The sequence below is a fragment of the Bacillus sp. FSL L8-0099 genome (assembly GCF_038006385.1).
In the GTDB taxonomy this organism is placed as follows: Bacteria; Bacillota; Bacilli; order Bacillales; family Bacillaceae_G; genus Bacillus_A; species Bacillus_A toyonensis.
This window is the reverse complement of sequence record NZ_JBBOVC010000001.1, coordinates 2,698,944-2,929,629: the sequence shown is the minus strand read 5'-3', so window position 1 is coordinate 2,929,629 and position 230,686 is coordinate 2,698,944. Positions and strand designations below refer to the sequence as shown.

242 protein-coding genes, 8 pseudogenes and 3 other annotated features (1 of these 253 running past the window's edge) are annotated in these 230,686 nt (G+C 33.8%); of the genes and pseudogenes, 181 read left to right on the top strand and 69 right to left on the bottom strand.

Going from position 1 to position 230,686, the window contains the following annotated elements:
* Positions 1-217: 217 nt before the first annotated feature.
* Positions 218-532 carry a hypothetical protein gene (locus MHH42_RS14850; protein WP_000414471.1) on the bottom strand — a complete coding sequence of 105 codons (315 nt, stop codon included), beginning with the start codon at positions 530-532 and terminating at the stop codon, positions 218-220.
* Positions 533-788: 256 nt separating this feature from the next.
* On the opposite strand from MHH42_RS14850, the gene MHH42_RS14845 reads away from it, so the two are divergent.
* The 6 genes from MHH42_RS14845 (at position 789) to MHH42_RS14820 (ending at position 5,752) form a co-directional block, all read left to right on the top strand.
* Positions 789-1,832, top strand: a complete 1,044-nt coding sequence (locus tag MHH42_RS14845) for an ArsR/SmtB family transcription factor (RefSeq protein WP_070173376.1) — start codon at positions 789-791, stop codon at positions 1,830-1,832.
* Positions 1,833-1,889: 57 nt separating this feature from the next.
* Positions 1,890-3,104: an MFS transporter gene (locus MHH42_RS14840; protein ID WP_070173375.1), complete on the top strand. Its 1,215-nt coding sequence runs from the start codon at positions 1,890-1,892 to the stop codon at positions 3,102-3,104.
* Between the two features lie 97 nt (positions 3,105-3,201).
* On the top strand, positions 3,202-3,528 hold the full coding sequence (gene hmoA / locus MHH42_RS14835; protein ID WP_000469501.1) for a heme-degrading monooxygenase HmoA: 327 nt from the start codon (positions 3,202-3,204) through the stop codon (positions 3,526-3,528).
* 69 nt (positions 3,529-3,597) lie between these two features.
* Positions 3,598-4,332, top strand: a complete 735-nt coding sequence (locus tag MHH42_RS14830; RefSeq protein ID WP_340893524.1) for a nucleotidyltransferase family protein — start codon at positions 3,598-3,600, stop codon at positions 4,330-4,332.
* 199 nt (positions 4,333-4,531) lie between these two features.
* Positions 4,532-4,927: a VOC family protein gene (locus tag MHH42_RS14825; protein ID WP_000773071.1), complete on the top strand. Its 396-nt coding sequence runs from the start codon at positions 4,532-4,534 to the stop codon at positions 4,925-4,927.
* Between the two features lie 321 nt (positions 4,928-5,248).
* Entirely contained in the window at positions 5,249-5,752 is a 504-nt protein-coding gene (locus MHH42_RS14820) for a GNAT family N-acetyltransferase (RefSeq protein WP_000127213.1), read from the top strand.
* Between the two features lie 122 nt (positions 5,753-5,874).
* Here MHH42_RS14820 and lsrF read toward each other — a convergent pair whose 3' ends face one another.
* From lsrF to MHH42_RS14800, 4 genes are read right to left on the bottom strand one after another with little or no spacing between them, the layout of a single operon-like run.
* Positions 5,875-6,657 (bottom strand): 3-hydroxy-5-phosphonooxypentane-2,4-dione thiolase, encoded by a 783-nt coding sequence (gene lsrF, locus MHH42_RS14815; protein ID WP_340893522.1) that lies wholly within the window; start codon positions 6,655-6,657, stop codon positions 5,875-5,877.
* A gap of 6 nt (positions 6,658-6,663) precedes the next feature.
* Positions 6,664-7,026 carry a cupin domain-containing protein gene (locus MHH42_RS14810; RefSeq protein WP_001224016.1) on the bottom strand — a complete coding sequence of 121 codons (363 nt, stop codon included), beginning with the start codon at positions 7,024-7,026 and terminating at the stop codon, positions 6,664-6,666.
* A 25-nt stretch (positions 7,027-7,051) separates the two neighbouring features.
* Positions 7,052-8,614 (bottom strand): autoinducer-2 kinase, encoded by a 1,563-nt coding sequence (gene lsrK / locus MHH42_RS14805; RefSeq protein ID WP_070173374.1) that lies wholly within the window; start codon positions 8,612-8,614, stop codon positions 7,052-7,054.
* Positions 8,614-9,564, bottom strand: coding sequence for a sugar-binding transcriptional regulator (locus MHH42_RS14800; protein WP_002048403.1), 951 nt, complete (start codon positions 9,562-9,564; stop codon positions 8,614-8,616). The genes lsrK and MHH42_RS14800 overlap by 1 nt, the downstream gene beginning before the upstream one ends.
* 270 nt (positions 9,565-9,834) lie before the next feature.
* On the opposite strand from MHH42_RS14800, the gene MHH42_RS14795 reads away from it, so the two are divergent.
* Genes MHH42_RS14795 through lsrB form a run of 4 tightly spaced genes read left to right on the top strand, consistent with a single transcriptional unit; the run spans position 9,835 to position 14,292 of the window.
* Positions 9,835-11,316, top strand: coding sequence for a sugar ABC transporter ATP-binding protein (locus MHH42_RS14795; protein WP_070173373.1), 1,482 nt, complete (start codon positions 9,835-9,837; stop codon positions 11,314-11,316).
* Complete coding sequence (locus tag MHH42_RS14790; protein WP_000827681.1) at positions 11,313-12,266, top strand: ABC transporter permease subunit; 954 nt, start codon at positions 11,313-11,315, stop codon at positions 12,264-12,266. Before MHH42_RS14795 ends, MHH42_RS14790 begins: the two co-directional genes overlap by 4 nt.
* Complete coding sequence (locus MHH42_RS14785; RefSeq protein WP_070173372.1) at positions 12,263-13,252, top strand: ABC transporter permease; 990 nt, start codon at positions 12,263-12,265, stop codon at positions 13,250-13,252. The genes MHH42_RS14790 and MHH42_RS14785 overlap by 4 nt, the downstream gene beginning before the upstream one ends.
* The gene (lsrB, locus tag MHH42_RS14780) at positions 13,249-14,292 is read left to right on the top strand and encodes an autoinducer 2 ABC transporter substrate-binding protein LsrB (protein WP_000823645.1); all 1,044 of its coding nucleotides are present in this window, start codon (positions 13,249-13,251) and stop codon (positions 14,290-14,292) included. Before MHH42_RS14785 ends, lsrB begins: the two co-directional genes overlap by 4 nt.
* Before the next feature lie 61 nt (positions 14,293-14,353).
* Here lsrB and MHH42_RS14775 read toward each other — a convergent pair whose 3' ends face one another.
* Positions 14,354-15,856 (bottom strand): malate:quinone oxidoreductase, encoded by a 1,503-nt coding sequence (locus tag MHH42_RS14775; protein ID WP_070173371.1) that lies wholly within the window; start codon positions 15,854-15,856, stop codon positions 14,354-14,356.
* A gap of 380 nt (positions 15,857-16,236) precedes the next feature.
* On the opposite strand from MHH42_RS14775, the gene MHH42_RS14770 reads away from it, so the two are divergent.
* The 3 genes from MHH42_RS14770 to MHH42_RS14760 all read left to right on the top strand — a co-directional run bounded on the left by MHH42_RS14770 (position 16,237) and on the right by MHH42_RS14760 (position 18,765).
* Complete coding sequence (locus tag MHH42_RS14770; RefSeq protein WP_340893519.1) at positions 16,237-17,283, top strand: DUF2332 domain-containing protein; 1,047 nt, start codon at positions 16,237-16,239, stop codon at positions 17,281-17,283.
* 111 nt (positions 17,284-17,394) lie between these two features.
* On the top strand, positions 17,395-17,931 hold the full coding sequence (locus MHH42_RS14765; RefSeq protein WP_016108636.1) for a DinB family protein: 537 nt from the start codon (positions 17,395-17,397) through the stop codon (positions 17,929-17,931).
* 288 nt (positions 17,932-18,219) lie between these two features.
* Positions 18,220-18,765, top strand: coding sequence for an NADPH-dependent FMN reductase (locus MHH42_RS14760; protein WP_016108635.1), 546 nt, complete (start codon positions 18,220-18,222; stop codon positions 18,763-18,765).
* A gap of 99 nt (positions 18,766-18,864) precedes the next feature.
* On the opposite strand, the gene MHH42_RS14755 is transcribed toward MHH42_RS14760, so the two are convergent.
* Positions 18,865-19,350: a GNAT family N-acetyltransferase gene (locus MHH42_RS14755; RefSeq protein ID WP_001171007.1), complete on the bottom strand. Its 486-nt coding sequence runs from the start codon at positions 19,348-19,350 to the stop codon at positions 18,865-18,867.
* Between the two features lie 51 nt (positions 19,351-19,401).
* Positions 19,402-19,782 carry a VOC family protein gene (locus tag MHH42_RS14750; RefSeq protein WP_098638041.1) on the bottom strand — a complete coding sequence of 127 codons (381 nt, stop codon included), beginning with the start codon at positions 19,780-19,782 and terminating at the stop codon, positions 19,402-19,404.
* A gap of 180 nt (positions 19,783-19,962) precedes the next feature.
* Here MHH42_RS14750 and MHH42_RS14745 point away from each other — a divergent pair, with 180 nt between their 5' ends.
* The 4 genes from MHH42_RS14745 to MHH42_RS14730 all read left to right on the top strand — a co-directional run bounded on the left by MHH42_RS14745 (position 19,963) and on the right by MHH42_RS14730 (position 23,355).
* The gene (locus MHH42_RS14745) at positions 19,963-20,454 is read left to right on the top strand and encodes a hypothetical protein (RefSeq protein ID WP_000077243.1); all 492 of its coding nucleotides are present in this window, start codon (positions 19,963-19,965) and stop codon (positions 20,452-20,454) included.
* A 215-nt stretch (positions 20,455-20,669) separates the two neighbouring features.
* A complete protein-coding gene (gene entB, locus MHH42_RS14740; protein ID WP_340893518.1) occupies positions 20,670-22,010 on the top strand; it encodes a cell wall-binding protein EntB in 1,341 nt (446 codons plus the stop codon).
* 204 nt (positions 22,011-22,214) lie between these two features.
* Positions 22,215-22,637 (top strand): SMI1/KNR4 family protein, encoded by a 423-nt coding sequence (locus MHH42_RS14735; RefSeq protein WP_098637990.1) that lies wholly within the window; start codon positions 22,215-22,217, stop codon positions 22,635-22,637.
* Between the two features lie 52 nt (positions 22,638-22,689).
* On the top strand, positions 22,690-23,355 hold the full coding sequence (locus MHH42_RS14730) for a hypothetical protein (protein ID WP_142331926.1): 666 nt from the start codon (positions 22,690-22,692) through the stop codon (positions 23,353-23,355).
* Positions 23,356-23,394: 39 nt separating this feature from the next.
* On the opposite strand, the gene MHH42_RS14725 is transcribed toward MHH42_RS14730, so the two are convergent.
* Positions 23,395-23,916, bottom strand: a complete 522-nt coding sequence (locus MHH42_RS14725; RefSeq protein ID WP_340893517.1) for a kinase — start codon at positions 23,914-23,916, stop codon at positions 23,395-23,397.
* Positions 23,917-24,057: 141 nt separating this feature from the next.
* Between MHH42_RS14725 and MHH42_RS14720 the strand changes: the two genes are divergently transcribed.
* From MHH42_RS14720 to MHH42_RS14710, 3 genes are read left to right on the top strand one after another with little or no spacing between them, the layout of a single operon-like run.
* Entirely contained in the window at positions 24,058-24,324 is a 267-nt protein-coding gene (locus MHH42_RS14720; RefSeq protein WP_253185311.1) for a YfzA family protein, read from the top strand.
* A 9-nt stretch (positions 24,325-24,333) separates the two neighbouring features.
* Entirely contained in the window at positions 24,334-24,873 is a 540-nt protein-coding gene (locus MHH42_RS14715) for a GNAT family N-acetyltransferase (protein WP_070173368.1), read from the top strand.
* A 41-nt stretch (positions 24,874-24,914) separates the two neighbouring features.
* Positions 24,915-25,445: a cysteine hydrolase family protein gene (locus MHH42_RS14710; RefSeq protein ID WP_070173367.1), complete on the top strand. Its 531-nt coding sequence runs from the start codon at positions 24,915-24,917 to the stop codon at positions 25,443-25,445.
* 128 nt (positions 25,446-25,573) lie between these two features.
* Here the strand turns inward: MHH42_RS14710 and MHH42_RS14705 are convergent, their stop codons facing one another.
* Entirely contained in the window at positions 25,574-26,011 is a 438-nt protein-coding gene (locus MHH42_RS14705; RefSeq protein WP_001013100.1) for a YndM family protein, read from the bottom strand.
* A 181-nt stretch (positions 26,012-26,192) separates the two neighbouring features.
* On the opposite strand from MHH42_RS14705, the gene MHH42_RS14700 reads away from it, so the two are divergent.
* The 12 genes from MHH42_RS14700 to MHH42_RS14645 all read left to right on the top strand — a co-directional run bounded on the left by MHH42_RS14700 (position 26,193) and on the right by MHH42_RS14645 (position 46,901).
* Positions 26,193-29,675 (top strand): DUF4020 domain-containing protein, encoded by a 3,483-nt coding sequence (locus MHH42_RS14700; RefSeq protein WP_070173366.1) that lies wholly within the window; start codon positions 26,193-26,195, stop codon positions 29,673-29,675.
* Positions 29,676-29,783: 108 nt separating this feature from the next.
* Positions 29,784-30,020: a binding site (T-box leader), on the top strand.
* A 54-nt stretch (positions 30,021-30,074) separates the two neighbouring features.
* Positions 30,075-30,312, top strand: a binding site (T-box leader).
* A gap of 194 nt (positions 30,313-30,506) precedes the next feature.
* A complete protein-coding gene (locus tag MHH42_RS14695; RefSeq protein ID WP_001273577.1) occupies positions 30,507-31,583 on the top strand; it encodes a bifunctional 3-deoxy-7-phosphoheptulonate synthase/chorismate mutase in 1,077 nt (358 codons plus the stop codon).
* A 9-nt stretch (positions 31,584-31,592) separates the two neighbouring features.
* Positions 31,593-31,812, top strand: a binding site (T-box leader).
* Positions 31,813-31,865: 53 nt separating this feature from the next.
* Positions 31,866-33,038 carry a chorismate synthase gene (gene aroC / locus MHH42_RS14690; protein ID WP_001269419.1) on the top strand — a complete coding sequence of 391 codons (1,173 nt, stop codon included), beginning with the start codon at positions 31,866-31,868 and terminating at the stop codon, positions 33,036-33,038.
* 16 nt (positions 33,039-33,054) lie between these two features.
* On the top strand, positions 33,055-34,155 hold the full coding sequence (hisC, locus tag MHH42_RS14685; protein WP_016108626.1) for a histidinol-phosphate transaminase: 1,101 nt from the start codon (positions 33,055-33,057) through the stop codon (positions 34,153-34,155).
* On the top strand, positions 34,148-35,248 hold the full coding sequence (tyrA, locus tag MHH42_RS14680) for a prephenate dehydrogenase (protein WP_016108625.1): 1,101 nt from the start codon (positions 34,148-34,150) through the stop codon (positions 35,246-35,248). The genes hisC and tyrA overlap by 8 nt, the downstream gene beginning before the upstream one ends.
* A 16-nt stretch (positions 35,249-35,264) precedes the next feature.
* Positions 35,265-36,554, top strand: coding sequence for a 3-phosphoshikimate 1-carboxyvinyltransferase (gene aroA, locus MHH42_RS14675; RefSeq protein WP_000664599.1), 1,290 nt, complete (start codon positions 35,265-35,267; stop codon positions 36,552-36,554).
* A 154-nt stretch (positions 36,555-36,708) separates the two neighbouring features.
* Positions 36,709-37,866, top strand: a complete 1,158-nt coding sequence (locus MHH42_RS14670) for a GNAT family N-acetyltransferase (RefSeq protein WP_016108624.1) — start codon at positions 36,709-36,711, stop codon at positions 37,864-37,866.
* Between the two features lie 108 nt (positions 37,867-37,974).
* Positions 37,975-38,430 (top strand): NUDIX domain-containing protein, encoded by a 456-nt coding sequence (locus MHH42_RS14665; RefSeq protein WP_000620963.1) that lies wholly within the window; start codon positions 37,975-37,977, stop codon positions 38,428-38,430.
* 124 nt (positions 38,431-38,554) lie between these two features.
* Positions 38,555-39,121, top strand: a complete 567-nt coding sequence (locus tag MHH42_RS14660; protein ID WP_001107311.1) for a TetR/AcrR family transcriptional regulator — start codon at positions 38,555-38,557, stop codon at positions 39,119-39,121.
* A gap of 254 nt (positions 39,122-39,375) precedes the next feature.
* Entirely contained in the window at positions 39,376-42,492 is a 3,117-nt protein-coding gene (locus MHH42_RS14655) for an MMPL family transporter (protein WP_142307354.1), read from the top strand.
* A 260-nt stretch (positions 42,493-42,752) separates the two neighbouring features.
* Positions 42,753-44,378, top strand: coding sequence for an ABC-F family ATP-binding cassette domain-containing protein (locus tag MHH42_RS14650; RefSeq protein WP_000633859.1), 1,626 nt, complete (start codon positions 42,753-42,755; stop codon positions 44,376-44,378).
* A 549-nt stretch (positions 44,379-44,927) separates the two neighbouring features.
* A complete protein-coding gene (locus MHH42_RS14645; protein WP_340893515.1) occupies positions 44,928-46,901 on the top strand; it encodes an LTA synthase family protein in 1,974 nt (657 codons plus the stop codon).
* Positions 46,902-46,962: 61 nt separating this feature from the next.
* Here the strand turns inward: MHH42_RS14645 and MHH42_RS14640 are convergent, their stop codons facing one another.
* Entirely contained in the window at positions 46,963-47,634 is a 672-nt protein-coding gene (locus MHH42_RS14640; protein WP_000346961.1) for a TerC family protein, read from the bottom strand.
* 198 nt (positions 47,635-47,832) lie between these two features.
* Positions 47,833-49,293, bottom strand: a complete 1,461-nt coding sequence (locus tag MHH42_RS14635; protein ID WP_340893514.1) for a DHA2 family efflux MFS transporter permease subunit — start codon at positions 49,291-49,293, stop codon at positions 47,833-47,835.
* 173 nt (positions 49,294-49,466) lie between these two features.
* Here MHH42_RS14635 and MHH42_RS14630 point away from each other — a divergent pair, with 173 nt between their 5' ends.
* Together MHH42_RS14630 and MHH42_RS14625 are read left to right on the top strand one after the other, a co-directional pair.
* A complete protein-coding gene (locus MHH42_RS14630) occupies positions 49,467-50,012 on the top strand; it encodes a TetR/AcrR family transcriptional regulator (RefSeq protein WP_000105643.1) in 546 nt (181 codons plus the stop codon).
* 155 nt (positions 50,013-50,167) lie between these two features.
* The gene (locus MHH42_RS14625; protein WP_070173361.1) at positions 50,168-50,593 is read left to right on the top strand and encodes a WapI family immunity protein; all 426 of its coding nucleotides are present in this window, start codon (positions 50,168-50,170) and stop codon (positions 50,591-50,593) included.
* A 42-nt stretch (positions 50,594-50,635) separates the two neighbouring features.
* Here MHH42_RS14625 and MHH42_RS14620 read toward each other — a convergent pair whose 3' ends face one another.
* Positions 50,636-51,463, bottom strand: coding sequence for a peptidoglycan-N-acetylglucosamine deacetylase (locus MHH42_RS14620; RefSeq protein ID WP_340893513.1), 828 nt, complete (start codon positions 51,461-51,463; stop codon positions 50,636-50,638).
* A gap of 150 nt (positions 51,464-51,613) precedes the next feature.
* Positions 51,614-52,261: a DJ-1/PfpI family protein gene (locus tag MHH42_RS14615; RefSeq protein ID WP_097838267.1), complete on the bottom strand. Its 648-nt coding sequence runs from the start codon at positions 52,259-52,261 to the stop codon at positions 51,614-51,616.
* A 383-nt stretch (positions 52,262-52,644) separates the two neighbouring features.
* Between MHH42_RS14615 and MHH42_RS14610 the strand changes: the two genes are divergently transcribed.
* From MHH42_RS14610 to MHH42_RS14550, 13 genes and pseudogenes are all read left to right on the top strand, one after another.
* On the top strand, positions 52,645-53,469 hold the full coding sequence (locus MHH42_RS14610) for an MBL fold metallo-hydrolase (protein ID WP_000233816.1): 825 nt from the start codon (positions 52,645-52,647) through the stop codon (positions 53,467-53,469).
* A 205-nt stretch (positions 53,470-53,674) separates the two neighbouring features.
* Positions 53,675-54,064 (top strand): VOC family protein, encoded by a 390-nt coding sequence (locus MHH42_RS14605; RefSeq protein ID WP_000800673.1) that lies wholly within the window; start codon positions 53,675-53,677, stop codon positions 54,062-54,064.
* 174 nt (positions 54,065-54,238) lie between these two features.
* Entirely contained in the window at positions 54,239-55,186 is a 948-nt protein-coding gene (locus tag MHH42_RS14600) for a PLP-dependent cysteine synthase family protein (RefSeq protein WP_070173358.1), read from the top strand.
* A gap of 248 nt (positions 55,187-55,434) precedes the next feature.
* Positions 55,435-56,112 carry a DNA alkylation repair protein gene (locus tag MHH42_RS14595; RefSeq protein ID WP_000923423.1) on the top strand — a complete coding sequence of 226 codons (678 nt, stop codon included), beginning with the start codon at positions 55,435-55,437 and terminating at the stop codon, positions 56,110-56,112.
* A gap of 22 nt (positions 56,113-56,134) precedes the next feature.
* Positions 56,135-56,836 carry a nucleotidyltransferase domain-containing protein gene (locus MHH42_RS14590; RefSeq protein ID WP_070173357.1) on the top strand — a complete coding sequence of 234 codons (702 nt, stop codon included), beginning with the start codon at positions 56,135-56,137 and terminating at the stop codon, positions 56,834-56,836.
* A 15-nt stretch (positions 56,837-56,851) separates the two neighbouring features.
* Positions 56,852-57,397, top strand: a complete 546-nt coding sequence (locus MHH42_RS14585; RefSeq protein ID WP_070173356.1) for a GNAT family N-acetyltransferase — start codon at positions 56,852-56,854, stop codon at positions 57,395-57,397.
* Between the two features lie 34 nt (positions 57,398-57,431).
* A pseudogene (locus MHH42_RS14580) lies at positions 57,432-57,930 on the top strand (GNAT family N-acetyltransferase).
* Positions 57,931-57,945: 15 nt separating this feature from the next.
* Positions 57,946-58,552, top strand: a pseudogene (locus MHH42_RS14575) (DinB family protein).
* 70 nt (positions 58,553-58,622) lie between these two features.
* Positions 58,623-59,561, top strand: a complete 939-nt coding sequence (locus MHH42_RS14570) for a DMT family transporter (protein ID WP_097838266.1) — start codon at positions 58,623-58,625, stop codon at positions 59,559-59,561.
* Between the two features lie 57 nt (positions 59,562-59,618).
* Positions 59,619-60,029: a GNAT family N-acetyltransferase gene (locus MHH42_RS14565; protein WP_001053326.1), complete on the top strand. Its 411-nt coding sequence runs from the start codon at positions 59,619-59,621 to the stop codon at positions 60,027-60,029.
* A gap of 155 nt (positions 60,030-60,184) precedes the next feature.
* Positions 60,185-61,348, top strand: a complete 1,164-nt coding sequence (locus MHH42_RS14560; RefSeq protein WP_016108612.1) for a DUF418 domain-containing protein — start codon at positions 60,185-60,187, stop codon at positions 61,346-61,348.
* 219 nt (positions 61,349-61,567) lie between these two features.
* Complete coding sequence (locus MHH42_RS14555; RefSeq protein WP_016108611.1) at positions 61,568-62,176, top strand: hypothetical protein; 609 nt, start codon at positions 61,568-61,570, stop codon at positions 62,174-62,176.
* 20 nt (positions 62,177-62,196) lie between these two features.
* Positions 62,197-63,444, top strand: coding sequence for a glutathionylspermidine synthase family protein (locus MHH42_RS14550; RefSeq protein WP_000287859.1), 1,248 nt, complete (start codon positions 62,197-62,199; stop codon positions 63,442-63,444).
* A 55-nt stretch (positions 63,445-63,499) separates the two neighbouring features.
* On the opposite strand, the gene MHH42_RS14545 is transcribed toward MHH42_RS14550, so the two are convergent.
* A protein-coding gene (locus MHH42_RS14545) for an IS3-like element ISBth167 family transposase (RefSeq protein WP_087949097.1) occupies positions 63,500-64,869 on the bottom strand; the annotation gives its coding sequence in 2 pieces (ribosomal slippage) (positions 63,500-64,404 and positions 64,404-64,869; 1,371 coding nt in all).
* A gap of 108 nt (positions 64,870-64,977) precedes the next feature.
* A pseudogene (locus tag MHH42_RS14540) lies at positions 64,978-65,427 on the bottom strand (hypothetical protein).
* 185 nt (positions 65,428-65,612) lie between these two features.
* Here MHH42_RS14540 and MHH42_RS14535 point away from each other — a divergent pair.
* The 10 genes from MHH42_RS14535 to MHH42_RS14490 all read left to right on the top strand — a co-directional run bounded on the left by MHH42_RS14535 (position 65,613) and on the right by MHH42_RS14490 (position 73,686).
* A complete protein-coding gene (locus tag MHH42_RS14535) occupies positions 65,613-66,413 on the top strand; it encodes an aminoglycoside N(3)-acetyltransferase (protein WP_131202461.1) in 801 nt (266 codons plus the stop codon).
* Positions 66,414-66,425: 12 nt separating this feature from the next.
* Positions 66,426-67,115, top strand: a complete 690-nt coding sequence (locus tag MHH42_RS14530; protein WP_000676697.1) for a phosphopantothenoylcysteine decarboxylase domain-containing protein — start codon at positions 66,426-66,428, stop codon at positions 67,113-67,115.
* Positions 67,116-67,257: 142 nt separating this feature from the next.
* The gene (locus tag MHH42_RS14525) at positions 67,258-67,731 is read left to right on the top strand and encodes a tetratricopeptide repeat protein (protein WP_000400640.1); all 474 of its coding nucleotides are present in this window, start codon (positions 67,258-67,260) and stop codon (positions 67,729-67,731) included.
* A 12-nt stretch (positions 67,732-67,743) separates the two neighbouring features.
* Positions 67,744-68,808: a hypothetical protein gene (locus MHH42_RS14520; protein WP_000117462.1), complete on the top strand. Its 1,065-nt coding sequence runs from the start codon at positions 67,744-67,746 to the stop codon at positions 68,806-68,808.
* A gap of 134 nt (positions 68,809-68,942) precedes the next feature.
* The gene (locus MHH42_RS14515; RefSeq protein ID WP_001072802.1) at positions 68,943-69,455 is read left to right on the top strand and encodes a DUF402 domain-containing protein; all 513 of its coding nucleotides are present in this window, start codon (positions 68,943-68,945) and stop codon (positions 69,453-69,455) included.
* Positions 69,456-69,641: 186 nt separating this feature from the next.
* On the top strand, positions 69,642-70,397 hold the full coding sequence (locus MHH42_RS14510) for an ABC transporter ATP-binding protein (RefSeq protein ID WP_002093657.1): 756 nt from the start codon (positions 69,642-69,644) through the stop codon (positions 70,395-70,397).
* Between the two features lie 17 nt (positions 70,398-70,414).
* Positions 70,415-71,401 carry an aliphatic sulfonate ABC transporter substrate-binding protein gene (locus MHH42_RS14505; RefSeq protein WP_000276900.1) on the top strand — a complete coding sequence of 329 codons (987 nt, stop codon included), beginning with the start codon at positions 70,415-70,417 and terminating at the stop codon, positions 71,399-71,401.
* 16 nt (positions 71,402-71,417) lie between these two features.
* Complete coding sequence (locus MHH42_RS14500) at positions 71,418-72,266, top strand: ABC transporter permease (protein ID WP_000432143.1); 849 nt, start codon at positions 71,418-71,420, stop codon at positions 72,264-72,266.
* Positions 72,267-72,342: 76 nt separating this feature from the next.
* Positions 72,343-73,455 carry an FMNH2-dependent alkanesulfonate monooxygenase gene (gene ssuD, locus MHH42_RS14495; protein WP_053446316.1) on the top strand — a complete coding sequence of 371 codons (1,113 nt, stop codon included), beginning with the start codon at positions 72,343-72,345 and terminating at the stop codon, positions 73,453-73,455.
* A gap of 138 nt (positions 73,456-73,593) precedes the next feature.
* Positions 73,594-73,686 carry a putative holin-like toxin gene (locus tag MHH42_RS14490; protein WP_001289320.1) on the top strand — a complete coding sequence of 31 codons (93 nt, stop codon included), beginning with the start codon at positions 73,594-73,596 and terminating at the stop codon, positions 73,684-73,686.
* Between the two features lie 228 nt (positions 73,687-73,914).
* Here MHH42_RS14490 and MHH42_RS14485 read toward each other — a convergent pair whose 3' ends face one another.
* Positions 73,915-74,736, bottom strand: coding sequence for an HNH endonuclease (locus MHH42_RS14485; RefSeq protein WP_000189690.1), 822 nt, complete (start codon positions 74,734-74,736; stop codon positions 73,915-73,917).
* Positions 74,737-74,885: 149 nt separating this feature from the next.
* Here MHH42_RS14485 and MHH42_RS14480 point away from each other — a divergent pair, with 149 nt between their 5' ends.
* The gene (locus tag MHH42_RS14480; protein ID WP_000837897.1) at positions 74,886-75,971 is read left to right on the top strand and encodes an AI-2E family transporter; all 1,086 of its coding nucleotides are present in this window, start codon (positions 74,886-74,888) and stop codon (positions 75,969-75,971) included.
* Between the two features lie 237 nt (positions 75,972-76,208).
* Here the strand turns inward: MHH42_RS14480 and MHH42_RS14475 are convergent, their stop codons facing one another.
* Genes MHH42_RS14475 through MHH42_RS14450 form a run of 6 tightly spaced genes read right to left on the bottom strand, consistent with a single transcriptional unit; the run spans position 76,209 to position 77,197 of the window.
* A complete protein-coding gene (locus tag MHH42_RS14475) occupies positions 76,209-76,349 on the bottom strand; it encodes a YrzI family small protein (RefSeq protein WP_000668494.1) in 141 nt (46 codons plus the stop codon).
* Positions 76,350-76,376: 27 nt separating this feature from the next.
* Entirely contained in the window at positions 76,377-76,517 is a 141-nt protein-coding gene (locus MHH42_RS14470; RefSeq protein ID WP_000669820.1) for a YrzI family small protein, read from the bottom strand.
* Between the two features lie 26 nt (positions 76,518-76,543).
* On the bottom strand, positions 76,544-76,687 hold the full coding sequence (locus MHH42_RS14465; protein WP_000668979.1) for a YrzI family small protein: 144 nt from the start codon (positions 76,685-76,687) through the stop codon (positions 76,544-76,546).
* Positions 76,688-76,713: 26 nt separating this feature from the next.
* A complete protein-coding gene (locus tag MHH42_RS14460; RefSeq protein WP_000668979.1) occupies positions 76,714-76,857 on the bottom strand; it encodes a YrzI family small protein in 144 nt (47 codons plus the stop codon).
* A 28-nt stretch (positions 76,858-76,885) separates the two neighbouring features.
* Positions 76,886-77,029, bottom strand: a complete 144-nt coding sequence (locus MHH42_RS14455; protein WP_000142746.1) for a YrzI family small protein — start codon at positions 77,027-77,029, stop codon at positions 76,886-76,888.
* A gap of 27 nt (positions 77,030-77,056) precedes the next feature.
* A complete protein-coding gene (locus MHH42_RS14450; RefSeq protein ID WP_000156182.1) occupies positions 77,057-77,197 on the bottom strand; it encodes a YrzI family small protein in 141 nt (46 codons plus the stop codon).
* 440 nt (positions 77,198-77,637) lie between these two features.
* Between MHH42_RS14450 and MHH42_RS14445 the strand changes: the two genes are divergently transcribed.
* The 6 genes and pseudogenes from MHH42_RS14445 (at position 77,638) to MHH42_RS14420 (ending at position 81,444) form a co-directional block, all read left to right on the top strand.
* Entirely contained in the window at positions 77,638-78,231 is a 594-nt protein-coding gene (locus MHH42_RS14445; RefSeq protein WP_016108606.1) for a DUF4825 domain-containing protein, read from the top strand.
* A gap of 146 nt (positions 78,232-78,377) precedes the next feature.
* Positions 78,378-78,755 carry a GntR family transcriptional regulator gene (locus MHH42_RS14440; RefSeq protein ID WP_000805198.1) on the top strand — a complete coding sequence of 126 codons (378 nt, stop codon included), beginning with the start codon at positions 78,378-78,380 and terminating at the stop codon, positions 78,753-78,755.
* Positions 78,755-79,627, top strand: a complete 873-nt coding sequence (locus tag MHH42_RS14435) for an ATP-binding cassette domain-containing protein (protein ID WP_016108605.1) — start codon at positions 78,755-78,757, stop codon at positions 79,625-79,627. Before MHH42_RS14440 ends, MHH42_RS14435 begins: the two co-directional genes overlap by 1 nt.
* Positions 79,624-80,295: a DUF4052 family protein gene (locus MHH42_RS14430; RefSeq protein ID WP_016108604.1), complete on the top strand. Its 672-nt coding sequence runs from the start codon at positions 79,624-79,626 to the stop codon at positions 80,293-80,295. Before MHH42_RS14435 ends, MHH42_RS14430 begins: the two co-directional genes overlap by 4 nt.
* A 41-nt stretch (positions 80,296-80,336) precedes the next feature.
* Positions 80,337-80,816: pseudogene (locus MHH42_RS14425) on the top strand (cytochrome c biogenesis protein CcdC).
* Positions 80,817-80,934: 118 nt separating this feature from the next.
* Positions 80,935-81,444 (top strand): 2'-5' RNA ligase family protein, encoded by a 510-nt coding sequence (locus MHH42_RS14420; RefSeq protein ID WP_016108602.1) that lies wholly within the window; start codon positions 80,935-80,937, stop codon positions 81,442-81,444.
* A gap of 15 nt (positions 81,445-81,459) precedes the next feature.
* On the opposite strand, the gene coaW is transcribed toward MHH42_RS14420, so the two are convergent.
* From coaW to MHH42_RS14380, 8 genes are all read right to left on the bottom strand, one after another.
* Positions 81,460-82,227: a type II pantothenate kinase gene (coaW, locus tag MHH42_RS14415; protein WP_229181213.1), complete on the bottom strand. Its 768-nt coding sequence runs from the start codon at positions 82,225-82,227 to the stop codon at positions 81,460-81,462.
* A gap of 137 nt (positions 82,228-82,364) precedes the next feature.
* Positions 82,365-82,763 carry a 3-hydroxyacyl-ACP dehydratase FabZ family protein gene (locus MHH42_RS14410; protein ID WP_000547668.1) on the bottom strand — a complete coding sequence of 133 codons (399 nt, stop codon included), beginning with the start codon at positions 82,761-82,763 and terminating at the stop codon, positions 82,365-82,367.
* A gap of 56 nt (positions 82,764-82,819) precedes the next feature.
* Positions 82,820-84,019: an LL-diaminopimelate aminotransferase gene (locus MHH42_RS14405; RefSeq protein ID WP_016108600.1), complete on the bottom strand. Its 1,200-nt coding sequence runs from the start codon at positions 84,017-84,019 to the stop codon at positions 82,820-82,822.
* Between the two features lie 395 nt (positions 84,020-84,414).
* Positions 84,415-84,777, bottom strand: a complete 363-nt coding sequence (locus tag MHH42_RS14400; RefSeq protein WP_000760384.1) for a hypothetical protein — start codon at positions 84,775-84,777, stop codon at positions 84,415-84,417.
* A gap of 185 nt (positions 84,778-84,962) precedes the next feature.
* Positions 84,963-85,256, bottom strand: coding sequence for a hypothetical protein (locus MHH42_RS14395; RefSeq protein ID WP_002093668.1), 294 nt, complete (start codon positions 85,254-85,256; stop codon positions 84,963-84,965).
* A 154-nt stretch (positions 85,257-85,410) separates the two neighbouring features.
* Positions 85,411-86,613: an MFS transporter gene (locus MHH42_RS14390; protein ID WP_000269231.1), complete on the bottom strand. Its 1,203-nt coding sequence runs from the start codon at positions 86,611-86,613 to the stop codon at positions 85,411-85,413.
* Positions 86,614-86,894: 281 nt separating this feature from the next.
* On the bottom strand, positions 86,895-87,329 hold the full coding sequence (locus MHH42_RS14385) for a hypothetical protein (RefSeq protein WP_033657360.1): 435 nt from the start codon (positions 87,327-87,329) through the stop codon (positions 86,895-86,897).
* A 163-nt stretch (positions 87,330-87,492) separates the two neighbouring features.
* Positions 87,493-87,645, bottom strand: a complete 153-nt coding sequence (locus MHH42_RS14380; RefSeq protein WP_073990761.1) for a YqbF domain-containing protein — start codon at positions 87,643-87,645, stop codon at positions 87,493-87,495.
* Positions 87,646-88,130: 485 nt separating this feature from the next.
* Here MHH42_RS14380 and MHH42_RS14375 point away from each other — a divergent pair, with 485 nt between their 5' ends.
* The 9 genes from MHH42_RS14375 to MHH42_RS14335 all read left to right on the top strand — a co-directional run bounded on the left by MHH42_RS14375 (position 88,131) and on the right by MHH42_RS14335 (position 93,312).
* A complete protein-coding gene (locus tag MHH42_RS14375; protein ID WP_033657361.1) occupies positions 88,131-88,499 on the top strand; it encodes a hypothetical protein in 369 nt (122 codons plus the stop codon).
* Between the two features lie 192 nt (positions 88,500-88,691).
* Positions 88,692-89,477, top strand: a complete 786-nt coding sequence (locus MHH42_RS14370) for a class I SAM-dependent methyltransferase (RefSeq protein ID WP_000031294.1) — start codon at positions 88,692-88,694, stop codon at positions 89,475-89,477.
* Positions 89,478-89,546: 69 nt separating this feature from the next.
* Positions 89,547-89,735, top strand: a complete 189-nt coding sequence (locus MHH42_RS14365; RefSeq protein WP_000621879.1) for a DUF3970 family protein — start codon at positions 89,547-89,549, stop codon at positions 89,733-89,735.
* Between the two features lie 77 nt (positions 89,736-89,812).
* Complete coding sequence (locus MHH42_RS14360) at positions 89,813-90,778, top strand: nucleoside hydrolase (protein WP_016108598.1); 966 nt, start codon at positions 89,813-89,815, stop codon at positions 90,776-90,778.
* Positions 90,779-90,942: 164 nt separating this feature from the next.
* Positions 90,943-91,185: a GlsB/YeaQ/YmgE family stress response membrane protein gene (locus MHH42_RS14355; RefSeq protein WP_000638302.1), complete on the top strand. Its 243-nt coding sequence runs from the start codon at positions 90,943-90,945 to the stop codon at positions 91,183-91,185.
* A gap of 92 nt (positions 91,186-91,277) precedes the next feature.
* Positions 91,278-91,673, top strand: coding sequence for a hypothetical protein (locus tag MHH42_RS14350; protein ID WP_000844593.1), 396 nt, complete (start codon positions 91,278-91,280; stop codon positions 91,671-91,673).
* A gap of 184 nt (positions 91,674-91,857) precedes the next feature.
* On the top strand, positions 91,858-92,004 hold the full coding sequence (locus MHH42_RS14345) for a hypothetical protein (RefSeq protein ID WP_000959555.1): 147 nt from the start codon (positions 91,858-91,860) through the stop codon (positions 92,002-92,004).
* Between the two features lie 169 nt (positions 92,005-92,173).
* The gene (locus tag MHH42_RS14340) at positions 92,174-92,383 is read left to right on the top strand and encodes a hypothetical protein (RefSeq protein ID WP_000834516.1); all 210 of its coding nucleotides are present in this window, start codon (positions 92,174-92,176) and stop codon (positions 92,381-92,383) included.
* A 263-nt stretch (positions 92,384-92,646) separates the two neighbouring features.
* On the top strand, positions 92,647-93,312 hold the full coding sequence (locus MHH42_RS14335; RefSeq protein ID WP_016108597.1) for a YjgB family protein: 666 nt from the start codon (positions 92,647-92,649) through the stop codon (positions 93,310-93,312).
* A gap of 241 nt (positions 93,313-93,553) precedes the next feature.
* Here MHH42_RS14335 and MHH42_RS14330 read toward each other — a convergent pair whose 3' ends face one another.
* Positions 93,554-94,795 carry an MDR family MFS transporter gene (locus MHH42_RS14330; protein ID WP_340893505.1) on the bottom strand — a complete coding sequence of 414 codons (1,242 nt, stop codon included), beginning with the start codon at positions 94,793-94,795 and terminating at the stop codon, positions 93,554-93,556.
* 101 nt (positions 94,796-94,896) lie between these two features.
* Here MHH42_RS14330 and MHH42_RS14325 point away from each other — a divergent pair, with 101 nt between their 5' ends.
* The 5 genes from MHH42_RS14325 to MHH42_RS14305 all read left to right on the top strand — a co-directional run bounded on the left by MHH42_RS14325 (position 94,897) and on the right by MHH42_RS14305 (position 100,426).
* Positions 94,897-96,633 carry an ABC transporter substrate-binding protein gene (locus MHH42_RS14325; protein ID WP_016108596.1) on the top strand — a complete coding sequence of 579 codons (1,737 nt, stop codon included), beginning with the start codon at positions 94,897-94,899 and terminating at the stop codon, positions 96,631-96,633.
* A 159-nt stretch (positions 96,634-96,792) separates the two neighbouring features.
* On the top strand, positions 96,793-97,416 hold the full coding sequence (locus MHH42_RS14320) for a YhbD family protein (protein ID WP_000106212.1): 624 nt from the start codon (positions 96,793-96,795) through the stop codon (positions 97,414-97,416).
* A 13-nt stretch (positions 97,417-97,429) separates the two neighbouring features.
* The gene (locus tag MHH42_RS14315; protein WP_001258574.1) at positions 97,430-98,140 is read left to right on the top strand and encodes a polymer-forming cytoskeletal protein; all 711 of its coding nucleotides are present in this window, start codon (positions 97,430-97,432) and stop codon (positions 98,138-98,140) included.
* An 18-nt stretch (positions 98,141-98,158) separates the two neighbouring features.
* On the top strand, positions 98,159-98,866 hold the full coding sequence (locus MHH42_RS14310) for a hypothetical protein (protein ID WP_016108595.1): 708 nt from the start codon (positions 98,159-98,161) through the stop codon (positions 98,864-98,866).
* A gap of 24 nt (positions 98,867-98,890) precedes the next feature.
* Positions 98,891-100,426 carry an MDR family MFS transporter gene (locus MHH42_RS14305; protein WP_016108594.1) on the top strand — a complete coding sequence of 512 codons (1,536 nt, stop codon included), beginning with the start codon at positions 98,891-98,893 and terminating at the stop codon, positions 100,424-100,426.
* Between the two features lie 55 nt (positions 100,427-100,481).
* On the opposite strand, the gene MHH42_RS14300 is transcribed toward MHH42_RS14305, so the two are convergent.
* Complete coding sequence (locus MHH42_RS14300) at positions 100,482-100,802, bottom strand: hypothetical protein (RefSeq protein ID WP_001062729.1); 321 nt, start codon at positions 100,800-100,802, stop codon at positions 100,482-100,484.
* 255 nt (positions 100,803-101,057) lie between these two features.
* Between MHH42_RS14300 and MHH42_RS14295 the strand changes: the two genes are divergently transcribed.
* Positions 101,058-101,837 (top strand): BC_2878 family exosporium-associated protein, encoded by a 780-nt coding sequence (locus tag MHH42_RS14295; RefSeq protein WP_016108593.1) that lies wholly within the window; start codon positions 101,058-101,060, stop codon positions 101,835-101,837.
* A gap of 386 nt (positions 101,838-102,223) precedes the next feature.
* Here the strand turns inward: MHH42_RS14295 and MHH42_RS14290 are convergent.
* Positions 102,224-102,421 (bottom strand): annotated as a pseudogene (locus MHH42_RS14290) (isochorismatase hydrolase); the annotation flags it as partial.
* Between the two features lie 340 nt (positions 102,422-102,761).
* On the opposite strand from MHH42_RS14290, the gene MHH42_RS14285 reads away from it, so the two are divergent.
* The 3 genes and pseudogenes from MHH42_RS14285 to MHH42_RS14275 all read left to right on the top strand — a co-directional run bounded on the left by MHH42_RS14285 (position 102,762) and on the right by MHH42_RS14275 (position 106,189).
* A complete protein-coding gene (locus tag MHH42_RS14285) occupies positions 102,762-103,532 on the top strand; it encodes a GNAT family N-acetyltransferase (protein ID WP_000638740.1) in 771 nt (256 codons plus the stop codon).
* 548 nt (positions 103,533-104,080) lie between these two features.
* On the top strand, positions 104,081-104,776 hold the full coding sequence (locus MHH42_RS14280) for a CsxC family protein (protein WP_001294998.1): 696 nt from the start codon (positions 104,081-104,083) through the stop codon (positions 104,774-104,776).
* 127 nt (positions 104,777-104,903) lie between these two features.
* A pseudogene (locus MHH42_RS14275) lies at positions 104,904-106,189 on the top strand (BC_2427 family protein).
* Between the two features lie 234 nt (positions 106,190-106,423).
* On the opposite strand, the gene MHH42_RS14270 reads toward MHH42_RS14275, so the two are convergent.
* Positions 106,424-106,855, bottom strand: coding sequence for a GNAT family N-acetyltransferase (locus MHH42_RS14270; protein WP_340893503.1), 432 nt, complete (start codon positions 106,853-106,855; stop codon positions 106,424-106,426).
* Positions 106,856-107,078: 223 nt separating this feature from the next.
* On the opposite strand from MHH42_RS14270, the gene MHH42_RS14265 reads away from it, so the two are divergent.
* From MHH42_RS14265 to MHH42_RS14240, 6 genes are all read left to right on the top strand, one after another.
* Complete coding sequence (locus MHH42_RS14265; RefSeq protein WP_340893502.1) at positions 107,079-107,939, top strand: DegV family protein; 861 nt, start codon at positions 107,079-107,081, stop codon at positions 107,937-107,939.
* Positions 107,940-108,283: 344 nt separating this feature from the next.
* The gene (locus tag MHH42_RS14260) at positions 108,284-108,844 is read left to right on the top strand and encodes a GNAT family N-acetyltransferase (protein WP_080119710.1); all 561 of its coding nucleotides are present in this window, start codon (positions 108,284-108,286) and stop codon (positions 108,842-108,844) included.
* A gap of 380 nt (positions 108,845-109,224) precedes the next feature.
* A complete protein-coding gene (locus MHH42_RS14255; protein ID WP_340893501.1) occupies positions 109,225-110,814 on the top strand; it encodes a M3 family metallopeptidase in 1,590 nt (529 codons plus the stop codon).
* Between the two features lie 12 nt (positions 110,815-110,826).
* Positions 110,827-111,501 (top strand): HAD hydrolase-like protein, encoded by a 675-nt coding sequence (locus MHH42_RS14250; RefSeq protein WP_016108586.1) that lies wholly within the window; start codon positions 110,827-110,829, stop codon positions 111,499-111,501.
* An 83-nt stretch (positions 111,502-111,584) separates the two neighbouring features.
* Positions 111,585-112,043 (top strand): GNAT family N-acetyltransferase, encoded by a 459-nt coding sequence (locus MHH42_RS14245; RefSeq protein ID WP_016108585.1) that lies wholly within the window; start codon positions 111,585-111,587, stop codon positions 112,041-112,043.
* Between the two features lie 101 nt (positions 112,044-112,144).
* Positions 112,145-112,645 carry a DinB family protein gene (locus MHH42_RS14240; protein ID WP_016108584.1) on the top strand — a complete coding sequence of 167 codons (501 nt, stop codon included), beginning with the start codon at positions 112,145-112,147 and terminating at the stop codon, positions 112,643-112,645.
* 41 nt (positions 112,646-112,686) lie between these two features.
* Here the strand turns inward: MHH42_RS14240 and MHH42_RS14235 are convergent, their stop codons facing one another.
* On the bottom strand, positions 112,687-113,103 hold the full coding sequence (locus MHH42_RS14235; protein WP_340893500.1) for a hypothetical protein: 417 nt from the start codon (positions 113,101-113,103) through the stop codon (positions 112,687-112,689).
* A 121-nt stretch (positions 113,104-113,224) separates the two neighbouring features.
* Between MHH42_RS14235 and MHH42_RS14230 the strand changes: the two genes are divergently transcribed.
* From MHH42_RS14230 to MHH42_RS14220, 3 genes are all read left to right on the top strand, one after another.
* Positions 113,225-113,872 carry a response regulator transcription factor gene (locus MHH42_RS14230; protein ID WP_000865955.1) on the top strand — a complete coding sequence of 216 codons (648 nt, stop codon included), beginning with the start codon at positions 113,225-113,227 and terminating at the stop codon, positions 113,870-113,872.
* Positions 113,865-115,241, top strand: a complete 1,377-nt coding sequence (locus MHH42_RS14225) for a HAMP domain-containing sensor histidine kinase (RefSeq protein ID WP_070173335.1) — start codon at positions 113,865-113,867, stop codon at positions 115,239-115,241. The genes MHH42_RS14230 and MHH42_RS14225 overlap by 8 nt, the downstream gene beginning before the upstream one ends.
* 204 nt (positions 115,242-115,445) lie before the next feature.
* Positions 115,446-117,242 carry a Xaa-Pro dipeptidyl-peptidase gene (locus MHH42_RS14220; RefSeq protein ID WP_097837827.1) on the top strand — a complete coding sequence of 599 codons (1,797 nt, stop codon included), beginning with the start codon at positions 115,446-115,448 and terminating at the stop codon, positions 117,240-117,242.
* An 80-nt stretch (positions 117,243-117,322) separates the two neighbouring features.
* Here the strand turns inward: MHH42_RS14220 and MHH42_RS14215 are convergent, their stop codons facing one another.
* Positions 117,323-117,592 carry a hypothetical protein gene (locus MHH42_RS14215; protein WP_001086638.1) on the bottom strand — a complete coding sequence of 90 codons (270 nt, stop codon included), beginning with the start codon at positions 117,590-117,592 and terminating at the stop codon, positions 117,323-117,325.
* 204 nt (positions 117,593-117,796) lie between these two features.
* On the opposite strand from MHH42_RS14215, the gene MHH42_RS14210 reads away from it, so the two are divergent.
* The 12 genes from MHH42_RS14210 (at position 117,797) to dltD (ending at position 128,359) form a co-directional block, all read left to right on the top strand.
* Positions 117,797-118,558 carry a class I SAM-dependent methyltransferase gene (locus MHH42_RS14210; protein WP_000490893.1) on the top strand — a complete coding sequence of 254 codons (762 nt, stop codon included), beginning with the start codon at positions 117,797-117,799 and terminating at the stop codon, positions 118,556-118,558.
* Positions 118,559-118,658: 100 nt separating this feature from the next.
* The gene (locus MHH42_RS14205; RefSeq protein WP_085450274.1) at positions 118,659-119,219 is read left to right on the top strand and encodes an AAA family ATPase; all 561 of its coding nucleotides are present in this window, start codon (positions 118,659-118,661) and stop codon (positions 119,217-119,219) included.
* 143 nt (positions 119,220-119,362) lie between these two features.
* Entirely contained in the window at positions 119,363-119,626 is a 264-nt protein-coding gene (locus MHH42_RS14200; protein ID WP_000426647.1) for a hypothetical protein, read from the top strand.
* A 214-nt stretch (positions 119,627-119,840) separates the two neighbouring features.
* The gene (locus MHH42_RS14195) at positions 119,841-120,341 is read left to right on the top strand and encodes a hypothetical protein (protein ID WP_002048324.1); all 501 of its coding nucleotides are present in this window, start codon (positions 119,841-119,843) and stop codon (positions 120,339-120,341) included.
* Positions 120,342-120,502: 161 nt separating this feature from the next.
* The gene (locus MHH42_RS14190) at positions 120,503-120,733 is read left to right on the top strand and encodes a hypothetical protein (protein WP_000789036.1); all 231 of its coding nucleotides are present in this window, start codon (positions 120,503-120,505) and stop codon (positions 120,731-120,733) included.
* Positions 120,734-121,373: 640 nt separating this feature from the next.
* Positions 121,374-121,808, top strand: coding sequence for a DUF4279 domain-containing protein (locus MHH42_RS14185; protein ID WP_000344618.1), 435 nt, complete (start codon positions 121,374-121,376; stop codon positions 121,806-121,808).
* Between the two features lie 236 nt (positions 121,809-122,044).
* The gene (locus tag MHH42_RS14180; protein WP_001228732.1) at positions 122,045-122,401 is read left to right on the top strand and encodes an FtsB family cell division protein; all 357 of its coding nucleotides are present in this window, start codon (positions 122,045-122,047) and stop codon (positions 122,399-122,401) included.
* Positions 122,402-122,703: 302 nt separating this feature from the next.
* A complete protein-coding gene (locus MHH42_RS14175; RefSeq protein ID WP_000271326.1) occupies positions 122,704-123,030 on the top strand; it encodes a DUF3870 domain-containing protein in 327 nt (108 codons plus the stop codon).
* A 68-nt stretch (positions 123,031-123,098) separates the two neighbouring features.
* Entirely contained in the window at positions 123,099-124,145 is a 1,047-nt protein-coding gene (locus tag MHH42_RS14170) for a dipeptide epimerase (RefSeq protein WP_097837826.1), read from the top strand.
* 45 nt (positions 124,146-124,190) lie between these two features.
* Positions 124,191-125,192: a C40 family peptidase gene (locus MHH42_RS14165; protein ID WP_097837825.1), complete on the top strand. Its 1,002-nt coding sequence runs from the start codon at positions 124,191-124,193 to the stop codon at positions 125,190-125,192.
* 20 nt (positions 125,193-125,212) lie between these two features.
* The gene (locus MHH42_RS14160) at positions 125,213-126,835 is read left to right on the top strand and encodes a peptide ABC transporter substrate-binding protein (protein ID WP_097837824.1); all 1,623 of its coding nucleotides are present in this window, start codon (positions 125,213-125,215) and stop codon (positions 126,833-126,835) included.
* Positions 126,836-127,177: 342 nt separating this feature from the next.
* Positions 127,178-128,359: a D-alanyl-lipoteichoic acid biosynthesis protein DltD gene (gene dltD, locus MHH42_RS14155; protein ID WP_000782332.1), complete on the top strand. Its 1,182-nt coding sequence runs from the start codon at positions 127,178-127,180 to the stop codon at positions 128,357-128,359.
* Positions 128,360-128,399: 40 nt separating this feature from the next.
* Here the strand turns inward: dltD and MHH42_RS14150 are convergent, their stop codons facing one another.
* On the bottom strand, positions 128,400-128,624 hold the full coding sequence (locus MHH42_RS14150; RefSeq protein ID WP_000558696.1) for a hypothetical protein: 225 nt from the start codon (positions 128,622-128,624) through the stop codon (positions 128,400-128,402).
* Between the two features lie 232 nt (positions 128,625-128,856).
* Positions 128,857-129,462, bottom strand: coding sequence for a DedA family protein (locus MHH42_RS14145; protein ID WP_000952907.1), 606 nt, complete (start codon positions 129,460-129,462; stop codon positions 128,857-128,859).
* 274 nt (positions 129,463-129,736) lie between these two features.
* Between MHH42_RS14145 and MHH42_RS14140 the strand changes: the two genes are divergently transcribed.
* Genes MHH42_RS14140 through MHH42_RS14130 form a run of 3 tightly spaced genes read left to right on the top strand, consistent with a single transcriptional unit; the run spans position 129,737 to position 132,279 of the window.
* Positions 129,737-130,852, top strand: coding sequence for an HD domain-containing protein (locus MHH42_RS14140; RefSeq protein WP_097837823.1), 1,116 nt, complete (start codon positions 129,737-129,739; stop codon positions 130,850-130,852).
* A 38-nt stretch (positions 130,853-130,890) separates the two neighbouring features.
* Positions 130,891-131,388 (top strand): GNAT family N-acetyltransferase, encoded by a 498-nt coding sequence (locus MHH42_RS14135; protein WP_000383784.1) that lies wholly within the window; start codon positions 130,891-130,893, stop codon positions 131,386-131,388.
* 54 nt (positions 131,389-131,442) lie between these two features.
* Positions 131,443-132,279, top strand: a complete 837-nt coding sequence (locus MHH42_RS14130; protein ID WP_000680864.1) for a metallophosphoesterase family protein — start codon at positions 131,443-131,445, stop codon at positions 132,277-132,279.
* A gap of 174 nt (positions 132,280-132,453) precedes the next feature.
* Here MHH42_RS14130 and MHH42_RS14125 read toward each other — a convergent pair whose 3' ends face one another.
* Entirely contained in the window at positions 132,454-133,218 is a 765-nt protein-coding gene (locus MHH42_RS14125) for a DUF1836 domain-containing protein (protein ID WP_000447232.1), read from the bottom strand.
* Between the two features lie 258 nt (positions 133,219-133,476).
* Here MHH42_RS14125 and MHH42_RS14120 point away from each other — a divergent pair, with 258 nt between their 5' ends.
* Positions 133,477-133,926, top strand: a complete 450-nt coding sequence (locus MHH42_RS14120) for a hypothetical protein (RefSeq protein ID WP_000914475.1) — start codon at positions 133,477-133,479, stop codon at positions 133,924-133,926.
* Positions 133,914-134,222: a YxcD family protein gene (locus MHH42_RS14115; protein WP_000447764.1), complete on the top strand. Its 309-nt coding sequence runs from the start codon at positions 133,914-133,916 to the stop codon at positions 134,220-134,222. The genes MHH42_RS14120 and MHH42_RS14115 overlap by 13 nt, the downstream gene beginning before the upstream one ends.
* 24 nt (positions 134,223-134,246) lie before the next feature.
* On the opposite strand, the gene MHH42_RS14110 is transcribed toward MHH42_RS14115, so the two are convergent.
* The 4 genes from MHH42_RS14110 to MHH42_RS14095 all read right to left on the bottom strand — a co-directional run bounded on the left by MHH42_RS14110 (position 134,247) and on the right by MHH42_RS14095 (position 137,966).
* Complete coding sequence (locus MHH42_RS14110; RefSeq protein WP_097837821.1) at positions 134,247-135,482, bottom strand: NAD(P)/FAD-dependent oxidoreductase; 1,236 nt, start codon at positions 135,480-135,482, stop codon at positions 134,247-134,249.
* On the bottom strand, positions 135,479-135,811 hold the full coding sequence (locus MHH42_RS14105) for a (2Fe-2S)-binding protein (protein WP_000087053.1): 333 nt from the start codon (positions 135,809-135,811) through the stop codon (positions 135,479-135,481). Before MHH42_RS14105 ends, MHH42_RS14110 begins: the two co-directional genes overlap by 4 nt.
* The gene (locus MHH42_RS14100; protein WP_000182286.1) at positions 135,808-136,080 is read right to left on the bottom strand and encodes a (2Fe-2S)-binding protein; all 273 of its coding nucleotides are present in this window, start codon (positions 136,078-136,080) and stop codon (positions 135,808-135,810) included. Before MHH42_RS14100 ends, MHH42_RS14105 begins: the two co-directional genes overlap by 4 nt.
* A 224-nt stretch (positions 136,081-136,304) precedes the next feature.
* A complete protein-coding gene (locus tag MHH42_RS14095) occupies positions 136,305-137,966 on the bottom strand; it encodes a sigma-54 interaction domain-containing protein (protein ID WP_097837820.1) in 1,662 nt (553 codons plus the stop codon).
* Positions 137,967-138,147: 181 nt separating this feature from the next.
* Here MHH42_RS14095 and MHH42_RS14090 point away from each other — a divergent pair, with 181 nt between their 5' ends.
* From MHH42_RS14090 to MHH42_RS14060, 7 genes are all read left to right on the top strand, one after another.
* Positions 138,148-139,323 (top strand): NAD(P)/FAD-dependent oxidoreductase, encoded by a 1,176-nt coding sequence (locus MHH42_RS14090; RefSeq protein ID WP_001215237.1) that lies wholly within the window; start codon positions 138,148-138,150, stop codon positions 139,321-139,323.
* Positions 139,320-140,357, top strand: coding sequence for a proline racemase family protein (locus tag MHH42_RS14085; RefSeq protein WP_097837819.1), 1,038 nt, complete (start codon positions 139,320-139,322; stop codon positions 140,355-140,357). Before MHH42_RS14090 ends, MHH42_RS14085 begins: the two co-directional genes overlap by 4 nt.
* On the top strand, positions 140,354-141,295 hold the full coding sequence (locus tag MHH42_RS14080; RefSeq protein ID WP_097837818.1) for a proline racemase family protein: 942 nt from the start codon (positions 140,354-140,356) through the stop codon (positions 141,293-141,295). The genes MHH42_RS14085 and MHH42_RS14080 overlap by 4 nt, the downstream gene beginning before the upstream one ends.
* Positions 141,296-141,317: 22 nt before the next feature.
* Entirely contained in the window at positions 141,318-142,214 is an 897-nt protein-coding gene (gene dapA, locus MHH42_RS14075) for a 4-hydroxy-tetrahydrodipicolinate synthase (RefSeq protein ID WP_001169442.1), read from the top strand.
* Positions 142,215-142,232: 18 nt separating this feature from the next.
* Entirely contained in the window at positions 142,233-143,717 is a 1,485-nt protein-coding gene (locus MHH42_RS14070; protein ID WP_340893497.1) for an aldehyde dehydrogenase family protein, read from the top strand.
* 154 nt (positions 143,718-143,871) lie between these two features.
* Positions 143,872-145,362, top strand: coding sequence for an alanine/glycine:cation symporter family protein (locus MHH42_RS14065; protein ID WP_340893496.1), 1,491 nt, complete (start codon positions 143,872-143,874; stop codon positions 145,360-145,362).
* A 124-nt stretch (positions 145,363-145,486) separates the two neighbouring features.
* Complete coding sequence (locus tag MHH42_RS14060; RefSeq protein ID WP_000431413.1) at positions 145,487-145,852, top strand: carboxymuconolactone decarboxylase family protein; 366 nt, start codon at positions 145,487-145,489, stop codon at positions 145,850-145,852.
* 52 nt (positions 145,853-145,904) lie between these two features.
* On the opposite strand, the gene MHH42_RS14055 is transcribed toward MHH42_RS14060, so the two are convergent.
* Both MHH42_RS14055 and MHH42_RS14050 read right to left on the bottom strand, forming a co-directional pair.
* Positions 145,905-146,201, bottom strand: coding sequence for a hypothetical protein (locus tag MHH42_RS14055; RefSeq protein ID WP_000398687.1), 297 nt, complete (start codon positions 146,199-146,201; stop codon positions 145,905-145,907).
* 61 nt (positions 146,202-146,262) lie between these two features.
* A complete protein-coding gene (locus MHH42_RS14050; RefSeq protein ID WP_016108575.1) occupies positions 146,263-146,904 on the bottom strand; it encodes an HD domain-containing protein in 642 nt (213 codons plus the stop codon).
* A gap of 106 nt (positions 146,905-147,010) precedes the next feature.
* Here MHH42_RS14050 and MHH42_RS14045 point away from each other — a divergent pair, with 106 nt between their 5' ends.
* The 4 genes from MHH42_RS14045 to ppaC all read left to right on the top strand — a co-directional run bounded on the left by MHH42_RS14045 (position 147,011) and on the right by ppaC (position 150,306).
* Positions 147,011-147,514 carry a GNAT family N-acetyltransferase gene (locus tag MHH42_RS14045; RefSeq protein WP_001245264.1) on the top strand — a complete coding sequence of 168 codons (504 nt, stop codon included), beginning with the start codon at positions 147,011-147,013 and terminating at the stop codon, positions 147,512-147,514.
* A 157-nt stretch (positions 147,515-147,671) separates the two neighbouring features.
* The gene (locus tag MHH42_RS14040; protein WP_340893494.1) at positions 147,672-148,187 is read left to right on the top strand and encodes a DinB family protein; all 516 of its coding nucleotides are present in this window, start codon (positions 147,672-147,674) and stop codon (positions 148,185-148,187) included.
* Between the two features lie 372 nt (positions 148,188-148,559).
* The gene (locus MHH42_RS14035) at positions 148,560-149,225 is read left to right on the top strand and encodes a lytic polysaccharide monooxygenase (RefSeq protein WP_097837816.1); all 666 of its coding nucleotides are present in this window, start codon (positions 148,560-148,562) and stop codon (positions 149,223-149,225) included.
* 151 nt (positions 149,226-149,376) lie between these two features.
* Positions 149,377-150,306 carry a manganese-dependent inorganic pyrophosphatase gene (gene ppaC, locus MHH42_RS14030; RefSeq protein WP_097837815.1) on the top strand — a complete coding sequence of 310 codons (930 nt, stop codon included), beginning with the start codon at positions 149,377-149,379 and terminating at the stop codon, positions 150,304-150,306.
* 272 nt (positions 150,307-150,578) lie between these two features.
* On the opposite strand, the gene MHH42_RS14025 is transcribed toward ppaC, so the two are convergent.
* Positions 150,579-150,767 carry a DUF4017 family protein gene (locus tag MHH42_RS14025; RefSeq protein WP_000789481.1) on the bottom strand — a complete coding sequence of 63 codons (189 nt, stop codon included), beginning with the start codon at positions 150,765-150,767 and terminating at the stop codon, positions 150,579-150,581.
* 317 nt (positions 150,768-151,084) lie between these two features.
* Here MHH42_RS14025 and MHH42_RS14020 point away from each other — a divergent pair, with 317 nt between their 5' ends.
* Together MHH42_RS14020 and MHH42_RS14015 are read left to right on the top strand one after the other, a co-directional pair.
* The gene (locus tag MHH42_RS14020) at positions 151,085-151,534 is read left to right on the top strand and encodes a DUF6884 domain-containing protein (protein ID WP_000824892.1); all 450 of its coding nucleotides are present in this window, start codon (positions 151,085-151,087) and stop codon (positions 151,532-151,534) included.
* A gap of 308 nt (positions 151,535-151,842) precedes the next feature.
* Positions 151,843-152,070: a hypothetical protein gene (locus tag MHH42_RS14015; protein WP_023440958.1), complete on the top strand. Its 228-nt coding sequence runs from the start codon at positions 151,843-151,845 to the stop codon at positions 152,068-152,070.
* Here the strand turns inward: MHH42_RS14015 and MHH42_RS14010 are convergent.
* The 4 genes from MHH42_RS14010 to MHH42_RS13995 form a co-directional block, all read right to left on the bottom strand.
* Positions 152,050-152,502 carry a hypothetical protein gene (locus MHH42_RS14010; RefSeq protein WP_000877597.1) on the bottom strand — a complete coding sequence of 151 codons (453 nt, stop codon included), beginning with the start codon at positions 152,500-152,502 and terminating at the stop codon, positions 152,050-152,052. The two genes, MHH42_RS14015 and MHH42_RS14010, sit on opposite strands and share 21 nt — an antisense overlap.
* Positions 152,503-152,639: 137 nt before the next feature.
* Positions 152,640-152,996, bottom strand: a complete 357-nt coding sequence (locus tag MHH42_RS14005) for a cytoplasmic protein (protein ID WP_097837814.1) — start codon at positions 152,994-152,996, stop codon at positions 152,640-152,642.
* Positions 152,997-153,282: 286 nt separating this feature from the next.
* A complete protein-coding gene (locus MHH42_RS14000; RefSeq protein WP_000287706.1) occupies positions 153,283-153,906 on the bottom strand; it encodes a hypothetical protein in 624 nt (207 codons plus the stop codon).
* 683 nt (positions 153,907-154,589) lie between these two features.
* The gene (locus MHH42_RS13995; RefSeq protein WP_000682735.1) at positions 154,590-154,751 is read right to left on the bottom strand and encodes a hypothetical protein; all 162 of its coding nucleotides are present in this window, start codon (positions 154,749-154,751) and stop codon (positions 154,590-154,592) included.
* 274 nt (positions 154,752-155,025) lie between these two features.
* On the opposite strand from MHH42_RS13995, the gene recQ reads away from it, so the two are divergent.
* The 3 genes from recQ (at position 155,026) to MHH42_RS13980 (ending at position 159,889) form a co-directional block, all read left to right on the top strand.
* On the top strand, positions 155,026-157,143 hold the full coding sequence (recQ, locus tag MHH42_RS13990; RefSeq protein WP_000494304.1) for a DNA helicase RecQ: 2,118 nt from the start codon (positions 155,026-155,028) through the stop codon (positions 157,141-157,143).
* 25 nt (positions 157,144-157,168) lie between these two features.
* The gene (locus MHH42_RS13985) at positions 157,169-157,549 is read left to right on the top strand and encodes a gamma-glutamylcyclotransferase family protein (RefSeq protein ID WP_097837813.1); all 381 of its coding nucleotides are present in this window, start codon (positions 157,169-157,171) and stop codon (positions 157,547-157,549) included.
* 264 nt (positions 157,550-157,813) lie between these two features.
* Positions 157,814-159,889 (top strand): HelD family protein, encoded by a 2,076-nt coding sequence (locus tag MHH42_RS13980; RefSeq protein WP_340893492.1) that lies wholly within the window; start codon positions 157,814-157,816, stop codon positions 159,887-159,889.
* A gap of 131 nt (positions 159,890-160,020) precedes the next feature.
* Here MHH42_RS13980 and MHH42_RS13975 read toward each other — a convergent pair whose 3' ends face one another.
* Positions 160,021-160,158 carry a hypothetical protein gene (locus MHH42_RS13975; protein WP_170959417.1) on the bottom strand — a complete coding sequence of 46 codons (138 nt, stop codon included), beginning with the start codon at positions 160,156-160,158 and terminating at the stop codon, positions 160,021-160,023.
* Between the two features lie 30 nt (positions 160,159-160,188).
* Positions 160,189-160,437, bottom strand: coding sequence for a hypothetical protein (locus tag MHH42_RS13970; RefSeq protein ID WP_000358553.1), 249 nt, complete (start codon positions 160,435-160,437; stop codon positions 160,189-160,191).
* A gap of 82 nt (positions 160,438-160,519) precedes the next feature.
* On the opposite strand from MHH42_RS13970, the gene MHH42_RS13965 reads away from it, so the two are divergent.
* The 17 genes and pseudogenes from MHH42_RS13965 to MHH42_RS13885 all read left to right on the top strand — a co-directional run bounded on the left by MHH42_RS13965 (position 160,520) and on the right by MHH42_RS13885 (position 172,610).
* The gene (locus MHH42_RS13965; protein WP_097837811.1) at positions 160,520-160,852 is read left to right on the top strand and encodes a DUF952 domain-containing protein; all 333 of its coding nucleotides are present in this window, start codon (positions 160,520-160,522) and stop codon (positions 160,850-160,852) included.
* 168 nt (positions 160,853-161,020) lie between these two features.
* Complete coding sequence (locus MHH42_RS13960; RefSeq protein ID WP_000380297.1) at positions 161,021-161,368, top strand: PadR family transcriptional regulator; 348 nt, start codon at positions 161,021-161,023, stop codon at positions 161,366-161,368.
* Complete coding sequence (locus MHH42_RS13955; RefSeq protein ID WP_097837810.1) at positions 161,355-162,362, top strand: HAAS signaling domain-containing protein; 1,008 nt, start codon at positions 161,355-161,357, stop codon at positions 162,360-162,362. Before MHH42_RS13960 ends, MHH42_RS13955 begins: the two co-directional genes overlap by 14 nt.
* A 74-nt stretch (positions 162,363-162,436) precedes the next feature.
* Positions 162,437-162,949 carry a GNAT family N-acetyltransferase gene (locus tag MHH42_RS13950; protein ID WP_097837809.1) on the top strand — a complete coding sequence of 171 codons (513 nt, stop codon included), beginning with the start codon at positions 162,437-162,439 and terminating at the stop codon, positions 162,947-162,949.
* 157 nt (positions 162,950-163,106) lie between these two features.
* Positions 163,107-163,883, top strand: a pseudogene (locus MHH42_RS13945) (serine hydrolase).
* Positions 163,880-164,251 (top strand): hypothetical protein, encoded by a 372-nt coding sequence (locus tag MHH42_RS13940; protein ID WP_097837808.1) that lies wholly within the window; start codon positions 163,880-163,882, stop codon positions 164,249-164,251. The pseudogene MHH42_RS13945 and the gene MHH42_RS13940 overlap by 4 nt, the downstream one beginning before the upstream one ends.
* Positions 164,252-164,285: 34 nt before the next feature.
* Positions 164,286-164,702: a GNAT family N-acetyltransferase gene (locus MHH42_RS13935; protein WP_000680421.1), complete on the top strand. Its 417-nt coding sequence runs from the start codon at positions 164,286-164,288 to the stop codon at positions 164,700-164,702.
* A 35-nt stretch (positions 164,703-164,737) separates the two neighbouring features.
* Positions 164,738-165,142, top strand: coding sequence for a GNAT family N-acetyltransferase (locus tag MHH42_RS13930; RefSeq protein WP_000288962.1), 405 nt, complete (start codon positions 164,738-164,740; stop codon positions 165,140-165,142).
* A gap of 15 nt (positions 165,143-165,157) precedes the next feature.
* Entirely contained in the window at positions 165,158-165,511 is a 354-nt protein-coding gene (locus tag MHH42_RS13925) for an MmcQ/YjbR family DNA-binding protein (protein ID WP_000994617.1), read from the top strand.
* Between the two features lie 21 nt (positions 165,512-165,532).
* Positions 165,533-166,240, top strand: a complete 708-nt coding sequence (locus MHH42_RS13920; protein WP_097837806.1) for a class I SAM-dependent methyltransferase — start codon at positions 165,533-165,535, stop codon at positions 166,238-166,240.
* Between the two features lie 65 nt (positions 166,241-166,305).
* The gene (locus MHH42_RS13915; RefSeq protein WP_097837805.1) at positions 166,306-166,692 is read left to right on the top strand and encodes a ribosomal maturation YjgA family protein; all 387 of its coding nucleotides are present in this window, start codon (positions 166,306-166,308) and stop codon (positions 166,690-166,692) included.
* A gap of 26 nt (positions 166,693-166,718) precedes the next feature.
* A complete protein-coding gene (locus tag MHH42_RS13910; protein WP_340893488.1) occupies positions 166,719-167,642 on the top strand; it encodes a phosphotransferase enzyme family protein in 924 nt (307 codons plus the stop codon).
* Positions 167,643-167,644: 2 nt separating this feature from the next.
* On the top strand, positions 167,645-168,154 hold the full coding sequence (locus MHH42_RS13905; protein ID WP_033663297.1) for a DNA topology modulation protein: 510 nt from the start codon (positions 167,645-167,647) through the stop codon (positions 168,152-168,154).
* A gap of 36 nt (positions 168,155-168,190) precedes the next feature.
* Positions 168,191-168,886, top strand: coding sequence for a formylglycine-generating enzyme family protein (locus MHH42_RS13900; protein WP_001091311.1), 696 nt, complete (start codon positions 168,191-168,193; stop codon positions 168,884-168,886).
* A 74-nt stretch (positions 168,887-168,960) separates the two neighbouring features.
* A complete protein-coding gene (locus MHH42_RS13895; RefSeq protein ID WP_000101091.1) occupies positions 168,961-170,157 on the top strand; it encodes a macrolide family glycosyltransferase in 1,197 nt (398 codons plus the stop codon).
* A gap of 76 nt (positions 170,158-170,233) precedes the next feature.
* On the top strand, positions 170,234-170,770 hold the full coding sequence (locus MHH42_RS13890; RefSeq protein WP_000440723.1) for a hypothetical protein: 537 nt from the start codon (positions 170,234-170,236) through the stop codon (positions 170,768-170,770).
* A 472-nt stretch (positions 170,771-171,242) separates the two neighbouring features.
* Positions 171,243-172,610, top strand: a complete 1,368-nt coding sequence (locus MHH42_RS13885) for a lytic polysaccharide monooxygenase (RefSeq protein WP_340893486.1) — start codon at positions 171,243-171,245, stop codon at positions 172,608-172,610.
* A 301-nt stretch (positions 172,611-172,911) separates the two neighbouring features.
* Here the strand turns inward: MHH42_RS13885 and MHH42_RS13880 are convergent, their stop codons facing one another.
* The 5 genes from MHH42_RS13880 to MHH42_RS13860 all read right to left on the bottom strand — a co-directional run bounded on the left by MHH42_RS13880 (position 172,912) and on the right by MHH42_RS13860 (position 176,365).
* Positions 172,912-173,376: a hypothetical protein gene (locus MHH42_RS13880; RefSeq protein ID WP_000024958.1), complete on the bottom strand. Its 465-nt coding sequence runs from the start codon at positions 173,374-173,376 to the stop codon at positions 172,912-172,914.
* 296 nt (positions 173,377-173,672) lie between these two features.
* Positions 173,673-174,176 (bottom strand): exosporium protein ExsF, encoded by a 504-nt coding sequence (gene exsF / locus MHH42_RS13875; RefSeq protein WP_097837803.1) that lies wholly within the window; start codon positions 174,174-174,176, stop codon positions 173,673-173,675.
* Between the two features lie 652 nt (positions 174,177-174,828).
* Positions 174,829-175,263 (bottom strand): GNAT family N-acetyltransferase, encoded by a 435-nt coding sequence (locus tag MHH42_RS13870; protein WP_001190873.1) that lies wholly within the window; start codon positions 175,261-175,263, stop codon positions 174,829-174,831.
* A 114-nt stretch (positions 175,264-175,377) separates the two neighbouring features.
* Complete coding sequence (gene rpiA, locus MHH42_RS13865) at positions 175,378-176,040, bottom strand: ribose 5-phosphate isomerase A (protein ID WP_001050006.1); 663 nt, start codon at positions 176,038-176,040, stop codon at positions 175,378-175,380.
* A gap of 4 nt (positions 176,041-176,044) precedes the next feature.
* Positions 176,045-176,365, bottom strand: a complete 321-nt coding sequence (locus MHH42_RS13860) for a 2Fe-2S iron-sulfur cluster-binding protein (RefSeq protein ID WP_001125384.1) — start codon at positions 176,363-176,365, stop codon at positions 176,045-176,047.
* A gap of 143 nt (positions 176,366-176,508) precedes the next feature.
* On the opposite strand from MHH42_RS13860, the gene MHH42_RS13855 reads away from it, so the two are divergent.
* Both MHH42_RS13855 and clpP read left to right on the top strand, forming a co-directional pair.
* Positions 176,509-177,195, top strand: coding sequence for an RNA polymerase subunit sigma-70 (locus tag MHH42_RS13855; protein ID WP_098652370.1), 687 nt, complete (start codon positions 176,509-176,511; stop codon positions 177,193-177,195).
* Positions 177,196-177,216: 21 nt separating this feature from the next.
* On the top strand, positions 177,217-177,798 hold the full coding sequence (gene clpP, locus MHH42_RS13850) for an ATP-dependent Clp endopeptidase proteolytic subunit ClpP (protein ID WP_000991620.1): 582 nt from the start codon (positions 177,217-177,219) through the stop codon (positions 177,796-177,798).
* 44 nt (positions 177,799-177,842) lie between these two features.
* On the opposite strand, the gene MHH42_RS13845 is transcribed toward clpP, so the two are convergent.
* The gene (locus MHH42_RS13845) at positions 177,843-178,700 is read right to left on the bottom strand and encodes a glycine betaine ABC transporter substrate-binding protein (RefSeq protein WP_001227651.1); all 858 of its coding nucleotides are present in this window, start codon (positions 178,698-178,700) and stop codon (positions 177,843-177,845) included.
* Between the two features lie 171 nt (positions 178,701-178,871).
* Between MHH42_RS13845 and MHH42_RS13840 the strand changes: the two genes are divergently transcribed.
* A complete protein-coding gene (locus tag MHH42_RS13840; protein ID WP_000370604.1) occupies positions 178,872-180,077 on the top strand; it encodes a quaternary amine ABC transporter ATP-binding protein in 1,206 nt (401 codons plus the stop codon).
* The gene (locus MHH42_RS13835; RefSeq protein WP_001084772.1) at positions 180,070-180,906 is read left to right on the top strand and encodes an ABC transporter permease; all 837 of its coding nucleotides are present in this window, start codon (positions 180,070-180,072) and stop codon (positions 180,904-180,906) included. The genes MHH42_RS13840 and MHH42_RS13835 overlap by 8 nt, the downstream gene beginning before the upstream one ends.
* A gap of 48 nt (positions 180,907-180,954) precedes the next feature.
* Here MHH42_RS13835 and MHH42_RS13830 read toward each other — a convergent pair whose 3' ends face one another.
* A complete protein-coding gene (locus MHH42_RS13830) occupies positions 180,955-181,191 on the bottom strand; it encodes a hypothetical protein (protein WP_000283217.1) in 237 nt (78 codons plus the stop codon).
* A gap of 259 nt (positions 181,192-181,450) precedes the next feature.
* On the opposite strand from MHH42_RS13830, the gene MHH42_RS13825 reads away from it, so the two are divergent.
* The 4 genes from MHH42_RS13825 to MHH42_RS13810 all read left to right on the top strand — a co-directional run bounded on the left by MHH42_RS13825 (position 181,451) and on the right by MHH42_RS13810 (position 183,650).
* Complete coding sequence (locus tag MHH42_RS13825) at positions 181,451-181,579, top strand: septum formation initiator (RefSeq protein WP_240515274.1); 129 nt, start codon at positions 181,451-181,453, stop codon at positions 181,577-181,579.
* Between the two features lie 115 nt (positions 181,580-181,694).
* A complete protein-coding gene (locus MHH42_RS13820) occupies positions 181,695-182,180 on the top strand; it encodes an HIT family protein (protein WP_098144842.1) in 486 nt (161 codons plus the stop codon).
* Positions 182,158-183,000: a PP2C family serine/threonine-protein phosphatase gene (locus tag MHH42_RS13815; protein WP_002093707.1), complete on the top strand. Its 843-nt coding sequence runs from the start codon at positions 182,158-182,160 to the stop codon at positions 182,998-183,000. The genes MHH42_RS13820 and MHH42_RS13815 overlap by 23 nt, the downstream gene beginning before the upstream one ends.
* 266 nt (positions 183,001-183,266) lie before the next feature.
* Entirely contained in the window at positions 183,267-183,650 is a 384-nt protein-coding gene (locus tag MHH42_RS13810; protein ID WP_097837799.1) for a DUF4181 domain-containing protein, read from the top strand.
* A 76-nt stretch (positions 183,651-183,726) separates the two neighbouring features.
* On the opposite strand, the gene MHH42_RS13805 is transcribed toward MHH42_RS13810, so the two are convergent.
* The gene (locus MHH42_RS13805; protein ID WP_217993871.1) at positions 183,727-184,572 is read right to left on the bottom strand and encodes an oxidoreductase; all 846 of its coding nucleotides are present in this window, start codon (positions 184,570-184,572) and stop codon (positions 183,727-183,729) included.
* A gap of 209 nt (positions 184,573-184,781) precedes the next feature.
* Here MHH42_RS13805 and MHH42_RS13800 point away from each other — a divergent pair, with 209 nt between their 5' ends.
* The 5 genes from MHH42_RS13800 (at position 184,782) to lpdA (ending at position 190,105) form a co-directional block, all read left to right on the top strand.
* Positions 184,782-185,261, top strand: a complete 480-nt coding sequence (locus tag MHH42_RS13800; RefSeq protein WP_000233795.1) for a DinB family protein — start codon at positions 184,782-184,784, stop codon at positions 185,259-185,261.
* Between the two features lie 168 nt (positions 185,262-185,429).
* Positions 185,430-186,428: an acetoin:2,6-dichlorophenolindophenol oxidoreductase subunit alpha gene (acoA, locus tag MHH42_RS13795; RefSeq protein WP_000921287.1), complete on the top strand. Its 999-nt coding sequence runs from the start codon at positions 185,430-185,432 to the stop codon at positions 186,426-186,428.
* 17 nt (positions 186,429-186,445) lie between these two features.
* Positions 186,446-187,480 carry an acetoin:2,6-dichlorophenolindophenol oxidoreductase subunit beta gene (gene acoB, locus MHH42_RS13790; protein ID WP_097887875.1) on the top strand — a complete coding sequence of 345 codons (1,035 nt, stop codon included), beginning with the start codon at positions 186,446-186,448 and terminating at the stop codon, positions 187,478-187,480.
* Between the two features lie 27 nt (positions 187,481-187,507).
* A complete protein-coding gene (locus MHH42_RS13785; protein WP_340893484.1) occupies positions 187,508-188,710 on the top strand; it encodes a dihydrolipoamide acetyltransferase family protein in 1,203 nt (400 codons plus the stop codon).
* A gap of 15 nt (positions 188,711-188,725) precedes the next feature.
* On the top strand, positions 188,726-190,105 hold the full coding sequence (gene lpdA / locus MHH42_RS13780) for a dihydrolipoyl dehydrogenase (RefSeq protein WP_340893483.1): 1,380 nt from the start codon (positions 188,726-188,728) through the stop codon (positions 190,103-190,105).
* A gap of 61 nt (positions 190,106-190,166) precedes the next feature.
* Here the strand turns inward: lpdA and MHH42_RS13775 are convergent, their stop codons facing one another.
* On the bottom strand, positions 190,167-190,760 hold the full coding sequence (locus MHH42_RS13775) for a hypothetical protein (RefSeq protein WP_000914451.1): 594 nt from the start codon (positions 190,758-190,760) through the stop codon (positions 190,167-190,169).
* A gap of 220 nt (positions 190,761-190,980) precedes the next feature.
* Here MHH42_RS13775 and MHH42_RS13770 point away from each other — a divergent pair, with 220 nt between their 5' ends.
* A complete protein-coding gene (locus tag MHH42_RS13770) occupies positions 190,981-191,613 on the top strand; it encodes a DUF4085 family protein (protein ID WP_000873423.1) in 633 nt (210 codons plus the stop codon).
* 96 nt (positions 191,614-191,709) lie between these two features.
* On the opposite strand, the gene MHH42_RS13765 is transcribed toward MHH42_RS13770, so the two are convergent.
* Positions 191,710-192,207, bottom strand: a complete 498-nt coding sequence (locus MHH42_RS13765) for a hypothetical protein (protein ID WP_340893482.1) — start codon at positions 192,205-192,207, stop codon at positions 191,710-191,712.
* Between the two features lie 250 nt (positions 192,208-192,457).
* Here MHH42_RS13765 and MHH42_RS13760 point away from each other — a divergent pair, with 250 nt between their 5' ends.
* From MHH42_RS13760 to MHH42_RS13740, 5 genes are all read left to right on the top strand, one after another.
* Positions 192,458-193,243: a DeoR/GlpR family DNA-binding transcription regulator gene (locus MHH42_RS13760; RefSeq protein ID WP_000493650.1), complete on the top strand. Its 786-nt coding sequence runs from the start codon at positions 192,458-192,460 to the stop codon at positions 193,241-193,243.
* Positions 193,240-193,836, top strand: coding sequence for a GNAT family N-acetyltransferase (locus tag MHH42_RS13755; RefSeq protein ID WP_000635700.1), 597 nt, complete (start codon positions 193,240-193,242; stop codon positions 193,834-193,836). The genes MHH42_RS13760 and MHH42_RS13755 overlap by 4 nt, the downstream gene beginning before the upstream one ends.
* The gene (locus tag MHH42_RS13750) at positions 193,809-194,147 is read left to right on the top strand and encodes an NIPSNAP family protein (RefSeq protein WP_000499990.1); all 339 of its coding nucleotides are present in this window, start codon (positions 193,809-193,811) and stop codon (positions 194,145-194,147) included. Before MHH42_RS13755 ends, MHH42_RS13750 begins: the two co-directional genes overlap by 28 nt.
* A 462-nt stretch (positions 194,148-194,609) precedes the next feature.
* Complete coding sequence (locus MHH42_RS13745; RefSeq protein WP_340893481.1) at positions 194,610-196,460, top strand: sigma-54-dependent Fis family transcriptional regulator; 1,851 nt, start codon at positions 194,610-194,612, stop codon at positions 196,458-196,460.
* 115 nt (positions 196,461-196,575) lie between these two features.
* On the top strand, positions 196,576-196,821 hold the full coding sequence (locus tag MHH42_RS13740; protein ID WP_000873854.1) for a DUF3977 family protein: 246 nt from the start codon (positions 196,576-196,578) through the stop codon (positions 196,819-196,821).
* A 132-nt stretch (positions 196,822-196,953) separates the two neighbouring features.
* Here MHH42_RS13740 and MHH42_RS13735 read toward each other — a convergent pair whose 3' ends face one another.
* On the bottom strand, positions 196,954-197,565 hold the full coding sequence (locus MHH42_RS13735; RefSeq protein WP_000799614.1) for a TetR/AcrR family transcriptional regulator: 612 nt from the start codon (positions 197,563-197,565) through the stop codon (positions 196,954-196,956).
* Positions 197,566-197,724: 159 nt separating this feature from the next.
* Between MHH42_RS13735 and kynU the strand changes: the two genes are divergently transcribed.
* The 5 genes and pseudogenes from kynU to MHH42_RS13705 all read left to right on the top strand — a co-directional run bounded on the left by kynU (position 197,725) and on the right by MHH42_RS13705 (position 202,310).
* Complete coding sequence (kynU, locus tag MHH42_RS13730) at positions 197,725-199,011, top strand: kynureninase (RefSeq protein WP_000276279.1); 1,287 nt, start codon at positions 197,725-197,727, stop codon at positions 199,009-199,011.
* Between the two features lie 2 nt (positions 199,012-199,013).
* Positions 199,014-199,643, top strand: a complete 630-nt coding sequence (gene kynB, locus MHH42_RS13725; protein ID WP_000858202.1) for an arylformamidase — start codon at positions 199,014-199,016, stop codon at positions 199,641-199,643.
* A 32-nt stretch (positions 199,644-199,675) separates the two neighbouring features.
* A complete protein-coding gene (gene kynA / locus MHH42_RS13720) occupies positions 199,676-200,515 on the top strand; it encodes a tryptophan 2,3-dioxygenase (protein ID WP_097837792.1) in 840 nt (279 codons plus the stop codon).
* Positions 200,516-200,636: 121 nt separating this feature from the next.
* Positions 200,637-201,536, top strand: coding sequence for a serine hydrolase domain-containing protein (locus MHH42_RS13715; RefSeq protein WP_097837791.1), 900 nt, complete (start codon positions 200,637-200,639; stop codon positions 201,534-201,536).
* 34 nt (positions 201,537-201,570) lie between these two features.
* Positions 201,571-202,310: pseudogene (locus MHH42_RS13705) on the top strand (Pr6Pr family membrane protein).
* A gap of 201 nt (positions 202,311-202,511) precedes the next feature.
* Here MHH42_RS13705 and MHH42_RS13700 read toward each other — a convergent pair.
* Positions 202,512-202,844 carry a YqzG/YhdC family protein gene (locus tag MHH42_RS13700; RefSeq protein ID WP_000811610.1) on the bottom strand — a complete coding sequence of 111 codons (333 nt, stop codon included), beginning with the start codon at positions 202,842-202,844 and terminating at the stop codon, positions 202,512-202,514.
* Positions 202,845-202,989: 145 nt separating this feature from the next.
* Between MHH42_RS13700 and sleB the strand changes: the two genes are divergently transcribed.
* The 6 genes from sleB to MHH42_RS13670 all read left to right on the top strand — a co-directional run bounded on the left by sleB (position 202,990) and on the right by MHH42_RS13670 (position 207,419).
* Positions 202,990-203,769, top strand: coding sequence for a spore cortex-lytic enzyme (gene sleB / locus MHH42_RS13695; RefSeq protein ID WP_001249053.1), 780 nt, complete (start codon positions 202,990-202,992; stop codon positions 203,767-203,769).
* A 15-nt stretch (positions 203,770-203,784) separates the two neighbouring features.
* Entirely contained in the window at positions 203,785-205,125 is a 1,341-nt protein-coding gene (gene ypeB, locus MHH42_RS13690; RefSeq protein WP_000943731.1) for a germination protein YpeB, read from the top strand.
* A gap of 26 nt (positions 205,126-205,151) precedes the next feature.
* Complete coding sequence (locus MHH42_RS13685; RefSeq protein WP_000697996.1) at positions 205,152-205,748, top strand: YhcN/YlaJ family sporulation lipoprotein; 597 nt, start codon at positions 205,152-205,154, stop codon at positions 205,746-205,748.
* A 107-nt stretch (positions 205,749-205,855) separates the two neighbouring features.
* On the top strand, positions 205,856-206,212 hold the full coding sequence (locus MHH42_RS13680; RefSeq protein ID WP_000976451.1) for a hypothetical protein: 357 nt from the start codon (positions 205,856-205,858) through the stop codon (positions 206,210-206,212).
* Positions 206,213-206,237: 25 nt separating this feature from the next.
* Positions 206,238-206,735 carry a GNAT family N-acetyltransferase gene (locus MHH42_RS13675; RefSeq protein ID WP_340893480.1) on the top strand — a complete coding sequence of 166 codons (498 nt, stop codon included), beginning with the start codon at positions 206,238-206,240 and terminating at the stop codon, positions 206,733-206,735.
* A 147-nt stretch (positions 206,736-206,882) separates the two neighbouring features.
* Positions 206,883-207,419: a DUF1697 domain-containing protein gene (locus tag MHH42_RS13670; protein ID WP_340893478.1), complete on the top strand. Its 537-nt coding sequence runs from the start codon at positions 206,883-206,885 to the stop codon at positions 207,417-207,419.
* A 43-nt stretch (positions 207,420-207,462) separates the two neighbouring features.
* Here MHH42_RS13670 and MHH42_RS13665 read toward each other — a convergent pair whose 3' ends face one another.
* Positions 207,463-207,867: a hypothetical protein gene (locus tag MHH42_RS13665; RefSeq protein ID WP_001080326.1), complete on the bottom strand. Its 405-nt coding sequence runs from the start codon at positions 207,865-207,867 to the stop codon at positions 207,463-207,465.
* A 209-nt stretch (positions 207,868-208,076) separates the two neighbouring features.
* On the opposite strand from MHH42_RS13665, the gene MHH42_RS13660 reads away from it, so the two are divergent.
* Both MHH42_RS13660 and MHH42_RS13655 read left to right on the top strand, forming a co-directional pair.
* Entirely contained in the window at positions 208,077-209,246 is a 1,170-nt protein-coding gene (locus tag MHH42_RS13660) for a ParM/StbA family protein (RefSeq protein WP_000025613.1), read from the top strand.
* Positions 209,247-209,257: 11 nt separating this feature from the next.
* A complete protein-coding gene (locus MHH42_RS13655; protein WP_001257765.1) occupies positions 209,258-209,593 on the top strand; it encodes a hypothetical protein in 336 nt (111 codons plus the stop codon).
* A gap of 125 nt (positions 209,594-209,718) precedes the next feature.
* Here MHH42_RS13655 and MHH42_RS13650 read toward each other — a convergent pair whose 3' ends face one another.
* A complete protein-coding gene (locus MHH42_RS13650; protein ID WP_000136873.1) occupies positions 209,719-210,573 on the bottom strand; it encodes an alpha/beta fold hydrolase in 855 nt (284 codons plus the stop codon).
* Between the two features lie 211 nt (positions 210,574-210,784).
* On the opposite strand from MHH42_RS13650, the gene MHH42_RS13645 reads away from it, so the two are divergent.
* Entirely contained in the window at positions 210,785-211,711 is a 927-nt protein-coding gene (locus MHH42_RS13645) for an NADP-dependent oxidoreductase (RefSeq protein ID WP_340893476.1), read from the top strand.
* A gap of 131 nt (positions 211,712-211,842) precedes the next feature.
* Here MHH42_RS13645 and pdxR read toward each other — a convergent pair whose 3' ends face one another.
* A complete protein-coding gene (pdxR, locus tag MHH42_RS13640) occupies positions 211,843-213,276 on the bottom strand; it encodes a MocR-like pyridoxine biosynthesis transcription factor PdxR (protein WP_000706569.1) in 1,434 nt (477 codons plus the stop codon).
* Positions 213,277-213,423: 147 nt separating this feature from the next.
* Between pdxR and MHH42_RS13635 the strand changes: the two genes are divergently transcribed.
* Positions 213,424-214,341: a DMT family transporter gene (locus MHH42_RS13635; protein WP_097837787.1), complete on the top strand. Its 918-nt coding sequence runs from the start codon at positions 213,424-213,426 to the stop codon at positions 214,339-214,341.
* 84 nt (positions 214,342-214,425) lie between these two features.
* Here MHH42_RS13635 and secY read toward each other — a convergent pair whose 3' ends face one another.
* Positions 214,426-215,730 carry a preprotein translocase subunit SecY gene (gene secY / locus MHH42_RS13630; RefSeq protein WP_000490108.1) on the bottom strand — a complete coding sequence of 435 codons (1,305 nt, stop codon included), beginning with the start codon at positions 215,728-215,730 and terminating at the stop codon, positions 214,426-214,428.
* Positions 215,731-216,254: 524 nt separating this feature from the next.
* Here secY and MHH42_RS13625 point away from each other — a divergent pair.
* The 6 genes from MHH42_RS13625 to MHH42_RS13600 form a co-directional block, all read left to right on the top strand.
* Positions 216,255-216,770 carry a DinB family protein gene (locus MHH42_RS13625; RefSeq protein ID WP_340893474.1) on the top strand — a complete coding sequence of 172 codons (516 nt, stop codon included), beginning with the start codon at positions 216,255-216,257 and terminating at the stop codon, positions 216,768-216,770.
* Positions 216,771-217,327: 557 nt separating this feature from the next.
* Positions 217,328-219,280, top strand: coding sequence for a bifunctional metallophosphatase/5'-nucleotidase (locus tag MHH42_RS13620; protein ID WP_340893473.1), 1,953 nt, complete (start codon positions 217,328-217,330; stop codon positions 219,278-219,280).
* Positions 219,281-219,624: 344 nt separating this feature from the next.
* Positions 219,625-221,328 (top strand): M4 family metallopeptidase, encoded by a 1,704-nt coding sequence (locus MHH42_RS13615; RefSeq protein WP_000799183.1) that lies wholly within the window; start codon positions 219,625-219,627, stop codon positions 221,326-221,328.
* Between the two features lie 483 nt (positions 221,329-221,811).
* Positions 221,812-224,382 (top strand): type I pullulanase, encoded by a 2,571-nt coding sequence (gene pulA, locus MHH42_RS13610; RefSeq protein WP_340893472.1) that lies wholly within the window; start codon positions 221,812-221,814, stop codon positions 224,380-224,382.
* 781 nt (positions 224,383-225,163) lie between these two features.
* Positions 225,164-226,141 carry a SagB/ThcOx family dehydrogenase gene (locus MHH42_RS13605; protein WP_340893471.1) on the top strand — a complete coding sequence of 326 codons (978 nt, stop codon included), beginning with the start codon at positions 225,164-225,166 and terminating at the stop codon, positions 226,139-226,141.
* 32 nt (positions 226,142-226,173) lie between these two features.
* On the top strand, positions 226,174-230,686 hold the 5' portion of the coding sequence (locus MHH42_RS13600) for an amino acid adenylation domain-containing protein (RefSeq protein ID WP_340893470.1). It continues 2,498 nt past the right edge of the window; only the first 4,513 of its 7,011 coding nucleotides appear in the window; the start codon lies at positions 226,174-226,176; the stop codon falls past the right edge of the window.

Here is a 230,686-nt window from a genome sequence, read left to right as displayed (position 1 = left end):
GATTCCCACTTATTATCTGTAGCAATAAAAGTAATTTTATAAAATCTAACGTTTTCACTTCTTTCGGTTCGTATCTAGACTACCTCTGTTACGATGCTATTTTTCTTATTACTTTATCTTGGGTAATAGTAGTAATTACGGGAGAGAAATTGATGTAACAGTTAACTGCGTTCAATTGTTTGGTGGCATGTTAAACTTAAGCAATTTTAATCATTATTTATAAATAAGAACGATGAGTTGGCCATGAACCTTGGAGTTTCCGAAGTTGTATAATTTGTCCTGTATGATAAGCATCGTGCAAAAGGATATTCATATATTGTTGCCAAACAGGTAGAGAAGGAATCGGTTGATCCAGTTCTGCTTCTTGAAGAGATGTTAATGAAGATTGTAAGGCATCATGTACTTGAAGCGTTCGCTTTACTGTTTGTTGCCAAGTATACTTTTTTAATTCTTTTTTAATAAACATCTTTTGTACTCTTAACTTTAGTAATTGCAAAAATAAACATACGCCTTCTACATTATTTTTCTCCATGTAATACATTCTCCTTTCTCTTCAATATGCCTGCCCTATAGTAGAACAAGAATATGAACTGCAACGTATAAAAGAGCTAAAAAAAGGAACCTCCATTATTAATAAGGTATTTAACAATCGGCGTTTTAATGGAGTAAGGATTAAAAAGATTATCATAGTCTTTAGTTTTCGGTAATTGTAATATAATTCTAAAAATATAGAAGGTATTATTCGATAATTGTAGAATTAAATATATAGCAAATAAGGAGGGGATCAAATGGAAGTCTTTCATGTAACGAGTAGAAAGAGGGAAACGTACCATATTCAAATGAAGTATTCGATACTTTTCGAATGTGCACTTGGCATTGCGGCAATTACTCATAAAAGGTTAATAGACACACTTGAAAAATCCAAAAGCGAATGGGAAAAAATTAGACAATCATTAACAGAAGAAATGAGGGAGCACTTACAGTTTGTAGAAGAGCATAATACGTGGAAAGCGCTGCTTCAGTTGTTGTATGAAGGAGATTTTCAAAATCTATCACAGTTTATTGCGAATATCGATTCGCTTTCAGAAGAAGATTTAAAGTATATATGTTTACCCTTTATAGGAGAGAAGTATGAAGAAAAAAGACGTTTAGCAGGAAATGGAGACGTAACTGCAATACAAAAATTAAAGGAACTGACAAAGGATCATCAGTTTTTCTCTACGTATATTAGCTTTATATGTAATAGTGATATACAAGAACTAAAGGACCATTTTATCGCTGTTATGACAGGATGGTATGAGAGTGTTATTAAAAAAGAGGAAGAGCAATTACTTTCTATATTAGAGCGAGACTATGAAGCAAAGAATGAAATGAATAAAAAGATGAAACCGGAAGAGTTTGTCGAGTGGGCGACTGGTGGCGTTAACTATATGCCAGAGCCAAGTGTTCATTACGTACTTCTTATCCCGCAACTGACGTACAGGCCGTGGAATATAGAAGCTGATATTGAAGATACGAAAGTGTTTCATTATCCTGTCGCAAATGAAAGTATACATCCAGAAGATCCGTATGAGCCGAATTATTTTTTAGTTCAAAAACATAAAGCACTTGGGGATGAAGCGAGATTACGAATTGTAAAAATGTTGTTTGAAAAAGAACGTACATTGCAGGAAATTACGGAAAGACTGCAACTTGGTAAATCGACAGTGCATCATCATTTAAAATTATTACGTTCGGCTAAGTTAGTTGATATACATGACGGAAAATATGTATTGAGAAAAAAAGCAGTGCAGTCGTTAGCGAAAGAATTAGATGTATTTTTAAATAGATAATATACAACGAGAATGTACATAAAGGGAGGAATTAAATAGAAAAGTTGGTGAGCTATAGTGAAGAGTGTATTGAAAAATCGTTCATTCTTTTTTATGTGGATTGGTAGCGCAATTTCGGAATTAGGCGGAGCTTTCGGGACGTTGTGTAATTCAATTCTTGTTTATGAGTTAACGGGATCAAAAACAGCATTAAGTAGTATGTGGTTATTATATTTTATCCCATCTCTCATACTGCAACTAATAAGCGGACCATTTATTGATAAATGGAGCCGAAAGTGGATTATGATTTTTTCGCAATGGATGCGGGCATCTGTTTTCTTACTACCTTTAGTCATGGTAGTTACTAGTAATATAGAAGTTTGGCACGTGTATGTCGTTCAAATTATAATTGGGCTCATTACACCGCTTTATACACCTGCAAGTCAAGCAATTACACCGAGCATTGTAAGTAAAGAACAACTTCAAGATGCAAATGCGTATATTGATGGAATGACTCGTCTTATGATGTTTCTTGCGCCACTATTAGGTGGTATCGTTATTACATTCATTGGAATCAAATTAACAATGTTGTTTGTTTGTGTTTGTCTATTCATTAGTGGGGGATTGTTACTTTTCATAAAAGAAAAAAGAGTAAAACAAGAATTGAGAAAAACGTGGCTAGAACAGTTTCTTCACGGTTTTACATATTTTTTCACAAAACCAATTATCGTTTGGCTCGGTGTATTTCTTACTTTCGTACAGTTTGGAGTAGGGGTAACGATGGTTACAAATCTTCCTTATATAAAAGACGAGTTGTCCGCAGGATATGCGGAGTTTGGTTATTTTATGGCTGGTTTCCCGCTTGGCTATGTAGTTGGATCTATACTAGTCGGAAAAGTAACATATAAAAGCCGGCGTATACTTATGCTTGGTGGATTGTTTATAGGAGGGCTCACATACATTTCGCTAGGGTTCAATCATAGTATAATAATTGCGGTAATAACTGAAGTGATTGCAGGTGTTTGCATCGCATTTTTCAATGTTCATAACACGACAATCTGCCAACAAACTGTCCCGAACAATATGATAGGAAAAGTATTTTCAGTTCGACTATTTTTCATACGATCCGCTATGCCGTTAGGTGTGTTAGTAGGAGGCATACTAAGTGAAATGTGGGGAGTTAGAGCACTATACTTTATCATCGGTGCGATTATATGTTTCACTTCTTTAATAGGAATATTACTCCCATATTTTAAATTTTTAGATGAGGCAGTTGAAGAGAAAACAGCATAATTCAAAAGATTTAAAACTTTATAATTGAAAATAATTATCATAATCAACTATAATAGAAGAATACTAGTATTCGAATTACAAAGAGGGAGTGGGATATATGTTTATCGAAACGAAAACATTTACTGTAAAAGAAGGTACATCAAATATAGTTGTAGAACGTTTCACTGGAGAAGGTATAATTGAAAAATTTGAAGGCTTCATTGACTTAAGTGTTCTTGTGAAAAAAGTAAGACGCGGCGATGAAGAAGTTGTCGTTATGATTCGCTGGGAATCTGAAGAGGCATGGAAAAACTGGGAAACGAGTGAAGAACATTTAGCTGGACATAGAGCGGGCCGTGGTAAACCAAAACCAGATCATATCATTAACGTTGAACACGGTGTTTATTATGTGAAATCATCGAAAGCGGCTTATCAGCAGTCGTAAAATATAAGCAGAGGATACATGTTGTAGAAATTAACATGTATCCTCTTTTTTAGTACTGGAGGGATGTAAGTGATAGAAAACCTTTCATTTATTACATATGAAAAACATAAAGAAATAGTGGAAATAATTTTAAACGAATGTTTATCTATAGAAAAAGTAACCGGATTTATGCTCATCGGTTCTGTCGCAAGAGGTGATGCATATCCTGATTCGGATTTAGACTTATATATTCTTTTAGAAGACGGACAAAAGAAGCGATTTTATTCTGAAATGAGAGAAGATATTTTAGTTGAATATAAGTATGCTGATTTTAATCAAATACAAGTAAACTTTAAAAATAATCAGATGGAACTATATTCATTTTTAGAAGGGAAAATTTTGTTTGATAAAAGCGGTGAATTGAAAGAATTAAAGGCAATAGCAAAACAAAAATTTGAAAACTATCGAGTTGCTAGTGATAAAGTAAAGGGCATTTCTCATTGGTTACATAGTTCGCTAATTAAAATTAAGACTGCTCTGAAAGCAAAAGATGAGTTAAAAGCATCATATATAGTTCAAACATCAACTTGGACATTGTTAGAGGGAATATGGGCTATTAATAACAAGCCAGTACCTTCAGCTGGATCTGTTTTGAAGTATATTGAAACATTATCCAAAGTACCAACTCACTTTGAAGATTTTATAAATAAACTGTTTTTAGGTGACACGACAGAGCGAATCTCTTCAGCAGTTTTCTTGATTGAGTGGATTTTAATTCATTTGGAGAATAAACAATTGAATACGATTGTTAAATTTTATTGGTAAATAGATATTCCGTTTCGAATCGTTCGTATAATTTCATTCACTGTATCTTAAAAGTTGCATTGAAAAAACGTTCTAGACGATAGAAAAAAGTATTAAACTATTAAAAAATGAACACTTGAATACAACCTTAAACATTCGGGTGTTATTAATATGGGTCAATATACTTCTGTATAGCCCCTGTTTAAAAGGAGATGTGTGAATGAAGTTGAATCATTTGAATTTATGTGTTGATGATTTATTAGAAGCGAGACATTTCTTTGAAACTTTTTTTGATTTTCAATTTTTGGAGCAAAAAGGAAAGGCACTTGTAGTGATGAGCGATGAGAGTGGATTTATACTTGTATTAAGTGATCCAAAAGCATTCAAGGGGAATAAGGACGTTACGTATCCAGAAGCTTTTCATATTGGTTTTTTAGTGGAAACTACAAATGAAGTTGATAAATCATATAATCGTTTAGTAGCTGGGGGCATTGAAATAGACAAGGCACCTTATGTGATGAGAGGTAGTAGTTATGGTTTTTATTTTACAATGTTTAATGGATTGTTAATTGAAGTATCGTGCCTTGACTATAAAGATGGTAAGAAAGTTCGATAGCAATAAGAGAAATTGTTTTGAAGATGTGAATATAGCCCCTTATCCAGTTTGGAAAGGGGCTTGAGCATTTTATTTGTATGATAAGTGAACATCAAAATGTTTATAAATTTATAAACTAGAGGATATTCCTCTTAAACTAAATATTATAGATTTGAAATAAAGTTTCATAACAAAGTCTATTTTACAAAGGAATTGCTTATGCATAAAATACCAATAATGTATACTGATACAAGAAAATTTAGAGAATTAAGCAGGTTTCCCATATGGTGCAGTACGAAACTATTATAAGTAGTACAGTGAAATAAATAGGAGGTTTTCATTATGACAGCTTCATTTAAAGCTATGTCGTTCCAGTTGAAAACGGAACGACTTGACCTGAATATGTGGGAGGAATCCGATGCAGTCTGGCTTAGAGAACTAATTGGTGAACGTGGAGTGGAAATGCCAACCGTTGAATCTGTTCGTAACGATCTTATTGAGAAGCGCAAGAAAGCAACCGAAAATGGCATATCCCTTCTCACGATTCGTAGACGAGACGAAGGCGATTTCATCGGATACTGTGGCTTAATTATCGGTCGTTCCACGCTTGAAGAGCCGGAGATTGCATATGAGTTGTTCCGCAGTGCTCATCGCATGGGTTATGCGACAGAGGCGGCATCAGCAGTACTGGAGGCTGCGATTGCTACGGGTCGCAAAAGACTTTGGTCAACTGTAGGTGCTTGGAATACGGCGTCCTTCCGGGTATTAGAAAAGATAGGATTTAAGCGGCATCACAGTACGTTTGGTGAACGAGGTGAGATTGTTTGGAACGTACGCGATCTGTAGAAATCGGATTAGATTCGGAACAATTAAAAATGTAAAAGAAAGCCCATATGTTAGATATGGGCTTTTCCTTATAGTAAATATTGATTTTGTATATATTTAAGTGTAATAGTCTATCTATTATCTTAGTTTTTTACATCACCATATAATTCCAGCGCCTCTTTCACATTCAATCCGTTCTTCACAATACCATGTATTGCTTGAATCATTGCAGCTGGATGTTCAGATTGCCATATGTTTCGGCCCATATCTACGCCAATTGCACCTTCTTGCAGTGCATTGTACGTAATGTTTAATGCGTCTTCGATTGAATCTAGTTTCGGTCCACCGGCGATGACGACTGGGGCAGGGCATGTGCTCGTTATTTTTTCGAATCCTTCGCAGTAGTACGTTTTAATAATGTCAGCACCCATTTCAACACATACGCGGGAAGCGAGTGCGAGGAAGCGTGCCTCTCGTTTTTGTAGTTCTTTTGCGACCGCGGTAATGCCGAGAACTGGTAATCCGTAATCATGAGCTTCTGAAACTACGTTTGCGAGATTTGAAACCGTTTGTGTTTCATAGTCTGATCCAACAAAGACAGAAACGCCGACGCCAATTGCGTTTTGTTTTACTGCTTCTTTCACAGGTGTAACAATAGTTTCGTTCGCTAAATCTTTACCGACGACAGTAGCTCCGCCAGATACACGCATAACCATCGGTGTGCTGCAGTTTTCAGGAATACAAGAGCTAAGTACACCTCGCGTTAAAAAAAGGGAATCTGTATAAGGAAGTAAGTTTTTAACTGTTTCTAATGGTTGTTCTAGTCCGTGAATCGGTCCTAAAAAATAGCCATGGTCGATCGCTAACATAACCGCTCTTCCATCAGGTAAAATTGTATTTAATCGATTTTTAAATCCCCAAGTCATTCGAAATCACTCCTTCGTTAATGTTGGATTTTCCGTTTGTACAGTATCTTTATTTGGTAAATGTGGTGACTTTATAAAAACAGCTTTAAAAGGTTTGTCAGAATGGTTAATAAGATAATGAGATTCATGAGGACGAACTTGTAAGACATCACCTTGTTTAATTGGAACTCTTTCATTATTTACATAGAAGTCTATTTCTCCTTCTAATGCATAAAAGACTTCCTCGCATGTTGTATGGTAATGATTTTGAAACTCTTGCCCAGGCTGAATGACAACAAGGCCAAGATCAATATTTGGACCTTGTATTAAATATTTCGGCCCGTTATCACCGAAGCGATAGGAGAAATCATTTTCATTCGCTTTTCGCATACATTTCACTCCTTTATGTAATGTGTTACAGTGCACCTGGTGCGATCCACATATGTGATGTAAGTCCTATATCAGCTAAAGTGAGCTGACTGTCATACACAGTTTTCCAAGTTTCATAGAACGCCTTATACAGTTCGTGATTTTCAGTAACTGGTTCGAATGTATTTTCCCACTGTACAAACTGTTCGGCAGTCTCTCCTATAGATGAATATATGCCAACACCAACACCAGCAGCAATCGCAGTTCCTAAAGCAGCTGCTTCTTTCACAACAGGTACTTTAACAGGAATTCCGAGTACGTCTGAAAGAATTTGTGGCCAAAGTTTTCCTTTAGCGGCGCCGCCAGCAAAAATAACTTCAGAAGGGAACGTACCAGTTAGATTTTCTATTAATTTTAAGTTACCAAGTGTAACGAAGGCGGCATTTTCTTCGATAGCGCGGAACATTTCTTTTTTTCCACATTTGTCAGCATCTAAGCTTAAATTTAAAAAAGAAGGTGCGGCATGACGCCAAGAAATGTAGTTCATGACGTTTGAAAAAGTAGGGATAATGCCATGTGAACCGACCGGTACGTCTTTCGCTTGTTCTTCTAACAATTCATAAGCATCTACACCGAGTTTTTCTGCAAGTTTCTTTTCTTCTTGGCAAAAGGCATCTCGAAACCAGCGCATAACGAGACCTGGGAAAAAGGCAATCGTTTCATATTGCCATAGGTTTGGAACGACGTGGCAATTTACGCGAATCGCAGCATGCGGATCTGTTATTGGTTTAGTAATATTCACTTCTTGTTGCCAAAAGCTGCCCCCGCATATTAATGTTTGATTAGGCTCCACGACTCCAGTTCCGAGTGATGCCATTTGAGCATCTCCGCCCCCGGCGATTACAGGAATTCCTTCGCGTAAACCAGTTAATGCTGCACACTCTTTTGTAACATTACCAATCACGGTGCCAGCTTCATTTACTTTTGGTGAAAACGGTAAAGTTATCCCGCACTCTTTAGCGACATCGTTATCCCAAGTTCTATTGTGTAAATCAAAAATTCCGGACGTACAACCGTTTGAAGGGTCGATTTGCAGTACGCCGCTTAATTTATATAAAATCCAATCATTTAACATCGTAAAAGAATGAATATTGCTATAGACTTCAGGTTCATGTTTTTTAATCCAAAGTAGGCGAGGTAAAGCCCCTAATGAAAAAGTTTGCCCAGATCTTGTATATAAATCTTCTTCAAGATGTGACCGAATTTCTTTTAGTTCACTAACTTCAGCGGATGCGCGCCCATCAACATTTGCACAAGCCCATATTTCTTGCCCATCTTTATCATATAAAACAAAACCTTCTCGCATACTAGTAGCGCTAATAGCTTGAATAGAAGAAGGAGAGACATTACTTTTTTGTAGAACTTCTTTCGTGCACTGTTGTACTAGCTCCCAGTTTTCAATTACATCAAAATTCATAGAGCCTGGGTAAAGAGGGTCGGTTTTATGAACCCATTCTTTTTGACTGACCGCAATTTGATTACCGAGTAAATCAAAAAGTACAGCTCGAATACTTCCCGTACCAGCATCAAAAGCTAATAAAGTAGACATTAACAATCACCATCCTTTCGTAATAAGGAGAGGGCTGTTTCCTCATCTGTAATTAATGTATGAATGAACTTTCCTTTTAAGGCACCATAAATTGCATCTATCTTTTCTGTACCTCCAGCAACACCAATGACATGTTTCATATTGCGAAGAATAGAGAGCGGCGTGCCAATAAGACGATTGTGATGCGGAAGCTCCAATAAATCGCCATTCGTATTATAAAACTGTCCTAAAATATCGCCAGTACCGTTTTGGCTACGAATATATGTCATTTCACGTAGTGTTAATTTTTCTTCTCTCACAATGGTAGCATCTTGAGATAACCCTCCAATACCGACAACTGCCGTTTGTGCAAGTGAAGCGACATGAAGCATATCTTTCACACTCGGTTCTGATAAAATACTTTTTGCCATTTCAGTAGTAGATGCAAGAAAAGGAGTGGGGATAATATGAAGATCACCTTGCATGTAATGTAAATAATTTTGTTTTCTTGGGAGATAGTGGTTGACTCCGCCTGTTAGCGTTACGATTGAAAGATTAATAGAACTTTCAAAATGAATGTTTTCTAGCATTTTGCTAATCGTTTCTCCCCAGCCAATACCGAGTAAATCGCCTTGCTGGAGCTGAGTCTCTAAATATTGTGCAGCAGCTTTTCCGAGAGAAGTGGCATAATTGTCTATTGGAGTAGGGATAATGAAAGCATCTTTTAGGTTGAATTTTTTCATTAGGTCACGCTCAATGCTCAAACAGTGTAAACCAGTCCCTTTTACGTGAAAAGTAACGATTCCTTCACTGCGCGCCTTATCTAATAACCGAACCACTTTATTTCTTGAAATGTGAAGAAGTGAAGCGATTTCTTGTTGTGTTAATTGATCTTTATAATAGTACCAAGCGACTTTTGTTAACAAATTTTCTTCAAAGTTCAGCTGTGGCATACTCTTCATCCCTTTCAACAATTGACCAATGCTTAAACATATGTGCCACATATGTTGTTTATTCCAGTTGAAACGATGAAACGTCTGGTGAAAAAAGTGTTCTAGATATGAAAAAAGGAATATACAATGCTACAAAACAAGTAGAACAAATAATCATTTTCTCAAAAAATGTTCTGCATAAAGTGAAACTGTAATTAGTGGGGGTTTTATTCATTCCACTGATTTTCAGCCCGCACCAATCGGGCATGAACGGGTAGTAAATAGCGGGATAAAGGCAGGTGACATCATGTGGAGAACATACCCTTATTAAAAGTAAAGAAAATGAGTAAGGCGTTTTCAAATCAACTTGTGCTAAAAGAAGTGAACTTACAAGTAGAGCGTGGAGATATATACGCTTTAGTTGGGGGAAATGGTGCTGGAAAATCAACATTAATGAAAATATTAACGGGGTTATATTCGTATGATAGTGGAGAAATGTATGTAAAAGGAAAGAGGCAACAATTTTCAAATCCGTCAGAAGCACATCGAGAACGTATGTATTTAATACCACAAGAACCACTCATTTTTCCGCATATGACTATTGAAGAAAATATATGTATTGGGCTAAACAGAAAGAAAAAGGAACTGAAAGTAAAGATTCAGCAATTAATGGACAGTTTAGGTTGGGATATTGCCCTTTATGAGCTAGGAGCATCGTTATCCATTGCGCAGCAACAATTAGTAGAAATCGTTAGGGGATTAATACGAGAAGCCGAGATTCTTATTTTAGATGAGCCAACATCGACATTAACAACTCACGAAATGAAGAGTCTTTTTGTGTTGATGAAAAGTTTACAAGAAAAAGGAATTGGGATGATATACATTACGCATCGTTTTCCAGAAATCTTTGAAATTGCTAATAAAGTAGCGATATTACGTGATGGAATGATTATAAGCCAAGGGGATGTATGTGACTATACTTATGACATGCTGATGGAGGGACTATTGCCAAAAGGATATAAACAGGAAGAAAAAAGAGAAGTAGTTCAAGAGATAGAAAGGACGAAAAAAATATTAGAAGTAACGAATGTAACTGGCCACGCATTTTCAAATATATCATTCGCTGTACACGCTGGAGAAATTGTAGGTATTGCTGGCATCGTTGGATCAGGTAGAACTGAATTAGCAGAAGCGATATTTGGATTGAAATCTATAAAAACAGGGTCTATTTTATTAGAAGGAAAATCTATTGATACATTTTCTTTGCATAAAAGGCTAGGCGAAGGAATCGTTTATGTGCCAGAGGATAGGGCGAGGAATGGGATTTTCTCAATCGCATCTGTTACAGAAAATATTACAGCAGCATGTTTACAGCAAAATAATCGTTTTTTTATTAGCCGAGAAAAAGAAAGCGCTTTAGTGAAGTCGTATATAGACCAGTTTCGAATTGTTGTGCCAAACATGAATGAAGAACTGGCATCTTTATCAGGAGGTAATCAGCAAAAAGTCGTGCTTGCGAAATATTTAGCATGTAACCCAAAAATTATTATTCTCGATGAACCGACGCGCGGAATTGATGCAAAAGCAAGACTTGAAGTGTATGAGGCGATAGAAAAAATGAAAGGGGAAGGACTCGCCATATTAATGATCTCTTCAGATATTGAGGAAATTGTCCAATTTTCTAACCGTGTATATGTAATGCGAAATGGTCAATTTGTTTCTCATTTAGAGAAAGAACAAATGAGTGTAGGTGAAGTTACACGTCTTGCATATGGGGGTGTAACGGAATGAAACGCATGTATAAAATGCACGAAACGTCTATCATACTGTTACTACTTATGTATATAGCCATTGTCGGAATGATAAATCCTAGTTTTGTTCAGTTTAACTCGTTATCTTTAATGATGAAATCAAGCGTTATTTTAGTCGTTCTAGCAATTGGCCAATCTTTCGTCTTATTTACGAAAAATATAGACGTATCAGTTGGCTCGATTATGGGATTAAGCGCAGCGGTTTGCGGAATGTTGTTAACGAACGGGTATAGTGCATTCTTTTCAATTGTTGCTACTATGATACTTGGCACTATTATCGGTTTCTTAAACGGGATTGGCGTTGCGAAGTTTCGGGTACCAGCCATTATTATGACATTAGGCATGCTAGGAATTATTAGAGGTGCAATGTTAATCTTCACAGGCGGGAAGTGGATTGAAGATATTCCAAACGATTTTAAGCAGCTGTCATCTATCGTCATACTTGGTCTACCGATAACTGTATGGATTGTTCTTATTATTTTACTACTACTCTATTTCTTTTTAATGAAAGTGCCGTACGGAAGATACTTTTATGCGGTAGGTGATAATGAAAATGGTGCAAGACTCATTGGGATACCTGTTAATAAAGTGAAGATAAATGCGTTTATTATATCGAGCTTAAGTGCGGCACTTGCTGGTTGCATTTTTGTTATGAATATCGGGTTCGTTCCAAATCAAACAGGTACAGGAATAGAACTACAGGTTATCGCAGCTGCTGTGCTAGGAGGAATTCATTTAAAAGGGGGAACAGGTTCTATATTTGGGGCCGCATTAGGTGCATTATTTTTAGAAGCAATAAGCAGTTCACTCGTCTTTTTAAAAATACCAGCATTTTGGAATAATGCTATTTCAGGATTTTTACTATTACTTATTATTATATTAGATAGTGTAATGAAAAAGTGGAGAGCAGAAAGGAGGATGAATATATGAAGTATGTTTATAGATGGGAAGGTGTTCTAATCGTATTCCTTCTTATAGAATTCATTCTCTTTAGTTTTCTAAATAGTGATTTCTTCAACGTTAGTAATCTCCTTTTTAGTACAAATGATTTCCTATTTATCGCAATCGCGGCGATACCAATGACTTTCGTTATTGTAACAGGAGGAATTGATGTATCGGTCGGCTCAATAATGGGGCTCACTTCAATTTTGATTGGTGTACTTTGGATGAGCGGAATACCTATTTTGTTTGCTGTCATAATCGCCCTAATAATAAGTTCCTTAGCAGGCGCTTTAAACGGAATCATTATAAAAATGACAGGTGTAGAACCACTTGTCGTTACACTCGGAACGATGTTTTTATACGGAGGAATTGCGCTCGTCATTTCAGGAGGTGCGGGCGCTTCTGGATACGAAGGAATAAGTGGCTTACCTGATGCGTATGTGCAACTGGCAAATGGTAGTTTAATAGGAATACCTAATCTATTATGGATCCTTATCGTATTAACTGTTTTATGCACTGTATTGTTTCATCGTACCATATATGGGCGCCACGTAAAATTAACAGGCGCAAACGAAAATACAGCGAAATACACCGGAATCAAAACGGAGAAAGTAGTCATCATCGCTTATATAATTTCTGGGTTAGGAGGTGGATTAGGGGGAGCTTTCTTAACTGCATATTTTGGTTCCGCACGTGCTGATATGGGAAGTGAAACGATTTTACCGATCATTACAGCAGTCGTATTAGGCGGGACACTTATTACAGGGGGAAAAGGAAGTATTATCGGTACTGTACTAGCGAGTGTATTTATAGGACTAATGCAGTATGGCTTGCAAATGACAGGCTTAACTAATGAACAATCCAATGTAGTGATTGGTATTATCCTTATTCTTTCAGTTATTATGAGACATTTCAAAGTACATCCATTCTTAGCGGGAAAAAGAAGAAATTTGCATAAGGGGGAAATGTCATGAAGAGAAAACTGGGGATTGTTATTATTGTATGTATTTGTTTAATCGGTTTAATTGCTTGCTCTAGTCAAACAGCAGATAAGAAAAAGGCTGATGATGTAAAATTTGCATTCATCCCGAAATTAACTGGAGTTGGTTTTTTCACATCAGGTGGTGAAGGTGCGAAAGAGATGGGGGATAAACTAGGTGTACAAGTAAAATATGATGGACCGTCTGAAGCGAGTGTATCAGGACAAGTAAAATATATAAACAATTTTATTAACCAAAACTATGATGCACTAATGGTTTCTTCTACGTCGGTGGACGGCCTATCACAATCACTGCAACGTGCTAAGAAAAAAGGGATGACAGTGTTAACGTGGGATTCTGATGTGAATCCGAAAGATCGTTCTTTTTATATAAGTCAAGGAACCCCAGATCAACTTGCTAATGTATTGATTGAAATGACTTCAAAGCAAATTGGAGATAAAGGAAAAGTAGCATTCTTTTATTCAAGTCCAACTGTAACGGATCAAAACCAATGGGTAACGAAGGCGAAAGAAATAATTAAAAAGAAATATCCGAACTGGGAAATTGTAACGACTCAGTATGGTGAAAATAATGCGCAAAAGTCTTTGTCAGTAGGGGAGAACATATTAAAAACGTATCCTGATATAAACGCAGTCATTTGTCCAGATGCAACAGCACTTCCAGCAATGGCACAAGCAGCAGAAAATTTAAAAATGGATAAAAAAGTAGTTGTAACTGGATTTTCTACGCCGAACGTTATGCGTGATTATGTAAAACGAGGAACAGTACAACAATTTGGATTATGGGATGTAAAACAGCAAGGGGCTCTCGCAACATATGTAGCAAATGAAATTGTTGTAAAAGGGAAGAAGTTAAAAGTAGGGGATAGCTTCGAAGTAAAAGGTATCGGAAAAGTGAAAGTAGAGCCTAACTCCATACAAGGATATGACTATGAGGCAGAAGGAAACGGAATTATCGTATTACCAGAGCGAGTTGTCTTTACGAAAGATAATATTGATAAGTACAATTTTTAAAGAAGAAAAAACGTCCGAATATATCGGACGTTTTTATTATGTCATTTTGTGAATGTATTCATTAATTATGAACTGTTTCTTTTTCATTTAATCCAAGTGTACGACCAGTCGAAGTGTGAAGGTCTTGGAATAATCTTGGATTCTCTGTTAGTGAAATGCCATAAGAAGGGATCATTTCTTTTATTTTTTCTTCCCATCCTAATATACGATCAGGGAAACATTTTTCTAATACTTCAAGCATGACGTGAACGGCAGTAGAAGCACCTGGTGAAGCACCTAGTAATGCAGCGATTGATCCGTCAGCTGCACTTACAACTTCTGTACCGAATTGAAGTGTGCCTTTACCGCCAGCATCAGTATCTTTAATTACTTGTACACGTTGCCCAGCAACTACAATATCCCAATCTTCACTTTTTGCGTTCGGAATGAATTCGCGTAATTCTTCCATACGTTTTTCATGTGATAACATAACTTGTTGAATTAAGTATTTTGTTAGTCCCATTTCTTTTACACCAGCAGCTAACATCGTTAAGACGTTATTCGGTTTTACAGAACCGATTAAGTCAAGATTTGAACCAGTTTTTAAGAATTTAGGTGAGAACCCTGCGAACGGTCCGAACAGTAAAGCTTTTTTATTATCTATATATCTCGTATCTAGATGAGGTACAGACATTGGTGGAGCACCAACTTTAGCTTTACCGTATACTTTTGCATGATGTTGCTCAATTACTTTTTGATTTTTACATACCATAAATAGTCCACTTACTGGGAATCCACCGATATGTTTTGATTCAGGAATACCTGTCTTTTGTAGTAGAGGGAGGCTACCGCCACCGCCACCGATAAAGACAAATTTTGCAGTATGATGCTCAATTTTACCACTATTCATATCGTGTACTTTTACTTCCCACAAACCATTTTTCGTGCGTTTAATATTTTCGACACTATGTTTGTAGTTTAGCTCGACATTTTTCGTTTGTAAGTAATCAAACAACATACGTGTTAATGCACCGAAGTTAACATCTGTTCCAGAGTCAATCTTCGTTGCAGCCATCGGTTCATTAGATGTACGACCTTCCATAATGAGAGGAAGCCATTTTTTTAATGTTTCAGGAGCATCAGAAAACTCCATTCCTTGAAACAGTGAATTTTTTGAAAGCGCTTCAAAACGTTTTTTTAGAAACTCTACATTTTTTTCCCCTTCTACTAAACTCATATGAGGAAGTGGCATAATAAAATCTTGTGGATTACGAATTAATTTGCTTTTTACAAGATATGCCCAAAATTGTCTTGAAAGCTGGAATTGCTCATTCACTTTTACAGCCTTACTAATATCTATAGATCCGTCAGATTTTTCGGAAGTATAGTTCAGTTCGCATAGCGCAGAATGCCCTGTACCTGCATTATTCCATTCGTTAGAGCTTTCTTCCCCGGCACTTGCGAGTTTTTCAAAAACTTTAATTTCCCATTCAGGTGCTAATTCTTTTAGTAATGAGCCTAACGTTGCACTCATAATTCCTGCACCAATTAAGATAACGTCTGTTTTTTGCTGCATGTTGCTCATGATAATCTCTCCATCCCCTATATTGGCAAAAAAGAGTAGGTGTTTTCTATGTCTAAGCCGTAAAAGAGAAACACCGCCTAAGCCCCACCTAGGTGTATACCTTTTTTGTCTCAATTATATAACCATCTCATACTCTATTATAATAATTAATAGACTAAAATATCTAGTGTTATCTGATAATTTTAAACTATTTAACGTTTTATTTGCCAAAATTCTTATTTAACAAGCACTTTTCAGTTAATGAATAGAAAAAAATTAAAGTTTGAAATTATCTCGAAAAAGCTTACGTATCCTTAAGTGACTAAATCGAGTACCTTTTTATGGGGTTTTTCTCTCGGTAATGGTGAGATTATTCTGAAAAATGAAAAGGAGGGACTTTAATGCGTACAAAAGAGCAAATTTCAAACTTATTTCGAAACTTTTCAATAAAGGAATGTAAAGGGTCAAGTGATTTATATGAATATTTATCAATGAAAATTGCTGAAGATGAGGAAGTACTTACACTATCGTCCTATGCTCAGGTAGGTCAACCAGTCCCAAACTTATTATTAGGTGCAGTACATTATTTATTGCTTGCAGGGAAAGAACATCATTTAAAAACGTATTATAGTAGTTTAGTTGAAAATGCCGAAACAAATTTAGATAAAGCTTTTGATTATTTTAAAGATTTCTGTAAAGAATACCGAGAAGAAATCATTACTTTGTTACAAACAAAACTCGTTCAAACAAATGAAGTAAGGAGGTGTGCATACTTATACCCAAGTTTCTGTTACATATTTAACAAAGTGAATAAACCAGTAGCATTAATTGAAATTGGGACAAGCTCTGGATTACAATTGTTCTGGGACCAATACCGTTATTCGTACGGAACGGATGAAATGTACGGAAATGTAAATTCAAATGTGCATGTAACTTCTGAAATAAGAGGGGAGAATGTGCCGCGTTTTCTAAAACAAAGTCCGCCTGTCGTAGAAAGAATCGGGCTTGATTTACATGTGAATGATTTACATAATGAGGAAAATTATTTATGGCTACGTGCACTCATTTGGCCAGAACATAAAGAAAGGCTTGAAATGTTTGACCAAGCAGCGACGCTTGTAAAAGAAAAATCAGTGCAATTAATTGAAGGGGACGGTGTAGCGCTTCTTCCGGCCATTGTAAATCAAATAAGGGAAGATGCTGTTATTTGTATTTTCCATACACATGTGGCAAACCAAATACCTGAAAATGTAAAACATACGCTAGAAAAACAAATGAAAGAAATTGGTGCAAAACGTGATGTATTCCACCTATATAACAACATGTGGGATCGTGATCTTCATATTGATTATTATATTAACGGAAACGAATATCGTGAAACTGTTGGGGAAACGGAAGGGCATGGGAGATGGTTTAGTTGGAAGCTTGGGGATGAGTCGCTTTGTTAATGTAATTCTATAGGAAGGGGACCTTTTGTTTTAGAATTTAAATTACCTGATTAATATGATAATACTTTATGATAAGTTGTATATAAAGATAAGATAAAAAGGATGATAAGCATGCAAAAGAGACCAGACGCAAATGAATATAATCCGTATTATTCAACGTACATAAATTTAATACCAAATGGAGATATCATACGTATTCTAGAGCAACAAATGAAGGAAACAAATCTTTTATTGAAAGATATTTCTGATAGTGAGGGACATTTTCGATATGCTCCTAATAAATGGAGTATAAAAGAAGTAATCGGTCATATTGTGGATACTGAACGTATTATGGCATATCGATTGCTTTCCATAGCAAGAGGCGAGACAGCAGAACTTCCTGGATATAACGATGATATGTATGTTCTTAGAGCAGCTTTTGATAAGCAATCTATGCAAGATCTTCTTGAGAATTTAACAGTTGTTCGCCAATCTACTGTGCATTTGCTTAAAAGTTTAGATAAAGAAGCCTGGTTACAAAGGGGAATCGCGAACAATTCTGAAGTCACGGTTCTTGCATTAGCAAACATTATCGCTGGTCATGAGCTTCATCATCGTCAAATTATAAAAGAACGTTATTTGGGTTCTAATGCATATCCAGCATGTTAAAATAAAAAAATAGTAGTACCTGCAAAAGAAGGAAGAAATGCATACCAAGTGTATATAAACGATAGTATGTTGTCTAAAAAAGAGCTTGAGAAAGTTTTTACTTTCGGTGGTGGAATAGTGCGTGGTATGTAGAGACTAAATGAAAAACGGTGAAAGTAATAACTGATTCGTTTTTTATACTCATAATATTATTATGTAAACAAATTTAACGGATGTACATTTGTTAAATGATTCAATATTTTTGATTTTTCTATGGCTGTATCAGTATGATGTTCTTAGGGGGATCATATGTGTAAACACAAAAGGGTCATAGCGATTTCAGGAAGTATTAGGGAAGGGTCATCCAACACAAACGTATTAAAAACTTTAGCAGCATTTATTCCAGAAGGTATAGATTACACTATTTATAATGGGATAGGGGAACTACCTCATTTTAATCCGGATGTAGATCGAGTTGGAGCACCGATTGTTGTTGAAAAATTTCGAAAGACATTAAGTGAGGCACATGCACTTATTATTTGTACACCAGAGTACGCAAAAAGTATTCCAGGAGTTTTGAAGAATGCATTAGAATGGCTTGTTTCATCAGCGGAACTTTATAAAAAGCCAGTTGCTATTATAACAGCTTCACCGTCGATTGCTGGAGGGGATAAAGCTCATGAATCATTATTACTTACGCTAGGTATGCTAGATACAATTGTCGTTCAAAATGGTTCGCTATTAATCCCATCAGTGCGCACTAAATTTAGTAATGATGCAAAGGTAACAGATGAGGATACAAAGGAAGCTCTTATCTCTTTAGTTCAAAGTGTAGTAGACGAGATAAAGAAATAATGATTTAGTTCGTATTAAAGTGAAAATGGACTTTTATAATAATAAAAGATAAAAGCAATGCTACGGTTAGTTCAAATGTAGCACTGCTTTTTTATATAGTTAAATATATGTACTCAAAATCTCCCCAGGCAATCCATCAATCTCGCAAACTTTTTCAGATGTAAAACCGAAGTTTAATAATATTTTACGAGAGGGGATATTATTCGGATCAATAATTGCTTTTAATACGTTTACTTCTGTTTGCTTCGCTATATGCATTAATTCCTTTGCAATCGCACTACCATATCTCTTTCCCCAGTATCCTGGCAAAATCATATAACCAATTTCAGCCTCTTTTTCATTTTCCTCACTGAGTGTAACGTGTCCAAGGCCGATATATTCATTTGTAATAGAGTCATACACTTTATAGGAGCCAAATAGCCGATGCTTTTCGTTGCGCTTTAACAATTTTTCAAAGTCATTTTGTGCCTCATCTAACGGAATGGCACGCTCGGTAATTTGCGCCATCACTTCTTCATTTGATACGAGTTGGAAATATTGATTGAAATCTGTTGCTCCATATTTAGTAAAATATAGCTTTTGCATAATATTCCTCCAAACCAATTTTTATTTGTTCTTCAGAAAAGAAAAAGTAAGCTAAATCGTAATTTGAATTTGATTACCTTCCGGATCGCCTATCACACTTTCGTAATATCCATCTCCAGTGAAACGAGGTCCACTTAATAAAGGGTAACCATCATCTTGTAATGTTGTAGTAAATGTATTTACACGTTCTTCACTACCGACAGAAAAAGCCATATGTGCATAGCCAGTTATATGAAGGTTAGGCTGGTTTTCTATACCTTTTTTACGCATTAGTTCGATCCTTGCTCCAGATTCGAACGTAATAAAATAAGATTCAAATTGTTTCGCTTCATTATGATATAAAGAGTTTGATTTACCGTTAAAGTATTTTATATAAAAATCACGCATTAATTCTAAATCATTTACCCAAATTGCGATATGTTCAATTTTCATAGGTTCCACCAATCCTATCTGTACTAATTAGGCTTTCACTGTATAAAAACTGTATTTATATTACAAGGGATTTGATTTGGCAAAAAAGATAATTTTTAATTTTTAGTTGTGTCCGTACATACAATGTGTAATTAAGTGAATGACTTACATAGGAATTACAGAAAAGGGTGAATGAGGCTTATGAGTCAATTTGAGCAAATGATGTACGTTGGTGTCATTATGTCTATTGTACTTTCCGTAATGATATTGGGGTCTGTATATTATAATCCTCGTCTATCATTAAATGATTATCCGAAAGATATTCAAAAGGTAGTTCTTCCGAAATCAATTCATGAAAAAAAGCAAACGATTTACTTTAATATTGCATACAATATAATTCTTTTCGGTACTCCTTTCGTTTCTACATATATACTACATCAACAAGAAAAATTATTGTATATTGAAGCTTATTTACATACTTTAGGCATTTTAATGATCTTCAATTTAGTAGATTTAATTATAATTGATTGGCTTATTTTTTGCTGGATTACTCCGAGGTTTGTTGTTATTCCTTGTACGGATGGGATGAAGGGATATAAAGATTACATGTTCCATTTAAGAGGGGCTATAGTCGGTACTTCATTTTTAGCAATTGTAAGTTTATTTCTGGCAGGAATTGCAACGACTATTTAGTAAAAAGAAAAAGGATTAGAAACGTTTATATAAGATAAAGAGATTGATAATTTATAGAATTAAAAATGAGAATTTGATACTATTGGAGTAAAGGGTTTTAATAACAGTATATTAGGCGGTATAAATATATTGTTGCAAATGTTTTGATATTCCGTGAAATTACCTAATTTTATGGGAGCATTTCATAAAACCCAAAAAAAGCAATGGAGGCTAATATGAAAAAAATAATTGGCGCAGCAACAGCAACAGTTTTTGGATTGGGGGCTTTTACTACATCTGCTATCGCAGAAACGATCGTAACAGCGGATGTACTCAACGTACGTGAAAAGCCAACTACGGAATCAAAAGTTATCGAAAAAGTAAAAGAAGGACAAAAGTTAAAAGTAATAAATACCGAAGAAGGATGGTCAAAAATTGATTTAAATGGTAACGAATTGTTTGTAAGTTCGGAGTTTACAAAAGATATTTATCATGTAACAGCAAACTTGTTAAATGTACGCTCTGAAGCAAACACAGAATCAGAAATTCTGGGTAGACTGAAAAAAGATGATGTAATTGAATCAACGCATCAAGCAAAAGACGGATGGCTACAATTTGAGTATAAAGGAAAAACAGCTTATGCAAATGTTTCTTTCCTATCAAGTACAGCACCAAGTGAAAAGAAAGCTGGAGAGAAAACGAAGCCAGTAGCGAAAGTACAAAAAGCGGTAAAAGCTAAGGAAGAAGCCAAAACGCAGAAAGTAGCAAAAATACAGGAAATAGCAAAAACGAAAGAAACAACAAAAGTGCTGGAAGAAGTAAAAGTACAAGAAGTAGCAAAAGGTAAGGAAGAAAAGAAAGTACAAGAAATAGCGAAGCCTAAAGAAGAAACAAAAGTACAAGAAATAGCGAAGCCTAAAGAAGAAACAAAAGTACAAGAAATAGCGAAGCCTAAGGAAGAAGCAAAAGTAAAAGAGGTAGAAAAAGTTAAAGAAGAAGCGAAAGCACAAGAAATAGCAAGGGCTAAGGAAGAAGCGAAAGTACAAGAAATAGCAAAGGCTAAGGAAGAAGCGAAAGTACAAGAAATAGCAAAGGCTAAGGAAGAAGCGAAAGCGCAAGAAATAGCAAGGGCTAAAGAAGAAGCAAAAGCACAAGAAATAGCAAAGGCTAAGGAAGAAGCAAAAGCGCAAGAAATAGCAAAGGCTAAGGAAGAAGCGAAAGCACAAGAAATAGCAAAGGCTAAAGAAGTATCTAAAAATAACACACAGTCTGCTAAACGTGAATTAACGGTAGTAGCGACAGCATATACTGCTGATCCAAGTGAAAATGGTACATATGGTGGACGCGTTTTAACTGCGATGGGGCATGATTTAACGACTAATCCGAATATGAGAATTATTGCAGTTGATCCGAAAGTAATTCCTTTAGGATCTAAAGTATGGGTAGAAGGTTATGGAGAAGCTATCGCTGGAGATACCGGAAGTGCAATTAAAGGTAATCGCATTGATGTTTTAATGGGGTCAAAAAGTAAAGCTATGAATTGGGGAAGACAAACCGTTAAAGTGAAAATTCTATAATATATATAGTTATCTAGATAGAAGTCAGTTCTCTTTATTGAGGCTGGCTTTTATTTTTTGAGTTAGTGTGATTCATTGAGAAATTGACAAGAACAGTATGATGGCAACGAAGGGTTAATATATAATGAAATATATAAATTAAATTATTTGCTAAGCACTTTCACTCATATTCGTGTAATTAAGTTCAAAGGATAGGTGTATTGTATGAAAGAAGTAAGAGAAATTATTGAAACAAAGAAACAAGGTGTATTTGAATTGTATATAAAAGAAACCGAAGAAAAGTTAGGTGTTGTTTTCCCGGCACAATATAGAGATCTTTTTAAATTAGTAAATAACGCTGAAATAGGGGAATGGATATTATATCCTATTAAAGATAATAAAAATGTAGCAAAAACTTGGGATGATGTAGTTAGACAAAATATTGAGTTGAGAGATGAATATATATCTGAAGACCTTATGATAATTGGTGACGATGGTTCAGGGGATAAATTGTGCTTTAAAATACATAACGGAATAGTTTGTGATGAAATATATATTTGGTATCACGAAGATGCGGAAATGGAAGAAATAGCCCGAAATTTAAAAGGATTTATTATAGAAACTATGCAGGAAGACGATGCTTTTTAGTGTTAATTAATATAATATGGTGGATCACATTTATATAAAGCGAGGATGGAATATGATAACGGAATTATATGGCGCATATTGCAATGAAAAGAAAGGGTATAGAGTAATCGAAGGGAAAGATTTGTATAATCATTATTTCGGCGATCAAGATTGTCATTTACCAGTATGTAAGTTATGTGGTGAGAAGATGCACCAAATCATTTGTTTTGATTTGAATGATGAGCGGCTTGCTGAACTTAAAAGTGGAGAACTAAATATTTTACCATTAGTTTCATGCTTGAATTGTGCAATGGTGTGGGAGCCACAATATTTCCAATTAAGTAATGGAGGTAAAACAGTTCAAATTATACGGCAAGAAAATACAGAAGAATGGGTAATGGAAGAGGAAGATAAGCTTCCAGTTTCATTACCAAAAACAACTGTAAAGCTTATAAATATGAAAAATGAAGATATACCTACTGATGAGGATAGTTACTGGGAAGCTTTTGACTTGTTCGGTTCAGAATATGTTTGTAGATTATTAGGGGCACCATTATATGAAGATCTTCCAGAGGATTTTGCATGTCCAACTTGCTCTAAAGAAATGAAGTATGTTGCTACAATTACACAAGATATTAAGGAACGGAAACTTATTTCAGTAGTTGATTTCCAGTTCGGGGAAATGAATATATATTTTTATTTATGTAAAGATTGTTCAATTATAAAAACCGAAATATAAAGTACATAACGAAAATAAGACTGACATATTCTGTCGGTCTTATTTTCGTATCGCAACATCATTAAGAATCGCATGAAATATATCTTTTTGCGTAAAAGCATCTGTAAAAACAGTCTCCCTATTCACTACAATTGTATCGTGAGGATTGTACCATTTTCGTAATGAATCCTCTCCAAACTCAATTCGTTTTTCTCTTGTATTATGGCGTCTGATCGTTTCCTCTAATGATAAATCGAAGTAGTATGTATACGCGTTTCCATCAAAGTGGTGTATTAATTCTTTCAGCATATTACCGTATCTACGACTGTTTAAAATACCTTCTAAAATAACAAATTCACATTTTTCTTTTCCATACTTTGTAATTTCAAATAGTAAATCATGAGATAAGTTACCCATTGTGTCGTGTACTTTTAGCATATCTCTACGCACGACATCTTGTGAGACTAATAGTGTACCTTGCCCGAAATGTTCTTGCAGTTCCTTTGCGATTGTTGTTTTGCCACTTGCGGAGTTTCCCCGAAGGATAATTAAAGTTGATTTTTGTATAGGATTAGACATCATATATTTCCCCCAACATCTTTGATTGTATAGAAAATTTTAACAAATAAAGTGAGGAAAGTGTATAATCAATATGATAGAAATAAAAAAGGTGAGAGCTAGATGGAAGATACATTAAATAAAGTGCAGCCGATTTGGAATTGAATTTGGTTTCGGTATTTAGGGGCATTTTTAATTGTACAATTCATTTTTATTATTTGTGATGTTACTGAATGGAAACCAAACTCTAGACTGGGCGGAGAGTTTTTTAATAGAATTTTACATTCTCAATTTTTCACGGAATGGTTCACACCATATAAAATCTCGCAATTGAATGTATTTACAATATTTTTTGCGATAACATTACTACCATATGCACTAGTAGGTGCAAGTAAAGATGTAATAGTAAAGAAAAATATACAGGAACAATAGAGGTGTCACATGCTTTTTCAAAAAGGAGATTTATTGGTTAGGTACGTAATAGAAGATGACGCACCTATCATGTCTAAATGGTTAACAGACCCAGAAGTTTTGCAGTATTACGAAGGACGCGATAATCCGCAATCTGTAGAAATGGTGCTTACTCATTTTATACATAATCCAAACAGCCATGAAAAAAGATGTTTAATAGAATTTGATGAAGTGCCGATCGGATACATTCAAATGTACCAAGTTGATTCTGAATGGAAAGCGTTATATGGATATGAAGAATCGCAAAATGTATGGGGGATGGATCAATTTATCGGAGAACCGACCTTTTGGGGAAAGGGAATCGGAACAAAACTCGTTCAAGCAGCGATTACATATATTGTAGAGAACGTGGGGGCGGAAGCAATCGCAATGGATCCAAAAGTAAATAATGAACGTGCGATAAAGTGTTATGAAAAATGCGGATTTAAAAAAGTTAAGATTTTAAAGGAACATGAACTGCATGAGGGGAAATTAGAAGATTGTTGGATGATGGAATATAAACAACTATAGTGAATATCCAATGGCCTATACAAACAAAGGGGATGAGCGAAATGAAAAAAGCATTAATAGTAATTGATGTACAAGCAGGTATGTATACAGCAGGAATACCAGTACATAATGGGGAAAAGTTTTTAGAAACATTACAAGAACTCATTGAGGAATGTCGTTCCAATGATATTCCGGTTATATATGTCCAACATAACGGGCCAAAAGATCACCCGTTAGAAAAAGGGACAAATGGCTGGGAGGTGCATGCGGCAATTGCACCAAAAGAGGGTGATAGTATCGTTGAAAAGACGACGCCAGATTCATTCCATAAAACAAACTTAAACGAAGTGTTACAAGAAAAAGGAATTGAACATGTTATTATTTCAGGCATGCAAACAGAGTATTGTGTGGATACGACAACGCGCAGAGCATGTAGTGAAGGGTATAAAGTAACGTTAGTAAGTGATGCGCATAGTACATTTGATACAGATGTGTTACGTGCTGAAGATATTGTGAAACATCATAACGTAGTGTTTGGAGCGTTTGCTGATGTTGTGACGTTAAAAGATTTGAAAGTGGCTGCCTCTAAATAAGAGGCAGTTTTTTATTTGAAGATAACATATCAAATATTGTTGGTAAGTCTATATAATTTCATGTACCGAAATGATAATACAGAAAAAGGAGCCCGCATGATTAAAAAGGGAGCTCCTTCATCAAAATGTTACTTCTTCTTATCTTTATCCAATACATTCTGTTCTTCAGCAAACTCCGTACCATATGCAAATCGACGATTAATATGAATATTATCGTTGTGATGTCTTGTGTGTGAGTTAGAGAAGCGATGTACAATTACTTCTGATAATGTGAAGACAATCGCTGAAAGGATACTTCCCCATGCAATTTGCATGTAGTTGTCTAATAAAATATTACCGAAAATCCAAACGCTTAAATACGCTAATAAGAAATCTGTCATAATGGCACCAGTATTGCCAATGCGATTTAAAATGATTTTATCAACGAACATATAAGATACGATTGTCACAAAAAGACTGAATGAAATAATTTGGACGAACGTTGCAGGGAAAAATAAAGCTAGTCCGATACTAAATGCGATAATGCATGATATGAATTTGATAAGTACTACAGTAAAACCATTCAATAGTTACACCTCCGATTTATACATAGTTTTGCAATAAATTCAGGAGTTCATACATTGTAACTAATATATTTAAATAAAACTTTTTCATGTTCGAATTTATGTCTAAATATTAAAAAAACAACAAAAAAATGTTATAGTAAAATGAGAGTATATGACATTTTTAGGTAAGGGGTGAATCCAAATGTGGATTACTTCAGAAGTAGAAATTCCAGATGAGTTAATCGATCATCTTGAACAAGGAAAGTTAGTATTGTTTGTTGGAGCGGGAGTTTCTATGAAAGGGAAATCAAACTTACCGAATTTTGATGATTTAGTTGATGAAATTGCAAAAACTTTATATGTCGAAAAGCGTGAAATAACAGAACCTCATGATTATTATCTTGGTAAAATTGCGAAAACAAAAGATGTACATCAAGTTGCAAAAGATCTAGTTCATATAGAAACGTCAAAACCAAATCCGCTTCATTTTGCAATTCCGAGGTTGTTTCCTTTAGATACAGAAGTTCGCATTGTAACGACGAATTTTGATCAGCATTTTACAACTGCGATGAACGAAATGAATAGAGAATTAAACGTTTATTATGCACCTGCTTTACCTACAGGTAGAGCGTTTAAAGGGCTCGCTTACATACATGGAAATATAGAACAAGAAAAGGAAGCTTTAATTTTAACAGATGGTGATTTTGGAAGGGCTTACTTAACGGAAGGATGGGCGAGAAGATTTTTAGTTGATTTATTCTCCAATTACACCGTTTTATTCGTTGGGTATAGCCATAATGACCCAGTAATGAAATATTTAGCAACTGGTTTACCACCAAGTACAAGGCGCTATGCATTTGTCGCACAAGGAGAAAATACGTATCACTGGGAACATTTAGGGATAAGGCCGATTGTGTATCCGAATAAATCAAATAATCATCAGTCCCTCGTCAAAGCGGTAAAACGCTGGGCGGAATTAATGGGGGATAATTATATTACAAAAAGAATGCGTATTCGTGACATTGTAACAGTGCCACCATCAGTAGAGCAGGAACAATTATCCTACATAAAACAGTCCATTAAAAAAATTGAAACTGTTCGATATTTTGTTGAATTTGCCCGAGATTATGAATGGGTGGAATGGCTTGAAGCAGAGGGGAAATTACGAAATTTATTTTTGCTTACGTCAACCTATGATGAAGTAGATGAATTGCTTGCAGAATGGTTGGTGGAACAATTTCTTTTTAGTCATCAGAAAGAATTATTTCAATTGATTTTTAAAAATCATTCTAAAATATCCCCGTTATTATGGAGAACAATTTGCAGCTATTTAAACGAAACGAAGATCAAGATGGACCCGTTGTTGTTTGCAAGATGGACACTCCTTTTATTAGAAACAGCTGAAAAAGATAGTAAATCTATAGAAAAAATCTCTTACTTACTGCAAAAGTGTTCTTTTCCTGAGCATAAAGAAATTGCTTTATTGTTACTAACGTTTATTTTGGATGGAAAACTTAAGTTGAAGCGTGAAAGAAAGTTAGGAAATGATACACAAGAATCCATTGAACTTGAGGAATCGAGTCGGTTACCGGTGTCTACATTTTCTCATGTGGAGCAAATTTGGAATGAGAAGATGAGACCGCATATTTCTTATTACGCAGTTCCCATTTTGATGATGGGATTAGAGAAGATGCGAATGTTGTCATTAAGACAAACGGCACTGAAAAAAAGAAATAAGGAAAATGTAGAGAAAGAGTTTCATCAAAATGACCTTGCGTTTTTAATTCAAATTGTAAAAGAGTGTCTAATCTATTTATGTGAAAACAATGAGAAAAAAGCGAATTATTATATTACAGAAATGATAGAAGCAAATAGTTTGCTTCAAAAGCGAATTGCAATTGATGCGATGAATAAAAATTTATTTGTTAGCGTAGATGATAAAATGAAATGGTTGTTACAGGGAGGGCTTCTTTTAGATGTCACATATAAACATGAGGTGTTTCAACTTTTAAAAAATCATTACGTACATTCTTTAGAAAAAACAAAGGAAGAAGTCATTCAAACTGCAATGAAGCACCTTGCAGAGGAGAGGGCATTTGATGTTTGTTTAGTTTTAGATTTATTATTCACTTGTGATTCAAATAGTCCATCAACAGCACAAGGATACGAGCTAATGAAACAGAAACATCCGCATTTTCATTCTGATCGATACAGTGTACCTAAAAAAAAGGCCATCGAACAAAGTATTACTTGTAATGTAACTGCCGATGGATTACTGCAGCTGAAAGACGATGAAATCATGAACCAAATTCGGCAATTTTCGAATGACGGTGTTTTTGAACAACGTCATTTTTTAGAGATGTTATCAAAGGCATGTAAATTGAATACAGAGTGGAGTATTTCATTTGCGTACCAATTAGTAGGCATGCATGAAATAAGTAACGAAGTGTGGTTTGTTTGTATTAGAGAGTGGCGAAATAACCGGAGACTGACAAATGGGCAAATCCAAAAAATTATTCCGCTGTTACAGAAATTTGTTAGAAACACTGCATTTCATTGGTTAATTAGTAGTTTTCTATATGAGATTAGTAATCGATTAGAAGAGTTAGAGGAGAATAGTATACGGTTTGTAAAACGTTTTGCTTTTTCGGTATTTCCTCAAGTTATGAAAAGCGATACAGATTTTAAGATTGGAAAACAAGACTTTTATAATGAGTCGATTCAGCATCCTGTTGGAAAAATGACAGCTGTATTATTAAAACTGTTATCATATGATCATTTATACGATCGCAACGTGTATGAATATTTATTTTTATTTGAAGAACAAGTAAGAGTAAGTTCTGAACGGACAAACTTTATGTTTGCGCGTTTAATAGCAGATATTACATTTTTATATCATATTGAGAAACAATGGTGCCGAAAATATTTGTTACCTTACTTAGAATTAAAGAAAGAAAATGAGATTACGAAATATGCTTGGGCAGGTCTATGTTATACGCAAATAAATTTACCTTTATTTACTGAAATGAAGAGGTTTATTAAGTATGCAGTAGAGCATTTAGAAGTTTTACACCCGCATACGAGGGAAGCTTTCTTGAAGTGGCTTAGTTTTGTATTTATAAAATGTGTGCTGTATTGGGAACAAAAAACAGATTGGCTATATCCGTTGCTTATACGAGAAAATGAAGAGAATAAAATTAAATTTATGCAACATTTATGCTATTACGTTAAAACATTAAGTGTAAAAGAACAACAAAAATTTTGGACAGCTTGGCTCAGTATATTTTTACGAGAACGACCAAAAATGGGTGAGATAACAACGAGAGAATATGTAATGATTTTACGTATTATTTTATACATGGATGAAATTTTAGAAAAAGGATTACGTATTATGTCGCGTACATTTATAGATGTAAATGGAGAATGTGCAGGGGAGGAAATGAAACAGTTATTTATTGAAATGTTTGAAAAGAAAGAGAGTATGAAAGCGTATAAAGAAATGTATGCAAATGTCTTTTTCACTTTACTGCAAACACGTCAGGAAGCTGATTTTCTTGAAAATGAAATCATACAAATAAAAAAACGATTAGCCCAGTTTGGAATAGAAAAACACGTATTAAATTTAATAGAAAATGAGATGATTCGCATCGGAATTGTAATGGGGAATTTACAAGAAGAAATATAGGACGAAAGTGGAATTTTAAAAAATATATAAAAAAGATATTGACAGTGTTTTGAAAAGCGTTCTATAATACGAATCATACTTATTCAATTTCAAAAACATTTGAATAAACAAAGTGCAATGAAGAGATCACAGTAGTGGTTAGTCTTACTGTAACAGAGAGCTGGTGGTTGGTGTGAACCAGTACAGGGATAATCATGAATTACAGTCTTGGAGCATCTTTTTCGTAGTAAAGATAGGATTGTCTTTATGAAGAAAGGGCGGTCAATTGATCGTTAACAGTGAAGAGAGGTAGACGGAAAGTTAGTCTACAACTAGGGTGGTACCGCGATAAATATCGTCCCTACTGATTTATTCAGTAGGGACTTTTTGTATTTTAGTGGTCCAACTTGAAAATAAAATAGTCATGCATTGAAAGGAAAAGCAGTAGTTGTTGTTTCCCTGTAACAGAGAGCTGGTGGTTGGTGCGAACCAGTACAAAAACAAGAGCGAATTACAGTCCTGGAGCATCTTTTTCGTAGTAAAGATAGTATTTGTCTTTATGAAGGGAAAGACGGTCACATTGATCGTTAACAAGGAAGAGAGGTAGACGAAAGAAGTCTACAACTAGGGTGGTACCGCGATAAATATCGTCCCTACTGATTGGATCAGTAGGGCTTTTTTGTACAAAAAAAGTGGTTTTCAGCTAGTAGATAGTGTCTTTGTGGTAATTATTAGTTTAAGATAAGAAGAGGTATCGATTCCACTTTAAATTTGTATAATTAACCAGTTCAGAAAATAGAGAATTTTTCATTCTCTTACTATACTTTTAAAACATTAGAGGAGGATTTCCAAATGGCAAATCATGAATTAGATCAATTACGTAAACAGGTAGATGAAATTAACTTACAACTATTACACCTTTTAAACAAACGTGGTGAAATCGTTCAAAAAATCGGGGAGCAAAAGCAAGTACAAGGTACGAAACGCTTTGATCCAGTACGTGAGCGTGAAGTACTTGATATGATCGCAGAGCATAACGAAGGACCATTCGAAACGTCAACAGTTCAACATATTTTCAAAACAATCTTCAAAGCTAGCTTGGAATTACAAGAAGATGATAACCGTAAGGCGTTATTAGTATCACGTAAAAAGAAACAAGAAAATACAATCGTTAATGTAAAAGGTGAATTGATTGGGGACGGAACACAAACGTTCATCATGGGGCCTTGTGCAGTAGAAAGCTTAGAGCAAGTTCGCCAAGTAGGGCAAGCTATGAAAGACCAAGGCTTAAAATTAATGCGCGGTGGTGCTTTCAAACCGAGAACATCTCCATATGATTTCCAAGGTTTAGGAGTAGAAGGGTTACAAATTTTACGCCAAGTAGCAGATGAGTTCGACTTAGCGATTATTAGTGAAATTTTAAATCCGAACGATGTTGAAATGGCATTAGAATACGTTGATGTAATTCAAGTTGGCGCACGTAACATGCAAAACTTCGATTTACTACGAGCTGTAGGTAAAGTTAATAAGCCAGTATTACTAAAACGTGGATTAGCAGCAACAATTGATGAGTTCATTAATGCAGCAGAATACATTATTGCGCAAGGTAATGACCAAATTATTCTTTGTGAGCGCGGTATCCGCACATACGAAAGAGCAACACGTAACACATTAGACATTTCTGCAGTACCGATTTTAAAGAAAGAAACACATTTACCAGTTATCGTTGACGTAACACATTCAACTGGACGTAGAGATTTATTATTACCAACAGCGAAAGCGGCACTTGCTATTGGAGCTGATGCAGTAATGGCTGAAGTTCATCCAGATCCAGCAGTTGCATTATCAGATTCTGCACAACAAATGGACATTCCAGAATTCCATAGATTCATGGATGAGTTAAAAGGTTTCAAAAATAAATTATCTTAATTCCATATCATATATGCGCTGAAGAGGAAACAGTAGTGCTTATCTCACTGTTATAGAGAGCTGATGGTCGGTGTGAATCAGTACAAAGATAAGCATGAATTACAGCCTTGGAGCATCTTTCCCGACAACTTTTGGAGGGGAGGACGGTCAAACGATCGTTAAAGAAGAAGAGAGGTAGACGATAGTTGTCTACAACTAGGGTGGTACCGCGATAAACATCGTCCCTACTGAGCGCTCAGTAGGGACTTTTTTGTACAAAAAAATAGTAAAGGGGCAAAAGAAATGAGATACATTACAGCTGGAGAATCACATGGTCCGCAGTTAACAGTTATTTTAGAAGGTGTACCGGCAGGTTTAACATTAACAGCGGAACATATTAATAAGGAATTATTAAGAAGACAAAAAGGACATGGGCGCGGAAGACGCATGCAAATTGAAACAGATACAGTTGAAATTGTAAGTGGTGTTCGTCACGGGATGACACTTGGCTCACCGATTACGTTAATCGTAAAAAATGATGATTTCAAACATTGGACGAAAGTAATGGGTGCAGACCCGATTTCAGAGCAAGAAAGTAAAGAAATGAAACGCACAATTACAAAACCACGTCCAGGACATGCAGATTTAAACGGAGCTATTAAATACGGTCATCGTGATATAAGAAACGTATTAGAGCGCTCATCTGCAAGAGAAACGACAGTTCGTGTAGCTGCTGGAGCAGTTGCGAAACAAATTTTGAAAGAGTTAGGTGTGGAAATTGCAGGGCATGTGCTTGAAATTGGTGGGGTGCAAGCGAAGCATATTTCCAACTTATCAATTGAAGAGATTCAAACGATAACTGAAAATTCACCTGTTCGATGTTTAGATAAAGAAGTAGAACAAGAGATGATGGATGCGATCGATAATGCAAAAAGTAGTGGAGATTCAATCGGTGGTATTGTCGAAGTCATTGCAGAAGGTATGCCAATTGGTGTTGGTAGTTACGTTCATTACGATCGTAAATTAGATGCAAAACTCGCTGGTGCTATTATGAGTATTAATGCATTTAAAGGTGCTGAAATTGGTGTTGGTTTTGAAGCGGCAAGACAGCCAGGAAGTAAAGTGCACGATGAAATCCTTTGGGATGAAGAAAAAGGATACACGAGAAAAACGAATAATGCCGGCGGTTTAGAAGGTGGTATGACAACGGGAATGCCGATTGTTGTAAGAGGTGTTATGAAGCCGATTCCTACATTATACAAACCGTTAGCAAGCGTTGATATTGATACGAAAGAAGCATTCCAAGCGAGTATTGAAAGATCTGATAGTTGCGCAGTACCAGCAGCAGGTGTAGTAGCTGAATCTGTTGTGGCATGGGAACTTGCAGATGCACTAGTCGAACAATTCGGAAAAGATCGTATGGAATTATTAAAGCAAAACATTACAGAACATAACAAATACGCAAAAGAATTTTAAAAAAGGTGGGTTTAACATGCAAGTAAAAGATCAACTATCATCCTTACAACCATATAAACCAGGTAAATCACCAGAACAAATGAAAGAAGTGTACGGAGATCATTCGTTTGTGAAATTAGCATCAAATGAAAATCCATTCGGTTGTTCGCCACGAGTGTTAGAAGAGTTGCAAAAATCGTGGTTAGAACATGCTTTATATCCTGACGGAGGTGCTACAACGCTCCGTCAAACAATTGCAGAGAAATTACAAGTTCAAATGGAACAAATACTTTGCGGTAGTGGTTTAGATGAGGTCATTCAAATAATAAGTCGCGCCGTACTTCGAGCTGGAGATAACATCGTAACGGCAGGTGCAACATTCCCACAGTACCGTCATCATGCAATTATTGAAGGTTGTGAAGTGAAAGAAGTTGCTTTAAATAACGGTGTATACGACTTAGATGAAATTTCGTCAGCAGTTGATAACAATACGAAAATCATTTGGCTTTGTAATCCGAACAACCCTACAGGCACATATGTGAATGAGCAAAAATTGACTCAGTTCATTGAAAGCATTAGTGAAAATACGTTAATTGTCATTGATGAAGCGTACTATGAATACGTAACAGCAAAAGATTTCCCTGAGACATTACCGCTTCTAGAAAAACATAACAACATTCTTGTACTTAGAACGTTTTCTAAAGCGTACGGATTAGCATCTTTCCGCGTTGGTTATGCGATTGGACAGGAAGAGTTAATCGAGAAATTAAATGTCGTACGTTTGCCATTTAACGTATCTTCATTAGCGCAAAAAGCAGCAACGATTGCTTTTAACGATGAAGCGTTTATTGAAGAAATTGTACGTGTTAATACAGAGGGAATACAACAATACGAAAGTTTTTGTAAGGAAAACGAATTTCCATTTTATCCGTCACAAACAAACTTCATCTTCTTACCGGTAGAGAATGGTGGAGAGATTTATGAAGCTTGTGCACACGCAGGGTTTATTATTCGTCCGTTCCCGAATGGTGTCCGTATTACAGTCGGCACAAGGGAGCAAAATGAAGGAGTGATTTCAGTGTTAAAACTACACTTTGAAAATAAGAAAAATAAGTCTCGAGATGAGGCAAATGTGTAAAAAGGTAGTATTAATTGGAACAGGCTTAATAGGAGGTTCTCTCGCATTAGCAATTAAGAAAGAGCACGATGTAACGATAACAGGTTATGACATATTTCAAGAGCAAGTAGAGCGTGCGAAAGAATTACACGTAGTAGATGAAGTAGCAGTAGATTTACAGCGTGCATGTGAAGAGGCACATTTAATTGTTTTTGCTTCTCCAGTTGAAGAAACGAAGAAGTTATTACACAAATTAGCGTCATTTCGTTTACGAGAAGATGTGATAGTGACCGATGTTGGTAGTACAAAAGGAACAATTATGAACGAAGCGGAAGCTTTATTTTCAAAGGAAATTTCTTTCATTGGTGGACATCCGATGGCAGGTTCTCATAAAACTGGGGTTGAAAGTGCAAAAGCACATTTATTTGAAAATGCATTTTACATTTTAACACCGATGAACCATGTGCCAAATGAACAAGTGGAAGAACTAAAAGGTTGGTTAAAGGGAACGGGGTCTCATTTTCTCGTTTTAAATACAGAAGAGCATGATTATGTAACAGGGATCGTTAGTCATTTTCCGCATCTTATCGCAGCAGGGTTAGTCAAGCAAGTGGAGAAACATGCAGGAGATAATCCGCTCATTCATCAGCTAGCTGCAGGCGGATTTAAAGACATTACACGCATTGCATCTAGTAGCCCGAAAATGTGGAGTGATATTGTAAAGCAAAATCGTGAGCATTTAATGGTAGTATTAAAAGAGTGGATCTCTGAAATGGAAGAATTATATGATACTGTTTCTACTGGAGATGCAGGCGAGATTCAAAACTATTTTGCAGATGCGAAAGAATACCGTGATTCTTTACCAGTACGAAAAAGAGGGGCAATTCCTGCCTATCACGACTTATACGTCGATGTTTTAGATAAAGTAGGGGCATTGGCTCATATTACGAGTATTTTGGCGCGTGAAGAAATTAGTATTACGAACTTGCAAATATTAGAAGCGCGAGAAGGATTGCTTGGCGTATTACGCATTAGCTTCCAAAGAGAAGAAGATCGTATGAAAGCGAAACTAGCGCTTAGAGAAGAAGAATACCAAACTTATGAAACAATTTAAATGAGAAGGTGAAAACATGAAAGAAAGAACGATACAACCTATAAATAGCGGATTGAACGGCAACATTACAATTCCAGGTGATAAGTCCATTTCACATCGTGCTGTTATGTTCGGCGCAATTGCAGAAGGAAAAACGACAATTAAAGGTTTCTTGCCCGGTGCAGACTGTTTAAGTACGATTTCGTGCTTTAAGGAAATGGGAGTAGAAATCACGCAAAATGGTGATGAAGTAACTGTAGTCGGAAAAGGAATTGAAGGCTTACAAGAACCGAAAGCTGTATTAGATGTTGGTAATTCTGGTACAACGATACGATTAATGTCAGGAATATTAGCAAATACACCATTTTTCTCTTGCGTACAAGGTGATGCGTCTATCGCAAAAAGACCGATGAAACGTGTTACAAATCCATTAAAACAAATGGGCGCAAAAATTGATGGCCGAGAAGAAGGAACGTTTACGCCGCTCACAATACGTGGCGGAGATTTAAAAGCAATTGAGTATATTTCTCCTGTTGCAAGTGCACAAGTAAAGTCAGCTATTTTACTTGCAGGTCTTCGGGCAGAAGGTGTAACAGCTGTTACAGAACCACATATTTCGCGTGATCACACGGAAAGAATGCTTGAAGCATTCGGTGTTAACGTAACTCGTGAGGGAAAAACAGTGAAACTTGCAGGTGGACAGAAGTTAACAGCGACAGACGTTCAAGTACCAGGTGACGTATCATCAGCAGCATTTTTCTTAGTAGCGGGAGCAATTATTCCAAATAGTAAACTAGTATTACAAAATGTAGGAATGAATCCAACTCGTACAGGTATTATTGATGTTTTAGAGACAATGGGTGCTACATTTACTGTAGAGCCGATTAACGAAGGGGCATCAGAACCAGCTGCAAACATTACGATTGAAACATCTTCATTAAAAGGAATTGAAATTGGTGGGGATATTATTCCAAGACTAATCGATGAAATTCCAGTTATCGCTTTAGCGGCAACACAAGCAGAAGGTATTACAGTTATTAAAGATGCACACGAGTTAAAAGTAAAAGAAACGAACCGTATTGATACAGTCGTTGCGGAGTTAACGAAACTAGGAGCTCGCATAGAAGCAACTGATGATGGCATGATTATATACGGAAAATCAGCTCTAAAAGGCAGTACAGTAAATAGTTACGGTGATCACCGCATCGGAATGATGCTTGCGATTGCTGGCTGTCTAGCAGAGGGAAAAACAACAATTGAAGATGCAGAAGCAGTAGGCGTATCATATCCTACATTCTTTGAAGAACTTCAAAAGTTAGCAAAATAAGGTGATGAGAAGCAGATACATTATGTATCTGCTTTTTTATGTTAGGTTGTTGTAAAATCGATATTTTTTGTTGAAACGTCTGTGTAATTTCACTTACCGAACTACAATAGTAAGAATTATGATACAATTCAATCAGGGAATGGAGGAGAATTATATGAATGTCATACAATTACAAGAAGATAAATTTAGAGAAGCATTACGTTTATCAGAATACGCTTTTCAATATAAAGTAAATGAGGAACGATTGCAGCAGCAAATCACTCGAATGAAAGAAAGTCATGAAATATACGGCATTATGGAAGGGGAAGACTTAGCAGCAAAACTACATCTTATTCCATTTCATATATACATAGGAAAAGAAACATTTAAAATGGGCGGCGTTGCAGGGGTAGCGACGTATCCTGAGTATAGAAGAAGTGGGTATGTAAAAGAGCTACTTCAGCATTCTCTTCAAACGATGAAAAAAGATGGATATACAGTATCGATGTTACATCCATTTTCTGTTTCATTTTACCGTAAATACGGCTGGGAACTTTGTGCGAATCTTCTCGTATGTCATATGACTAAGAGCGATTTAGTTATGAAAAAACAAGTAAATGGCACTGTGAAACGTTTCAATAAAGAAAATCATCCAGAAGAAGTCGAGAAGCTATATGAAATCTTTGCAGAACGTTTTTCAGGTATGTTAGTTCGAGAGAAAAACTGGTGGTTACAAGTGGTTTATGATGATTTAGCATTAGCGATTTACTATGATGAAAATAAAACGGCAGCTGGTTACATGTTATATAAAATAGAAAACTATAAAATGACAGTAGAAGAATTTGTACCACTGCATAATGAAGCACGAAATGGTCTGTGGAACTTTATTTGCCAGCATGATTCTATGATTAAAGAACTTGAAATGACAGTAAGTGAAAACGAACCGTTGTTATATACATTGCAAGAGCCACGCGTGAAGACAGAAATAAAACCATATTTTATGGGAAGAATTGTAGATGTGGAGAAGTTCTTAAAACAATACGAGTTGAACTGGAACAATGTACAGCAAGAAGTGATCTTACATATTACAGATTCATTTGCTCCGTGGAATAACGTAGTAGTGAGACTTGCAAATCATGAATTAACAATTGTAGAAGAAGCAACGGAAAAAGGAATCAAACTGGATATAAATGCACTATCGACAATAATGTTTGGATACAAACGTCCATTAGAACTAAACGAACTTGAATTAATTAGCGGAAGCGAAGAGGCAATGCGGTCATTTGAGAATTTAGTACCAGTGCGTAAGCCGTTTATTTATGATTTCTTTTAATTAATATACTGTGCAATGTGTCATTAGAAAAGTACTATAATGAAAAACAGTTATTATAGTACTTTTCTATTAATAGAATGAAAGCATTATTTTAGGAGGGGAAATAGAATGATTAGGCAAGCTGTAGGCGCAATCATATTCCAAAATAGTGAATTTTTATTGGTACATAAGGTAAAAATAAGCGATATAGAAGGAGAATACAATTTGTCAAAGGGGGAGTGGGATTTTCCTAAAGGCGGATTAAAACATACAGATAATGACTTAGAAAGTGCTATATTGAGAGAGCTTGAAGAAGAAACCGGTTCAAAAAAGTTTATAGTTATGAAACAAATGGAAGATAAAATTTGCTTTGAGTTTCCTGAAGAATTAAAAGTGAAAACTGGATTTGAAAAACAAGAAACAACTATGTTTTATGTAGAATATATAGGTGATAGAACAGATTTGAATCCAAAAGATAATGAAATAAGTCAAGTTCAATTTTTTAAGACACAAGATATATTGAGCATTTTAAGTCACGATGATACAAAGAATTTTTTTGAAGTGTTAATTCAAAAAATGCATTGAAATCTAAGTGAGTGTGTTATTTGAAAATGCTACATTTGCTTAGTCACACACTTGACTTTTAATCCATCTAATTTATAATTAAAAAAGGAATGAATTTTCATTCCTTAAAATTGAGGTGAGAAAAATGGCTAAAAATAAACAAGAAGACATTTTTGAAGCAGCTATACAACTATTCGCAGAGCGTGGTTACGATGGTACGACAATTCCGATGATCGCTGAAAAAGCAAATGTCGGCGCTGGTACGATTTATCGCTATTTTGAAAATAAAGAGGCACTCGTTAACTCATTATTTTCAAAAAGTATGTTGCAACTATCTGAAATGATAAAAACAGATTTTCCTGTTGAAGCAAATATTCGTGAACAGTTTAGTCATACATACAACCGTTTATTTGAATTTGCGAGAAACAATGTGGATGCTTTTCTTTTTACAAATTCTCACTGTGATAGTTATTTTCTTGATGAACAGAGTAAGAAAATATTTGACGATTTTATAGGCTTCTTTATGAATATTATAGAAGATGGAATCGCAAAAGGGTTTCTCCGTCCATTGCCTCCAGTTGCATTAATTATCATTGTATACCAACCGCTAGAAAAATTAACTAAAGTAATGGCGACAGGGCAATTAGAATACTCAAAAGAATTAGTAAAAGAATTGGAAGAAAGCTCTTGGAATGCTATTAGAATCATTTGATTCTAATAGCTTTATAAGGACAGGAATGAACATTCATTCCGAAATGGATTTTAAAAATGAAATAGGGGATGATATATTTGTAGTACTAAGAGAATGAATATTCATTCCGTGAAAGGTAATTTAAAAGGGTTTTAAAAATAATTTAATAGAGTGATAGGAATGAACGTTCATTCCGAAATGATAGTTTTAAAAGGATAGAAATGAATGTTCATTCCTAGCTTAACATGACAAGCTAAAAATGGGAGATGATTCAAATGAGCAAGCTAAAAAATTGGAGAAGTTTATCTTTTCTATTATGGATAGTTATTACTATTACAATGATCGTAGCGATGCCTAATATGGATAAATTAGTGAAGGAAAAAGGGAAAATTACAATTCCTAATACAGAACAAAGCAGTATTGCTGACAAAATGATCAAAGAAATGGATAAAGAAGGGGTTGAAAAATACGAAGTTATCGCCGTATTTAATAGTGGCAATAAAGCAGCTTTAACTACTGAGCAAAAAGAGGAAATAACAAAAACAATCAACGCTTTGCAAAATGAAAAAGAGCAATTAGGAATTAAGGAAGTTGTTTCACATTTAGATAATAAAGAATTGGAGAAACAATTAGTTTCTAAAGATAATACGACTATTTTAACGCAAATATCAATAGATAAAAAGCATGGTGAAATATCAAAAGTTGCAAATAATCTTCATAAAAAAGTGCAAACGAAAGGAGTAAAAACGTACTTAACAGGAAGTGACTTAATAGCGGGTGATTTTCTTACATCCTCTCAAGAGGGAGTGAAAAAGACTGAAGTTATTTCAATCATTTTCATTCTTATAGTATTAATCATTGTATTCCGTTCACCAATTGTTCCAATTGTTTCTCTTCTTACAGTTGGTATATCGTATTTAGTTTCAATGGGTATTATTGCTCATCTTGTAGATCAATTTAATTTTCCGTTTTCTAACTTTACGCAAGTGTTTGTAGTTGTCGTACTGTTTGGAGTAGGAACAGATTACAACATTTTATTATATACGAGGTTTAAAGAAGAATTAAGTAAACAAGAAAATGCATTTTTGGCCACGAAAGAAACATTTAAATCGGCAGGTAAAACCGTTTTATATAGCGGGATAGCGGTGCTAATTGGTTTTGCATCACTTGCTTTAGCGAGTTTTAAATTATATCAATCTACTTCAGCGGTAGCAATTGGTGTTTTAGTATTACTACTCGTAATAACCACTTTAAATCCATTTTTTATGGTGCTTTTAGGAAAAGGAATGTTTTATCCAGTTAAAACATTTAAAGGTCATGAGGATAGCCGTTTATGGGGATTCTTTGCTAAAAATTCAGTAGCAAGACCATTTGTTGCTTTAATCATCATATTCGTGATATCGATTCCTTTCGTATTAAAATACTCTAATACACTGAATTACAATGATTTGTTTGAAGTGGATAATAAGTATGAATCAAAAATGGGTATTAATGTGATAGAAGAACATTTTCCACCAGGATTTTCTTCACCAAGTACGTTAGTGATTCAATCTAACAAAAAATTAGATGAAGGAACGTCTCTACAAACTTTAGATGAATTAACTGATAAAATTTCGAAAGTTAAAGGTGTTTCAGAAGTATATGCACCGACGCGTCCAACTGGTGATAAGATAAAAGAATTATATTTAAATAAACAAGCGGGAGAACTAAATACTGGTTTAGGCGATGCTAATGGTGGCATAAAGGAAATTAATGATGGCTTAACGGATGCGAAAGATAAAATGGGTAGTAATGACTCAAATAGTCTTGCAAATGTTCAAAAGTTAATTGATGGAACGAACGAAGCGAAAAATGGAGTATCAGCATTAGGAACAGCTTTAAATCAATTATCCACTGGCATAAACGAAGGTGCACAAGGAGCGCAGCAAATTGAGAGTGGGTTAACTTCAGTAAATGAAAATATAAATGTCCTATCGGGTGCAACGTCACAGCTTCATGCTGGTTATGCACAGTTAGAAAAGGGTTTAAGTTCTTACGATCAATACTTCGGAAGTATTTCTCAAGCGATTGACGGTGCAAAAAAAGGATATGAACAAATTGAAGTGTTAATGACTAATTTCATTCAAACGAAACCAGAAGTAGCAAATGATCCTAATGTACAGCAAACGATAGGAATTGCGAAGGAAGCTCAAAAGCAATTAAGTGGACTTTCAAAAGAATTAAATCAATTAGCAGTACAACATAAAGCTGCGGTGAATTCATTTAAAGAAGCGAATCAATCATTACTGAAAGTAGATAACGGCTTAAAGGAAATGAATAATGGCGTTACCGAGTTACAAAAAGGAGCTGCCGGACTAAAAACTGGATTAAACGAAGGAGCTACAGGTTCAAAACAAATTGCAAACAAATCATCTGAGCTACAATCCGGCTTAACAAAAATAAATGATGGGCAAGGGCAGCTTTTAACTGGATTGAAAGACCTGCAAGAAAAGATGGGGCAATTACAATCCGGCTTATCTAAAAGTACAGAAGGGCTTGGAAAAGTAAGTAACGGCCTAGGGGATGCTCAGAAATATTTAGGCGAGCTTAATGAGTCAAAAAGCTCTGAGAAATTTTATATTCCTAAAGAAGTGTTAGCGGGAGAAGATTTCCAAAAAGCATTGAATACGTACATGTCACATGATAGAAAGACTGCTAAAATGACAATCATTTTAGACGTAAATCCGTATTCAAAAGAAGCGATGCCAATCATTCAAGAAATTAATAAAACGATAGATGGTACGCTAAATGGTACTGAATTAAAAACGGCGAAAAAAGCGATCGGCGGGACAACAGCTAGAAATGTTGATTTAAAAGAAGTAACCGGGCAAGATTTCTTACGTACAGCTACAATTATGTTGATTGGAATTGCGATTGTATTAATCGTAATTACACGCTCATTACTAAACACAATATTTATTATTGGCTCATTACTATTAGCGTACTTTGCATCACTTGGTATAAGCGAACAAATTAGTGCACATGTATTACATGTAGATTCATTAAGCTGGAATGTTCCATTCTTTAGCTTCATTATGATTGTCGCTTTAGGAGTGGATTATAGTATTTTCGTAATGATGCGCTATAACGAGATAGAAGGGGATCCGGTAACGAAAATTGTAACTGCATCTCGTCATATAGGAGGAGTTGTATTATCAGCGGCGCTAATTTTAGGCGGGACATTTGCTGCATTAATTCCATCAGGTGTATTGACACTTATACAAGTAGCATCAGTTGTTGACGTTGCACTATTACTATTAGCTTTAATCGTGATGCCGATATTGTTACCTGCTTTAATAGGGTTAACGAGTAAATTGAAGAGTTATAAAGAGAAAATAATAAATACGAAATAAGAAAAAACTGTAGGGAATGTTTTCCCTACAGTTTTTTCTGTATATAAAAATTAAAAATAGGAAATTAATCCAATGTATTACAGAGTGAGAATCGATAAAAACTATCCGATTTCATTGTAGAAAGGTAATCAACCGTTGCTATTCATCCAGCTTCTACTATATAATAGCTATAGTCTACAATAATTGAGTCGTAATATGCGATTTTTTAAGACAATCGGTGAGAAAACGCTGAAATAAGCGGTATTAGTAGGAGGACACAAATGATTACAGTAAGTAACGTTAGTTTGCGTTTCGCGGATCGCAAATTGTTTGAAGATGTTAACATAAAATTCACGCCAGGTAATTGCTACGGTTTAATTGGAGCAAACGGTGCTGGTAAATCAACATTTCTAAAGATTTTATCTGGAGAAATCGAACCATCAACAGGTGACATACATATTACGCCAGGTGAGCGTCTAGCAGTATTAAAACAGAACCACTTCGAATATGAAGAGTTCCCAGTATTAGAAACAGTAATTATGGGTCACACGCAACTTTATAAAGTAATGCAAGAGAAAAATGCTATTTACATGAAAGAAGACTTTAGTGATGAAGATGGTATGCGTGCTGCTGAACTTGAAGGTGAGTTCGCTGAGCTTAACGGTTGGGAAGCTGAGTCAGAAGCTGCAATCTTACTAAAAGGACTTGGTATTGGTGAAGATCTTCATGATAAGAAATTGTCAGAATTAACTGGGGCAGAGAAAGTAAAAGTATTACTTGCTCAAGCTTTATTCGGTAAACCTGACATTCTATTACTAGATGAGCCTACCAACCACTTGGACTTAAAAGCGATTCAATGGTTAGAGAACTTCTTAATGAACTTTGAAAATACAGTAATCGTTGTATCCCATGACCGTCACTTCTTAAATAAAGTTTGTACGCACATGGCTGATCTTGATTTCGGTAAAATTCAACTTTATGTTGGTAACTATGACTTCTGGTATGAGTCAAGCCAATTAGCTTTAAAATTAACACAAGATGCTAATAAGAAAAAAGAAGAGAAAGTAAAAGAGTTACAAAACTTCATTGCACGCTTTAGCTCAAACGCATCTAAAGCGAAACAAGCAACTTCTCGTAAAAAATTATTAGATAAAATTACATTAGATGATATTAGACCATCATCACGTCGTTATCCATTCGTTGGTTTCACACCTGAGCGTGAAATAGGAAATGACTTATTAACTGTTGAAGGACTTTCTAAAACAATTGATGGCGAAAAAGTGTTAGATAATGTGTACTTCACTTTAAATAAAGGTGATAAAGTTGCATTTATCGGTCGTAACGATATTGCGATGACAACATTATTTAAAATCCTTATGGGTGAAATGGAGCCAGATAGCGGTTCATTCAAATGGGGTGTTACAACATCTCAATCGTATTTCCCAAGAGATAACTCTAAATACTTTGAGAACAGTGACTTCAACTTAGTTGATTGGTTACGCCAATTCTCTCCACAAGATGAGTCAGAGAGCTTCTTACGTGGTTTCTTAGGCCGTATGTTATTCTCAGGTGAAGAAGTTAAGAAGAACGTTTCTGTATTATCTGGAGGCGAAAAAGTTCGTTGTATGCTATCTAAAATGATGTTAAGTGGTGCGAACGTAATCACACTTGACGATCCGACGAACCATTTAGATCTTGAGTCTATCACTGCATTAAACAACGGTTTAATTGCATTCAAAGGTACAATGTTATTCACATCTCATGACCATCAGTTCGTACAAACAATTGCAAACCGCATTATCGAAGTAACACCAAACGGTGTAATCGATAAAGAGGCAACTTACGATGAGTACTTAGAAAATGAAGAACTTCAAAAACAAGTAGATGCAATGTATAAAGGTCAATAATATATGATGAAAACCCCCGCTCTTTGTTAGAGCGGGGGTTTTGTTGAAAAGAGATGAAGACCAAGGTACGAAATGAATAATTATTCAAATATAACATTTATGGTGGTAAGAAGTTGTAATGTTATGATTGCATAGATTTTTGACATATAGATGACATGTAATGTGTATAGAATTGAAGGAGTTAATTGTAACAGGAGAAGTGTATTTTGAGTAATAAGATTAAAATACACTATTTTTTTATGTGAAAAATGTACCAAAAATGGAGATAGATTAGTTTGCGAAGTAGTGAATAAAGGTTTATAGTATGTGGTGTCATAATTAGTGGATGAAACTTGGGAGAAAACAGGAAATGTTACAAATGTATTTTGTTAAATAGAAACCAAGGTCAAAATGTCTAGAAAGAAATAGTTGAATAAATACTAGCTTCAAATTATAATTACTAATATTCTTCATATAGTTAAATAAAAATAATCTATTTGAAGAAGAAAAAATGAATAGAGAGACAGACTTATAAAAAATAAGCCTTGGATGATCAAAAGAGGTGGAGAAATGAAACAATTCTTATTAAAGAGCAAAAGTGTGTTAAGTAATCATTTTGGATTCTTTCTGTTTGCCGTTATTTTATTATGGCTCAAAACATATGCAGCCTATGTAACGGAATTTAATTTAGGAATTTCAAACACAATCCAAAAATTCTTGCTGTTTTTTAACCCGCTTAGTTCAGCAGTTCTATTTTTAGGACTTGCATTATTTGCAAAAGGGAAACGATCTTATATTTGGGTAATTATTATTAATTTGTTATTGTCGATACTTTTATACGCAAACGTAGTATATTATCGCTTTTTCAGTGATTTTATTACGTTCCCGACATTAACACAAACGAATAACTTTGGAGATTTAGGTGGTAGTATTTTCGCTTTACTACACTTATATGATCCACTATATTTCTTAGATACAATTATTTTAATTGTTTTAGTCGCAACAAAATTTGCAAATCCAAAACCTATTCGTGTTGCGAAACATAAACTATCACTAGTATTTGTAGCGGGTATTTTATTATTCAGTGTGAACCTAGGGCTTGCAGAATCTGACCGTCCTGAATTGTTAACAAGAACGTTTGACCGTAATTATATCGTGAAATATTTAGGGGCATACAATTATACGATTTATGATGGTATTCAAAGTGCGAAAGCATCAACAGAACGAGCATTAGCTGATGGAGATAATATGACAGAAGTTAGAAATTATCTTGCATCAACATATGCAAGTCCAAATCCTGAGTACTTCGGTAAAGGAAAAGGAATGAACGTAATTTATATTCATTTGGAGTCATTCCAAAACTTTTTAATCGATTATCAATTAAATGGTCAAGAAGTTACACCATTTCTGAATTCATTTACAAAAGATGCGAATACGTTATACTTTGATAACTTCTTCCATCAAACAGGACAAGGTAAAACATCTGATGCGGAGTTCATGTTAGAAAACTCAATGTACGGATTACCGCAAGGATCTGTATTTACAAATAAAGCTCATAACACGTATCAATCGGCACCAGCTATTTTAGGGCAACAAGGATACACTTCAGCAGTGTTCCACGGTAACTACAAAACGTTCTGGAACCGTGATGATATTTATAAATCATTTGGTTTTAATAAATTCTTTGATGCGTCATACTATGATATGAACGAAAAAGACGTTGTAAACTATGGCTTAAAAGATAAACCGTTCTTTAATGAATCAATTCCATTATTACAAACGTTAAAACAACCGTTCTATACGAAGTTCATTACGTTATCAAACCATTTCCCTTATCCTATTGATAAAGCGGAAGCAACGATTGAACCGGCGAAAACAGGTGACTCATCAGTAGATACGTATTTCCAAACAGTAAGATATTTAGATGAATCTGTAAAAGGGTTCATCGATTACTTGAAACAATCTGGCTTATACGATAACTCAATTATCGTTATGTACGGTGACCATTACGGTATTTCAGATAATCATAATGCAGCAATGTCACAAGTAATGGGTAAAGAAATGAACTCATTTGAAAATGCACAGTTACAACGTGTACCATTAATCGTTCGTGTACCAGGAGTGAAAGGTGGCGTACAACATCAATATGGCGGTGAAATTGACGTTCTTCCAACATTATTACACTTACTAGGTACAGATACGAAAAATTATGTTCAATTCGGTTCAGATTTATTATCACCAGATCATAAACAAGTCGTTCCATTCCGTAACGGTAATTATGTAAGCCCAACAGTTACGGCATTGAACGGAAAATATTATGATACAACAACTGGAAAACCTGTAGAATTAACAGATGAAATAAAACAAAATGAACAAATGGTTCAAAACTCATTAAAATACTCTGACCAAGTCGTAAATGGTGACTTATTACGATTCTACACACCAGAAGGCTTCACTCCAGTAGATCGTTCAAAGTATAACTATAACCATCGTGATAAAAATAAAACGAAGGTAAAAACGACTGAAGACGGGGAAGCTAAATAAATATTAAAAAGCGCTACTCATATGAGTAGCGCTTTTGTTTGTAACTATAATTACATTGACATTATATAGTATCATCTTTAGTTTTTTGTTTCATCTTTCCGAAGAATACCACACCGATGATGATAATAATGATGAATGCCCATTTCATGAAAGGGTTACTTTCGAAAAATCCAGCGAACCATTTTTCATCTACAATCATTTTTGCGGCAGTATAAGCTAAAACAGCTGCTCCAATCGTAATGATGACAGGGAAACGGTCAACCCATTTTAAAATTAATGTACTGCCCCATACAACTACTGGAATAGACACTAATAATCCGATGATTACTAAAGAAAAGTTACCATGGGCAGCTCCCGCAACAGCGAGTACGTTATCAATTCCCATTAACGCATCAGCTATAATAATGGTTTTAATAGCAGACCAAAATCCTTCTTCAGCTTTAATATCATGATTTTTGCCCTCAGCAATTAATTTGTAAGCAATCCATATGAGGAGTACACCACCAATTAGAAGTAATCCTGGTATTTTTAATAACCAAACGACAATTAAGGTGGCGAGGGCTCTAATAGCGATAGCCCCGACAGTTCCCCATATAATAACTTTCTTTTGTTGATCTTTCGGTAATCGCCTTGCTGCTAATCCAATTACGATGGCATTATCTCCAGCTAACACTAAATCAATTACAATAATGGCAAGCAAGGCTGACAAATATTCAGATGAAAGAAAATCCATATACATATCACTCCTTATGATTAATATGTACTTATAAGCTATTCAGTATTAAGAATTCTAACGATTATTTAAAAGCATAACTGTAAAATATAATCTCTTCAAATAGTAATCGAGGATTATAATTATAGTCGTAAGCACTCAAAAAGATGGCTTCGGTATAATTCCGGAGCCATCTTTTAAGTGCTTAATTTTTAACAATCATTTTATGTTTGAAGATTTACTTTCGTATCTTTTGATTACTACTTTTTGGGGCATGAAACTTGCGATAATCAAAGCTATAAAAGATAAGACTAACATAAACACGTATGCATCACTTGAGCTGAAGATAGAAGATAATTTTGTTACTTGCGTAGCTGTTATATTTCCATTCCTACTAGATAACTGTGATATGTGTGAAGTAGATTGAATTGTATACACCGTGATGATAACTGCTGTCCCAATCGCACCTGCTAATTGGCGAATTGTATTATTTACTGCTGAACCATGTGAACCCAGTTCTATTGGCAAAGCGTTTAAGCCGGCTGTATTTAAAGGCATTGAAATGAAACTTAACCCAATTCGTAAAATAATGGTACGAACCATTAAATACATATAAGTTGTGGAGTCGGTCAAATCAATTACACCCCACATCGAAATAATGACACAGATTAAACCGGTAATAAAGAGTGGTTTCGCTCCATATTTATCAAACATTTTGCCTGTGATAGGTGATAAGAAGGCGTTAATGACAGCTCCAGGTAATAGAAGTAAACTTGATTCAAATGCAGTAAAGCCTCGTCCGTTTTGTAAGTAAATTGGTAATAGAATTAAATCTGCATACATAATCATCGTAATGAGTACGTTAATGACTGAAGTAAGAGTGAAAACTTTATATTTAAATACTGATAAATTCAATAATGGATCATTAGACTTTATTTGACGTAAACAGAATAAAGCTGTAACGATGATACCGATAGTAATTGTTATAATAACAACGGGATGATTCCATCCTTTACTTCCTGCACTACTGAATCCGTATATAACACAACCAAAGCCAATTGTTGATAAAATGACACTTACGATATCTAATTTTGCTTTTGTTGTATTTGCAACATTCATTAAATATTTAATCGCGAGAATAATTACGATGAATATAAATGGAGCTAATCCAATAAATAGCCATCTCCATGATACATATTCAATAATAAAGCCAGATAAAGTTGGAGCGATAGCTGGCGCAAAAATTATAGCGAATCCGATGGTCCCCATAATACTTCCGCGTTTTTCACTAGGGTACAAATATAAAATAATAGTCATCATGAGTGGCATAATAATTCCTGCTCCAACTGCTTGAATCATTCTTCCTGTTAACAAAATGCTAAAATTCATGGCGCATGCACAGAGAACGGTCCCAATAAACAAAGAGAGCATTGAGCTAATAAATAGCTGCCTTGTTGTAAATCGTTTCATTAAAAATGCAGTAATTGGAACTAGAACACCATTTATGAGCATAAAGCCTGTTGATAGCCATTGCACTGTTGCAGCTGTTACATCAAATACCTTCATTAAATTACTCATTGCCACATTTAATAGCGTCTGATTTAAGGTTGATAAAAAACAGCCGGTAATGAGGACAACTAATATAATTTTTTTATTTCTTTCTGATATTTCCTTTTGCATTGGTAATCTCCTTCATTGTTACCTTGATTTATCGACATTGTGTCGATAAAATTAATGGTAACAAAATACGTTTTCTCTGACCATGAACAGTTTTGTTGAAAATGTTCACTACTCGACAGAGAAGATATGTACTGTCGAGAAAGTAAAGAGAAAATCTATAAAGGAGTTTCAAAATGTCTACACTTAAAAAAGAGGACCCTCGTACAGTTCGTTCAAGAGAAATGTTTAAAAATGCTGTTTTTTCTCTTTTATGTGAGAATCCTACTATTTCAAGCTTAACGGTTCAGAAAATCGCAACAAAAGCAGGATTAAATCGAACAACATTTTACTTACATTATCAAGATATTCAAGATTTACTAGACCAAATCAATAGCGAGATTTTAAATGAGCTTTCTAATAAAATTGTTGATTTAATACATGCAAAAGATTTATCAGAAAAACAAAAGCTAACACAATTGCTAGATTATTTATATATCCACCGGAATTTTTTATTTATATTATTTAAAATGAATCAATTTGAAGAGCAATTATTTTTATTTTTAAAGCAATTAATAGAAACGAGAAGAGAGAATACGAAAAATAAATTACCTGATGATTATGTTGCAGTTGATATTAAAACAGCCTCTTTGGTAGGTATTATCATGTGGTGGATAAGGAATGGACTTCACTTTAGTTCAGATTATATAGCAAATCAAATATATTTAATGTATAAAGGATGATATGTTAGAATCAGCCATGTGTATTAATAAACGAAAATCATTATATTTAAGAATCGAAATTAACAGGAGATAGAAAAATAATTGTCTTGCAAGTAAAGGCTTATATATTTCAAATTTATAAAGTAAAAGTTTTATAGCAAGAAGGGGAGCAATTTATGGATTTTCAAAATGAAAAAGTAGCATTACATTTAGAGGTGGTGAGATACCAATTTAAAGATGTAAAAGAGGAGTGTGATAGAAATTGGCTTATAGTAAAAGCGAAACTGTCAGAAGGAAATAAAGTTTTTGAAACGATGGATCCTTTTCTACAAACTTTCGACTTACAGCATATGAAAAAATGGTTTCAATCATTACCGAATCCTACATATACCGAACTAGATTTCATAGAGCCTAATATAGCGTTTGAATTAATGGGGAAAAATGAAGGTGAGTTTCAAATTGTAGTCCGATTATCTCAGGAACTTACCCCTACATGGTGTAAGGAAGAGGAGTACGAATTTTCTATAAGTATTACGCATGAGGACAGAGAAAAGATTATTCGTTTTATTGAAGAGCAACAAAGAAACTTTCCAAAACGTTAAAAAAAGACTTGATATCCTACTAGAGGGAATCAAGTCTTTTCATTACATACGATTATCATGCCAGAAGTTTAATGGGAAGTGTTTGTTCTCATTATAGGCTTCTAATTCATATCCTTTTTCTTTCAGTCCTTTTATAATTCCAGGTACTGCTTTAACTGATTGTGGGTGAATATCGTGCATAAGGATAACTTCTGTTGGATTTGTAGCACCATGTAGAACGTTTTCTACAATTTTAGCTGATGCAGCATCAACTTGCATTTTGTTGTATCTCCAGTCTAAAGAATCAATTGTCCAATCCCAAACTTTCAACCCGTTTTCCACCACTTTGTTGCGAAGTGCTTCGTTTAATCCTGGCATTGAGCCGTATGATGGACGAGTTAATACGGGTGATTTGCCTAGAACGCCAGCGATTAAGCCTTGATCTTCTTTCATTTCATCTACGTAATGTCCTTCTGTGTATAGTTTCTTATAGTTATGAGTCATACTGTGCATCCCAACATAGTGGCCTTCAGCATCTTCACGTTTCACAAGATCAGGGAAAGCTTTCACGTTTGAACCAATTAGGAAGAATGTTGCTTTTGCATTTTCTTTCTTTAACATATCTAAAAGCTCAGCTGTGTATTTTCCAGGACCGTCATCAAATGTTAAGTAAGCGACTTTTCTAACTTGCCCATTATAGTGTTTTGGAGCTTCTTTCGGTGCAAGAGATGTTTGAATTTCACTTACAAATTGAACAGACTTTGCTTCATCTTCTGTACTTGCTAGAGCAGTATGTACCGATCCTAAAGCGGCCTCATATGTAAATAATACCCCAGCGCAAATCAACATAGCCCTTTTTACTAAAGTTGTCATTCGAATTCCATTGTGCATAATTTTCCTTCTCTCTATAAAAGTTCTACTCTACTATATTAGCAATTATAGGTAGGGAAATGCAAAAAAACTTTTTTACAACTGTAAAAAAGTTTGGTCAAAAATATGCAAGATTTTGTATCAACTGCATTCTTGAAAAATTGGAAGGTTTTAAACTTTATTATGAAAATCTTCAAGCATCAAATTTAATTCTTCTAATAATGATGCGGATGCTTTTTTTTGTGAACCTGTATCAAAAGGAGGCTGTGGGTCGTATTCTAACATGAGCTGAACTGCTTTACTCTTTTCATCTCCGAATTCCCAAGCCATCAACTGGAGAGCCATATCAATACCTGCAGATACACCAGCTGCTGTTATGATTTTTTCATGGCGAACGACTCTCTCTTCAGTTGGAATAGCCCCGAGAGAACGAAGCAAGTCAAAAGAGCTCCAATGACTAGTGGCTTTAACACCATTTAGTAGGCCAGTAGCACCTAAGATTAAAGAACCTGTACATACAGTTGTAGTCCATTTAGTAGTTTCATGTATTTGGAGAATCCAATTGAGAGTTTCTTCGTCCTCCATAAGTTGTTTAAAGTTAGGCGGGCGACATCCAGGAATAATAAGGATATCAGCTGAATTAACTTCAGTAAAATTATAATCGGCATGTAAATAGCCCATTTTTGAATCTAATTTAATTAAGCCCGTAGTTTTAGCAACAAACTTTATGTTGTTATTGCTTTCTGCTGCAAATACTTCGTACGGACCAATAGCATCTAATGCAGTAATCCCTTCATAGAGCATAATAACGATTTCCATTATAATCTCCCCTTAAGTTATTACAAATGTAATCTAGTAACGATTAAAAAAGAATTTATTCAATATTCTTTTTTATCGTTACTTTAAATATACTATACCCCAGATGTGTATTAGTTTATACTACTGTGTCAAACTTGTGACAAAAACTATGAATAGGTTCATTTATTTCGTATAGAGTTACTCTTTCATGTAATGATTGAAAAATTTAACTTCCCAGAAAGAAGAAATATAAAATATAGTACTTAGACTAAATTCTTAAATAGAAGGGGAATAATCGTACTTTCGTATGACTTCATTTTAGTCACAATTATTGATTTAATTATTTTCGTTTTTTATTAAAATATTGGTAAAGAATCAATTACATTTAAAAAGGGAGTGGGAATATGGTTCATTATATTTGCACGACATGTGGAGTTCAGTATCCCGAAAATAAAGAGGCACCTTCGCGTTGTAAAATTTGTAATGAGGAAAGGCAATATATGAATCCAATGGGGCAGTCATGGACAACATTAGAAACAATGCAACATAGCAATTTATACAAAAATGAAATAATAAAAGAAGAAACTGGTTTGTATAGCATTACTACTAAACCTAAGTTTGCAATTGGACAAACAGCATTTTTAATACAAAGTAAAACTCTAAATGTTTTGTGGGATTGTATTAGTTATTTAGATGATAAAACGATACAACGTATATATGATTTAGGTGGTATTCAAGCAATAGCACTTTCTCATCCACATTATTACTCTACACAAGTAAAATGGGCGGAAACATTTCATATACCTATCTATATTCATGAAGATGATAAAGAATGGGTGGTCCGCCCGAGTAAGCAAATTAAATTTTGGTCTGGGGAACATTTGATATTATCGGAAGAACTTACATTGCATCGGTTAGGTGGCCATTTTAAAGGTGGAACTGTTATGCACTGGAAAGACGGTAATGAGGGGAAAGGTATTTTGTTATCAGGTGATATTATACAAGTAGTTTCGGATCGAAAATGGGTAAGTTTTATGTATAGTTATCCCAATCTTATCCCATTACCAGCGAATAAAGTTAGAAAAATGGCAGAGAAAGTAAAAGGAATCCAATTTAGTCGACTGTATAATGCGTTTCATGGTGTTGTGATGGAAGATGCGAATAGGGCTGTACAAAGATCTGCTGATCGATATATAAAGGCCCTACAAGGAGAATTATTTCATACGTAATAATATATATGGAAGAAATCGTTATTTTATCTCCATATTTGTATAACTAAGTTTATATGAATTTTATACTAAAGTCCTACTATGTATGAACGAATAGGTCTTTCAACTTAAGCAGTTCTCACACTAATGAGGGATATTAAACTAAATATATGTAACTTATAATGGCTACTATAAAGCTTTGGAAAATGAAAAGGAGGAGATTTGCATGAAGAATTGGGTTCAATTTAGAATTGCAAGACCAACAGATAAATTTGAAGAAGTTATAAGTTTTTACGAAACAGGATTAGGGTTAAAACGTATAGGGGAATTTCACAATCATGAAGGATATGACGGGGTTATGTTTGGATTACCGGGTGAAGAGTACCATTTGGAGTTTACTACGCATGTAAATGGAAGCCCATGCCCAGCACCGACAAAAGATAATTTACTAGTTTTTTATATGCCGAATAAAGATGAAATTGAAATAATCGCGAATCGGTTAAGTGAAATGGGCTACCATGAGGTGGAACCGGAAAATCCGTATTGGATAGAGAAAGGTACTACAATAGAGGATCCAGATGGCTGGAGAATTGTGCTTATGAATGCATTTGAATAAAGAAGTTCTTTTCGTATGTAATAGAGTGCAACAAAATGATTTAGACAAAAATCCCTACAACGTTTGTAGGGATTTTTTATAGGAAAATATAGTTAATAGCGTAATTGAAATATAGAAAGTATTTTGACTAAGAACAAATGTTATAAATATGATGTATGACGGAGGTATAAAAGTATGATAGTAAACCATTTTGAAGAGTTTTCTAAAAATGTTGGAAATACCCCTCTCATTAAATTAGAATGCGAAGAAACGAAGAATCTTTCAATCTATGCTAAATGTGAATGGCACAACCCTACAGGATCGATTAAGGATAGAGCAGCACTTGGAATGATCAATAAATATTTACAAGAAGCGAACAAAAAACAACATATTTTAGAGTATAGTGGTGGAAGCTTAGCGAGGTCAATTGGCTATCTTTGTTATTATTTAAGAATTGAATGCACGTTAGTGTTAAGTTCTGCAACTGGTCAATCTCTATTAAATGAACTCGAAGATTATGGTGCTAACGTAATCTTAGTTGATAAATGTAAGGGGTTTTACGCTGTAATTGAGAAGACAATAGAGATTAGCAAACAAAAACAAGAGTTATACTTTTTGTTCCAACATTATAATAATGCAAATTTATTAAGTCATATAGAAGGAACAGGCCGAGAAATTATTGCACAAATGAACGGAAAATCAATACACGCATGGGTAGCATCCGCTGGTACTGGTGGAACTCTAATCGGGGTCTATAAAGCAGTAAAGAAGTATACAAAAAATGTTGAGCTACATTTAGTAATGCCTGCCGAATTACCATATGGATCTGAACAACCGCCAAATGCTTTAAAGAAATATGCAGGATCAGGTGGATTCGGCCTAGGACGGAAACAACATTTCATAGAAAAGGAAGACAATTTGATAGAAAAGCAATGGACTTATTCATATGAAGAAACCTTGTATGAAATGGCCCGTTTTTATAAGGATACTGGTATGAAAATAGGAACGTCTGCGGCAGCAAATTTATTAGCTGCAAAACAACTAGGAAAAGAAAAAGGCGCGAATTTTAATGTAGTTACCGTTTTTCCAGATGCAGGCTCTATAGAAGAGTGGTCAGATGTAAAGAGTTTAGCCAAAATATAGCGGGGAAAAATTATTGAGAGAACGAACAAAGGTGGTTCCTTCGTTTATTTCTTATTTTATGGAAATTTGATACCATGAAAAACCTGTCTGTTTACAATGTGCAGGTTTTTCATGGTGTGATTGCGTAGTATACAAAAAATTTCACATACCGTATTAAAAAAATAAATATAGGAAAATCAAAAAATAATGTAGAATATATCGTACATACCTATATGAAGTCAACAGAAAACATAAAAAGAGGTGGACATATGCTACTAGAAGAAGTCATGCAGCAACTAGAGGAATATGGAACGGAGCAAAATCGAAAAACGTATAAAAATCATGGGGCGAAAGAGCCGCTATTCGGAGTCAGTTTTGCGAATTTAAAATTATTAAAAAAGAAGATAAAAATAGATCATAATTTAGCAATTTCATTATGGGAAACAAAAAATATGGATGCAATGACTTTAGCAACGTATATTTTAGAACCGAAGAATGTAACATCAGATCAGCTGAATAGTTGGATTAGGGATGTTGATTATTATTGTTTAATGGACGTTCTTATGACAGCTATATGTACGTCGCCAATCGCGATAGAAAGAATGGAAGAATGGACGAAATCTGATGATGAATGGATTGGGAGAGCAGGTTGGTCATTATTAGCGAATATCGCAATAAAAAATAAAAAGTTAGACGATAACTTCTTCATGCCGTATTTAGAAGAGATTAAAGTTCATATACATAATGAAAAAAATAGAAAAAGAGAAGCAATGAATAGCGCTTTAATTGCGATAGGGATTCGAAATGAAGCTCTAGAGCAACAAGCAATTGAAATTGCTCGTGAAATTGGAAAAGTAAAAATTGATCACGGTGCAACGTCATGTAAAACACCAGATGCAGAACCGTATATAAAAAAGGCTCGAGAAAGAGCAGAAAAAAGAAAGTAAAATAAGCGAAGGAGAAAAGAAAATGAAACCAATTGAAGCGGCACAAAGCATAATTACATCACAATTTCCGAATTGTGATGTAGCTTTACTGGGAGGAAGCGTTGTACGAGGAGAAGCGACAAAAACATCTGACCTTGATATTGTTATAGTCGATCAAAGTTTGTCATCTTGTTATAGAGAATCCTTCTATAGTAATGGATGGCCCGTTGAAGTATTTGTACATAATTTTGTAACGTATAAAACCTTTTTTAAAATGGATTGTGATCGCGGGCGACCTTCTCTACCTCAATTAGTTTCAGAAGGAATTGTATTAAAAGGGGAAAGTGAAATTGTTGAGAAATTAAAAAAAGAAGCGAACGATTTACTAATTAAAGGACCAGATAAATGGACCGAAGAAACGATGAAACAGAAGCGCTATTTTATTTCGGATACTTTGGATGACTTCATTGGTGCATCAAAAAGAGAAGAAGAACTATTCATTGCTAATTTATTAGCGGAATTAATACATGAATATGTATTAAGAGTAAATGGCCAATGGCTTGGAAATTCAAAATGGTTTATTAGAGTTTTAAGAAGATATGATGACCATTATGCAGAACAATTTGTAGCGGCTTTTGATCATTTTTATAAAAACGGTGATAAAAATGTATTAATTAATTTTACAGAAAAGATGTTAGAACTATACGGAGGAAGAGTGTTCGAAGGATTTTCTATTGGCAAATAAAAAGGGGATAGTAAAATGAAAATACCATTCGTTCAATTAAGGGAATTGACACTAGAGGATGTAGAAGATCGATATCAATGGTCAGTAGATACAGAAGTGACAAAACACTTAGTCGTACCAGATCAATATCCTCCGTTCACTCGTGAAGATACGAGAAAATGGATTGAAGCATGCATAAGTCGAAAGAATGGTTATGAACAAAGGGCTATCGTTACAGAAAACGATATACACATTGGCTGGGTAGACCTTAAAAATTTTGACAAAACAAATAAAAATGCGGAACTAGGAATTACGATTGGGGATAAAGAGTATTGGGGAAAAGGGTATGGAATAGCATCTCTATATAGTATATTACAACTCGGATTCTTTGATTTCGAATTGGAGAAAGTTTGGCTACGTGTAGATGAGGATAATTTACAAGCTAGAAAGAGTTATGAAAAGGCTGGCTTTGTTTGTGAAGGACTAATGAGAAATGATCGCTTACGTCAAAAGAAGTTCATTCATCGCTATCGTTATAGTATGTTAAAAGAAGAATATCAATCTATAATTAGTGGTTTATAAAAATATTATGTAAATTAAAAAGGGGTAGAGATACATGATTCGATTACTTACGAAAGAAGATGCAAGAAAATATTGGGATTTACGTTTACAAGCATTACAAGTAAATCCAGAGGCGTTTATAACAACTTATGAAGAGGCGATTCGTCAGGAAAAATCCTATTGAGCGAGTTGAAGGGAATTTAACATCTACTATTAGTTGTACACTTGGCGCGTTTAATGAAGAAAAATTAATTGGTGTAGTCACTTTACTAACGGAAGAGAAAGTAGCATATAAGCATAAAGGCCATATCGTTGCGATGTATGTAGACGCACAAAACAGACGAAACGGGTTGGCACGTGAGCTAATTGCAAATGCAATTCAAAGAGCGCGGGATATACAACTAGAGCAATTGACATTAGGTGTTGTATCTACAAACGAACCAGCAAAAAATTTGTACGAATCAATGGGCTTTAAAACATATGGAATTGAAAAAAGGGCTATAAAGATTAATGGTGCGTACAGTGATGATGAACATATGGTGCTGTTCCTTTAAAGGACGGAGTTTATCATGAAAGATCTTTATTTAGAAAAAAACATGAATCCGCAAGTAGCAATTTTGTATGCAACGGTTCGAGATACATATATACGATTGCGAAATTTAGTAGAAAGTACTGAAGAGAAGGAATTATCTTTTAAAGGGTCTGAAAATAATGAAAATAGCATCGGACAGCTACTTCAGCATTTAGCAGTTGTCGATTTACATTGGGTGTATCGCTTAAAGGGAGAAGAAGTTCCACTGGCACTAAAAAATAAATATGGGCCTATGTTGAATGAAGTGGGAGAACTGCCAGTTTTAAGAAAACACACGTTACAAGAGTTAATGCAAGATTATGAAGCAGTGCAACAATTATTTTATCCCGCATTAACGGGCAGCCCGATTGGTTAAACTAATAATCAGTGGGGGATGAACAAAACCCCCACTGATTAAAGTTTCACTTTATGAAGAATGTATGAAACTAACAGAAAATGATTTAACACGGGAAGTTTTTTATGAAAAGGGCGAAAATGCGACAATAAGATGGGGTATATGGCATATAGCTGATCATAATCGGTATCATCAAGCGCATATTGGTCAGTTAAGAAAATTATATAGAGCTAGATTACATGTAAGTTAAAGTGCGTGAATTTTAATTATATTCATTTTGTTGTATAGTAATAAGAAGAAACTAAACAAGGGGTTTTATAATGAAAGCAATTGCAATAGGGATATTGGCATCATTTTTCTTTGCCTTTACCTTTGTTTTAAACCGGGCGATGGACTTAGAAGGTGGAAGTTGGATTTGGAGTGCATCATTACGGTATTACTTTATGGTACCAATGCTACTACTTATTGTCATGTATAGAGGCAACTTAAAGCAACTCTTTCAATATATGAAAAACAATCCGAAAGAATGGTTGGTATGGAGTATTGTAGGTTTTGGTCTTTTTTATGCACCACTTAGTTTTGCTGGCGCATTTGGACCAGGGTGGCTTGTTGCATCAACATGGCAAATTACGATAGTCGCAGGGATTTTGTTAACACCATTTTTTGCGGTAGACCCATTACATAAAAAACTTCCGATGAAAGAATTAGTAATGTCGGGTATTATTTTATTCGGTGTTGTACTCATGCAAGTAGAACATGCTTCTTCTTTAGGAATTCGTGAAACCATTTTATGTGTAGTTCCTGTTCTCATTGCGGCGTTTGCGTACCCTCTTGGAAATCGAAAAATGATGCAAGTATGTAAAGGAGAATTAGATGTATTCCAGCGAGTTCTCGGGATGACATTAGCAAGTTTACCATTTTGGTTTTTACTATCTGGTTACGAAGTATCAACAGGTGGATTACCGTCAAGTAGTCAAGTTTTTCAATGTTTTATTGTAGCAGTTAGTTCAGGTTTAATCGCGACAGTATTATTTTTCTTTGCGACAGATCTTGTGAAAGATGATTCGCAAAAACTAGCAACGGTTGAAGCGACACAATCCGGTGAAGTTTTATTTGCTTTAGTAGGAGAGCTTATTTGGCTTTCTGCTCCAATTCCATCATCTTTATCTTGGGTTGGAATGAGTCTCGTTATTGTCGGAATGATACTGCATAGTTATGTGGCGGTCGTTGTGAAAAAAGAAGAAAAGATAACAGCGTAATGAGATTAGCTCTTTTTTATAAAGAGCTAATCTTTTTTCATAGAAAGGGATGAAGATATGAATTTGCAACGTGTTGAACAAATTGGAAGGGATTCAATTTTAAATGTGCTACAGTATGCAGTCGGTCCAAGTGAAACAAGCTTAAAGAAAGCGGTAGTATTTTATCAAAGCAATAAAGGTAGATTATATAAATATGAAAAAAAGGCTTGTATAGGTATTGAAATAATCGGAGCAAATGAAGCGAGAATATGCCACATAGCAGTCGTTCCAGAATATCGTCATACAGGAATTGCGTTTCAAATGATAAGGGAAGTAGTAAGAATGCATCAATTGACTTATGTCGAAGCTGAGACAGACAATGAGGCAGTAGAATTTTATAAGAAAATTGGTTTTAAGGTTAAAAGTTTAGGAGAAAAATATCCAGGGATAGAAAGATTTCATTTGTATTTTAAAAATAAAACATATTGAAATAATCTGAGAATATAATATCCGGAATAGGAATTGAAGAGATAGTTCGTTTTTTATTTATCTGTTCTATTTTTAATAGAAGATCTTTCTTAGTTTTTGACGAAAACTTAAGAAAGATTGGAATGTTCATTTGATGTTAAGGAAGGAAGTAAAATATGGATAGATCAATAAATGATAGAACAATTGAAAAAAAGCGTGCAGTCTCATTGGATTTAGCAAGAGGCACTATGCTACTGTTAATCGTACTTGCTCATGCACCGCTTTACTTGTATGCAGCAGATCCTGGAATTATGCATAGAGTGGAAAGCAGTAGTTTCTTTGATCAAATTGTAAATCTTTTTGGTATATTCATAATTGATAACCGTGCAAGAGCAATGTTTGCCGTATTATTAGGCTACGGTTTAGTTCTAGCATTTGAAGGGCAAATATCAAAAGGGAAAAATGAAATTCAGGCTGTAAAAATAGTAAGAAAACGCTCCTTGTATTTAATACTGTTTGGGATTGTGTTAGCGGTCTTAATTGGAGGGCAAGATATTCTTATGGCCTATGGTTTAGCGGGTATTTTTGTTAGTCCACTATTAAAGTGTAAAATGAAAACATTAATTCGAACGTTTATAATTATCGCTATATTGTATACCATTTTTATTCCAATAATATGGGGACTTAATATGCAATCAATAGGTGATTATGGTTTTTCACCAGATGTTTCGGCAAAAGACACGTATCTTAGTACTACAATGATACGATTACTTTTCTTTCCTATTATACCTGTACTCATCCATTTTATGTTCCCAATTCTTCCTTCTGTAATTCTTGGTTTGTGGATTGCTAAATATAAGTTATTAATAAAACCAGAGCAACAGTTAAAAAAATTATATTTTATAACAACTATAGGATTAGCAATTTCTTTAATAGGTGCTTTGCCTTTATCTTTTATAGGGACTATATGGTATCCAACTGTATTTACAGCTGGAATGATAAATGGAATCCATATTTTAACTGGAATTGCTGGAGGATTAGCATATGCAACAGGTTTCGGGATAATAGGGAGTAGATTGAAAAATCCAGGGTACTTTAGCCTTGCATTAATCGCTCTAGGAAAACGTTCATTAACATTTTTTGTTTTAAATGAAGCACTGCTTGTTATATTTTTATCACCAGTAGCATTTGATTTAGGAGGGCATGTAAGTAACGCTTTTGCTGCATTGATAGCAATATGTATTTGGATATCGTCTGTCATAGTAGCTTTAATAATGGAAAAAAATAATCTTAATGGACCATTAGAAATTTTATTGAGACGTTTAGTATATAAAAAATAAATAAAGTGAAAGACGACATAATACAAAATCGTCTTTCACTTTATTTAGGTGTACAGATAGACAATTCGGCTATTATAATATTTCATTTTCATTTAGGGAATAAATAGCATGAAAATATGTAAATATGCATATTGAGTATAGTTTGTAAAAAGTGATATTTGCATTATATAATATAGTTAAATGGAAAAATATAGATAAAAGAAATTAGGTGTATAGCACATGAGAATGGAAAAAAATAAATTTTTGAAAGTCGCTGCTTCAATTGGCGTGTCATCTTTTTTATTAACAGGTTGTGGTGACTATGAAGAAGAAAATGTACAACAAGAAAATACCGCTGTTAAAACGGATGGTGGGAAGCAAGGGAGCGAACAAGAACCATTAAATTGTGATGATAAAGCCCCAACTACTGAAAATGTAGAAAAAGATGAGTCATGCAAGGAAAATAATCCATCATTTTCATCGTATCAAGAAAACTCTCACTTACCGATATTACCGTTCGTAGCAGGATATTTATTAGCAAGTAAAACCTCAAATATGAACTATACAGCCAAACCAAATGTAATGAAGAAACCATATACAAACAATGTTCTTTCTTATCGTGAAAAAGATGAACGGAGAACTGGTGGCAGCGGTGGCGGAGGTTATTACGGCGGAACTACTAGCAACAACGATTCTTCAAAGAAAGTGGATTTAAATAAACAACAGCCCAATCCATCAAATAAAGTGACGCCAGATACAAATACATCTAAATCATCTACGACACAAACGCCGAAAGTAAATTCTGGTTCAAGTGGAATTGGGAACGCAAAAGCGCCGGCCGGATCATAAAGAGAAAGGATAATAGAGACATGTATACAGAACAAGAACAGAAAGAGTATATGAAAATATGGTTTTCACTTGCGGAAGAGGCTGGTAGGAATGGTTTTACGTGGCCGAGTCTATTAGAGAATGAAGAGTGGAATCAGTATATGGCAACAGGGATGTTTCGTATGTCGGTAAACACATATACCGCTATTTCGAAAGCGACAGAAGAAATAATGTATGTGTTATATAGAACGTATCAATATATTGTACATACGACAGAAGATTTTCAAAAGCTCGGATTCCCGCCTGAAACGTGGGAGATTGCGAGAATGAAACATACTGGTTTGTTTTCTTATTTTACAAGGCTCGACTTTATTGTAAATGGTGATGTTATTAAATTAATAGAAGTGAATTGTGATACACCAACAGGATATTTAGAACCTTCTGTTGCAAATGAAGTGTTGTGCCGTTATCACGATGTGAATCACCCGAATCATATTGAGGAGCATATTGTACAGGCATGGGAACAAATTAAACATGACTATAATATTGATCCTGAAGAAACGATATATTTTAGTAGCTATGATTGGCACGATGAAGACCATCAAACAGTCCAGTTTTTAAGAAGTTATTGCCTAAATCAGCCCACGGAATATATAGGAATTCAAGATATTGTAGTTACAGATGATGGAATATATACGCCAAATGGCAAGCGAATTCATTATTTATATCGACTGTATCCAATTGAATATTTAGTTACAGATGTTGATAAAAATGGAAAAAGAATTGGTCTGCAGTTTTTAAATCATATAGCGCAAGGAAGAGTGAAAATTATTAATCCACCAGCCGCATTCGTAATGCAAAATAAAAATGTGCTTGCATTAATTTGGAAGCTTTATGAAAAAGCGGTTTTCTTTGAAGAAGAAGAGCGTGTTATTATTAATAAATACTTCTTACCAACATATTTTACAAATAAGCCATTTAAAGAAAGAAATGAATCATTTGTTTCTAAACCTTTATATGGACGTGAAGGTGGGGGCGTATCTATATACGAAAATGATGAACTATTAGCTGAAGATAAAACGGAATATTACTTTGAACAACGGAAAATATATCAGCAATACATAGAAATGCCTGACTATACCATTGATACATGGGATGGTCCGTATACTGGTAAATTATTAATTGGCTCACATTGTATTAGTGGGAGAGCGGCAGGGTTATTTTTACGAGTTGGTGAGAAAATAACGGGAAACTTATCGATGTTTACTGGGGTTACGATTGAAGGATAAAATGAAAAGAAAAGCCCATCATTTTGAACTGAACCCAAAAAATTAGACAAATATATTAAGCAGCTACTAAGGATTGAACTCTGTATTGCACAGGGGACAATCCTTTTAGTTTTGTTTTAATTCTTTTGTGATTGTAGTAATGAATATAAGTTTCTAGTTCTTGCTTAAATTGTTCCATACTTTCAAACTCTTTAAGATAAAGTAATTCAGACTTTAATAAGCCAAAGAAATTTTCCATGACTGCATTATCTAAGCAATTTCCCTTACGGGACATACTTTGGATAACGTTATGTTTTTTAAGCGACTGATGATATTGTCGCATTTGATAATGCCAACCTTGATCCGAGTGTAAAATAGGAGTTTCCTTATCATTCAAACGTTGAAACGCCTTATTCAACATTTTAGAAACAAGGGAATAGGCAGGTCTATGTTCTATATTGTAAGCTATAATTTCTCCGTTATATAAGTCTAAAATGGGTGATAGATATAGTTTTTTACCATGTAAGTGGAACTCCGTCACATCTGTTACCCATTTTTCATTTGGTTTTGATGCGTGAAAATTACGTTTTAAAATATTAGGAGCGAATTTCCCGACAGTCCCTTTATATGAACGATATTTTTTTAATCGAACAAGACATTTTAATCCCAGGATATTCATTAAACGTCGAACGGTTTTATGATTTAATGCATGGCCTCGATTACGTAATTCCAATGTAATACGACGATAACCATACCTCCCAAAATTCTCACTAAAGATCTCTTTAATTAATTCTTTAACTTTCTTATATTTATCTGGACGTTTCGCTTGTTTCATCCAGTAATAGTACGTACTACGAGCGATATTAGCGACTTTCACAAGGTCAACGACCTTGTATTTATGCCTTAATTCATAAATCAATTGCGCTTTGTCTTGGTCTGTGATGTTTTCTTCTTTTGAACTAAGGCATTCAACTTTTTTAAATAGTCATTTTCCATACGCAGACGTTCATTCTCTGCTTGTAGCGCTTCTATAGAACCTTCAAGAGATACTTCGTTTTGTTTTAAATGTTGTAGCTTAGCTTTTTCTTTGGCCATGGTTAGACGCCCCTTTTTCTTTGATTTTAGGGCATCTAATCCTTCTGTTTCATATGCTACTTTCCATTTTCGGAGTGTTTCGCAAGAAGGAATATTAAAAAAAGCAGCTGTTTCTCTCAGAGATGTCCCATTTTCATTCATATAATGAATTACATCTAGTTTATACTCGAGAGAGTAAGTTGTATAGCGTTTTTCAAACGCCTTTTCCCCTGAAAATTCAAACCGTTTAATCCATTGATAAAGTTCTCTAGGATGAACCCCTATAGAATTAGCAATGGTTTTTCCGCCTTCCGTACCTTCTAGATATCGTTTTACTGCTTGTATTTTATCTTTTGAAGAAAATTTAGCCATAAAAAATGCACCTCCAATTGTTAATTATGTGTCTAACAATTGGGGTGCACTTCATTTTTGATGGGCTTTTTCGTCTATCTATAAAGTGTAAATTGAAATGGTAACTTTTTATTGCTGTGATGTAACACTTTCATCTTTCTTCATTTCAAAGATTTTCTTTCCATCTTCATCTACAATTTTAATAGTGTTTCTAAGTTTTGGTACACCAATATATAAAACGGGATTTTCATCTTGCCCTTTATCTTTTTCAATATGTAATACGATAACAGATGTGTCTTTTTCGTCTTGTACTTCTTTTACTGTAATTTTATCGTTTTTATACTTTTTTCCAAATGCTACATACACCATTCTTTTTCCTTCACTAATACTACCATTTGAGTAATGAATCATAGTTGGATCTTTTTGTGCTTTTTCATATAAATTTAATGGCCCATATCCGCCTTCATTCTATCTGGATTTTTCTAATACCCAATACCCCTCATAGTCATTGTTAATAGAAACACATGCATGTAAAGAAATGAGCCCAAATAGTAGAAAAGGAAATAGAATTTTTTTCATTTGTTCACCTTCTTTTAGTAATTCAAATGAATATACCATAATTTAACTATTTTTTACGTAATAATACTACCATTTTTTTGTAGTATTGAATACGATCAAGTTAAAAATTAAGAAAAATATGATAATATATTTATATAAAAGTTTAAATTTTAATATACGTGGTTAGTGGGGGAACCGTTATGAAAATGAATGAAATAGTTGAGAGTACACAATTTCCGAATACAATTCAAACAATTACAAACGATTTAAAAGCACTAGGAGTCGAAAAAGGAATGACAATTATTGTTCATTCATCATTAAGTTCTATCGGCTGGATATCTGGCGGAGTGGTTGCAGTAGTAGAAGCTTTAATGAAAGTCGTTACAGAAGAAGGAACAATTATAATGCCAACACAATCTTCGGATTTATCTGATCCGAAACATTGGTCAAGGCCGCCTGTACCTGAAGATTGGTGGCAAATTATACGTGATAGCGTCCCAGCATTTGATCCACGTATAACACCAACAAGAGGAATGGGGAAAATAGTTGAATGTTTTCGTACATACCCGAATGTAGTACGAAGTAATCATCCATTAGGAAGTTTTGCTGCATGGGGGAAACATGCAGAGGAAATAACAATGAATCATTCGCTATCGATGAGTTTGGGAGAGGAATCACCATTAAAAAAAATATACGATTTTGATGGGTACATATTATTAATTGGTGTTGGCTATGACTCGAATACGTCTGTTCATTTATCTGAAGTACGTTCTGGTGCATGTGAATTAATAAAAGTAGGAGCACCAATTATAGAAAACGGTGAAAGAGTATGGAAAGAATTTGTTGAAATGGATTACGAATCAGATACGTTTGTGGAAATTGGTGTAGAGTTTGAGCGAAAAGGAACTGTAACAATGGGGAAAATAGGTAATGCAACGAGCCGTCTTATGAAGCAACGTGATATAGTTGACTTTGGAACAGAATGGTTTCTTAAGAAAAATCAGTAAGGGATGGTTACAATGAAGGGGAAAAAGGTATTAATTACAAGCGGTGGTTGTTTAGAAAAATGGGATCAAGTACGCGGACATACGAATATGGCTAAAGGTACGATTGGAAGAATAATCGCAGAAGAACTTATAGCTAAAGGGGCACACGTTATATATTTACACGGTTATTTCGCTGAGAAACCGAACGATGTAAATAGAGGATTAGAATTACATCCATTTGAGGGAATTGTTGATTTGCAAGATAAAATGAAAAGTATCATTACGCATGAAAAAGTCGATGCGGTTATTATGGCAGCGGCTGGATCAGATTGGGTTGTGGAAAAGATTTGTGATCAAGATGGCAATGTTCTTAATATGAATGGGAAAATTTCAAGTGATATAGCACCAATTATACATTTTCAAAAAGCTCCAAAAGTTTTGAAGCAAATAAAACAATGGGATCCGGAAACAGTACTCGTTGGTTTTAAGCTTGAAAGTGATTTAAGTGAAGAAGAACTGTTTGAGAGAGCGAAAAATAGAATGAAAGAAGCAAAGGCGAATGTAATGATAGCAAATTCACCACATTCTTTATATTCGCGCGGGGCTGTACACTATGTAATTGGACAAGATGGTAAAGGAAAGTTATGTAAAGGGAAAGATGAAACAGCGAAAGAAATTGTCAAAAGCTTAGAGATATTATGTAATCGTATTACTGCTTTGTAAAATTAAGTTTTTAGATAAGAATGAATCCGCATAGTATATGGGTAAGCGAAACTTTAATTAGTGGGAATTTTACTTTTACACGAATGTGAAGCATAAACCAATCAAGAGCTATACGCAGAATAATTGGTGAGGAGTGGATTCTATGGAACATTTATTAAAGCAAGCTATTAAACTTAGAAATGAAAAGAAATATGCGCAGTCTAGAGAAATACTTATAGGATTAACAAACTTTACAAAAGATGCAGAAGTACTGTACCAATGTGCATGGATACACGATGTCATGGGATTAGAAACAGAAGCAGTTCCGTATTATGAGCAGGCGATCGCAAATGGACTTGATGGTGAATCCCTTTGCGGTGCCTATATCGGTTTAGGGAGTACATATCGTTGCATTGGAGAGTATGAAAAGGCAATTGTGGTACTAGAAGCTGGAGTAAAGAAATTCCCTGAGAACGATCCGATGAGAGTATTTTTATCATTAGCAAAGTATAATGTAAACGAACATGAATCCGCAATGAAATTATTACTTGAAACAGTCGTGAAAGTAGATGAAGTAAAAGAATTTGAACGTGCTATTTCATTTTATAAAGACCACTTAAACGAGGTGTTTAAATAAAGGAGTGAACGTATGAGTGTCACACTATCGCGAAGGCGAAAAGGCATTTGGATTGGACTCGTATCTTGCATTATGTTATCCAACTATTTATTGTATGCCCTTCCCATTGTACCAGCTGCTCCAAAAGAAGTAGTGCTTGGGTCATTATTAGATTGTATGTTTGTAATTCCAGTCATTACGTATTTCTTTATTATTCGAAAAAGATACTCGTTAACGTATATCTTTCCTGTCGTAATAGCTGGATATATATTTGCGAGATTTATAATTCCAAGCGACTATTTACAAGCTTTTTCATTCGTTTCTTATATAGTAGTGACGGGGGAAATTGCATTTGTAGCTTTACAATTGTTCCTTCTATATAAAATCGTGACAATGCTTCCTAAAATAATTAATAAATATAAAGCACATAAAAAAGAGTATTCTTCATTCTCTTATTCAATTGATGCAGCATTTGATGACACTATGAAAAGAAGTAAAGTTATAAATATCATGCTTACTGAGTGTAAGCTAATCTATTATGCGTTATTATCTTGGCGTGCAAAAGTACCAGATGACGAATTTACCTATTCTTACCATAAAAACACCGGTGCTATAGGTGTTTATATCATGATAATTCACGCAACAGCAATTGAAAGTATCGGTTTTCATTATTTACTTCATCAATGGAATCCAGTAATAGCTTGGATTTTACTTATTTTAAACGTATATGCGATGATTTATTTTATAGCTGAAATACAAGCGATACGTAAAAATCCAATTATCATAACAGAAAAACAAGTAATGATTCAAATCGGATTAGGAAAGAAAATCGTTTTGCCATTTACACAAATTGATAATATTACGTTCTACAAGGGGGAATCACTAACAGCAAAAGAAGAGAAAGAGGTATTGGATGCAACTGTTATGGAGTTCATAAAAGAACCTGCTACTTTTGAAATAACGTTAAAAGAGCCAGTAAAAGCGCAGGTGTTATATGGTTTTTCTAAAACAGTAAATCGTGTGCACTTAAATGTTGATGAGGAACGGAAATTTTATAATGCGATTTCTGAAAGGTTAAAACTTATAAGTCATGAATAGTGAAAAACTCCTTCTAAAATAAGAGGGAGTTTTATTGTGTAATTGTAGACAACAATATAAACAACTATATACTTCTTAATTGCTATATAAATGGATATAATTAAGGATAGAAATAGCATAAGGGGAACAAAATAATGAATCAATTACGTACATCAAAAATTGAAATTACAGAAAGAAAAATTCGGTATGATTCGACAATAGTGGATTACGATTGCTTATTGCTGAAAAAACAATCGGAAAGTATCGTGTTATTTCACGAGGTCCAGTATTCATTTACAATGACGGCACACGATACAAAGTTAACTATTCAAAAAGGAAGTTACACAATTGCATACTACTGGGAAGATCGTCCTTACAATTTATACGTATGGAGAGATAAGGAAGGGAATTATGTAGGTGCCTATTTTAATATCGTAAAAAATACACAAATAACAGAAGAAGTAGTTTCCTTCGAAGATTTAATTATCGATATTATGGTACTTCCAAATGGAGAATATTTCATATTAGATGAGGATGAATTACCGGAGCCGATAGAAAACTTTGAAGATGGATTTGTAAAAGAAGCTCTTCATACATTGACGGATACCATTCAAGAGTTGCTTCCTAAAATTATAATAGAAACTGCTACTATCTTTAAAAATAAATAATGTTCATTAAAACCTAGTTGACTTATCGGAAATATTTGTATAATATGTAGTTAATTCTATAACAAGTGGCTGATTGGAGAAACCAAAGGCATTTTATCTATTGATAAAATGCCTTTGGTTTTTTTATTAGTTACATAACAGCATAATCAATTAATCCAAATGATTCATAGTAGGGAGGGTGAACGTGTGACAGTTTCAATTAAAGGGGTATCTAAGAAATTTGCGAAAGCGGTAGGTAGTGTTCAAGTATTAGAGAATATTAATTTTCAATTAGAGAAAGGGGATTTTGTTACAATAATTGGTCCGAGTGGGTGCGGAAAAAGTACATTATTAAAAATTGTTGCAGGTTTAGATAATGATTTTGAAGGGGAAGTTGCTATTGATGGCGAGCGCATCGTAAAACCAAGTAAGAAACAAGGTTTTATTTTTCAAGAACATAGGCTTTTTCCATGGTTAACAGTTGAAGAAAATATAGCGGCAGATTTGTCGTTAAAAGATAAGTATGTGAAAGATAAAGTGAGAGAATGGGTTGAAATCGTTCGGTTAGATGGCTTTGAAAAATCGTATCCGAAAGAAATTTCAGGTGGGATGTCACAACGTGTTGCGATAGCAAGAGCTTTGTTAAGAGATCCGAATGTATTATTACTTGATGAACCTTTTGGAGCGCTGGATGCGTTTACTCGAAGTCATTTACAAGAAGTATTGCTAAATATTTGGGAGCAGAAGAAAACAACAATGATATTCGTTACACATGATATAGATGAAGCGATATATCTTTCAAACCGAATCATCATTATGAGTGCAAAACCAGGGGAAATACATAAAGTGATTGAAAATAAGTTGCCTTATCCGCGAAATAAAACTTCACAATCGTTCCAACAACTTCGAACGAAAGTATTACAGCAGTTTGAATATGGAGGATTGATTCAAACAAGTATATAGGAAAAGGGTGATTTTATATGTATAAAAAATTTATAGTTCTTTCTTTTGCTTTAGCTATATCAGTATTTTTATTAGGATGCGAAAAAAGTACAGCAAGTAGTAAGAAAGAAGATGTAACAATACAAATTGGTATACAGCAAGGATTAAGTCCACTATTACTAGCAAAGAAAAAGGGGTGGTTTGAAGAGGAGTTTAAAAAAGAAGGAGTTAAAGTGAAATGGACAGAGTTCCAAAGTGGACCTCCTTATTTTGAAGCAATCGCATCAAACCGATTAGATTTTGGTGAAGTAGGGAATTCTCCAGTCATTTCAGCGCAAGCAGCAGGTATTGGATTTACCGAAATCGCCAATACAAGTTATGCGAGAAAAGGAACTGGAATTCTCGTTCAAAAAGATAGCAAGATTGCGAGTATAAAAGATTTAAAAGGTAAAAAAATTGCAGTAGCAAAAGGAAGTAGTGCCTTTAATTTATTATATCGAGCACTTGATAAAGAAGGTATTGATGCAAAAGATGTAAATGTCATTCAATTACAACCAGATGAAGCGCAGCCTGCATTCGAATCAGGATCAGTAGATGCATGGGCGATTTGGGATCCATTTATTTCGTTACATACGGTAAATAAGGGCGCGAAAGTGATTGCAGATGGTGAAACATTAGATGTCTCTTCACCAGAATTTTTAATTACGAGAACAAAATTTGCGAAAGAACATCCAGAATTAGTTGAGAAATTTCTCAAAGTTTATGAGAAAGCACGTGTATGGCAAGATGCTAACTTAGATGAAGCAATAAAAGTATACACTTCTGTAAAAAAGATAGATGCGGAAATCGTAAAAGAAGTTTTTAATCACGACAAACCAATTTTAGTTCCGGTAACGAAGGAAATAATAGCAGAGCAACAAAAGACAGCGAAATTTCAATATAAGCTCGGTTCTATAAAGAAAGAAATTAAGACGGAAAAAGTTGTAGATAATTCTTTCGTAGAAAAAGCGTTGAAAGCGAAGTGAAAAGAGGTTTTGTAAAGTGGAAAATACGAAAGCTGTTATGAAATCAGCGAGTATAATGATTGAGAAAAACAGCGTAAAGAAGGTGCGGAAGTTAAATATAAAAGTTTTAGTAAGGGCGATTACTATACCGGTTATTATATTAATAATTTGGCAGTTGGCTGGCGTATTCGGTCTTGTCACTAAAACAGTTTTACCAACACCATTAGATATTTTTCTAGCTTTCCAAGAGCTTATTAAAACAGGAGAGTTATTCGGCCATTTAAGTATTAGTGTATTCAGGGCCGCAGCTGGTTTCTTTATTGGCGGGGGCTTAGGGGTTATTTTAGGAACGATTGTTGGATTTTCAACGAGAAGTGAGCAATATTTAGATCCATCTGTGCAAATGTTAAGAACTGTACCTCATTTAGCTGTTGCGCCGCTTTTCGTATTATGGTTTGGTTTTGGCGAAACATCGAAAGTATTATTAATTGCGGACGGTGCATTTTTTCCTTTATACGTAAATGCGTTTTTAGGGATACGAGGTGTAGACTCAAAGTTATTTGATGTTGCGAGAGTATTAGAGTTTAATAAACGAAAATTAATTACGAAACTAATTTTACCAGCTGCATTGCCTAACCTTTTACTAGGAGCAAGGTTATCGTTAGGTGTTGCATGGGTGAGTTTAGTAGTAGCAGAACTTATGGGATCTACAGAAGGTATCGGTTATATGATTATGGATGCAAGGCAATTTTCAAATACAGATATCGTATTTGTCGGTATTATAATCTTTGCATTCGTCGGGAAGTTTTCTGATTCACTCGTCCGTTTACTAGAAGTGAAGTTTTTAAGGTGGCGAGATAGTTTTAAAGGTGAGACAGGGAATTAATATGTAAATTATTAGGGGTAATTTATATACAGATTTTTAGTTTGCGTTTCAAAATAAATAAGGGGTGTGCAAGAGTATGGAAATATTATGGTTTATTCCGGCTTATGGAGATGGTCGATATTTAGGAACGACAAAACGAGGAAGAGCAACTGAGTATGGTTATTATAAACAAGTTGCTGAGGCGGCTGATTATTTAGGATATACGGGTGTTTTACTTCCAACTGGTCAAGGATGTGAAGACCCTTGGGTGTTAGCTTCAGCTCTTGCTGCTGAAACAGAAAAACTAAAATTTTTAGTAGCAGTGAGACCAGGATTAATGTCACCTACAGTTGCAGCGAGGATGGCATCTACATTTGATAGAATTTCAGATGGTCGATTACTTATTAATGTAGTAGCTGGAGGAGATCCCGTTGAACTACAAGGAGATGGATTGTATCTTGAACATGACGAAAGGTATGAAGCAGCGGATGAATTTTTAAAAGTTTGGAAATCAACCTTGCAAGGTGAAACGATCTCATTAGAAGGAAAACATATTAAAGTTACAGAAAGTAAAGTCGTGTTCCCGCCAGTCCAAACACCGTATCCTCCTATATATTTCGGAGGGTCATCAGCTGCTGGAAAAGAAGTTGCAGCTGAACATAGTGATGTATATTTAACGTGGGGAGAGCCACCTCAGCAAGTAAAAGAGAAAATAGAGGAAGTAAGAAAACTTGCAGAAGAGAAGGGGCGTACGGTACGATTCGGTATCAGGTTGCACGTAATTGTAAGAGAAACAGAAGAAGAAGCATGGGAAGAGGCAGAACGTTTAATTCAATATGTAGATAATCAAACGATTGAGCTTGCTCAAAAGACATTTGCAAGATATGATTCAGTTGGCCAAAAACGGATGACATATTTAAATAAAGGAACAAGGGAGTCGTTAGAGATAAGCCCAAACTTATGGGCTGGAATCGGACTTGTAAGAGGTGGTGCAGGCACTGCACTTGTAGGAGATCCGCAAACGGTAGCGGAAAGAATAAAAGAATATGAAGCGTTAGGAATTGATACATTTGTTTTATCGGGATATCCTCATTTAGAAGAGGCATATGAAGTGGCAGAACTGTTATTCCCTTTATTGAAAGATGAGAAGAAACAAGAAAATAAAATTGTTGGTGAAATGATAGCTGATGCATTTGCATTAAAAAAATAATGAGAAAAAACCCGCAAGCGATTCGCATGCGGGTTTTCATCGTAAACTATCAGAAAATATGGTAAAATTAAATAGTAACTTAAGGTACGGTTGGTTGTTCAATTATCACTTCTCCGAATAGGAGGGGGGTGATAATACATGAGTGAAATAGCGTTGCTACTGCAGGGTGGACTGTTTCTCGTTGCATTGTTAACGTTCGTCGTTGTTTTAATAGACAAGCTCAAAAAATAACAACCCACCTAAGCCAATAGAATGTGGGTTGTTTTGTTTGTAAGAAACAAATAGGATAAGTGAACAATCCAATCTGCTAAGTTACGTGGACTAGTGTGTAGCCGCACACTAGTCTTTTTTATTTATATACAATTTATAATTAGTTTATGTGATTGTATTGTTCTTTTCATACTCATTATAACACAGTGTCTTTTCATGAAGAAAGGAGACCGTATGTTCTGATTTTGATTAAATAGTAGATGATGTTTCTTTAAATAACCCATCCATATACTGTTTTAAAGTTTGGACATAAAATTCTTGCTTATTCACATTATTTACGCCGACAATTGGCGATGCAAGTTCATATCGCTTTTCTGATAAATGAACGACAACATCAAAGATGTCAAACAAACGAATGAAGCAGAATAGGCCGTCTTTATCGCTAAGTAAAATAAAGTAATGGTTTTCACTATTTGTATTTAATGTATTCCATAATGAACTTTTGCTTAAGTCACGAACAATACTCTTTTCTTTTAATTCCATGAAATCGGCATTTGATAGAATATTAGAAATATCAATTGCATCTGGATCTTCAAAGTAGCCATCAATTGTTTGTACAGCGAAAGCGTAAGCCATTTTTAATACGCTCATTTTGTATTTACGGTTATCTAAAAGTAATTCACGTTGAATAGAGCTAGCTACTTTCGTTACACGTTCTTCTTTCCAAATTTCATTATGTAGAGAAATATCGTGCTTTTTACATAGTTTCATAATTAATGCATTGGAATAAAGTATTTCATCACTTACTTCAACAACATCTGTTTCAGCCGCCGCAAGTTCCTCACCATGCTCATTTGTATAGAGAGGGGAGTCGATTTGTTTTTTCATTTGCTCAATCTTAAATTGACTTAATTTATGCCTAATTAAAGGGCGATCAATATTTGTTGTCATTTGTTCATGACAAGTATCACAAATTGAGTTTGTGAAATAATAGCCACATAATATTTCTGGGATGACATATTGTTCACTCAGTTCTTTCGTATCTTTTCTGCAAATGATGCATTGTGTCATTTTTATCACCTTTACCTGCAAATTTGTATGTATTCTCATTGTAGTGTATTTATTGGTATTTTGGAATATTGTAAAGGAAAATATTATGTGAAATTAAAGTTTAATTTGGTACAATAAAGAGAAGTGCTAGTTTAAAGGAGGACGTTTGTTTGAAATCGAAAGTGCACTTTTGGACATTAGAAGTGCTAATGGTTGTAGGAATCATATTTATTTGCACAAAAATATCGTTTCTATTTCAACCGATTGGTATCTTCATATCAACATTGTTTTTCCCAATCTTAATCGCGCTTTTTTTATACTTCATATTTAATCCTGTATTAGTCTTTTTGGAGAATAAAAAAGTACCTAGAAATTTAGCGATTCTACTGTTATATCTTTTTATCATCACATTAACTGCGGTTGGCGTTGGAGTAGTTGTTCCGACGATTTCACAACAGTTAATGGATTTAGTGAAAAATATGCCAGGGTATATAAAAGAGGGAAAAGTATACATACAAGATTTATCACATCACAGATTGTTTGAATGGTTATCTACACAAAATTACGTTTCCATTGAAACAATTGAAAAAAATGCAATTGAATACTTAAAGGATATACCAAATACAATTACGTCGAGTGCAACGGCTTTATTTGGTATCATCACGAACGTTGCGTTAGTTATCTTTACAGTACCGTTCATTTTATTTTACATGTTTAAAGATGGGCATGCCTTTCCAGGAAAAGCGGTTAGCTTATTACCAGAGTCTTACCGTGAAGAAGGACTTCGTATCATAAAGGAAACGAATGAAACGTTATCTGCATATATTCAAGGGCAAGCGCTCGTTTGTATATTTGTTGGTGCTTTTACTTTCATCGGTTATTTAATTATCGATTTACCGTACGCTTTTGTTTTAGGAATTATTGCAGCATTTACAAATATCATTCCTAACTTAGGTCCATTTATCGGTGCGGCACCAGCTGTTATTGTAGGTTTGTTCGTATCTCCGATGCAAGCATTGTACGTAATTATTATTGTTACAATAGTACAACAGTTTGAAAGTAATATTATTTCACCACGTATTATGAGTTCGAAATTAAATATTCACCCGTTAACAATTATTATCTTAATTTTAGGGGTAGGTAATTTCGCGGGAATTATCGGAATGATTTTAGCAGTACCAGTTTATGCAGTAACAAAAACAGTTGTTTCAAACTTAGTAAGATTGTTTAAAACGAAACGAAATAATCGAAAATAGTATATGTTGAGGAAGATACACCGCTTTTTAAGTGGTGTATCTTTCGTTTGTTAATCAATATAAAAAAGTGTATTAATGCGATTTTATTATATGTTTTTTATATATCAAATTTAACGGTAAACTTGTGGGATTTAAGGTCTATAAAACTATGTGGAATCCCTCTGAACTATCCAAATCATTTCTTTACACCGTACTATCAACATCATAATCGACTCCTTTCAAGTTAATTCATATAAATTATAGGTGAGTGTAATATTTACTTTTACAATCACGAATTTCATCAATAATTTGTTTATACTGTTGCTCTTGTTTTAATTCATTTTGAGAAATCGTTTCTTTTTGAATCGTAATAGTTAAAAAGAAAAGGTGAAACTTCATATGTGAATTCCTCCTTTCAAATGGGAATTACAAATGACTACAGTAATGACTCTGTCTTTCTTTTACATAATCCATAGCTTGATTAATTTGACGTTCGTGAAGCATTTCAGTTTCAGAAAAATTATGTTTTTGAATGGTAATGGTTAAATAGAATACTTTAAATTTCATTAGATTTTTACCCCTTTATAAGTTATTTAGAACAGACGATTGTAAAAAGAAGATTGAAGCTCTTTTACTTCGTCCATAGTAGTTTGAACGTGTTGATCGTGTAAAACCTCATTTTGTGAAAGTTTACGCTTTTGAATGGTAATGGTTAAAAAGAATGCTTTAAATTTCATTGAATTATTACCCCTTTAGGATTTATTTAGAACAGACGATTGTAAAAAGAAGATTGAAGCTCTTTTACTTCGTCCATAGTAGTTTGAACGTGTTGATCGTGTAAAACCTCATTTTGTGAAAGCTTACGTTTTTGAATGGTAATGGTTAAAAAGAATGCTTTAAATTTCATGAAGATATTGCTCTTTTAAAATATATTTTTAATACATTTGTGTATAGTATGAAATTTTAATGTCAGTTATTTTATCAGTTGTTTGTTTTACTTGTTGTTTACGAATGATTTCATCTTCAGATAAAGTGTTTTTCTGAAGTGCAGTCGTAAAAAAGAAAACATGAAAAGTCATAAATGAATTCCTCCTTTCGAAAAGGAATTACAGGTGATCACAATAAAGCACTTGGCGCTCCTTAACATCATCCATAGCTTTTTGAATTCGCGCATTATGAAGCAGTTCCGTATTGGAACGTCTATTTCTTTGAATCGTAATACTTAAAAACAATACGCTAATAGTCATTGAATGTTGCTCCTTTCTTTAAAAAATAATGTAAGAGACTAAAAAACCGCACAAAAAAACCACAGGAAGATACAGTTCTCCTACGGCTGGGCGTGAAAAAGCCACAGGAAAGTATACGACCTCCTGTGGCGAATTTATGAATTAAAAGAAATAATATACGATCTTCAATTCTCCATTAGGGTGGTCGAATTCATATTCAATTGTCCGAAAAACAAAGGTGCAGCTAACGCAAAAGTTAATGCATGTAATTGTAATTTCATCATTTTCTTCGACCTCCTTTTAGAATTTTTTTCTTACGTTAGTAATTATATACAATTAATGGATAATTGTAAACCTAAAAATTGAAAATTTTTAATTTTGATTAAAATGCTTATATTTAAAAGGGATTTGAAAAGCAGTATAGTAAGTAACGAAATATCGATAAAAATGGGGGATGCTAAATGAAATATATGCATCGTAATGTGCTCGTTATGCTAACAATTTTTTTATTTATGACGGCTTGTTCTAACGGAGAAAGAATAAAAGATATATCTGATGTTAGGTCAGATGATTTTAAGAAATATACTGGAACGTACGTTGGTAATAATTCAGATGTGGTTGCAATTGTTAAAAATTTACCCGGTGGTGGAACAGTTCAAAGTATAAGTTTAGAAAATGAAAGTATAAAAGTGAACTATGGTGCAAAAGAGCATGAAAATCTGACAGAGGATATGATTGAGACATATTGGTTTGATGGGAAAGATACGATGAAAAAGAACTTTCTCTTTAACGTGATTTATCTTGCAGTTTTAGTACCAAATGCAAAAGGTTACGAGTTTCAAGTAGAAAATAAAATGTTTACGATAAAGCGGGAAGATATACTATCAATCCTGTATGGGAAATTTGATGATTTCCTAAAAGAAAAAGATATATGGGATAAAAATAAAGTAGTAAAGTTCCTTAGGGATAATAACGAAAACATTAAAATGCTTGTGAATGATAAAGATTTTCGTAAATCTTATTTCACTAAATATCCAGTGCAGCAGTTGAAATAATTGTTGAAACTACGGGTTTTTTAAGAGAGTCATTCTTAAACGAATGATTCTCTTTTTATATATAAGAAATTTATGGAAAAAATAATTGCAATGTGATATGGTTAATTGCATAAGTAATGAACCTATGAACCTAAGGTGGTGAAATTGTGAAACCTACTCTAGAACAAAATAAGTTAATATACTTACAAATTGCGGAAACTATTGAATCTGATATTTTAAAAGATATATTGCTTGAAGAAGAACAAGTTCCATCGACAAATCAATTTGCAAAGATGTTACAAATAAATCCAGCTACTGCAGCTAAAGGGGTAAATGTATTAGTAGATGAGGGGATTCTATATAAAAAGAGAGGGATCGGGATGTTTGTTGCAAAGGGAGCAAAAGAAGTCGTACTAAAAAAAAGACAAAATACTTTTATGACAGAGTATTTACCTAAAGTGTGGGAAGAAGCAAAAGTACTAGAAATATCAAAAGGCGAATTGATGGATATGATACAAAAAATTACGAAGGAGGGGAAAGCGTAATGTTTGCACTTGAAACGAAAGATTTAACGAAAAAATATAAAAAGAAAATAGCTGTAAATGAAGTAACTATTTCATTGGAAGAGCATAAAATATATGGTTTGCTTGGAAGGAACGGAGCAGGGAAAACGACACTATTACATTTACTTGCAGGACAAATTATTTCAAGTAGTGGAAGTGTATCAATATTAGGTGAAAATGTATTTGAAAATAGTAAAGCGATGCAAAATATTTGTTTCGTTAGAGTGAAAGAAGAAGCTCATTTAAGTTATAAAGTAAGAGAAATTTTTAAGATGTGTAGCATGTTTTATAAAAATTGGGATGGAGAGTACGCTGAAAAACTTGCTGATAAATTTCAGCTTAATATGACAGAGAAATACCATAAACTATCACATGGTATGCAAACAGTCGTTGGAATAGTACAAGGACTAGCAAGTAGAGCACCAATTACTATTTTTGATGAACCAACTACAGGTTTAGACGCAGCGCATCGTGAGTTGTTTTATAGTTTACTATTAGAAGATTATGGTGAGCATCCTCGAACAATTATATTATCAACACATTTAGTAGAAGAAGTAACTCATGTAATTGAAGAGATAATCATCATAAAAGAAGGAAGATTAGTTGTTCAATCATCAGTGGAAGATTTATTACAACAAGGACATATTATTTCGGGGAAAAAAGATAAAGTGGATGAGTTCTCAATTAATAAAAAAGTTTTAAATCGAGAAGTTTATGGGAACAAAGGCATTACTGTTATATGGGAAGAGCTTTCTAATGAAGATTATTATTCTGTTGAAAAAGAGGGATTAGTAGTTGATAGAATTACATTACAAAAACTATTTATTCATATAACTGGTGGTGAAGTGAAATGACGATGATAATGAAGCAGTTAAAGTTACATATAAAATTTCATTATAAAGCAATTTTAATATTTTGGATTACAGCTTTACTTATAAAAGGAATCACAAGTGTAATGGAGTTAAAAGAAATAAGAGAAGGATTTTTACAACATATATTAAATAATCCTTCGATTGTAATTACATTGTTTATAGTAGTAAGTACTTTTATTATACAGGATGATGTGTTTCGTTTAGCAGTTTCATTTGGAGTAACGAGATTACAGTTTTTCATTGGATCAGTTTGCTATATCATATTACAAGCTGCGGTTTTCTCATTCCTTCAAGTGATTATTTTACAAAATACATTGTATAGAACAGTAAATATTAGTTTAGGAGAACACTCAGTTAAACAGTTTATTGTACAACTATTATTGTATGTTACAATTGCAACTTTTTTTCAAGTAGCAGTAGTGATTAAGAAACGTTTTAAGTGGATTGGTCTTATGATAGGCGGAACATTTTTTATATTATTGAATAGTGTACTTTATGCAGAAGTAGGAATACAGGATTTAAATTCTACATCTAATCTATCTTTAATAGATATCCCATACTTTATTGTCATTTCAATTGTTTTAACTATCGTCTATATCGTGACTAGCGGTATATTTATTCGAAAAGTATCATTTGAGCAAACCATTTAAAGTGTAATTAAATATATATTTTGGGAGAGTAGGAAAAACAAATGGGAGACACTTCTTCACTAATAACCGTCTTTGTATGCATTGCACTACTAATATTTTGGCGTCGTTACCGTTCTATGTACAAACCGATAAAAGGAACAGGAAAACGAATTTTGTGGCCATTACTATTTTTAACGCCAGGGATAATATGGTTTTTTGGTCCCGTACATCCAGCTATTTTACAAGTAGTTTTAGCAGCATGCATTGGGATTCTTTTCGCCGTACCACTTATAATTTTAACAAATTACGAACGAAGAGATGATGGGAATATTTATACGAAAAAAAGCACAGCTTTTCTAATTACTTTTATTGCACTTGTTGTTTTAAGATACGGTTCAAGGCAATATATTGTTGATTTGGATCCACAAACGATTGGTTTATTATTTTATGTCGTTGCCGTTTCGTATATTATTCCATAGAGAATTGCTTGTTATATAAAATTTAGGAAAGTTTGGCGGGAAAATAATAATCCTGCTATATGAAAACTTCTCATTTGAGAAGTTTTTTATTTTTAGATGTAAGCAAAACAATTTGTTGAAGTACAGGCTGCCATACAATATGATAAATATAAAAAATTAAGGGGAAGTAGGGGATATAAAAATGCGTACCATTTTACTTTTTCTAAAGAACATGTCCATCCATGAAATAGAGGACATTAGACTAGAGCATGATCCTTTATTCGGATTAATCCCACCGCATGTTACAATTGTATTTCCGTTTGAAAGTCCTATTTCAAATGATGAGTTGAAATTACATATTTTGAATGTATCAAAAAAGATATATAATATAGAAATTGAATTTGCGAATCAAATAACGAGTGAAGGAGCATATTTGTTTTTACGAGTTGAAAAAGGGAAAGAACAAATAGAAGATCTACGTAATTTCCTGTATACAGGACCTTTATTACAGTTTTTGAAAGAAGACATTCCGTACATCCCGCATGTAACAGTCGGGAGAAAAGAAAGTGCTGAGCTAGCTGCTGAAGTAGTTAAAAGTATTCCTAGTTTTCATGAGAAATTAAATTGTGTGATTAATAGAATTAGTGTGGAGCGAATTGGAGAGAACGAAGAGTCAATTATTGAATTTGAAGTACCATTGCAAAAAAGCTGACAAAAGTCAGCCTCTTTATTTTGTAGCATGAAGTAAAGCGCCAATCGCACCACTATAACCATCATCTTGTAAAAAGATTGGTGTTTTATTTTGATATTTTGTGTAGCTACTAATAATATTTTGAAGGTGTACATTATTACATAGAGTCGAACCAATATAAATAATATGGTCAATGTTTTTTGCTTCGGCGAATTGAAGGCTTAATGCAGTAACGACTTCACCGACAAGTCCTTGTACAGTAGCGATTATATCTGAGCTATTATAATTTGAGTCTGTAATAGCGGCTTTACCAAAATTGCTTGCAGTTAAACTATTATCAATAGGAGAGAGAATACCACCATAAATATCTCCCACCGTAATATCTAGTTCTTTTCTAGAACCTATGTTTGTAAGAGGGATTACATCTTCAAAATGATCAATATTTGTTAATAATTTTGAAAGTCCCATAATAGTACCTCCGCCAACTCCAGTTCCTCCAGCGCGAATATAATGGTCATTATAAACGTAATGGATAGAAGTACCTGTACCGATATTGGTTAAAATAAAGTTGTTTATAGAATGTTTTTCTTCTTTTAATATGTATCGTACACCTGCAAGAGTAGCTTCAAATTCGTTTAGCTCTACTAGTGTATATGCATCTGAAAGTAGTTGTTGTAATAGTTTCGCTTTACCACCTGTAATACATATTTGTTTCATTCTATTATTGCTCTGAAGCCAATCTATAATTTTATCTTGTTCATGTGAATAAAACTTTTCAAAAGCTAATTCCTTTTTTTCATTAATTTAAGCAATTTTCGTTAATGTTCCTCCAGCATCGATACCGATAGTTCTTTCCATTTTCCTACTCCTAACTACGTAATATATTTATCTTATAAGCCCAATTGGCGTGGGATAGATATCCCGGGCGGATCAAATAGTGATTAATCTGCTTGATATATTAATAGTTTTTTTATAGTTACAATAGGGTGGCTGTTAACTGTTGCCGTACCTGTACCGAGAACAAACCCTCGACGGTTACGTGTTAGCTCATAATGTAAATCAAGTTTATCACCAGGGTATGCTTTCTCATGGAACTCAACTCCATCTAATGAGGAGAGAAAGCCTAATCCTTCAGAGTCACTTGTATTTACAAATGCACTAAGCTGAGCAAGTGCTTCTACAATTAACATATGAGGCATATGTTTTTGCGTATCATTTATAAACCATTCGTTATTTGTAATGAGTTTGTATCCTGTCACGGATTCACCTTGTTTTATACTTGTTACTTTATCAATCATTAAAAATGGATAACGATGGGGTAGTGTATCTTTAATGTGCATATGAAAGTACCTCCAATAAATAATACCCCTGCTAAAGTTAAGCAGGGGAGTAGTAACTAATTTTTAACTAATTCCTCTATTTTTTCAAGAGAAAAAATGCCGCTATTTCTAATGTTTTCAACAACTTGTTGTAATACCGCTTTATCTTGAACAAGAGCAATACGTACAAAGCCTTCTCCGTGAGGTCCGAATGCATGACCTGGTGTTACAACGACATTTGCACGATCCATTAATGCATAAGCGAATTCTAGAGAAGTCCATCCATTCGGTATTTCAGCCCATACGAACATACTGCCAGCTGGCTTATCGACATTCCAGCCAAACGTTCGGAACCCATTGACTAAAGTATCTCTACGTTCTTGATAAATGGTGCGGTTTTTCTCGCAAAACTCCGCACCATTTCTTAGTGCTGTAGATGCTGCTTTTTGAATAGGCAAAAATACACCGTAATCTGTATTAGACTTAAATTGCGTAAGCGCTCCGACAATTTCCTCATTTCCAATCATATAACCAATGCGGCTACCTGCTAAACTATAACTTTTTGATAAAGAGTTTATTTCTACGCCAACTTCTTTTGCACCAGGTAGAGAGAGGAAGCTAATTGGTTTGTTGCCATCGAAATAAAATTCAGCATAAGCAAAATCATGGACAACAATAATATTATGTTTTTTCGCGAATGCGATTACTTCTTTAAAGAAATCTTCATGTGCCATTGCTGGAACTGGATTCCCTGGGAAGTTCAAAATCATCATCTTTGCTTTATCGGCGATCTCTTCAGGGATAACTTGTAAGTTAGGTAAGAAATCATTCTCTTTCTTTAATGGCATGTAGTACGATGTTGCACCAGCCATTTGAATACCTGTTTCATAAGCTGTATATCCTGGATCAGGAACTAATATAATATCTCCTGGATTTGCATAAACCATCGGTAAATGAACGAGTCCATCCTGTGAACCCATTAATAATAAAATCTCTTTTTCAGCATTTAATATAACGTTATGAGTGTTATTGTAATATTCAGTTACAGCTTCGTGAAAGTCTTGAATACCTGTTAATGTGTATCCATAGCTTTCTTTTTCACTTGCTGTATGTACCATTGTTTCTCTTACGAAATCAGCAGGAGGCATATCAGGATTTCCGATACTTAAATCAATCATTTTATGACCTGCTGCAATTTTCTCTTTTTTATAGGCACCTAATTCACTAAATATAGAAGATTGGAATGCTTTCATTCTAGTTGCTAACGTGTAAGTCATCAAAACCCCTCCTAAAAAGAGTGCTTTCTTTCTACGTATTTAATTATTCTGAAAACACATATTTACATTTTATCACTTTTTTATGAAAATTAAAACGATTGACAAATTTAGAGGAAGGATTAGTCTATTTTGAAAGAGGACGCTGTATATAGGCTAGAATGGTTAATTGAAATGTCTATTATATCTTTCTACGCGGATTAGGATGACGGGACAAATTGTTGATATAAGTAAGGAACTTAAACTTCTCATAATAAGCACCTCACAGTGAAATTATTTAGATTATTAAGCAATAATACATTCAAGTTAAGAGATTAAAAAGAGGGAAGTGTTTTTGAGAAAGCTTTCTAAAGTGAAATAACGCAGAAAATATTTCCTGCGTCTCATCTGAAATGTAATCATTTCTTTTTATATGTACATAATTTTTCAGCTGTCAAAAAATATACATTTAACGTATCATCGACAACCTTTAAAGTTTGATCTGATGTAAATGAGTTGCCATAATCAATGTGATATACATTAGAATTTTTGACAAATGAACCTTTATATAAATCTTCTTTTTTATTTGTAGTTTGCATTTCTACTAAATTTTGAACAATTTCCTCTTTATTTTCTTTTTTGACAACTGTTTCAAATTTATAATATACAGGACATTCACCGTTTTTATTGTCAACGACTTCCCAAGAACCGTATATATCATTCTTGTTGCAGCCACTAAGTAAAACGATCAGTATAGGAAATATAAGTAGATATTTTTTCATTTTGTGCTCCTTTCTTATTATGGCTAATAAACGTGCGAATAAGATAGAAATATTGTAATAAATAAAGTTTAAATTTTTTTAAAGAATTACTTAATTTCACATAAAAATTGGGAAAAGTATAGCAAAAATAAAAGACATGAATTTAGCGTATTACTAGTTATTCATGCCTATCAGTATAATTTTGGCTATGCCTTTTTGAGGATAAATGAGGAGGAAAGTAGGATGACTATTCCATTTAAAATATATACACTTGCAATAATAAAGGCTAACGTACCTACGCTAAATCCACTTTTATCGAATATAGAAGCGAATGCTGTAGTAGTCAAAAAGACAATGGGAGTTAACAATAAGAAAACGAAACCTGCCACAATTCGCCTTTTAAAGCTATGTTGAGAAAGGGAAATGGTTAAAAAGTTTAGGATGCTAAATATAACTATTACAAAAATAAAGATAATAAATAACTGCATGCCATCATACATTTTCGCAACTCCTTTATTTATTATTTATATACTATATTCGAAAGCGAAAGGGGGACTCCTTTAAATCGTTTCACTTAACATATTAAATGGTTTTTTATAAAACAAAAAGGCATGGCCCAGTATAAAACTGAATCCATGCCCAATAATGTTTACGTTATAAATTCGCAGATTGCGAAGGTTGTTTTTCATAATGTTTCTGTTTAGAAAGGGAAATAGAAATAATCAACAACGAAACGACTCCGAAGATGAGAACCATATATTGCAACCCAATCGTATCTAAGAAGAAGCCAGTTCCAAGTAAGACAATTTGGAACATAACTCTCTCAAACATATTACGGAATGAGAAGAGGCGGCCGTGATAGCTTTTTTCTACTTTCGTTTGGAAAATTGTCGACATAATAGGGAAGAAACAGCCGACACTAAAGCCAAACAAACCAAATGATGTAAGAGCCATCCATTTTATATCGCTAAAGAACAATGAAAGGTGTGCAAAAGCGGTACAAACTGCGAAGAAATATAGTAATTTTTCAGGTTTAAAATAATCAGATAAACGTTTAATAACGAAGGCACCTAACATAAATGCAACACCTTCAATTGTATATATGAATCCTTTAATCGTTGGATCATGTTGCATTTCACTAATGTTAATAACCATTAAATTAAAACCAGCAATAAATAATAGTGGGATGATACTTAATATAAGTGCTGTGAAAGCAATAGGAATTCCTTTTAAAATACGAAATACTTCCATAAAACTATTATCTTTTGCAGCCTGTTTACTTGGCACTGTTGATTTTTTATCTTCAAATTGTAGAAAGAAAGTTGAAAGGAACAATAGAGCATATGCAGCCATTGAGAAGGCATACATATATTGTAAACTCATTACAACTAAAAGAATTCCACCTAGTGAAGTACCTGCAATACGAGCGATTGTACCAACATTCATATGTACACCGTTCATTTGTAATAACTCATGTTCACGTACGATGAGTGGAATTACAGATTGTAATGCAGGGAAATAAAATGCGGCTGAAATTTGAAGTGCAACCATAAAGGCGATCATAAAGGCTATACTTTCAAATTGAATAGCGAAAAACATAAAAATAACACTTAAAACCCGACCAAACCCAGCATAAAGAAGAACTTTTTTCTTATCATACTGATCGATGACCCGACCAGCCATTGGACCAACGATAACACCTGCTAATAGTCCGATAAATAATATAACTGATTTCATAAAATCAGAAGGGACATATTTTTGCATAAATTCTAAGTTGCCAAGAATACCAAGCCATAAACCTAGACCAGCAATAAACTCCCCAATTAAAACGATCCAAACATTTTTATTACGCCACATAATGTAAAACCTCTCCGTCTTTTAAAGTGAAAAACTCGTATATAAAACCTCCTTATTTATGTAGTATTTTTTTACGAACTTTTTTAGAGTCAGAGTCTATATTACGTGTTTCATTAGTGGATTTCAATCTTTTTGATTTGGCGAAAATTGGATTTATGAGTTGATGAAATAAGCATTAAAAATAAAATGAACTTTGAATTAATTACATATAAAAAATAAAAAAAGCAAGAGCGTAATAGTACGTCTCACTTTTCTAAAATACACTTTGTAAATAGAGTTGCTTAATAACTATTATGACCTTGTCCAATTGCTAATGCACTAAAGGTGAGGGGGCCAATAACATCTGCACTTGCAGCACTTGTTAAATTTTCCACAGTTAAAGTGTATTCGTGAATCCCACAGCTTATATTTTTATTAATTGTTTGAAATGTTTCAACGTAATATTGTTCAGAATCTGTAGATCTAATACTTACTTGTGTGTTGAAAATTTCAATGTTGTTACGGAAAACCCTAAACAATATTTGTGATATATCAGTTATACCTTTAACTCCAACTGTAGCAATTAATTCTACTCGATTATCACGTGAATCTTTTATTGGAATTTTTAATTCAATATTTGCTAGAATTGCTTTGTTTGGGGAATCGGGAATTGTAAAAGTAGTTGCGTCAGTTTTATTTATTGGCTGAATAGCTTGGTAATCAATGATATGAGTTATGGTTGTCACCTCCTCATATATCAAAATATGAAGGTAATGACGGATTAGATTGGACGTATATTAGAAGATAGTAATAGAATAGGGTTGAATATAGGGGAATAATATAAAAGCATCAAGAAGAGAACCACGAGTATGTGGTTTATTTCTTGATGCCCTTCCTACATTAAGCAGAATATTCTTCTTTACGAACTTCGAAAAATTCATTACGTAGTAAGTAATTATAAATTTTTTCTGAAACCTCTTCTTCTTCAGACACTAAGTAACGATGATCAAACGCATAGAATGATTTTCCTTTAATTAATTTTACGTAATAGATTTTGCACGCCTCCTCTATCGAATGTATTACTTGCTTTATATTATGGTGGCCTATATACCTGTTAATCATACTTTGGGTTTCAAAAGGTAGAAGTAAAAATGTTAACATGTTGAAATAGCTTACAAATCTGTAATGTTTTTGTCACCTTTTCCGATAGTTAAAAATAACCAATCTCTTCTATACTACAAATAAGTTACATAAAATAAGGAGGGAAAAAGATGGATGAAGTAATTGGAGAAGTTGTAGCAGGTATTTGTGAATTTGTGGTAGAAGTAACGGCAGATGCTATAGGAAATTTAGTTTCTGGAAATGATGAGGAAAAGGAAACATTGTAATAGGTTGTAAAAGTATAAAGGTAACTAAAATATAAAGGCTGATTCCTAAAGGGAAGTCAGCTTTTTTATTTTTTACATTTTATTAACTTTATTTAAATATTCATTTGTTATGATATTAGTGAAGCTAATTAAGGGGGTGAAAAAATGAATATGCCGAATTTTGGGACTGATGTATCTGATTTTCGTTTGATTGTGGCGAATGTAGATGAAAGGGAATATCATTTTATTGTTCGGGAACATCCGATTTTAGGGAAAATTATATCGCTATTTGAAAATGGAAAAGAATATGGCTTAATAGACAAACAAATCGCTATTAAAGATACATTTATTAAATCGGAGCTTACTAAGTTAGATGGTTTTAATATCGATATACTTCATCATACACCTGGATGGATATGGATTGGCATGAATCAATTTGGTTTACATGCTCGAGAGGCTACTTATAATGAAGTAGAAGTTATTATGAAGTTGAAAGAGGATTTATATTACATAGATATATATGAGGAAATAAAAATGTAATAGATATTTAGTTGGGTTAGGGGATTAGTTCCCATAACCTTTTTTATTTTAAAGTAATATTCATATCATTTTGACGATGGTCTGTCTGTATTACAAGAGGTGAGCTGAAAAGAGGATTTGAAAATACATAAAGAGAACTTTAATTATTATATGAATCATATATGTTAATAACAATAGAAGGAAGATGATAAAATGAGTAAGGAAGAGCTTATGAAACAACAGTTTGGTAATAATGCAGAAAAGTATGTAAAAAGTAAAATTCATGCTAAAGGACTGGATTTACAATATGTAGTTCAACAAGTTGAACCTCGTCATAATAATCGTCTTCTTGATATTGCTACTGGTGGTGGACATGTTGCAAATTTATTAGCACCATTGTTTAAAGAAGTAGTTGCATTAGATTTAACTGAAAAAATGTTAGAGAATGCGAAAAAATTCATTTTAGGTAATGGGCATGACAATGTATCTTTTATCGTTGGACATGCTGAAAAATTGCCATTTGCTGATAAAGCATTTGATACAATTACATGCAGGATTGCAGCACATCATTTTACAAATCCGACGCGATTTATTTATGAAGTAAATCGAACGTTAGAAGATGATGGATTATTTATTTTAATAGATAATGTTTCGCCAGAAAATAATGAATATGATACATTTTATAATTTTATAGAAAAAAAGCGTGATCCGAGTCATGAAAGAGCTTTGAAAAAGACAGAATGGATTACTTTATTAGAAAAAAATGGTTTGCAAATGCAGTCATGCTTCACTTTCGATAAAAAGTTTGATTTCGACTGGTGGTGTGACATGCTGGAAGTACCTATGCAAAAGCGTGAAAAATTAACAGAGTGTATGATGAAAACACCAAACGAAATGAAGGAATACTTTCATATTCTATTTGAAAATAATAAAGTAAAGTCGTTCTATACTGAAATGGCTATGTTTATTTGTAAAAAAAGTACAACATTAAAAAGATAAATTTCTTGAAGTCTTTTCAAAGTGCGTTATACTTAGTACTGAGAAAATGAGAATTGAGGAATTGCAATAATGATTCGCGTACGTATTGAAGGAACTGAAGAAGAAATGCTTGAATTTATGGAGAAAATGCCGGACATTCCTGGATTTGAAAAAACGCATATGAGAGAACCGAGAAAAGGAAACAATCCAAAATACGATTCAAGTAAGAATGTATTAGCATATTTGTCTTATAAAAAGATTGAAGTCGCCAATAAATAGGCGGCTTTTTTAGTTTGCATCGTTTCACCGCCTTGTCTTTTTCACATAATAATAATAGTAGATTATGCTGAAGAGAGGTGAGGATTGTTAATAAGAAAATTATCTTTTTTGGAGACTTTGGTATTGACGATGCAGTTGCGTTAATTTATGCAAATAAAACTTGTAAATTAGATATTATAGGAATTGTCGCAGAGTATGGGAATGTATCGCGAGAAATCGTTACAGAGAATGTATATTTTTTAGAAAAATACTATGCTACAGAAGTGAAAATCATCGAAGGTGCAGCTAGACCAATGACAGCTGAAGAGCCTTTATTCTTCCCGGAAATTCATGGGGATCACGGTTTAGGGCCAATTATTCCACCTGAAATGAGAATTTGTAAACGGGAAAATTTTTGTGAATTAATTAAATTAATTGAGCCTTGTCCAGAAGATATAGTTATTGTGGCGACAGGAAGATTAACAACACTTGCAACGTTATTTTTATTATATCCAAATGTAATGAATCGTATTTGTTCTTATTATATTATGGGAGGCGCTTTCTTATTTCCAGGTAATGTTACACCCGTGTCTGAAGCGAATTTTTATGGCGATCCAATTGCGGCGAATATTGTTATGAAGTATGCGCAGAACGCTACTATATATCCGTTAAATGTAACACAGGCTGCGCTTATTACTCCTGAAATGCTTGATATTATTAATAAAGAAGGAACGGGACAGGCGAAACTCATTAAACCAATGATCGATTTTTATTATGAGAACTTTTATAAAAAGGAATACCCGGGTATTACTGGGAGTCCTATTCATGATTTACTGCCGTTTATTTCGTTTATAAATGATGATATTTTTGAATATAAAAAATCAGCAGTTTGGATTAGTACGACGAATGATGTAACGAGAGGACAAAGTGTTGCGGATTTTAGAAAAATAGCTGAGCCAACCACGTTTGATAATAGGCCTGTACAAAAAATTGCGGTTGGTTTTAATTATCCAGTTTTTAAAGAAGAATTTATGAGGACGATATTAAAGCCTGATTGTCCCTAATATGTAAAATGTGAAGTTGTAAAATCATTTGTCCAGTGAGCTTCGTTCTCAAATAATCTAATAGTTGAGCTGTATGAATAACTTATGAAAAATGAAACATAACTAATGGTAAGCAATTGTTTCTGATTATAGTTTGATTGGTGAATTATAAAGGAGGTTATCATATGATTTGGTCTTTAATTGTCGGTGGTATATTAGGTTGGTTTGCAAGCTTAATTACTGGAAGGGATGTACCTGGCGGTGTAATTGGTAATATTATTGCTGGTATTGTCGGTTCTTGGCTTGGTACAGCGTTACTTGGTAAATTTGGACCTATTATAGGTGGATATGCGATTGTTCCAGCCTTAATAGGTGCGATTATTTTGATTTTCATCGTAAGCTTTATATTCCGGGCGATGCGAAAATGAATACAGGGGGCTGTTTACATTTGTAAGCAGTCCCTTTGAATTATATGGCCTAATCTGTTATGCTACTGTTATACAATCAGGAGGTGTCAGCATTGAAATCATATACAGTAAATTTCCATCAAGAAGATAATGCAAAAGCGACAACAGTACATAAATTAAGTGAAGAGGACTTCAATAAAGCAACAGAAAAAGGTACTCGTCATCTATTTGATTTAGATACAAACGTTGGTTTCTTCGTATTCTTTGACGCAGAAGATGCAGAAGGAAATGATCAATACTTAATGTTACAATATGAAGGAGATCACGAAGAGCCAAGTGCTTGCTACGGATTTGATTTGAAATTATACTATCAATTTTTAGCATTATACTTAAATGATCTTGAATTCCAAGGTGAAACAAATGAAGAAGAGGAAGAATATGGTCCAATTCATCATTTAGCGCACTTACTTTATCATATTGTAGAAGATGGTAAGTCAATCGAAGTGTAATATACATATTTGAAGCTGTCCAATATTGGACAGCTTTTTAATTATATAATAAAGGTACATGTATGTTGTATGCTAAAAAGTTGAGGGGAAATGGAATTTTCCGAAGGGTTGTTTATTTCTTCCATGTTTCAATCGGAATACATCTGTTATAATGAGCATAATTAAATTCATGGGGGCTAATTCAATGCTTGTAGATGTAAAACATTTTATTAAAGCGGCAAGTTTAACATGTATAACGGCACTGAGTGGAGATAATACATTTGCTCATAATTTTGAAACTGTAAAAAGTACGATTTCTACATACGTAAAGAAAGTAAGACTTACCTCTTAGTTTTGCTTTTAAAGCTTATCTACATATGTTATTTTGGAAAGAATCTGTATTATTTCAGGTTCTTTTTAATTTATACTAAAGTATAGATAAGTTCATCTATTATTTGAAAATCTTTTTATATAAATGTATTATTATAAAGGTCATAAATTTTAGAAAAGAGGTGAATTTCGTGAAAAGTTTTGGCATGCTAGCAAGCTCTGCTTTGTTTTCTCTGTTTCTGTTATTATTTAATGTTCAATCGTTTTATAATAAATACACAGAAGAAAATACATATTATTGGATAAATGGTGTATTAGCAGTGATATTCCTTATATCGTTTATCATACATATAAAAGATATTATAAAGAAAAATTATACAACTTCATTAAAACAAGAGTAGAGAGAATCATATGTTTACTAATAAGAAATGATGTAATTAAATTTCAAACCTTAAAAATATGAGACCAGCAGGGAAATGTTACGTAGTTTCTGTTGGTTTTTTGCGTTTTTGTGACGTACTTTATTCAAGGTGACAGAAGAAGGATAAAGCATGTAAGAAGAGAAGGTGTATAGTAAGGAAAAACAACACATCTCAACCTGTTTGAAATCAATGTAAGATAAAAATCATGTTATAGAGTGTTTACGAATGGGAGGTAGTAAAATATGAAAGCGCATTTGAGAATATTGTTCACTTTAACATGTGTATTAACATTGATGGCTTGTACGAATAATGAGGAAAAGAAACAGACGAACCCAACATCTGAAAAAAATACGGAACAAAAGAATGAAGGAACTGCACCTCAAAAAGAGAACCAGTCAGCGAATAACTCCAAAAATCAAGATTCAACAAAACCTTCGACAGGGCCAGATTCAAAAAGTCCAACTCTTAACCAAAAATCAATTAACTATGTTAAAGAATTATTTGAACTAGCGAAAGAAGGGAAAGTACCTAATGTTCCATTTGCTGCTCATACAGGAGATATCGAAGAAATAGAAAAAGCATGGGGGAAAGCAGATAAAACAGAACAAGCAGGGAGCGGAATGTACGCAACCTTTACAAATAAAAATGTTGTCTTCGGTTTTAATAAAGGATCACAAGTTTTTGATGTACGTTCATATCAAACAGAACTAAAGTCAATTACATTAAAAGAAATTGAAAAGGCGTTAGGAAAACCAACTTCAGTTAAAGTAAATGGTGAAGATCAAATATATGTATATAAAGTAAACAATCAGTTCGAGTTAAAATTCATCATTCCAAAATCGATCGGTAAGGTAGATCATATTTCGGTATTTTCGCCAGAGGATAGTATTAATAAAATGGCAGGATAAAAAATCAAATAATCTCCAGAACACCTCACTTATTTTAAAAGTGAGGTGTATTCAATTGTAAACAAGGTATGTTTCCGACCTTATGATACATACTTTCATATGGCGAAATAATTCAATTATATTTTTGAAAAAAATACAAAGCAAGTAAAAAAACGCTATCTGCCTATAGATTTATAGGGAAGGATAACGTTTTTTATAATTCATCCAATAAGAGATATCGTTTTATTAAAAAAGTAGCATCCTATAAAACTTGAGGGGTATGTTGCGAATTATCTTTTTGGACATTTCCCTTTATTTTTTTACGTTCTAAATTTTGAACAAAAAGTGCCTGAACAATACCTCCAACTATTAAGAAACATGCACAAATATAAAATAGCATATTACCGTTTAGTTTACTTAATAATACTGCACCAATAACAGGACCGCACGTTCGAGATATATCCCAGTGTATGCCATAAATCGAAAAATACAATCCACGTTTATCTGTAGGAGCGATCTCTGAAACGAATCGCAATAAATGGTTTAAAGCCATACTTTCTCCAATGACTAAGAAGAGTAATGTGAAAAATAGTGACGAGATTGTTGCTGAAAGCCCGTAGCCAATTGCGGCTATCGTATAGCAGGCGTAAGAAATAAGGATGATTTTCGTCATGGAAAATCGTTCAGACCATTTTACGAGGAAAATTTGTAGAATGATTTCCAAAATGGCTTTACAAGTTGAAATAAATGCGAGTATGAATACGAAATTTGGAAATACATGTTCTGCGAAAATACGATAATTTGTTTCCGTTTGTGCATAGAAAAAGCTAATAGGAAGTGTAGAAGCCATAAGTCCAAATACAGCGTAATGTTTGTGTACAAATTGTTTTGGAGATGATGCTACTTCAAGTGTTTGTTTTGGCGTTGTAATTGCTGGAGCAGTTTCTGGGAGCTGCGTCCAAACAACTATTGCATATATCATAAGTGTAATACTTTGCATCATAAATAAATATTCAGGGTGAGTAGTATAAAAGATAGCACCAATTAAAGGACCGATTACGGATCCAATTGCTCCCATCGTTTGCAGGAGAGCAAAAATTTCTGCTTGCTGCTTTTGTTTTGTTAAATCGGCAATTTGCGCACGTTGAGCTGGAATGTATAAAGAACGACCAATACCATTAATGACGTATAACAGTGCAAATATAAAAATGGATTGAGCAAAAATAAAACTACCGATTGCAACACCTTGCAGCAATAGGCCGAGTAACATAATTTTTTTTCTCCCATATTTATCAGTAACGCCTCCAGCAATAAATGTAAAGACAATGTCTGAAAGTGGTTGTAGTCCGAAAATAAGCATAGTCATCATTATATTGCCGTTTAACATCTTATTAACGTATATAATCATAATGAGGGCTAACATTGATTCCGTTGTTCGGGTTAATAATTCACCACACAGTCTAATGATAATCGGTTTATTGTAACGTAGTAAGAGATGGTTCAATATGATTTCCTCCTTTCTATATTGAAATGATAAGATGAAAGGAGAAATGGAAAAAGGGTAGAAATAAAAGGGAGTATTTTTCACCTTTTAGGGGGATTATGATGTTTATATTAGATCAATACATTGAACTATGGATTGCCTATGGGAAAGGGAAACGAGAAGGAGAACAATTTGAAATAACAGTGCAAAATATATCTGAAACTTTATTTTGTACAGAGCGTAATAGTAAATTAATTATAAAAAAATTAGAAGAGTTACATTGGATCGCTTGGTTTCCAGGTCGCGGGAGAGGAAATCGTTCTAAGTTAATATTTAAAAAGCATCCGGCACCATTGATTTTAGATAGAGGAAAAGAAATAACGAAAAAAGGGGATGTGAAAAGCGGGATCTCATTTGTGGAACGCTATAGCGCACATTTTCCATCAGTAAAGGGAGAATATCAGTCTTGGGTTGATTCTATATTTGGTCATAAAATTGAAATGACATCTGAAGGGAGAAAAGATGTACTCCGTTTACAAGTACAAATGAATCTGGACATCGTTTTAGATCCAGTTTACGCTACAATGCGCTCGGAATGTCATATGGTTAAACATATTTTTGATACACTCGTATATATCAATGAAGAAAGAACTGCTATTGAGCCGAGACTTGCTTTTCACTGGGAATATAATGATGAAGAAAAAATATGGACATTTTATTTACGAAAAGGAGTTCACTTTCATAATGGAAAACGCCTTACTGCACATGATGTTATATATTCATTGAATCGATTCATGACAGCTGTAGACAACCCGCACGCATGGATGTTACAGCATGTGGAAAGTTTTCATGCAGTAGGTGAATATGTTTTAGAAATTAAATTACATACGGAAAATATGATGTTTTTACATATGCTAAGTTTAGAACAGTGTTCTATCGTAAGTGAAGATGAAGCAGGAAAATTAATGGGGACAGGACCTTTTCAGTTATACAAAAGTAATGAAGATCTGTTTATACTGGAAGCGCATCATTTATATTTTCGTGAGAGACCTTTTCTAGATCGCGTTGAGTTGTGGAATGTAGAACAAAGTGTAGATACATATGATGTTTTAGTAAAGGCACAGTATAAAGATAAAGAGAAACATAATAAAGAACTGTCTCGACTTGAGTCGAACGTGACTTATGTAACATGCAATCTTACGAAAGAAGGACCAATGCAAGATAAGTTATTTCGGAAAGCGTTATATAAAATCATTCATGGCGATATAATCGTTCAAGAACTCGGTGGAGAACGTGGAGAAGTGGCAAAGGAACTAATATCAGCAAAGGCCAGCATAGTAGAGATAGAGGAAGATATAGAAAGTTTAATGAAAAGAAGTATTTATCATAATGAAGTGCTACAACTGTATACATTTAAAGGACGAGATCACGTTGAAGATGCACAATGGATACAAAAAGAGTGTGCGAAGTATGGAATTTGTGTAGAGATTAATTTTCTTGAAATAGAAGAACTATTGCAAATAGGTACGATACAAAAAGCTGATATCATGCATGATAGCGCAACAATTAGTGAACGAATAGAAGATAGTTTGCTATATATGTTTCTGACAAAAAACAGTTTTATTCATGGGCATAGCAGCATGAACTTTCACGAAATGTTGTCCCCTTATTTTAAACAAGAACAAGTAGAGAAAAGAGTTACACTGTTACGCGATCTTGAGGACACATTGTTACGTCAAATTCATATTATTCCTTTATATCGTAACAAACAAGAGGTAAGTACTCATGAAAAAGTACAAAATATAATGATTAATTCGCAAGGTTGGATTGATTTTTATGAAATATGGTTTAAGTCTTGATATATATAGGTTCTTACGCATTTTTCAGAAGATGTGTCAGAGCCTTTTTTCTATGTGAAAGAAGTTTGTTTTACACATTGTTACGCTACTTGTAGTATAATTCCATTTACAGCGTAACAGTGTTATGTTACATTGTTATTAGGAAGGAGTGTTACACAGTTGAGTACAAATTTAATTTCAAAAAAAGAATTATTAGAGCTTACAGGTATTTCATACGGACAGTTATATAGGTGGAAGAGAAAAAATTTAATTCCGGAAGATTGGTTTGTACGAAAGTCAACATTTACTGGTCAAGAGACATTTTTTCCGAAAGAAAAGATTTTAGAGCGTATTGATAAAATCCAAACGATGAAAGAAGATTTATCACTAGATGAATTAGCAAATATGTTTTCACCGAGTGTGACAGAAATCCTTTTAACGAAAGAAGATCTCATCCGTAAAGGGATTACATCAGAACCTGTTTTACAATTTTTTATTGAGCAAACGAACAAAACGGCAGACTTTCGATTTGTAGATATTCTTTATGTGTATATGTTAGAAGAGTTACTACAATCAGGAGAAGTTAGTTTAGAAGAAGGTAAAATGGTTCTGCAAGTTTTACGAGAAAATTATGAAGCAATCAAACATAAAAATTGTGATTTAGTTATGATTCGAAAAATAGGGATTTCTACATGTTTCTTAGTATCGAATATTGAGGATTTAATTTTTGAAAAGGGAACGAAGATTATTTTACGAGAAGCGATTATGAAGTATACCGAAGCATTAAAAACTAAACTGTTGTAGTGGAGGAGAAATAATGCGTACAGAAAATTTAATTATAAATGGTTACGGTTCATCCAATGGCGGTGAATTTCATAAAGTACAACTAAATGGAAAAGGCACTGTAAACGGAAATGTTGAATGTGATGAATTTCAATGTAATGGTTATGGTGCAGTAACTGGTGATTTGAACAGTAGCAACGCAAGAATTAGTGGATCAGGTAAAGTCGATGGTACAGTTAATACAGAAACGATGCGAATTGATGGGAAAGCAACAATTACACAAGATGTAAAGGCGAATAGTTTAAAAATTGCAGGAAAAGGTACGATAGGTGGAAACGTTAAGGGTGAAGAATTTAAAATCAACGGTCAAGCGACGATTGATGGGAATTGTGAAGTTGATATTTTTTCTTCAGAAGGACAATTTACAATCGGTGGTTTATTAAGCGCAGATGAGATTAATATAAATATTCACGGTACATGTAGAGCGAAAGAAATTGGCGGCCAAACGATTAAAGTAAGACATAGATTGAGTACATTTAGTAGACTATTTAAATCAGTATTTGGCTTGCAGTTAGAAGCTGAATTGTTAGAAGGTGACAATATCGATATTGATTATGCTCACATAAAAACAGTAAGAGGAAACAATGTAACAGTAGGACCGAACTGTGAGATTGAACTGATTGAATATAGCGGTGTTATTACTGTTGATAAAAGCGCAAATGTAAAAGAAATTAAGCAAGTTTAACGGAGGGGGGAAATCAGTATGGAACATCAACATAGTCTCACAGTAAATGGTTCTGGTAATTCAGCGGGCGGAGATTATAACAAAGTGAAGATTCGCGGTGAAGGGACAATTGCGAATGATATGAGTTGTAATGAGTTTAAAACATATGGCACAAGTGATGTGCGTGGCAATATGAAAGTTAAAAACTATGTCGTGTATGGAGATAGTGAAGTACAAGGAAATGTAGATGCAGCATATGTAAAAGTATATGGTAATACACAAATGCATGGTGATGCTCATATTGAAAAAACAAAAATTAGAGGTATGATTGATGTTACAGGGAAGTTTTCAGGTGATTTCGTAGATGTGAAAGGTGCTTTAAATGTGAAGGGAGATATTGAAGTAGAAGAATTATCACTAACTGGTGGTCTTGAAAGTGATGGTTTGCTTAATGCTGAACATATTGAAATCTCACTTCGTTATGAAGGAAGTAAAGTAAGAGAAATCGGTGGCAAAAAGATTACAGTGCGTAAGAAATCAAGATTTATTCCTTTTACTAGTCATGCTGGAAACCTCCAAACTTTAATTGTTGAAGGGGATGATATTTATTTAGAACATACAATTGCTGAAGTAGTAAGAGGAAACAACGTTACCATTGGTCCTGGATGTGAAATTAGTGTTGTAGAATATCATACTAGTTTTAATCAAAAAGGTAATGCAGTCGTAAAAGAACATAAACAAATATAAGTAATGCGAGGGAGAGCAAGAGATATGGTTGAGAAGAATAATAAGCTTGGCTTTATTGTGGCGGGCTTATTGCTAGGTATTTTAATGGCATCAATGGATAATACCATTGTCGTAACAGCGATGGGAACGATCGTTGGTGACTTAGGAGGTCTTGAAAACTTTGTATGGGTCGTTTCTGCCTATATGGTCGCAGAAATGGCAGGTATGCCGATTTTCGGTAAACTATCAGATATGTATGGAAGAAAGAGATTCTTTATTTTCGGTTTAATCGTCTTTATGATTGGTTCGGCACTTTGTGGGACTGCTGAAAATATTACACAATTAGGCATTTATCGTGCCATTCAAGGTATTGGCGGCGGGGCATTAGTGCCGATCGCGTTTACTATCGTGTTTGATATTTTCCCACCTGAAAAGCGCGGGAAAATGGGTGGATTATTCGGAGCAGTATTTGGATTATCAAGTATTTTCGGGCCATTACTTGGCGCATATATTACAGATTATATTAGTTGGCACTGGGTATTTTATATTAACTTACCGCTTGGCATTTTAGCACTTATTTTTATTACATTCTTTTATAAAGAATCACGAGTTCATAAAAAACAAAAAATTGATTGGTTCGGCGCAATTACTTTAGTTGGTGCAGTAGTTTCTTTAATGTTTGCACTTGAACTTGGCGGACAAAAATATGATTGGGATTCTAGTTTTATTTTAAGTTTATTTGCTGGATTCGCTATTTTAATAATCGCATTTATTTATATCGAACGAAAAGTAGAAGAGCCAATCATTTCATTTGAGATGTTTAAACAACGTTTGTTTGGAATGAGTACAATTATTGCATTATGTTACGGAGCTGCATTTATGTCAGCAACTGTGTACATTCCGTTATTTATTCAAGGTGTATATGGTGGGACTGCAACAAACTCAGGATTGTTACTTTTACCGATGATGTTAGGGTCAGTCGTAACAGCACAGTTAGGCGGATTTTTAACGACAAAGCTTAGCTACCGAAACATTATGATTATTTCTGCTGTTATTATGCTAATCGGATTATTCTTATTAAGCACGTTAACGCCTGAAACAAGTCGGGCAATATTAACGGTTTACATGATTATTATCGGATTCGGAGTTGGTTTCTCATTCTCGGTACTAAGCATGGCTTCAATTCACAACTTTGGTATGGAACAGCGCGGATCTGCGACTTCAACGAGTAACTTTATTCGTTCATTAGGTATGACACTTGGTATTACAATCTTCGGAATGATCCAAAGAACAGGTTTCCAAGAACAATTAGAAGAAGCATTTAAAGGTATGGGCGGGGGAATGAATTCAAACGCTTTAGGAGATTCAAGAGCCATTTTATCAGAATCGGCTAGAACTCAAATTCCGCCACAAATATTAGATAAAATTATTGACGCTCTTTCTAGTTCAATCGTTCAAACATTCATGTGGGCATTGGTACCAGCTGGTTTAGCATTCGTATTCATTTTCTTTATGGGAAATGAGCGCATGGTGTTGCAGAAAGAACAAAAGAATATAAAGAGTGAAACATCAAAATCTTAATGAAAAAGCTCCTTTCAAATTTGAAAGGAGCTTTTGTCGTATGTACGGTGTTAAATTAGCCTTCGATGATTTCGTATTCTTCGTCTGCTAATAATAAAATTTGTGTTTTCTTACCTTTGTTTTGAACTTCGATTACATCATATGTACCTAAGTCTCTTAGTTTGCTTTGAGAAGCATTAACCATAACTTCCATAGAATCAATTAAGATATCTTCTTCAATGTATGATTCAGGCAATGCCATATCTTCAGTTTCTAATACACATGCGTATAGATTTTGTAAGTTTTCAGCAGTTGGGTTTTGTTCCTCAACATCAATGATGTTTTTTACTGCGTCCATATTTTCTTCTTTTGCTTGATATACTTTAATTTTAGCCATTGTTTTAATCTCCTTTATAACGTAATCGTAGAGGCTACACCTTATTATAACGTTTTTTTCATGAAAGATGAAATTGTTATACGTATTTATAGTAAAAAATATGTGTTATTACTTATAATTGGTGTAATTCCCTTATTAATCTAATGAGTAGTTAACTATCTCCTTACGTTAATATTATATTGTCCAAGCTTTTCTTATCTTCCGCTCATATTATATGTATTAGATAAAAACATATAGGGAAGGGATTGAATGTAAGTGGATTGCGAGCCGAAACGAAATTGTGGGTGTTGTCAAAATAGTATATGTGAATTTTTACAAAGTCTAGAACCTTTTACTCAAGTTGAAAGTATCGTAATAGCTGGAAACGAAATCGATGTATCTTATTTTCTTTCATTTAACAAGAGGAAGGGCATTGTATCATTTGTACAACAAGACAATGAGGTAATATTTGTAGACTGTTCAAAGATTGATGCAATTCGAATAGGAAAAGTGTGTAGTTGTAAATCGAAAGTTAAATATATTGAAGAGGACTTTAGCTTGCTAGGAAATGTTTGCCCGCAATGTTTAACGGAGGGTAGTACAATCTTTTTTGATTTTAACAATCCTGAATTAAATGTGTCTTTCCAAGCAACCACAATTAATCCACCTAGATGTACTGAATTTACAGATGAACTCGGGAATGTAGTAAAGCAAATTACTATAGTAGGTGAGGCAATTGTTTCTAAAGATTTCGTTCAAGTGCCTGAACTGGTAGGTTTTCGACTGCTTTTATCGCATCCAGCTGGAGATCCTTTAAACTACGGATTGTTATTTATTAATTTTCCTGATACGATTTTTATTTTTATATTGGCATCAAGCGGATACCTTTCCATTTCGAACTGCTTAAAAATAGAGAGTGGAACTGGTAATGCTGAAATAGAAGAGCTGAAAAAAATGATAAAGGATGACGATAACACGTACAAATCAGTTGTTAAATTGACTAAAGTATATAAAAATGCTGAGACGGAATCCTTTATTTCTAAGAAGGAGTTATAACGTATCTATTGATTAACCCTCTTAAAATACAGGAGGGTTTTTACATATAATAGGAGCGTTATAGCGGCGGGAAAATCACTTTTGTCGTATGTACGGTGTTAGAAGTAAATAGAGTGGTTAGTTGTACTATGATTTGTTATGGATAATCTCCTATAATGCGGTCTTTTGCAGCAAAATATGAAAGAAGCCATTACAGAAAAGCTAGGGGAATAGTATGTAATTGATTTAAATAAAGTGACGGAAGAGCATACAATATTGATAAAGCAATTAAGAAAAGGGCTATTGAAGCAGCCCTTTTCTTAATTATGTACATAGCTGTTGCTATTTTTATTGTGTTTACATAGTTATCCAAACTTGATAGCATGTTTAATCAAAAGTTGAGTAATTTATTTACTAAATTCCTTTTGAGCTCTCATATAGCTTCCTATGATATTTTGATAACTTGGAAGGTGTTTAGCAAGTAAAGCTCCAAAGCCTTCAACATCATTTCGCCAGTCACGCTGTAATTCTGCTGCAACGCTAAACCAGTTCATTAGTTGAACCCCGCCATGAGCCATACGCATAAGAGCGGCATCACTTTTTGAAAGACGAGAATAGAAATCAGTCATTTTATAATCCCCCTTAAAAAGCTTATTTATAAATCAATCTTACAGTGATTCGACTGGATTGGGTATATGTTAAAATTTTATCAACAAATATGTTTTATTTGGATAATAAGATATATATTTTAAAATTGAAAAAGTGAATTTTTATTTTTTGATTTGATGTTATAATGATTTTGTATTTGTGAATAATTTATAATTATATGAAAGTTAAGTCTAAGGGGTGTTTGCTTATATGCCGAATAAATGGATGTGTAAAAAGGGTATAAGTTACCTCATGAAAATGTAGAGTTATATTGATTTGTAGAAAGCAGGAATGTAAATGATATATGAAGCGAATATACATACTAGAAGAAAATTAGTTTCCATGTTCGAAGATTTTAATAATGTTATATTACTTTCTTATTTACAAGGACATATGGGAAGAGCCTGGGTAAACGATCTTGAAAATCCAACAGTAGCACAAGTTACAGTAGGGATTTTCACATTTTATACTGGAGATCCAAATGTGAAAGAAACAGAAGAGTTATTACGTAATATTCCTGAAAAAATGTTAGTAATCGTAAATAGTGAAGAATGGAAAAAGCGTTTAGAAACATTTTATGAAAGAAAAATAGATAAGTTTTTACGCTATAAATTCAAACGTAATTCGGAATTTTTTAATCGTTCAAAATTACAATCTTTTATATCAACACTTCCAAAAGGATACGAGTTAAGAAGAATAGATGAGCATATTGCAAATAATTCTACACTACATAAGCTTTCTGAAGACTTTACAAGTCAATTTCAATCGGTAGAAGATTATTTAAATCGAGGTATAGGTTATAGCATTTTGTATAATGGAGAAGTTATATGCGGTGCATCCTCGTATAGTATTTACGATAAGGGGATAGAAATTGAAGTTGCGACGGATCTGAACCATAGAAGAAAAGGTTTGGCGACCGTAGTGAGTGCAGCGTTAATATTGGATTGTTTAGAAAAGGGAAAATACCCAAACTGGGATGCAGCGAATACGACATCTGCCAAACTAGCAGAAAAGCTAGGATATGTTTTTGATAAGGCGTATGATACTTATTTTGTGGATAATAGATGAATGAGCAGAGATTGTAAGAGTTGTACAAAATAAAGAATTTAAAAAGGGAAAGACAAATGACTGGAATGTTTCGATAGCATTGTTAAAAACTCCTATGGAAATATTAGGGGATAAAATGATTATTTCAATAATAAGGAGATTTTATAATCTATTGAGTACAAAAACCGGCTTTTTTAGCCGGTTTTTATTTTTTATAAAGGGGACAATAGTCGTGATGTTCTGTTTTGTGGATAGTATTAAGTTGGCAGATGGTTCTTATTAAATGTATTCTTTGTTAGGTAGAATAAAAGACTCTTGAAAAATTAATTTTGGAACACCTATTAGCTCTATCATAAAAAAGTCGAGAAATTCTATTTTATATAGGTAGATATCAGTATAGGCTCCATATATTAATTTATGTATTTTTAACTATCAAGAGGAATTGAAGCTTTTACTATGCAATTGATAAAAGTGACTATGATACAAACCCACGCATTAATAGAAAAAGTACATATACAGTAAAGAGAGTTAAAAAACTCTAAATTTTATTATAAAGGAGATTATAAAATATGAGTGAACAATGTCCAATTAATGTACCATGTCAGGTAGTAGGACAAACCCAAACACCATTAAGTGATGCACCTGCAACGCCAATTACTACTCCGGGAGCACCAATTGTAAAAATACCGGTTGTATTAGCAGAAAGAACAATTCAAATTGTTGTAGAATCTGATATTTCATTAGATCCTCCAGCGGTTGAAATTAAACGTATCTTAAAAAATGCATTTTTAACACAATGTAAGTTAGTTCCTGTAGCATTCGAACCAGTACCAGGTACACCTTACCGTCGAGTTACAAGAGCAAAGTTATTTGTACAAGGATATATTCGTAAAAATATTGAATATGCAAATGACGAGTGTAATGGAGTGCTATATGACCGCATTGCTAATGTTCCATTTTCTGGTTTTGCTGATTTAACAGCTGGTGATTTTCTATCACTAGCTATAGTGGCTGCTTCCTCAGATACTACTTCTCACTTTATTAATCCTAAAAATGGTGATCTACCACGTTTAGACAAATACTTCTTCGAAAATACAGTTTTTTATAATGAACAACCGTATTGCGAATTAGTCAGCGCTCAATTTTTTGAATTAGACTTTTCACCTTGTCCAACAGACCTAAACGAACCATTTGATACTCTTCGTGAAAAAATTGTACTAGATCTTACTTTAAAAGTTTTACAAGTACAACAAGTACAAGTATAAAACTAAAAAAGCATTGTCTTTGATAAAAAGACAATGTCTTTTTTATTATTATAAAACATATATAATGATGAAATGGTCGCGTACAAAAAACATATTTTTATGAATTTCATTAGACGGGGGGATGGTGATGAAAAATCCATGGGTTGGTCAGGAAATATGGAACAAAGTTTATAAAGGGAAAAAGCTGAATGTTCAAGATGATGCACGCGAAATAAGAAAAAAGGAAAAAATTGAAGAAACAGAATCAGAGAAAGAAGATAAAGCAATTGAATTAAAGAAAGAAAGTAAAAAAACAGAATCAAAAAAGGGAGATAAAGCGATTGAATTAGAGAAAGAAAATAAAGAAACAGAATCAAAAAAGGGAGATAAAGCGATTGAATTAGAGAAAGAAAATAAAGAAACAGAATCAAAAAAGGGAGATAAAGCGATTGAATTAGAGAAAGAAAATAAAGAAACAGAATCAAAAAAGGGAGATAAAGCGATTGAATTAGAGAAAAAAGTAAAGAAACTGAGTCGAAAAAAGAAGAAGAAACAATTGAATTAGAGAAAGAAAGTAAAGAAACTGAGTCGGAAAAAGAAGAAGAAACAATTGAATCAGAGAAAGAAAGTAAAAAAACAAAGTCAAAAAAAGAAGAAGCAGTTAAATCTGAGAAAAAGAGTAAAGAAACAGAGTCACAGAAAAAACGTCAAGATTCAGAATCAAAAATAGAGACCTTAGTACGTTCAAAAATAGTAAAAACCCCATTTTCTATTATTTCAGATGTGACTAGTTTTATAAAATTCCCTAATATGAATGTGAAAAATCAAGAAGTATTTGTATTTCGGAATCAAAAAGATGAAAGGGGTCGTGAATTGGATACTAAGTTATTAACTACAGTGCAACATTATCAAGGAGAAGTTAATTGTAATTTAGTTTCTTCAAACCTTTATGAAAAGAGAGTGCTTTTAGAACTTTCTAATCAAAAAATAAAAAGTAATATGGAAGAGAATTGGGTAGGAACATCTTCGTGGATTCCTATACACGGAATAATTTTAGATAAGGAAGATGAAGGAGGAGTAAATAATTATATACCTGCGAAATTACCAATAGAAATAGGGAAGTATAAAGGTGAAATTAATTTACGAGAAAAAGTGGTATTTAAAGAAAAAGTTATAGAAATAAAAGAGGTGTCACAGGAAATTATTTTAACAAAAAAAGAGTTTTTATTACCAAAAATAATAAGGAAAGGAAATAATCCATCTAAAATTGAAAAAGGGAGCTTACTCGTAGAAGGTTATATTTTTCAATGTATTGAATTTATATCGGAACGAAGTACACCGCATGATAACGCGTATCAGTTAATACAAAACCTTGTATTGGAATTAACTGTGCAATTGTTACAAGAACAGGAAGTTTGGGTGCGGATTAGATAATTAATCATCTCTACATCAATTAGTTAAAAATTTCTTCAGGAAAATGTATTAGAGAAACTTAAAAATAATGCTAGCAAGTTTGTAAATGAGCTTGCTAATAAGCGTTTGGGAAAGATATGAAATACAATTGATGGATCGCTTTAAAAAACTAATTCTTTTAATAGATGAAATGGATAAATCTTTGTTAAAACATGAGGTGTAACACAAAGTGTATCCACCCCCATTATAGAAAACTTACAATTTAAACAGTAATACATGTTTATCATAATGTTTTAAACACCAATTATATTTTTTTAGAATAATTGGATGGACAACTTCTTTCGTAGTATCGACCTCAGTATAGCCATATTTCTTATAAAAGTTTTCTAGTTCCTCAAAAAGAAGACAATACACATTTTGTACTTGTAATTTTTTCGCAGTTTCTACTAAAAATGAAACAAGTTCCCCAGCTAATTGTAGACCTCTAAATTTTGGGAGAATAAAAATCCCACCCATTTCTATAGTATTATCATCTATTTTGACTAGTCGTCCAACACCTGCGTACTCATTGTTGTATGTAATGATTGCAACTTTATCTCGCTTTAAATCGCTCCGTACAAATCCTATTGATTCGTATTGATTATTAATCCATTCTAGATCATTATATGTAGCCAGTTGAATACTCATATGCATCCTCCTTCAGAAAACTTTTACTATTTCCATTATACATAATATATTTTCAGGAAAAAGTGGTTAAAATGGCATGATTTTTATTAACAGTTCAAGTTTTGGAGAATAGTGCATACAATATAAAGTGTTTTCCTTTCTTCATTTAAGTTTTACGTATATAATTTAAAAGTACTATTTTTATTTTATTATTTTATATTTATAACAGAATAGAGGTTTAAAAATGGGTGTTAAAATCATTACGGATAGTGCGGCGGATTTACCGGTAGAATTGCTGCAAGCATATGATATTGATTTAATTCCACTCCGTGTATATGATGAAGCAGAAACAGAGTATTTAGATGGAGTTACATTAGAGTCAGTTACATTATTGCAAAAAATGAGAGAAGGCGCTGTTTATAGAACATCATTGCCTTCACTTGAAACTTTCCAAGAAAAATTTGTTTCTTATGCAAAAGAAGGTAACCCTTGTATATATTTAGCTTTTTCATCTGAACTGTCTGGTACATATCAATCTTCAATTGTCATTAAAGAGGAAGTAAAAGAAACATATGCAGATTTAGATTTGGAGATTATTGATACGAAATGTGCTTCGCTTGGTCAAGGGCTTGTCGTTTTAGAAGCTGCTAAAATGGCGAAAGACGGCGCATCAAAAGAAGATATTTTAAAACGTGTCGCTTTTTTAATGAACCATATGGAACATATCTTCACTGTGGCTGACTTACAGTACCTTGTTAGAGGTGGACGTTTAAGTAAAGTAGCAGGTTTTATCGGCGGTTTATTAAACATTAAGCCGATCTTAAGTGTGGAAGAAGGAAAACTTGTACCACTTGAAAAGGTAAGAGGGAAAAAGAAAGTACTTGGCCGAATTGTAGATATTATGGAAGAGCGTGGGAAAGAACTTAAAGGTCAAACAATCGCAATGACTCATGGCGACGACTTAGAAACAGCTGAAGCGTTAAAAGCATTAATTACGGAAAGATTCGGCTGTGAAGTATTTATCGTAAATACAATTGGAGCAGCAATCGGTGCACATACAGGACCTGGCGTTATAACATTATTTTTCTTAAATGAAGTAGAGTAAAGGATTGATCTTTTGATCAATCCTTTTTTATTTTTAATCTGTGATAATTGGTCGATATGGTATTGGTGAAGTGATACTTATATCAGTAATCGTGTACAGAGATAATAAAGTTGTTTAATTTACAATAAAGTCGTTTAAAACACAATAAAGTTGTTTAAAAACGCCAGTCATGTTATTCAACAATCGAACTATATAACGAAACGATTTCTTGTCAAAATTAAAAATATTTGAAATAATTGTTATTAAGTTAAAGGAGGGCGATTACAGAAAAGGTGATACGACTTTCTCTTACTTAAGAATTGTGGAATAGTTAAAGAATCCGATTAATTATATTCCGAAAGGGTGTGTGTAATATATTATCAACTAATGTTTTTACTTATAAATCTAAGGATGGACAAACAGTAATAATTAGAGAAGCTAAAGAACAGGACGCAGAAAGAATGCTAAATGCTGCTTCAAAAGCTTTAATAAATGCTCCATACATGCTAAGTACGGTTGAGGATGTAAAAAAGATGAGTGTTGATGCTATTCAAAAAACGTTAAAAGCTTATCATGAAAATCCAAATTATGTACAGTTTATTGCTGAAGTTGATGGTAAGTTAGTCGGTGCAATCGATTTTAAGAACGGAAACAAAGAAAAAATTAGTCATCAAGGGGCTTTTGCGATGACCATACTACCTGAATATCGAAATTATGGTATTGGAAGAGCTCTTCTAGAAACGTTAATCAATTGGGCTAAAAATAACAGTAAGATTGAAAAAGTTTGTCTTGAGGTAATGGAAGATAATCTAGGTGCAATCCAGTTATATAAGAATCTAGGATTTTTTGAAGAGGGTAGAAAAGCAAAGGGTGTAAAATTGGATGACGGCTATCAAAATTTAATATTAATGGCTTTATTCGTTTAAAATTGAACATTATTCAACAATAGGCGCTATTGTTGAATAAAAATTAGATTTTCAAACGACTTTATTGTTATATTTTTAAGTACAGTGAAGTATCTTATATCGAAAATTATACATCTATATTTTAACCCCGTCCTAAATTTAGAACGGGGTTATGCTTGTTTTAGGTTTAAAAGTAAATAACTTTATTGTCTTTTTTACACATCGTATCATTCATGTGTTTATGCTATTTGTGATTGAGTGGTGAAAGAAACGAATATAAATCTAGTCCTGCTCATCAAAAAACGAAATATTTAAAGATATTAAAAAATTGTAGTTTCATATATAATTGGGTAGGGAGAAATATCTGTAACTATTTGTAAAAATAGGAGGCGGCTATAAAAATGCATGAAATTGCTAGGTGGGATTTAGATCGATTATATTCGTGTGAAGATATTATATTTCCGATATTAGAGTTGAAAGAACAATATATAGTGACAAAGGATGTGGAAATCCTTTCAAAACTTATACAGGCTATTGAAAATGCAGAATACTATTTGTATTGCCGATCGGCTGAAGAAAGTGTTTCATCTGACAATACTATATTGACTGTGAAAGTAAAGGAACTAAAAAGTGAAGTACAGCAAGTAATACAACAAAGTGAGGTGGCAATTTCTGGTAATATTAATACTAGGTTCATAAAAGATGAACTAAATGCGTGGGAAAATATGTACATACAATTAAGAAATAAGATAGAAATAGAGCACAATAATAAACAATTATCATTTGGTCAAGCAAATCATATTGCAATGAATAGTGATAATGAAAAGGAAAGGTTAGAAGTATTCGAGTTACTTACAAGTGCTTTGCATAAGGAAAAAGAAATCTTTGCTACTGTATTAAATCAAATAGGGCGATTACGTAATACAAAAAGTAACGAAATAGGGGATAGAGAGATTTTAACACAATCTCTCCAAGCGAATGAAATCTCTGAAACTGTATTATTACAAATGTGGGATGCGACAGAAGAAAATCTAGATAAATTAGCCAGCGTTTTAAAAGTGTATAAGAACGGAAAAGCTTTCATTACATGGCATGAACTTATGACAGTAAAGGAAAATAATGAGGCTATTATTCCTTTTTCAGAAGCAGTACAAAACATATATGATGCATTAAAAGATATTAATGAAGAATTAGCAGAATTTGCACGTAATGCGATAGAAAGTGGATGGGTAGATGCTGAACCGAGAGAGAATAAACCACCAGGTGGTTTTTGTGCTCCATTTTTCATTGAGAAAGAATCACGAATCTCCATGCGTTATGATGGGAGTATAGATAGTGTAAGAGTACTTGCTCATGAGCTAGGACATGCTTGGCATTTTTATAATATGAGTTTTGAACACTCTACTTCTTTTTTAGATGATTATTTGCCAATGAGTACAGCTGAATCAGCGTCTATTTTCTTTGAAACAGTACTCATAAACTATTTAATCGAAACAACAAAGTGTATAGATATGAAAAAGTCATTACTTAGCTGGAAAATAAGAAATACTTTTAATTATGTTATGGCCATTCGAGCATCATTTCAATTTGAGAAGAATTTTTATGAAAAATGTAAAGAAGGTCCCATAAGTGCTGACGAAATTGAGAAGTTATCTATATTGGCACAAGAAGAAGCATATGGACATGCTTTAAGTGAATATCAGCCGTTCGTGTGGATTAAATATATTCAATTTTATATTGCGGATGTTCCTTTTTACAATTATCCGTACACATTTGGATATTTAGCAAGTTTTAGTTTATTAGAAATAGCGAAGCAAAACTCAAGTACATTCCATTTAAAGTATAAAGAATTTCTACGAGAAACAGGAAAAGCTCCAGTAGAAGAGCTCATGAAAAAACATTTTCAAATAGATATAACAAGCTATGAATTTTGGGATAAAGCTTTTATACAAATTTCTAAAGATATTGATGAATATTTGCAGCTTATGTAAGGAGAGGATGACATGTTTCAAGCACTAATTTTCGATATGGACGGAACGTTATTTCAAACAGATAAAATTTTAGAAGTATCGCTAGATGATACTTTTAATCATTTGCGGTCACTACAATTATGGGATGCAGTAACGCCAATTGATAAGTATCGTGAAATTATGGGTGTGCCGTTACCGAAAGTTTGGGAGACGTTATTACCAGACCATTCTATTGAAGTGAGAGAACAAACAGACGCATTTTTTTTGGAAAGATTAATTGAAAACATAAAGAGCGGAAAAGGTGCTTTATATCCGAATGTAAAAGAAGTATTTACGCACATAAAAGAAAATAATTGTTCAATATACATCGCTAGTAATGGCTTAAAAGAATACTTACAAGCAATCGTATCTTATTATGCTTTGGATCAGTGGGTTACTGAAACATGTAGTATTGAACAAATACAATCGCTAAATAAAAGTGACTTAGTCAAAACCATTTTGAGCAAATATGATATAAAAGAGGCAGCCGTAGTTGGAGACCGACTATCTGATATAAATGCAGCGAAAGATAACGGTTTAATTGCGATTGGATGCAATTTTGATTTTGCACAAGAAGATGAACTGGCTCGTGCCGATATAGTAATAGATGATTTAATGGAGTTGAAGGGAATATTGTCTGAAGTGCAGAATACGCATGCTACGAATTGAATAAGGTAACAACCATAAAAATGCTCAGAATAAATGATTCTTGAGCATTTTTATATATTTTTATATTAAGGGAGGGAATTTACTTGAAAGATATACATATTCAACAAATAGAAAATTTAATGAAATATGAAATTAGTCATCTCGTTCAGGACAGTAAGGAAGGAGGTTTTAACTTCCTAATAAAATTAATAAATGAATATGAAAACAAAATAAATGTATTTAATAAAACTGGAGAATGTTTATATGGTATTTTTCAAGGGGAAAAGTTAATTGGAATAGGAGGGCTAAATGAGGATCCATATACAGAAAATAATAAGATTGGTAGGGTAAGAAGATTTTATATTGCAAAAGAATACCGAAGGAAAGGATTAGGGAGGTTACTGTTAGTGCGAATTTTAAGTGATGCTAAAAAATATTTTAATATCGTTGTCTTAAATACAGATACGGAACAGGGTGACAAATTTTATACTTCGGGTGGATTTGTGAAAGGGAAAAAATATGTAGGAGCGAGCCATTATTTGAACTTATATAAAAGGATGTAGTGAATTATTATTTATCCACTTTGATAGAACTTTTGTTCTATTTTTATGTGGATTGATGATATAATTCATTTGAATCTATTATTAGAATGGGGAATTGGATGATGGGAGAAAATAAAATTATTCATGATTTCAATGAATATTCAATTTGGTTAAATACATTGAAAGGTATGAAAGAAGAATTGTGGGTGGCACCAATATCAGAGGGGAAATGGACTATTGGTGAGATTGTATCTCATATTATGAATTGGGATGAATGTCTTTTAAGTAAGGTCTTACCATCAGTGAGAGAAGGAAAGGGAGTGGAGTTCCCTGACTTTAATACATATAATAAAATAGCCTCTATTTATGCCAAATCGGGTATATCTAAGATGAAACTTCTTGAAGAAGCAAAAACAAAAAGAGAGTTACTCGTAAAAGAACTTAGTTTATTGCCTGCTGGAAATCTAAAGAAACCTGTAACTGCCAATGGAGTATCACATTGTCCTCATACTGGAACGCCGTATTCTCTTATATATATTATTAAAGAATTTGTAGATCATGATAAACATCATAAAAGACAGGTTATGCATTTTTTTAATGAAAATCAAGTTGTTAACCGATAAAGAAAGATCCTGCAAATGATATTTGTGGGATCTTTCTTAAATTATAATGTAACATTCATTTGTTTCAATAATCTATTTGGATTACCTTTTACATAATAAAAATGCGGATTATTCTCATCATCATATAGCATAATATAAGGTTTTTCATTTTGTGGGAGCAGTATAAGTACTTCGTCTATTGTAGTATGTAACCATTGATTCATAATAGAAATAGGTTTAGATAAAGGGATTTTTATCATATGTCCATCTTTCGGAACGACGTTTAAGTTTTTAAATGGTCCAGTTATTGCTTTAGCGTATTGAACTGCTTCTTTTTGGATTGCTGGATCTAAAGATTGTTTTTGAATGACCATTTCTTTTTTGCAATCAAACACTTCAATTTGTTGATTTGTATTTGCGAGCACATTTGTTGATAATAGGAAGAAAAGAAGAGAAATGAACCCGATTTTTTTTTTCATAATACAACACCTCATCTTTACTATACCCTCAAAAGGTTTAAATATTTTTCTGTCACATACATGTAACAAAGAAGTTGTATGATACAATTGGTTTTTGTTTAAAAGTAATGGAGGATAAATTATGAAAGTATTGATTGCAGATGATGAACAAGATATGTTGAAAATTTTAAAAGCTTATTTTGAAAAAGAAGGCTTCGAAGTTTTATTAGCAAAAGATGGAGAGGAAGCACTTCAAATTTTTTATGATGAGAAAATAGATTTAGCTATTTTAGATTGGATGATGCCGAAACATAGTGGTATTACAGTCTGTCAGGAAATAAAAAAGAATTCAAGTGTAAGAGTGTTAATGCTTACGGCGAAAAGTGAAAGTGAAGATGAATTAGCAGCGCTTCAAAGCGGGGCAGATGAATATGTGAAAAAACCATTTCATCCAGGAGTACTAATTACCCGAGCGAAAAAGCTTGTACAACAGGATGATGTAATTCAAGTGCAAGATGTAAAGATAAATTTCGCCAAAAATAAAGTATATAAAAATGATATAGAATTAGATATTACAAAAACAGAACTAGAATTAATAAAGTGCTTTTTAAATCATAAAGGAATGATTTTAACGCGTAAAAAATTGTTAGATATCGTATGGGGATTTGACTATTTTGGAGAAGAGAGAACGGTTGATACACATGTGAGGAGATTGCGTAAAAAAATCGGAGAGAATATTATAAAGACGCATCGTGGTTTAGGTTATAGTCTGGAGGAACAAAGTGAATAAACTTGGAAAAAAGCTATTTTTCAGCATTTCTTTAACGGTTATTCTTATTTTTATGATCTCTTTATTATTAATTAATTATCTTTTACCGAAATATAATATTTATAAAACACGTGAAAACTTAAATAAATTTACAATGCAAATACAAAATACATCAGTAAAAGATTTAGAAGATGTTATCCATACAATTGAAAATGAAAGTAATGTTTCAATTGTGTATACGCCAATCAACCAGTCAATAGTTGATATGAACGAAGCACTACACACAAAACTTATGAGAAAGAAGGTAACATTAAATAAACTGTGGATTACGAAAGACGAAGTCATAAAAGTGAAAACGGAAGGGCAATCGAATAAACTATATGATCAAGGAAAGGTAAAAGCAAGCTTTTTTGCTAAATATATTGCGAAAGATGATACGATAATTTTAATTGGGACTTCTATTGCAAATTCAAATGAAATTATTAATACGTTAAATACATTCTACTTATACATTTTGTGTTTCTCACTCCTTCTCATTATTTTACTTGTGTGGATACTTTCAAAAACAATCACGACACCATTGAAAGAATTAAGTGATGTCGCAGAAGAAATTTCACGTTTGAAGTTTAAAAGAACGAAAGTGAAAACGAACGATGAAATAGGAGACTTAGCCAATAGTATCAATATTATGAGTGATAAATTGCATGAAGCACATCAAGATTTAACAGATCGTAATGAACATTTAAAACAATTTATGGGTGATATGACTCATGAATTAAAAACACCTATCGCATTAGTAAAAGCATATTCTATGGGAATAAAAGATGGTTTAGATGATGGTACGTACGTAGATACAATTATTAAACAAACTGATCAAATTTCAAATCTAATTGAAGAGTTATTACGATTTTCTAAACTAGAAAGAGATATATTACAAAAAGAAGAATTCCCTATTGAGCCACTAGTCCAAAGTATAATAGATAAACATAAGATTGAACTGGAATCGAAAGAAATCAATTTGCAAGTGAACAATACTGTTGGTGATACAATCATTTATGCAGATTTAAATAAAATGGGAATGGTGTTTCAAAATTTAATTTCTAATGCGATTAAATATACAACGAATCAAAATGTGGAAATTTATTTACAAAATAGAAACGATGGTATATATTTTCAAATTCAAAATGGTATTCATGCTGAACAAATTAAAGATATCGATAAAATTTGGGAACCATTTTATGTATTAGAATCTTCTCGTAGTAAAGAAAAATCAGGTACAGGATTAGGATTAGCGATAGTGAAAAGTATTTTAGAAAGACATGGTTTTGAATATGGAGTCTCTACTATAGATGGAGAGATACAGTTTGATATTTATATGAAGAAGGGCTAATTAAAAACTAAAAAACATCGTCTATTTTCAATAGGAGACGATGCTTTTTTATGATTATAAGACAGTATTAAGTGGAACTATATAATTTTGAAAGCTCGTAGGGAGAATGTTCTACAAATTTCTCAAGTTATTGTATAAAATATAAACTGAATTTTCAGTAATTTTGTTGTATAGTAAGAAGAGAAGTATTGGGGAGGGAAGGGCATGGAGAAAAAGAAAATTGCAATTACACTATCAGCTATTTTATCTTTATCAATTACATCAGGAGTTTCTACTATCACTGCGTATGCAGAAAATAAGGAAACAAACACTAGAAATGAAAATGGCGTTAAGTTAAATGGAAAAGTTTCAGAAGCATTACATTCGAACACAAAAATTGAATTAGAAAATGGGATGACAAAACCTATTTACTCACTTGATGAAGCGATTATTGAAAATTTGTTTGTAGAAACAGAAGTTGATAGTGATCGCGATGGTAAAAAGGATCGTGTATCAGTAAAGGTTATGCGTCCAAAAACTGATCCGAATGTGAAAGTTCCTGTTATTTATGAAATGAGTCCATATCGAGCTGGATTAAAAGATGTTCCTGTATATAATGTAGATGAAGAATTGTATGCGTATGAAGGAAAACCGTATGGAGCGGTTAATCTTGGTTCGTACGGAAACTATTACGTGCCAAGAGGTTATGCAGTTATTTTAGGAGAAAGTATCGGTACTGGAAAATCAGATGGCTGTCCTACGACTGGAGACGAACAGGAAATATTGGGGACGAAGTCTGTCATTGATTGGGTAAATGGGCGTGCGAAAGCATATACAGAAGATGGAAAAGAAGTAAATGCAAATTGGTCTACTGGAAATGTAGGTATGACAGGGGTTTCTTATAATGGTACGTTACCAAATGCTGTTGCGACGACTGGAGTTGAAGGGTTAAAAACAATTATTCCAATCGCAGCGATTAGTAGTTGGTATGATTATTATCGTGCAAATGGCGCAGTCATTGCGCCAGGTGGGTATCAAGGGGAAGATACAGATAATATGGCAGAAGCAGTACTAACAAGGGAAAAACCTGAAGTTTGCGGACAAGTTATAAAAGAGCTCACTGATGGACAAGACCGGAAAACTGGTAATTATAATGATTTTTGGGATAAACGTAACTATGTGAAAGATGCTAAAAATGTAAAAGCGAGCGTATTTGTCGTTCACGGTTTAAACGATTGGAACGTAAAAACGAAGCAGTTCGCGCGATGGTGGGATGCACTTGGAGAAAATGATGTACCTCGTAAAATGTGGTTACATCAAGGTGGACACGGCGGAACATCAAGTAATAACTGGCAGCAAACACAAAATAAATGGTTAGATTATTGGTTGTACGGAATTGAAAATGGAATTATGGATGAACCAATGGTTGATGTACAACGAGAAAATAAAACATGGGAAAAGTTAAAAAATTGGCCAGATCCAGCGGCTGTGCCGTCAAAAATCCGAATGTATTTAAGTAATAAAGCAGTCAATTTGCCATTAAGTATGGGATCTGCTAATAAGACTTTCTCATTCGTAGATGATGCAAAAATGAAATCAAACCAATTAGTAGCAAACCCGGAATTAGAAGTAGCAAATCGATTAGTGTATACAATGCCAGTATTGCAAAAAGATACACGAATAAGCGGTACAGCACAAGTTTCATTCAAAGGAAATATTGACCGTTCTGTAGCGAATTTAACAGCTTTACTTGTTGATTACGGTGGAGCAAAGCCTGAAATCGTCACGAGAGGCTGGATGGACCCGCAAAACTTAAATAGTATAAAAAATTCAACAGCACTTCAACCTGGAAAAGATTATACATTTACATGGGACATGCAGCCAGATGATTATGTCTTTAAAGCGGGGCATCAAATTGGAGTGGTTTTAATTGCTAGCGACTATGATTATACAATTAGACCGAAAGCGGGTACGAAGCTTACAGTAAAATTAAGCGAAGTAATATTACCGATTGTGAAATAAATGATTTTTAATGAAGAGCTTACTATATAGTAAGCTCTTTAAATTTTGGGGTGTAATTGTTTATCAATACGAGGAGGCGATTATGAATTTCTATTAAAAATACTTACAACAAATAAAACAATTGCATTTAGGATTAAAATTCCACTAAAGGTAAGCCCAGCAGCACCTCCAGCGAAACCATCTCCAACTTTTTCACCAATTACATGCATAGTCGCGAAGAAAATGATGGGGGAAGAAAGGATGAAAATGCCACTGGCAATTTTCCATATTCGCCTATACTTCTTTGCAATAAAGAAAATTAGAGCATTAAAAGTGATAAGAAGAAAAAGAAATCCAATTAATGAATTCATCATATCATCCTTTCGAAATAAGTCTGAATTTTCGATTTCTATATATTCATTTTGAAGGAAATATTATACAATGTGATTATATTCTATGGAAAGCGAGTGATATAGTATGACAGTCAGCTCTTTCGAATTTTCATTAAAAGTAAAGGTACAGGAAGATTAATTTAATTGAAATCTTCTGTACGTATAAAACGGAGGAGAAAATAAATGTTTAGTTTTTATAGTACACTTTGCACAGAACTTTATGATTATACAAAGCCTGTCGGTTATTCTTTACATGGTGATATTGAGTATTACAAAGAACGTTTGAAAAATTGTAAAGGAAGAATTCTTGAAGCAGCTGTAGGATCAGGACGTGTCATTATTCCATTTCTTGAAGCTGGTTTTAACATTGATGGGATAGATTATTCACCTGAAATGCTAGATTCTTGCCGTAAGCGGTGTAAAGAGAGAGGCTTACATCCTAATTTATATGAAGGAAGCTTACAACAATTTTCACTACCACATAAGTATGAGGCGATTATCATTCCTACTGGATCCTTTTGCTTAATTGAAAATCGTGAGGATTCTATAAATGCTTTGAAATGTTTGTATGAACATCTTAATACAGGTGGGCGCTTAATTGTAGATCTTATACTTCCGTATGACTGGAAGACAGGTGAAATTCACACATCGACTTTTTCTCTGCCAAACGGAGACGGAATTACGTTAGAAAAGAAATCAATTGAAATGGATTGGCTGAACCAAATTGCTGTATCATATTTAAAATATGAAAAGTGGAGTAAAGGACAGTTAGCGCAAACAGAACTACAACGTTTTGCAATGCGGTGGTATGGTATAGAAGAGTTTAAACTCCTTTTAGAAAGTATTGGTTTCTCTAACATTACTTGCTCTGCTGACTATGTATATGAAAAAGAGCCGTCAAATGCAAATCAAATGATTACGTTTGAAGCTGTACGAAAAAAATAGTACAGAAACTATTAATAAAAATAAGGCAATCGATACGAAATCGACTGCCTTATTTTCTATTTTGTGTAATTGTTTATAGAGAAAGATAGGAGGGAAATAAATGAAATTCATATTAATATTTGGCCCACAAGCAGTTGGGAAAATGACAGTGGGGCAAGAATTAGCAACATTAACCGGTTTAAAACTTTTTCATAACCATATGACAATTGATTTAGTAAGTCCAATTTTTGATTACAGTACGAAACAAGCAAAAAGACTAGTAAGTTTATTTCGTAATGAAATATTTGAAGAAGTATCTAAAAGTGATTTATCTGGAATGATTTTTACTTATGTATGGGCATTTGACCTCCAATCCGATTGGGATTATATACATCATGTAGTAAGTATTTTTGAATCAAAAGGTGGAACGGTATATTTTGTAGAGCTGGAAGCGGAATTAGATGAAAGATTAGAACGGAATAAAAGCCCGCATAGATTAGAACATAAACCGAAAAAAAGAGATATTGAATGGTCTGAAAATAATTTAAAAGAAACGATGAAAAAGCATAGATTAAACTCTCTTCATGGTGAAATTGAAAAAGAAGAGTATATAAAAATTAATAATACTTACTTGAGTGCAAAAGAAGTAGCGGAAATGATTAAAGAGAAGTTTGGATTGTAAAATTTTTAAATGCTGATACGTTTTCATTGTCCAAGCATTCTCCTACTACCTACATATACTATTTATGTTAAAATCGGTCACTATTTTAAACAGGACTGCTATTTTAATATATACAACTATTCAAGGAAGAGGGGAGAATAGATTTGGAAAACGAAGAACAAGGAAGAATTGAAAATCAAGTGTATTCTAATCGGGTAGTTAGATCAGAATTTGATGAGAATTGGGAAACGTGTATTTCAAAAAGCGGTTATGTAATCTATGTAGCTACAAGTGATCATGCGGAAGTAATAGTACTTCTTGCAGATGGTTCAAGTAAATTATTAATCTTTGGAAAAGGCGGTAAAGTAGTAGTAGGTGGCGGCGGAACGAGTCATTACAGCAAACCACATATTGCAAGAAATATATAAGGTAGAACGTGTTAATTAAAAAGACACTTGAAAACGGTTAGTCACTCATGTTTAAAACATGATAGACGAACCGTTTTTATTTGTTTAAGTGATTTTAGAAAAACTTAATTTATTATTAACTTATGCATCATTCATATCATTTCGTCAAATGAATGTCACATAAAGGTTTTATAGTGTGAGTAGGAAGTGAAACATACACAAAGCAGGAGATGAAATGATGAAAAAAGCGTTGCAATATATATTCATATTACTTACGTTAGTAACAGTAACGAATGCCCTTTATTCAAAATATGAGAAGTATAAAGAGATTGACAATAATAAACAAATAATTGGTGAAGTTGCTAAGAGGTATGGTATTCCAGATTGGATTCCACTATCTATCGCAGACCACGAAACAAAATTGAATCGAAAAGCGATAGGGGATAATGGCACATCATTTGGATTATTCCAATTGCATCGGGGCGGATTAGCACCAGCCTCGTTATCTGAAGAAAGTTTAATGGATTCACAAATCAATGCAAAAATAGCAATCACTAATATGGTCAAATCATATGAGCGCGGTGTGAAAAAAGGATTAAAAGATTGGGAGTTATTAAAATATGTCGCTAATACATCAGGATGGCCAGGTAATTTAGGAGAAGACTGGACGGATAAAAACACGAAATATAATATAGGTTTGGAACAATCATATAAGCAATATAAGAAAGTGAATTAAGAAAAGCATTTCCTATTTTGGGAAATGCTTTTTCTATGTTATAGTATAATAGTGTTTTAAAATGATGTTATTTTAGTATACTTCAAATTTTGTTATGTATTATTTTTATATTAAATAATCATTTAAAGTATTTTTTTATATAAGGAGCAATAATTAGAGAAATGAAAAATATAGACTTTATACTAGAAAGTGATGAGACATTAAAACCGTCAGAACGATTAGTACTATTATTATTAGAGAAGCATAGAATGTTATATACAAACGATCTATTGGCATTGTCTAATTTATCATATAAAACATTAACGGATTCATTAACTGCCCTTGTTTTAAAATCATATGTGTTAAAGGAAACAGGTAAGGGGAGAAGGCAAAATTGTTATAGATTAGTATGATAAGTCTGCTCATTTTAGAGGGTTTATACGTATTTTTTTCAAATGAAAGGTTAAAATACATTTTAACTTTCAAATGATAAATGTTTATTAGGCAGCTATTTTTTGATATGCATAATGTGCTCGGTTTTTTAATATATATTTTTATTTCATTATTATAAATCAAATTCAGTTAAGGTAAAAACGATTAAATTATTTAAAGAATTATAAAAATGAAACATAAAAACAATCCATTTGTTAGATGGATTGTTTTTTTATTGGGATAATAAATTATAAAAATAATAGTATTATGTAAACAATTTTAAATGGAGAAGTAATGCGCCGTTAGTAATAGAGTTTATCACGCTATTTGCCGGGAAGTAAAACTCCCACCTCAAAACTCGGCTGGGGCAAAGAAGTTAGGTGGGAGTGGGGCTGGACCGATTGGTGAGGGCTGATAATCAGTGGGGGTGAACATAACCCACATTGATTAAAGTTTTACTTTATAAAAATAAAAATGTTATATCTTAATAAAAAGATGTAATTGTAGAATGATTCATATTAATATTAGTTATAGGTTGGCATAAAATTCAACTTGTAGTCTGTAGTAAAATGGAACGATTGAATTAAATAATAATTTATTTTTAATAAAGGTGTGAGATTAATGGATGAAACGCAAGTAATGGTTTATTTCAATCTGTCCGGAGATGAATTTCCAGTAGAGGTTGTTTCTGAAAGATTGCAAGTAAGCCCAACTATAAGTTATAAAAAAGGGGACATAATTAGAAAAACAAACGAAACTGAAAACATAACAAGAAACTATACATCTTGGCAAATAAGTACAGGATATCAGGAATCATTAGATGTAGGAGATGTAATGGAGCAAGTAATTCTAAAACTAAAAGATAAGTCAGCCATTATTAATGAACTAAAAAGAGAATTTGGATTAGAATGTAGATTCACTATTGTAATTAAAATAAATGATGGCCATACACCAGCTGTTCATTTAGATAATCCAGTAATTGATTTTGCTAACAGTATTAAAGCTGATTTTGATATTGATTTATATGCGAATCCTTATGTTGAGGAGATAAAATAAAGTGCTAATTAAAAAAACTCTTCTACAATAGTAGAAAAAGAATAACATAAACTACTATTTTATTGCAGCATACATAAAAAATCTCGATGTAAATATGGAAATGTCGTCGAATGCTATCTTTAATTGGTTAATTTGTGAGATATTTTTGTGAAGGAACTTATTTTATAAGAATAGAATTTAGTTTAGTAAGAAAGCGTGCCTATGGTAGTGAAAAATATGGGTTAGGGGGACTTGAAATGAGGAAACTCAAAAGAGTAAATGTTCCTAATATACCAGAGCAACTATCACAACCTAGTGACAATCGTACTATAAACAAAAAGAAGTTAAGACGACTTATTTTAATGGTTCTTTTTATTGCAGCGACTACTTTGTATGTTCAATATATTTTAACGAAACAGCAAGAGATAATAATGAATAAAAAAGATACGATTACAAATCAAAAGAAACAATTAGTTACATTAAAGAAGGATCAATCGTTTCTAAAGACTAACATTGAGAATTTAACGGATAATGAAGAGGAAATTTTGAAGTTTGCGAGAAAAGAGTACCAATTTTCTAAGTCAAATGAAACGATTTTCGTACTACCAAAGTAATGAAACAGTTAGCGTTGGCTAACTGTTTTTTATTTGTAAATGAAGTACGAAAACAGAAAAACTAAATCTTTGCATGGTACAAGGAGTTCTAACATAATATAAGATGTACAGTTCAAGCTATTACATCAATGAAATTCACAATTATCCATAATTATGGAATATGTGTAAAGATAAATGTTGTTAAAATTCTGATAATTTTATATAATATTCGTAAGCGGATACATTTTTTAATGAACGTTGAGTTTATCGCTCGTACGACTATTAAGAAACCCGTTATCCTCGTATAAGAAAGGAAGATAGCTGTGTATGCTTCAAATACAATTTATGTCGTAGGGGATGCGAAAGCGCCTCAAAATAATCCCATTACGGAAAAGTTTAAAAGCTATTTTGTAGCTTTTGTACTTGTGAAGGAGACAGGGGAAATTGTAGATGCAGATTGCTCAGCGACAATTGCATTAACATCTCAATTCGTTAAATATTTATTTCTACATAAAAATATTAATGATCCAGCGCTAGTAACAGAAATAAAAGATCGTTATTTCGGTTCATCTCAAAAGGCATTATTAGTAGCGCTAAAAGATGCGCAAAAAAAATATAATCAGATTGCTGCTTTGTCTACTCAATCATAGACAAAATCCAGCCGTAAGGAAGTTCTTGCGGCTGGATTTTTTTATTGGACAACGAAAGGATGAGCGAAATGAAAATTACGGATATAAAGGTGAAGCGTCGTTGTGTAAAGCTTCATACTCCATTTAAAACCGCACTTCGTACCGTAACTGAAATTGAAAGTATTGATGTGTTTATTCATACAGATGAAGGAATTGTTGGTAAAGGAGCTGCGGCCGCAACACCGGTTATTACGGGAGATTTCGCTAGTGGGATTGAGGAAGCTATATTAGGGCCGCTGCGTTCATGCTTAATTGGTCAAGATATAATTCAATTTCAGCAGTTATTACAGCATATCCAAATGAGTTGTATAGGAAATACAAGTGCGAAAGCAGCGGTTGATATCGCTTTATATGATGTGTATTGCCAATATCAAAACGTTCCACTTTACGCATTATTAGGCGGTAAGAAAGAAATCTATACAGATATTACAGTAAGTGTAGATGATCCTATTATTATGGCAAAAGAGGCAAAGCAACATGTAGAAAAAGGATTTCAAACTTTAAAAATTAAAGTTGGTAAATCTGTGCATTTAGATTTAGAGCGTATTGAGGCGATTCGAAATAGTGTACCAAAAAATACAACGTTACGATTAGATGCAAATCAAGGATGGAATCCAAAAGAAGCGGTTTCTATTGTGAAAGAGATGGAAAATCGTAATTTAAATATAGAATTCATTGAACAACCAGTTCACGCGAAAGATTTGGATGGATTAAAGTACGTGAAAGAAAATGTACAAACGCCTATTATGGCTGATGAAAGTATATTTTCAGCAAGTGACGCATTAAAACTCGTGCAAGGAAGCTACGCGGACTTAATTAATATTAAATTAATGAAATGCGGTGGTATACGTGAAGCGTGGCGTATTGCAGATATTGCAGAAGCGGCAGGTGTGAAATGTATGGTTGGCAGTATGATGGAATCTTCACTTTCCGTTAGTGCTGTAGCACACTTAGCTGCTGCACATCCAAATATTCATTATTTCGATCTTGATGCACCGCTATGGTTAATGGAAGAACCGGAAGGAATGACTTACTCCGGCTCAAAGGTAAACCTTCATTCTAAAGTGAATATGTAATCTTAGAAAAAATGACTAGTAACTTACCTTTTAAGGAGGATATATATGAAAAAAGTAGGAACTGCATTATTAACAACTTTATTTATATTTTCATCGTTTACATCGGCAAATGCTGAAGAGAAGAAAGATAGCAAAGCGTTTATAGATGTATCTGCCGCAACGTTATGGACTGCACCTGATTCGTTACGGCCAATTGATGCACCGAGTGCAACAAATCCAGTTGATTTATGGAAATGGACGAAATCAATGACGCTCGATGAAAAACTATGGTTAACAAATGCAAATAAATTAGAAACGCAAGCACTACTCGGTCAAGAAGTAACGGTTGTTGATAAGAAAGGTGCCTGGATAAAAGTGTTAGTACACGGACAACCGACACCGCGAAATGAAGAAGGTTACCCGGGATGGATGCCGGAAAAACAATTAACGTATAATCAAGAGTTTGCAGATAAAACAAACGAACCGTTCGTATTAGTAACGAAACCGACCGCAATTTTATATATAAATCCTTCTGAAAAACAAAAAGCACTTGAAGTTAGCTATAATACGCGACTGCCGCTACTAAGTGAAGATACCATTTCATACCGCGTATTGTTGCCAAATGGACAGAAAGCATGGCTACGAAAAAATGATGGAGCGGTTTACCGTTCTCAAGATGATATTCCAACACCGACAGCCGATGATTTAATCAACACAGGGAAAATGTTTTTAGGTTTACCATATATATGGGCTGGTACAAGTGGGTTTGGATTTGATTGCTCTGGATTCACACATACGATTTATAAATCGCACGGTATTACAATACCGCGCGATTCTGGACCGCAATCAAGAGCAGGGGTTGCCGTTGATAAAGAAAACTTACAAAAAGGAGACTTAATCTTCTTTGCGCATGATCAAGGGAAAGGTAGTGTCCATCACGTTGGGATGTATATTGGTGATGGTAATATGATTCACTCACCAAGAGCTGAAAGATCAGTTGAAATAATCCCGTTAAATACACCAGGATATATAGAAGAATACGCTGGTGCTCGCCGTTACTTACCGTAAAAAATAGAGGGGGTTTGGAAATGAAAAAGGTAGTTCGCTACTCGTTAGTTAGTACTCTATTAGTTTCTTCATTTTTAGTTGGTTGCGCAAAAGAAAAAACAGCTACAAAGCCGAAAGATGAGAAAAAAGTATTGCAGCTACTAGAAACGGGTGAAATTCCATCATTAAATTCAGGGAAAGTAACAGATGCGGTATCATTTAACGTTTTGAATAACGTAATGGAAGGGCTATTCCGATTATCGAAAAATGATGAAGTAATTGAAGCCGGAGCGCAAAAATATGAGGTTAGTAAGGATGGAAAGACTTATACATTTCATTTACGTGATGCGAAATGGTCTAACGGAGATCCAGTAACGGCTCACGATTACGTATATGCTTGGAAGCAGCTTATTAATCCAGATACAGCTTCTCAATATGCATATATTGCGTATGATGTGAAAAATGCGGAGAAAATAAATAAGAAACAACTAGGATTAGATGAATTAGGAGTAAAAGCAAAGGATGATAAAATATTTGTCGTAGAGCTGGAACATCCTGTACCATATTTTACGAAACTACTCATTTTGCCATCTTTCTATCCGATTAATGAAGAATATGCGAAAGAGCAAGGTGATAAATACGGATTAGAAGCAAATAAAACGGTATATAATGGACCGTTTACATTATCAGAATGGAAACATGAAGCTAGCTTTACAATGAAGAAAAATGATAAGTATTGGGATAAACAAGAAGTGAAGTTAGATGAAGTAAACTATCAAATTGTTAAAGAAATTTCAACTGCGGTAAATTTATATGAAACAGATAAGGTTGATAGAGCGGTCATTTCTACAGAATTTGTAGATAAATATAAAACGAATAAGGAACTGAAACAATATACAGATCCAGTCATGTATTTCTTCCGTTTCAATGAAAATGTACCGATTCTTAAAAATAAAAATGCGCGTCTGGCACTAAGTACAGTGTTTGATAAGAAGGGCCTTGCGACTTCATTTTTAAATGATGGTTCTGTTGCTGCAAACTACTATGTACCAAAAGGTTTTTTAAAAGGTCCAGACAAGAAAGACTTTAGAAGTACAGCAGGCGAATTTAATAAGACAGACGTAAAACTGGCAAAAGAATATTGGGAAAAGGCAAAGCAAGAAACAGGAACGAATGAAGTAACGCTTGAGTTATTAAACTATGACTTAGAAAACTTTAAAAAAGTAGGCGAATATATTAAAGAACAGCTTGAGAAAAACTTACCTGGGCTTAAAGTAAATGTGAAATTACAACCACATACGCAAAAACTAGCGTTAGAGAAGAAAAAAGAATATGAAATGTCGTTATCACGCTGGTTACCTGATTATCCAGATCCGATGACTTACTTAGAAGTATTCCTTTCAGGAAGTACTGTAAATAATACAGGGTATGCAAATCCAGAATATGATGCGTTAATTAAGAAGATTAAAACTGAATTAGGTAACGATGAAAAAGCACGTTGGAAAGCACTACAAGATACTGAAAAAATGCTTCTGGATGATGCAGTAATTGCACCGGTATTCCAGCGCGGTCTATCTTACTTACAAAAACCATATGTGAAAGACTTATATGTGCATCAATTCGGTCCAGCTACAAGCTTAAAATGGGCAGATGTACAAAAATAAAGTGATGGAGAAACAGACTTCACGTATGTGGTGGTCTGTTTTTTTTATGTAATACATAATAGGATGAATTATAGACATTTCATTTGTTTTTTCGACGTTTAAAAATAAAATTATTACTAAAATTCCAGTGTGAAATTTATGTAGAATCTTGTATAATTAACGTGTTTCTATGGAAACATTTGCTTGCGCTATTTGTATAGGACTTAATAGAACAAGGAAGGAAATACATACATGTATATAATAGATAAATAGAATGGAACATGTATAGAGAAAAAGGAGAGAAAAGATGACGTGTCAAAAACAAGGGTTACAATTTAATAGTAATGGAATGAGGAATATTTAATGAAGATGAAGCATGCTTTCGGACCAATTATTTTAGCCTGTGTACTTTTTTTCATTGTATTGCTTATTCCGTCTAAAAGTTTAGTATCGCTAATTAGTGATAAAAAGATAGAAGATGCGGCAACGTCCTTACAAAAAGAAAAACTACAAAGTGTTTTCTTACAACAGAAAATGTTAGAGAATTCGCAGTATTTACCGATGTACGGTTCATCTGAATTTTTACGAATGGATGCATACCATCCATCTAACTATTTCAAAGTAAATCCAGCAGGTTTTACACCATTTTTAATTGGAACTGGCGGTACGCAAAGTTTAGCTCATATTTTAAATATGACGTCTACAATGGATGATTTGGAAGGTAAAAAAGTCGTTTTTGTTCTTTCGCCACAATGGTTTACAAAAACGGGTGTATCACAAGGAGATTTTACTAATAATTTCTCCAAACAACAAGCATATCATTTTATTTTTAATGATGACATTAAACCTGAAATGAAGAAGCAGATCGCGAAACGACTATTAGATTATAAAGTTGTTCAAAAAGATGATATATTAAAAAATTCATTAGAAGGTATTGTTTATAATGATACGAAACATAACATAAAAGCAGGTCTAGCCAAACCACTTGCTTATATGTACCGAAACATTTTAGATCATAGAGATTTATTTAATTCTTTATTTAAGATTGAACCGATGAAAGAGAAAACAAATATGGGACTACGTTCAATTTCTTGGGAGAATGCACGTAAACATGCGGAACAAGAAGGGCAAGCGGAGTCTACTACAAATACATTTGGAATTGAAAACCCGTATTACTATAAACATAATTTAAAGAAAAAATTAAAAGGCCTAAAAAATTTTAGAGCAAATGAATCGTATGATGAATCACCAGAATATGATGACTTACAAATTGTTTTAGATCTTTTCAAAGAAAAAAATGTTAAGCCACTCTTTATCTCTGTACCTGTAAATGGACCTTGGTATGATTACGCTGGTTTCCCGAAAGAACGCCGTGAAGTGTATTATACAAAGGTTAGAGAGCAAGTTGAGAAAGCAGGGTATCCAGTAGTCGATTTCTCTAGCCATGAATATGATAAGTATTTCTTAAAAGATACGATTCATCTAGGCTGGAAAGGCTGGATCTATTTTGATGAAGCTGTGCAGAAGTTTTACTCTGAGAAATAACAACTTAGAAACAGGAACGGCTATGAGCTGTTCCTGTTTTTTAATAAAGAGGATTTTGATGTGGGCAATTCGGAAATGCGTGTATATCTTGAATTTGTCTGAAATCATAATGTTTCATCGCGAACTGAGATTGGTAAAGGTATTCATACACATATAATTGGCCATCATGTGCTGAACATAATACCCCAGTAGTTCCTTGCCCATTCATGAAGGAAATGCCGATAGGGCGTCCAATTAAGTATGGTATTTTTTGTTGCCAGTGCATTGGGGAAATCACTCCTTTTTGGGATAATATACGAAAGGAATGCCTAAATTGTTGCTTATCCATGTAAATATGGGGGCTTTTCATACAATTTCTAGAAGGTGTTATTAGGAGTGGGTTATAAATGGCAGAGTTGAAGCATAAAGAGGAAATAATACAATTTTTAATACATAGTCGAGCCTATAATAAAAACCGCTATAATTCTGAATGAATTTTTAGCGGTTTTTTTATTATCTTAAGCAAGTTTTTTACGTTTTTTTGTCCACTTTTTTATTACGAAATATAAAAGAATAAGTACGACGCCACCGATAGCGAATGATTTCACATACGGTCCAGCAATATCATTAATATTCTCCCAGTTTTCACCTAGTTTTTCACCTAAATAAATAAAAATAATAGACCAAGGGATGATTGCAAGTGCCGTTAACGTAGTGAAACGTAGTAATGGCATTTTTGTAATACCAGCAGGGATTGAAATCGCATGACGCACTACAGGAATGAAGCGAGCTGTGAAAATTACGCCAGTTCCGTAACGATTAAACCAATCTTCGGCAGCATCGATTTGTTTTTTATGAATGAAAATATATTTTCCGTAACGTTCTAATATAGGGCGTCCACCGTATCGTCCAATCCAATAAATAAAGATTTGAGCAATAACGCCGCCAATAGTACCAAATACAACTGCGCCTATAAATGAGATGCTACCATTGAATACTAAGTATCCTGCATAAGCGAGAACAATTTCGCTTGGAATAATCTCGATCATAAGTCCAAGCATAATGCCCCAATAACCTAATCCTTCAAAAAACGTTAATACTGAGTGAATAAAACTACTTAACATTGTTGCACCTTCTAATGTATGGATTTTTGAATATACGCCCTTTTACTTAATGATATAAAAGGTTCACTATGTGTAGATTATACCTTATTTATATAGGGGATTGCTATTTCAATTCTTTTATGTCTCGTATAAGTATTATAGTAAAGGATATAAGCCAAATTTTCATGCGGAAATAATGAAAAGTTCATTAAAAATTTCTCATATATTAATGAAAATAGACTGAAAATTAAGTATAATAATATAGGTTTTAATTTACAAAATAGGAGGAGAATGTATGCATGTTGCAGATCCAATTTATGGCCCAATCTCTATTCATGATATAGATATCCTTCAATTGATAGATACAAAAGCATTTCAAAGGTTGGCCTATATTAAACAACAAGGACATACTTATTTTTTACATGAGAACGCAATACATACGAGGGAAGAACATTCGATAGGTGTATATGTACTAGTAAATAAAGTGATCGAACACCTTACTGAGATTGGTGATATACATTTATCGAAATATGAACGAAAGCTAGTATCTACTGTAGCTCTTCTACATGATGTTGGACATGGTCCGTATTCACATTGTTTTCAGCAAATATCAGGTGAAGATCATGGTGAGTGGACGATACGAATCATTCAGGAGGATGAAAAAATACGCGCGATTTTAAACCAAACTCCTGGATTATTAGATGATGTAATGAAAGCTTTAACAGAAGATGGAGTTTTTCCAATTATAGATGAACTATTATTTAATTCATTAGGAATGGATCAATTAGATTTTTGGAATAGAGATTTATATTATTCCTCGCTTGAATTCGAGTGCTTGCGAATAGAAGGATTGATTGCTAATATGCGTTTTATTAACGGTAAACTGGTTATTGTAGAACAAGGAATCCCGTACATTGAACAACTAATGAAAATGAAAGAAGGGCTTTACAATAATGGCTTTGGCCATCCGTTTGTAGTAGGGAAAGACTTATTGTTGCAATCCATTTTTCAAAAGATAAAGGAGAAAAATCTTTCGTTCCATACTCCTGAGATACAAAATTTCTTTTATAAAAGAAAGCAGATAGAGATAGAGGACTTTCTTCCGTTACAAGATGAAATGATTATAAATGAAATAAAGTGCTTTGCAAAATCAGATGACATAGAAATAGCAGAATTAATCCATCTTTACTTCTCAGCAACTAAAAGTTTGTCATTTGAAAAAGGAATAGAGGGCGATTATAAAAAGGAAAATAGCACCGCAGTGGTAATAACTGAGAAAAAGGCTTACAGTTCATACGTAGGTGGTATTTATGTTTATAGTGAGGGGCAGCTAGATGACATTTTAGAAAAATCGAATTTCATTCAAGAGATAGTAAAATTGCCTAAAAAAGAATATGCGTATTCTTTTTAATTAGGTGTAGTAATTTGAAATGTAGATGAGGTGAAAATATGGATTGGCATGAACGTTTATTACAAATAGATGATTTGTCAATTATATTAGAATGGTATAACAATGAGGAATTACAAAATATAGCAGATGTGAAATCATTTAAGCGATATACAATTGAAGAGCTTCGGCAGTATTGGACTGAAAAATTGTCGCGGTCTTATGCGAGCTATCATGTAATAGTAGTAGAAGATGAAGTAATAGGGAGAGTCGGATTAAAAAAGAAGAAATATGAAGATGCGTACATGATGGAATACTCTATCCTCATTGGTGTTTCGAATTTATATTCAAAAGGGCTTGGAACAGAGATTACAAAGTATTTTATTAGTAAATCATTTTTAGATCCTGATATAGAAGCTGTTGTATTACAAGTTAGGGAAGATAATAAGAGGGCCATTCGTTGTTATGAGAAAGCTGGATTTAAAAAAGAAAAATCGTATATAGAGAATCAAGTGAAAGTGTATGATATGCACAGAGTTAAGAAAGGAGAAACAATATAGAAAAATACACGCAGTTAATTCGGAATATAATGTTAATTTAGGGGGATGAAATACATGAAACATAAAATTGCTGTACTGGCAGATGTACATGGAAATGCAACTGCTTTAAAAGCAGTTATCGAAGATTCTTTGAAAGAAGGTGTGACTGATTATTGGTTTTTAGGAGATTTAATTATGCCTGGTCCTGGATCGAATGATTTATTTGAAATGTTAGATAGTGTTAACGTTGATACTTATGTACAAGGAAACTGGGAAGATAGCTTTCTTGACGTTCTTAATAAAAACATTGATATTGATAACGCAACCGATATTTATGTTTCTAGATTAGTTCAGTATCAATGTGAAAACTTGGATAAAAACTATATTAATCATATTAAAAATTTACCATTACATATAACAAAACAGGTTAATGATTTATCAATAAGTATTAGTCATAATCTACAAAATAAAAATTACGGAGGGGATTTATGGCCCACTAATAATCAAGAACAGTTTGATCGGTTATTTGATTGTGATTATGATATTGCGATTTACGCTCATACCCACCATCAATTGTTGCGCTATAGTAGCAATGATCAATTAATTATTAACCCAGGAACAGTTGGACAACCTTTTTACAAGTGGAATAAGCTAAACTCTGACTTACGTGCTCAGTATGCAATTCTTGAAATTGATGAGGCAGGGATTACTGACGTGAGGTTTAAAAAGGTTTTTTACGATGTAGAAAAGGAATATAAAAATGCCACTAATAAAAATCTTCCTTATATTGATTTATACCGTGAGCTGCTAGAGACAGGAAAAACTCATACGCATGATATTGAATTATTACAAGAAATTAATGATAAATATAATTATAAAAATGAAGTAATTAAGTTTATCGAGAAAATCTGATAGGAATTTAATAGAAAGAAATGAACATTGTTGAATGTTAGGTTAGTAATGATTTTTACATAATCAAGAGCTATTGTAGAACGAAACTTAAATGTAAAATGATTTGTGTAGTTTATATTGATTGAAAACAAGCATCCCCCTGTCATATACGTAGGACAGGGGGATGCTTGTTTTTTACTGTTTCACATCTAAGTTTTGTAAAAATAACGTTGCTGTTACGTAACGTTTCGCTAACATTTGTACATATGCGGTATGTACAGAGAGGGTCGCAATAATAATAGCGTTACGAATTGCTTCGCGTTGTTCGTTATTAATTTGATCGAACTTGCTTGCGATTTTATCAGCTTTTTCTTTTACGATATTTTCAATTGTATGAACGGTATCTGTTGCATTTAATTGTAAGCAATTCCCTTGATTGAGTTCTTCAAATAGAGAAGAGTATGCTACATATAAATGAACAGGATTGATTAAATCATCACTTCGATCGGCTGGGTCATTTACAATAAGGCGTAATAGCTTACGAATGGATTCAAAATCAAGTGCTGTTTTTAAATCTTCGACAATAAATAGTAAGGCTGCTTGTTCAATTGAATATTTTTTCCCTTTTTGAGGAGAGCCAATCATTTCTTTTATATCTCGTTTCACCCAGTTTTGCATAGCAGTTACAGAGAAACTTGTGTTTTCAATCTGATTGCCAAGCGCAACTATTTCATTTAAAGAAAAACCGACATCAGTATCGTCAATTTTAATCAGCTTTTCAAAAATAGGTGAAAGTGCGGTAGTAATAAAAGCTGTAACGCTTTGTCCGCTTTCAATATCTTTTTTATGTGACTTTGCCCAAGCTTCTTGTAAAATACCGAGAGGCTTTTTCGTATTCCATCCTCTTAGTGATAGAAGAAGGGTAGCCATTTCGTTTCGTGTGAGATGAAATGTTTCCATCTTTTCACCTCCAAAATAATAAAAAGTTCTTATGAACTTATAATATGTTTTGTTTCATTTAAAGTCAATTCTGTTTTGCTTAATTTTTCCTTTGTGACCAAACTGTTGAAAGTAAATAATACTTGCATATTTCGACAAAAGTTCATATAATAAGTTCATAAGAACCTTTAAAATGTTCTTAAAAACAAATCTATCATTCTAAATTTACAAGAAAGATAGATTTCACATATATCTATATAAAAGGAGAATGGATATAATATGTTGAAAAAACTTGTAGCAGTAATGACAGCATTCATGGTTATCTTTGGAGCTAGTAGCTTCATGTTTGTAGATCACGCAGCAGCGAAGAGTTACAAATCTGGTAAAAAATCATTTACACCAAGTTCAGGTCAAAAGTCAAAAGTTGATTTAAACAAAAAAGACTCAAACGTGAATTCTCAAAAAACGAATCCAGATTCAAAAACAAAAGCAGCAAACACAGCGCCAAAAAGTAATAAAGGAAGCTTTATGAAAGGTTTATTACTAGGTGGTCTTGGTGGTTTACTAATGGGTAGCTTATTTGCAAATATGGGAGCTCTTGGTTCTGTATTAGCGTTTATGGTAAATATGTTAGTAATGGCTGGTATCGTAATGTTAGCAGTTCGTGCATTTAAATACTTCAAAGATCAACGTAAGAAAAAGGCAGATGAAGTAGCATGGAAACAATAAAAATTTCTGAGCAAGAGCTTATAAATGCGCTTTGCGTATATATCGCTGAAAAAAGACAAGTGGGTCCAGAAGAAGTATTAGTTGAACTAATGTATGATGATGAGTATGGTTTCTCTGCTGAAGTAGAGGTAAATGGTCGTCAACAAATTTTAATTCAAGCGAACTTAATCGAGGCACTACGCTTATTACTTGACAGAGAATACAATGTCAATTCATTCGCAGCAAGATTACAACTTGAATTAGATGATGAAGAAGGCATTTATGCATTAGCGAAATTTAATAACTCGGATGAGTAGTGAAAAGAGCTGTTGAGAGTAATCTCAGCAGCTCTTTTTAGTATGTGCATATGTGGTGGAATAATCACGCCAAATTTCATTCATCTTTCGTCTACCAGCATCAATCATTGGATTAAACTGAATCGCAGCATGATGGCGTACGGTGTGAACATGTTGGATTGCTTGTTGTAAGTGTTGTTCAACTGAATTTGATTTTATATTAGCTTGTTTTACGATTGAATATCCAGCGACACTCCCTTGCGCCATCGCGATTTTCCCACTTTCAATCCCAGTAATATTTCCGGCTACAAATAAACCTGGAAGAGAGGTTTCCATTGTTTCGGAATGAAGAGGGACGTGTCCACCTAATTCTGGGATGTAATGGAAAGGGCATCCAGCTACAGCAGCAAGCTCAGCAAGCGGATATAAACCTCCAGCGATACAAACGAAATCTGCCTCATATATCTTCTCTGATCCATTCATAATGTTTCCTTTAGAATCAATAGTAGCAACACGAACACCTTCAACTTGATCTGTTCCAATAATTTCAAGTGCAGCTTTCCGAAGATGAAGTGGTGTCCCGTTTATTTTCATTCCGTTATTTGGATAGAAGGTTAATCCGGCTTTTCGAATCCAATCATATTTCATAAAACGGCTACCTATACGCAAAAAAGCAGAAGGAGCGAGATGAGCTGCATTTAAAAGGGAGTTCAAAACTTCTTCTGGTTCACCCGCTTTTTGGCTTAACTCACTTTTTTCAGGTAGTACGATATGATCCACTTTAATTCCAGCTAATTGCAATTCATTTAAAATGGCGAATGATAAAATGTTAGCACCAATAATGATTCCTTTTTTTCCGACTTGCACGCGATGAACATTTGTCATAACTTGAGCCGCTCCAATTGACATAACTCCTGGAAGTGTCCAGCCAGGAAGGGGGATAGAATACTCCGCAGCGCCAGTAGCAATTAATACGAACGGAGCTTCTAACGTACCGATATTTGTATGTACGAACCAAGAACTATCATCTTTATCTAAATTATAGACGGAAACACCGCACCGAATATCGACTGACAGTGATTCGGCTTCTTCGTAAAGACGTTTTGCTTCTTTAATTCCGTTCCACCATTCTCCAGTAGGCTCTTGATGTAACTGTCCTAACAATCTCCCGCCAGGTTTCATAAATTCATCAATAACAAGTACGTTAAGTCCAAAACGTGCACAAGAGATGGAAGCTGATAATCCTGCCGGCCCTGCACCAATAATAATTACATCGATCATCGCTTTTTCACCATCTCTCTCACGATATTTGGATGCTGTTTTCCGCTTTCAACAATCATATCGTTTTCTACAACTGTTAAGCATGCGCGTACATTCGTTTGATTATTTACTGTCACACGGCATTCTGAACAATGACCGATATTACAATAAATACCTCGCGGGTTCCCGCTATCTTCATGTACGCGTAGCGTTCGTATTCCATTTGCTAGCAGGGCAGCAGCAATTGTTTCATGCTCATATGCTTCATATTGTTGCCCGTTAAATTGAAAAGTGATGCGCTGACTATTATGTAAACTACCTAAAATAGGGTGATGTGTAATTCTACTCATTTATTATCACCTACCGCTCCAAAGGTAACAGCACGTATTGGTGGTTGATATTTTAACGGTATTTCATTAGGAGTTACGTCAGGATTTGCACTTTCAATCATTCGATCTAACATCATTCTACATGTGCGACCACCGCAAAATCCCATACCGGCACGTGTTCTTAGTTTTAATTCTCTTGCCGAGCATTTATATTCAGCAATTGTCGATTGAAGTTGTCCGTATGTAACCTCTTCACAACGACAAACAATTAAGTTCTCTTTATTCGTCATATGTATTCCTCCTCTAGTTCGGTTTGCACAAATTATAATGCAAAAACTATGCCAATATAGAGGAGTTAAGAATTATCCCGCATTAACGGGCAGTAAGACCCCACCGCAAAATCCAACGAAAGTAAAGAAGTTAGGAGGGGGATCAACTGCCCGTAAAAGCCTGATTGGTGAGGGCTGATAATCAAGTGGGGATGAACAAAACCCCCACTGATTAAAGTTTCATATTATTGTAACCCAAGTTTTTTTAAACGATTATATAAAGTGGCTCGCGTTACCCCAAGTTGTTTCGCACATTCTAATTTATTCCCCTTTAAAATGTGTAAAGCTCTTTCAATGACTTTTTTCTCATGCTCATCCATCTCTTCTTGTAAAGAAAGAATCGTATGATTATTGCTGAGTAATAGGGAATGAGACGTATGATTGTCTATAGTATCATTTGTATGAAATGGTAAATATTCTTGTTTTATAATACCGTCTGTCGCAAATACGACGAGTCTCTCAACTACATTTCGAAGTTCACGAATATTACCAGGCCAATCGTAATGAAGTAGTTCATGCATAATGCTTGAAGGTAAGTCACGAATAGGTCTGTTATAGTTAATCGAAAAATCGTTTAAGAAAGAGTATGTTAATTCAATAATATCTTCTCGTCTTTCTCGCAGCGGTGGAATCTGTAAGCTAACTACATTTAAACGATAGTATAAATCTTCTCGGAAAGTTCCTTTTCGCATTTCTTCTTGTAAATCACGATTTGTAGCAGCGATAATACGGAAATCAATATTTATTTCTTTCTCTCCACCAACTCGATAATACTTTCTTTCTTGCAATACACGTAAAAGTTTCACTTGCATATCGAGAGGCATTTCACCTATTTCATCAAGGAACAAAGTACCACCTTGAGCGAGCTCTATTTTACCTTTTTTTCCTTTACTATTCGCTCCAGAAAACGCCCCACGTTCATATCCGAATAATTCACTTTCAAATAAAGCTTCTGGAATTGCGCCGCAGTTAATTGAAATGAAAGGCGCCTTTGCTGCCTCACTTGCTTCATGTATTGCTTTCGCAAATACTTCTTTTCCGACACCGCTTTCGCCGAGTATTAAAACGGTTGATTTCACTGAACAGACCTTTCTAGCTAATTGAATAGTCCTTTGTATAACAGGGCTTTTTCCATTCATCGCGAGGAAAGGATCGGATGTATCTTTATATTTTGCTACTTCTTGCTCTAATCGGTGCATTTCATGTGACATATTAAATAGTTTTTCATTCAATACAACTTGATTTGTCACATCTGTTTCTGAAACGACTGCTCCTATAATTTCATCGTTACAGTAAACGGGGTTTGAATTTATTAATACGAACAAATCAGGACGAGGCTGATGGAATTGAGCGATTATACTTTTTCCGTCATGCAATGATTGCAAGATTTCCAAGTCTTTATAATCAAAAAAACGAGTAATTGGTTGTCCAATAATTTCATTATGATTAACCGAAAAGATTTTTTCAGCACCATCTGTCCACGTACGGACACATTCTTTTTCATCAATGACTGTAACAGAAGAATCAGTCGTTTGAATTACAGTGTTATAAAAAGATTGTAGCTCAGTGTAAGACTTATAAAGAAACGGAATCATTTGCTGAGCCGTTATACAACATATTGGCTCTTCGTTTTTGTTAATGATGACAACGGCTAATGCATGTGAAAGTGCATCAATTAAAGTAGTGAACGAGTCGTCCTCATATATATAGCCGCAACTATATTCTTCTGTAGTAGAAGGGAGGTAATAAAATGTCCCATCTACTGTGTTAATGTGTTTCATGCTACTTGTACAATCGATAGACAAAATTTTCATAAACTCTTTGATTGTTGGAAATGAAAATGTCATAGCGTCCTCCTGATATGTATAAAAATTTAGACAGTGATAAAAAAATAATACACCTATTTACGATAAATTTAAAATATTTTTACAAATAAAAATATTATTTATAAAAAGTGTATATATGTAGAGTTGGCACGTCAATTGCATAAAAGAAAATGAGAGATGTAAGTGAAAGGAGGGGTGTTTTGTGAGGCACTGTGACGTTTTAATAATAGGTGGTGGAATTATAGGATGTTCTATTGCATATTACACTTCAAAATACGGAAGAGACGTAACAATCATTGAAAAAGGTGAGTTTGTCAGTGGGACGTCTTCACGATGTGACGGAAACATTTTGGCGATTGATAAAGACCCAGGGTTTGATAGTCAAATGTCATTAGTAAGTCAAAAATTAGTAACAGATTTAAGTGAGGAGTTGGAGCACTCATTTGAATATAGGGCGCCAGGAAGTATTCTAGTCTGTGAATCAGACGAAGAGATGGAGGCAGCGCAGCAATGGGTGAATCGTCAAAAAGATGCTGGGTTACCGTTTCGAATGCTTGATAGGCAAGACATAAGAGAGGAATCACCATTTTTTGCGGATGATTTATTGGGTGGTTTAGAATGCGCAACTGATTCTACTGTAAATCCATATCTCCTTGCATTTTCACTTCTAGCAGAGTCGAAAAAAATGGGTGCGAAAGCGATTAATCATACAGAAGTAAAAGAAATGAAAAGAGATATAGACGGCTCCTTTATTGTAGAAACGACAAATGGGACGTTTACTGCGAAGCAAATTGTGAACGCAGCCGGTGTGTGGGCTCCTAAAATCGGGCAGATGTTAGATGTAAATATTCCAATCGAACCGAGAAAAGGGCATATTATTGTAGCCTCAAGGCAACAACATGTAGGTTGCCGTAAAGTAATGGAATTTGGTTATTTAATTTCTAAATTTGGCGGAAAACGAAAAGTGGATGCTTTAACTGAAAAATACGGGGTAGCTCTTGTATTTGAACCGACAGAAAGCCAAAATTTTTTAATTGGTAGTAGTCGAGAGTTTGTAGGATTTCATACGAGAATTAACAACGAGGTTATTAAATGCATTGCGAACAGAGCAATTCGTTTTTATCCGAAAATGGCAGATATGATGGTGATTCGTTCATATGCCGGCTTACGTCCGTGGACAGAAGATCATTTGCCAATTATTTCACGAGTGGATCATATTCCAAATTATTATATTGCAGCTGGACATGAAGGTGATGGAATTAGTCTTGCGGCAGTTACTGGGAAAGTGATTGAAGAGTTATTAAATGAAAAAGAAACAATTATTCCTATTGAACCACTTCGTTTGAGTCGTTTTACAGAAAGGGTGTTAAACGGATGAGGTCACAAAAAGTCTTTACGACGATTGATACACATACGGGCGGGAATCCAACGAGGACATTAATTAGCGGCCTTCCTAAGCTAATTGGAGAGACGATGGCAGAGAAGATGTTACATATGAAAAAGGAATATGACTGGATTCGCAAATTGTTAATGAATGAGCCGCGTGGTCATGATGTAATGTCTGGAGCATTGTTAACAGATCCATGTCATCCTGAAGCTGATATAGGCGTTATATACATAGAGACAGGTGGATATTTACCGATGTGTGGTCACGATACAATTGGTGTGTGTACAGCTTTAATTGAATCAGGTTTAATTCCAATAGTTGAACCGATTACTTCTTTAAAGCTTGATACACCAGCCGGCTTAGTTGAAGTGGATATTACTGTTCAAAATGGAAAGGCGAAAGAAGTTTCATTCTGTAACATACCAGCTTTTTTACTGAAAAATATTACTGTACAAGTCGAAGGAATTGGAACTGTAGAGGCTGATATTGCGTATGGAGGAAATTTTTATGCCATTATCGATGCGAAGTCAGTTGGTTTAGAGTTAGTACCAGAAAATGCATCCATAATTATTGATAAGGCGATTCATATTCGAAACTCAATAAATGAGAAGTTTGAAATTATTCATCCAGAGTATTCGTTTATAAAAGGATTAACACATGTTGAATTTTATACATGTCCTACTCATAAAAGTGCGCATGTGAAAAATACAGTTGTTGTTCCGCCAGGAGGAATTGATCGATCTCCATGTGGTACAGGAACATCAGCGAAGTTAGCTGTATTATACGCTCATAAAAAAATCGACATCGATGAAGAATTTGTTCATGAGAGTATTGTAGGTTCACTATTTAAAGGGTGTGTCATGAATACAACATATGTAGAAAATATTGAAGCGGTAGTAACAAAGATTACCGGCTCAGCTTGGCTTATGGGGATGCATAGATTTTTCTACAATGAAAAGGATCCACTGAAAGAAGGCTTTTTGCTAATTCCGCCGATGGAACATGAAACGGAGGATGTAAAATGAACATTCAAAAAATGTATACAGCAGTAGATGTGCACGTAGCTGGCGAAGCGTTTCGTGTAATAAAGGACGTACCATGCAAATACTACTACAGTTTAGAACATTTAAATGAACAATTTTCAGGCGAATTAGCAGAAGAAATGCAGCTTTTATTAAATGAACCACGTGGCTTTATTGGGTTAAATGGATGTATTGTCGTTCCTTCTATTCATAAGGAAGTTGATGCAGCTGTGTTATTTTTTAATCATGAAGGAACCATTCCTCTTCATTATGGAGGTATTGTCGCAGTAATAACGATGTTACTAGAAAGTGGATATTTAAAAAAGAAAGAGTCTAATCAATACAAAATTGAAACGCTATCTGGAATATTTTCAGTTCATGCCTATGTAGTGGATGATGAAGTGATATCGGTGTCGTTTGAAAGTAAACTATGTTATATGGTTGAGAAAGATTTGAAGATTGGTAATATACGTTACTCTCTTATACAGGCTGATAAAGTATATGCAATTGTAGAAAAGGATACGTATCCACCAAAAATTTGTATTGAAAATATCTCTGAATTAAAGAAATGGGGAGAAGCTACACTTCAAGCGATACAAAAACAGTCGCTTATAAAAAGACTTATTTTAGTAGATTCTTCGCAAACAGAAGAGAAACATATAAAGTCGATTACATTTCATGAAGATAACTTTATTGTCCGTTCTCCGGGCTTTGTTTCTACTATTGTGTCCTATGTACATGCGTTATTTAATAATGAGTATATAACGGATAAATCTTTTAAAAATGAAAGCATATTTAATAGCTTTATAACAGTAGAAAAAGTGAAGAAAGAAGAACTAGGATATATTTTCCGTTTTGAGAGTAGGGGTTTTATTACAGGGATGCAGACGTTTCTATTAGACCCTACTGATCCATTTCCAACAGGTTTTTTATTAAAATAAAATGTTAAAGGGAGAGATAAATATGCAAAAAATTAAAGGAGCATTTCCAGTATTAATAACACCAATGGATGAATTTCAAGAGATTGATTGGAAAGGTGTAAAACAAAACGTAAACTACTTTATTGAGCAAAAGGTAGCTGGAATTATTATTAATGGAAGTACAGGGGAGTTTGTTAGTTTATCAAAAGAAGAACGATTTAACATGGTAGAAACAGTATTAAAAGAAGTCGATGGCCGTATTCCAGTCATTGTTGGAACTGCAGCAGAAACGACGAAAGAAACGATTGAATATACGAAACATGCAGAAGCACACGGAGCGGATTGCGCATTAATTATAAACTCTTACTATTGTAAACCAAAGGAAGAGGAAATTTATTTTCATTTTAAAGAAATCTCACACGCTGTAAATATACCAATTATGTTATACAATAATCCATTTACTTCTGGTGTTGATATGAGTACAGAGCTAATGCTTCGAATTGGAAAAGAGTGTGAAAATGTTACACATATTAAAGAGTCTAGTGGAGATATTCGTAAAGCAAGAGATTTAGTAAGACAAGGCGAAGGTGCTTTTCAAGTTTTCTGCGGATCTGAAGATTTAGTTATGGAGTCTTATTTAGTTGGTGCCTCGGGATGGGTTTCAGTTGCAGGAAATATCGTACCAGGACTCGTTACGAAAATGTATGAGCATTTTCAAAATGGTGAATTAGAAAAAGCATGGGAGATAAACGATGCGATTTTACCGCTTTGTGAATTTCTTGAAGGATCAGGGAAATATGTACAAATTGTTAAACGGTCAATGGAATTACACGGGCAAGTTGGAGGACCTTCTCGTTATCCGAGATTAGGATTAACTGAAGTAGAAGATCAAAAGCTTCAAACGATATTATCCGAAATCGCAGCTCATGCAGCTGTTTAAATAGGGAGGCGTGTATATATGTTAACGACAAACATTGAGCTAAAACCAAAAGTGAAAGCGTTTTTAAATGAAGAGATTAAAATGTTTATTAATGGTGAATTTGTTCCTTCTATTAGCGGGAAGACGTTTGAAACATATAATCCAGCAACAGAGGATGTTCTAGCTGTCGTATGTGAAGCACAAGAAGAAGATATTGATGTCGCAGTAAAAGCTGCGAGATTGGCCTTTGAATCAGGCCCTTGGACAGAAATGACTACTGCTGAAAGAGCACATCTTATATATAAACTAGCGGATTTAATTGAAGAACATAAAGAAGAATTAGCACAGCTAGAAGCATTAGATAATGGAAAACCATATCAAGTAGCACTTGAAGATGATATTGCAGCGACGGTTGAAAACTACCGTTATTATGCAGGTTGGGCTACAAAAATTATCGGACAAACAATTCCGATTTCAAAAGATTACTTAAATTACACACGCCATGAACCAGTTGGTGTTGTAGGTCAAATTATTCCGTGGAATTTTCCGCTCGTTATGTCTTCTTGGAAAATGGGAGCTGCACTTGCAACTGGTTGTACGATTGTATTAAAACCTGCAGAACAAACACCTTTATCGTTGCTATATACAGCAAAATTTTTTAAAGAAGCTGGTTTTCCAAACGGTGTTGTAAACTTTGTACCAGGTTTCGGCCCTGAAGCAGGAGCTGCGATAGTAAATCATCATGATATTAATAAAGTTGCTTTTACAGGATCTACTGTTACGGGAAAATATATTATGCGTCAATCTGCAGAAACAATTAAACATGTAACGTTAGAGCTTGGTGGTAAGTCACCAAATATCGTTTTAGAAGATGCTGATTTAGAAGAAGCGATTAATGGTGCATTCCAAGGGATTATGTATAATCATGGCCAAAATTGTAGTGCGGGATCCCGCGTATTCGTTCATCGGAAGCATTATGAAACGGTAGTAGAAGAGTTAGTAAAAAGGGCAAATAATATTAAACTTGGAGCTGGGATGGAAACAGATACAGAAATGGGGCCACTCGTATCTAAAAAACAACAAGAGCGTGTGCTGCATTATATTGAACAAGGAAAGAAGGAAGGTGCTACTGTTGCAGCTGGTGGTGAACGTGCATTTGAAAAAGGCTATTTTGTTCAGCCAACCGTATTCACAAATGCTACTGATGATATGACAATTGTTAAGGAAGAAATCTTTGGACCAGTTGTCGTTGTACTTCCATTCGATTCAACAGAAGAGGTAATCGAAAGGGCAAATCACTCTTCATATGGACTTGCAGCAGGCGTATGGACACAAAATATTAAAACAGGACATCAAGTTGCCAATAAATTAAAGGCAGGAACAGTATGGATTAATGATTATAACTTAGAAAATGCAGCTGCACCATTTGGTGGATATAAGCAATCTGGTATTGGGCGCGAACTAGGTTCCTATGCGCTTGATAATTATACAGAAGTGAAGAGTGTTTGGGTTAATATTAAGTGAAAAACTAGTTTGTGAGAGTCTTGCAGACGATTAATAGTGAGATAAAAGAATGATGAAATAGTATGAGAAGCGGACAACTGGAATGTGGGATAAAGGTTGTCCGTTTTCTTATATAAAATATTACTTTTTCAAAAGAATGATAAGGGGGATTTGGATGGAAAAGTTAGTAGAGTGGTTAGTGGGGCAAGTATGGAGTATAGGTTTAGTTGTTTTCGCATTAGGAGCAGGAGTGTATTTTACCATTGCGACTCGTTTTTTACAGATTCGTTATTTTAAAGAGATGATTAAGCTACTTTTTGAAGGGAAAAGTTCAGAGACTGGAATATCATCCTTCCAAGCATTTTGTTTGGCTCTATCAGGAAGGGTTGGAATAGGTAATATCGCAGGGGTAGCAACAGCAATAGCTTTTGGGGGACCGGGCGCTGTATTTTGGATGTGGGTGATGGCACTTTTAGGAGCCGCTAGCGCATTTGTTGAATCAACATTATCTCAAGTATATAAAAGTAAAGTAGGAAATGAATATCGTGGCGGTACACCATATTTCATTGAGAAAGGTTTAAAAATGAAATGGTTTGCAGTCATTGTAGCGGTAGTTGTAACACTTTCATACGGCGTTTTATTACCAGGTATTCAATCGAGTAGTATCGCTGTTGGATTTGAAAACTCTAACGGTATTAGTAAATATGTAACAGGTATATTTTTAGTTGTGTTACTAGCAGCGATTATTTTTGGGGGAGTAAAAAGAATTGCTGGTGTGTCACAAATGTTAGTACCTTTTATGGCAATTGGCTATGTAATTGTTACATGCATCATTTTAATTGCAAATGTAACAGAAATTCCAAGTATGTTTGCTTTAATTTTCTCAAGTGCATTTGGTGTAAATGAAATGTTTGGCGGGATCGTTGGTGCAGCAATTGCATGGGGTGTAAAGCGAGCGGTGTTTTCAAACGTTGCAGGTGTTGGAGAGGCAACATATAGTTCGGCTGCTGCAGAAGTATCGCATCCTGCAAAACAAGGGTTAGTTCAAGCGTTTTCTGTATATATCGATACGATTGTAGTTTGTACAGCGACAGCGCTTATGATATTAATAACAGGTATGTACAATGTTATACCTGAAGGGAAAAGTGCAATTGTACAAAATATAGGCAATGTAGAAGCAGGTCCTATTTATACACAACAAGCAGTTGAAACTGTTATGACTGGATTTGGTCCAATATTTATTTCAATCGCAATCTTCTTCTTCGCATTTACAACTTTGCTTGCTTATTACTATATCGCAGAAACGACTTTCACTTATTTAGATCGTGGATTGAAATATGGATGGTTAAAACCAGTTTTAAAAATTGGATTTTTAATTATGGTATACATCGGTAGCGTAGAATCAGCTTCACTTTTATGGAATCTTGGAGATTTAGGAATCGGTAGTATGGCATGGTTAAACCTTATTGCAATCCTATTATTAAGCAAAACCGCATTAAAAGTGTTAAAAGATTATGAGGCGCAGAAAAAAGAAGGGAAAGATCCAGTATTTGATCCTAAAAAAGTAGGAATGGAAGGTTTAACGATTTGGGAAGAGCGAAGTAAAGAGGGAGAAAGGAAAAGTTCTAAAGAAAAAATGTCGGTGGATGATGGGCTGAAACTGTAAACGTGTAAATTTAAAAGTTTAATAAACTGAAAATTCTTTCTATTTTTAAAGTGAGTATTTGTATATATCATTCATTTTATCTCATACTAAAGTAAGTGTAAATAAAATGAATGGAGGATATACGATGGAAAATCAACAATTTGGCTCTATAAATGATGTATTACTTCATTACAAAGAAGGTATTGGGAATTTCACACAACAAATTCCTGAAATTGCAGAAACCTATAACGCTTTTACACAAGCGTGTTTTCAGGAGGGTGCATTAACTAAAAGAGAAAAACAGCTTATTGCATTAGGGATTAGTTTAGCAACACAAGACGAATATTGTACGATTTATCATACAAAGGGATGTATTGACCAAGGATGTTCTGATAAAGAAATTTTAGAAGCTTGTGGTGTTTCGACCGCGTTTGCTGGCGGAGCTGCAATGAGTCAAGCAGTAACTTTAGTACAAGAGTGTATGGTGGAATTAAAAAATCAAAGTCATTAAACTAGAAAACCCTCCTTAAAATATTATTTTAAGGAGGGTTTTCTAGTTTATCCTAATTTTTTTGAAAAAGTTTCAATTGCTTCATATAGTCGATAGCTTTTGTTTTATTTCTTTGCTTAGAAACATATTGTGCCTCGTTTAAATGTCTATAATAATTTTTAAATATTTCTTCAGAAAGAATTCCATCAGACATGGCTTTTTTAACCGCGCATTGTGGTTCATTTGTATGTGAACAGTTAGAAAATTTACATTTCCTAGAGATATCAACTATATCTTCATATCCAATATTTAAGTTACCTTCATGATTTATTAAGTCAAATCCTATTTTACTAATAAGTAATCCCTCCACTTTTAAATGAGTTTTTTAGAAGCATACTTACAAATTGTATCGTTTTTAAGTTATGATTGTTTTAATATTCTGTATTCTTATAAATTGATTTCTCTACATCAGGGAGAAGGGTGTATATGCTCTTCCCAATTAAAGATTCTAATTCATTCTTAATTGTATAGAATCCTTTCCAATGTAAAGAAGTATGAGAGGTTGTGCCATGACGTAAACCAACAGAAACCAATCTTCTTTCAAGCGTAGTAAAACCATCTGCATCAGCGAGAGCGTCGCAAAGAGTAATTACTTTATTGTATAAGTCATAGTCACTATGTTCATTCAATATTTCAATTAACCGGCTTTTCATATAATCAGGAACAAGGCTCCACTCTGCTGCGATATCTATATGCTCATTTTTGCAAGGAAATGAATGCGTCACACATATAACGGCGTTTCCTGTATACCCTAAATCATTCATATACATGTAACCATCATAGGAATGAATAACAGATTTAGTAAAACCTTTATATCTTCCTATATCATGCAGGAGAGCGGCATTGTATGCTATATCAACATCTAAGTCATACCCGTTTTTTATAAGTTCTACAATTATTTTTTCAGTTGCATTGGCAACATGAATTGAATGTTCGAACCAAGGACCTGGGTTTTGTTCATATGCCCAATCCAGTAATTTTCTTACGTATTTCCTGTCTAATATATATTTCATATAGTGATCCTTTCTCTAAAAAATCGTATCTTAATCAATTTCATCTTAATATTTAATTATTCCTGCTATAAAAATTGTTAAAATGAAAACAAAAGGGGGAAAAGTAATGCGAAATTTAGTAATTGAAGAAATGAAGCAACTAGAAAATGAGATTGAAGATCTTTCTAAACTTTTGACAACGGTTGTAGATGATGGGGCATCAATTGGTTTTTTACCTCCACTGGAACAAAAAGAAGCAACAAATTATTGGCAAGCGGTATTAGCACCAGAAGTAATATTGTATGTTGCTAAAATAAACAATGAAGTGGCAGGAAGTGTTCAATTACATTTAGTTACAAAGCCTAACGGGACCCATAGAGCTGAGATTTGCAAGTTAATGACTCATCCGAATTTTAGACGTAACGGTATTGGACGTTCACTTATGCAAAAAGCAGAGGAAAGAGCGAAACTAGAAAACAGATCTCTTTTAGTATTAGATACTAGAGAAGGAGACCCTTCCAATAGATTGTACAAGTCATTAGGCTTTCAAGAATCCGGTAAAATACCAGGGTATGCAATTTCTCCGGATGGTGAGTTAGATGCAACGGTTATTTATTATAAAATGATTTAGTTTTTTCTTTTCATTCTTTAACTTCAAATTGAACGTTCAATTTGAAGTCCAGTTTATATAAGAGTTTAACAGGTTTTTAAGAGGTAGTATTAAAATAGGGATTTTGAAGCCATTTGGTGAATAGTAAATGTTAATCTAAAAGATGGGGGTTGCTGTGATGTTGAAACTGTTTCAATATAACTGGCAAGTTCGTGATGATTGGTTTACATGGTGCGAAGACATATCGGCTGAAGAACTAGTAAAGAAACGGGTCGGTGGGTTCGGCAGTATACTACATACCCTATTTCATATTGTAGATGTGGAATATATGTGGATCTTAGGGTTGCGCGGTGAATCAGTCCCTGAGGAACCAGTGTTTGAAGAGTATGCCAGCTTACAAAAAGTGAAAAATCTTTCAGCTCAATACCACGAGAAAGTGAAGCCGTTTGTGACTTCTTGGACAAATGAAATGGATTCTCAGAAACTTTCAAAAGCTGACTTCAAGGAAGAGCCGATTAGCTCAAGAGACGCACCAATTAGGCGCCGAGTCATTGAATGTACACACGGAGAGTTAATACGTCATGTCATTGTCCACGAAATCCATCATATCGGCCAGTTGTCTATATGGGCACGTGAGATAGGAAAGGAGCCAGTTTCCGCAAATCTGAGAGGGAGAGGGCTATTTGATAACTAGACTACCTTTGCCAAATTCGTAATTGCACGCTTTAATGGCACAAGGATCAAGTAATAATCAATCTTTTTCAAAACCCACTTTTTCTATTTATTATTTTATCTAGGTTTATAGAGTTAATGTAATCAAACTTTTTTCAACGTTACACTGTGTTATATAATTGTAAGTAGTTAACAATAAAACGACAAAATAAATAATAGATGTGATAACTGGTAATTAAAATGCGTGAAGAATTGATATTGTTGTAGTTAAACGAATTTGAGAAAGTTTTTAGAGGGTTCTTTTCGTAATGCTCTTCCACTTATAATGGATGTAGAGAAGATGACTAGGCAACTATAGTTATTTTCGTTTCATTTTTGGGAAGGGGATGAAAGAATGAAAAAGACAAGTTTACAAAAGATGAAAAAGGTTATGTTAAGTGGTGGGATATTACTTACGGGATTATTAACATTTGGGTTTTCAGAAAAGGCTTCAGCTCATGGGTATGTAGAATCACCAGCGAGCCGATCTTATTTATGTAAGCAAGGGGTAAATGTAAATTGCGGTCCAGTTCAATATGAACCGCAAAGTGTAGAAGGAATAGGCGGCTTTCCGCAATTAGGACCTTCTGATGGACAAATTGCAGGTGCTGGTCATTTTCCTGCTTTAGACGCTCAATCAGTGGATAGGTGGAAGAAAATTACGTTAAACGGCGGGACGAATACATTCAAGTGGAAACTAACGGCTCCTCATAGTACGAAAGAATGGAAATACTACATTACAAAGAAGGATTGGAATCCAAATATGCCTTTAACAAGGTCTAGTTTAGATATAGTGCCGTTCTATGTGAAAAATGATGGCGGAGTTAGACCGGGGACAACAGTAACGCATGAAGCAAATGTACCAACTGATCGTAGTGGCTACCATCTTCTTTTAGCTGTTTGGGAGATTGCGGACACTGGAAATGCATTTTATCAAGTTATTGATGTGAACCTTGTGAATAATGGTTTAAATTCCAATTTTGCATTTAACAATGCAGTGCAAGTTCCTACACTATTTTAAATTAAATATACATTTTGATCATCTAATTCATTTTAGATGATCTTTTTTATGAAAAATATAGAGGAAAGTACAATTATTTATAAAAAATTCGGCTTTAAATATTGTCATATTTGCTTCTTTAAGATATCCTTTTCATGAAGAGGTGGAAAACATGGAAAAAGTACTAGTTTTCGGGCATAAAAACCCAGATACAGATGCAATTTGTTCTGCAATTGCTTATGCAGAATTGAAAAAAGAATTAGGAATGAATGCTGAGCCTGTACGTTTAGGCGAAATCAGCGGTGAAACTCAATTTGCGTTAGACTATTTTAAAGTAGAAGGACCGCGTTTTGTTGAGACAGTTGCGAGCGAAGTGGACAACGTTATTTTAGTTGACCATAACGAGCGTCAACAAAGTGCTAACGATATCGAATCTGTTCGTGTGTTAGAAGTAATCGATCATCACCGTATTGCTAACTTTGAAACAAGCGATCCTATTTACTACCGTTGTGAGCCAGTTGGATGTACAGCTACAATCTTAAACAAAATGTACAAAGAAAATGGCGTTACAATTCGTAAAGAAGTTGCAGGTTTAATGTTATCTGCAATCATTTCAGATTCTTTATTATTCAAATCTCCAACTTGCACAGAACAAGACGTAGCAGCAGCTCGTGAATTAGCGGAAATTGCTGGTGTAGATGCAGATAGCTATGGCTTAGAAATGTTAAAAGCTGGTGCTGACTTAAGCGGAAAAACAATGGAGCAATTAATCTCTCTTGATGCTAAAGAATTCCAAATGGCTAACGCGAAAGTTGAAATTGCACAAGTAAACGCTGTTGATACTAACGACGTTCTTGTACACCAAGCGGAACTTGAAAAAGTTATCTCTGCAGTAGTAGAAGAAAAAGGTTTAGACCTATTCTTATTCGTTGTAACTGATATCTTAACTAACGATTCTGTCGGTCTTGCGATCGGTAAAGCAGCAAACGTTGTTGAGAAAGCATACAACGTATCTCTAGAAAACAATACAGCTACATTAAAAGGTGTTGTATCTCGTAAAAAACAAATCGTACCAGTATTAACTGAAGCATTCCAAGCTTAATACTATTCAGTACTGATTAACAAAAAAGACAAGTAGTCGGATGGCTACTTGTCTTTTTTATTTGTTACATAGGATACTGGTATGAAAATAAGGACAGCATTAGCTATCCTTATAACTGTTTATTCCGCATTAACGGACAGTAAGAGCATTACCTCAAAGTTCAGCGAAAGTAAAGAAGTTAGGTGAGGGATCAACTGTCCGTAAGAGCCCGATTGGTGAAGGCCAATAATCCGTGGGGGATGAAGAAAACCCTCACGGATTAAAGTTTCACTTTATTCGTAAGACTTTTTCCTGTTTATATAAAATGTAATAACAGCAGTAATGAGGAAAATGGGTATTGCGTACGCTTGCCCAACAAACAACTTCCAACTAATAGAATTATAGCCTTCAGATGCTGGAACAATCATAACAATAACACAAACGATAAAATAGACGAATAGTGCAGGGATAATATTTTTCATTATTGTTCACCTCCTTTAAAAAAACAATAAAATAAATATATTCATATATTAAAATTTTTATGATTCGTTTTAAAGATTAAGCTCACAAAATGTTTATGAAGTAGTATTATATTTGTAAAGAGTGCAGTGTACTACGTAGATGTAGAACGAAAAAAATTGGACTATGCTTCTGAAAAGAAGTGAAATATGAGTGGAAATCGATATAAATATGGTAAAATATTCAATTGTGACGTTTGGAATTATTATATAGTATTTTGCGAGGGAAATGTATGAAATAATTGATTTAACATAAGGAAGAAAAGAGGTAAAAAATATAGATGAAAAGATTATGTATAATCCCATGTGGAAAGAAGAAAATCTGGGATAAGTATGTAGATTATGGACCTACTGAGGCGAAGAATGTATATATTAGTCCTTTCGGGAAAGCATGTCAGGCGTACGCAACTGAGTTTTTTGATGATTGGGTTATTTTATCAGCAAAGCATGGATTTTTAAAGCCGAATGATATTGTACAAGAAAACTATGATCTTGCATTTGATTCGAAGAGTGATGAAGTTATTAGTATAGAGCAACTACAAAAACAGATGATTGATAAAGGTTTAATACAGTTTGACGAAATTGTTTTGCTTGCGGGAAAGAAGCATAAAAAAGTAGTCACAAAGTTATATCCAGAAGAAATCATTACATATCCGTTAGAAGGATGTAAAGGGATCGGGTATATGCTGCAGAGGTTGAAAGGAGCTGTGGCGGAGGTAAAGGAACTATAGTAGTGGTGTTTCATATTTAGTTAACGTAGTAGTTACCTATTATTATGAACGAGAAGTAAGAAAATATACATGAATGTAAAGCCCAAGCATTGGGCTTTTTTATTTGCAATATTTCCTACGAATATTTAATAGAAAATTTTTAAGAAAGTGTAATACTTAAAAAACTATTGTTTAAAAGTAGAAAATAGACTAGTAAACAAGCCTTTTTCTACTCTTAAACATAGAATATGATGAATTCTATTGAGGAGGAAGCATATTCATGGGGAATCATTGTCATTGTGGACGTTCATTTTGGGATGATTTAATGTTTGGAAGATGTAGATGTAAACGCAGGGACTGTGACGAATGTTGCTGCAAAGAGAAACCGAAATGTGATTGTGACGAGTGTCGTTGCAAGGAAAAGCCGAAGTGTGATTGCGAAAAATGTCATTGTAAAGAGAAACCGAAATGCCATTGTAAACAGGAAGGGTATTAATAATAAAAGAGTACTTTACGTACTCTTTTATTTTATGAGTTTATATTCCATCTTGAACTAATTTTTTTTCAATTTCCCATGTATCTCGCTTTTTAATTTTTATAGCTACATTAGTTCCGCCAGATTCTTTATAAAAAATATAGCCATTGTTTGCGTTTACGTATGTTATTGGTTCACTTATGCAATCTCGTGAACAAGATGTATTAACGAGCTCAAGTAAGGATAGTTCGCTCGGGTCGGTTTTACTTTCAGCTATAACGGCATCAATGTTTGTTTTACGATAACCTTGTAAATTCACATGGAAAATCTGTTCAATTTCTCCTGTAATGCTAGTATTCATTACTTCTACTGAATTCTTTTTTTCTTGAAGAAATCCATTTTCATAAAGTAATTTTGTATATCCAAGCCAGGCGATTAAAACTAGCATGATAAACATACTAGACATTTTTAGTGTTCGAAGTCTTTTACTAACAATTGTTTCTGAGTATTTCATTCAGTCTAATCCTCCAATGTTTTTAATTTAAAGTATGCCTGGATACATACATTTAGAAGAGGATAGAAGGCAACAAGTTGTTGATTCAAAAAAGAAAACATCAGAAGTTAGATGTTTTCTTTTTTGAATGATTATTGTTATCTGTTCGTTACTTGTTTCATAAGCGGTCTTATTTCTTTAACAGGTGGTTTTTTATCATAGGCATCAACGTAAGAAAAGTAATAATTTAAATTTCTAAGAAGTCCTTTTCCTATTTTAGCGCTTAAAAAGGGGAATACTTGTCCAGTATAATCATCGATAGATTTACAGTAGTATTTTTCATCTAAATATATACTGTATTTACAAGTGAGTTCTACTAATGAGTTACCTTCATCATCAATTACCTCTTTAGAATCAATAATGTCTATTAATGCAAATTTTTCATTCAAATACACTTTCTTCTTTTTCTCGTGTTTATTTGTGAGTATAAATACGAGACCAATGGCGTTAATCAAACTATTTCCTCCTATAAAAAACGGATATAAATAAAATATATCGATATACGTTAAATGTAAAGAGGAGAGGCGAAATAACATTGAGAGAAAGCTAAATAAGCCGATTTTTTTTTGAAATCGGCTTATGCTTATTTTTATCCCGCATTGACGAGAAGTAAGAATCACACCTCGAAATTCAGCTTAAGTAGAGAAGTTAGGCGGGAGATAAAATGTTCGTGAAACCCTGATTGGTCTGGGTTAGTAATCGGTGGGGATGTACAAACCCACCACTGGTTAACGTCTCAGTTTATTGAAATACTTGCGGGAATTGTTTTACGATTGCGTTTGTTATCATGTCGGCCATTTCTAATGCTTCTTTTTCAATTTTATCGTAAAGTTTTACCCCTGCTTCATAATCTTTATTTAGGAAGGCAAGCGCTTCTGCTTTCGTTAGTGCTAAATGTTCATAAAACATTTTTCTAAATTCCTCTTTATCTATATGTGGATTGATACTGTGAAGAAATTCAATAATTTCATCACCATTAGCGTACCATTTCTTCTCTATAGCGGCAGCTGCATTTTGATCACCAGCTTTTGCGGCTTTCACAAGATCGGCTGCAATTACTAAATGATCTTTAATTAATGCACTATATTTCTTTACTGCATCCTCGCCATAGAAGGGCTCAAGTGATAGTCCCATATGTGTTGCGTTTTGTAGAAGCCGTCCAACAGTAACGTTAACATCGGGTAAATTAAAGACAATACTTATAATAGCCAATCTCGTCCAAGCGACGTGTTGTTCCCATAAAGAACGCATATATCCTTTTAAAAAATTCTCGTTTTTACTTATTCGGTAGTTACGTACGGATAAATCATAGTTTACATAAAGGTTATGATAGGGGGAGTAATACGATTGCCAATAAGAATACATAAAAAGTAACACTCCTTTGAACATGTATAACTCAAAGTATGATAAAGATTTATTTTTAGTTACGTGTCCTAGATAATTTTCAGGTAATTTGAAATGGAGAAATTCAATGAATGATATTGTGATATATATAAATAAATTGAATATAAAGTAAAAGAGGCTCTGCAAGGGAAGTTGCAGATCCTCTAAAGGGTATTGCCGAGATGTCGGACTCGACTACGTAATATTATCATAAAATTCTTTAAAAAAAACCTGGTAAATGTGTCCAAATGAAAATGGAACTTTAATAAAGTCAAAGGGACCTGCTTCCCGCGGCAGGCCCCATTAACTAGATAATGTAGATGAGCAAAAACTCATCTGGAGTACTTTTATAGTAACAAGTAAAATGCGTTTTGTGTATTGAGAAAAAAGAATTGCATAATTACATGTGAACAATTTATATTTTACTTTTTATGATTATCATGAATTGTTGAGATTTAAATCTGGTTATAAAATGGAGAAAAGACTTGGAAGTGAAATTGAAGTGCACAGAAATATGTAATCATGAAAAAGACCTGCTATTATGAGCAGGTCAATTTAAGGGGTTTATCTAACTGATTATTATATAGGATAACAACTGAATTGTAGTAAGTCTATACGTTTCATATTGAGAAACCTTCTGTGAATGATATATTTTTACGCATATATTAACGTCTAAAAAGTTGAGAAAGAAAATTAAAAATCTTTTTATAAGAGAATAATGGCTGGTATTTATAGTATGATTCATATTTCCACGCATCATTATTAGAGAATTGGAGTTGTTTTGTTTTCGTTTTTGCCTTGGTGGAACCCATATTACGATGCTTCATATAGTAACCTCCTGCATTTATATGTATACGATTAGTAGTATTCAAGAAAGGGCAATAAAATGAATATTTAAATTGAAATGCTTTCTTCATGTGTAATGGATGTATGTTTTAAATGTTGTGAAACATACAAAACACCGATGCTAATTAATATTAAATACGAGGAGAAATATAGAATAATGAAAAAACAATAAGCATTTATTCATCGCTTTCAAGTCGCATAAGTGATGATATAATAGAAGTAGATGAAAGATAAAGAAAAGCAGGTGAATCTTTTTTGTTTACAAAAGCACAAGAACTTTTAGCGTCTTATTTCGGTTATTCGTCATTCCGAAGAGGGCAAGATGAAACAATTAAAAATGTATTAGAGGGGAAAGATACAGTTTGCATTATGCCTACGGGCGGAGGTAAGTCAATTTGTTATCAAATTCCCGCATTAGTATTCGAAGGAACGACGTTAGTAATATCACCTTTGATTTCACTTATGAAAGACCAAGTAGATACACTAATACAAAACGGTATATCCGCTACATATATTAATAGTTCTATTTCAATGACAGAAGCTAATCATAGAATTCAATTAGCGAAACAAGGGCATTATAAGTTACTTTATGTCGCTCCTGAGCGTCTTGATTCAATGGAGTTTGTTGATCAACTTATCGATATGAAAATCCCGATGATTGCGATTGATGAGGCGCACTGTATTTCGCAGTGGGGACATGATTTCCGTCCAAGTTATTTACATATACATCGTATACTAGATTATCTCCCAGAAAAACCGCTCGTATTAGCGTTAACAGCGACAGCAACTCCGCAAGTACGTGATGATATTTGCAAAACGCTTGAAATTAATCAAGAAAATACAATTATGACAACTTTTGAGCGTGAGAACTTATCATTTTCTGTCATTAAAGGACAGGATCGTAATGCTTATTTAGCGGATTATATTCGTCAAAATCAAAAGGAATCAGGGATTATATATGCAGCTACTAGAAAAGTAGTTGATCAGTTGTATGAAGATTTAATGAAAGCGGGAGTTTCGGTATCAAAATATCACGCTGGTATGAGTGATCATGAGCGAAATGAGCAACAAGAACTCTTTTTACGAGATGAAGTAAGTGTAATGATAGCGACATCTGCATTCGGAATGGGTATTGATAAATCGAATATTCGTTACGTTATTCATTATCAGCTGCCAAAAAATATGGAAAGTTACTATCAAGAAGCAGGACGTGCTGGTCGTGACGGATTAGATAGTGAATGTATTTTGTTATATTCTTCTCAAGATGTGCAAGTACAACGCTTTTTAATTGATCAATCAACAGGAGAATCACGTTTTTCGAATGAACTTGAAAAATTGCAAAATATGACTGATTACTGTCATACAGAACAATGTTTACAATCATTCATTTTGCAATACTTTGGAGAAGAACCGAAAGAAGATTGTGGACGCTGCGGTAATTGTACGGACGACCGTGAGAGCATCGATGTGACGAGAGAATCACAAATGGTTTTATCCTGTATGATTAGAACGAACCAACGATTTGGAAAACAAATGATTGCACAAGTATTAACTGGATCGAAAAATAAGAAAGTTATTGAATTTAATTTTCATACTTTACCAACGTATGGCCTTTTATCAAACCGTAGTGTAAAAGAAGTGAGTGACTTTATAGAGTTTTTAATTTCAGATGAGTTAATTGCAGTTGAACATGGTACGTATCCGACATTGAAAGTAACGGGAAAAGGGAAAGAAGTATTACTTGGTAATGAGAATGTTCTACGAAAAGAACGAGTAGAGACGAGACAAATCGTCCAAGATCATCCTTTATTTGAAGTGTTGCGTGAAGTACGTAAAGAAATCGCACAAGGAGAAGGTGTACCTCCGTTCGTTATTTTCTCTGACCAAACATTAAAAGATATGTGTGCAAAAATGCCGCGAAATGATTCCGAACTGTTAACAGTAAAAGGTATTGGAGAACACAAACTTGTGAAGTATGGCTCGCACTTCTTACAAGCAGTTCAGCATTTTATTGATGAAAATCCAAACTATGCAGAAACAATTAAGACAGAAGTTGTTTCTGAGCGTAAAAAATCAGGAAAAGCTTCAGCGAATTCTCATTTGGAAACGTATGAAATGTATAAACAAGGAATTGACCTAAATGAGATTGCAAAAGAACGTGATCTATCAAGACAAACAATTGAAAACCATTTAATTCGCTCTTTTGAGGATGGGATGGAAGTAGATTGGCAAAGTTTTGTACCAAAAGAGTATGAATCTCTTATAGAAACTGCTGTACAAAATGCAGAAGGTGGTTTGAAATCTATTAAAGAACAGCTTCCAAATGAAGTGAGTTACTTTATGATCCGTGCTTATTTACAAATAAGAAAGTAGAGACATATAAAGGGGATAGGGATTTATGTATCATGTTTTCGTTTATGGCACGTTAAGAAGAGGGCAAACGAATGCTCATTATATGCAAGGTGCAACATGCATCGCAGACGGAGCATGGACGTATGGGAAATTATTTGATACAAACGAAGGATATCCGGCCATGATTTGTTCTAATGAAGTAAAGGTGTATGGGGAAGTTTATGAAGTAAATGATGATGTTTTGCATAAGTTAGATGAACTAGAAGAATATACAGGTAATGCAGAGACTGATTTATATGACCGAATAACGCAAACAGTGTATGTTACTGATATGGAAATACATGCGTATGTGTATATTGCTCAGGATAAAAAGATGTTAAAGAAAGTGATTGATTCTGGGGATTGGCTTTTATATCAAAAAGTATAATAAAAGTAACTATATAAAATCGGAAAGCAGGTAATGAAATAATTCATTATCTGCTTTTTATTGTTTCTTTTAATTGAACTTTTCAAATTAATAAAGAATGTTTTAAATATGTTATATCGAATTAAAGCAAAGCAGAGTAGGGATTAATCGCAACTCTTTTATGTTTTAGAAAATTCTCACTAGAACTATTGACTTTGCGAATGGATTTTTAATACAATTGTATTTCGACTGAAAAATTAGAACGGACAGGAGGGAATCGTCGAAATGAGCAACATATTTGAAGATGAGTTACAAAAAATGAGGGATACTTTACAAACGATGGATAATCAATTAGAACAGCTTGAAAAAATCCCGGTTTATTATGGAGAAGATTTTAAAGAGCAAATTCTTGAAAGCATGAGGGAGTCAAATAGACAGAACTTACGTATCGGTGTGGAAGAGCCGTATTTTGGAAGACTAGACTTTCAAGAGGATGGAAAAGAACAAGTTATGCCGATTTATATCGGTAAAGTAGGTGTTTCAGATAAGGACACGATGAAACCAATTGTTATCGATTGGCGAGCGCCTGTCGCAAGTATGTTTTATTCATTTACCGGTGGAGAAGAACTAGCGTTTTATCAATCACCAGATGGGTTAGTTGAAGGTGATGTGTATTTAAAACGAAATATTTCCATTCGTAAAAGAGAACTTGAACGTGTTGTTGATACATATGTGAAAGGAAATGAAGATGTATCGCATGCCGATGATTTTCTTCTATATCGATTAGGTGAGAATAAAGATAATAAACTAAAGGATATTGTTTCAACGATTCAATCGGAACAAAATGATATTATTCGAACGGAAAGAAATTTACCATTACTTATTCAAGGGGTTGCAGGGAGTGGAAAGACAACAATCGCTTTACATCGCCTTGCTTTTTTAATTTATGAATACCGTGAACAGTTAGAGGCAGAAAGAATGATTGTATTTGCTCCGAACAGCTTGTTTTTAGATTATATTTCGAGTGTACTGCCTGAATTAGGGGTAGGGAATATTAGTCAAACAACGTTTCCAGATTGGGCATTGCGTACGTTAGATGATTCAGTAAAACTAAAGCAAACAGAAGAGAAATTGAAAGAAGCATTTTCAATTAATCGTGATGAAAGTAAGATAATGCTCGGTAAATTAAAGGGTACACTGGAATTTAAGGCGTTTATTGAAGAGAGAATGATTCAATTTGAAAATGACTTAGTTCCGACAAACGATTTTGAGGCGTGGGATAAAGCGATTATTCCAGTGGAAGACATTAAAAAATGGATGCAAGTTGAATATAAACATTATCCACTAAAGAAAAGAAGAGAACATTTAGTAGGCCGCATGAAGCGCTGGATTGAAATTGAACTTAAAAAGTTTGGGGAAACGAACGAGAAAAAATTGTTCAAAAAAGAAGCGACTAAGAGATTGAACACATATATGAAGTTTTGGCCAAAAATGAGTGCTCTTTCACTGTATAGTTCAATATTGAAAAGTAAAGAAATACTCGAAGTTTTACCTGAAGAACTTGTTAAAGAAACAGAAAAGAGTTGTCGTAAAAAAGAAGTGCATGTAGAAGATTTACCTGCCTTAATTTACATCCATCATCGCATAACAGGTATTGAAATCGGTCAGAAGTTTCATCATGTCGTTATTGATGAAGCGCAAGATTTTTCGCCATTTCAAGTGTATGTATTAAAAGAAATTACACTAGGTAATTCTTTCACTATATTAGGTGATTTATCGCAAGCGATTTATGATTACCAAGGAATTGAAGATTGGAACACATTTAAGGAAGTATTCCAAGAAACAGGTTATTTTGAATTGACTAGAAGTTATCGTTCTACAAAAGAAATTATTGAATTCGCAAATGAAATAATTAAAAATGCAGAAATACCAGTGGGGCTCGCAACACCAGTTTTCCGTAGCGGTGAAGACGTAAAAGTAATCCATGCAGAAGATCAATTCACTGAAGTTTTGAAGACAATAAAGTATTTGCAAAATGAAGATGTGAAAACAATTGCGGTAATAGGTAGAACAGATGATGAATGCCATGGTATGTATGAGAAATTAACGAATGCAGGATTGACGGTAAATGTCATTGAAGCAAATCAAAGTAAATATGAAGGTGGTATTTCAGTAGTACCTGTATATTTAGCGAAAGGTTTAGAATTTGACGCTGTAATTCTAATAGATGTTGATGAAGAACATTATAAAAATACAAAGCATGATGCGAAGTTACTGTATGTCGCATGTACGAGATCACTGCATGATTTATGGATTTTCCATAGCGGTGAAGCGTCGCCTTTAATTAAAGGATTAAAATAAATGTAAAAAGAGGATTTTCTAGTAGGATATGAAAATCCTTTTTTTATATTTAAAAGCTAGATGAATTAACGACCTGAGCAGTTATTTAAATAATATAATAAAGTAAAAAAAGTGCAATGGAGTTATATGCATTAATATGTGCGTGTAAGTATAAATCTTGGTGATGGAAGTGTTTCTTGTTCTGCTTCAAAATACGCAACTTGATTTGTAATTGAGTATAGAATAGAAGGCATTCCCATTCCAACAGCAGCCTCTAATGCGTCCAGCAAAGGGAGTGTTTTTCCATCGATTTTTGTGTCCTATGATATGGCGTAACAAGAATCAACAGCCCCATGTTTTTTTAACAGATCTCCTATATCAATTGGACAAGAATTAGGCTTAGGAATTTCAATCATATATTCTTCACGTAACGTAGTTCTGTAATTATGGCAAAGTCGACCGATCGCATCTTTACGTTTTTTTGAAGAAGAAAGCTCAAATAGTACTCTATTTTGAAGGCGCTTAGTAAAAAATGATTTTACAATGATCTCTTCTAATTTTTTATCCATTAAGATTCTCCAATCAACTAATCATTTGTTGGAAGTTTTAGTGTTATTATAGCATTACATATATTAAAAAAGGGGAAAAGCTATGATTACAAAAGTAATAACAAAAAGAAAATGGGAAATCGCAAAAACAACTGGAGAAATTCATGAAGAGTCACTTATAAAAGAGGGGTTTATTCATTGTTCATTATTTGAACAAGCTTTAAAGGTTGCAGAAAAACATTTCTTTCATGAAGAAGAGGTTTTATTACTTACAATAAATCCATCCTTGGTAAAAGCAGAAATAAAATATAAACTTGCTTCAAATGGTCAAGAATACCCGCATGTATATGGAGTAATCAATGTTGAGTCGATTGTAGGGGTTATCCCATTTCCTAAAGAAAAAGGAGAGTTTATATTACCAGAGGTACAAAGTTAAGCGTGTTATAAATATATAAGTTAGCTAGAAAAGCACAAATCGTATAGTTTGTGCTTTTTTTATCCGTTTTTTGGTAAATGATGATTGTTTTTGTCACACGAATACTGTACGATACATAGTATAAAACACATACTGTATGACATATAGTAATAAAAATGAGGTGGGTGAATGGATACTTTATTAAATTCATTAATTACTGAGTTAAGAAGAGGGACATTGACATTAGCGGTTTTAAGCCAATTAAGAACGCCGCAGTATGGATATTCACTTGTCCAATTATTGGAGCAATCAGGGATTACAATTGATCAAAGTACTTTATATCCACTACTTCGTCGATTAGAAAAGCAGAAACTAGTTACGAGTAGTTGGGATAAAACGGAGAGTAGACCTCGTAAGTATTATGTTTTAAGTGAATATGGACTAGAGATATTTTTACAATTGAAAAAGGAGTGGATAAAGGATTCGAAAGAGCTTTATAACCTATTAAAGGAGGAGGACGAGAATGAGTTTGATTGATATGTACGTCCAAGAAGTGGCGAAGAGATTACCTGAAAAAAATCGTGAAGATATTACGCTTGAGCTACGGTCGACAATAGAGGATATGTTACCAGACGATTATAATGAGGATGATGTGAAGAGCGTTCTCGAAAAATTGGGAAGTCCGGTTTCATTGGCTAATGGGTATTTGGATAGACCGATGCATTTAATTGGACCACGTTATTTTGATGTATATACGACGTTATTAAAAATGATTATACCAATTGCAGCTGTTATCGCACTCATTGCAATGGTTGCAGAAAATTTTATAGGCTATACTGGTAATCAAGCAGTATTAGATGTTATTTTAAAATTGATAGGTAAAGGCATTGGGGAAATTGTTGAAGTAGGCCTCCATGTGTTTTTCTGGTTGACACTTGTATTTGCTGTTTTAGAAAGAACTGATAAAGAAAAGGATCCACACCCATTAACAACAAGTTTTAAAAAATGGACGCCAGATGATTTGAAAAATATCTCGTATATCCCGAAGAAAAAGGCAATCTCAAAGTTTGAAGTTTTTGGAGGTTTAATGTGGACAGCAATATGGGCTACCCTTTACTTTTATGCAAACCATCTTGTAGGCGTATATAATGGTACGGAAAACGGACTGAAGTTTATCGCGCCAACGTTTAATCAAGATGTTTTACTTCAATATTGGCCGATTATTTTGGTTATGATCGTTTTTGAAGTAGCTATATCTCTTTATAAGTTAGTACAAGGACAATGGACGAAAAGATTGGCAATCGGAAATGGTATTCTTCAAGTAGTCGGAACGATAGTATTCATTGTAATTGTAGTAAATCCACATATATTTAACGAAGGATTTATTACGTATTTGGCAAATGTGTTTACTATTTCCCCAGAAGGATTTAAAACGTGGTTAGTTGGCGGTGGAATTATCATTTATACGTTGTCCGCTGCGATTAATATATTTGATGGTTTCCGAAAAGCAAGTATTCGTATGTGGAAATAAAACAGAAATTTCGGTAAAATAATATTATTAAAAATATAGTGAAAGAAGATAAGCATTAGGGAAGGAAGAAAACGATGATCAGGGAAGCAACGAAAAGAGATGTAGCATATATTTTAGACATTTATAATGATGCGATACTTTATACAACAGCTGTATATGCATATAAACCTGTAACCCTTGAAAATAGAATAGATTGGTATGAACAAAAAAAGGCTGATGGCTATCCAATTTTCGTATACGAACTAGATAATAAAGTAGTAGGATTTGCGACATTCGGCTCATTTAGAGCGTGGCCTGCTTACAAATATTCAATTGAACATTCTGTGTATGTTGATAAGGAATATAGAAAAAATGGAATTGGCTCCTCTTTGATGGAAGAATTAATCGCAACCGCAAAAGAAAGAGAATATATGACCTTAATTGCTGGAATCGATGCGGAAAACGAGAAAAGTATAGCCTTGCATCAAAATTATGGATTTGTTCATGCCGGAACAATACAAAAAGCTGGTTATAAGTTTAATAGATGGCTGAATTTAGCCTTTTATCAATTGGAGCTTAACGGGCCTGAAAATCCTATAGAAGAATAAAAGTCTTTCGTGAAAATGAACGTTTTAGGTAGCAAGGAGTAATTCATGCTACCTTTTTCTAATTGTCATTACAAATATAACCTGTCAAAAAAAGGTTATTTATATTCCATATTGAATTATTAGAAGGTGATATAACGATATGAAAAGAGGAATGGAAATGGAAACTGTCATTCAAAAAATGAAAGAGATACAAGTTGGTCATGTAGGAGTAGCTATTTATTCTACAAAAAACGAATGTATAATTACTTCATATAATAGTGAATTATATATTCCATTAGCATCGGCAGCAAAAGTAGTAATTGGATTTGTAGCAGCACAAATGGTGAAGGAAAATAAACGTAATTGGAATGATATACTTCATCACATTAAATTTCATCCACATGAAGATAGTGCACAGTTATATCCGCATCTACAAGGAAGAAGTACTTTAACACTTAGTAAAGCAGTAGAAGTGATGATAGCTTGTCACGACAGTTATATTGCTCACTCGGTTGTAAAGCACTGCGGTGGATAGGATGCTGTGAAAATAAATGCCCAAACGTATTTTTCAAATATTTATATACAAGAGAATGCTAGAGATGAGAAAAATGTTGGAGAATTAAATCAAGTTCTTTCGCTTTTAGTACATATTTTTCAAGACTATAAAGTAGAACCAGCAGTATGGGAACCAATTATTAATGGAATGGTAAGACAACAAGGGGATTATGAAAGTATACCGTATTATCATTTAGCTCATATGACAGGTGGATTGTCTACAGCTATAATAAATATTGGTATAATGGGAATGTTTAACGAATTCCCGTTTCTTTATGTAATTGGGGGAAAAGATTTACCCGAGCGAGTTCATAATATAGAGGTTGATGAAACAATTACAACAGCTTTGAAATACATATACAAAGCATATAGTGAAAGCATGCTAGGAGTGAGCGATTGAAACGAAACTTAAAGACTTCAACAATTATTATTTTAATTGTAACGATTATTGCTCTTGAAGTTGGAATCGCACTATATGATCACAATTTGTCATTAGATACCATTTACTTTGCAGCGATTCTTATTTGTATTGTATCGCTTTTTGGTACACGTGTTTCTGAAGAGAAAGAACGTACATCGAAACAGAGACGAAGAAAAACGGCTCTAATATTTTGGCCATCTATTTTAATGTTAATTACTAGCTTTGCAGTTATAAGTTATGTACGAACAGGCTATGTCTCTGTACCTGGGATAATTGGTTTTTCGTGTTTTGTTACATATGGTGGATTTGTATTCATTAGTATTTTAAAAAGGCGAAATAAAAATTAGATGTAATTTACTAAGTTGAAAGGAAGAAATATATATGAAACACATAGAGAATGGTACTCGTAATGAAGGAGAATACATTAGAAATAAAGTCATTCAATATAATATGTCCATCTTAACAGATGAAGTAAAGCAGCCGATGGAACAAGTAAGCCTTGTAGTGAAAGATGAGGAAGGAAAAATCTTTGGCGGCGTAACAGGAACGATGTATTTTTATCATCTTCATATCGATTTTTTATGGGTTGATGAATCCGTTCGTCATGATGGTTATGGAAGTCAACTGATACATAAAATCGAAGACATTGCGAAGGAAAAAGGATGTAGACTCATATTACTAGATTCATTTAGTTTCCAAGCACCGGAATTTTATAAAAAGCACGGCTACCGAGAATATGGTGTCGTTGAAGATCACCCGAAAGGGTATAGTCAACACTTTTTAGAAAAGAGATTATAATAATATTATGTATACTAGTTGATAGGAGAAAGAATATGTACACGTATAAATTACAACATGAACGACCAATCTGTGCAGAGAAAATAAAGAAGCTTTACGACTCTGTCGGTTGGTGGCCAGAAAGAAAAGAAATCGATATTGAAAAAATGTTAAAGAATAGCATAGCAATTGGGGTATGGAAAGAAAATGAGTTAATTGGGTTTACTAGAGTCGTTTCAGATGGTGTTTTTCGAGCGTACATAGAAGATGTTGTCGTACATGAAGGTGTAAGAAATAAAGGCATTGGAGAGAATATGCTTACAATGTTACTGGAAGAGATATCTCATATTGATATTGTTAGTCTATTTTGCGGAGAGAAACTCATAAATTTTTATGGGGAACAGCAATTTAAAGCGACGAAGCAAATTGTGATGCATCGTAATCAAATAGTGAAAGAATAAGAGGTGCCATTTAAAATGAATGCAACGAGAGCATATTGTTTATCAAAAAGAAAAGCGACAGAGGATTCTCCAGATGGCTGGAGTGCAACATGTATGAGACTCAATAATAAAATATTTGCGATAGTGAACCATGAAGAAGGTGAAAAAGCTGCAATTACATTAAAATGTGATCCTGAGCTCGCTTTACGAATAAGAGAAGATTATCCAGACACAATAATTCCAGGGTATCATATGAATAAGAAACATTGGAATACAGTGTATATACATAAGGGAGTAGAACAGGAGCAAATTAATAAAATGATCGATTGGTCGTATGAGTTAGTACTACAATCATTTTCAAAGAAAAAGCAGCAAGAGTTAATGGATTAATATGTATTAGGGGTGGATATAATGAAAGACGCAGTCAAAGATACGTATGATAAATTAGCGAGTACATATAAAGAAAATGTAGATTTGGCAAATCCATATAATAGTTATTATGAAAGACCTGCGATGATGGAGATTATTCCAAGGGAACTAGAAGGGAAGAGAATACTAGATGCTGGATGTGCCGCTGGATGGTATACTTCTCAATTCGTAGGAAGAGGTGCTAACGTTACAGCAATTGACATAAGTCCTGAAATGGTAAAAGCCGTAAAAGAAAGTATGGGAGAAAAAGCAACGTTCCTTTGTCACGATTTGCAAGAAACATTGCCATTTGAAAATAATACGTATGATATCATTGTAAGTTCGTTAACTCTTCATTACTTAGAAAATTGGACGCAAGTATTTCAAGAATTTCAGCGCGTATTGAAGCCGGGTGGAGAACTTATATATTCCGTTCATCATCCTTTTATGGATTTCACAAAGTTTACATGTGAAGATTATTTTGAAAAACAATTATTAGTAGATACTTGGGTTAAACCAAATATTACAATAGAAGTTAGTTTTTTTAGGAGGTCGCTCCAAGACATAATCAATGAAACAACAAACTATTTTGTATTAGAAAAAATAGTGGAACCGAAGCCGATTGAAAAGATGAGAGAAGTAGACAGAAAATCATATCATTATTTAAGTACAAATCCACATTTTCTTATTATGAAAGCAAGTAATATATAGCTAGTAAAATGATTGTATTTTACTAGCTATTTGCAGTTTTACATAATGAATTAGGAGCTTTTGAAATGAATATAAAACGAAATCAATTACTATATGTAATATTTACTATAGTCGTTATTATGTTAGGTCTTAGTTCTAGAAAGTTTGCTTTTGCGTTACCTCATTTATTAAATGATTACTTAGGTGATGCTTTATGGGCATTAATGATTTTCGTTGGATTCGGATTTTTGTTTCCTAAAATAGAAACGAAGAAATTAGCTTTTATGAGTTTAATATTTTGCTACGGGATTGAAATTAGCCAATTGTACCATGCACCTTGGATTGATAATATTCGTGCAACGACTATAGGTGGACTCGTTTTAGGTTACGGATTTTTGTGGAGTGATGTAGTTGCTTATACAATTGGTGTTGGAGTGGGAATGCTTTGTGAATTTATGTTACGGAAGAAATAAGTGAATTTTAAAAGGGGTATTTATATATGGAGGATATATTAGAAATTGCAAAGTTTTGGTTTCAAGATAAAGATGTCACAACTACTGAAGTTCAACCAAATGTAACGAAGATTCATTGTAATAATAAAACGTATATTTTAAAGGAAATGAGATCGATAAAACAGTTTTTAGTTGAACTAAATGTATTAGAACAGCTTGATGAAAAAGGAGTTAAAGTACAAAAACTAGTAAAAACGAGAAATGATGAAAGGTACGTATTTTATAAAGAGAAGTATTATTGTTTGTACGAATATATTGGTGGAAGTGTATTAGAAATAAAAGATACAGAAAAACTAAAAGAGCTAGGAAGTACAATTGGAGAGAAGATAGCTAATTTACATCAAGCACTACATTCAGTGAATAGTGCTAACGAGTTAATAAAAAGAGAATTGTATAAAGTGGTATACGAATGGGCCTTACCAATTTTAGAAAAGAATGCATCTGTCCATCGGAATGTCGTTCGAAAAATGGATCAAATACGTACAGTTTTCAAGGAAACGGTTCACCGGCTACCGAAACAAATTATTCATCGTGATATGCACTTATCGAATGTAATTTTTCATGACAATGAATTTCAAGGATTTATAGATTTTGAACTTTTAGAAAGCAATGTAAGAGTATTCGATTTATGCTACTGCTGTACAAGTATATTAAGTGAGCTATTTAGTGATGAAACAGGAAGAGGGAAATGGTTACATATTGTCAGCAAAATCTTTGAAGGATATTATAAACAAAGCATTTTAACGAGAGAAGAACTACAATCCATTTGGTATGTCATGCTTTCTATTCAAGTTATCTTTATTACTTATTTTGTTCAGTTACCAAATTTATTAAAGTTGAATGAAGAGATGTTCTTCTGGATTTTTGCAAATAAGGAAGATATTAAAGAATCTATAGTAAGGACCGTATGAATATGAAAAAAATCATATTAATTGGTTCTGGTGGTTCAGGAAAATCTACATTAGCAAAGAAGTTAGGAAATAGACTAAATATTAAGGTGCATCATCTTGATGCATTGTTTTGGAAAGCGAACTGGGAAGATGTTCCTCGAGAAGAACAAAGAAAAGTTCAAAAAAACTTAATTAAAGAAGAAAAGTGGATTATTGATGGGAATTATGGCGGGACGATGGATTTAAGACTGAATGCAGCGGATACAATTATCTTTCTTGATATTCATAGAACGATTTGTGTTTATCGTGCTTTTAAAAGAATTGTACAATATCGAAATAAAACAAGACCGGATATGGGTGCCGGATGTGAAGAAAGACTTGATTTACAATTCTTTAAATGGATATGGGAGTATCCGAATAAGAAAAAACCTGCCATTTTAAAAAGACTAGATCAATTAAGTAAAGGAAAAGAAGTGATTATTTTAAAATCTCCAAATGAAGTGAAACGGTTTTTGAAGAAGTACGATAAGTAGTTAGATTTTAAAAAGAAGTAATATGGGGGGATACTATTGAATACATTCATTCGCTCGATTGATTCTAATATGATGGAAATTCCAGCAGGAGAGGTAGTATTAAGAGATGATCGAATAAAAAAAGAATGGCAAGTTCAAATAAAACCATTCCTTCTTGCAAAGTATGCTGTAACAATGGAAATATATAATGCCATTACAAATCCTACATTAAATAATGATAAAGATAGTAATAAACCAATTGTAAATATTTCATGGAATGATACAATTGCTTTTTGTAATTTACTTTCTAAACAAGCGGGATTAACAGCGTATTATTCTATTAGTGATGATGGAAAAAAGGTTAGTTGTAATATAGAATCTGACGGCTACCGATTGCCATATGAGGCAGAGTGGCAATACGCATGTAAAGCAGGTACGACGGGATATACATATGGGGAACTTCAGAAAATAGCGTGGTATAATGAAAATTCAATTGGACAAATTCATGACGTCGGTAAAAAAGAGCCGAATGCATGGGGACTTTATGATATGTTAGGAAACGTTTGGGAATGGTGCTATGATTTGTATGATGAAAAAGTGTACGGATCGTACCGAATTTTTCGTGGTGGTAGTTGGGCTGAAGCAGCTAGAGGTTGCGGTGCGACTTGTCGCCGTCGTAGCCATCCTACATTTCATATAGACGATCTCGGTTTTAGGCTTGCTAGGTCAATTGAGCAGGAAAATGATACATAAAATACCGTGAAGAGTATGGAAAATATCCATACTCTTTACAACATAGAAATTTTAAAATGTAAGGAGTATTTTGAATGGCACGTATTTTATTCATTAACGCTGGATCAGAAGGACATATAAATCCAACATTACAAGTTGTAGAAGAACTGATTTCTCGCGGTGAAGAGGTCGTTTATTTTTCAATAGAGGCTTTCAGGGAGCGTATTGAGAAGACAGGTGCTACTGTACGAACAATAGATGATCAAAAATTTATACAAGCATTTCTTTCCGGTGGTCGAAATTATTTACAGGAAAGAATAAACGGCCTTCTACATACAGCAGATATTGTAATACCTAGTGTTTTAGAGCAAATTGAAGGAGAATATTTTGATTACATGATCCACGATTCTATGTTTGGCTGTGGTCATTTAATTGCCCAAATTCTTAATCTTCCGGCCATAAATTCCTGTACATCTTTTGCGCAGGATGAAAAATCATTTAAACAAATGTTAGACCATCTTTCTAAAAATATCCCAGTGGAAGTGCAGAATAGAATACATAATGATTTTCAAAACTTAACTAGAGAAATTGCAGGAAAATATGGTGTTGAAATAAATTCACCGTATGAAGTTTTCTGTAATCCAGCACCGCTTACTATTGTGTATACGATTAAGGAGTTCCAACCTTTTGGTAATACGTTTAATGAAACATTTAAATTTGTAGGTCCATCTATTTCTGCACAAGGGGAAAATGAAGATTTTGATTATACTTCAATTGAAGAACAAATCCTGATTTACATTTCACTAGGTACTGTTTTTAATGAAGCAATTAATTTTTATAAACTTTGTATGAAGGCATTCGAAAATAGTAAACATACAATTGTTATGTCTATTGGTAGTAAAACGAAAATAAGTGATTTAGGTGATATTCCTAAAAACTTCATTGTGAAAAACTATGTACCGCAAGCTGAACTACTTACATATACAAAATTATTTATTACACATGGCGGGATGAACAGTACGCATGAAGGACTATATAACGGAGTTCCACTCGTTGTAATTCCGCAAAGTGCAGATCAGCCAGTAATCGCAAAGCGAGTAGAGAGTCTCGGAGCAGGAGTTAAATTGCAAATGCAAGGATTAACTGCGGATAAACTTAGTAAAAGTGTAGAAATAGTATTAAGTAATCCATCATATAAAGAAGCTGCTTTGAATTTGAAGGAGTCTCTCCGAAAATCAGGTGGGTATACGCAAGCAGTTGATGAAGTTTTTAAATTTACTGGCCGGTATTAAAACTATATATGTGAAAGGGTGTCTATATTAAATGATGTAGACACTTTTATGTTATATGAAGCGAGGAATTAATTATATGGAAAGAATGAAAGTATTAAATGTGAATTTTGAAGATATGACAGCTACACCATTTTTTCAAGTGGAGGCAAAAAATAGAATTAGATTCGATATAGAATTATTTGAGGGGAATTTGAGAAAATTAAGAGGACTACTGACTGAACTTTTTAAAAGCCCCGATACAATTGACGTTTCATTTACTTCCGGTTATATAACATATGGTAAAAGTAAGAGAGTAAATGAGAAAACAAAAATTGGAAGGTTCATGAAGATTAAAAATTGGACCGAAACGCAAGTAGACGTTGATGATCTTGAAAGTACAATCATATTTACTACGATTAAAGGTGTCAATGAAGATGAAGTATATAAATATTGCAAGTATGTCGTTAATGGTGGTCAGCAAGCGTATATTTCTTTTTATAACGATACTTATTTGCTGTATATAAGTACAGACGTAATTGACATTATTTCACCAGATACAAGTTTAATAGAAAAATTAAAAATCCAATACTATGAAGAGTATGACAAGTTTTATGAGACTATTTTGAAACATTAAGGATTATTCGCAATACATAAGTAATTTCACGTACCCAATAGAGATATATATTGAATATGGAAATGGAAGGGTGTTTCAAAAAATTTAATCTCACATTACTATGCATATCAAGTTGATTAAGAAATATTTCGAGAAGACTTGGTGCAATCCATCCGCTTATACAAAATGCTTTTATATGGCCTTTTTTTACAAGATTTATAATTGCTATTGCGAACTTTTACTTTATAATTTTAAGATGTAGTTTTATGTGTTAGTAATAATTTCACTGTTTCTGCACAACTTTTGCACGTGTTTAGGTAATTTCTATGTCATGATATATTCAGTAAGTGAAATGTATCACATGGAATGAAATATTTCTTTACTACGGTGTATGCATAACTTATGCATACATCACTACAATATTGTCTCGTGTTATTCTTTTACATCAAAGCCCACATTACACTACGAAGTATAACAAGAAGGGGACATGAACATGAATAATCGAATTTTAAAACATCTACAGAACATGAAAATGAACAAAAAAAGTCTAGGAGCTGTTGCATTAACAGCGGGAATTATCGGCACGACACTTATTCCTCAAAATGCTTACGCGCATGGTTTTGTTGAAAAGCCTGGCAGCCGTTCCACTTTATGTAGTCCAACTTATGGTGCACTAAATGTAAACTGCGGAAGTGTTATGTATGAACCACAAAGCTTAGAAGCACCAAAAGGATTCCCGCAAGCTGGTCCAGTTGATGGACAAATCGCTTCTGCAGGCGGAAAATTTGGTGGTATTTTGGATCAACAAACAGCGGATCGTTGGTTTAAAAATACAATCACTGGCGGAGAAAATACGTTTACTTGGAAGTTTACAGCGCCACATTTAACAAGCAAATGGCACTACTACATTACTAAAATAGGCTGGAATCCAAATAAAGCACTAACAAGAGCAGACTTTGAGCCAATTGGAACTGTACAACATGATGGTTCCGCAGCTTCAAATAATGTAGCACACAAAATCAATGTACCTACGGATCGTAGTGGCTACCATGTGATTTTAGCTGTATGGGATGTAGCTGATACAGCAAATGCGTTCTATAATGTAATTGATGTAAATCTCATCAATAATGTGAAACCAGACACAGAAGCGCCAAGTATTCCAAATGGAATACAGACACAAAAAGTAACAGCGAATAGTATAGAACTAACATGGAACACTTCTACGGATAATGTAGGAGTAAAAGGGTATCAAATCTTCCGTAACGGAGAGATGATTGACACCGTACCAGGCACTCATTTTATTGATAAGAAATTACAACCAAGTACAGAATACTCTTATACTGTAAAAGCAATTGACGCAGCTGGCAATGTATCGAAAGAAAGTACAGCGCTTACAGCAAAAACAACAGTTGAGGCTCCTGATACAGAAGCACCAACACAACCAAAAGGATTACATAGTATGGGAACGACAGCGTCAAGTGTGGACCTAATGTGGAGTCCATCTGACGATAATGTTGGTGTAGACCATTACGATATTTATAGAGAAATAGAAGGAACAATGAAAAAAATCGCAACATCTAATACGACTTCTTATATGGATAATAATTTACTCGCTAATAAGACTTATAAATATGTAGTGAAAGCTGTTGATGTAGCTGGAAATGAATCCGTACAAAGTGATATATTCACAATTACTACAAAAACTGAAAGCGTTTCATATGGAGAGTGGGATGCAAAGAAAGCGTATAAAAAGGGTGATAGAGTCCTATACGAAGGAAAAGTGTATGAAGCCGTACAAAATCATCAAGGAAATGGGGATCCAAACTGGATTTATGCTTTATCCTTATGGAGAGCAGTGTAAGTTTTACCTCAAAATGAAATAAAAGATAATGGGCTTTGATGCAAAAAAAGGAAGCTTGAGAATTCACTTTTCTGCTTATAAAAAAGACGACGTATTCAGCGTCGTCTTTTTTATAAATTTTACTTTCCTCCATTAAATGATGATAAGTCCCGTAATTAAACAAAAGCGTTAATATAATAAAAAAGGAGAAATGAGAAATGTATAGAAAAATCGTTGAGTATGATTCTAAAATGTTTTTAAAAATGTGGTGAGTGAAAAAAAGAACCCTTTATAAAAGGGGTTCTTCTGGTGAGTGAATCTATTAATTGCAATCTTGATAATATTCATCACATGAATCGTTATTCTCGTTACAGCAAATACAAAATGTTTTTTTGACAAATAAACTAACTATACTAGTAGAACCTTCCTGTTTTGTAAGAGTAAGACTTTGAAAATCTTCAACTTGAAATATTTTTGTTTGAACAGGTTGTAATGTTGTAGTAATTGGGCGGCTAGATTTTCTTGTGAGAATAGTTACTTGAACGGGTGCACTCATGCCGACGACGAATAACTGAATTAATGTTTTATTATGATTGTTTGTAAAATCCTCGAATACAGTTTGTGGAGCAGTGGTTTCAAGGAAAACAGATACAGGTATATTTCCATTTGCATTTTCTGCAGAACCAGCAATTGTATGGGTTTCAATAAAACAGTTATTTTTTTGATCGTCCGAATGTGATTGTTTTTTATAATATTTTTTACCATCTTTATAAAAATAATTTGCCATACTTATGTTACTCTCCTTTCTTTGAGATATCAATATATATTATTAAACAAAAGGAAAAAGTGCTTGTACAAAAGGTTAACATCCGCTATCGTAAATAATTGAAAACGCTAATTGATATGTATATAATTTGAGAATGTTTTAGTTTTTAAGTAAAAATAAAGCACACATTAAAGTGTGCTCCTATGAAAGCTTTAAATTTGTATGACTAAATAGTCACCATACAATAAAATATGCTTATTTAATATAAATGTGTGTCGAATCTATAATAATATATTTCGGCTCACATTGCGTTTTTATTACCGAATTTGTGCAACCGTTAACGCTGCCGAACGAATGTCTACAGTACCAATTACTTCAACGGGTACAATTTGAATTAAATCACCAGGGTTTAAGTTAATGAGAATGACACCACTGGATACATCAATTTCACCAGTGCCAAAAATATTAGAACGGACTGCGGTTCCAGATCCTGCAATAATATTAGTTGATGAGTTTAGTGTCAAGAAAAATCGTGCTGCTTCCGGTGCTACGGGAACATTATCAAGGCTAATTGTTAGTGTATAACTAATTTGATATATACCAGCTATTTGAATTCTAATACCAGTTCCAATACTAATTGTATCATTTATTACGGGAACGGTAATATTAGGATTTGACCCTGTACTAGGTAATAGTAGTGGGGTGAATAATGTTGCAAATTGAGGTGAAGTAGCATTGAAAGCAAAACCAAGGGCAGGTAGTGTACTAGGGGCTTGTGCACCACAATTAAAGTGCGTGAATTTACGACTAGATGAGAGCATATTTTCACTCCTTTCTTTCATTTAGATAACGTAAGTAATAATCTCACGTTTTGGACAAGCATAATACAACATATGAAAATTTATAGTACAAAGTGCAGAAGTGTTACTATTACGGATAATTTTTAATTTTATATAGAAAAAAAGCAGCTAGCCGAATTAGCAAACTACTTGGTAGGTTTTTAAAGAGAAAACAGGAGAATATTGACGGGATATAGATCTTTATTCAGAGGGTTCAAATACCATTAAAGAAAAAAATATAGCATACCGCATTCCAAATCATGCAATCTAAATAATTGTAAAGGTTATATATTATAAAAACTATATAAATAGTCCTCTTGAAAAATTTTGAAATTGGCTAGCAATACAGGGGTAGGTGTAATAGTATCAATTTTTAATTTTATATAGAAGTCACTATTAGGTACATGAATGTATGACTCTCAATACATGGGGATTAAATTTTTTGTACAAGAATTTCATCTTGCGGGTCGTTGGTTTTAATAACTCGAAAGCGGTAGGAACATTATACTGCCAGCAAATTGAAGGTTTATAGATATGATATTAGAATATCCACCAAAAATAATTCAAAACGAATAAGATACAAAAAAGGTTACTATAAGAATACTTAATGTAGATTCATATAGTAACCTTTCTATTATGATAATACTTTCGTCATAAGTATATGTGGAATGCCATCTTCCATAAATACATTGGAAGAAGTTTGATAGTTTAATTTTTTATAAAATCCTTCAGCTTGTGTTTGCCCGTGTAGTTTCACTTTTGTAGCTTTTTTACTACGGGCAATTTCTTCTAACGTTTGAATAATTACTTTACCTAATCCGTATGTACGATAATCTTTTAAAATACAAATGCGTTCTAATTTTCCGGCACCATCAACAAATCGTATACGACCTGTACCTACAGGAAGTTCATTATAATAAACTAAAATATGTTTACATTCTTCACCAATTTCATCAAATGTATCGAATTCATCTTCAAGAGGGACACCTTGTTCTTTTATAAATACTTCTTTTCGAATGTGAAAGGCAGTTTCTAAATCTGTAAGTTCTGTTATGAGTTTGGATTGCAAATTGTTCAGTCCTTTCTAGTGTAATCAGCTTTTGTTTTCATAGTATATCATAATAAATACCTATAAAGAGAAGAAGAAAATAATAAAAAGCCGACTTTAAAAAGTCAGCTTTCATTATAGTTCCTTTATCCCGTTTTTAGTACCGATAATCGCTTTCCTTGTCATATTTATAAACAATCCTGAATCAACTACACCAGTAATCATTTTTAATTGTTCGTGTAAATTAGCAGGATTAGATATATGATTAGGAAATATACAATCGATAATCATGTTATTATTATCGGTAATAAAGGTTCCATTATTTTTTATACGTAACGTTGTTTGACACCCTAAAGATTGAATTTTACTTTCGGTTTGTTTCCATGAAAAAGGGATAATTTCAACAGGCAATGGGAAATTACCTAAACGAGCCACAAGTTTTGATTCATCAGCAATAATAATGAGTTCTTTAGAGGAGGAGGCAACAATTTTCTCACGAAGTAATGCGCCACCGCCGCCTTTTATAAGCTGTAAATCGGAATCAATTTCATCCGCTCCATCAATTGTAAGATCAAGACTTTGTACGTTATTTAAAGAAATCAGCGGGATGTTTAGTTGCTTTGCTAAAGCTTCAGTTTCCTTTGATGTTGGTACAGCTTGAAAGTATAGCCCGTCTTGTACAAGTTGACCTAATTTTTGTATCGTCCAATATACGGTAGATCCTGTGCCTAGTCCAATGTTCATTCCATCTTTTACAAAGTTAGCAGCATATTCGCCAACAAGTTGTTTTAAATTCATCATTTTACTCCGCTGGGCGTGGACCGGTAGCTAATCCTGAATTTTCAACTGTAAGTACCGGACGAACGACTATATCTTTATGTACACGCATTTGACAAGATAATCGTAAATGATCTTCAATCCCTTTTTCTGTCATCGCATTTTTTTCATTCGCACTCGCTTCACAGAAATCACCCGCTATAATTTCTACTCTACAAGTTGTGCAACGTGCATTTCCACCACAACGATGAAGAATGTTTACACCGTTATCTTCAATTGCTAATACTAACTTTGTTCCTTCTTTCACATCAAAAGTGCCAGCACCTTCAATTGTTAATTTTGGCAAATTTGTTCCTCCTCACGTAAAATTGTACATAACATATTTATGACCGCGAATTATTGAACATAAACATTATTTTTTTTTAAGTCCCGTAACTTTTTTGTTTCATCAATCGTTTATTAAGTAAGCGCTGAAAAGGAGTGGTTATTTTGTGCACAAAAGTAACGCAATTGTTTAAGAAACATATCGATATGAATCATTCAAATATAAATTTTTTGATTGAAAATTATGCAGAGTTAAAAAGGTATTGTACGTTTTTAACGAAAAACAGATGGGATGGGGAAGATCTCGCCCAAGAAACAGTTTGTAAAGTTCTTCAAAAATATAGTAATAAAGATATTTGCATGACACTTGTATATAAAATAGCTAGAAATCGTTGGTTAGACCAGATAAAGTCAAAATCAGTTCATGAAAAAATAAGGGAACAAATTACTTTCGAAGAACCACATGAAAAAATTGCAGATTTGCATGAAATGGTAGGGAAAGTATTATCTTCATTAAATGTACAACAATCCACAATTTTTTTATTAAAGGATGTTTTTCAATATAGTATCGCTGATATCGCTAAAGTATGTTCTGTATCGGAAGGAGCAGTGAAAGCTTCTTTATTTCGGAGTAGAAATAGGCTGAAAACTGTAAGTGAAGAAGGGCTAGAAATCGTTGAATTCACAGAAGATATTGATATTGTTGTAACGTCTATTCGTGAAGAAAGACCGGAATTGTTAACTAAGCTTCTTCCAACAATAGATTTTACGAAGTTACCAACTAAACAACCTGTCTTATTATTCAGTGCGAAAAACCCTTCTTCCTACAGTTGTATGCTTTGTGCGGCATAACAATTATTGGAGGGATTTAAAATGAATGCAATTCCATATGTAGTAGAGCAAACGAAATTAGGAGAACGTTCCTATGATATATATTCAAGGTTATTAAAAGACCGAATTATTATTATCGGTTCAGAAATTAACGATCAAGTAGCGAGTAGTGTTGTAGCTCAATTATTATTTCTAGAAGCGGAAGATGCAGAGAAAGATATATATTTATACATTAATAGCCCAGGCGGATCAACGACAGCAGGTTTTGCAATATTAGATACAATGAACTTAATTAAACCAGACGTGCAAACACTTTGTATGGGATTTGCAGCATCATTTGGTGCGTTGTTACTCTTATCAGGTGCAAAAGGAAAACGATTTGCATTGCCTAACAGTGAAATTATGATTCATCAACCGCTTGGTGGTGCGCAAGGGCAGGCAACTGAAATCGAAATAACAGCAAAAAGAATTTTAAAGCTAAAGCATGATATTAATAAAATGATTGCAGAAAAAACAGGGCAACCGATTGAAAGGGTAGCACATGATACAGAAAGAGATTATTTTATGACTGCAGAAGAAGCGAAGGAATATGGGATTGTAGATGATGTTGTTACGAAAAAATAAGATAAAACAGGCTAGAGAATATGCGAATTCTCTAGCCTGTTTTATTAATCTTTTATCCATTCATCAACTAACGATTGATTCTTTTCAATCCATTTTCGTGCTGCTTCTTCTGGATCTTTCGTTTTATTTAGCATGACCATTAATGTACCAAGCTGCTCATCGTTCATTTTCCATTTATCAAAGTATTTCACAATATCCGGATGATCTTTTTCGAAACCTTTACGAACGGAGTAATAAATGTCATCTTTTTCACCATATACTTTCTTAGGGTCTTTTAAATATTTTAAATCAAATTCTGAAAAACCCCAATGAGGATTCCAAAGCGTAACAGCGATTGGTTTCTTTTTCGTATATGCCTTTTTTAATTCACTCATCATCGCAGCTTCTGAAGATTGGACAAGTTTTAGTTTAATATCATATTCCTTCATCGCCTTATTTGTTAAATTCATTAGGCTGCTGCCAGGTTCGATTCCGACAATTTTGTTATCTAGTTCATCTTTATGTGCATTTAAATCCTCGATACTGTTTATGTTTTTCAAATAAGAAGGAACGACAAGGCCAAGCCCTGTACCTTCATACCATTTTGATTTTAAGACAATGTCATTTTTATATCGATCATTTAATGGTTTATCCGTAACAGGTAGCCATACTTCTAAATTTGCATCAACATCACCACGAGCGACACCAGTCCAAATTGCCGCTTTTTCTAAATACATGAGTTCAACTTTGTAGCCTTTTTGTTCTAATAACACTTTCCACATGTTTGCAGTTGCAATATTTTCTTTCCAACTTGTTACACCAAGTTTAATTTTTCCTTTCGAATTTGCATTTGTTGCATTACATGAGGTGAAAATCATAGTAATAAATAATGCAAGGCATATAAGCCATATTTTCTTTCTCATTGAAAACCTCCTAAGAAACGTTTGCCTTTTTAAATAAATGTATAAGTAAGCATTCTTATTATGAACGGAAACGAGAATTTTAAAGAAATCTTATGAATGTCATTTTTATGTAATATTTCTTTGTAAAATCGCAACACTATGTAAATAGATGGGTAGAAAAGGAGTAGTGACATGGATAATACAAAGGTGCGTGTTGAAAACGTAACAAAAGTATTTGGGAAACACCCGCAAAGAGCCCTTTCCTTATTAAAAGAAGGAAAAAGCAAATCCGAAATTTTAAAAGAGACCGGAATGAATGTTGGTGTGAAAAAGGCAACGTTTGAAGTATTCTCTGGAGAAATATTCGTTATTATGGGGTTGTCGGGTAGCGGGAAATCAACGTTAGTACGCATGCTAAATCAATTAATTAAGCCAACCGCAGGTCATATTTACATAGATGGTGAAGACATCGCAACTATGGGGAAAGAGGAATTACGAAGAGTAAGAAGAACGAAAATGAGTATGGTGTTTCAGAAGTTTGCTCTATTTCCGCATCGTACTGTTTTACAAAATGTTGCATACGGATTAGAAATACAAGGAGTTCCAGTAGAGGAACGAGAGAAAAAAGCGTTAGAGTCACTTAAGTTAGTGGGACTCGATCATCATAAAGACAATTATCCAAGTCAACTTAGTGGTGGGATGCAACAGCGAGTTGGTATTGCGAGAGCGCTTACGAATGATCCGGATGTTTTACTTATGGATGAATCATTTAGTGCATTAGATCCGCTTATTCGAAAAGAAATGCAAGATGAATTGTTAGAGCTACAAGATAAAATGGAGAAAACAATAATATTTATTACTCATGATTTAGATGAAGCACTTCGAATTGGAGATCGTATTGCATTAATGAAAGATGGAGAAATTGTTCAAATTGGAACGCCTGAAGAAATTATGATGAGCCCTGCTAATGAATTTGTAGAGAAATTTGTTGCGGATGTGAATTTAGGAAAAGTAATTACGGCGGAGTCTATATTAAAACGACCGGAGACTTTATTAATTGACCGTGGACCTCGTGTGGCACTGCAAATTATGAGAAATGCGGGCGTTTCTACAGTATATGTTGTAAACAAAAAGTATGAGTTTTTAGGTATATTAACCGCAGATGATGCAAGTAAAGCAGTACAAAAACAGTGGCCGATTGCTGATTTATTACTTAACGATATTCCGCACGTTTATTTAGATACTTTACTTGAAGAGACGTATGCAAAAATGGCAGAGATGAAATATCCGTTACCCGTTATTGATGAGAAGAAAAGGTTAAGAGGAATTATTAAACGTGAAAGTGTCATTCAAGCTCTTGCAGGTAACATTGAGGAAGAGGTGAAAGACGATGAATAGTATACCGCGTATTCCATTAGGGGAATGGGTCGACTCGTTTGTTGCAAGTTTATATGAGAACTTTGAAGGCTTGTTCCGAGGATTCTCTTATATTATCGGCGGATTCGTTGATTTACTCACTAATTTTTTAACAATAATACCAGCTATATTGATGATTATTATACTATGTTTCCTCATTTGGTACACAACGAGAAAATTATCTTTAGTTATTTTTACACTCATCGGATTGTTATTTATTTTAAATATTAACTATTGGGCACAAACGATGCAAACATTAGCGCTCGTACTTACGTCTGTTATTATTTCGATTATTGTCGGAATTCCAATCGGTATTTTAGCATCTCAAAATGAGCGTTTCTCAAAGTTTTTAAAACCAACATTAGATTTTATGCAAACAATGCCCGCATTCGTATATCTCATACCAGCGATTACATTTTTCGGAGTAGGTGTAGTACCTGGCATAATTGCATCAGTAATCTTTGCGATGCCACCAACAATCAGATTTACAGACTTAGGAATTAGACAAGTTCCGGAAGATTTAATTGAAGCAGCGAATGCATTTGGATCCACAGCATCACAAAAACTATTTAAAGTACAATTACCACTCGCAACTGGGACGATCATGGCCGGAGTGAATCAAAGTATTATGCTTTCGTTATCGATGGTTGTAACAGCGTCACTTGTAGGAGCACCAGGACTAGGAGTAGATGTGTACCGTTCTGTAACACAAGTTAATATCGGAATGGGATTTGAAGCGGGACTAGCCATTGTTGTCATCGCGATTATATTAGATCGCATTACACAAGGATTTCACCAAAAAAGAAAATAACAAAAAAACACACTTTATTATACAAAGTGTGTTTTTTGTTCAAAAAGATTACATACGAACAATAACAGAACCGCCAGCTGGTGCACAAACTTGATTTTTTTCTTGTTCCATTGATTTTATTAATTGATTATTTTCTTCGATTAATGAGATTAATTTCGCTAATTGGCTTTCAAGACTTGCGATGCGCTGCATCATATATTGAGAATCGTGATGCAGCGTATTTCTTACGGGATGGGGGGAGTAAGCATATTGTTGATTTATATTTGGATTCCAATGAGGATACATTTGAATCGTTCCTCCTTCAATGAATAACTGATCTTTCTTATAGTAAATGCCTATGTAGATGTAATGGTGACTTGAAAATTCTTTCATATAAAGAGGATTAAATAGGGGGAATGGAAAAGTAATAAAGTACATTTTTTGGAAATTTTCAAGTGGGATAGAAAATATATTAGGAAATAGCAACATTCATGTAAATATTATATTGGGAGAAATGATGTGAGGAGATGCTATTTTGGCTAATAATAAAAAAAGAAATAATGCAATGACAATTGGTGTCGCTATAGGCGTTGTAATCGGTGTAGTACCTGACTTATTTACTGATAATGTAGTAATTGGAATTGCGATTGGGATTGTAATTGGAATGGGGATTGCGGTTTTGAAGAAGGAATGAGGTGCAAATTATTAAAATGAAATAATGTAAAAATTCCTAATTTAAAAGATTGAATTTTCGGAATGAAAAACCTGGTTTTCCTTTTTTTATGATATTATATATAAAAAGGATGGTGATGGATATGTCAATAAACAATCCAGCAGAACAAAACTGCTTCATTTGTGAAAAACATAAAGGAAACATTATAGTTCCAGGCGGCGCTATTTATGAAGACGATCTTATATACGTTGGACATGTCCATTGGGATACAGAAGAAACATATCTCGGTTACGTAATGATTGATATAAAAAGACATGTACCTGGTCTTGCTGAATTAAATGAAGATGAGGCGAAAGCATTTGGGCTTATAACAAGTAGAATAAGTAAAGCGCTAACAGAAAACGAAGGTGCAGAACATATTTACACGTTTGTTTCGGGTAATGGTGTACCGCATTTACATATGCATATTATTCCCCGTTATCCGGATACACCAAGAGAATTTTGGTCGCCTACTGAAGTAGCAAATTGGACTGGTGCACCATATGGAGGTTCTGAAGAAATTAAAAAACTATGTGAAAGAATACGAAAGTATATGGTAAATGAGTATGCATACAACAAATAATAACCAATATTCATGGGTTGGAAATACGGAAATGTGTTTAGGGGAAATCTCAGTTAAGCAATATGATGACATTGTACTTGGTAAATACGGTGGGAATATAAGTGCCGGAGCAAAAAAGAATGAAGACGGTGCGTTAGTTTGGTCAAATGATGATTGGGAATTTGCAGCTATTTTAGATGGGCATAATAGCGCAGAAAGTGTTGATTTAGTTATACATACAATCGAAAAAGAATATGAAAATATAAAAATAATGATGAATGAACGAATTGAAACAGTTTTTCAATCAGTTGCAAATCATATACTTACAATTTTTCAATCCTCCTCATTTAAAGAAAAGTGCAAAAGAGTTAAAGGTGAAACAGCTTTTTTACTATGTGTAAGAAAAGAAAACTACATATGGTGGCTATCTATTGGAGACTGTCTCGTTTATGTATTTCATGATGAATTACATAAATTAGGGCAATACGCACTAAATCAACGTCATTTTTACGAATGGATTGGCAATGTAAATACATTTGAATTACCTGTACCTTGCTATTCATCAGGAATTCGTGAATTACGTACTGGCAACAATCGAATTGTAATGGTGACAGATGGGGTATTAGAATGTGGGGAACGTCGTTATGAAACGCCATTAAATCTGTATAACGATATGAATGAAAATAAGATAGAGCTTAAAGAAAATGTTCACAATGTTTTAGAACACGTGCATCATCAATTGGGGCGAGATAGTGCAACAATTATTAGTTGGGATGTTGAAAATAAAAAGAATGCTACGTATCCGAGTGATCAGCCGGAGAAAATGAAAGTAAGAAAATAAAAGGAGGGGGGGTCCGTCAATTACAAAAATGGCTCTATTAATTTTATAGGTACTATCCATATTCGCTTATGAAAGAATAGCAAGAAAAAAGTTAAACATCCTGAAACAAAAAGGATGAGAAATAGATTGTTGTTGTACAATACATAAAACATGTCTTGATAAAACTACTACTTAAGCATAAAGAAAATGAAAACATTATCGAAACATGGAAAAATTATATAGTCTACTTTATTAAAAATATAATTAATTTAATAGGAGGGAATGCAATGGGCAACTCTACTATTTGGATTATAGTTATTAGTATGATAATTGGAGGATATTTTTTAGAAAAGTTTTTAAGAAGAAAATTAAATATGCCAAAGGGCAATGTTTGGATATATAAGCATGTAAATAGTTTACATGTAAAATTAGAAATAGGTCTTTTTATCGTATATCTTATATTAAGTTTTATTTATCTGTTCAAAGCAGAAAATGCTAATATAGGAATTGTTGTACCTATTTATTTTGGAGCAATTTCCTTATTACGCGTATGGATGGAATGGAAGTATAACAGAGAGACAAAGGAATATATTCTTTCTATAATTGGATTCTTTGCATTTGTTTTTATGGTTTCAATGTTGTTTTATTTTGATCCTCTTTCTACATATTGATATCGTTTGGGTTTTTAATGATGAATATTTAATAAGAGTAGCTACCATTATTTATCTTGATAGTTCCTCTTTTTATTTACATCTTCCTAAAACTCCTCAAAACAAGAAATTCCCACAATCTCCAAGGAAGAATCTTCTTCGCAAAAATCATAAATTTTACACCTTTTCCAATTGGATATCGTAAATTAGTACGCTTTGCTTCAGCAACTTCAACGATTTTATTAGCAACATCTATCGGATTACCAAATGTATCACTACCGCTATTAATATGTTTTTGTATTTTATCCATATATTCTTTGTAAGGAGATGTTGTACCAGATTGGTTTTCAGCTAGTTGTTTACCAACCTCCCATATGTTTGTGTTATAAGAACCTGGTTCAAGTAAAGCAACATCAATTCCGAAAGGTTTTACTTCTAAGCGAAGGGATTCACTCCAGCCTTCTAATGCATATTTTGAAGATACATAAGGAGATAAACCAGGGAATCCAACTTGGCCGCTAATGCTGCTTATATTAATGATTTTTCCACTTTTTTGTTCTCTCATATATGGTAAAACAAGCTGAGTGATTGATATAGCGCCAAAAAGATTCGTTTCAAATTGTTTACGATATTCCTCTACTAGAATTTCTTCTACAAATCCTCCATTTGCATATCCTGCATTGTTTATAAGGAGGTCTACTCTATTAATTTCTTTTAAAAACACTTGGAAGTTATGTATAGAGTTTTGATTTGTTACATCTAATTGTTGAATTTTTATGTTTTGTTGTAAGTTTAGTTTAGTAGCTTGAGATAGTAAGTTTACTTGTTTTTCAAGGTTTCGCATTGTAGCAATGACAATATAGTCTTTTTTTGCTAGTTCAAGTGTCGTTAATAGTCCGAATCCACTTGATGCTCCTGTAATAACCGCGATTTTTTTATTCATTGGTCGCTCGCTTTCTTTTTCTTTTATCATAACGAGTTATAGGAATAAAATCTATTAATGATACATGTTGTTTTAATAAGATTATATGATAAAGTGCTTTAGTTTTTTCATTTATATATGTATTGGAATGATTTAAAAAGGGAATTGTGTAGACTCAGCGTATATAGAGAAGTAAGTATTATATAAGCCAATGAAATGAGGGAAGAAAAATGGTCCATGTGAAAGACGTATTAGCAGATCAGTTGTTAGCAAATGCGAATGATCCTAGTTGGTATATGCCATTTTCAGATGCAGTGAAGGATTTATCTGAGAGAGAAGCTTTCTGGAAACCGAATGAAGAGAGTAATAGTATAGCAGAAATTGTACAACATTTACTGTATTGGAACTCAACGTGGCAAACTAGGTATAAAGAATCAAATGTTAATGCGGTACCCGCTATTGGTGACAATAACAAAAGCTTTATGCTATCAGATAATCAAACATTCGAAGAGTTAAGGGAAAAATTATTAGAGAAATTGTTACAATGGCAAAATCTCATTAATGAAGACAAGGTTGAAAGTGATGTAGTTGGATTTCCTGTATCCGCGAAGTGGTGGGAAGTGCTAGGTAATGTAACTACTCATAATGCGTATCATATTGGTCAAATTATTTACATCCGGAAACTACAAAAAAGTTTTGATAGTGAATAAGGGAATGATTCTCTAGTAAGGTGAACAAAAGTGGACAAAACGAGACAGCTGTCTCGCTTTGTCCACTTTTTTATTTTTAAAAAGAAGAGAAAGTCTAATAAATCAAGGTTAGAATTTGGCACGCTTCTTGCAACATAAAGGATGAAAAAGAAAACAGGAGGGCTGGACATGTTAAAAACAACTGAAAGTAAAGGAAATGAAATTACGAAAGAACAAGCTCGCTGGATGTATGAAAAAATGTTAGAGATTCGTAAATTTGAAGATAAGGTACATGAATTGTTCGCGCAAGGTGTTTTACCAGGTTTCGTTCATTTATATGCTGGAGAAGAAGCGGTAGCAGTTGGTGTATGCGCCCACTTAACGGATAGTGACAGTATTACAAGTACACATAGAGGTCACGGACATTGTATTGCAAAAGGTTGTGATTTAAATGGTATGATGGCTGAACTTTTCGGGAAAGCGACAGGATTATGTAAAGGTAAAGGCGGTTCCATGCATATTGCTGATTTAGATAAAGGAATGCTTGGTGCGAATGGCATTGTAGGCGGGGGTTTCCCACTTGCTTGCGGTTCAGCATTAACAGCTAAATATAAAGGAACGAAAGATGTAAGTGTTTGCTTCTTCGGTGACGGAGCAAATAATGAAGGAACATTCCATGAAGGGGTTAATTTAGCGGCGATTTGGAAGTTACCAGTTATTTTTATCGCTGAAAATAATGGTTACGGTGAAGCAACTACATTTGAATATGCTTCAAGTTGTGATTCTATTGCTGATCGTGCAAAAGCATATAACATTCCGGGAGTTCAAGTAGATGGAAAAGATTTACTAGCGGTATATAAAGCAGCGGAAGAGGCTGTTGAACGTGCACGTAATGGCGGTGGCCCAACTTTAATTGAATGTATGACATATCGTAATTACGGCCATTTCGAAGGAGAAGCACAAACGTATAAAACCTCAGAAGAAAAAGAAGAACATTTAAATGAAAAAGATGCGATTGTGAATTTCCGTAAGCATTTAATTCATGAAGGTTTATTAACGGAATCTGAACTTGTTGATATGGAAAAAGCAGTAGATGAAGCAGTGCAACGATCAATTGATTTTAGTGAAAATAGTCCATATCCAGAGGATGAAGAATTATTAAAAGATGTATACGTTTCTTACAAATAAGAGGAGGGTGAAAAATAATGACTAGAACAGTAAGTATGTCAACTGCTATCAATGAAGCGATGAAAATATCAATGCACCGTGATGAAAATGTAATTTTAATAGGTGAAGACGTTGCGGGTGGTGCACAAGTTGATCATTTGCAAGATGATGAAGCGTGGGGCGGTGTTCTTGGCGTTACGAAAGGGCTTGTACAAGAATTTGGCCGAAATCGTATTTTAGATACACCAATTTCTGAAGCTGGTTATATGGGAGCTGCGATGGCAGCGGCGGCAACGGGATTACGTCCGATCGCTGAATTAATGTTTAATGATTTTATCGGTAGTTGTCTTGATCAAGTTTTAAACCAAGGTGCAAAATTCCGTTACATGTTTGGTGGAAAAGCAAAAGTACCAGTTACAATTCGAACGATGCATGGTGCTGGATTTAGCGCAGCAGCTCAGCATTCTCAAAGTTTATACGCGTTATTTACGAGCATTCCAGGTATTAAAGTTATCGTTCCGTCCACCCCGTATGATGCAAAAGGCTTATTATTAGCGGCAATTGAAGATGATGATCCAGTAATCTTCTTTGAAGATAAAACACTTTACAATATGAAAGGTGAAGTGCCAGAAGGATATTATACAATTCCTTTAGGAAAAGCAGATATTAAACGGGAAGGCTCTCATATAACGATTGTCGCAATTGGGAAGCAAGTTCATACTGCGCTTGCGGCTGCGGAGCAATTATCGAAAAAAGGACTTGAGGTAGAAATTATTGATCCACGCTCTTTATCACCGCTTGACGAAGATACAATTTTAGCATCTGTTGAAAAAACAAATCGTCTTATCGTTATTGATGAAGCAAACCCAAGATGTAGTATCGTAACAGACATTGCAGCAATTGTAGCGGATAAAGGGTTCGATTTATTAGATGCACCTATTAAACGAATTACAGCACCACATACACCAGTTCCGTTCTCACCACCACTTGAAAAACTATATTTACCAACGCCAGAGAAAGTAATTGAAACGGTATCAGAAATGATTGGGGACCGTTCTGTATTGAATGTGTAATGAAACGATGAGAAGGGAGAGAGAAATATGGCTGTAGAAGTTGTAATGCCGAAATTAGGAATGGCGATGAAAGAAGGTATTATTACGAGTTGGAATATTAAAGCTGGTGATAATGTAGCAAAAGGAGAATTAATTGCTAGTATTAATTCTGAAAAAATCGAAACAGAAATAGAAGCACCCGCTGATGGGACGGTACTGGATATAGCTGTAAGTGAAGATGAAGGAGTTCCACCTGGTACTGTAATATGTTACATCGGAAAACCAAATGAACAAGTATCGGTAAATGAAACCGTACATGCTACAGAAGAATCAATACCGAAAGTAGAACCTCAAAATGTACAACATCCTGAACCGTACGCGGAAGAAAGATCAAAGAAACAAAGAATAAAAATATCTCCTGTAGCAAAGAAAATGGCAACAGTTGAAAATCTTGAGATTTCCACATTAATAGGAACAGGTCCTGGTGGGAGAATTACAAAGGCAGATGTATTAAAACTGCTTGAAGAAAAAGTTGCTATCCCAGAAACGTTTGTAAAAGAAGAAAGTAAAGTAATTCCTATTACCGGTATGCGGAAAACAATTGCAAATCGTATGCAAGTAAGCCTCCAAAATAGCGCACAATTGACATTAACGATGAAAGTAGATGTTACGGATTTAGTTGCTTTACATAAAGAAATAGCGGAAGTTGTACAAAAACGGTACGATAACAAACTAACCATCACTGATTTCGTTTCTCGTGCTGTTGTATTAGCGCTTCAGGAGCATAAAGAAATGAACAGCGCTTATATAGATGATGCAATCCATCAATTTGAACATGTTCATTTAGGTATGGCAGTAGCGTTAGAAAACGGCTTAGTCGTTCCGGCTATTCGCTTTGCAAATAATCTATCTTTAGTAGAGTTATCTAAAGAGATTAAAAATGTGGCACAAAAGGCACGAGCAGGTAGTTTAAATAGTGATAATATGCAAGGAACGACATTTACAATTAGTAATTTAGGAAGCTTTGGTATCGAATATTTTACGCCAGTATTAAATACACCTGAAACTGGTATTTTAGGTGTAGGTGCAATTGAACATGTTCCAGTATATAAAGGAAAGAAAATAAAAAAAGGTAGTATGTTACCTTTAAGTTTAACATTCGATCATCGTGTATTAGATGGTGCACCAGCAGCTGCATTTTTACGCACAATTAAACAATACTTAGAACAACCTGTAACAATTCTTTTATAAAGAGAAGGTGAGAGAATGAATAAATTAGTGGTTATTGGAGGCGGACCTGCTGGATATGTGGCGGCAATTACCGCAGCTCAAACTGGGAAAGATGTTACTCTTATTGATGAAGCTGATCTTGGTGGAACTTGTTTAAATGTCGGGTGCATGCCTACGAAATCTTTGTTAGAAAGTGCTGATGTATACAATATTGTTAATCATGCGCAACGTTTTGGTGTACTAGTAGACAAACAAAGTATATCAATTGATTGGAATCAAATACAGACGAGAAAATCACAAATTGTTGTGCAGCTCGTACAAGGAATACAATATTTAATGAAGAAAAATAAAATTAAAGTTATAAAGGGGAAAGGGAAATTTGAAACGGATCATCGTCTACGAGTTACGCAGAGGAATAAGGAAGCGATAGTGGATGTTGAACAATTCATTATAGCGGCAGGTTCAGAACCTACTGAATTACCTTTTGCTCCATTCGACGGGGAATGGATTTTAAATAGTAGTCATGCGATGTCCCTTGAAAACATACCAGCTTCATTACTTATTGTTGGGGGCGGCGTAATAGGTTGCGAATTTGCTAGTATATATAGTCGTCTTGGAACGAAAGTAACGATTGTTGAAATGGCACCGCAATTACTATCTGGTGAAGATGAAGATATCGCAAGCATTTTAAGAGAGAAACTAGAAAATGACGGTGTAGAAATTTTCACAGGAGCAGCTTTAAAGGGATTAAACAATTATAAGAAACAGGCTTCGTTTGAATACGAAGGAAGTATGCACGAAGTAACTCCAGAATTTGTTCTCGTTTCTGTTGGCAGAAAACCTCGTGTACAAGATTTAGGATTAGAAAAAGCAGGAGTTCAATTTTCAAATAAAGGGATTACTGTAAATGAGCATATGCAAACGAACATAGCACATATTTACGCAGCCGGTGATATTATTGGAGGAATACAGCTTGCTCACGTAGCCTTTCATGAAGGAACGACAGCAGCATTACATGCGAGTGGAGAAGATGTGAAAGTAAACTATCATGCTGTACCTCGTTGTATATACACAGCTCCAGAAATAGCTAGCGTCGGTTTAAGTGAAAAAGGTGCAAGAGAACAATATGGTGATATTCTTATCGGAGGATTTCCTTTTACAGCGAACGGAAAAGCTCTTATTTTAGGAGAACAAATGGGAAAAGTAAAAGTCATTGTGGAACCTAAATATCAAGAAATTGTAGGGATTTCTATTATCGGTCCTCGTGCAACTGAACTAATTGGTCAAGGCACCGTAATGATTCATACAGAAGTTACCGCTGATATTATGAGAGATTATATTGCAGCACATCCAACTTTATCTGAGGCAATTCATGAAGCTTTATTGCAGGCGGTAGGACATGCTGTACATGTTTAAATGAAAATATAATAAACCACTATTCTCTAAATGAATGAGAGAATAGTGGTTTGAATTTTTACTATTTAATTTCAATAGCTGAAGTTATATCGTTCCAATCAGCAGCTAAATTAGCAGTTTTACCATACCAATCAGCGTGTTTAAATAAAACACCTTTTCCATATCCTTGTGTAGAAGTATGCTCCCAAAGTGTCGTTGAATAACTTGCAGAAGGTGACGCTGTACTTACAGAAGAAATTCTGTCGTTCCAGCTAGATGGTAAGTTTTTAAAGCCGCTACTCCAGTAAATATATTGGCCACCTTTATCTTTATGTTCATAAAAATCAGTACTACCAGCACCACTACCTAAAGGATTAATTTTATTTTTAAGTACTTTTTTATCCTTTTCAATATAAGCATCCAATGTTTCTCTACTAGTAAAACCATAAGCTAGCCAATCTCCATTTTCATTTTGCTCTGGTAATACCATAGTAATTTGGATGTCTTTCTTATCCTGATCACTTAATTTTGCAAATGAAGTAACATTCTGTTCATCCACTTTTAAATAATCAAATGACTTAATTGTGTTACCTTTTTCTTCAGCACTTGCTACGCCTAGTCCGCCAGTTAATGCAAAACCCGCTACTAATGTTCCTGCTACTAATTTCTTCAACATATAACCATCCCTTTTTGTTTAGATTTTTGTACAGGTGAATCTTGTACAACTAAAATGTATTCTAATTTCTTATTTTTGTAAATATTCTGAAGTTTTAGAAAAAATAGGCGGAATATTTACATTTTTACATTTTTTTTTTAGAAAAAATGATTATTGGAATGATATAATAAGCGGATACATTGCTTTTCTTGGATGATAAAATGTTTTAGGAGAGATGTAATTGAAATATTTCACAAAAGATTGGTATAAAGAAATGCAAATTTCAGGATTTGTGCATTTCATAGAGTCAATAGAAGAATGGAAAGACATAGATCCCGATTATATACAAAGTTTGAAAGACGAAGTAGAAGAAAGGAAAGAAGATTTATTACACTATCTTCCTGAAACACTACATCCATACATTCATAACAACATGTTTGATTCAGTATATCTACCTAATGAATTAAAGAAACTTTTGTTAGAGTGGACAGCAGATTATGAGGCAAGAATGGCACAATTAGATCAATCATACTTAAAACATTTTAATTCCATTAAGAAAAAACTTCCGTCTCATGTCGCTCAGCTACATGAGATGTCACTACATGATAGTGTGATTAAAGTAGTAAAGAGAAAATCAGAAGATACTTTGTCTATCGTATTAGATTGCAGTGGTACTTTTAGTGAATTTGATAAACTTGAAGTAACTTTTATAGGAGTAACCAAGTGTTCTATGCCAGAAAACTTTGAAAGTGCTTGGTGGCTATATCATGAAATAGCTCTTACTGAAGATGGTTTTGAACTAGGTGTTTTATTTGACTGTCCATTTAGAGAAGTGACGATTTGGGCAGCAGATGTATTCCTTGAGAAAAAATGATTAAGTTACATGTATATTAACTAATAATAAAGAGAGTTCCTTTAGATGGTATTTACAAGTTCAACAATAAAAAAACAGTCAATAAAGACTGTTTTTTTATTTTGATGCTAGATTCCCAAGCTTCCAATATGTATTTGTTAATGGAGCAACTTTACTATCAATATACAAATACATGTTATTTAAGTCTTTAGGAGAAGTTTTCATTTCAAATACAACGTCAGTAGTTAAAGAAAATTTGTGTGGAACATTTTTATAGTGCTCGTCATCTATCGGATGAGCTTCACATTCATATTTCTGACCAGTTTTTTCATCTTGTATGAAATATTTTATTTTCGAAAGATCAATAGTTTGTCCATCGTCTCGAACATTATTAATCATAACACGAGTAGTAAGGCGCCACTCTTTGTCTATTTTTTCAAATTTTGCATTTTCAACTGTTGCTCTATAGTATTCGTTTTTAACTATTTCTCCATAGTGCATTGCATTCTTTTCGAGAGCGCTCTTTTCTTGTTTTGGTGTAGTATTGCTATTACATCCTGTTAATATTCCTGTAAATAATAATGCTGTACATGTCGTTTTGATTAATGATTTCATAGTAATTCCTTTCTGTATTAAAAAGTAAAACATAGGAATAATTTTACATGAATAAGGAAATAAATAGAAGTCTTTTAGTAGAATATGCAAATGTGCATTTATTTTATGTAAAGTTAACAAAATAGAAAAAGAGAGAAAACCTGCATAAAGACGGAAGAAAAAGGATTGAAAATATTGTGAAACGGAAGAAACGTGCATATAATTAACATAAAGTTCAAATTTCTGAATCTTCAATAACGGTGGTGATAACATGTTTACTGAAGAACGTCGGGAGAAAATTTTAGAACTACTTAGTACAGATGGAAGAGTAATCGTAAAAGATCTTGCGGAAAGATTTGATATGTCTATTGATTCTATAAGAAGAGATTTGTCTATTATGGAAAAGGATGGTTTATTAAAAAGAACGCACGGAGGTGCAATTGAACTTACGCGAGTGAGAAACTTAGCTGCGGAACCAGCTAAACGTTATAGTGATAGCTCAATATATGAGGACACAATTGCAAGAGTTGCGGTATCTTATATAAAAGAAGGTGATTCAATTTTTATTGGTGGGGCTTCCGTTCATAATGCGATGCTGAAATATTTACCGGAAGTATCATTTACGGTTATTACGAATTCTATAGAAATAGCTGGTTATCTACGAGAATATAAGAATATTGATACGTATTTAATTGGCGGAAAAGTAAAACCTTCAGGGAATATTACTGATACACTTGCCTCTGAATTGATAAGTAGATTTTCTATTGATCTTTATTTCTCTACAGGTGGAGGCATTTCATTACAAGGTATTAGTACTGCAACACCTGAAGTTGCTTATTTTAGTAAAAGAGTAAGTGAAATTGCTAGAAGAAATATTTGTTTAGTTCCGCATAATAAACTTGGAATAGATTGTTTTATAAGAGGAGAGTCTCTAAAAGAAATTGACATTATTATAACTGACGAAGAGGCTAGTAAAGAAACTGTTCAGGACTTTGAGAAACAAGGTAAACAAGTTGTAATAGCGCCATTATATTCATTTGAAAGGAGTTTGACATGATTGTAAAAGAGCAAAAGTTTCATATAAATGGATTAACTTATACAATTCGTTCTGCAGCTGAGAAAGATGCTGAGCAGTTATCGAAAATTAGAGTTCAGATTGATGGAGAAACTGAAAATATGGATAGAGATGCTGGAGAGGGATTTATAGATAATCTAGGGTTTCAAAAAATAATAAAAACAGATATTGAAGAGACGAAGAATCTCTTTTTAGTTGTAGAAGTGCACAATCGAATTGTTGGATTTTCAAGATGTGAAGGATCAAATTTTAAGAGATTATCTCATAAAGTGGAGTTTGGCGTTTGTATTTTAAAAGAGTTTTGGGGATATAGAATGGGTAAGAGCCTATTACAACAATCTATTAAATGGGCTGACGAAAATGCAGTAAATAAAATATCTTTACAAGTATTAGAGACAAACGAGAAAGCTATTCATCTTTATAAAAAATTAGGTTTTGAAGTAGAAGGCATTTTGAAAAATGACAAAAGACTATCGGATGGAAAGTATTATAATACGGTAGTGATGGGAAGGTTTACTGATACTTTTCATAAAAGAGGTGAAGAAGTATGTTTTACAGAAGGAAGTACTATGTAGTGAAAAATGAATTCATAGAAGTATTTAATGATCATTTCAATAACACAAACTTACCTAATCAATTAAAGCATGGTTCTAGGCTAATAGGACGCTGGATGAAAGATAATAAGAATGGTACGTCTGAAGTATTTGCCATATGGGAATATGATAGTTATGAACAGTATAAAGAAATAGAATCGAAAATTAGAAGTGACGAGAGGCATGTTAGAAGAATACATGAATGGTATGAAAACCATGGCGGGAAAGAATATGTTTTACAGGAGTACATAGTAGAGATGAAAAATGAAGAGTTAGTATGTACTGTAAAGTAACAGAGGGGTGAGGGATAATAGAAATTAAAACAAAATTATATTTTAGTTTAGCATCCACTATTTTATTTGCAGCCGTGATTGTTTTCTTTATAAATGGTAATCCACAAAAATGGTTTTGGTTATGTATTTTCTTTGCGTCCATTATACAAAATATAGTGCTACTAAAAAAGAATAAAGAAATGCATTAAGATATTCAAATTATTAACATATTTGTGTCGTCTTTCTAGTTGTATTGAAAACGCTTTTATTCAGTTTTATAATAAAAGTATGTTTTATAAAGTGAAACTTTAATCAGTGGAGGTGTTATTCATCCCTCACTAATTATTAGTTAAACCAATCAGGCTTTTACGGGCAGCCTGACCCCCACCTAACTTCTTTGCTCTAGCTGAATTTTGAGGTGGGGGTCTTACTGCCCGTTAATGCGGAATAAATCTCCAAAACAATTAAAAGGGAGATGATACAATGTTAGCTTCACCGTTTTACTTACATACATGGAAAAAGTTTATTGATAAAGGAGTCCTTGATTCGAACCGTATAAACGAAAGAATTTCAGAGTCATGGCATCGATGTAAACAAGCAAATGTGAATCCTCATATGAATAAAGGTCAGAAAATTTTGTCTTCTAATATTTTTCAAGAACAAAAGAAAAAGAGTGAAATTTTCCTTGATATAGCATTACCTCAAATACAAAATATGAGAAAAATCATTGATGAACTACAAATGATGGCATTATTAATCGATCCAGATGGTTATGTTCTATCCTTAAGTGGAAATAAACAAACGTTAAAGCGAGCGAAACATATTAATTTTATTGAAGGTGTAAAATGGACGGAAGCAGCTGTGGGGACAAACGCAATAGGAACAGCATTAGAAATTGAAGAAGCTATTATGATAAGTGGTACTGAACATTACTCCGTGGCATCTCATAGCTGGAGTTGTGCGGCTGCTCCCATTCATAACGATGACGGGAAATTAATTGGTGTTCTAGATTTCTCCTGTCCAATTGAATTTTCGCATCCATATATGCTCGGTATGGTAACTTCAATTGCACATGCGATAGAACGTGAATGTAGCATAAGAGTTCATCAAAATGAATTACACTTAATTCATCGTTTTTTAGATGTCATTGATAGTGATGAACAAGTAGTTATTTGTAATCATCGTGATGTTATCGTTTCTGCGAGTAAGAGCGTTCGGAAACGAGTAACTAATTGGTCAAGAATGAAACTTGAAGATTTAATGCGCTATGGATTGGAAACTAAATTAGGGATACCAGTATATAGTAATGAAAGAATGATCGGGAAATGTATGTATTTAAAGGAAAACAAACAAATGAATACATATTCAGCTTTCACATTTATAAAAGGAATTACTTTTTCAGGAGTTACCGGGACAAGCAAAGCATTTCAACACACACTAGAAGAAATTAAGCTTGTTTCACCGACTGATGCTAGTGTGTATGTATGTGGTGAGACAGGAGTAGGAAAGGAATATGTTGCGAGAGCGATTCATGAAAATAGTCCAAGAAAAGACGGGCCCTTTATAGCTGTTAACTGCGGTTCTTTGCCTAAAGAATTAATGGAAAGTGAATTGTTCGGTTATGCTGAAGGTGCGTTTACAGGTGCGCGACGTCAAGGATATAAAGGGAAATTTGAACAAGCGAATGGAGGAACATTGTTTTTAGATGAAATTGGTGAAGTACCATCAGAGATGCAAGTAGCATTATTGCGTGTTTTACAAGAACGCACAATAACTCCAATAGGAAGTTCAAAAGAGGTACCAGTAAATATTCGTATTATTACTGCCACACATAAAGATTTACTACGGTTAGTAGAAGAAGGGAAATTCCGTCAAGATTTATATTATCGTTTGCACGTTTATCCGTTATATGTTCCATCGTTACTAGAAAGAAAAGAGGATATTCCATATTTTATACAACACTTTTGCGAACGGAAGAATTGGAATGTTGTATTTCCAAAGAGTATTTGCAATCAATTTTTACAACATACATGGCCCGGAAATATTCGAGAACTAGTAAATGTATTAGAACGCATTTACATTTTGTCGCAAGGGCGGGAAATATGCGAAAAACAAGTCGCTTTTTTGTTACAAACAATGATGGGAAATCAACAACAACTTGAGTTACAAGTTGAAAATAAAACAGAACATACATTGAATTTTCGCGAAAAAATACAGCGTGATAGCATGATTGAAGCATTACAAAAGACAAACGGAAATGTTTCGTTAGCTGTAAAACTATTAGATGTACCCCGTAGTACATTTTATAAACGAATGCAAAAATTTAATCTATAAAAGTAGATTTTTGTAATCTGCTTTTTCTTTTTGAGCTCATGTTCTGTCGGAATGTGCGCTTCCCAGGGAAATAATAAAGTAGTTAGACGGGAAATTCCCTAAAGGAGGTTAGTATGTGAAGTATATTGAAATTGGTATCGGGAATAGATGGTTCGTTCGAACAGAGACCGAAAATACAGACGGTACTGAATTTGAGGAAAAAGGAATTGTGAGACCTATTTATTTTGAATCATTTTATGTCCGTGTTTGGTTTCGGAAAACGTGTTTTATTTTTGATACGAAAGAGGGCTTTAAGAAAGTAAGGAAAAGTAGAGCTGAGTATAAGTTTATTATTGGAATTGTGAGTAGGTTAAAACAATAAAATAAAACAGGTTGTATTCTTATGATTATAATAATCACATACATACTCGCAATTATTATAATAGGCTATTCCATTTATAGTTAGAATGATGATTTTAAGAAAAAATAGCACACTTTAAATATGTGAAGTGCGCTATTTATATAATCCCGTTGTATACATCTCCGTTAATGTATACACTATTTCTTCTAGTTTTACTTCTTTGTTATTTTGTACAATAGTCCAAAGAAACATTTCATTCATTGCGAACCAACCGCGTGCCACGAGCTCTTTATTTAATTCAGGATGCGCTAATCCACTTTCTTGAGAGTAAGTAATATCCTGCGAAATACTTTTTATAAAGCGTTCGCGAATCTCACCCCATTTTTGACGTATCTCTTTTGATAATCCGATTGCTTCTTCGACAACTTGCAAAATAGCTCGTTCTTCTTCTGCTAATTGTAGGAATGCTCTAACGTGATTTTGAATCAAGTCACGTGCTGCTGCTTTCGTTTGAGGGAAGAAAGAGCGCCCAGCAATATTATAAAAACGATTCATAACATCTTCCATTAACACGATAAGGAGATCATCTTTGTTTTTAAAGTATACATATGCTGTTCCATAACCAGTTTCTGCATGTTTAATAATTTGCGTGATTGTCGTTTTCTGAAATCCATTAGTAATAAAAATAGTGTAACCCGAATGTAATAGTTTCTTTTTTGTTTCTAAGGAGCGGTGTTTTCTTGTTGAAAGAGTAGTGTTTTTCAAAGAATCACCTCTTTATACTGAAATATCTGAAAATATAATTGTATTGTAAAAGAAGATAGTATGTAAAGTCAACTGACATAATATCATTGACGTTATATCAACTAAGGTGATATATTTCAATTAGTTAGAATAAAAAGAAAATTAAGAGAAGGTGACACCATGTATAAAGAACCATTTCAACCAACTTATGAGTATGCGCTTGAGTGTGATAAACATGATGAACTGAAAGATTTTCAAACTGAATTCTATAAAAAAGAAGGAACTATATATTTAGATGGAAACTCATTAGGACTACTTTCGAAAAGAGCAGAAAAATCGTTACTTACTTTACTAGATTCATGGAAAGAGTATGGCATTGATGGCTGGACAGAAGGCGAACATCCATGGTTTTTCCTTTCGGAGAAATTAGGTGAACTGACGGCACCTCTTATTGGAGCTTTACCAGAAGAAACTATTGTAACCGGTTCCACGACTGCGAATATACACCAAGTTATTGCGACGTTTTATGAGCCGAAAGGAATACGTACAAAAATTCTTGCGGATGAATTAACTTTCCCGTCAGATATTTATGCACTTCAAAGTCAAATTCGTTTAAAAGGCTTAGAGCCAGATGAGCATTTAGTAAGGGTGAAAAGCCAAGATGGTCGAACACTTTCTGAAGAAGATATTATTCAGGCAATGGAAGATGATATCGCTTTAATTTTATTACCTTCAGTCTTATATAGAAGTGGTCAAATTCTTGATATGAAACGTTTAACAGTGGAAGCTCATAAACGTGGCATTCATATCGGATTTGATTTATGTCATTCAATTGGTTCTATTCCACATCATTTTAAAGAGTGGGATGTTGATTTCGCTGTATGGTGCAATTATAAATATTTAAATGCAGGGCCGGGTGGTGTTGCAGGTCTTTATGTAAATAGTAAACATTTTAATAGACTGCCAGGATTGTCTGGATGGTTTAGTTCTAGAAAAGATAAACAGTTTGATATGGAGCATACATTAACTGCAGCTGATCATGCAGGTGCTTATCAAATTGGTACACCTCACGTATTAAGTACAGCACCGTTAATCGGTTCTCTTGAAATTTTTAAAGATGCTGGTATGGAACGTTTACGTAAAAAGTCTTTACATATTACGAGATACATGCTGGATTTAATTGATCATGAATTAAAAGATTTCGGATTTACAATTGGAAACCCGTTAGAGGATGAAAAACGAGGTGGACATATTTATTTAGAGCATGCGGAAGCAGCGCGTATCTGTAAAGCACTAAAGGCAAATGGAGTAATTCCAGATTTCAGAGCACCAAATGGGATAAGACTTGCGCCAGTAGCTTTATACAATACGTATGAAGAAGTATGGAAGTCTGTTCAAATTTTAAAGAAAGTTATGAAAGAGGAAGAGTATAAACAATTTGAAAATAAACGAGAGGTTGTGGCATAAGAATGAAAACATCAAAGTGGATTGATATTTCACAGCCATTAAATAATGATATTGCAACTTGGCCAGGAGATACACCGTTCTCGTATGAAGTTTCATGGTCAAAAGAAGAGAGCGGTTCAGTAAACGTCGGAAAGTTAACGATGAGTATTCATACAGGTACTCATATTGATGCGCCTTTTCATTTTGATAATGACGGAAAGAAAGTAATAGATTTAGATGTTCAAGTTTATGTCGGACCTACGCGAATCATTGACGTTTCTAACCTTGAAAGCATCGGAAAAAAAGAATTAGAAAGTTTTCATTTAGAAGGTGTAGAACGACTATTATTACGTACATCTTCACATGGTAAAGCAGAAGAATTTCCAGATGTGATCCCGCATTTACGTGCTGATATTGCACCGTTTCTTTCTGATAAGGGAATTCGTTTAATCGGAGTGGATGTACCATCAGTTGATCCGTTAGATGATAAAGAACTAGCAGCACATCATCAATTGTTTAAATATGGAATTCATATTTTAGAAAATGTCGTACTAGATCATGTAGCAGACGGCGATTACGAATTAATTGCATTACCACTTGCGTTAACAGATGCAGATGGAAGTCCAGTTCGAGCTGTCATTAGACCAATATAAGTAGAAACATATAAAAGGGGTGTTTGACTAATATGAAAGAAAATGAAAAGGTAATTATGGAAAAAGGGATTCACACGGATTTTAAGGAAAATATGACGTATGGTGAGTATTTACAATTAGATAGTTTACTATCTTCTCAAAAGAGATTATCAGACCATCATGATGAAATGTTATTTATCGTTATTCACCAAGCTAGTGAGCTTTGGATGAAGCTTATTTTACATGAACTAAATGCAGCAATTGAATCGATTAAAAACGATAAATTAGCACCGGCATTTAAAATGTTAGCACGTGTATCAAAAATTCAATCGCAAATTATTCAATCTTGGGATATTCTCGCGACATTAACGCCATCTGAGTATATTGAATTCCGTGATTCACTCGGTCAAGCTTCAGGCTTTCAATCGTATCAATATCGAATGATTGAGTACGCACTTGGTTATAAAACACCACATGCATTAAAGATTTATGAAAAAGATCCAGAATTACACGCTCGTCTTCATAAAGCGCTACACGCACCAAGTTTGTATGATGTTGCGATACAGGCGCTTGTTAAAAAAGGCTTCCCAATTCATAAAGATGTGTTAAATCGTGATATTACGCAGCCTTACGAAGAAGATGCAACTGTAGAAGCGGCTTGGATAGAAGTGTATGCGGACGTGAAGCAATATTGGGATTTATATCAGCTTGCTGAAAAATTAATTGATATCGAAGATTGGCTACAACAATGGCGTTTCCGTCATATGAAAACGGTAGAACGCATTATCGGAAATAAAATGGGAACTGGCGGATCTTCAGGTGTATCTTATTTAAAACGAGTACTTGATCAACAGTTCTTCCCTGAACTTTGGAATGTTCGTACGAAATTATAGGAATAAGCTTGTCAGCTAATTATAGCTGATAAGCTTATTTTTTTATTTGAGCACAATTATGTTTTAATAAAAGGAACAAGATATAATAAATGAAGTAACTATTTTAATGGAGGTAAGATTTTTGGATTTTAAGCAACTACAAAATAAATTTGAAAAGAAAAAAGTGAATACATTTCTTATTTATCAAAAAGGGGAATTAACAACTGAGTATTATAAAACACCCGAATGTGCAAATAACTTATATAAAATAAATTCGATTACAAAAAGTATCGTATCTTTATTAATTGGTATTGCAATTGATAAGGGCTATATAAATGATATACATACACCGATTACAGCGTGGATTGAAAATGTACCTGGGGAGAAACATGATATAACGCTGTATCACTTATTAACAATGACTACTGGTGAGGATTGGAAAGAGTTTGGGAATGGAGTAGTATTCCCAAACGACTTTGTAGAATCAGAGAACTGGGTACAGTACATATTAGAAAAGCCAATAATTGAAGAACCTGCTACAAAAATGAATTATAATTCAGGTTCTTCACATTTACTTAGCTATATTATTCAAGAAGCTACTGGGATGTCGACAGAGCAGTTTGCGAAAAGATATTTATTTGAGCCATTAGAAATTAGCGAATATGAGTGGCAACAAGATCCGCAAGGTATATATGTCGGCGGCTTCGGTATGAAAATGAAATCTACCGATTTATTAAAATTAGGAAAATTATGTTTGCAAAATGGATATTGGAATGAGAAAGAAATTGTATCAGCGAAATGGTTAGAAGAGTCAAGTAGGGCGCAATTTGAAACATATGAACATGTTGGCGCATATGGATATCACTGGTGGGTATTACATAACGAAAGATTTCACATACCGTATTGTATATATTTCGCTATGGGGTACGGCGGACAATACATCGTTATCATTCCTCAGTTAGAAGTAGTAGCTATTATAAGTAGTCATATGCCAAAACGTGGGCTCGTTCCATTAAAATTATTTATTGAGCATGTACAGTGAAATTCCAATTATATATAAGAAAAGGAGGGAATGTATGAGGGATGAAAAAACTTTATCTTTATTTAGACTATGTTTAAGTCTTCTAGCATGTAGTGCCATTATTACGCAATTCATAATCAGGGCACAATTGAAACCGTTCAATCCAGTTAATTTTTTTAGTTTCTTTACGATTGAAAGTAACATTTTAGTTTCTTTACGATTGAAAGTAACATTTTAGTTTCTTTACGATTGAAAGTAACATTTTAGTTTCTTTACGATTGAAAGTAACATTTTAGTTTCTTTACGATTGAAAGTAACATTTTAGTTGTATGTATTCTCCTTTTAAGCAGTATCGGAACAGCTACATTTGGTCGCTCAGAACAATTTAGTATACTTCGAGGTGCGGCAACGGTATACATACTTACGACAGGACTCATTTATTTTTTGCTATTAAGAGGATTAGAAGAGTCACTTCAAACGGCAATACCATGGGTAAATACAGTGCTACATTATATCATGCCGATTGCAATGCTTTTAGATTGGATTTTAAATCCACCTATTAAGAAAATTACTTGGAAACAATCTGCAAGCTGGCTCTTATTCCCGTTTTTTTACGTTGTATATAGCTTAATACGTGGCCCAATCGTGAATTGGTATCCATATCCGTTTTTAGATCCAAGAATAGGTGGGTATGGTAAAGTACTTTTATACAGTATAGGGATAGCGGTTGTAATTGGCGCTATTTGTATATTGGTAAGATTTTTAGGGAATCGAAACTTTAGGAAAGAATTTTAGAAATGCAAGGAGCCCCACTGTTTCCGTTTTTAACAGTGGGGTTTCATTTTATCCCGCATTAACGGGGCAGTAAGACCCCCACCTCAAAATTCAGCGAAAGCAAAGAAGTTAGATGGGGGATCAACTGCCCGTAAAAGCCCGATTGGTTCAACTAATAATCAGTGGGAGATGAACAAACCCCCCACTGATTAAAGTTTTACTTTATCTACTCGTCTTCTGAAACGACAACTTTATAAATTTCTCTGTCTTCGTTTCAAATTCTACATCAACAAAAACACCATATTCTTTTCCATCTTCACGTAGCCACAATTTAAACTTTTCAACAGTTATTTGAACCGTTTTTGGTTTTCTACCTATATGAAGATAATCAACAATCTCTGCTTTCGGATATTGTTCTTTCGTCTTTTCTACAGCAAGTTTACCCCATTTTGCATAAGGCGGTTGTGCATGAACAATCGATGACCCGGTATATATATTTAAACATGTTGTTAATAAAAGAATGACGAATGCGATACGCTTTAACAATTGCTTCATAATGAACTCCTTTTCTCCTTTTTGTATATTGTTTACATATTCTTTCAACGATATAAGTTTGGATTTTTTTGTCTTCTTTACATAAAAGCGAGGCTTTTACAAAACATAACCAAGAAATCATTTCTGTAATTAAGGAGGGAAAATTATGCGCCAAAAAGCTATTTTTAAAATAGCAGTTTTACTTGCGTTCATAGGACTGTCTTTAATGGTCAGTAGTATACAACTAAAGAATGTAGAAGCTTTTTCTAATCAAGTTATTCAAAGAGGAGCATCCGGTGAAGATGTCATTGAACTACAATCTCGTTTGAAATATAACGGATTTTATACAGGAAAAGTAGATGGTGTTTTCGGATGGGGTACATACTGGGCACTTCGGAATTTTCAAGAGAAATTTGGACTACCTGTTGATGGTTTAGCGGGTGCTAAAACGAAGCAGATGCTCGTAAAGGCAACAAAGTATGATAAGTCGACTGCGAATAAAGGGACGACAACGAATAAAGGAAATAGTGGTGGCACTGCACAAGAAAATAAACCACCACAAAATAAAGGGACAAATGTTCCGAACGGTTATTCCCAAAATGACATTCAGCTCATGGCAAATGCAGTATATGGAGAATCACGTGGTGAGCCGTATTTAGGACAAGTTGCAGTAGCTGCAGTTATTTTGAACCGTGTTACAAGCGCATCATTCCCAAATACCGTTTCAGGTGTAATCTTTGAGCCGAGAGCGTTTACAGCGGTGGCTGATGGACAAATATATTTAACGCCAAATGAAACAGCGAAAAAAGCGGTTTTAGATGCGATAAACGGCTGGGATCCAACAGGAAATGCTTTATATTATTTCAACCCAGATACTGCGACAAGTAAATGGATTTGGACTCGTCCACAAATTAAAAAAATTGGTAAACATATTTTCTGTAAATAGAGCGGAGGTGGGACAATGTTAAGAGGTATTATCATTGTATTATTAACAGTTGGTGTAGTTGGAACAGGATATTGGGGCTATAAAGAGCACCAAGAGAAAAATGCGGTTTTAATTCGAGCGGAAAATAGTTATCAACGAGCATTCCATGATTTAGCATACGAAGTTGATTTATTACACGATAAAATTGGTACAACACTTGCGATGAATTCACGCTCATCTTTATCACCTGCATTAGCAGATGTATGGCGTTTAACATCTGAAGCTCGTTCAGATGTAGGACAACTCCCGTTAACATTAATGCCGTTTAATAAAACGGAAGAGTTTTTAGCAAATATCGGTGATTTTAGTTACCGTGCAGCCATTCGTGATTTAGAAAAAGAGCCGTTAAATGAACAAGAATATAAAACGTTGCAAACTTTATATTCAAATGCGGGAAATATACAAGATGAACTAAGGAAAGTACAACATCTTGTTTTGAAAAATAATTTACGCTGGATGGATGTTGAAATGGCACTTGCATCAAATCGCGATCCAGCAGATAACACAATTATTGATGGATTAAAAACTGTAGAGAAAAACGTAACATCATACTCTTCTACAAACTTCGGACCGACCTTTACAAGTGCACAAAAAAATAAAAAAGGTGGATTTGAAGCAGAAGGAAAGGCAATTTCTAAAGATGAAGCAGCAAAAATCGCAAAATCATTTTTAAATTTAAAAGGAAATGAAAAAGTCGATGTAGAGAAAAGTGGAAAAGGTGCGAAAGAATCATTCTATAGTGTGAAGATTAAAGACTCTGCAACGAATAATGAGTTTTACATGGATATTACCGGAAAAGGCGGATATCCAATTTGGGTAATGAATAATCGAGAAATTAAAGAACAGAAAATTAGTTTAAATGATGCAGGAAGTAAAGGATTGACGTTTTTAAAGGATCATAAGTTTAATAATATGGAGCTTTATGATAGTTCTCAATATGATACTATCGGCGTGTTTACTTATGTAGTAAATGAGAATGGCGTACGGATTTATCCGGAAGCAATCCAAATGAAAATTGCTTTAGACGACGGATCTATCGTTGGATTTTCTGCAAAAGAATATTTAGCATCACATCAAAAACGAACAATTCCGTCTGCCAAGCTAACTGCAGCAGAAGCAAGGAAGAAAATTAACCCTGATGTGAAAGTGATGGAAGAGCGAAAAGCAGTTGTAGTAAATGATTTGCATAATGAAGTACTTTGCTATGAATTTGTTGGAACGTTAGGGAAAGATACGTATCAAATTTTCATCAATGCGAATAGCGGAGCAGAAGAAAAAGTGAAAAAAATGCAAGCTGTTGAAAAAATTTATGATTAAACCTTAATAGTAAAGTGGTGAAAAGAATGAAAATCCTAATATATATGTTGATGCTTTGCTTTTTTATAACTGGATGCAGTATTGGAAAAAAAGACAATCCAAATGAAAAGCCAGAACAAAAAAATGTCTCAATGAAAAATGTTAATTATACAAATAAATCAAATAAGCCAAATGAAAAAGCAGCGGATCATTTAGCATCTTTAGCGGCAAGTGTGCCAGGTGTGAATGATGCAACAGCAGTAGTTGTTGGAAAATATGCTATTGTAGGTATTGATGTAAAAGCGAAACTAGACCGAACTCGTGTTGAGTCAATTAAGTACTCTGTTGCAGAAAGTTTAAAAAACGATCCGGATGGTGCGAATGCAGTCGTTGTAGCTGATGTTGATACGTATGAACGGCTGAAACAAATTGGAAAGCAAATTAAAAAAGGGAAAACTGGCGAAGGTATACTGGATGAATTAGCAGCAATTGTTGGCCGCGTGATGCCACAAGTTCCGAATGATATGATTGAAAATAGAGAAACGAATCCAATTAAAGATAATGACAAGCAATTACCAAAAGATGAAGAACAAGAACTAAGAAAAGAACAGAATGACCAATCTAATAATCATTTGAATAAGTAAAATGAGCCTCGTACTAAATTGTACGAGGCTTTTTAAATATAATATTAAATATTCAGTTTATTTTTAAGGGAACATATGGTTTAATTATTGTGGGAGGGACAACTGTTATGATGAAAAAAAGTGCATTTATTTTATGTGGTTTCTGCCTAAGTTTCAGTATGACAGCGTGTGAACAAAAGAAAGAAGTGAAAAAGCAAACAGCGACTTCTTCTACTGTGATGGAAAGTCAGAAGAAAGAAGTTATCAATATAAATCATTTCTCAAAAATAGATGAAGGAATGACTTATACAGAAGTGAAAGATTTAATCGGTTTTGAAGGAAATTTACTTATAGAAGAAGGGGTAGAACATTCTACACAAATTAAACAAATTTTTGCTTGGAAGGGGAATAATCCAAATTCATTTGTTGAAATTACATTTTTGGATGGAAAGGTGCATTCTAAATCACAGCAAGGTTTAAGTTAATTTGATAAAAATGGGAGAGTATAGCATGAACATACATATTGGGGAAATACAATTAGTTCCGTATAAGGAGACGTATAAAGAAATTATACAATCATTTACTTTACCAAGTGAACAAGTTCAATTCACATCAGATCCAGGCGAATTATTGAAAAAAGCAAAAAGCGATCGCACAAAAAATGTAATTGTTATTTTAGATTATAACGGGGTACCTGTTGGTCTTTTCGCATTACAAACAGGCGAAAGAGTACAAGAGTTCACAGAGAATGAAGACGCTTTACTTTTAACATCGTTTTCTATAAATTATAATAAACAAAGAAAAGGATACGCTAAAAAATCATTGGCATTATTACAAGATTTTATAAAACGTTATTTTCCAATAAAAAATGAAGTTGTACTTGCTGTAAATGAAAAAAATATGCCAGCACAAAAGTTATATGAAAAAGTTGGCTTCGAAGATAGAGGCATTAGAAGAATGGGACCGATTGGTCAACAAATAATAATGCATTTACCTATAATAAAATAACGGGATAGAAAACTTACTCTTGAACATTCTTGTAGTAAGTTTTTTTTATTTTGTGCTATGTTAGTAAAAACGAAAGTAGGTATCAAAAAAGATAAAGGTTTCAATATATATAGTTGAAAGGTCAATGAATATGCGAGGAGTAATGATATGACAATTTATATTGCGTTACTAAGGGGAATCAATGTAGGTGGACATAAAATAATCAAAATGGCAGATTTAAAACGATTGTTTGAATCAATAGGATTAAAACAAGTGAAAACATATATTCAAAGCGGTAATATCGAGTTTGAATCTGAGGAAGATATAAACGCTCTAAAAGTAAAAATTGAATCTGAAATTAAAAAGGAATTTAATTTTGATGTTCAAGTCATCCTAAAAACAAATGAAGAATTAATAAATACTATAAAATATTCCCCTTATAAGGCGGATGCTTTGTTAGAAGGAGAAAGTATACACGTTGCCTTTTTAGCTCATCCATTTTCTGAAGATGAGAGGAAGCAGTTACTTATGTACAAAAGTGAACTTGAAGATTGCTATATAGATGAGAAGGTTGTATATTTGTATTTCAAAAATAGCATTCGGAATTCTAAATTAATGAACCAATTTCAGAAGTTACATACACCAGCTACAGTAAGGAATTGGCGAACTGTTAATAAATTAAAAGCAATTGTAGAGGGTATGTAAATATAAAAAGATGAGGTTTTCTATATATAGAAAACCTCATCTTTTATTTATATTGTTTTGCAACTATGAGTTCGACAATAGGATAAATAAAGAATGAAGAACAAAGTGCGATAAACAGTGGTAGGTTTTTAACTCCATCTAAATTGGAACCCATAGAAAAACCTTCCGAGAAGAGTAATAGAAGGAACAATACAACTACAAGTACAAAATACGCAATTTTAAAGCTTTTATATGTAATTTGCTGTCCCATTTCATCCTGACTTTCTTCTGATACACCGTGGGGATCTCCCCATGTAATATGATTGATGAGGTAGCTAAGTATTAAAGCGCTTGTAAAAATTGTTCCACCTAAAATTACACCTCCATTGATGTATTTATAAGCTCCGTGTATAAGTACTCCGACTAATGATAAAACAATTGTTATTAAAATGAATTTTTTACGATTCATATTAGAACAACACCCCCACGATTGTAAAAAATTCTTTACATTTATAGTATAAAATTGGAAAAGGTTCATGTCAAATACTTTTTACAAGCAAGGCAAATGTATATAGTATTTTGTTTTAATGATAAATAAAAAATTACATTACATTTGAATGTAAAAGAATAGGCTCGCATATATTTGGAAGGGATGTCAGATTAATTTAGGGGGTAGTTATGTCTATACTTTTAAAAGCTGGTGCAGATGCAGGAAATAACGGTTTGAAGTTAATGGTGAAAGGGCAAGACCCTATTTTTATTCCGAGTATTTATTCTTTATATATAGGTGAGCCTACAGGATTGTTAGATGAGGGAGATGTGTCATTATCTGAATTAGAAAATCATATCGATGTGACCATTAGTTCTCCATCGCTAATGTTAAATAATGTACGGTACATCGTTGGAGAAAAAGTGATTCAAGATCAATTGAAAGGTACTGAAGTGGAGAAGAAATCGAATAAGTCGACGGATGAGCTAATGGTTATTACAATACTATCGGGTTTAGCAGTAAGTGCTATGCGTCAAAGTCCAACTTCTAGTCATATTAACATTCGATATGATTTATCTGTCGCTCTTCCTATGCAACTTATTACACAAGAAATAGCTGCCGAAAATGCAAAACGTTATATGGGAAATCACAAGGTTGTTTTCCATTATCCGAACGGTCGTGATGTTACTATTAATGTTTCTATTGAGTTTTGTAAATGCCTGCCTGAGGGCGCTTCTGGGACGTGGGGCATTGTATATGATGAAGAAGGAAATGTTGTGAAACATAAAATAGAATGTGAACAAAATCAAGTTTCAGAAATTGATTTTGTTGATAAAACTTTATTGTCTTTTGATATTGGTGCGGGGACAACAGAAGAAGTTGTTTCGTTAGGGGTAAATTTCCGTCCGCAATTAAGTAAAGGATTATCGTACGGTGTAAAAGAAACGTTACTACAAATTATTACGAGATGGAACCGGAAGTATCCAACAAAGACGATTGATAGTATTACAGAATTCAATCAAATTTATTTAAATGATAAACATCCTAGGAATGCATTATTAGTTGAGGAATCACAACCAGCACTATTAGGTTTAGCTGCGCGCGTCGCAACTGATATTATTAATAAAATTGATGATATGAAAGACGATCCATACGTGTTTATTTATGGTGGGGGCGCAGTTATCATTAAAAATAGCTTGAAAATGATTTTAAAACAAAAAGGGCGTTTAACAAATGTTATCTTTGTAGATAATCCACTATTTACAAATGCAAGAGGATTATTAGTCTACACTTGTTCGCCAAAGTATAGAGAACATAAACAAAAAGAGTTAGGGTTTACAAACTTAACGATAAGTTAGTTGGTGGAAACATGCGATCTAGGCGATATAAACGTGGTGATCGAGTGAAAATCAATATTCATAAATCAGTATCACCTGAAATGCTTGCATGGCTTAATAAACAATCAAACCCAACTAATTTCTTTTTCTTTGCAGCACAGCAATTATTTAAACAAGTAGGAGATATTGATGTGTCAAAAACTTTACCAAATAGCCATGTTTTCTCATTATATATGGAGCCCTCATCCTTATTAAAAGTCGAAGTAAATCCTTTTAAAAACGTACCACTAGAAGCGAATAAATCCACCGAAAGTGTAAAAAAAAAATCATGGGAATCTGTTGATCAATTAGATTGTCCATTTTTTTAAACATAGAAACATTTATGTAAGCCCATCACTATACATATGGATACAGTGATGGGCTTTTGTTAGTGTATCGCTATTCCAATAAATAGAAGGGGCACAAATTTGTGCCCCTTCTATTTATTATTTATCTATATTTTAGATGTATGTTCTGTTACAGTTTGAATAATGTTTTCCCAGTCATCAGGATGGTTTTCATGTCCTGCTCCTTCAAGAATTAAAAGTGCTGAGTTTGGAATTTCATCAATAAGTGCGAGACCATGTTCAAATGGTAGTGCTGTATCGTCAGTTCCGTGAATTACTAATGTGGGTGCTTGTATGGAGCTAAGTACACCTTCATAAGCATCATCACCTTGAAGTAAAGCGTGATTAAACATACTTAATAGATTGTTAGCCCTTTCTATTTCGAGTTTTACTTGTGTATAAACTCTGTTTTCATCAAATGAACGTTTTGAGCCGCACAATAGACGAGAGCCTGTAACTAAATACTCTGTCACAGCGTTTTGATTTGACCAATCTAAATTTGCACCATTTGCATGATGTATTAAAATTCTTTCATCCATCGGAGGTAAATCGCGAGTGTTGTTATCTGAGCCTATAACACTTGTTGCTAGTAAAGTTAACGTTAAAATTCTTTCAGGATGTTTTACAGCGGCAATTTGAGCAATCATTCCACCTAATGACATACCAAATAAGTGCGCTTTATCAATATGATAGGCATCCAGCACCCCAATTGCATCTTCAGCCATAGTTGTTACCGTATAATTGGAAGTTCCAGGTTCGTATGTAACAGAGCGTCCTACATCACGGTTATCAAAGCGAATGACAAATTTCCCTGTGCTAGCTAACTGTTCACAAAATTCTTCATCCCAATAAACCATTGAACATGTAGCTCCCATAATTAATAAAATTGCTGGATTATTAGGATTTCCAAAGCTTTCTGTACAAATATCAGTCCCGTTTGTTTTAATCATCTTTTCGGTCATAGTGTTATCTCCATTTCTTTTGGATTTTATTACAAACATAGAAAATAAAACTCTGTATGATTCTAAGATGTACACAAAATTGAATTTGGAACTCACATTAATTAATAGCGTAGCATAAATACCACCTCTAAACATGTTTATTGTCATTCAAAGCAAAAAATTTTGAAAAATAATTGTAAGTTATTAAAATAAACAGCAAGGAGGAGAGGAAATGAAAGCAATTGTTATTGATCAATATGGTAGTGTTGAAGAACTAAAAGAAAGACAAATTTTAAAACCAGTTGTTACATATAACGAGGTATTAATACGCATTCTCGCAACATCTGTTAATCCAGTTGATTGGAAAACTAGAAAAGGAGACTTACAACAACAATTGCAATTTTCATTTCCAATTACTTTAGGGTTAGATGTAGCTAGAGTTATCGAAGAGGTTGGAGAAGAGGTAGAAGGTTTCAAAATAGGAGATAAAGTGTTTACGAAACCTGAAAATATAGGGAAGGGATCTTATGCTGAATTCATTGCGGTAAAATCAGATTTAGTAACTTATATGCCTACTAACCTAAGTTTTGAAGAGGCAGCTTCTATTCCACTCGCAGGACTTACTGCTTGGCAAAGTCTTGTAGATTACGCAAAAATAAAAGAAAATGACCGAGTATTTATTCACGCTGGAGCTGGTGGTGTCGGAAGTTTGGCAATCCAAATTGCAAAATCATTTGGAGCTTTTGTTGCAACTACTGCAAGTGGTAAAAATGAAGAGTTTTTAAAGGATTTAGGAGCGGATCTCGTTATTGATTATAAAAAAGATAAATTTGAAGAGCTACTATCAGATTTTGATATTGTATTAGATACAATCGGTGGCGAAGTACAAGAAAAAAGTTTTCAAATTATTAAACCTGGCGGTGTTCTAGTTTCGATTGTTCATGAACCAAATTATAAAGTGAAAGGGATAAAATCAGGATTTTTATGGCTAAAACCAAGTGGAAAACAATTAGAAGAGTTATCAAATTTAATTGTACATGGAAAAATCAAACCGATCATAAGTAAAGTTGTGTCACTTAATGAAGAAGGGGTTAGAGAAGCTCATATTTTGAGTGAAGGGCAACATGTTAGAGGTAAGATTGTAATTAAAGTGGAATGATGATAGCCGCTGTATATTGACTTGTAGTGAATAAAGATAAATTGGAGTACTCCATAATTTTATAATACCCCAAAGTACTTTTATTTTGGGGTATTAGCTTTTCTTAGTTTGATGGGCTAGTGAACATACTTTTAAAAATTAAAGTTTCGTATTGTATCATGTAATTTCTCTAATCCAATCGCCATATCTTTTTCATTTAACATGGAATAGCTAATTCTTAATTGGTTATTATTTGTATCGTTATTTAATAGACAAGCTGTTCCAGGTAAAAAAGAGACATCTGCTTCATTTGCTTTTTGTAATAAGTTAAAAGGATCAATTGTATTAGGAAGTGTAATCCATAAATTAAAGCCGCCATTTGGTATTTTAAAGTGTATTTCTTTTAGTGGCGATAATATAGCGATTGTTAAATCGCGTCTAATTTGTAAAGCGGTGCGTAATTTTTCTAAATGATTTTTCATACGTTCTGCACGTAAGAACGGAAGTAGTGCTTTTTGCGTTAATAACGGGCTACCGATATCCATCGAACCCTTCACAGCATATAACCATTCAAAAATAGGCCCATCGGCTATAAGTGCAGCGATACGTAGTCCAGGTGCTAACGTTTTACTAAAACCTTTTAAATATATTACATGACCATTCGTATCAAAACTTTTGATTGGAGGAGGAACTATAGCATCCTCAAAATATATTTCTCCGAAAGAATCATCTTCAATTATAAAAAACTCATATAACTCCGCTAGTTCTATAAGTTCCAATCTCCGTTCTTTACTCATTACTGTACCTGTTGGGTTTTGAAAAGTAGGATTCACATATAACAAAACAGGATTCTTTCTTTGACAAAGGTCATCTATTAAGTCTGAGCGAATGCCGTTTTTATCAAGACTAATAGGTATAATCTGCACTCCTTTGTTGAGAAAAACATCAAGTGCTGCGCCATAACAAGGGCTTTCTACTAATACTATATCTCCAGGTTTTAATAATGTTTGAGCGATCAAATCAATTCCTTGCTGGGCACCACTTGTAATTAATAATTGAGAGGGGTCTGTCACTAATTTCTGATGTTCTTTTAGATAATTAACTATTTCAACTCGAAGTTCATAATCGCCTTGAATAGGTCCATAAGTTGCTAGTAACATCGGATTTTTATCCAGCAATTTGTGCATTTCGTCTGCTAGAAATGGATTTGGTAATAGACGTGGATATAAAATCGCTTGTGAAAAATCATAATATTTTCGGTGTTGATTCATTGCATATTGAGAACGCATAACATTAATAGTTTTCGTTTGTTGCCATTTATAAGGAATAGTTTTGAACTCTTTCTTTACACGTTTATATATATAAGCGCCTTTTCCTTGCTCGATGCGTATATATCCTTTCGTTTCTAGCTGCTTATACGCCTTACGAACAGTCAATAAGCTAATTTGTAAATCTTCGGCCATATAACGTAATGATGGAAGGGAGTCACCATATGAAAGCATGCCACTTTGTACTCTTTCAACAATTTGCATATATATTTGTTGATAATACGGTATGTTGGATTCTTTCCGTATTACAATCTTCATGGCTTCACCTTGTTTCTTTTTTATTTAATTAAAGCGAAAAAAATAAAGAGAATCAACTACAATTTGATGTAACTGTTATAAGCATAGATACACTGTTATACACGAAAACCTCTATACTCATGTTAAGAGTAAAAAGGAGGAAGAAAAATGGTCATTTTCAATTATATTTTAGTATGCATTATTTTCGGCACAACATTTTTAACGATAAAAATCGGAATTGAAGCAGGAGCACCTCCATTATTTTCAGCAGGAATTCGTTTCTTTTTAGCAGGAGTAATCTTGATGTTTATATTTAAGTTGAAGCGAAAAGAAATTATGCCGCATGTATTGTCAAAACGTATTATGTATGCTGGCTTTTGTTTAACGTTCATGACATTCGCATCTTTGTACTGGGCTGAACAATATATTTCTTCTGGATTAGCTGCTGTACTTTCTGCAACAGGTCCTATGATGATTTTATTATTACAAGCAAGAAGAAATAATAAAAAATTGCAAAAGGAGCAATTTTTCGCTTTAATTATTGCGTTAATAGGTGTTGTTTTTGTTTCTTTACCAGGAATGCATCAAGAAGTAAGTTTCATATGGAGTATTGCTTGTATTATTTTAGTAGTAGGGGAGTTATTTTACGGAATAGGTTCTATTCGCTCAAAAGAAATACTTTCGGATTTACGAAGTGTATCACCATTTCTTATTAATGGTATTCAAATGTTTTATGGAGGGATTTTGCTACTAATCGTATCATTCATAGTAGAGCAGCCGAATGTAACTGTATTAACCTCTTGGAGCGTACAGTGGCCTATTTTATACCTCATATTTATCGGATCAATTGGTGGGCACGGATTATATTACTGGCTTTTATCAAAAACAAATCCTGTATTCCCATCGACGTGGTTATATGTATCACCATTAATAGCAATTATTGTAGGATATATTGTATTAGGAGAACCATTAAATCCTGCAATGGGTATAGGTGCTTGTTTCATATTGATAGGTGTATTTTTGGCCAATCGTTCAACACTACGGACTTATTTCAAACAAGGACGGTTATTAGAGAAGGAAATGTAGTTGGATAATGTAACGGCCCTGTATATTATCGGGCTAGTAAAATCAAAAACACAGCTGGGAAAATAACCAACTGTGTTTTTATAATTAATTCACTTTTTTAATAAACCCTTTGTAATGACGTTTCACAAGTTGACTTTCTAACGTCTTCATTGTTTCTAGTGCTACACCGACGATAATAAGTAAGCTTGTACCACCAATTTGAGCAGAAGGTGGTAACGTAGCAATTTTCGTAAATACGAGTGGTAATATTGAAATTGCACCTAAGAAAATTGCACCGATAAATGTTAAACGGTATAAAATTTTGGTTACATATTGCTCTGTCGCTTTACCAGGACGAATACCAGGAACATAACCGTTTTGCTTTTTCAAATTCTCAGCCATTTGTTCAGGATTTACTTGAATAAATGCGTAGAAGTATGTGAAAGCAACGATAAGACCGACATAAAGCGTCATTCCAATTGGGTGTGCAAAATCAAGGTTTGCGACTAACCATTTGGATACGCCTGAATCAGGGAAGAGCTGCGCAATTGTACGCGGCGTCATTAAAAAGGCTGAAGCAAAGATTACTGGAATTACACCAGCACTATTTACTTTAAGTGGTAAATGAGTGTTTTTTGCTCCTTGATATGGATTGTTTCCTGATACAGCTTTAGCGTATTGAATGGGTATTTTACGAACAGCTTGTTGAATGTAAATGACACCAACAACAATCGCTAAAATTACGAGTCCAATTAAAACCATTTTTATTATGTGCATGAATAATTGATCGCCTGCATTTTGAAATTGTTGCAAGTAAATTTGATTAGCAACATTCGGAATTGCCGCAACAAGTCCTGCGAAGATAATCATTGAAATCCCATTACCAACACCATTAGCGGTAATTTGTTCACCTAACCAAAGTAAAAATGCAGTACCTGCAGTTAAAACTGTCGCAATAAATAAGTATGTAGTCCAGCTTTGATCTGTTATTAATTGTCCACCTGCTATATTATTAAAACCATAAGACATCCCAATGGATTGTATGAATGCAAGAATGATTGTAAAGTATCGAGTAAATTGAGCTGACTTCTTACGGCCCATTTCACCTTGCTTTGCCCATTCCGAAAATTTAGGTATAACGTCCATTTGTAGTAATTGTACTATGATGGAAGCTGTAATATATGGTGTAATACCTACAGCGAAGATCGAGAAGTGTTGCAATGCTCCTCCACCAAATACGTTTAGCATACCTAAAACGTTGGCTTGATCTTGTACCTTTAATACCTCTGCGTTAGTATGAGGAACTGGAATAAATGTGCCAATTCGAAAAACAATTAGCATCGCTAGTGTAAAAAGAATTTTGTTTCTTATCTCAGCTACTCTCATGAAATTTGAAATCGTACGAAACATTATGTCGCCTCCTATATTTTTATCAGTTCAAAACTGATTATTATATCCCGATGAAGTAACCACAAACCTCCTTCCGCATTAAATTCATTTGACAAATGGAATTTCATACATTTTGCAGTTTTCACGGATATAAAAATATAAGGTGTTATACGAGCGACCTATTATCTTTTCGTAATCATTCAATACCCATAATATATCGAATAAATTAACAAATGTACATACATACGCATGAAAAATGAATAAATAGGGTGATTTTTTACATTTACTTAATGCTAGATTGATAATTAGGAACGTTTTACGTAGTTGTATCGAAAGGATTCAGTGGAAAGTATTATGGTGTAACTGTAGCACATGAAAACCTCAAGGATTTTGAGAAAACGCATATATTTCGTCGTGAATTAGAGAAACTATTAAAGCAAGAAAAGATTTGATTGAAATAGTAGTGAAGGAAAATCTTTTTTCTATAGAGAATATTTCTAACGTAGGAATCTAAGTATGTAGGTTCTAATGAAAGGAGAATTCACATGAATACATTTGTAAATGACAAGTTTGATGAAACGAGAAAGCAATTATTTGAGGAAATTACTTTGTTAAGTGATGCTCAATTTAATAGAAAACCAGATCAGGATAAATGGAGTATAGCACAAGTTTGTCATCACTTAGTTTTATTAGACGAGAGAGTTATAACAGTTATTTCGTCAGGATTAAAAAAGATGGATAGTATCCAAAATGAGCGTAAAGAAATTCACGCTATTGTATTAGATAGATCGATAAAATTTATAGCTCCAGAAATGATTGAACCAAGTATAGAAACATTTGAAGTACAGCAAATGATTGATTTGTTAAACAACGCTAGAAAAGAATTGATGCGTTTCCTGAGTACAATAGAAGATGAATCTATATTAGCGAAAAAATCAGTGATGCATCCAGCTCTTGGAGAATTACTCCTTGATCAGTGGATAGAACTGATTTATTTGCATGAACAGCGTCATATAGAACAAATCAAAGAGATAAAATTGCTTTGTGAAGTTGAAAAGTAAAAATCATTATCTATTTATTGAGCAATTTGGTATAGCATCAAGGGTACGAGTGATAAAATACACGTCCTGATTAAAATTATGATGAATGTAGTTGAAAGCAACCAATAAGCAGAAGAAAATACGAAACTAGCAGATCTTACTCCTGAAGAGGAAACGAACATTCGAAAAAAAACTGAATCCGATTTGCTGTATAAGTGTAACCCCGTCTTAAATGAAGAGCGGGGTTATTATTTTTGGAAGTGATCTCAGTATTTTCATATAGAAGGAAGTAAATTGGTAATGAAATCCGAAAATGAGTTATATGTCCAAAATTTTGAAAGCGCATATACATCTACCGTTGGTTTAGCGCTCTTCACACGTTGGAGGAAGAAGTATTTTGTTAGAAAACGATAAAATACTATTCTGTTAGGGGAAATATGCATTTGATTCTCTATATTTTCACAGTAAAACCACCTCCAAAATTATCTTTTGTAGTTGAATTTTTCCGAATAATAAGTTACATTTTTAAAGTTCAAGCAACTTTATGCCAGTACAAAAAGGGGAGAAATATTGTTATTATGCAAAAAATGAAATGGAAGAACTATGTATGCTATTTTATTATTCTTATGCTTCTTGTAACAGTAGTAACAGTCAAACCAGCTATTTCTAAGGCTGAGGAATCTGATGTTAATATTACATTGTTAGGTACTGCAGATATTCATGGTAGATTTATGCCTTGGGATTATGCGCTTGATGGAGCAAATATGAGTGGAAGTTTGACGCAGCTTTATACGGTTATAAAGAAGGTACGTCAAGAAAATCCAAATACCATATTAGTAGATGCCGGGGATACAATTCAAGGAAACTCAGTAGAATTATTCAACGATAAGCCACAATCGCCAATGATGGTAGCGATGAATACAATGGGATATGACGCCTGGGCATTTGGAAATCATGAATTCAACTTTGGATTAGATACATTGAAAAAAGTTAGTGAGCAATATAAAGGAAAGACGTTAGCAGGAAATATTTATAAGGAAAATGGAGAGCGTTTTCTTCCTGCATATACGATTGTTGAAAAAGGTGGAATTAAAGTCGGGATTATTGGTATGAATACACCAATGATTAGTGATTTTGAAAAAGGGACAGATCATTTGGATGGTTTAGTAGTGAAAAATCCAGTAGAAGAGACAAAAAAGGCAATTAAAGAATTAGAAGGTAAAGTAGATGTAATGGTAGGGGTTATGCATATGGGACTAGAAAATGAGAATGGAATCCCAGGTACTGGTGTTCAAGATATTGCGAATGCTTGTCCGGAACTAAGCGCTATTTTTGCGGCTCATATGCATAAACTTGTAAAAAAAGAAGTTATAAATGGCGTAATTATTACAGAACCAGATAAATATGGAACGCATATTTCACGTATTGACCTTACTTTTACAAAGCAAGATGGAAAGCTTGTTTTAAAAGATAAAACAGCTACCGCTATACCTGTAAAAAATGCTGATGGAACAACAGTATTATCTGATTCTGCACTTGAAGAAACATTAACACCTTTTCATGAGTATGCAAGAGGAGATGCAAATGTTGTAGTTGCTCAATTAAAAGGGAGAAACCTTGTTCCTGAAAATGAAATAAAGGGTATTCCAAGTGTGCAGATTCAAGAGACACCTTTATCAGATTTCTTTCATGAAGTTATGCTCCATTACAGTAAAGCGGATGTAGTAGCCCATCAAATTGATAATGATTCTGCCCGTTTGGATATAGGGCCTATAAAGAAGAAAGATATTGCGTATAATTATCAATATGCTTTGGGAGAAATTACAGTTTACAAGATAACTGGAAAAGATTTAAAAGACTATATGGAATGGGCAGCAGGATATTTTAACTCATCTCGTGCCGGAGATGTAACAGTTAGTTTTGATAAAAACCGTCGCGCGTCTAAATACAGTACGAACGATTTCTTTGGAGGCGTAAAATACGAAATTGATTTAACAAAGCCATATGGTAGTAGAATTACAAATTTACGCTCTATTCGTACAAATAAACCGATTAAAATGAGCGATGTTATGACGCTAGGAATGAATGCGTATAGAATGGAGGCTCTACAGGCAAAAGGGGGAGCTTTAGAGGGACGTAAATTTGAACAAACTTGGTCATCTAAACAAGAGAATGCATTCGGAGAAACAGGTGGAACCATTCGTAACCTTGCTATTACGTATTTAAAAGAGGTAAAGAACGGTGTATATACGCCAAAAGTTATGCGTAATTGGAAAATTACTGGTGTAGATATACATTCTTCAGAGCATAAAGCTGTAGTTGATCTTGTAAATAAAGGGATTTTAGAAATTCCAAAAACAGAAGATGGAAAATATACAAATATAGCATCTATAAATACTAAAGATTCAATTACAAAAGAAGAGATTGTAGCACTCTCACAAAAAGCTAATATTAATCCAAATCAGTTTAATCATACAAAGACAAAAGGTGAATTTTATAAAAAACTTAGTAGGATTACTAAAAAAATATAAATTATAAGGTTTCTTATAGTAATTGTTATTTTAATAGCATTAAACCCACTCTTACAATAGTAAAGAGTGGGTTTTTATGTTGTTATTTAGATGTAAGTGTACTTTTATTAGAATAAATATAGGTAATTAATAACTAACCAATTGGATGAGCGCTGCCAAAAAGGATTCTTTTTTTATTCAAATTAATGTACTTATGTGTTCCGTTCATTATTTACAATATTGACCACAATTTATGTAATTTTGCATAATATTACATAAATTTTTTATTTTCTCTTTTTTTCGACATAAATAGACAGTATACTTTGTACAAGCTTTCTATTTCAAAAATTATACGAGGTGAAAAAATGAAAAACACAAAGACATTAACTAAGGTAGCATTAACAACAGGATTAGCTTTAACAGCTGTGGCACCATACGGAATAGGTCATGCAGAGGAAACAGATCAACTACAAGTTCAAATTCAGGAGGAATCGTTCCGTTCGGGTGAACTTACACAACCGTCACAAAAGGCACCAGAAAATGTAGTAAAGGATGCACTTAAGGAGAAAACAGAACAAGCTCTGTCCCAAAAACAAGTCAATGGAGAAACAGGAGTAGATTATAAAGTTCTTCAAAAACGTGATTCGTATGATGGGACTACACTCGTACGTATGCAGCAAACATATGAAGGAAAAGAAGTATATGGCCATCAATTAACCGCACACGTAGATAATAAGGGGGTTATTAAAAGTGTTTCAGGTGATAGCGCGCAAAATTTAAAACAAGAAGAATTGAAAAAAACTATTAATCTATCAAAAGATGAAGCAAAACAATATATTTTTACGAAGTACGGGAACGATATCAAGTTTATTTCTGAGCCAGAAATTAAGGAAGTTATTTTTGTTGATGAAAATAATGGACAAGCTAGCAATGCATACCAAGTTACATTTGAAGCTGCAACACCAAACTATGTTTCTGGAACTTATTTAGTAAATGCGCAAAATGGCGATATGTTAAAAAATATGGTACAAGAATCTAACTTAAAAGCAAGTGAAAAACTAGTTGGGGCCTTAAAGGAAAGTAAAAAAAGCAGTCTTACATCATTAACTGGAACAGGAAAAGATGATTTAGGTATTTCTCGTTCATTTGGTATTTCTAAACAAAGTAATGGCAAATATGCGCTTGCTGATTATACAAGAGGGCAAGGAATTGAAACTTATGATGTGAATTACAAAGATATTACTAAAGAAGAAAGCTATTATCCTGGTACATTAGCAACTAGTACTTCAACAACATTTAACGATCCAAAAGCAGTAAGTGCTCATTACTTAGCAACAAAGGTATTTGATTTTTACAAAGATAAATACAAGCGTAATAGTTTTGATAATAAGGGACAAAAGGTAGTTTCAGTTGTACATGCTTGGGATTCTGAAGATACGAACGATCCGAAAAATTGGCAGAATGCATTAAGTGCTAATAATGGAAGTATGCTTGTATATGGCGATCCTATCGTTAAAGCATATGACGTAGCTGGACATGAATTTACACATGCTGTTACTTCTAGCGAATCTAATCTTGAATATTACGGTGAATCTGGTGCAATCAATGAGGCACTATCTGATATTATGGGAACATCTATTGAGAAATACGTAAATAACGGAACATTTAACTGGACAATGGGTGAACAAACCGGATCTGTTTTCCGTGATATGGAAAACCCAGCTTCTGTGCCATCTTCACTTGGAGTACCTTATCCAGATGATTACAGTGAATTTAACGATTTTAATGGCTGGGATCAAGGCGGCGTTCATTTTAATTCAAGCATTATTAATAAAGTTGCGTATCTCATTGCAAAAGGCGGAACTCATAACGGAGTAACTGTTAAAGGAATTGGTGAAGATAAAATGTTTGATATTTTCTATTATGCAAATACAGATGAGTTAAACATGACTTCTAATTTCAAAGAATTAAAGTCTGCATGTATTCGAGTGGCAACTAATAAATATGGAGCGAATACAGCTGAAGTTCAAGCAGTTCAAAAGGCATTTGATGCAGCAAAAATTAAGTAAGTTAGAAGTATCTTTTTCATTCTTATATTAATACATTATGAAAAACAGCTAATGTCACTTTAAGGATATTAGCTGTTTTTTTACACAGCAATGCATTATTGATAATAAACTTACTAAGCGATAATTAGGCTGTCTATCTTCAATACGTTGCGAATAATATATAAGGTTAAATGTATATAAAAACAGAAAATTAATAATATATTGACCTCTTGATAGAAAGTGCTATAGAATGAAAGCGATAACAAACGATTGCTTTAAAATGATTTCCCTGATCTTTTAGTATTTATAAGTATATAAAGGCATAAAAAATCTATTTTTTTAAGTTTTAATGCAAACGCTTTCGTATTAAAAGGTCATTGAAATACATATGTGAAAATAGCCAATATGGAGGTGAAGTAAAAGAGATTTCTAGTTTAATTTAAGCAGTGTAATTTATACGAGCATAATAAATCGCTCGTACTATTTAAAGAAAGGGTGTATGTGGTGCGAATAACAAAAAGATTAATTAACAAATCAGTTTTATTACTTACTATAATCGTTATGTTATCATCTGTTTTCTCTTTTCAGAATGTGAAGGCAGTTTCAAATTCAAAAACAACTGAAATTATCGTTCATTACAAAGAGCAGTCTGGAAACACAAAAGACTGGAATCTTTGGATGTGGGGAGAAAATGCAAATGGTAAATCATATGAATTTACTGGTGAAGATGAATTTGGAAAGTACGCAAAGATTAAAATAGATGGTGACTATAATCGTGTAGGATTTATTATTCGTACGAATGAGTGGGAAAAAGATGGTGGCGATCGTTGGATTGAAAATATAAAGGACGGTCGTGCTGAAGTATGGATTCTTTCGGGTGATGAAAAAGTATATAACTCTAAGCCTTCTTCAGATCTCAAAATTCAAAAAGCTACTATTGATAGTTTTAATGAAATCACTGTAACGACTAATGTTCCTTTTAATAGTAAGGAACAGAAAATTGAAATTGAGGGCATTAAAATTAAGGAAATTAATCCTTTTGATAAAAATGGTGGAGATATTACTAATAAGGTGAAAATAATTACAGAACAGAAAATTGATTTAAAACAGACATACAAAGTTAAAATAGAAAACTTAGCTTATACGAATACTGAAATCGGTAAAGTCATTCGTAGCGAAGAGTTTGATAAATTATTTTATTATAGTGGTAACGATCTAGGGAATATATATTCCCCGCAACATACAAAATTCCGTGTATGGGCTCCTACTGCGAGTGAAGCAAAGTTAGTTACATATAAAAAATGGAACGATAAAATAGGTACTGAAATAAACATGCAACAAGGTGAAAAGGGAACTTGGAAAGCAGAAATTAAAGGGAACCAAAAAGGTCTCTTTTATACGTATAAGGTGAAAATTGGGGATAAATGGACTGAAGCAGTTGATCCATATGTGCGTGCTGCTTCTGTAAATGGAGATAAAGGTGTAGTCATTGATTTAAACGAAACAAATCCGAAAAAATGGAAAGCAAATAAAAAACCGGAATTTAAAAAACCGGAAGATGCTATTATTTATGAATTGCATGTACGCGATCTTTCCATCCAACCTGAAAGTGGCATTAAACAGAAAGGGAAATATTTAGGGGTAACAGAAAAAGGAACAAAAGGGCCTGAAGGTGTAAAAACAGGACTTGATCATATGAAAGATCTTGGTGTTACGCACGTTCAGTTTTTACCGATATTTGATTATGCATCAGTCAATGAAGAAACTTTAAATGAACCACAATACAACTGGGGATATGACCCGAAAAACTTCAACGTCCCAGAGGGCTCCCATTCTACAAATCCATATGAGCCGACTGTTCGAATAACTGAATTAAAGCAAATGATTCAAGTGCTACATGATAATAATCTTCGTGTTGTAATGGACGTAGTATATAACCATATGTATAATGCGGCTGAATCTAATTTTCATAAGTTAGTTCCAGGTTATTATTACCGATACAATGAAGATGGAACATTTGCAAATGGAACTGGAGTAGGAAATGATACTGCTTCAGAACGAAAAATGATGAGGAAGTTTATGGTTGATTCTGTCACATATTGGGCAAAAGAATACAATTTAGATGGATTCCGTTTTGATTTAATGGGCATTCATGATTATGAAACAATGAATGAGATACGTAAAGCTGTTGATCAAATTGACCCTTCTATTATACTGCATGGAGAAGGCTGGGATTTAAATACACCTCTTGCAGCTGAGTTGAAAGCAAATCAAAAAAACGCGGAGAAAATGAAAGGGATTGCTCATTTTAACGATAATATACGTGATGGATTGAAAGGTAGTGTATTTGAAGAGAAAGAAAATGGTTTTGTAAATGGAAAGCAAAACATGGAAGACCGTATTAAAAAAGGCATTACAGCAGGCATTGACTATGATACAAATTCGTCTACCTATCAAGATCCGGAACAGGTATTAACTTATGTGGAAGCTCATGACAATCATACATTATGGGATAAACTTGAGTTAACTAATCCAGGTGACAGTGCAGAAGTGCGAAAACAAATGCACAAATTGTCTTCTTCAATTTTATTAACATCACAAGGAATTCCATTTTTACATGCAGGGCAAGAGTTTATGCGCACGAAATATGGTGATCATAACAGTTACAAATCTCCTGATTCAATTAACCAGATGGATTGGTTACGCCGTGCAGCATATAATAATGAAGTAGATTATATGAAGGGCTTAATAGATTTACGCAAAAAGTACCCAGCTTTTCGAATGACATCTACTGAGCAAATTAAAAAGCATATATCATTTATAGATGCTCCCAAAAATGTTATAGCTTATTCAATAGATGGAAAGGGCAATGGGAATAAAAATGAAAACTTTATGGTGGCTCACAATGCAAATAGAGAATCCGTTGACATAACTTTGCCATCGAAAGGTCCTTGGAAAGTACTAGTAGATGGTAAGCAGGCAGGTAGTAAAACACTTTATGTTGTCCATAATAATAAAATTAAAGTTCCTGCATTAAGTTCATTCGTTTTAAAAACAGCGAAACCGATTAAATAAAAGCAAGTCATGTGGAAGTATATACTGAATTGAGTACATGTAATAAGGATTGTACATGCAAAAAGCGAAGTGACGGTTATTTTCACTTCGCTTTTAAAATTAAATTAATATAATTTCACATACTGTAATTATATTACAATTTAATAAAGGAAATAGACAAGAAATTATTTCTATTGTAACAGTAGGAGGAGAAGATATCTTTGTATTAATTCCTACAAATCGTTTAAAAAATAGCAAAGATGAAAAAGTATATGGAATTAAAATAGAGAAAAGACACCATTTAAGGTGTCTTTTCTCTATTTTAAATACGATATGTTAGTAAATAACTTGTATGTAAAAGTAAGTTGCATTTTCACACTAACTTCAAAAGAAAAATATTAAATTCTTTTCTTAATCTATATGTAATAAATCTCATTAGAAAATTTTATTGCTATAACAAATAAAACTTTCTCAATATTATTGTGTTTAATAACTATATCCATCTGCTTTCCAATCCATTACAATAATTTCACATTGGAAATACACGAATATTCCCAATGTTCTAAATGGTTTATACCTTATAGGATTACTATGGGAAAGGATGTGAAATGTCTAATAAAAAAATATTTTTTATGATGAAATAAAAAATTTTAATGAAGAAAAAGTTATTTTATTATTCTCAAGCTTTATTGAAGTACATGTATTTATAATCACTTCGAGACAAGAGGAAGAATCTAAAAATTATTTTTGTAGATTAGAAAAGTGTATTTGAAAATTAAGTTAAAAGTTTATGGAGGGTTATATGAGCGAGAAAATTTATTATTGGTCTCCTATTAAACATTGGGAGAAGTTGCATAATGAAGTTTTGATAGGGGAAATGAGATTTACAGGTATTCTGTCTGAGTGGTTTCCTGAGTTTTATTTTTTGACTCAAAAAGGTGTGAAAATTAGTGAACTAGTAGAACGCTTTTCTTTAGGAAATGTAGAAGAGACACAAAAAACAATAGAGCTTATGATAAAAAATCGTGTGTTAGTAAGTAACATATTACACCCAAGAGAAGTATTTTCCACACAAGAAAAGATTTTTCCAAATCCATATAGCGACCAGATTCGCTTTTCTAAAGAATATTTAGATATGTATATGAGTGAACAATTGAATCGAACGCACGTTTCTGCGCGACCAGCCGAAATTCAACTTGAAACAACAAATGAGCTACCAACTATAATCAAGGAACGTAGGTCTTGTCGCCAATTCGATATGAAAAAACATATTAGTTTTTTAGAATTTTCCCAATTCATATCAACTCTAAAACAGGTTAGGAAAGAAAATATATACTATCATTACGCAAGTGCAGGCGGGCTCTACCCTATTGATATCTTTATTTATATAAAACCAAAACGTATAGAAGGTATGAAAGCTGGATTTTATTATTATAACCCATCAAAAAACTGTCTTGTGATTGTAAATCATATTGATCAAGTAATCAAAAGTGATCATGAGTTAATTAACCAAGATTTATTTACTCAGTCTGCCTTTTCAGTTTATTTGGTTTATAATGCGAACGCTTCCATCCCAAAATACGGTTCAGATGGATATTTATTTGCTTGTATTGAGTCTGGTATTATCACTGCTACCTTAAATATGGTGGCTGAGACTTTGAATTTAGGTGTTTGTTCAGTTGGTCATATGAAATTTGAAGAGATTGAGCAATTTTTATGTTTGGATAGCCATCAAGTATTTCTCCATGGGCTTGAAGTTGGCTTGAAAATTAACGAATAGATGAAATGAATATTAGGGGGATAAAGATAAAAATGCACATTAAAGATCGAAGTTCGATTCATGAAAATAAAGGGGTAGAGGCGTTTTGGAAGGAGCAGTTATCTTCCGAGGTTCTCGATTTTTCTGTATTTAATAGCGGTTACCAACTAAATAAAGAAAATCCTTGCGAGCACGTTCAAGTCATAATGAATGTAGAGTTTAGTAAAAGTATACAAAAAGTAAGTAAGTCTCAAGATTTATTATTATTTAGCTGGTTACAGGCCACGTTAAGGATTTGTTTGGCACACTATACAGATCAAGAAAAAATTACTATTGGTATTCCTGTAATTGAAAAAAATCTTGAACAAAGCGAGAATCTTAATAAATTGATTCCTTTAGGAAGTGAAATCCATCCTCATCACAGCTTTAAAGAAGTAGTAAATCAGATTGAACAAGCGACTTTATTCGGGTATGACAATCAGAGTTATCCACTTTCTGAATTATTAGCGAAACACCATTTAACTCCTTTTCAAATTGTTATTGGGATGGAAGGATTACATAATAAAAATTCGATAGAAGAATACGCAGAGAATAATTTAGCCATATGGATACGAAGAAAATGGAATGAAATACATAATGAATTTGAATTTCAAATTTCTTTCAAGTCTCATTCATTCTCTTCTTTGCAACAGTTTGCAAATTCATATCTTTATGTTTTAAAGCAAGTGTCAACAAATTCGAATTTGGCTGTGAAAGATATTTGTATCATTTCAGAAGAAGAGAAAGAGTTGCTAAAAGAATTGAATCAAGGTCAGGCGGACATAGAATTGTCTCAATCATTTCAAGATTTGTTTGAGAAGCAAGTATCAAAAACCCCAGATCAAATTGCTGTTGTTTGTAATGATCAATCTTTGACATATAAAGAATTGAATAAGAAAGCAAATCAATTGGCTTCTATTCTTCAAAGTAAAGATGTTTCGACAGAAAGTATTATTGGGGTTATGGTGGATCGGTCATTAGAAATGATCATTGGTATGGTGGGGATATTGAAAGCCGGAGCAGCATATTTACCAATCGATCCTAATTATCCAAATGAACGAATTGAATATATGTTACAAGATAGTCAAGCAAAATGTTTACTGAGCAAGCGAACAGAAGTAGAATTGCCACAATTTGCGGGTGAAGTGCTGTATCTTGATGAGGGGCATTTCTTCCAAGGTGAAGAAAGTAATTTAGTTCGAGAAAGTCATCCTAATGATTTGGCTTATGTTATTTACACATCAGGATCGACAGGAAATCCAAAAGGAGTAATGGTGGAACAGAAATCGCTTGTCCATTTTTTAAGTGTAATGAGAGAAAAAGTAAAAGATAATCATTCATTCTTGTTTCTTGCTAGTGTATCTTTTGATATTTCCCTGTTAGAAATATGTCTTCCTTTAACTCAAGGTTCGAAAGTAGTTATTGCTACAGAGGACCAGTTTGCAACAAAAGAATTGGCTCATTTGGTCAAAGAGCATAATGTGGATCTATGGGAGTCAACGCCATCGCGAATGGAAGTTATTTTGAGTGATCCAGAAGGGGCAAATTTTCTAAAAGATTTAAAATCTATTTTGTTAGCAGGAGAAGCATTTTCCATTGATTTGGTTGAAAAGATTCGATGTATTAGTGAAGCAACGATTTTAAATATTTATGGTCCTACAGAAACAACCATTTGTGCAACAGTAAAGGATTTAAGCACTGCCAAAGAAGTTACGATTGGAAATCCCAATCCGAATTATCATTCCTATATATTGAATAAGTATGGTCAATTAAAACCATTTGGAATTCCGGGTGAACTCTGCATTGCTGGCGTGGCGGTAGCACGAGGGTATCTTGGTAAACCTAAACTGACAGATGAAAAGTTTGTACAGAGTCCATTTATGGTAGGAGAAATGATGTATCATACGGGTGATCTTGTTCGTTGGTTGCCTAATGGGGAGCTTGAATATCTAGGTCGAATGGATCATCAAGTGAAAATTCGGGGGTATCGGATTGAATTAAGAGAAATCGAAAGTCAGTTAAGGGAGTATCCAGAAATAAACCAAGCTATTGTTGTTGATCAAGTATATGGAAATAGGAAATTATTAGCTGCTTACTATGTATCGGATAATAAGGTCCCTTTTGGTGAAATCAGAAAATATTTAAGTGATAAATTACCTGAGTTCATGATTCCTGAAAAAATGATTCAGGTGGAAGAGATTCCGTTGAATCCAAATGGGAAAGTAGATAGGAAAAGGTTATTGGATATAACACAAACTGATTATGTATCAATTCCATACGTTGCCCCGCGCAATGAAATTGAACAAAAATTGGTGCATGCATGGGAAAAAGTTATGGAGATTGAGGGAATTGGTATTCATGATAATTTTTTCGCACTAAAAGGAGAATCGATTAAAGCATTACAGGTAATAAATTTATTAAGAAAAGACTGTTTGAAAATAAGTACAACAGATTTTTTTAAGCACCCTACGATTGCTCAACTTAGTTCTTGTATAGAGGTAGAGCATAAAGAAGAAAGGTTTGAAAATAGACCAACTCATGTTAAAAATTTGTCTAAGCCATTTCCCTTAACAGAAGTTCAGACAGCGTATATGTTAGGAAGGAATTCACAGTTTGAATTAAGTGGTATTTCACCTCAAACATATTTTGAATATGAAACAGAATTGGATATCAATCGTCTTTCAAAAAGTCTTCAAAAGGTAATTCATCGTCATTCAATGTTGCGAGCTGTAATTTTACCAGAGGGAAAACAGCAAATATTAGAAAGTGTTCCTGATTACGAGATTGAAATAGTGAGCCTCATAGATTTAGATGATGGGAAACAAAATGCTCGCTTGCGAGAAGAACGTTCTCGAATGACTAACCATGTATTCCCTTTGGGGCAATGGCCTTTGTTTGAATTAAAAGCCTTTCTTGTAAAAGAAGACACGTATTTATTATGTTTTCGATACGATGCTTTATTAATGGATGGAGCTAGTATGAACATTGTTGGACAGGATTTGTTTCATTATTATTATAAACCAGAGCAAAGATTAGAACCTCTATCTTTTGATTTTCAAGATTACATGTTTATTTATAATGAAATGGAACAAAGCACAGAATATAAAACAGCAAAAGATTATTGGACAAGTAAGCTTCCTGATTTTCCATTTGCGCCTTCCTTGCTGTTAAAAAAGGACCCGATAGAGATTGCTATTCCTAAATTCCAATCACTTACTAAAATCCTAGACAATGAAAAATGGACAAAGCTACGAAAGTTAGCACAAGAGAAAGAAGTAACTCCTTCTGCTCTGCTTTGTACAATATATGGTGATGTGTTGGCATATTGGAGTAATCAACATCGATTGGCAATTAATTTGACTGTATTTAACCGTTATCCTGTTCATGAAGAAGTAGAGAAAATTGTGGGAGATTTCACTTCACTCATCTTGTTGGATATTGATGTAAAACCAGAGCAAGCTTTCTTTACTAGAGTAAAAGAAACGCAATCTACTTTATTAGATGGCCTTGAACATCGCCATTACGATGGAGTTAATTTCATTCGAGATTTTACTCGATATCATCAAATGACGCCAAAAGCAGTTATGCCAATTGTTTTCACCTCGATGCTAGCAGGTGCGGGTGCTTTTGCTTGGGAACAGCTTGGTTCACTTCGCCATATTCATGCTCGGACTCCACAAGTGTATTTGGATAATGTGGTAATTGAAAAAAATGGAGAGTTATTAATTAGCTGGAACTATGTTGAAGAATTGTTTGATGTTGATGTGATAGAAGCAATGTTCGCCCAATTTGTTGACTTATTGGAACAATTGGTGAAACAAAGCGACGTAACATCTTTGCAGATGAAAGAATCGGATCAAACTTTAACTGAGCAATACAATGAGACAACAGAAAAAATACCTTCAACTACTCTGTATCAATTATTTACAGACCAAGTAAAACGCACACCGGATGAAGTAGCAGTGGTTTTTGAACAAGATTGGTTAACATACTCGGAGCTTCATAAGCGTTCCAATCAAGTTGCGCACTTTTTAAAAGAACAAGGAATTGGTCTAGGTGACAAAGTTGGTCTTTTAGCACAAAGACGAGTTGAGACAATTGTTAATATGATAGGTATTCTAAAAGCGGGTGCCGCGTATGTACCGATTGATCCTGACCATCCTTTAGATCGTCAAACATATATTTTAGAAAATAGCACATGCAAACTTTTATTAGAAGCTAGTCTTTATGAAGAAAGGCATTTGTCATTATATACAACAGAAGATATGCCTGCCATTGCTGGTCCGGAAGATCTTGCCTATATTATCTACACTTCAGGAAGTACTGGAAAACCGAAAGGAGTAATTATTACTCATCAAGCGGTTTCAAATACAATTCAAGATATTAATCAAAAATATCAGGTAAATGAAGATGATCGTACTATTGGTATTTCTTCCATGTGTTTTGATCTATCTGTATACGATATTTTCGGAACTTTGAGCACAGGTGCAATGTTGGTAATGATTCGTGATCCAAGAGACATGCAAG

Coding starts and splice junctions, on each gene's coding strand:
- MHH42_RS14285 (WP_000638740.1), top strand. CDS start 102,762: ATGATATATGAAGCGAATATACATACTAGAAGAAAATTAGTTTCCATG.
- MHH42_RS13800 (WP_000233795.1), top strand. CDS start 184,782: ATGGTCCATGTGAAAGACGTATTAGCAGATCAGTTGTTAGCAAATGCG.
- MHH42_RS14845 (WP_070173376.1), top strand. CDS start 789: ATGGAAGTCTTTCATGTAACGAGTAGAAAGAGGGAAACGTACCATATT.
- MHH42_RS14820 (WP_000127213.1), top strand. CDS start 5,249: ATGACAGCTTCATTTAAAGCTATGTCGTTCCAGTTGAAAACGGAACGA.
- MHH42_RS14785 (WP_070173372.1), top strand. CDS start 12,263: ATGAAGTATGTTTATAGATGGGAAGGTGTTCTAATCGTATTCCTTCTT.
- MHH42_RS14755 (WP_001171007.1), bottom strand. CDS start 19,350: ATGCAAAAGCTATATTTTACTAAATATGGAGCAACAGATTTCAATCAA.
- MHH42_RS14345 (WP_000959555.1), top strand. CDS start 91,858: ATGCTTGTAGATGTAAAACATTTTATTAAAGCGGCAAGTTTAACATGT.
- MHH42_RS14825 (WP_000773071.1), top strand. CDS start 4,532: ATGAAGTTGAATCATTTGAATTTATGTGTTGATGATTTATTAGAAGCG.
- MHH42_RS13655 (WP_001257765.1), top strand. CDS start 209,258: ATGCGATCTAGGCGATATAAACGTGGTGATCGAGTGAAAATCAATATT.
- MHH42_RS14530 (WP_000676697.1), top strand. CDS start 66,426: ATGAAGGGGAAAAAGGTATTAATTACAAGCGGTGGTTGTTTAGAAAAA.
- MHH42_RS13675 (WP_340893480.1), top strand. CDS start 206,238: ATGAACATACATATTGGGGAAATACAATTAGTTCCGTATAAGGAGACG.
- MHH42_RS14300 (WP_001062729.1), bottom strand. CDS start 100,802: ATGGCTAAAATTAAAGTATATCAAGCAAAAGAAGAAAATATGGACGCA.
- aroA (WP_000664599.1), top strand. CDS start 35,265: ATGAAAGAAAGAACGATACAACCTATAAATAGCGGATTGAACGGCAAC.
- MHH42_RS13760 (WP_000493650.1), top strand. CDS start 192,458: ATGTTTACTGAAGAACGTCGGGAGAAAATTTTAGAACTACTTAGTACA.
- MHH42_RS14725 (WP_340893517.1), bottom strand. CDS start 23,916: ATGATGTCTAATCCTATACAAAAATCAACTTTAATTATCCTTCGGGGA.
- MHH42_RS14515 (WP_001072802.1), top strand. CDS start 68,943: ATGAATCAATTACGTACATCAAAAATTGAAATTACAGAAAGAAAAATT.
- ppaC (WP_097837815.1), top strand. CDS start 149,377: ATGGAAAAAGTACTAGTTTTCGGGCATAAAAACCCAGATACAGATGCA.
- MHH42_RS14635 (WP_340893514.1), bottom strand. CDS start 49,293: ATGCAAAAGGAAATATCAGAAAGAAATAAAAAAATTATATTAGTTGTC.
- MHH42_RS13785 (WP_340893484.1), top strand. CDS start 187,508: ATGGCTGTAGAAGTTGTAATGCCGAAATTAGGAATGGCGATGAAAGAA.
- MHH42_RS14170 (WP_097837826.1), top strand. CDS start 123,099: ATGAAAATTACGGATATAAAGGTGAAGCGTCGTTGTGTAAAGCTTCAT.
- MHH42_RS14850 (WP_000414471.1), bottom strand. CDS start 532: ATGGAGAAAAATAATGTAGAAGGCGTATGTTTATTTTTGCAATTACTA.
- secY (WP_000490108.1), bottom strand. CDS start 215,730: ATGTTTCGTACGATTTCAAATTTCATGAGAGTAGCTGAGATAAGAAAC.
- pdxR (WP_000706569.1), bottom strand. CDS start 213,276: ATGAAGATTGTAATACGGAAAGAATCCAACATACCGTATTATCAACAA.
- MHH42_RS14265 (WP_340893502.1), top strand. CDS start 107,079: ATGGGTGTTAAAATCATTACGGATAGTGCGGCGGATTTACCGGTAGAA.
- lpdA (WP_340893483.1), top strand. CDS start 188,726: ATGAATAAATTAGTGGTTATTGGAGGCGGACCTGCTGGATATGTGGCG.
- MHH42_RS14040 (WP_340893494.1), top strand. CDS start 147,672: ATGTTGAAACTGTTTCAATATAACTGGCAAGTTCGTGATGATTGGTTT.
- MHH42_RS14095 (WP_097837820.1), bottom strand. CDS start 137,966: ATGACATTTTCATTTCCAACAATCAAAGAGTTTATGAAAATTTTGTCT.
- MHH42_RS13885 (WP_340893486.1), top strand. CDS start 171,243: ATGAATAATCGAATTTTAAAACATCTACAGAACATGAAAATGAACAAA.
- MHH42_RS14665 (WP_000620963.1), top strand. CDS start 37,975: ATGATTAGGCAAGCTGTAGGCGCAATCATATTCCAAAATAGTGAATTT.
- MHH42_RS14470 (WP_000669820.1), bottom strand. CDS start 76,517: ATGAAATTTAAAGTATTCTATTTAACCATTACCATTCAAAAACATAAT.
- MHH42_RS14130 (WP_000680864.1), top strand. CDS start 131,443: ATGAAACATAAAATTGCTGTACTGGCAGATGTACATGGAAATGCAACT.
- MHH42_RS14485 (WP_000189690.1), bottom strand. CDS start 74,736: ATGACACAATGCATCATTTGCAGAAAAGATACGAAAGAACTGAGTGAA.
- MHH42_RS14640 (WP_000346961.1), bottom strand. CDS start 47,634: ATGGATTTTCTTTCATCTGAATATTTGTCAGCCTTGCTTGCCATTATT.
- MHH42_RS14235 (WP_340893500.1), bottom strand. CDS start 113,103: ATGAAAAAAAAAATCGGGTTCATTTCTCTTCTTTTCTTCCTATTATCA.
- ssuD (WP_053446316.1), top strand. CDS start 72,343: ATGGAAATATTATGGTTTATTCCGGCTTATGGAGATGGTCGATATTTA.
- MHH42_RS14625 (WP_070173361.1), top strand. CDS start 50,168: ATGGATTTTCAAAATGAAAAAGTAGCATTACATTTAGAGGTGGTGAGA.
- MHH42_RS14445 (WP_016108606.1), top strand. CDS start 77,638: ATGAAATATATGCATCGTAATGTGCTCGTTATGCTAACAATTTTTTTA.
- MHH42_RS13920 (WP_097837806.1), top strand. CDS start 165,533: ATGAAAGACGCAGTCAAAGATACGTATGATAAATTAGCGAGTACATAT.
- MHH42_RS14610 (WP_000233816.1), top strand. CDS start 52,645: ATGGTTCATTATATTTGCACGACATGTGGAGTTCAGTATCCCGAAAAT.
- MHH42_RS13965 (WP_097837811.1), top strand. CDS start 160,520: ATGATTACAAAAGTAATAACAAAAAGAAAATGGGAAATCGCAAAAACA.
- MHH42_RS14715 (WP_070173368.1), top strand. CDS start 24,334: ATGCTTTTTCAAAAAGGAGATTTATTGGTTAGGTACGTAATAGAAGAT.
- MHH42_RS14220 (WP_097837827.1), top strand. CDS start 115,446: ATGGAGAAAAAGAAAATTGCAATTACACTATCAGCTATTTTATCTTTA.
- MHH42_RS13985 (WP_097837813.1), top strand. CDS start 157,169: ATGTATCATGTTTTCGTTTATGGCACGTTAAGAAGAGGGCAAACGAAT.
- lsrF (WP_340893522.1), bottom strand. CDS start 6,657: ATGACTTGGGGATTTAAAAATCGATTAAATACAATTTTACCTGATGGA.
- MHH42_RS14325 (WP_016108596.1), top strand. CDS start 94,897: ATGTTTATATTAGATCAATACATTGAACTATGGATTGCCTATGGGAAA.
- kynU (WP_000276279.1), top strand. CDS start 197,725: ATGTATAAAGAACCATTTCAACCAACTTATGAGTATGCGCTTGAGTGT.
- MHH42_RS14270 (WP_340893503.1), bottom strand. CDS start 106,855: ATGAGTATTCAACTGGCTACATATAATGATCTAGAATGGATTAATAAT.
- MHH42_RS14135 (WP_000383784.1), top strand. CDS start 130,891: ATGGATTGGCATGAACGTTTATTACAAATAGATGATTTGTCAATTATA.
- exsF (WP_097837803.1), bottom strand. CDS start 174,176: ATGCTCTCATCTAGTCGTAAATTCACGCACTTTAATTGTGGTGCACAA.
- MHH42_RS14115 (WP_000447764.1), top strand. CDS start 133,914: ATGGAAACAATAAAAATTTCTGAGCAAGAGCTTATAAATGCGCTTTGC.
- MHH42_RS13670 (WP_340893478.1), top strand. CDS start 206,883: ATGACAATTTATATTGCGTTACTAAGGGGAATCAATGTAGGTGGACAT.
- clpP (WP_000991620.1), top strand. CDS start 177,217: ATGAATGCAATTCCATATGTAGTAGAGCAAACGAAATTAGGAGAACGT.
- MHH42_RS14000 (WP_000287706.1), bottom strand. CDS start 153,906: ATGTATTCTTATTGGCAATCGTATTACTCCCCCTATCATAACCTTTAT.
- MHH42_RS14455 (WP_000142746.1), bottom strand. CDS start 77,029: ATGACTTTTCATGTTTTCTTTTTTACGACTGCACTTCAGAAAAACACT.
- MHH42_RS14010 (WP_000877597.1), bottom strand. CDS start 152,502: ATGAAATACTCAGAAACAATTGTTAGTAAAAGACTTCGAACACTAAAA.
- MHH42_RS14595 (WP_000923423.1), top strand. CDS start 55,435: ATGCTACTAGAAGAAGTCATGCAGCAACTAGAGGAATATGGAACGGAG.
- MHH42_RS13645 (WP_340893476.1), top strand. CDS start 210,785: ATGAAAGCAATTGTTATTGATCAATATGGTAGTGTTGAAGAACTAAAA.
- MHH42_RS14250 (WP_016108586.1), top strand. CDS start 110,827: ATGTTTCAAGCACTAATTTTCGATATGGACGGAACGTTATTTCAAACA.
- MHH42_RS13935 (WP_000680421.1), top strand. CDS start 164,286: ATGAAACACATAGAGAATGGTACTCGTAATGAAGGAGAATACATTAGA.
- MHH42_RS13810 (WP_097837799.1), top strand. CDS start 183,267: ATGGGCAACTCTACTATTTGGATTATAGTTATTAGTATGATAATTGGA.
- MHH42_RS14395 (WP_002093668.1), bottom strand. CDS start 85,256: ATGTATGATGGCATGCAGTTATTTATTATCTTTATTTTTGTAATAGTT.
- MHH42_RS14745 (WP_000077243.1), top strand. CDS start 19,963: ATGAGTCAATTTGAGCAAATGATGTACGTTGGTGTCATTATGTCTATT.
- MHH42_RS14555 (WP_016108611.1), top strand. CDS start 61,568: ATGAGAATGGAAAAAAATAAATTTTTGAAAGTCGCTGCTTCAATTGGC.
- MHH42_RS13615 (WP_000799183.1), top strand. CDS start 219,625: ATGAAAAACACAAAGACATTAACTAAGGTAGCATTAACAACAGGATTA.
- MHH42_RS14550 (WP_000287859.1), top strand. CDS start 62,197: ATGTATACAGAACAAGAACAGAAAGAGTATATGAAAATATGGTTTTCA.
- MHH42_RS14735 (WP_098637990.1), top strand. CDS start 22,215: ATGAAAGAAGTAAGAGAAATTATTGAAACAAAGAAACAAGGTGTATTT.
- MHH42_RS14280 (WP_001294998.1), top strand. CDS start 104,081: ATGAGTGAACAATGTCCAATTAATGTACCATGTCAGGTAGTAGGACAA.
- MHH42_RS14065 (WP_340893496.1), top strand. CDS start 143,872: ATGGAAAAGTTAGTAGAGTGGTTAGTGGGGCAAGTATGGAGTATAGGT.
- MHH42_RS13665 (WP_001080326.1), bottom strand. CDS start 207,867: ATGAATCGTAAAAAATTCATTTTAATAACAATTGTTTTATCATTAGTC.
- MHH42_RS13895 (WP_000101091.1), top strand. CDS start 168,961: ATGGCACGTATTTTATTCATTAACGCTGGATCAGAAGGACATATAAAT.
- MHH42_RS14570 (WP_097838266.1), top strand. CDS start 58,623: ATGAAAGCAATTGCAATAGGGATATTGGCATCATTTTTCTTTGCCTTT.
- MHH42_RS14560 (WP_016108612.1), top strand. CDS start 60,185: ATGGATAGATCAATAAATGATAGAACAATTGAAAAAAAGCGTGCAGTC.
- MHH42_RS14775 (WP_070173371.1), bottom strand. CDS start 15,856: ATGAGCAACATGCAGCAAAAAACAGACGTTATCTTAATTGGTGCAGGA.
- acoB (WP_097887875.1), top strand. CDS start 186,446: ATGACTAGAACAGTAAGTATGTCAACTGCTATCAATGAAGCGATGAAA.
- dapA (WP_001169442.1), top strand. CDS start 141,318: ATGCAAAAAATTAAAGGAGCATTTCCAGTATTAATAACACCAATGGAT.
- MHH42_RS14310 (WP_016108595.1), top strand. CDS start 98,159: ATGGAACATCAACATAGTCTCACAGTAAATGGTTCTGGTAATTCAGCG.
- MHH42_RS13905 (WP_033663297.1), top strand. CDS start 167,645: ATGAAAAAAATCATATTAATTGGTTCTGGTGGTTCAGGAAAATCTACA.
- MHH42_RS14060 (WP_000431413.1), top strand. CDS start 145,487: ATGGAAAATCAACAATTTGGCTCTATAAATGATGTATTACTTCATTAC.
- MHH42_RS14410 (WP_000547668.1), bottom strand. CDS start 82,763: ATGCACATTAAAGATACACTACCCCATCGTTATCCATTTTTAATGATT.
- acoA (WP_000921287.1), top strand. CDS start 185,430: ATGTTAAAAACAACTGAAAGTAAAGGAAATGAAATTACGAAAGAACAA.
- MHH42_RS13880 (WP_000024958.1), bottom strand. CDS start 173,376: ATGGCAAATTATTTTTATAAAGATGGTAAAAAATATTATAAAAAACAA.
- MHH42_RS13750 (WP_000499990.1), top strand. CDS start 193,809: ATGTTTTACAGAAGGAAGTACTATGTAGTGAAAAATGAATTCATAGAA.
- MHH42_RS14110 (WP_097837821.1), bottom strand. CDS start 135,482: ATGATCGATGTAATTATTATTGGTGCAGGGCCGGCAGGATTATCAGCT.
- MHH42_RS14100 (WP_000182286.1), bottom strand. CDS start 136,080: ATGACGAATAAAGAGAACTTAATTGTTTGTCGTTGTGAAGAGGTTACA.
- MHH42_RS14125 (WP_000447232.1), bottom strand. CDS start 133,218: ATGGAAACATTTCATCTCACACGAAACGAAATGGCTACCCTTCTTCTA.
- kynA (WP_097837792.1), top strand. CDS start 199,676: ATGAAAGAAAATGAAAAGGTAATTATGGAAAAAGGGATTCACACGGAT.
- MHH42_RS14120 (WP_000914475.1), top strand. CDS start 133,477: ATGTTGAAAAAACTTGTAGCAGTAATGACAGCATTCATGGTTATCTTT.
- MHH42_RS14035 (WP_097837816.1), top strand. CDS start 148,560: ATGAAAAAGACAAGTTTACAAAAGATGAAAAAGGTTATGTTAAGTGGT.
- MHH42_RS13805 (WP_217993871.1), bottom strand. CDS start 184,572: ATGAATAAAAAAATCGCGGTTATTACAGGAGCATCAAGTGGATTCGGA.
- MHH42_RS14770 (WP_340893519.1), top strand. CDS start 16,237: ATGCGTACAAAAGAGCAAATTTCAAACTTATTTCGAAACTTTTCAATA.
- MHH42_RS13845 (WP_001227651.1), bottom strand. CDS start 178,700: ATGAGAAAGAAAATATGGCTTATATGCCTTGCATTATTTATTACTATG.
- MHH42_RS14650 (WP_000633859.1), top strand. CDS start 42,753: ATGATTACAGTAAGTAACGTTAGTTTGCGTTTCGCGGATCGCAAATTG.
- MHH42_RS13955 (WP_097837810.1), top strand. CDS start 161,355: ATGAGTTTGATTGATATGTACGTCCAAGAAGTGGCGAAGAGATTACCT.
- MHH42_RS13970 (WP_000358553.1), bottom strand. CDS start 160,437: ATGGATAAAAAATTAGAAGAGATCATTGTAAAATCATTTTTTACTAAG.
- MHH42_RS14600 (WP_070173358.1), top strand. CDS start 54,239: ATGATAGTAAACCATTTTGAAGAGTTTTCTAAAAATGTTGGAAATACC.
- MHH42_RS14620 (WP_340893513.1), bottom strand. CDS start 51,463: ATGCACAATGGAATTCGAATGACAACTTTAGTAAAAAGGGCTATGTTG.
- MHH42_RS14145 (WP_000952907.1), bottom strand. CDS start 129,462: ATGTTAAGTAGTTTTATTCACTCAGTATTAACGTTTTTTGAAGGATTA.
- MHH42_RS14025 (WP_000789481.1), bottom strand. CDS start 150,767: ATGAAAAATATTATCCCTGCACTATTCGTCTATTTTATCGTTTGTGTT.
- MHH42_RS14525 (WP_000400640.1), top strand. CDS start 67,258: ATGGAACATTTATTAAAGCAAGCTATTAAACTTAGAAATGAAAAGAAA.
- sleB (WP_001249053.1), top strand. CDS start 202,990: ATGCGCCAAAAAGCTATTTTTAAAATAGCAGTTTTACTTGCGTTCATA.
- MHH42_RS14605 (WP_000800673.1), top strand. CDS start 53,675: ATGAAGAATTGGGTTCAATTTAGAATTGCAAGACCAACAGATAAATTT.
- MHH42_RS13775 (WP_000914451.1), bottom strand. CDS start 190,760: ATGTTGAAGAAATTAGTAGCAGGAACATTAGTAGCGGGTTTTGCATTA.
- MHH42_RS13910 (WP_340893488.1), top strand. CDS start 166,719: ATGGAGGATATATTAGAAATTGCAAAGTTTTGGTTTCAAGATAAAGAT.
- MHH42_RS14185 (WP_000344618.1), top strand. CDS start 121,374: ATGGATGAAACGCAAGTAATGGTTTATTTCAATCTGTCCGGAGATGAA.
- MHH42_RS14230 (WP_000865955.1), top strand. CDS start 113,225: ATGAAAGTATTGATTGCAGATGATGAACAAGATATGTTGAAAATTTTA.
- MHH42_RS14710 (WP_070173367.1), top strand. CDS start 24,915: ATGAAAAAAGCATTAATAGTAATTGATGTACAAGCAGGTATGTATACA.
- MHH42_RS13960 (WP_000380297.1), top strand. CDS start 161,021: ATGGATACTTTATTAAATTCATTAATTACTGAGTTAAGAAGAGGGACA.
- MHH42_RS14565 (WP_001053326.1), top strand. CDS start 59,619: ATGAATTTGCAACGTGTTGAACAAATTGGAAGGGATTCAATTTTAAAT.
- kynB (WP_000858202.1), top strand. CDS start 199,014: ATGAAAACATCAAAGTGGATTGATATTTCACAGCCATTAAATAATGAT.
- MHH42_RS14750 (WP_098638041.1), bottom strand. CDS start 19,782: ATGAAAATTGAACATATCGCAATTTGGGTAAATGATTTAGAATTAATG.
- tyrA (WP_016108625.1), top strand. CDS start 34,148: ATGTGTAAAAAGGTAGTATTAATTGGAACAGGCTTAATAGGAGGTTCT.
- MHH42_RS14400 (WP_000760384.1), bottom strand. CDS start 84,777: ATGAAAAAATATCTACTTATATTTCCTATACTGATCGTTTTACTTAGT.
- MHH42_RS14670 (WP_016108624.1), top strand. CDS start 36,709: ATGAATGTCATACAATTACAAGAAGATAAATTTAGAGAAGCATTACGT.
- rpiA (WP_001050006.1), bottom strand. CDS start 176,040: ATGAATTTAAAACAACTTGTTGGCGAATATGCTGCTAACTTTGTAAAA.
- MHH42_RS14045 (WP_001245264.1), top strand. CDS start 147,011: ATGCGAAATTTAGTAATTGAAGAAATGAAGCAACTAGAAAATGAGATT.
- MHH42_RS14760 (WP_016108635.1), top strand. CDS start 18,220: ATGTGTAAACACAAAAGGGTCATAGCGATTTCAGGAAGTATTAGGGAA.
- MHH42_RS14160 (WP_097837824.1), top strand. CDS start 125,213: ATGAAAAAGGTAGTTCGCTACTCGTTAGTTAGTACTCTATTAGTTTCT.
- MHH42_RS13925 (WP_000994617.1), top strand. CDS start 165,158: ATGAATGCAACGAGAGCATATTGTTTATCAAAAAGAAAAGCGACAGAG.
- MHH42_RS13815 (WP_002093707.1), top strand. CDS start 182,158: ATGAGTATGCATACAACAAATAATAACCAATATTCATGGGTTGGAAAT.
- MHH42_RS13835 (WP_001084772.1), top strand. CDS start 180,070: ATGAATAGTATACCGCGTATTCCATTAGGGGAATGGGTCGACTCGTTT.
- MHH42_RS14370 (WP_000031294.1), top strand. CDS start 88,692: ATGAGTAAGGAAGAGCTTATGAAACAACAGTTTGGTAATAATGCAGAA.
- MHH42_RS13820 (WP_098144842.1), top strand. CDS start 181,695: ATGGATATGTCAATAAACAATCCAGCAGAACAAAACTGCTTCATTTGT.
- MHH42_RS13635 (WP_097837787.1), top strand. CDS start 213,424: ATGGTCATTTTCAATTATATTTTAGTATGCATTATTTTCGGCACAACA.
- MHH42_RS14475 (WP_000668494.1), bottom strand. CDS start 76,349: ATGAAGTTTCACCTTTTCTTTTTAACTATTACGATTCAAAAAGAAACG.
- MHH42_RS14315 (WP_001258574.1), top strand. CDS start 97,430: ATGCGTACAGAAAATTTAATTATAAATGGTTACGGTTCATCCAATGGC.
- dltD (WP_000782332.1), top strand. CDS start 127,178: ATGAAGATGAAGCATGCTTTCGGACCAATTATTTTAGCCTGTGTACTT.
- MHH42_RS13995 (WP_000682735.1), bottom strand. CDS start 154,751: ATGAAGCATCGTAATATGGGTTCCACCAAGGCAAAAACGAAAACAAAA.
- MHH42_RS14505 (WP_000276900.1), top strand. CDS start 70,415: ATGTATAAAAAATTTATAGTTCTTTCTTTTGCTTTAGCTATATCAGTA.
- MHH42_RS14590 (WP_070173357.1), top strand. CDS start 56,135: ATGAAACCAATTGAAGCGGCACAAAGCATAATTACATCACAATTTCCG.
- MHH42_RS14490 (WP_001289320.1), top strand. CDS start 73,594: ATGAGTGAAATAGCGTTGCTACTGCAGGGTGGACTGTTTCTCGTTGCA.
- MHH42_RS14390 (WP_000269231.1), bottom strand. CDS start 86,613: ATGTGGCGTAATAAAAATGTTTGGATCGTTTTAATTGGGGAGTTTATT.
- MHH42_RS14215 (WP_001086638.1), bottom strand. CDS start 117,592: ATGAATTCATTAATTGGATTTCTTTTTCTTCTTATCACTTTTAATGCT.
- lsrB (WP_000823645.1), top strand. CDS start 13,249: ATGAAGAGAAAACTGGGGATTGTTATTATTGTATGTATTTGTTTAATC.
- MHH42_RS14150 (WP_000558696.1), bottom strand. CDS start 128,624: ATGCACTGGCAACAAAAAATACCATACTTAATTGGACGCCCTATCGGC.
- MHH42_RS14140 (WP_097837823.1), top strand. CDS start 129,737: ATGCATGTTGCAGATCCAATTTATGGCCCAATCTCTATTCATGATATA.
- MHH42_RS14305 (WP_016108594.1), top strand. CDS start 98,891: ATGGTTGAGAAGAATAATAAGCTTGGCTTTATTGTGGCGGGCTTATTG.
- MHH42_RS13950 (WP_097837809.1), top strand. CDS start 162,437: ATGATCAGGGAAGCAACGAAAAGAGATGTAGCATATATTTTAGACATT.
- entB (WP_340893518.1), top strand. CDS start 20,670: ATGAAAAAAATAATTGGCGCAGCAACAGCAACAGTTTTTGGATTGGGG.
- MHH42_RS14405 (WP_016108600.1), bottom strand. CDS start 84,019: ATGACTTACACGTTAGCAACTAGAATGAAAGCATTCCAATCTTCTATA.
- MHH42_RS14660 (WP_001107311.1), top strand. CDS start 38,555: ATGGCTAAAAATAAACAAGAAGACATTTTTGAAGCAGCTATACAACTA.
- MHH42_RS13830 (WP_000283217.1), bottom strand. CDS start 181,191: ATGTATCCTCATTGGAATCCAAATATAAATCAACAATATGCTTACTCC.
- MHH42_RS14630 (WP_000105643.1), top strand. CDS start 49,467: ATGTCTACACTTAAAAAAGAGGACCCTCGTACAGTTCGTTCAAGAGAA.
- MHH42_RS14700 (WP_070173366.1), top strand. CDS start 26,193: ATGTGGATTACTTCAGAAGTAGAAATTCCAGATGAGTTAATCGATCAT.
- MHH42_RS14255 (WP_340893501.1), top strand. CDS start 109,225: ATGCATGAAATTGCTAGGTGGGATTTAGATCGATTATATTCGTGTGAA.
- MHH42_RS14070 (WP_340893497.1), top strand. CDS start 142,233: ATGTTAACGACAAACATTGAGCTAAAACCAAAAGTGAAAGCGTTTTTA.
- MHH42_RS14465 (WP_000668979.1), bottom strand. CDS start 76,687: ATGAAATTTAAAGCATTCTTTTTAACCATTACCATTCAAAAGCGTAAA.
- MHH42_RS13660 (WP_000025613.1), top strand. CDS start 208,077: ATGTCTATACTTTTAAAAGCTGGTGCAGATGCAGGAAATAACGGTTTG.
- MHH42_RS14585 (WP_070173356.1), top strand. CDS start 56,852: ATGAAAATACCATTCGTTCAATTAAGGGAATTGACACTAGAGGATGTA.
- MHH42_RS14080 (WP_097837818.1), top strand. CDS start 140,354: ATGAACATTCAAAAAATGTATACAGCAGTAGATGTGCACGTAGCTGGC.
- MHH42_RS14535 (WP_131202461.1), top strand. CDS start 65,613: ATGAATGAAATAGTTGAGAGTACACAATTTCCGAATACAATTCAAACA.
- MHH42_RS14190 (WP_000789036.1), top strand. CDS start 120,503: ATGAAAAATATAGACTTTATACTAGAAAGTGATGAGACATTAAAACCG.
- MHH42_RS13700 (WP_000811610.1), bottom strand. CDS start 202,844: ATGAAGCAATTGTTAAAGCGTATCGCATTCGTCATTCTTTTATTAACA.
- MHH42_RS13765 (WP_340893482.1), bottom strand. CDS start 192,207: ATGAAATCATTAATCAAAACGACATGTACAGCATTATTATTTACAGGA.
- MHH42_RS13825 (WP_240515274.1), top strand. CDS start 181,451: ATGACAATTGGTGTCGCTATAGGCGTTGTAATCGGTGTAGTACCTGAC.
- MHH42_RS14810 (WP_001224016.1), bottom strand. CDS start 7,026: ATGCGAAAAGCGAATGAAAATGATTTCTCCTATCGCTTCGGTGATAAC.
- MHH42_RS14730 (WP_142331926.1), top strand. CDS start 22,690: ATGATAACGGAATTATATGGCGCATATTGCAATGAAAAGAAAGGGTAT.
- MHH42_RS13680 (WP_000976451.1), top strand. CDS start 205,856: ATGATGAAAAAAAGTGCATTTATTTTATGTGGTTTCTGCCTAAGTTTC.
- MHH42_RS14435 (WP_016108605.1), top strand. CDS start 78,755: ATGTTTGCACTTGAAACGAAAGATTTAACGAAAAAATATAAAAAGAAA.
- MHH42_RS14460 (WP_000668979.1), bottom strand. CDS start 76,857: ATGAAATTTAAAGCATTCTTTTTAACCATTACCATTCAAAAACGTAAG.
- MHH42_RS13755 (WP_000635700.1), top strand. CDS start 193,240: ATGATTGTAAAAGAGCAAAAGTTTCATATAAATGGATTAACTTATACA.
- MHH42_RS13685 (WP_000697996.1), top strand. CDS start 205,152: ATGAAAATCCTAATATATATGTTGATGCTTTGCTTTTTTATAACTGGA.
- MHH42_RS13650 (WP_000136873.1), bottom strand. CDS start 210,573: ATGACCGAAAAGATGATTAAAACAAACGGGACTGATATTTGTACAGAA.
- MHH42_RS13915 (WP_097837805.1), top strand. CDS start 166,306: ATGAATATAAAACGAAATCAATTACTATATGTAATATTTACTATAGTC.
- MHH42_RS14365 (WP_000621879.1), top strand. CDS start 89,547: ATGATTCGCGTACGTATTGAAGGAACTGAAGAAGAAATGCTTGAATTT.
- MHH42_RS13890 (WP_000440723.1), top strand. CDS start 170,234: ATGGAAAGAATGAAAGTATTAAATGTGAATTTTGAAGATATGACAGCT.
- MHH42_RS14085 (WP_097837819.1), top strand. CDS start 139,320: ATGAGGTCACAAAAAGTCTTTACGACGATTGATACACATACGGGCGGG.
- MHH42_RS14020 (WP_000824892.1), top strand. CDS start 151,085: ATGAAAAGATTATGTATAATCCCATGTGGAAAGAAGAAAATCTGGGAT.
- ypeB (WP_000943731.1), top strand. CDS start 203,785: ATGTTAAGAGGTATTATCATTGTATTATTAACAGTTGGTGTAGTTGGA.
- MHH42_RS14205 (WP_085450274.1), top strand. CDS start 118,659: ATGAAATTCATATTAATATTTGGCCCACAAGCAGTTGGGAAAATGACA.
- MHH42_RS14050 (WP_016108575.1), bottom strand. CDS start 146,904: ATGAAATATATATTAGACAGGAAATACGTAAGAAAATTACTGGATTGG.
- lsrK (WP_070173374.1), bottom strand. CDS start 8,614: ATGTCTACTTTATTAGCTTTTGATGCTGGTACGGGAAGTATTCGAGCT.
- MHH42_RS14520 (WP_000117462.1), top strand. CDS start 67,744: ATGAGTGTCACACTATCGCGAAGGCGAAAAGGCATTTGGATTGGACTC.
- MHH42_RS14240 (WP_016108584.1), top strand. CDS start 112,145: ATGGGAGAAAATAAAATTATTCATGATTTCAATGAATATTCAATTTGG.
- MHH42_RS13840 (WP_000370604.1), top strand. CDS start 178,872: ATGGATAATACAAAGGTGCGTGTTGAAAACGTAACAAAAGTATTTGGG.
- MHH42_RS14180 (WP_001228732.1), top strand. CDS start 122,045: ATGAGGAAACTCAAAAGAGTAAATGTTCCTAATATACCAGAGCAACTA.
- MHH42_RS14615 (WP_097838267.1), bottom strand. CDS start 52,261: ATGGAAATCGTTATTATGCTCTATGAAGGGATTACTGCATTAGATGCT.
- MHH42_RS13625 (WP_340893474.1), top strand. CDS start 216,255: ATGAATACATTTGTAAATGACAAGTTTGATGAAACGAGAAAGCAATTA.
- MHH42_RS14420 (WP_016108602.1), top strand. CDS start 80,935: ATGCGTACCATTTTACTTTTTCTAAAGAACATGTCCATCCATGAAATA.
- MHH42_RS14655 (WP_142307354.1), top strand. CDS start 39,376: ATGAGCAAGCTAAAAAATTGGAGAAGTTTATCTTTTCTATTATGGATA.
- hmoA (WP_000469501.1), top strand. CDS start 3,202: ATGTTTATCGAAACGAAAACATTTACTGTAAAAGAAGGTACATCAAAT.
- MHH42_RS13980 (WP_340893492.1), top strand. CDS start 157,814: ATGAGCAACATATTTGAAGATGAGTTACAAAAAATGAGGGATACTTTA.
- MHH42_RS14210 (WP_000490893.1), top strand. CDS start 117,797: ATGTTTAGTTTTTATAGTACACTTTGCACAGAACTTTATGATTATACA.
- MHH42_RS14645 (WP_340893515.1), top strand. CDS start 44,928: ATGAAACAATTCTTATTAAAGAGCAAAAGTGTGTTAAGTAATCATTTT.
- hisC (WP_016108626.1), top strand. CDS start 33,055: ATGCAAGTAAAAGATCAACTATCATCCTTACAACCATATAAACCAGGT.
- MHH42_RS14355 (WP_000638302.1), top strand. CDS start 90,943: ATGATTTGGTCTTTAATTGTCGGTGGTATATTAGGTTGGTTTGCAAGC.
- MHH42_RS14695 (WP_001273577.1), top strand. CDS start 30,507: ATGGCAAATCATGAATTAGATCAATTACGTAAACAGGTAGATGAAATT.
- MHH42_RS13745 (WP_340893481.1), top strand. CDS start 194,610: ATGTTAGCTTCACCGTTTTACTTACATACATGGAAAAAGTTTATTGAT.
- MHH42_RS14375 (WP_033657361.1), top strand. CDS start 88,131: ATGCCGAATTTTGGGACTGATGTATCTGATTTTCGTTTGATTGTGGCG.
- MHH42_RS14335 (WP_016108597.1), top strand. CDS start 92,647: ATGAAAGCGCATTTGAGAATATTGTTCACTTTAACATGTGTATTAACA.
- MHH42_RS13620 (WP_340893473.1), top strand. CDS start 217,328: ATGCAAAAAATGAAATGGAAGAACTATGTATGCTATTTTATTATTCTT.
- MHH42_RS13930 (WP_000288962.1), top strand. CDS start 164,738: ATGTACACGTATAAATTACAACATGAACGACCAATCTGTGCAGAGAAA.
- MHH42_RS14165 (WP_097837825.1), top strand. CDS start 124,191: ATGAAAAAAGTAGGAACTGCATTATTAACAACTTTATTTATATTTTCA.
- MHH42_RS13605 (WP_340893471.1), top strand. CDS start 225,164: ATGAGCGAGAAAATTTATTATTGGTCTCCTATTAAACATTGGGAGAAG.
- MHH42_RS14790 (WP_000827681.1), top strand. CDS start 11,313: ATGAAACGCATGTATAAAATGCACGAAACGTCTATCATACTGTTACTA.
- MHH42_RS14765 (WP_016108636.1), top strand. CDS start 17,395: ATGCAAAAGAGACCAGACGCAAATGAATATAATCCGTATTATTCAACG.
- aroC (WP_001269419.1), top strand. CDS start 31,866: ATGAGATACATTACAGCTGGAGAATCACATGGTCCGCAGTTAACAGTT.
- MHH42_RS14450 (WP_000156182.1), bottom strand. CDS start 77,197: ATGACTATTAGCGTATTGTTTTTAAGTATTACGATTCAAAGAAATAGA.
- MHH42_RS14430 (WP_016108604.1), top strand. CDS start 79,624: ATGACGATGATAATGAAGCAGTTAAAGTTACATATAAAATTTCATTAT.
- MHH42_RS14195 (WP_002048324.1), top strand. CDS start 119,841: ATGATGAAAAAAGCGTTGCAATATATATTCATATTACTTACGTTAGTA.
- MHH42_RS14105 (WP_000087053.1), bottom strand. CDS start 135,811: ATGAGTAGAATTACACATCACCCTATTTTAGGTAGTTTACATAATAGT.